Source organism: Methanoculleus thermophilus, assembly GCF_001571405.1.
In the GTDB taxonomy this organism is placed as follows: Archaea; Halobacteriota; Methanomicrobia; order Methanomicrobiales; family Methanoculleaceae; genus Methanoculleus; species Methanoculleus thermophilus.
On sequence record NZ_BCNX01000003.1, the window covers coordinates 168,865 to 358,067 of the forward strand.

190 protein-coding genes and 5 tRNA genes are annotated in these 189,203 nt (G+C 57.5%); 101 read left to right on the top strand and 94 right to left on the bottom strand.

Annotated features, from left to right (window positions below):
- Positions 1-8 precede the first annotated feature (8 nt).
- From MCUTH_RS00915 to MCUTH_RS00935, 5 genes are all read left to right on the top strand, one after another.
- Positions 9-81 (top strand) — tRNA-Thr (locus tag MCUTH_RS00915).
- 300 nt (positions 82-381) lie between these two features.
- Complete coding sequence (locus tag MCUTH_RS00920; RefSeq protein WP_066954146.1) at positions 382-819, top strand: FKBP-type peptidyl-prolyl cis-trans isomerase; 438 nt, start codon at positions 382-384, stop codon at positions 817-819.
- Between the two features lie 157 nt (positions 820-976).
- Entirely contained in the window at positions 977-2,659 is a 1,683-nt protein-coding gene (locus MCUTH_RS00925; protein ID WP_066954149.1) for a bifunctional metallophosphatase/5'-nucleotidase, read from the top strand.
- A 136-nt stretch (positions 2,660-2,795) separates the two neighbouring features.
- Complete coding sequence (locus tag MCUTH_RS00930; RefSeq protein WP_066954152.1) at positions 2,796-3,464, top strand: flavodoxin family protein; 669 nt, start codon at positions 2,796-2,798, stop codon at positions 3,462-3,464.
- Between the two features lie 491 nt (positions 3,465-3,955).
- Positions 3,956-4,270, top strand: a complete 315-nt coding sequence (locus tag MCUTH_RS00935; protein ID WP_066954155.1) for a ferritin family protein — start codon at positions 3,956-3,958, stop codon at positions 4,268-4,270.
- A gap of 54 nt (positions 4,271-4,324) precedes the next feature.
- Here the strand turns inward: MCUTH_RS00935 and MCUTH_RS00940 are convergent, their stop codons facing one another.
- Positions 4,325-5,029, bottom strand: a complete 705-nt coding sequence (locus tag MCUTH_RS00940) for a hypothetical protein (RefSeq protein ID WP_066954158.1) — start codon at positions 5,027-5,029, stop codon at positions 4,325-4,327.
- Positions 5,030-5,044: 15 nt separating this feature from the next.
- Complete coding sequence (locus tag MCUTH_RS00945) at positions 5,045-6,556, bottom strand: DUF1538 domain-containing protein (RefSeq protein ID WP_066954680.1); 1,512 nt, start codon at positions 6,554-6,556, stop codon at positions 5,045-5,047.
- A 451-nt stretch (positions 6,557-7,007) separates the two neighbouring features.
- On the opposite strand from MCUTH_RS00945, the gene MCUTH_RS00950 reads away from it, so the two are divergent.
- Positions 7,008-7,613, top strand: coding sequence for a DUF2179 domain-containing protein (locus tag MCUTH_RS00950; RefSeq protein WP_066954161.1), 606 nt, complete (start codon positions 7,008-7,010; stop codon positions 7,611-7,613).
- Here MCUTH_RS00950 and MCUTH_RS00955 read toward each other — a convergent pair.
- A complete protein-coding gene (locus MCUTH_RS00955) occupies positions 7,594-8,748 on the bottom strand; it encodes a PQQ-dependent sugar dehydrogenase (RefSeq protein WP_066954164.1) in 1,155 nt (384 codons plus the stop codon). The two genes, MCUTH_RS00950 and MCUTH_RS00955, sit on opposite strands and share 20 nt — an antisense overlap.
- A 157-nt stretch (positions 8,749-8,905) precedes the next feature.
- Here MCUTH_RS00955 and hxlB point away from each other — a divergent pair, with 157 nt between their 5' ends.
- The 3 genes from hxlB to MCUTH_RS00970 are packed head-to-tail and all read left to right on the top strand — an operon-like array spanning position 8,906 to position 11,665.
- On the top strand, positions 8,906-9,505 hold the full coding sequence (gene hxlB, locus MCUTH_RS00960) for a 6-phospho-3-hexuloisomerase (protein WP_066954683.1): 600 nt from the start codon (positions 8,906-8,908) through the stop codon (positions 9,503-9,505).
- A gap of 9 nt (positions 9,506-9,514) precedes the next feature.
- Positions 9,515-10,621 (top strand): pyridoxal phosphate-dependent aminotransferase, encoded by a 1,107-nt coding sequence (locus MCUTH_RS00965; protein WP_083524703.1) that lies wholly within the window; start codon positions 9,515-9,517, stop codon positions 10,619-10,621.
- A 6-nt stretch (positions 10,622-10,627) separates the two neighbouring features.
- Positions 10,628-11,665 carry a M42 family metallopeptidase gene (locus tag MCUTH_RS00970; protein ID WP_066954167.1) on the top strand — a complete coding sequence of 346 codons (1,038 nt, stop codon included), beginning with the start codon at positions 10,628-10,630 and terminating at the stop codon, positions 11,663-11,665.
- A 267-nt stretch (positions 11,666-11,932) separates the two neighbouring features.
- On the opposite strand, the gene MCUTH_RS00975 is transcribed toward MCUTH_RS00970, so the two are convergent.
- Positions 11,933-12,160: a ferredoxin gene (locus MCUTH_RS00975; protein ID WP_066954172.1), complete on the bottom strand. Its 228-nt coding sequence runs from the start codon at positions 12,158-12,160 to the stop codon at positions 11,933-11,935.
- A 126-nt stretch (positions 12,161-12,286) separates the two neighbouring features.
- On the opposite strand from MCUTH_RS00975, the gene MCUTH_RS00980 reads away from it, so the two are divergent.
- Positions 12,287-12,616 carry a DMT family transporter gene (locus MCUTH_RS00980; protein ID WP_066954175.1) on the top strand — a complete coding sequence of 110 codons (330 nt, stop codon included), beginning with the start codon at positions 12,287-12,289 and terminating at the stop codon, positions 12,614-12,616.
- Between the two features lie 298 nt (positions 12,617-12,914).
- Here MCUTH_RS00980 and MCUTH_RS00985 read toward each other — a convergent pair.
- Positions 12,915-12,986, bottom strand: a tRNA-Arg gene (locus tag MCUTH_RS00985).
- 156 nt (positions 12,987-13,142) lie between these two features.
- A complete protein-coding gene (locus MCUTH_RS00990) occupies positions 13,143-13,814 on the bottom strand; it encodes a hypothetical protein (RefSeq protein WP_224732754.1) in 672 nt (223 codons plus the stop codon).
- A 231-nt stretch (positions 13,815-14,045) separates the two neighbouring features.
- On the opposite strand from MCUTH_RS00990, the gene MCUTH_RS00995 reads away from it, so the two are divergent.
- Together MCUTH_RS00995 and MCUTH_RS01000 are read left to right on the top strand one after the other, a co-directional pair.
- A complete protein-coding gene (locus MCUTH_RS00995) occupies positions 14,046-15,578 on the top strand; it encodes a glycosyltransferase family 39 protein (RefSeq protein WP_066954178.1) in 1,533 nt (510 codons plus the stop codon).
- 42 nt (positions 15,579-15,620) lie between these two features.
- Positions 15,621-16,709: a glycosyltransferase gene (locus tag MCUTH_RS01000; RefSeq protein ID WP_394328759.1), complete on the top strand. Its 1,089-nt coding sequence runs from the start codon at positions 15,621-15,623 to the stop codon at positions 16,707-16,709.
- An 81-nt stretch (positions 16,710-16,790) separates the two neighbouring features.
- Here the strand turns inward: MCUTH_RS01000 and MCUTH_RS01005 are convergent, their stop codons facing one another.
- The 4 genes from MCUTH_RS01005 to MCUTH_RS01020 form a co-directional block, all read right to left on the bottom strand.
- Positions 16,791-17,960 carry a M20 family metallopeptidase gene (locus MCUTH_RS01005; protein ID WP_066954184.1) on the bottom strand — a complete coding sequence of 390 codons (1,170 nt, stop codon included), beginning with the start codon at positions 17,958-17,960 and terminating at the stop codon, positions 16,791-16,793.
- 12 nt (positions 17,961-17,972) lie between these two features.
- On the bottom strand, positions 17,973-18,482 hold the full coding sequence (locus MCUTH_RS01010; protein ID WP_066954188.1) for a hypothetical protein: 510 nt from the start codon (positions 18,480-18,482) through the stop codon (positions 17,973-17,975).
- Positions 18,483-18,669: 187 nt separating this feature from the next.
- Positions 18,670-19,548: a GTP 3',8-cyclase MoaA gene (moaA, locus tag MCUTH_RS01015; protein WP_066954191.1), complete on the bottom strand. Its 879-nt coding sequence runs from the start codon at positions 19,546-19,548 to the stop codon at positions 18,670-18,672.
- A complete protein-coding gene (locus MCUTH_RS01020; protein WP_066954194.1) occupies positions 19,526-20,137 on the bottom strand; it encodes an RlmE family RNA methyltransferase in 612 nt (203 codons plus the stop codon). The genes moaA and MCUTH_RS01020 overlap by 23 nt, the downstream gene beginning before the upstream one ends.
- Positions 20,138-20,345: 208 nt before the next feature.
- On the opposite strand from MCUTH_RS01020, the gene MCUTH_RS01025 reads away from it, so the two are divergent.
- Both MCUTH_RS01025 and priL read left to right on the top strand, forming a co-directional pair.
- Positions 20,346-21,089 (top strand): DNA polymerase sliding clamp, encoded by a 744-nt coding sequence (locus MCUTH_RS01025; RefSeq protein WP_066954197.1) that lies wholly within the window; start codon positions 20,346-20,348, stop codon positions 21,087-21,089.
- Complete coding sequence (gene priL / locus MCUTH_RS01030) at positions 21,089-22,093, top strand: DNA primase regulatory subunit PriL (protein ID WP_066954200.1); 1,005 nt, start codon at positions 21,089-21,091, stop codon at positions 22,091-22,093. Before MCUTH_RS01025 ends, priL begins: the two co-directional genes overlap by 1 nt.
- Before the next feature lie 18 nt (positions 22,094-22,111).
- Here priL and speB read toward each other — a convergent pair whose 3' ends face one another.
- Entirely contained in the window at positions 22,112-22,963 is an 852-nt protein-coding gene (gene speB / locus MCUTH_RS01035) for an agmatinase (RefSeq protein WP_066954203.1), read from the bottom strand.
- Positions 22,964-22,988: 25 nt separating this feature from the next.
- Positions 22,989-23,366: a translation initiation factor IF-5A gene (locus MCUTH_RS01040; protein WP_066954206.1), complete on the bottom strand. Its 378-nt coding sequence runs from the start codon at positions 23,364-23,366 to the stop codon at positions 22,989-22,991.
- 89 nt (positions 23,367-23,455) lie between these two features.
- Here MCUTH_RS01040 and MCUTH_RS01045 point away from each other — a divergent pair, with 89 nt between their 5' ends.
- The 6 genes from MCUTH_RS01045 (at position 23,456) to MCUTH_RS01070 (ending at position 28,544) form a co-directional block, all read left to right on the top strand.
- Positions 23,456-24,232: a bifunctional fructose-bisphosphatase/inositol-phosphate phosphatase gene (locus tag MCUTH_RS01045; protein ID WP_066954209.1), complete on the top strand. Its 777-nt coding sequence runs from the start codon at positions 23,456-23,458 to the stop codon at positions 24,230-24,232.
- A 7-nt stretch (positions 24,233-24,239) separates the two neighbouring features.
- Complete coding sequence (locus tag MCUTH_RS01050; RefSeq protein WP_066954212.1) at positions 24,240-25,052, top strand: NAD(+)/NADH kinase; 813 nt, start codon at positions 24,240-24,242, stop codon at positions 25,050-25,052.
- Positions 25,053-25,119: 67 nt separating this feature from the next.
- Positions 25,120-25,833, top strand: a complete 714-nt coding sequence (locus MCUTH_RS01055) for a DUF169 domain-containing protein (RefSeq protein ID WP_066954215.1) — start codon at positions 25,120-25,122, stop codon at positions 25,831-25,833.
- Positions 25,834-25,958: 125 nt separating this feature from the next.
- A complete protein-coding gene (locus tag MCUTH_RS01060; RefSeq protein ID WP_066954218.1) occupies positions 25,959-26,447 on the top strand; it encodes an amino acid-binding protein in 489 nt (162 codons plus the stop codon).
- The gene (locus MCUTH_RS01065) at positions 26,447-27,433 is read left to right on the top strand and encodes a homoserine dehydrogenase (RefSeq protein WP_066954692.1); all 987 of its coding nucleotides are present in this window, start codon (positions 26,447-26,449) and stop codon (positions 27,431-27,433) included. Before MCUTH_RS01060 ends, MCUTH_RS01065 begins: the two co-directional genes overlap by 1 nt.
- Positions 27,417-28,544 (top strand): helix-turn-helix domain-containing protein, encoded by a 1,128-nt coding sequence (locus MCUTH_RS01070; RefSeq protein WP_066954221.1) that lies wholly within the window; start codon positions 27,417-27,419, stop codon positions 28,542-28,544. Before MCUTH_RS01065 ends, MCUTH_RS01070 begins: the two co-directional genes overlap by 17 nt.
- 902 nt (positions 28,545-29,446) lie before the next feature.
- Here the strand turns inward: MCUTH_RS01070 and MCUTH_RS01075 are convergent.
- Positions 29,447-30,550, bottom strand: coding sequence for an inositol-3-phosphate synthase (locus MCUTH_RS01075; protein ID WP_066954224.1), 1,104 nt, complete (start codon positions 30,548-30,550; stop codon positions 29,447-29,449).
- Between the two features lie 337 nt (positions 30,551-30,887).
- On the opposite strand from MCUTH_RS01075, the gene fae reads away from it, so the two are divergent.
- Entirely contained in the window at positions 30,888-31,391 is a 504-nt protein-coding gene (gene fae, locus MCUTH_RS01080; protein ID WP_066954227.1) for a formaldehyde-activating enzyme, read from the top strand.
- Positions 31,392-31,690: 299 nt separating this feature from the next.
- Here fae and MCUTH_RS01085 read toward each other — a convergent pair whose 3' ends face one another.
- The 4 genes from MCUTH_RS01085 to MCUTH_RS01100 form a co-directional block, all read right to left on the bottom strand.
- Positions 31,691-33,088, bottom strand: coding sequence for an APC family permease (locus MCUTH_RS01085; protein WP_066954230.1), 1,398 nt, complete (start codon positions 33,086-33,088; stop codon positions 31,691-31,693).
- Between the two features lie 175 nt (positions 33,089-33,263).
- Positions 33,264-33,335 (bottom strand) — tRNA-Gly (locus tag MCUTH_RS01090).
- A 170-nt stretch (positions 33,336-33,505) separates the two neighbouring features.
- Positions 33,506-34,198: a PrsW family intramembrane metalloprotease gene (locus tag MCUTH_RS01095; protein WP_066954696.1), complete on the bottom strand. Its 693-nt coding sequence runs from the start codon at positions 34,196-34,198 to the stop codon at positions 33,506-33,508.
- A 173-nt stretch (positions 34,199-34,371) separates the two neighbouring features.
- Positions 34,372-35,310 (bottom strand): DUF7544 domain-containing protein, encoded by a 939-nt coding sequence (locus MCUTH_RS01100; protein WP_066954699.1) that lies wholly within the window; start codon positions 35,308-35,310, stop codon positions 34,372-34,374.
- Between the two features lie 151 nt (positions 35,311-35,461).
- Here MCUTH_RS01100 and MCUTH_RS01105 point away from each other — a divergent pair, with 151 nt between their 5' ends.
- From MCUTH_RS01105 to MCUTH_RS01140, 8 genes are all read left to right on the top strand, one after another.
- Positions 35,462-36,088 carry a precorrin-2 dehydrogenase/sirohydrochlorin ferrochelatase family protein gene (locus MCUTH_RS01105; RefSeq protein WP_066954233.1) on the top strand — a complete coding sequence of 209 codons (627 nt, stop codon included), beginning with the start codon at positions 35,462-35,464 and terminating at the stop codon, positions 36,086-36,088.
- Positions 36,081-37,352, top strand: a complete 1,272-nt coding sequence (hemA, locus tag MCUTH_RS01110) for a glutamyl-tRNA reductase (protein ID WP_066954236.1) — start codon at positions 36,081-36,083, stop codon at positions 37,350-37,352. The genes MCUTH_RS01105 and hemA overlap by 8 nt, the downstream gene beginning before the upstream one ends.
- A complete protein-coding gene (gene hemB / locus MCUTH_RS01115) occupies positions 37,331-38,314 on the top strand; it encodes a porphobilinogen synthase (protein WP_066954239.1) in 984 nt (327 codons plus the stop codon). Before hemA ends, hemB begins: the two co-directional genes overlap by 22 nt.
- Entirely contained in the window at positions 38,301-39,548 is a 1,248-nt protein-coding gene (gene hemL / locus MCUTH_RS01120) for a glutamate-1-semialdehyde 2,1-aminomutase (protein ID WP_066954242.1), read from the top strand. The genes hemB and hemL overlap by 14 nt, the downstream gene beginning before the upstream one ends.
- Complete coding sequence (gene hemC / locus MCUTH_RS01125; protein ID WP_066954244.1) at positions 39,533-40,417, top strand: hydroxymethylbilane synthase; 885 nt, start codon at positions 39,533-39,535, stop codon at positions 40,415-40,417. Before hemL ends, hemC begins: the two co-directional genes overlap by 16 nt.
- Positions 40,414-41,142: a uroporphyrinogen-III C-methyltransferase gene (gene cobA / locus MCUTH_RS01130; protein ID WP_066954247.1), complete on the top strand. Its 729-nt coding sequence runs from the start codon at positions 40,414-40,416 to the stop codon at positions 41,140-41,142. The genes hemC and cobA overlap by 4 nt, the downstream gene beginning before the upstream one ends.
- 781 nt (positions 41,143-41,923) lie before the next feature.
- Positions 41,924-43,567 carry a dihydroxy-acid dehydratase gene (gene ilvD, locus MCUTH_RS01135; RefSeq protein WP_066954250.1) on the top strand — a complete coding sequence of 548 codons (1,644 nt, stop codon included), beginning with the start codon at positions 41,924-41,926 and terminating at the stop codon, positions 43,565-43,567.
- Positions 43,568-43,920: 353 nt separating this feature from the next.
- Positions 43,921-44,502 carry a carbonic anhydrase gene (locus tag MCUTH_RS01140; protein WP_066954253.1) on the top strand — a complete coding sequence of 194 codons (582 nt, stop codon included), beginning with the start codon at positions 43,921-43,923 and terminating at the stop codon, positions 44,500-44,502.
- Here the strand turns inward: MCUTH_RS01140 and MCUTH_RS01145 are convergent.
- Together MCUTH_RS01145 and MCUTH_RS01150 are read right to left on the bottom strand one after the other, a co-directional pair.
- Entirely contained in the window at positions 44,499-44,843 is a 345-nt protein-coding gene (locus MCUTH_RS01145) for a hypothetical protein (RefSeq protein ID WP_066954256.1), read from the bottom strand. The two genes, MCUTH_RS01140 and MCUTH_RS01145, sit on opposite strands and share 4 nt — an antisense overlap.
- Before the next feature lie 28 nt (positions 44,844-44,871).
- A complete protein-coding gene (locus tag MCUTH_RS01150; protein WP_066954258.1) occupies positions 44,872-45,753 on the bottom strand; it encodes a flavodoxin family protein in 882 nt (293 codons plus the stop codon).
- A gap of 144 nt (positions 45,754-45,897) precedes the next feature.
- On the opposite strand from MCUTH_RS01150, the gene carA reads away from it, so the two are divergent.
- Positions 45,898-46,950 (top strand): glutamine-hydrolyzing carbamoyl-phosphate synthase small subunit, encoded by a 1,053-nt coding sequence (gene carA / locus MCUTH_RS01155; protein ID WP_066954261.1) that lies wholly within the window; start codon positions 45,898-45,900, stop codon positions 46,948-46,950.
- A gap of 1 nt (position 46,951) precedes the next feature.
- Positions 46,952-50,122, top strand: coding sequence for a carbamoyl-phosphate synthase large subunit (gene carB, locus MCUTH_RS01160; protein WP_066954264.1), 3,171 nt, complete (start codon positions 46,952-46,954; stop codon positions 50,120-50,122).
- 101 nt (positions 50,123-50,223) lie between these two features.
- Here carB and MCUTH_RS01165 read toward each other — a convergent pair whose 3' ends face one another.
- The 3 genes from MCUTH_RS01165 to MCUTH_RS01175 form a co-directional block, all read right to left on the bottom strand.
- The gene (locus MCUTH_RS01165; protein WP_066954267.1) at positions 50,224-51,099 is read right to left on the bottom strand and encodes a glycine betaine ABC transporter substrate-binding protein; all 876 of its coding nucleotides are present in this window, start codon (positions 51,097-51,099) and stop codon (positions 50,224-50,226) included.
- A gap of 404 nt (positions 51,100-51,503) precedes the next feature.
- Positions 51,504-52,346 carry an ABC transporter permease gene (locus MCUTH_RS01170; RefSeq protein ID WP_066954269.1) on the bottom strand — a complete coding sequence of 281 codons (843 nt, stop codon included), beginning with the start codon at positions 52,344-52,346 and terminating at the stop codon, positions 51,504-51,506.
- On the bottom strand, positions 52,333-53,418 hold the full coding sequence (locus MCUTH_RS01175; protein WP_273258490.1) for a quaternary amine ABC transporter ATP-binding protein: 1,086 nt from the start codon (positions 53,416-53,418) through the stop codon (positions 52,333-52,335). Before MCUTH_RS01175 ends, MCUTH_RS01170 begins: the two co-directional genes overlap by 14 nt.
- Before the next feature lie 605 nt (positions 53,419-54,023).
- Here MCUTH_RS01175 and MCUTH_RS01185 point away from each other — a divergent pair.
- Positions 54,024-55,211, top strand: a complete 1,188-nt coding sequence (locus tag MCUTH_RS01185) for an argininosuccinate synthase (protein WP_066954278.1) — start codon at positions 54,024-54,026, stop codon at positions 55,209-55,211.
- Positions 55,212-55,220: 9 nt separating this feature from the next.
- On the opposite strand, the gene MCUTH_RS01190 is transcribed toward MCUTH_RS01185, so the two are convergent.
- A complete protein-coding gene (locus MCUTH_RS01190) occupies positions 55,221-55,625 on the bottom strand; it encodes a pyridoxamine 5'-phosphate oxidase family protein (protein WP_066954282.1) in 405 nt (134 codons plus the stop codon).
- Positions 55,626-56,098: 473 nt separating this feature from the next.
- Between MCUTH_RS01190 and MCUTH_RS01195 the strand changes: the two genes are divergently transcribed.
- Both MCUTH_RS01195 and MCUTH_RS01200 read left to right on the top strand, forming a co-directional pair.
- Positions 56,099-57,595 carry a methanogenesis marker 14 protein gene (locus tag MCUTH_RS01195; protein ID WP_066954284.1) on the top strand — a complete coding sequence of 499 codons (1,497 nt, stop codon included), beginning with the start codon at positions 56,099-56,101 and terminating at the stop codon, positions 57,593-57,595.
- A gap of 12 nt (positions 57,596-57,607) precedes the next feature.
- A complete protein-coding gene (locus tag MCUTH_RS01200; protein ID WP_066954287.1) occupies positions 57,608-57,841 on the top strand; it encodes a hypothetical protein in 234 nt (77 codons plus the stop codon).
- Between the two features lie 185 nt (positions 57,842-58,026).
- On the opposite strand, the gene argF is transcribed toward MCUTH_RS01200, so the two are convergent.
- Genes argF through MCUTH_RS01220 form a run of 4 tightly spaced genes read right to left on the bottom strand, consistent with a single transcriptional unit; the run spans position 58,027 to position 61,278 of the window.
- Positions 58,027-58,956 (bottom strand): ornithine carbamoyltransferase, encoded by a 930-nt coding sequence (gene argF, locus MCUTH_RS01205; protein ID WP_066954290.1) that lies wholly within the window; start codon positions 58,954-58,956, stop codon positions 58,027-58,029.
- Positions 58,953-60,245: a phosphoribosylamine--glycine ligase gene (gene purD, locus MCUTH_RS01210; protein WP_066954702.1), complete on the bottom strand. Its 1,293-nt coding sequence runs from the start codon at positions 60,243-60,245 to the stop codon at positions 58,953-58,955. The genes argF and purD overlap by 4 nt, the downstream gene beginning before the upstream one ends.
- A gap of 26 nt (positions 60,246-60,271) precedes the next feature.
- Positions 60,272-60,784, bottom strand: coding sequence for an orotate phosphoribosyltransferase (pyrE, locus tag MCUTH_RS01215; protein WP_066954293.1), 513 nt, complete (start codon positions 60,782-60,784; stop codon positions 60,272-60,274).
- Positions 60,778-61,278 (bottom strand): CDP-2,3-bis-(O-geranylgeranyl)-sn-glycerol synthase, encoded by a 501-nt coding sequence (locus MCUTH_RS01220; RefSeq protein ID WP_066954706.1) that lies wholly within the window; start codon positions 61,276-61,278, stop codon positions 60,778-60,780. The genes pyrE and MCUTH_RS01220 overlap by 7 nt, the downstream gene beginning before the upstream one ends.
- Positions 61,279-61,416: 138 nt before the next feature.
- On the opposite strand from MCUTH_RS01220, the gene tes reads away from it, so the two are divergent.
- Complete coding sequence (gene tes, locus MCUTH_RS01225; RefSeq protein ID WP_066954296.1) at positions 61,417-62,886, top strand: tetraether lipid synthase Tes; 1,470 nt, start codon at positions 61,417-61,419, stop codon at positions 62,884-62,886.
- A gap of 224 nt (positions 62,887-63,110) precedes the next feature.
- On the opposite strand, the gene MCUTH_RS01230 is transcribed toward tes, so the two are convergent.
- From MCUTH_RS01230 to MCUTH_RS01280, 11 genes are all read right to left on the bottom strand, one after another.
- Positions 63,111-64,049: an ornithine cyclodeaminase family protein gene (locus MCUTH_RS01230; protein ID WP_066954299.1), complete on the bottom strand. Its 939-nt coding sequence runs from the start codon at positions 64,047-64,049 to the stop codon at positions 63,111-63,113.
- 169 nt (positions 64,050-64,218) lie between these two features.
- A complete protein-coding gene (locus MCUTH_RS01235) occupies positions 64,219-64,890 on the bottom strand; it encodes a roadblock/LC7 domain-containing protein (protein WP_066954302.1) in 672 nt (223 codons plus the stop codon).
- A gap of 4 nt (positions 64,891-64,894) precedes the next feature.
- Positions 64,895-65,242, bottom strand: a complete 348-nt coding sequence (locus tag MCUTH_RS01240; protein ID WP_066954305.1) for a roadblock/LC7 domain-containing protein — start codon at positions 65,240-65,242, stop codon at positions 64,895-64,897.
- 9 nt (positions 65,243-65,251) lie between these two features.
- Positions 65,252-66,619, bottom strand: coding sequence for a Ni/Fe hydrogenase subunit alpha (locus tag MCUTH_RS01245; RefSeq protein WP_066954307.1), 1,368 nt, complete (start codon positions 66,617-66,619; stop codon positions 65,252-65,254).
- Entirely contained in the window at positions 66,616-67,533 is a 918-nt protein-coding gene (locus tag MCUTH_RS01250; protein ID WP_066954310.1) for an NADH-quinone oxidoreductase subunit B family protein, read from the bottom strand. The genes MCUTH_RS01245 and MCUTH_RS01250 overlap by 4 nt, the downstream gene beginning before the upstream one ends.
- A 9-nt stretch (positions 67,534-67,542) precedes the next feature.
- On the bottom strand, positions 67,543-68,106 hold the full coding sequence (locus MCUTH_RS01255; RefSeq protein WP_066954313.1) for a hydrocarbon binding protein (contains V4R domain): 564 nt from the start codon (positions 68,104-68,106) through the stop codon (positions 67,543-67,545).
- The gene (locus tag MCUTH_RS01260; protein WP_066954316.1) at positions 68,106-68,348 is read right to left on the bottom strand and encodes a 4Fe-4S dicluster domain-containing protein; all 243 of its coding nucleotides are present in this window, start codon (positions 68,346-68,348) and stop codon (positions 68,106-68,108) included. The genes MCUTH_RS01255 and MCUTH_RS01260 overlap by 1 nt, the downstream gene beginning before the upstream one ends.
- 200 nt (positions 68,349-68,548) lie before the next feature.
- On the bottom strand, positions 68,549-69,334 hold the full coding sequence (gene minD, locus MCUTH_RS01265) for a cell division ATPase MinD (RefSeq protein WP_066954319.1): 786 nt from the start codon (positions 69,332-69,334) through the stop codon (positions 68,549-68,551).
- 40 nt (positions 69,335-69,374) lie between these two features.
- Positions 69,375-69,887 carry a hypothetical protein gene (locus tag MCUTH_RS01270; protein WP_066954321.1) on the bottom strand — a complete coding sequence of 171 codons (513 nt, stop codon included), beginning with the start codon at positions 69,885-69,887 and terminating at the stop codon, positions 69,375-69,377.
- 25 nt (positions 69,888-69,912) lie between these two features.
- Positions 69,913-70,473: a hypothetical protein gene (locus tag MCUTH_RS01275; RefSeq protein ID WP_224732752.1), complete on the bottom strand. Its 561-nt coding sequence runs from the start codon at positions 70,471-70,473 to the stop codon at positions 69,913-69,915.
- Positions 70,474-70,642: 169 nt separating this feature from the next.
- Positions 70,643-71,122, bottom strand: coding sequence for a hydrogenase maturation protease (locus MCUTH_RS01280; protein WP_066954327.1), 480 nt, complete (start codon positions 71,120-71,122; stop codon positions 70,643-70,645).
- Between the two features lie 98 nt (positions 71,123-71,220).
- Here MCUTH_RS01280 and MCUTH_RS01285 point away from each other — a divergent pair, with 98 nt between their 5' ends.
- A complete protein-coding gene (locus MCUTH_RS01285) occupies positions 71,221-72,015 on the top strand; it encodes an ATP-grasp domain-containing protein (protein WP_066954330.1) in 795 nt (264 codons plus the stop codon).
- A gap of 67 nt (positions 72,016-72,082) precedes the next feature.
- On the opposite strand, the gene MCUTH_RS01290 is transcribed toward MCUTH_RS01285, so the two are convergent.
- The 10 genes from MCUTH_RS01290 to MCUTH_RS01335 form a co-directional block, all read right to left on the bottom strand.
- On the bottom strand, positions 72,083-72,367 hold the full coding sequence (locus tag MCUTH_RS01290; protein ID WP_066954334.1) for a UPF0058 family protein: 285 nt from the start codon (positions 72,365-72,367) through the stop codon (positions 72,083-72,085).
- 372 nt (positions 72,368-72,739) lie between these two features.
- Entirely contained in the window at positions 72,740-73,948 is a 1,209-nt protein-coding gene (gene dnaG, locus MCUTH_RS01295; protein WP_066954337.1) for a DNA primase DnaG, read from the bottom strand.
- A gap of 246 nt (positions 73,949-74,194) precedes the next feature.
- On the bottom strand, positions 74,195-74,512 hold the full coding sequence (locus MCUTH_RS01300) for a DUF167 domain-containing protein (RefSeq protein WP_066954340.1): 318 nt from the start codon (positions 74,510-74,512) through the stop codon (positions 74,195-74,197).
- 200 nt (positions 74,513-74,712) lie between these two features.
- Positions 74,713-75,975, bottom strand: a complete 1,263-nt coding sequence (gene pyrC, locus MCUTH_RS01305) for a dihydroorotase (RefSeq protein WP_066954344.1) — start codon at positions 75,973-75,975, stop codon at positions 74,713-74,715.
- Positions 75,972-76,886: a DUF2156 domain-containing protein gene (locus MCUTH_RS01310; protein ID WP_066954347.1), complete on the bottom strand. Its 915-nt coding sequence runs from the start codon at positions 76,884-76,886 to the stop codon at positions 75,972-75,974. The genes pyrC and MCUTH_RS01310 overlap by 4 nt, the downstream gene beginning before the upstream one ends.
- A gap of 7 nt (positions 76,887-76,893) precedes the next feature.
- Complete coding sequence (locus MCUTH_RS01315; RefSeq protein WP_066954350.1) at positions 76,894-77,322, bottom strand: GNAT family N-acetyltransferase; 429 nt, start codon at positions 77,320-77,322, stop codon at positions 76,894-76,896.
- An 89-nt stretch (positions 77,323-77,411) separates the two neighbouring features.
- The gene (gene hypE, locus MCUTH_RS01320) at positions 77,412-78,407 is read right to left on the bottom strand and encodes a hydrogenase expression/formation protein HypE (RefSeq protein ID WP_066954353.1); all 996 of its coding nucleotides are present in this window, start codon (positions 78,405-78,407) and stop codon (positions 77,412-77,414) included.
- The gene (locus MCUTH_RS01325; RefSeq protein WP_066954356.1) at positions 78,404-78,745 is read right to left on the bottom strand and encodes a hydrogenase maturation nickel metallochaperone HypA/HybF; all 342 of its coding nucleotides are present in this window, start codon (positions 78,743-78,745) and stop codon (positions 78,404-78,406) included. The genes hypE and MCUTH_RS01325 overlap by 4 nt, the downstream gene beginning before the upstream one ends.
- Positions 78,745-78,969 (bottom strand): HypC/HybG/HupF family hydrogenase formation chaperone, encoded by a 225-nt coding sequence (locus MCUTH_RS01330; protein WP_066954360.1) that lies wholly within the window; start codon positions 78,967-78,969, stop codon positions 78,745-78,747. The genes MCUTH_RS01325 and MCUTH_RS01330 overlap by 1 nt, the downstream gene beginning before the upstream one ends.
- Positions 78,970-79,363: 394 nt before the next feature.
- The gene (locus MCUTH_RS01335) at positions 79,364-79,993 is read right to left on the bottom strand and encodes a class I SAM-dependent methyltransferase (protein ID WP_066954364.1); all 630 of its coding nucleotides are present in this window, start codon (positions 79,991-79,993) and stop codon (positions 79,364-79,366) included.
- A 111-nt stretch (positions 79,994-80,104) separates the two neighbouring features.
- Between MCUTH_RS01335 and MCUTH_RS01340 the strand changes: the two genes are divergently transcribed.
- Together MCUTH_RS01340 and MCUTH_RS01345 are read left to right on the top strand one after the other, a co-directional pair.
- Complete coding sequence (locus tag MCUTH_RS01340) at positions 80,105-81,310, top strand: hypothetical protein (RefSeq protein ID WP_066954367.1); 1,206 nt, start codon at positions 80,105-80,107, stop codon at positions 81,308-81,310.
- A 103-nt stretch (positions 81,311-81,413) separates the two neighbouring features.
- Positions 81,414-82,499, top strand: a complete 1,086-nt coding sequence (locus tag MCUTH_RS01345; protein ID WP_066954371.1) for a hypothetical protein — start codon at positions 81,414-81,416, stop codon at positions 82,497-82,499.
- A 5-nt stretch (positions 82,500-82,504) separates the two neighbouring features.
- Here MCUTH_RS01345 and msrB read toward each other — a convergent pair whose 3' ends face one another.
- A complete protein-coding gene (msrB, locus tag MCUTH_RS01350) occupies positions 82,505-83,005 on the bottom strand; it encodes a peptide-methionine (R)-S-oxide reductase MsrB (RefSeq protein WP_066954373.1) in 501 nt (166 codons plus the stop codon).
- Between the two features lie 165 nt (positions 83,006-83,170).
- Between msrB and MCUTH_RS01355 the strand changes: the two genes are divergently transcribed.
- Together MCUTH_RS01355 and MCUTH_RS01360 are read left to right on the top strand one after the other, a co-directional pair.
- Positions 83,171-83,632, top strand: a complete 462-nt coding sequence (locus MCUTH_RS01355) for an FxLYD domain-containing protein (protein ID WP_066954376.1) — start codon at positions 83,171-83,173, stop codon at positions 83,630-83,632.
- Between the two features lie 56 nt (positions 83,633-83,688).
- Positions 83,689-84,360 (top strand): flavodoxin family protein, encoded by a 672-nt coding sequence (locus MCUTH_RS01360; protein WP_066954378.1) that lies wholly within the window; start codon positions 83,689-83,691, stop codon positions 84,358-84,360.
- Positions 84,361-84,372: 12 nt separating this feature from the next.
- Here MCUTH_RS01360 and MCUTH_RS01365 read toward each other — a convergent pair whose 3' ends face one another.
- On the bottom strand, positions 84,373-87,750 hold the full coding sequence (locus MCUTH_RS01365) for a HEAT repeat domain-containing protein (protein ID WP_066954380.1): 3,378 nt from the start codon (positions 87,748-87,750) through the stop codon (positions 84,373-84,375).
- A gap of 211 nt (positions 87,751-87,961) precedes the next feature.
- On the opposite strand from MCUTH_RS01365, the gene MCUTH_RS01370 reads away from it, so the two are divergent.
- Positions 87,962-89,014 carry a hypothetical protein gene (locus MCUTH_RS01370; protein ID WP_066954383.1) on the top strand — a complete coding sequence of 351 codons (1,053 nt, stop codon included), beginning with the start codon at positions 87,962-87,964 and terminating at the stop codon, positions 89,012-89,014.
- An 8-nt stretch (positions 89,015-89,022) separates the two neighbouring features.
- Here MCUTH_RS01370 and MCUTH_RS01375 read toward each other — a convergent pair whose 3' ends face one another.
- The 4 genes from MCUTH_RS01375 to MCUTH_RS11790 form a co-directional block, all read right to left on the bottom strand.
- A complete protein-coding gene (locus tag MCUTH_RS01375; RefSeq protein WP_066954386.1) occupies positions 89,023-90,177 on the bottom strand; it encodes a glycosyltransferase family 4 protein in 1,155 nt (384 codons plus the stop codon).
- 238 nt (positions 90,178-90,415) lie between these two features.
- Complete coding sequence (locus MCUTH_RS01380) at positions 90,416-90,907, bottom strand: Mut7-C RNAse domain-containing protein (protein ID WP_083524706.1); 492 nt, start codon at positions 90,905-90,907, stop codon at positions 90,416-90,418.
- Positions 90,888-91,901: an AmmeMemoRadiSam system radical SAM enzyme gene (amrS, locus tag MCUTH_RS01385; RefSeq protein WP_066954391.1), complete on the bottom strand. Its 1,014-nt coding sequence runs from the start codon at positions 91,899-91,901 to the stop codon at positions 90,888-90,890. The genes MCUTH_RS01380 and amrS overlap by 20 nt, the downstream gene beginning before the upstream one ends.
- Positions 91,902-91,927: 26 nt before the next feature.
- Complete coding sequence (locus MCUTH_RS11790) at positions 91,928-92,089, bottom strand: hypothetical protein (RefSeq protein WP_169795887.1); 162 nt, start codon at positions 92,087-92,089, stop codon at positions 91,928-91,930.
- A gap of 41 nt (positions 92,090-92,130) precedes the next feature.
- Between MCUTH_RS11790 and pyrH the strand changes: the two genes are divergently transcribed.
- From pyrH to nth, 3 genes are all read left to right on the top strand, one after another.
- Entirely contained in the window at positions 92,131-92,835 is a 705-nt protein-coding gene (gene pyrH / locus MCUTH_RS01390; RefSeq protein WP_066954394.1) for a UMP kinase, read from the top strand.
- Between the two features lie 55 nt (positions 92,836-92,890).
- Positions 92,891-92,965, top strand: a tRNA-Pro gene (locus MCUTH_RS01395).
- Between the two features lie 5 nt (positions 92,966-92,970).
- Positions 92,971-93,648 (top strand): endonuclease III, encoded by a 678-nt coding sequence (nth, locus tag MCUTH_RS01400; RefSeq protein ID WP_066954396.1) that lies wholly within the window; start codon positions 92,971-92,973, stop codon positions 93,646-93,648.
- 175 nt (positions 93,649-93,823) lie between these two features.
- Here the strand turns inward: nth and MCUTH_RS01405 are convergent, their stop codons facing one another.
- The 3 genes from MCUTH_RS01405 to MCUTH_RS01415 all read right to left on the bottom strand — a co-directional run bounded on the left by MCUTH_RS01405 (position 93,824) and on the right by MCUTH_RS01415 (position 96,125).
- Positions 93,824-95,005, bottom strand: a complete 1,182-nt coding sequence (locus tag MCUTH_RS01405) for an inorganic phosphate transporter (protein WP_066954399.1) — start codon at positions 95,003-95,005, stop codon at positions 93,824-93,826.
- A gap of 5 nt (positions 95,006-95,010) precedes the next feature.
- A complete protein-coding gene (locus MCUTH_RS01410) occupies positions 95,011-95,640 on the bottom strand; it encodes a DUF47 domain-containing protein (protein WP_066954402.1) in 630 nt (209 codons plus the stop codon).
- Positions 95,641-95,816: 176 nt separating this feature from the next.
- Positions 95,817-96,125 carry a DUF1894 domain-containing protein gene (locus tag MCUTH_RS01415; protein WP_066954405.1) on the bottom strand — a complete coding sequence of 103 codons (309 nt, stop codon included), beginning with the start codon at positions 96,123-96,125 and terminating at the stop codon, positions 95,817-95,819.
- A gap of 182 nt (positions 96,126-96,307) precedes the next feature.
- Between MCUTH_RS01415 and MCUTH_RS01420 the strand changes: the two genes are divergently transcribed.
- The 10 genes from MCUTH_RS01420 (at position 96,308) to MCUTH_RS01465 (ending at position 107,411) form a co-directional block, all read left to right on the top strand.
- Positions 96,308-96,862 (top strand): hypothetical protein, encoded by a 555-nt coding sequence (locus MCUTH_RS01420; protein ID WP_150468697.1) that lies wholly within the window; start codon positions 96,308-96,310, stop codon positions 96,860-96,862.
- A gap of 84 nt (positions 96,863-96,946) precedes the next feature.
- Positions 96,947-99,586, top strand: a complete 2,640-nt coding sequence (locus MCUTH_RS01425) for an aminotransferase class V-fold PLP-dependent enzyme (RefSeq protein ID WP_083524707.1) — start codon at positions 96,947-96,949, stop codon at positions 99,584-99,586.
- 314 nt (positions 99,587-99,900) lie between these two features.
- Positions 99,901-100,224: a hypothetical protein gene (locus tag MCUTH_RS01430; RefSeq protein ID WP_066954411.1), complete on the top strand. Its 324-nt coding sequence runs from the start codon at positions 99,901-99,903 to the stop codon at positions 100,222-100,224.
- On the top strand, positions 100,224-100,931 hold the full coding sequence (locus tag MCUTH_RS01435) for an endonuclease III domain-containing protein (RefSeq protein WP_066954414.1): 708 nt from the start codon (positions 100,224-100,226) through the stop codon (positions 100,929-100,931). Before MCUTH_RS01430 ends, MCUTH_RS01435 begins: the two co-directional genes overlap by 1 nt.
- A 187-nt stretch (positions 100,932-101,118) precedes the next feature.
- On the top strand, positions 101,119-101,319 hold the full coding sequence (locus MCUTH_RS01440) for a hypothetical protein (RefSeq protein WP_066954416.1): 201 nt from the start codon (positions 101,119-101,121) through the stop codon (positions 101,317-101,319).
- Positions 101,320-101,352: 33 nt separating this feature from the next.
- Entirely contained in the window at positions 101,353-102,435 is a 1,083-nt protein-coding gene (locus MCUTH_RS01445) for an FIST signal transduction protein (protein WP_269085041.1), read from the top strand.
- A 247-nt stretch (positions 102,436-102,682) separates the two neighbouring features.
- A complete protein-coding gene (gene recQ, locus MCUTH_RS01450; protein WP_066954419.1) occupies positions 102,683-104,497 on the top strand; it encodes a DNA helicase RecQ in 1,815 nt (604 codons plus the stop codon).
- A gap of 93 nt (positions 104,498-104,590) precedes the next feature.
- Positions 104,591-105,559: an endonuclease/exonuclease/phosphatase family protein gene (locus MCUTH_RS01455; RefSeq protein ID WP_066954422.1), complete on the top strand. Its 969-nt coding sequence runs from the start codon at positions 104,591-104,593 to the stop codon at positions 105,557-105,559.
- 562 nt (positions 105,560-106,121) lie between these two features.
- Complete coding sequence (locus MCUTH_RS01460; RefSeq protein WP_066954424.1) at positions 106,122-106,526, top strand: pyridoxamine 5'-phosphate oxidase family protein; 405 nt, start codon at positions 106,122-106,124, stop codon at positions 106,524-106,526.
- A 210-nt stretch (positions 106,527-106,736) separates the two neighbouring features.
- Entirely contained in the window at positions 106,737-107,411 is a 675-nt protein-coding gene (locus tag MCUTH_RS01465; protein ID WP_066954427.1) for a flavodoxin family protein, read from the top strand.
- Between the two features lie 121 nt (positions 107,412-107,532).
- Here the strand turns inward: MCUTH_RS01465 and MCUTH_RS01470 are convergent.
- A tRNA-Ser gene (locus MCUTH_RS01470) sits at positions 107,533-107,617 on the bottom strand.
- Between the two features lie 40 nt (positions 107,618-107,657).
- Positions 107,658-108,740, bottom strand: coding sequence for a hypothetical protein (locus tag MCUTH_RS01475; RefSeq protein ID WP_066954430.1), 1,083 nt, complete (start codon positions 108,738-108,740; stop codon positions 107,658-107,660).
- A 28-nt stretch (positions 108,741-108,768) separates the two neighbouring features.
- Here MCUTH_RS01475 and MCUTH_RS01480 point away from each other — a divergent pair, with 28 nt between their 5' ends.
- A complete protein-coding gene (locus tag MCUTH_RS01480; RefSeq protein ID WP_066954433.1) occupies positions 108,769-109,755 on the top strand; it encodes an archaeosine biosynthesis radical SAM protein RaSEA in 987 nt (328 codons plus the stop codon).
- Here MCUTH_RS01480 and MCUTH_RS01485 read toward each other — a convergent pair.
- From MCUTH_RS01485 to MCUTH_RS01495, 3 genes are all read right to left on the bottom strand, one after another.
- The gene (locus MCUTH_RS01485; protein WP_066954436.1) at positions 109,752-110,981 is read right to left on the bottom strand and encodes an ornithine cyclodeaminase; all 1,230 of its coding nucleotides are present in this window, start codon (positions 110,979-110,981) and stop codon (positions 109,752-109,754) included. The two genes, MCUTH_RS01480 and MCUTH_RS01485, sit on opposite strands and share 4 nt — an antisense overlap.
- A 208-nt stretch (positions 110,982-111,189) precedes the next feature.
- A complete protein-coding gene (locus MCUTH_RS01490; RefSeq protein WP_066954438.1) occupies positions 111,190-111,795 on the bottom strand; it encodes an NTP transferase domain-containing protein in 606 nt (201 codons plus the stop codon).
- On the bottom strand, positions 111,783-112,757 hold the full coding sequence (locus MCUTH_RS01495) for a pyridoxal phosphate-dependent aminotransferase (RefSeq protein WP_318010075.1): 975 nt from the start codon (positions 112,755-112,757) through the stop codon (positions 111,783-111,785). Before MCUTH_RS01495 ends, MCUTH_RS01490 begins: the two co-directional genes overlap by 13 nt.
- A 221-nt stretch (positions 112,758-112,978) precedes the next feature.
- On the opposite strand from MCUTH_RS01495, the gene MCUTH_RS01500 reads away from it, so the two are divergent.
- From MCUTH_RS01500 to MCUTH_RS01515, 4 genes are all read left to right on the top strand, one after another.
- A complete protein-coding gene (locus MCUTH_RS01500; RefSeq protein WP_066954444.1) occupies positions 112,979-113,158 on the top strand; it encodes a ribbon-helix-helix domain-containing protein in 180 nt (59 codons plus the stop codon).
- Between the two features lie 10 nt (positions 113,159-113,168).
- Positions 113,169-114,296, top strand: a complete 1,128-nt coding sequence (ftsZ, locus tag MCUTH_RS01505) for a cell division protein FtsZ (RefSeq protein ID WP_066954446.1) — start codon at positions 113,169-113,171, stop codon at positions 114,294-114,296.
- A gap of 353 nt (positions 114,297-114,649) precedes the next feature.
- A complete protein-coding gene (locus MCUTH_RS01510) occupies positions 114,650-115,510 on the top strand; it encodes a coiled-coil protein (RefSeq protein ID WP_066954449.1) in 861 nt (286 codons plus the stop codon).
- A 59-nt stretch (positions 115,511-115,569) separates the two neighbouring features.
- Positions 115,570-116,694, top strand: coding sequence for a DUF373 family protein (locus tag MCUTH_RS01515; RefSeq protein WP_066954452.1), 1,125 nt, complete (start codon positions 115,570-115,572; stop codon positions 116,692-116,694).
- 499 nt (positions 116,695-117,193) lie between these two features.
- On the opposite strand, the gene MCUTH_RS01520 is transcribed toward MCUTH_RS01515, so the two are convergent.
- The 9 genes from MCUTH_RS01520 to MCUTH_RS01560 all read right to left on the bottom strand — a co-directional run bounded on the left by MCUTH_RS01520 (position 117,194) and on the right by MCUTH_RS01560 (position 122,425).
- Complete coding sequence (locus MCUTH_RS01520; protein ID WP_066954455.1) at positions 117,194-117,637, bottom strand: hypothetical protein; 444 nt, start codon at positions 117,635-117,637, stop codon at positions 117,194-117,196.
- Between the two features lie 223 nt (positions 117,638-117,860).
- Positions 117,861-118,136 carry a DNA-binding protein Alba gene (gene albA, locus MCUTH_RS01525; RefSeq protein ID WP_083524708.1) on the bottom strand — a complete coding sequence of 92 codons (276 nt, stop codon included), beginning with the start codon at positions 118,134-118,136 and terminating at the stop codon, positions 117,861-117,863.
- 13 nt (positions 118,137-118,149) lie between these two features.
- On the bottom strand, positions 118,150-119,166 hold the full coding sequence (asd, locus tag MCUTH_RS01530; protein ID WP_066954458.1) for an aspartate-semialdehyde dehydrogenase: 1,017 nt from the start codon (positions 119,164-119,166) through the stop codon (positions 118,150-118,152).
- Between the two features lie 46 nt (positions 119,167-119,212).
- Positions 119,213-119,386 carry a 4Fe-4S binding protein gene (locus MCUTH_RS01535; protein WP_066954461.1) on the bottom strand — a complete coding sequence of 58 codons (174 nt, stop codon included), beginning with the start codon at positions 119,384-119,386 and terminating at the stop codon, positions 119,213-119,215.
- Between the two features lie 61 nt (positions 119,387-119,447).
- Positions 119,448-120,206 carry a 4-hydroxy-tetrahydrodipicolinate reductase gene (dapB, locus tag MCUTH_RS01540; protein WP_066954464.1) on the bottom strand — a complete coding sequence of 253 codons (759 nt, stop codon included), beginning with the start codon at positions 120,204-120,206 and terminating at the stop codon, positions 119,448-119,450.
- Entirely contained in the window at positions 120,199-121,074 is an 876-nt protein-coding gene (gene dapA, locus MCUTH_RS01545; protein WP_066954467.1) for a 4-hydroxy-tetrahydrodipicolinate synthase, read from the bottom strand. The genes dapB and dapA overlap by 8 nt, the downstream gene beginning before the upstream one ends.
- A gap of 9 nt (positions 121,075-121,083) precedes the next feature.
- Entirely contained in the window at positions 121,084-121,272 is a 189-nt protein-coding gene (locus MCUTH_RS01550; RefSeq protein ID WP_066954470.1) for a 30S ribosomal protein S17e, read from the bottom strand.
- A 12-nt stretch (positions 121,273-121,284) separates the two neighbouring features.
- Positions 121,285-121,836 (bottom strand): thiamine-phosphate synthase family protein, encoded by a 552-nt coding sequence (locus tag MCUTH_RS01555; RefSeq protein ID WP_066954473.1) that lies wholly within the window; start codon positions 121,834-121,836, stop codon positions 121,285-121,287.
- 40 nt (positions 121,837-121,876) lie between these two features.
- The gene (locus tag MCUTH_RS01560; RefSeq protein ID WP_066954476.1) at positions 121,877-122,425 is read right to left on the bottom strand and encodes an HD domain-containing protein; all 549 of its coding nucleotides are present in this window, start codon (positions 122,423-122,425) and stop codon (positions 121,877-121,879) included.
- Positions 122,426-122,535: 110 nt separating this feature from the next.
- On the opposite strand from MCUTH_RS01560, the gene MCUTH_RS01565 reads away from it, so the two are divergent.
- Positions 122,536-122,718, top strand: coding sequence for a hypothetical protein (locus tag MCUTH_RS01565; RefSeq protein ID WP_224732801.1), 183 nt, complete (start codon positions 122,536-122,538; stop codon positions 122,716-122,718).
- Between the two features lie 357 nt (positions 122,719-123,075).
- On the opposite strand, the gene MCUTH_RS01570 is transcribed toward MCUTH_RS01565, so the two are convergent.
- A complete protein-coding gene (locus MCUTH_RS01570) occupies positions 123,076-123,759 on the bottom strand; it encodes a hypothetical protein (protein WP_066954479.1) in 684 nt (227 codons plus the stop codon).
- Positions 123,760-124,121: 362 nt separating this feature from the next.
- Here MCUTH_RS01570 and MCUTH_RS01575 point away from each other — a divergent pair, with 362 nt between their 5' ends.
- Both MCUTH_RS01575 and MCUTH_RS01580 read left to right on the top strand, forming a co-directional pair.
- Positions 124,122-124,700 carry an archaellin/type IV pilin N-terminal domain-containing protein gene (locus tag MCUTH_RS01575; RefSeq protein WP_066954482.1) on the top strand — a complete coding sequence of 193 codons (579 nt, stop codon included), beginning with the start codon at positions 124,122-124,124 and terminating at the stop codon, positions 124,698-124,700.
- Between the two features lie 10 nt (positions 124,701-124,710).
- Positions 124,711-125,322: an archaellin/type IV pilin N-terminal domain-containing protein gene (locus tag MCUTH_RS01580; RefSeq protein WP_066954484.1), complete on the top strand. Its 612-nt coding sequence runs from the start codon at positions 124,711-124,713 to the stop codon at positions 125,320-125,322.
- Between the two features lie 680 nt (positions 125,323-126,002).
- Here the strand turns inward: MCUTH_RS01580 and MCUTH_RS01585 are convergent.
- Complete coding sequence (locus MCUTH_RS01585; RefSeq protein ID WP_066954487.1) at positions 126,003-127,808, bottom strand: hypothetical protein; 1,806 nt, start codon at positions 127,806-127,808, stop codon at positions 126,003-126,005.
- A gap of 751 nt (positions 127,809-128,559) precedes the next feature.
- Between MCUTH_RS01585 and MCUTH_RS11915 the strand changes: the two genes are divergently transcribed.
- From MCUTH_RS11915 to MCUTH_RS01655, 15 genes are all read left to right on the top strand, one after another.
- On the top strand, positions 128,560-129,051 hold the full coding sequence (locus MCUTH_RS11915; protein WP_224732799.1) for a hypothetical protein: 492 nt from the start codon (positions 128,560-128,562) through the stop codon (positions 129,049-129,051).
- Positions 129,039-129,344: a hypothetical protein gene (locus tag MCUTH_RS11920; RefSeq protein WP_224732798.1), complete on the top strand. Its 306-nt coding sequence runs from the start codon at positions 129,039-129,041 to the stop codon at positions 129,342-129,344. The genes MCUTH_RS11915 and MCUTH_RS11920 overlap by 13 nt, the downstream gene beginning before the upstream one ends.
- A 3-nt stretch (positions 129,345-129,347) precedes the next feature.
- Positions 129,348-129,842 carry a flagellin gene (locus tag MCUTH_RS01595; protein ID WP_066954489.1) on the top strand — a complete coding sequence of 165 codons (495 nt, stop codon included), beginning with the start codon at positions 129,348-129,350 and terminating at the stop codon, positions 129,840-129,842.
- 2 nt (positions 129,843-129,844) lie between these two features.
- Positions 129,845-130,327, top strand: a complete 483-nt coding sequence (locus MCUTH_RS01600; protein ID WP_066954492.1) for a flagellar protein FlaF — start codon at positions 129,845-129,847, stop codon at positions 130,325-130,327.
- 3 nt (positions 130,328-130,330) lie between these two features.
- Entirely contained in the window at positions 130,331-131,068 is a 738-nt protein-coding gene (locus MCUTH_RS01605; RefSeq protein ID WP_066954495.1) for an ATPase domain-containing protein, read from the top strand.
- A gap of 3 nt (positions 131,069-131,071) precedes the next feature.
- A complete protein-coding gene (locus tag MCUTH_RS01610; RefSeq protein WP_066954498.1) occupies positions 131,072-132,931 on the top strand; it encodes a type II/IV secretion system ATPase subunit in 1,860 nt (619 codons plus the stop codon).
- Between the two features lie 2 nt (positions 132,932-132,933).
- Entirely contained in the window at positions 132,934-134,532 is a 1,599-nt protein-coding gene (flaJ, locus tag MCUTH_RS01615) for an archaellar assembly protein FlaJ (RefSeq protein ID WP_066954501.1), read from the top strand.
- Position 134,533: 1 nt separating this feature from the next.
- Entirely contained in the window at positions 134,534-135,694 is a 1,161-nt protein-coding gene (locus MCUTH_RS01620; protein ID WP_066954504.1) for a hypothetical protein, read from the top strand.
- Between the two features lie 40 nt (positions 135,695-135,734).
- Positions 135,735-136,541 carry a CheF family chemotaxis protein gene (locus MCUTH_RS01625; RefSeq protein WP_066954507.1) on the top strand — a complete coding sequence of 269 codons (807 nt, stop codon included), beginning with the start codon at positions 135,735-135,737 and terminating at the stop codon, positions 136,539-136,541.
- A 69-nt stretch (positions 136,542-136,610) separates the two neighbouring features.
- Complete coding sequence (locus tag MCUTH_RS01630) at positions 136,611-136,973, top strand: response regulator (protein WP_066954717.1); 363 nt, start codon at positions 136,611-136,613, stop codon at positions 136,971-136,973.
- Positions 136,974-136,975: 2 nt separating this feature from the next.
- Positions 136,976-138,010, top strand: a complete 1,035-nt coding sequence (gene cheB / locus MCUTH_RS01635; protein WP_066954720.1) for a chemotaxis-specific protein-glutamate methyltransferase CheB — start codon at positions 136,976-136,978, stop codon at positions 138,008-138,010.
- A complete protein-coding gene (locus MCUTH_RS01640; RefSeq protein ID WP_066954510.1) occupies positions 138,003-140,000 on the top strand; it encodes a chemotaxis protein CheA in 1,998 nt (665 codons plus the stop codon). Before cheB ends, MCUTH_RS01640 begins: the two co-directional genes overlap by 8 nt.
- A gap of 11 nt (positions 140,001-140,011) precedes the next feature.
- On the top strand, positions 140,012-140,626 hold the full coding sequence (locus MCUTH_RS01645; protein WP_066954513.1) for a chemotaxis protein CheC: 615 nt from the start codon (positions 140,012-140,014) through the stop codon (positions 140,624-140,626).
- Between the two features lie 17 nt (positions 140,627-140,643).
- Positions 140,644-141,135 (top strand): chemotaxis protein CheD, encoded by a 492-nt coding sequence (locus MCUTH_RS01650; RefSeq protein WP_066954516.1) that lies wholly within the window; start codon positions 140,644-140,646, stop codon positions 141,133-141,135.
- Complete coding sequence (locus MCUTH_RS01655; protein ID WP_066954519.1) at positions 141,120-142,313, top strand: ligand-binding sensor domain-containing protein; 1,194 nt, start codon at positions 141,120-141,122, stop codon at positions 142,311-142,313. Before MCUTH_RS01650 ends, MCUTH_RS01655 begins: the two co-directional genes overlap by 16 nt.
- A 220-nt stretch (positions 142,314-142,533) precedes the next feature.
- Here MCUTH_RS01655 and MCUTH_RS01660 read toward each other — a convergent pair whose 3' ends face one another.
- The 4 genes from MCUTH_RS01660 to rqcH all read right to left on the bottom strand — a co-directional run bounded on the left by MCUTH_RS01660 (position 142,534) and on the right by rqcH (position 147,901).
- Positions 142,534-144,306, bottom strand: a complete 1,773-nt coding sequence (locus MCUTH_RS01660; protein WP_066954523.1) for a ribosome biogenesis/translation initiation ATPase RLI — start codon at positions 144,304-144,306, stop codon at positions 142,534-142,536.
- 6 nt (positions 144,307-144,312) lie between these two features.
- On the bottom strand, positions 144,313-144,675 hold the full coding sequence (locus MCUTH_RS01665) for an EMC6-like membrane protein (RefSeq protein WP_066954526.1): 363 nt from the start codon (positions 144,673-144,675) through the stop codon (positions 144,313-144,315).
- 305 nt (positions 144,676-144,980) lie between these two features.
- The gene (locus MCUTH_RS01670; RefSeq protein ID WP_066954529.1) at positions 144,981-146,006 is read right to left on the bottom strand and encodes an mRNA surveillance protein pelota; all 1,026 of its coding nucleotides are present in this window, start codon (positions 146,004-146,006) and stop codon (positions 144,981-144,983) included.
- Positions 146,003-147,901, bottom strand: coding sequence for a ribosome rescue protein RqcH (gene rqcH, locus MCUTH_RS01675; protein ID WP_066954532.1), 1,899 nt, complete (start codon positions 147,899-147,901; stop codon positions 146,003-146,005). Before rqcH ends, MCUTH_RS01670 begins: the two co-directional genes overlap by 4 nt.
- A gap of 174 nt (positions 147,902-148,075) precedes the next feature.
- Between rqcH and MCUTH_RS11680 the strand changes: the two genes are divergently transcribed.
- On the top strand, positions 148,076-148,225 hold the full coding sequence (locus MCUTH_RS11680; RefSeq protein WP_161937559.1) for a hypothetical protein: 150 nt from the start codon (positions 148,076-148,078) through the stop codon (positions 148,223-148,225).
- 520 nt (positions 148,226-148,745) lie between these two features.
- On the opposite strand, the gene MCUTH_RS01685 is transcribed toward MCUTH_RS11680, so the two are convergent.
- The gene (locus MCUTH_RS01685; protein ID WP_066954538.1) at positions 148,746-149,477 is read right to left on the bottom strand and encodes a peptidylprolyl isomerase; all 732 of its coding nucleotides are present in this window, start codon (positions 149,475-149,477) and stop codon (positions 148,746-148,748) included.
- Positions 149,478-149,782: 305 nt separating this feature from the next.
- Here MCUTH_RS01685 and MCUTH_RS01690 point away from each other — a divergent pair, with 305 nt between their 5' ends.
- On the top strand, positions 149,783-151,270 hold the full coding sequence (locus MCUTH_RS01690) for an ATP-binding protein (RefSeq protein ID WP_066954541.1): 1,488 nt from the start codon (positions 149,783-149,785) through the stop codon (positions 151,268-151,270).
- Positions 151,271-151,313: 43 nt separating this feature from the next.
- Positions 151,314-151,841, top strand: coding sequence for a class IV adenylate cyclase (cyaB, locus tag MCUTH_RS01695; protein ID WP_066954544.1), 528 nt, complete (start codon positions 151,314-151,316; stop codon positions 151,839-151,841).
- Here the strand turns inward: cyaB and MCUTH_RS01700 are convergent.
- Together MCUTH_RS01700 and MCUTH_RS01705 are read right to left on the bottom strand one after the other, a co-directional pair.
- Entirely contained in the window at positions 151,831-152,472 is a 642-nt protein-coding gene (locus MCUTH_RS01700) for a metallophosphoesterase family protein (RefSeq protein WP_066954546.1), read from the bottom strand. The two genes, cyaB and MCUTH_RS01700, sit on opposite strands and share 11 nt — an antisense overlap.
- A gap of 3 nt (positions 152,473-152,475) precedes the next feature.
- Complete coding sequence (locus tag MCUTH_RS01705) at positions 152,476-153,585, bottom strand: TIGR04013 family B12-binding domain/radical SAM domain-containing protein (RefSeq protein WP_066954549.1); 1,110 nt, start codon at positions 153,583-153,585, stop codon at positions 152,476-152,478.
- A gap of 192 nt (positions 153,586-153,777) precedes the next feature.
- Here MCUTH_RS01705 and MCUTH_RS01710 point away from each other — a divergent pair, with 192 nt between their 5' ends.
- Positions 153,778-154,527: a helix-turn-helix transcriptional regulator gene (locus MCUTH_RS01710; protein WP_066954552.1), complete on the top strand. Its 750-nt coding sequence runs from the start codon at positions 153,778-153,780 to the stop codon at positions 154,525-154,527.
- Here MCUTH_RS01710 and MCUTH_RS01715 read toward each other — a convergent pair.
- Entirely contained in the window at positions 154,497-155,267 is a 771-nt protein-coding gene (locus MCUTH_RS01715) for a UbiA prenyltransferase family protein (protein ID WP_066954554.1), read from the bottom strand. The genes MCUTH_RS01710 and MCUTH_RS01715 overlap by 31 nt on opposite strands.
- A 191-nt stretch (positions 155,268-155,458) precedes the next feature.
- Here MCUTH_RS01715 and MCUTH_RS01720 point away from each other — a divergent pair, with 191 nt between their 5' ends.
- Complete coding sequence (locus MCUTH_RS01720; protein WP_066954557.1) at positions 155,459-156,706, top strand: PAS domain-containing protein; 1,248 nt, start codon at positions 155,459-155,461, stop codon at positions 156,704-156,706.
- A 120-nt stretch (positions 156,707-156,826) separates the two neighbouring features.
- Here the strand turns inward: MCUTH_RS01720 and MCUTH_RS01725 are convergent, their stop codons facing one another.
- Complete coding sequence (locus tag MCUTH_RS01725; protein ID WP_083524709.1) at positions 156,827-157,471, bottom strand: DUF1616 domain-containing protein; 645 nt, start codon at positions 157,469-157,471, stop codon at positions 156,827-156,829.
- 266 nt (positions 157,472-157,737) lie between these two features.
- Here MCUTH_RS01725 and MCUTH_RS01730 point away from each other — a divergent pair, with 266 nt between their 5' ends.
- Both MCUTH_RS01730 and MCUTH_RS01735 read left to right on the top strand, forming a co-directional pair.
- Positions 157,738-158,295: an archaellin/type IV pilin N-terminal domain-containing protein gene (locus MCUTH_RS01730; RefSeq protein ID WP_066954560.1), complete on the top strand. Its 558-nt coding sequence runs from the start codon at positions 157,738-157,740 to the stop codon at positions 158,293-158,295.
- Complete coding sequence (locus MCUTH_RS01735; protein ID WP_224732797.1) at positions 158,279-158,875, top strand: flagellin; 597 nt, start codon at positions 158,279-158,281, stop codon at positions 158,873-158,875. The genes MCUTH_RS01730 and MCUTH_RS01735 overlap by 17 nt, the downstream gene beginning before the upstream one ends.
- Here the strand turns inward: MCUTH_RS01735 and MCUTH_RS01740 are convergent.
- Entirely contained in the window at positions 158,858-159,562 is a 705-nt protein-coding gene (locus MCUTH_RS01740; protein ID WP_066954566.1) for a metal-dependent hydrolase, read from the bottom strand. The two genes, MCUTH_RS01735 and MCUTH_RS01740, sit on opposite strands and share 18 nt — an antisense overlap.
- A gap of 110 nt (positions 159,563-159,672) precedes the next feature.
- Here MCUTH_RS01740 and MCUTH_RS01745 point away from each other — a divergent pair, with 110 nt between their 5' ends.
- Positions 159,673-159,864, top strand: coding sequence for a hypothetical protein (locus MCUTH_RS01745; protein ID WP_066954569.1), 192 nt, complete (start codon positions 159,673-159,675; stop codon positions 159,862-159,864).
- On the opposite strand, the gene MCUTH_RS01750 is transcribed toward MCUTH_RS01745, so the two are convergent.
- Complete coding sequence (locus tag MCUTH_RS01750) at positions 159,824-160,561, bottom strand: DUF5714 domain-containing protein (RefSeq protein WP_066954572.1); 738 nt, start codon at positions 160,559-160,561, stop codon at positions 159,824-159,826. The genes MCUTH_RS01745 and MCUTH_RS01750 overlap by 41 nt on opposite strands.
- Positions 160,562-160,604: 43 nt before the next feature.
- Entirely contained in the window at positions 160,605-162,554 is a 1,950-nt protein-coding gene (locus tag MCUTH_RS01755; protein WP_224732796.1) for an ABC transporter ATP-binding protein, read from the bottom strand.
- A gap of 81 nt (positions 162,555-162,635) precedes the next feature.
- Between MCUTH_RS01755 and MCUTH_RS01760 the strand changes: the two genes are divergently transcribed.
- Entirely contained in the window at positions 162,636-163,418 is a 783-nt protein-coding gene (locus MCUTH_RS01760; protein ID WP_066954575.1) for a DUF5518 domain-containing protein, read from the top strand.
- Positions 163,419-163,832: 414 nt separating this feature from the next.
- Here the strand turns inward: MCUTH_RS01760 and MCUTH_RS01765 are convergent, their stop codons facing one another.
- Together MCUTH_RS01765 and MCUTH_RS01770 are read right to left on the bottom strand one after the other, a co-directional pair.
- The gene (locus MCUTH_RS01765) at positions 163,833-164,867 is read right to left on the bottom strand and encodes a 6-phosphofructokinase (RefSeq protein ID WP_066954578.1); all 1,035 of its coding nucleotides are present in this window, start codon (positions 164,865-164,867) and stop codon (positions 163,833-163,835) included.
- A gap of 1 nt (position 164,868) precedes the next feature.
- Positions 164,869-165,792 (bottom strand): beta/alpha barrel domain-containing protein, encoded by a 924-nt coding sequence (locus MCUTH_RS01770; RefSeq protein WP_066954581.1) that lies wholly within the window; start codon positions 165,790-165,792, stop codon positions 164,869-164,871.
- A 284-nt stretch (positions 165,793-166,076) separates the two neighbouring features.
- On the opposite strand from MCUTH_RS01770, the gene MCUTH_RS01775 reads away from it, so the two are divergent.
- From MCUTH_RS01775 to MCUTH_RS01785, 3 genes are read left to right on the top strand one after another with little or no spacing between them, the layout of a single operon-like run.
- Positions 166,077-166,754, top strand: a complete 678-nt coding sequence (locus MCUTH_RS01775; protein WP_066954584.1) for an amino acid ABC transporter permease — start codon at positions 166,077-166,079, stop codon at positions 166,752-166,754.
- A gap of 2 nt (positions 166,755-166,756) precedes the next feature.
- The gene (locus tag MCUTH_RS01780) at positions 166,757-167,512 is read left to right on the top strand and encodes an amino acid ABC transporter ATP-binding protein (protein ID WP_066954587.1); all 756 of its coding nucleotides are present in this window, start codon (positions 166,757-166,759) and stop codon (positions 167,510-167,512) included.
- An 8-nt stretch (positions 167,513-167,520) separates the two neighbouring features.
- Complete coding sequence (locus MCUTH_RS01785) at positions 167,521-168,210, top strand: amino acid ABC transporter permease (RefSeq protein ID WP_066954590.1); 690 nt, start codon at positions 167,521-167,523, stop codon at positions 168,208-168,210.
- Between the two features lie 24 nt (positions 168,211-168,234).
- On the opposite strand, the gene MCUTH_RS01790 is transcribed toward MCUTH_RS01785, so the two are convergent.
- Positions 168,235-170,592: a PAS domain S-box protein gene (locus tag MCUTH_RS01790; protein ID WP_066954593.1), complete on the bottom strand. Its 2,358-nt coding sequence runs from the start codon at positions 170,590-170,592 to the stop codon at positions 168,235-168,237.
- Between the two features lie 431 nt (positions 170,593-171,023).
- On the opposite strand from MCUTH_RS01790, the gene MCUTH_RS01795 reads away from it, so the two are divergent.
- The 3 genes from MCUTH_RS01795 (at position 171,024) to MCUTH_RS01805 (ending at position 174,453) form a co-directional block, all read left to right on the top strand.
- Positions 171,024-173,057: a copper-translocating P-type ATPase gene (locus MCUTH_RS01795; RefSeq protein ID WP_066954596.1), complete on the top strand. Its 2,034-nt coding sequence runs from the start codon at positions 171,024-171,026 to the stop codon at positions 173,055-173,057.
- Between the two features lie 115 nt (positions 173,058-173,172).
- Positions 173,173-173,997: a PKD domain-containing protein gene (locus MCUTH_RS01800; RefSeq protein WP_150468730.1), complete on the top strand. Its 825-nt coding sequence runs from the start codon at positions 173,173-173,175 to the stop codon at positions 173,995-173,997.
- A gap of 90 nt (positions 173,998-174,087) precedes the next feature.
- Positions 174,088-174,453, top strand: a complete 366-nt coding sequence (locus MCUTH_RS01805) for a type II toxin-antitoxin system PemK/MazF family toxin (RefSeq protein WP_224732795.1) — start codon at positions 174,088-174,090, stop codon at positions 174,451-174,453.
- Between the two features lie 3 nt (positions 174,454-174,456).
- Here MCUTH_RS01805 and MCUTH_RS01810 read toward each other — a convergent pair whose 3' ends face one another.
- The gene (locus MCUTH_RS01810; protein WP_066954607.1) at positions 174,457-176,208 is read right to left on the bottom strand and encodes a PAS domain S-box protein; all 1,752 of its coding nucleotides are present in this window, start codon (positions 176,206-176,208) and stop codon (positions 174,457-174,459) included.
- 210 nt (positions 176,209-176,418) lie between these two features.
- Here MCUTH_RS01810 and MCUTH_RS11265 point away from each other — a divergent pair, with 210 nt between their 5' ends.
- Positions 176,419-176,700 (top strand): acylphosphatase, encoded by a 282-nt coding sequence (locus MCUTH_RS11265; RefSeq protein ID WP_083524710.1) that lies wholly within the window; start codon positions 176,419-176,421, stop codon positions 176,698-176,700.
- 66 nt (positions 176,701-176,766) lie between these two features.
- Positions 176,767-177,354, top strand: a complete 588-nt coding sequence (locus tag MCUTH_RS01815) for a nitroreductase family protein (RefSeq protein ID WP_066954610.1) — start codon at positions 176,767-176,769, stop codon at positions 177,352-177,354.
- A gap of 105 nt (positions 177,355-177,459) precedes the next feature.
- Here the strand turns inward: MCUTH_RS01815 and MCUTH_RS01820 are convergent, their stop codons facing one another.
- Positions 177,460-178,515, bottom strand: coding sequence for a S1C family serine protease (locus MCUTH_RS01820; RefSeq protein ID WP_066954613.1), 1,056 nt, complete (start codon positions 178,513-178,515; stop codon positions 177,460-177,462).
- 179 nt (positions 178,516-178,694) lie between these two features.
- Here MCUTH_RS01820 and MCUTH_RS01825 point away from each other — a divergent pair, with 179 nt between their 5' ends.
- The gene (locus MCUTH_RS01825) at positions 178,695-179,393 is read left to right on the top strand and encodes an alpha/beta hydrolase family protein (RefSeq protein ID WP_066954616.1); all 699 of its coding nucleotides are present in this window, start codon (positions 178,695-178,697) and stop codon (positions 179,391-179,393) included.
- Between the two features lie 8 nt (positions 179,394-179,401).
- On the opposite strand, the gene MCUTH_RS01830 is transcribed toward MCUTH_RS01825, so the two are convergent.
- Positions 179,402-180,106 (bottom strand): glycerophosphodiester phosphodiesterase, encoded by a 705-nt coding sequence (locus MCUTH_RS01830; RefSeq protein ID WP_066954726.1) that lies wholly within the window; start codon positions 180,104-180,106, stop codon positions 179,402-179,404.
- A gap of 162 nt (positions 180,107-180,268) precedes the next feature.
- The gene (locus MCUTH_RS01835; RefSeq protein WP_224732794.1) at positions 180,269-180,514 is read right to left on the bottom strand and encodes a DUF2795 domain-containing protein; all 246 of its coding nucleotides are present in this window, start codon (positions 180,512-180,514) and stop codon (positions 180,269-180,271) included.
- Positions 180,515-180,728: 214 nt separating this feature from the next.
- Here MCUTH_RS01835 and MCUTH_RS01840 point away from each other — a divergent pair, with 214 nt between their 5' ends.
- The 3 genes from MCUTH_RS01840 to MCUTH_RS01850 all read left to right on the top strand — a co-directional run bounded on the left by MCUTH_RS01840 (position 180,729) and on the right by MCUTH_RS01850 (position 183,749).
- The gene (locus MCUTH_RS01840; RefSeq protein WP_066954622.1) at positions 180,729-181,514 is read left to right on the top strand and encodes an ABC transporter substrate-binding protein; all 786 of its coding nucleotides are present in this window, start codon (positions 180,729-180,731) and stop codon (positions 181,512-181,514) included.
- Between the two features lie 102 nt (positions 181,515-181,616).
- Entirely contained in the window at positions 181,617-182,696 is a 1,080-nt protein-coding gene (locus tag MCUTH_RS01845; protein ID WP_066954625.1) for a DMT family transporter, read from the top strand.
- A gap of 123 nt (positions 182,697-182,819) precedes the next feature.
- The gene (locus MCUTH_RS01850; RefSeq protein ID WP_083524713.1) at positions 182,820-183,749 is read left to right on the top strand and encodes a cupin domain-containing protein; all 930 of its coding nucleotides are present in this window, start codon (positions 182,820-182,822) and stop codon (positions 183,747-183,749) included.
- Here MCUTH_RS01850 and MCUTH_RS01855 read toward each other — a convergent pair.
- Entirely contained in the window at positions 183,697-185,637 is a 1,941-nt protein-coding gene (locus tag MCUTH_RS01855; RefSeq protein ID WP_066954627.1) for a heavy metal translocating P-type ATPase, read from the bottom strand. The two genes, MCUTH_RS01850 and MCUTH_RS01855, sit on opposite strands and share 53 nt — an antisense overlap.
- Positions 185,638-185,983: 346 nt before the next feature.
- Between MCUTH_RS01855 and MCUTH_RS01860 the strand changes: the two genes are divergently transcribed.
- From MCUTH_RS01860 to MCUTH_RS01870, 3 genes are read left to right on the top strand one after another with little or no spacing between them, the layout of a single operon-like run.
- Complete coding sequence (locus MCUTH_RS01860; RefSeq protein ID WP_224732793.1) at positions 185,984-186,556, top strand: UDP binding domain-containing protein; 573 nt, start codon at positions 185,984-185,986, stop codon at positions 186,554-186,556.
- Between the two features lie 55 nt (positions 186,557-186,611).
- Complete coding sequence (locus tag MCUTH_RS01865; protein WP_066954630.1) at positions 186,612-187,556, top strand: polysaccharide deacetylase family protein; 945 nt, start codon at positions 186,612-186,614, stop codon at positions 187,554-187,556.
- A gap of 8 nt (positions 187,557-187,564) precedes the next feature.
- Positions 187,565-188,578, top strand: a complete 1,014-nt coding sequence (locus MCUTH_RS01870) for an oligosaccharide flippase family protein (RefSeq protein ID WP_161937560.1) — start codon at positions 187,565-187,567, stop codon at positions 188,576-188,578.
- A gap of 28 nt (positions 188,579-188,606) precedes the next feature.
- Here the strand turns inward: MCUTH_RS01870 and MCUTH_RS01875 are convergent.
- Positions 188,607-189,203, bottom strand: a 597-nt coding sequence (locus tag MCUTH_RS01875) for an IS256 family transposase (RefSeq protein WP_201784927.1), incomplete at its 5' end; no start/stop codon positions are given.

The window sequence follows — 189,203 nt, forward strand, 5'->3', positions numbered from 1 at the left end:
TGCTTCGTGCCTCGGTGGCTCAGTCGGTAGAGCGCGTCCTTGGTAAGGACGAGGTCGCGGGTTCGATTCCCGCCCGAGGCTTGGGAGCCCGAGTTCTTAATCTCTTCTCGAAAATTAATCCGTAGCGTCAGCACTTCAGTGCTGGATGGCGCGATCCCTCCTGAGTTCATCAGAAATGCGGCACGGTGCTGGGTTTGTAACTCCTCAGATGCAGAGTATATAGAGGGGTTCGAAGAGTGCAGGGCGATCTTCTCTTCGATCCCGGCGGGCCGCCATCACGATCGATCTTGACCATGCCGTACCGGACGCTTATGTCGGCCCCCAACTCCTGTGCATATCGCGAGCATTAAGGCACTCTCCCGACAAACCAATCTGGCACTGATGGCACCTGTACAAGACGGCGACACCCTCCTCCTGCACTTCACCAGCACACGTCCCGACGGCGAGATATTCGAGGACTCCCGGTCGGGCGAGCCGATTCGGGTAACCCTTGGAGCAAAGCAGATCAATCCCCTCTTTGAAGAGGCATTGATTGGAAGAGAGCCCGGCGAGACGGTGACGGTGGTGCTGCCCCCGGAGAAGGCATATGGGAAGTTTCATAGAAAACTCGTCGTCACGGTAAAGCGAAAGAAACTGAACCTCGACCACGAGCCGGTCCCCGGCGAATTCCTCAAACTCGAGGTCATGGGCAGACCCTGCCTGGTGACCGTCGTCGACGTGGACGAAAAATCGATCACCGTCGACGCCAACCACCCACTTGCAGGTGAGACGATCACCTACACGATCACGGTCGTGGCGATCCTCCCCCGGGAGGGTTGAGCCCTCGAGAGACCGCAAGCCCCGTCCGGTGAATGCGGGCGATGCCCCGCCGCGCCCGCCGGACGTTACGTCAAAGAGTCGTATAAACACTGTATTTTTGGTTTTCAACCGGGTCTGCTCCAGCGGGTATTTATCCGGTCCATAAAAACCTCTTCTCATGAGAATAGGCTCATCCGGAGACGGGGGATCGCCTTGGGCACAGGCGATCATCGGTTTACTTCTGCTGCTGGTCGTCGTGTCTATCCCCATTGCACTCTCAGGCCCCTTCTCCCCGGGTCCCGAACCGGTGCACGTCAAGTTCCTCGCGGTCAACGACTTCCACGGACAGTTCCCCGACGGGCAGAAACTCGACGGCGAACCTGCCGGGAGCGCGCCGGTGCTTGCGTCATACCTCAAAGGCGCGATGGCGGATGCCGATGATGCGACCACGTTCATCGTGTTCCCCGGAGACGTCGTCGGCGCGTCGCCGCCGGAGTCTGGGCTGCTGCTGGACGAACCCACGCTCCTCTTCTTCAACAGTTTTGCGGACGACTGCTCGAAGATGGTCGCAACCTTTGGGAACCACGAGTTCGACCGGGGCGTCGACGAACTGTTGCGGATTGTCCACGGCGGGAACGGTACGACGACAGTCACCCGCCTTGTGGACCCTTACCCGGGCGCGGTAGCGGAGTATGTCTGCTCGAACGTGGTCTGGAGGGAGAACGGCACCCTCCTTGCGGCACCCTACACGATCCTGGATGCAGGAGGTGCAAAGATCGCGTTCATCGGTGCCACCACAACAAAGACTCCCTCGATCCAGCGCCCGGTCTACGTCGAAGACCTCGTCTTTCAAGACGAGACCGAGTCGATCAACCGCTACGTCCCGGAGATCCAGCAACAGGGGGTGCATGCGGTCGTCGTCCTCCTCCACGAGGGCGGCGAGCAAGACCCCTACGACGGTCCTACCAGGGATGGGGGCAACGTGACGGGCAGGGTTGCCGAGATCGTCGCCGGCCTTGACCCTGACGTGGATCTCGTCCTCTCGGGCCACACCCACAAATTCACCAACGCCTACCTGGAGAATGCCGGCGGAAACCCGGTGCTGGTGACGCAGGCATACAGTTACGGCAGGGCGTTTGCCGACGTCGACCTCGTCATCGATCCCCTCACCGGGGAGGTCTCCCATGCATCGGCAGAGATCGTCCCGGCATACAAAGCCCGTGTCACCCCCGATCCGGAGGCCGTGTCGCTACTCCGGATGAGCGAAGAGGCCGTCGGGCCGCTGACGAACCGGGTCGTCGTGGTTGCTTCGGCGGAGATCACGCGGCTGGAGACCGACGCCGGCGAATCCGCGCTCGGCAACCTCGTCGCCGACAGCCAGCGGGCGGCTATGGGCGCCGATATCGCGTTCATCACCACCGGTTCGCTCCGGGCCGATATAGAAGAGGGCAACGTCACATGGGGAGACCTTTATGCAGTCCAACCCTTCTCTTCGACCGTCCTATCAATGACCCTGACGGGCGAACAGGTCCTCGAGGCGCTGGAACGGCAGTGGGAGACCCCGCTGCCGCCCCACAACCTCGCCGTCTCCGGGCTGTCGTATGCTTTCGATGAAAGCAAGCCCGTCGGCAGCAGGGTCACCGAGGTCCGGGTGGACGGCGTCGTGCTCGACCCGAACGCAGAATACACAGTCGCGATGGTCGATTTCCTCGCGACCGGCGGCGATGGATATACCATCTTTACGGAAGGGAAGAATGTGGTCTATGGCCCGCTCGATCGCGATGCACTGGTCGCCTACATGGAATCTCTCCCGGGGCCGGTGGATGTGAAGGTGGAAGGAAGGATTACAAAGGTCGCGTGAATTTGCGGTCTCTCCGTTTTTTCAGCCGAATGGCTGTATGAGTAACTACCTGGGTCCGGGGCTCGACGCTGCTCTCCCGGCAGCAACCTTCATAATCCAGCACGAGCGATAGGCGCCGCTGTCCGGAGTTGTTGTCATGAAGATACTTGGTATCAATGGGAGTCCCCGGGGCGAAAGGAGCGCCACGTTGCGGCTCATCGCCGCGGTCCTCGAAGGTGCAAAGGAGGAAGGGGCAGAGATCGATCTCGTAAACATCATTGACCTCGATATCAAATTCCGGAACGCCTGCAGCGCCTGTTTCCAGGAGGGCAGGTGCGTCGAGGATGACGATTTTCCGGGGCTGTACGAGAAGATCAAGGGTGCCGATGGGCTTGTGCTCGGGTCTCCTGTGTATATCGACCAGATCACCGGCCAGATGAAGCTGCTCATCGATCGCATGGCCGATGGAATCCAGTGCCAGGTGCTCTCGGGGAAGTACGGATGCTCGGTCTCCACCTCAGGCGACCACGCCGAGCAGGAGGTTGTTAAGTACCTGAACCACTTCCTCCAGATGCTCGGTGCGACGCCGATCGGCGGTTTGGGAGTTGCAACCGGGAAGGATCCGGATGCCCTGATCCGGTCGGAAGAGGATGCGCGCAAACTCGGAAAGACGCTTGCCGAGGCAATACGGACCCGGCGGCAGTACCCGGAGATCGCAGCGTTCCACGAGCGGTTCCAGAAGAAATTCGAAGCGGTCATCACCGGCGAAAAACCCGAGTGGCCGGGTGATTACAAGCACTGGGTCGATCAGGTCTGGGTCTGGTAAAACCCGCACTCACCCAGACTCCCGCGCACCCCGGATCAGCCCGGGGAAATTCGGCCGCCGTCCCCAACTCCGTCGTCCCCAGGGGCACCCCGGCCGCGCCGTTCACCGGAGGAGAGAACGCGACCGTCTGGGTACCACTTCGGCGCCGGGCGTGAAGGCGCTCGTGACGGGAATGAGTGGATGGATCCCCTGGTACAAAGAGCATGAGCGTGCCAAGCGTAAGAGGACTATCGTAACGTGCAGAAAATACCGCCGTTCGGTAAACCGACTGCGTTGGTTCTTAGAATTTATCCACGAACCTGCTCTGCATTTATCCATGCCCTTTGTACCGGTCAATGTTTGTGGGATATATGCATCCGCGGTACATCCCGGCGGGTATTCATTGGAATCGGTTGGAACGAAGCAGACCTAATATATTTATAGAATGATAGCGCACGGCCCGGAGCGGAGGGCCGCCTCTGTAGGCCTTCACCGATACTGGAGATCTGACCATGCCTGATTTTACAAACCCCTTTGCCGGGAACCATATGGAGCGCAAACTGGATCGCGGGGAACTTATCCGGACGATCCGGTTCTCGATTGCCGCGGAGTATGAGGCGATCCAGTTCTATGAGCAGATCGCCGAGTCGACCGACGACCCGCTGGTCCAGAAGGTGATGCGGGATATCGCAGACGAGGAGAGAGAGCACGCCGGGGAGTTCCTCCGCCTCCTTCGGGAGATTGAACCTGCCGAGGAAGAGTTCTACCGGCACGGCTACGAGGAGGTCGAGGAGATGATCGAGGAGTTGAAGAAGGGCGGGGCTTGACCGCCCTTTTGTGCCGTATCAGAGAGTTGGGTTGCGAGCAAGCGATTGCACTCTCTACTCAGGGATCCCGGGGGGCACCCCGGCCACGCCGTTCACCGGGAGGGAGAAGACGATGGCTCCGGCGTCGGTGTGCGGTCCTGCCCGGGTGGCGATCGCCTGCATGATGCCGCATTTAAACTCGCTCTTTGTGAGGATAAGGATCAGGTCTTTCTCGGGCAGGATGGGCACTCCAAAGAACGTCTCCATGCTCTCGAAATTGGTGCCGTATGCCGGGATGACGGTTCCTCCTGTAGCGTTCGCACCCTTTGCCGCCTCCATTACTTCAGTTGAGAAACCCTTGTTTACAACCGCAATGACCAGCTCGTGACGGATTATACCCTGTTCCATACCGGATCGCCTCCCCTCTCCCTGCAGTGAGCCTCGCAGGTACTCCACCGTTCTTGCGCCACAAACGCTCCCTACAGGCACCGTAAACGCGATACCGCGACCGGATTGTTCCGGTGTCAGTTCATCGTGCATCTTCTCAAGCAGACTCTTTGACGACTCGGACGGCACCATGCCGATAAGGATCGTCTTCTCTCTCTCGCCCAACCCAAGATATGCCATAATTTTTGAATCAACGGTGCCTTTCCCCCGTGTCAGGAGAGTGCATCTCGCCCTCCCATCTTTAAGGAGGTTCATTACCCTTTCCTCTCGTCCGCGGTCGAAGATGGCAATCATCACCACCAGCGACCCGCCTGCAGACGTCTCGTCGAGCATTTCGGTCCCCGCATCTCACAAGTCGATGATATCTGTATCCTCTCTATCAAAGGATACTGCCTTCGCCATGGCTCTCACCCTTCGCACCTTCATCTTATAGATCAACCCCATAACCTGCACTGTGATCAGCGGCATCATGGCCACCACGGTAATGATCCCGAAAGCTTCGGTCAGCACGCTGCCCCCCATAACCCTTGAGACCCCTGTTGTGAACGGAAGCAGGAATGCCGCCGCCATGGTGCCTGCGGCAATTCCACCGGAATCAAACGCGATCGCGACAAAGATCTGGGGCGCAACGAATGTCAGTGCCAGGGCAACAGCGTAGCCCGGCAACAGGAATAGCCAGATCTCAATCTCCGTTAGGACACGGACCATGACGAGCGCCAGTGCAACTCCTACGCTTACAGAGAGGCTCAGCAGCATGATCCGGCGTGAGATCGCGCCGCTGGTGATCTCATCGATCTGGTTGACGAGAATCTGCACGGCGGGCTCCGCGGCAACAATGAAAAAACCGATGACGGCACCGAGCGGGACCAGGATCCAGTTGTACGGCAGAGACGTGAGAGCATGGCCCAGGTAGATCCCGGCAGGCACAAAACCTATGTTCACCCCGGTCAGAAAGACCGTAAGTCCAAAGAGGATGTAGACGATTCCCACGCCGATCTGGATCAATTGAGTTCTGGAGAGTCTCAGGTGTACCACCTGGTATACGCTGAAGATCACCACGATGGGTAGTAGAATCAGTGAAACTTCCCTGAGGAACTGAATCAATCCTCCGGCATACAGTCTTGCGAGTTCCGCTGTGCTGCTCACTGTGGTGGTGGGTTCATAGGCATAACCGGTTCCGGCGGGGTCAAAGAACAACCCCAGGATCAGGACCGCGAGGATCGGCCCTATCGAACAGATCGCAGTGAGTCCGAAGCTGTCTTCCGACCTCTTCTCCCCACGGACGGCCGAGATGCCGGCACCCATTGCAAGGATAAAGGGCACGGTGATGGGTCCCGTCGTAACCCCGCTTGAATCGAAGGCTACGGCCAGATAGTCCAGTCCAGTGAACGCCGCCAGGAGAAATACCAGAGAATACAGGAGAACAAACGTATAAGACAGCCGGACCCGGAGGAGGATCCGGAAGACGGCGAGAACCAGGAAAATGCCCACACCAAAGGCAACTGTGGCTACAAAGACAGGATCGGGGATGGCGGGGATCTGACGTGTCAGCACCTGCAAGTCGGGCTCTGCGGCTGTGAGGACTGCGCCCAGCACGAAACTGGTGAGGATGATCAGCCAGACATTGCGAGATTCGGTCAATTTGGAACCTATCAGTTCCCCCATCGGCATCACGGCCATATCAGCCCCTTGTGTGAAGGCGCTCATGCCTACGATGAGCAGGACGGCACCTATTGCAAAGAGTATCATTGTTCCTGTGGGCAGAGGAGTCAGGGTTAGGTGGAGCAGAACGACGATGGCGCAGATCGGCAGGACTGAACGCAGTGACTCTTCAAACCTTTTGAGGAGAACGTATCCCATCTCATACACCCTCTCTTCAGCCATCGTGGGTTAACGCGTCAGACTGACCCAAAGTGCCTCTCCTCTCCAGTAACCCGGCATATATACATTGGGCCGTACAGCCCACCATCGGATACCAGCCCTTTTCGGCCATTCTCCGCCTGGAAACGGCCGGATGGGATCCCGGAGCAATCTCTGGGAGCGTGTGGGGCACGATCAGGAAGGCTATGTGATCAAAAGGGGAAGACCTCGCAGGAATCTTACGCAGGAGAACGATGAACAGGTATGCTCTCATTCATAAGGAGGAGTGAGCCAACATACAGTCTCTTTTTGATGGGGATATGCGCGGTCATCAGGTCAATTTCACGAATATTTTACTATAAAATCTCATATAGTAAATTATCAATCGCTGATTGGTGCCCGACAGGTTTTTTAAAGATATCATTATGATATTCGCCATCAACCATAATTTATGCTCAGCATCGTCCCGGAGATCAGCCCGGATACCTTCTCCCTGATTATTATCCCGGTGTTCATCTTCTTTGCACGGATATGCGACGTCACCATCGGGACGATGCGGATCATCTTCGTCTCCCGTGGGATGAAGATGATCGCTCCGATCTTCGGGTTCTTCGAGGTCTTCATCTGGATCATCGCCATCGGCCAGATCTTTCAGAACCTCACAAACCCGCTCAACTACTTTGCTTATGCGGCCGGGTTTGCCACCGGGAACTTCGTTGGGATGCTCGTCGAGGAACGACTGGCAATGGGGCTTGCGATCATCCGGATCATCACCCAGCGTGACGCGACCAATCTCATCGACTATCTCCGGGGCGCTGGATACGGGGTGACCGTTCTCGACGCTCAGGGAAAACAGGGCCCCGGCAAGGTCATCTTCTCGGTGGTCAAGAGGAAGAACATCCGCGACGTGGAGAAGGCTATTCACGAGTTCAACCCAAAAGCGTTCTACTCAATCGAGGACGTCCGGCGGGCTGCGGAGGGGACGTTCCCGGTCGCCGTGCCCGGCCCAACCCCGTTCCACGCTCATTTGGGCAAGGTCATGCGGAAGGGGAAGTGACCCCCGGATAGGTTATCCGATAGATGGCGTTCGCCCGGTCGTCCGAGACCAGGAGCGATCCGTCTCTCGTCACCTCCACATCCACGGGCCGGCCCCACGCCTCCCGGCCCTGGAGCCAGCCCTCGGCAAAGACCTCGTAGGCAGTGGGTGTGTCGTTCTCAAGGGTAACCATCGTCACCCGGTAGCCGATAGGCTCGAGCCGGTTCCAGGAGCCGTGCTCGGCGATGAATATCCGGCCCTGGTACTCTTCCGGGAACTGATCGCCGGTATAGAACCGCATGCCGAGCGCCGCCACGTGCGGACCGAGTTCCTGCTCCGGCGGCGTGAACTCGCTGCACGACCGCCCCGCCCCGAACTCAGGATCGGGGATCGACCGCCCGTGGCAGTAGGGGAACCCGAAATGCATCCCTATCTGTGGCGCACGGTTCAACTCGTCCGGCGGGGTATCGTCGCCGAGCCAGTCCCGGCCATTGTCGGTGAACCACAACTCATTGGTCAGGGGATGCCAGTCAAACCCTACAGTGTTTCGGATGCCCCGGGCGTAGATCTCGAGATCGGTCCCGTCCGGATTCATCCGGAGGGTGGTCCCGAACCGTTCGTCGCCGGGATCGCAGACGTTGCAGGGAACCCCCACCGGGACATAGAGTTTCCCGTCGGGTCCGAACGCGATGAACTTCCACCCGTGCAGCCGGTCGTCCGGAAAGGCATCGCTCACGACCACGGGATCAGGGGGCTTTGTGAGGTCGGCCTCGATGTTGTCGTAGCGCAGGATGCGTCCGATCTCGGCGACATAGAGGGAGCCGTTCTGGAACGCGACGCCGTTAGGGGAGTCGAGACCACTATCTATAACGATCACCTCATCGCCCCTCCCATCGCCGTCACGATCAGGGATCGCATAGACGTTCCCCGCCTCTCGACTCCCGACAAAGAGCGTCCCATTTGGAGACAGAGTCATCGACCGCGCCCCGGTGACGTTTCCGGCGTAGAGATCGATGGCAAACCCCGGCGGGAGGGTGATCGTCTCGAGCGGCAGGCTGCCGGTAGGGCCGCCCGGGGAGACCTGGAGAACCACGGCGATGCCGAGTAGGGCAAGAACAGCAACGGTGGTGAGGATGAGTGCGGTCCGGCGTGACATAGATCAACTCTAGAACTCCGGATGCCGGGAGCGCATATAGGTGTTACTCAGGGGTCGTCGATCAAGTATCGCTCATTGCCATCGCGAACCGCCTCACGTACCGGGCGTTTGAGATATTCTAATGTATCTTCTCGTGAAATGTAACAGAGGAATTGCGATGACAAATCACCCGGTTAAAAACATGATGCGATTGATGGCGACCAAGATCAGGACCATCGCGGACGTAATGTCCGACGATCAGATCGATGCGTTCCTCGATGAGATCCTGAACGCCAACCGCATCTACACCATAGGCGCCGGCCGCTCAGGACTGGTTGCAAAAGCGTTCGCCATGCGTCTTATGCATCTTGGCTTTACTGCCTTCGTTGTCGGGGAGACTGTGACCCCGGCCATGAAGCCGGGAGACATCATCGTTGTCTTCTCCGGTTCCGGGGCGACCAAGACGGTTGCGGATATCTCAGAGACCGCAAAGGAGATCGGTGGGAGGGTCTGCCTCATCACGTCGAAGAAAGATTCGAGGATCGGCCGCATCGCCGACTGCGTCGTCATCATCGAGAGCCAGCGGGACAAGGTGGCCGATGAGTCGGCGGAGTTCGAGATCCGGCAGATGATGGGTGAGCACAAATCGTTCGCACCGCTCGGCACCATCTTCGAGACGACCGCAATGGTCTTTGCAGACGCGATCATCTCGCGGTTGATGGAGATCACCCAGTGCAAGCCAGAAGATCTCCAGTGCCGGCATGCAAACATTGAGTGAGGAGTAGTCGTGAACGAGCACAGGTACGCCGGCCGGGTGCGCGGGGTGGAGATGTCCGGGATCCGGAAACTCTTCGATGCCGGAGGGCCGGACGCGATCAACCTCGGTATCGGACAACCGGACTTCGATACGCCTGAGCATATCAAGATGGCCGCAATCGCCGCCATCAGGGAGGGAAAGACCGGCTACACTCCAAACGCCGGCATCCCTGAACTTCGGGAAGCGATATCCGAGAAGTTTGCCCGGGAGAACGGTCTGGATTACCTGCCGGAGCAGATCCTGGTCACGGCAGGTGGGAGCGAGGCGCTCCACCTCGCGATGGAAGCCCTTGTGGACCCTGGCGACCGTGTTCTCTTCACAGACCCGGGTTTCGTCTCCTATGCCGCGCTTGCGACGTTCGCCGGGGGGAAGCCGGAAGGCGTCCCGCTCGATGCAACCCTGCACATAGACGTCGAACGGGCGAAGGAGCAGATGGACGGGGCGCGGGTCTTCGTTCTGAACTCGCCTGCAAACCCGACGGGGGCCGTCGAAAGCGAGGAGTCGATCCGTGCCCTCGTGGAGTACGCAAACGACCGAAAGGTCACTGTCATCTCCGACGAGGTCTACGAGCACTTCGTCTACGAGAAAAAGCACGTCAGCGCTGCGCGTTTCGGCGAAGACGTCATCACGATCAATGCCGCGAGCAAGACCTACGCCATGACCGGCTGGCGGGTCGGCTACCTTGCGGCGCCCGAGGATTATATCCCCCAGTTCCTCAAGGTGCACCAGTACGCCCAGGCATGTGCAACGTCGATCTCGCAGTATGCCGCGCTCGCCGCCTACACCGGCGACCAGAGCCCCGTTGAGCGGATGCGGGAGGAGTACCGCGCACGGCGAGACCTCCTGTATGCAGGGCTCACCGAACTTGGGTTCGACTTCCCCCGGCCGGAGGGTGCGTTCTACATGTTTGTCCCGATGGGGCGAACCCTTATCCAGAAGGCCGTTGATGCGGGTGTCATTATCGTGCCGGGCGAGGCTTTCGGCTCACGGGCACCCGAATACGCGCGCTTCAGTTACGCAACCTCCCGGGAAAACCTCTCGCGGGCGATTGCACGGCTCAAAAGACTGATGGAGTGAGTTAGAATGGTGAAAGAGTTACTCAAGAAATTATCGGATGCTCACGGCGTCACGAGCAGGGAAGGAAACATCAGAGATATCGTCCGGGCGGAACTTGCAGGAGTGGTCGACGAGTTCCGCGAGGACAAGATGGGCAATCTGATTGCCATAAAGCGCGGCGACGGCTTCTCCATCATGCTCGCCGCTCACATGGACGAGATCGGCCTGATGGTCCAGTACATCGACGAGAAGGGGTTCATCCGGGTCGTTCCTCTCGGCGGATGGTTCGGACCGGTGCTCTACTGTCAGCGGGTGATCCTCCACGGAACGAAAGGGCCGGTCCCGGGAGTCATCGGCGCGAAGCCTCCCCATGTGATGAAGGAAGAGGAGCGCAGGAAAGAGATCAAGATCGAGGATATGTTCATCGATGTGGGTGCGGCGAGCGCAGAGGAGGTGAAGAACCTCGGGATCGAGATCGGCACCCCGATCACCATCGACCGCGAATATAGAGAACTCGCCGGCACCCGCGTCACCGGCAAAGCGCTCGACAACCGTGTCGGTGTCGCCATGCTCATCCGGGCCCTGCAGCAGGCAGACTCGCCCCACACGCTCTACGCCGTCTTCACCGTCCAGGAGGAACTGGGGCTGAAAGGGGCGAAAGTGAGTGCCTACTCCTTAAACCCGGACTGCGCAATCGCAACCGATGTTACCATTCCCGGTGATCACCCCGGGATCGATAAGAAGGATGCGAGCGTCGAGATGGGCAAGGGCCCGGTCCTCGTCCTCGTCAGCGCAAGCGGGCGCGGGCTCATGGCCGACCCGAGGATGACGGCGTGGCTCCGGGAGACCGCGGAGAAGAACAACATTCCCTACCAGCTCGAGGTCGGGACCGGCGGTAACACCGACGCGACGATCATCCACCTCGAGCGGGGCGGCATCCCGAGCATCCCATTCTCGATTCCGGCCCGTTACATCCACTCCCCGGTCGAAGTGGTCGACACCGCCGATATTGAGGCGGGGGTCCGGCTCCTGGTAGAGGCGCTGAAGAGCAAACCGGCGCTCTAAAATACCTTTTTTGGTTCTGTAGTCACAGTAAAAGGTGCGCCCGGGAAGTGGGCATCATAACCCGGATGCGTATCGGTTCACGGGTGCAGTCTATTATTGGGTTTCACAGGCCTTACCGCCTTGACCTGCGAACTGGCTGCATCCCGGTGATTGCACCCTCGGGTTGATCCCTCTCCCAGGCAGATCACCCCCTGGTTCTGAGAGATTATTAATTTTATTCGCTCATAAGAATAACAATTATCTCGCTGTCGTATCACTCAAAAGGTCTCATTCTTCAACAAATATGACCGTGACGGGACACGAGTCGGCAGCCTCCATGGTGCAGTCGGCAAAGTCTTCGGGCACCTCACCTTCTGCAGGATTGCCGTTAACCCGGTACTGCTCCGCAACCTCGGAGAGACTGTCATCTGGGTTCTGCTCAAAGATATCCGGGCAGAGCGTCCAGCAGTTTTCGCAGCTGATGCATCCCGATCTGTCGATGGTAACCTTTACCACGCGTAATACCTCCACGTTGATATAGCACGGAAGGGCGCTCTTCCATGTTAAACATGACGGATGTGTGACGATCCACGTGTTTAGAGAGAAGGTATAACATCCGACTGCTCAAACATAAGAGGGTTCATGCAAAATACGGCTTGGATTACTCTGTTCTTCGCCGGGCTTCTGGAGGCGGGCTGGGCGCTTGGGCTGAAGTATACCGAGGGCTTCACAAAGATCGTGCCGTCGGTGGCAACCCTCGTTCTGATGGGAGGAAGCTTCTATCTCCTCTCGCGGTCGCTTGCCGACCTCCCGATCGGAACAGCGTATGCTGTCTGGACCGGCATCGGGGCGATCGGAACGGTCATCGCGGGGATCGTCCTCTTCGGCGAATCGCGGAGTGTTGTCCGCCTTCTCTGCATCCTGCTGATCGTGTCGGGAATTGTTGGGCTGAAACTCTGTTCGGATGCCTGAATGGGGCGCGGGATCCCGACCCATTACGTTTTATGGTCCTCGATCTCTACTCTCGTTTGCACTTTGGGTGAGAGTACCTGATCCAGCTGGCGTGCTGTTCTGAATCCAATCTCGCTCTGAACTGGTGTCCAGGAGTTTCCCGGACTTTAACAGTCTTGTGGATTATCAGCACAAACTCCAGCCACGTCGTAAAGCCTGCCCTCCCGGTGAGTCGGGAGCGGTATGACGACATGTGAGTGGAGCGCCGGAGAGCAATTCCCGATTGCGATACAAAAGCAAGGAAAACTAAAATCTAAGACGCCCCGGCCGGGATTTGAACCCGGGTCAAAAGCTCCGCAGGCTTCTAGGATATCCACTACCCTACCGGGACACAAGAAAATGTGCCTTGTCCCTAATAACTACGCTGTTCATGTTAAAAAGGATTGCCCACCGGAGGGTGCAAACCCTCCGGGGGAGCTGAAAATTCCTGGAGTTATCGGGATTCTTGTCTGGTAAAAACTGACCCGAGGATGAGGCCCGCGGGGCCTCATACACCTCCCGCGCGCATCACCGTATGCACCTTCACATCGTTTCCGGAGAACTGGATCAGGTAGTTCCCAAACTGACCCACGAAGATCCGCTTGCGGATATCCGCACTGTAGCGTTTTCCAAACCCGTCCTGGGCCACAATCTTGCCGGACTCACGGTCCCTGACCGTCACTTCAAACCACGAATCTTCGCTTGGATAGGTCTGCTTGAAGACCCCTTCACTCTTCTTCCCGTAATCACTTGTACCGTGCTTCTCCCGCGTGATCATCTTCGGTTCCACCTCAAAGTCGATGATGAGCGGGGGTGCGGTCAGGTCAAAGGAGAAGGCTTCCACCGAATGGCTGAGGTTGAACTGCGTCGTCCTGTTGTAGATCGTGACGTAGGGATCCGGGGTCGGCGTTATCTCCGGCGGCCTGCTGAGTGTTGGACCGGCTACACCGCTTGTTACGGTGGGGTATGGAGTTGCCGGGGTCAGGTACCCCGGATCGAAGTCCTGTTCGTCTTGCGTCTCTTCCGGGGCTGAGCCCGAAAAGATGTTGGACCAGCTGGGTTCGCCGCCCGGCGGCGGTTCCGCGCACCCGGCGGACGCGAGAGCTAGGAGCATCACCACGGTTACAAAGAATGTTCTATACACCCAGTTCACCGTAATGGGATTATTTTTATTGGCCATTTATGCTTTTATTCTTGGATTTTTTGAGAAAAATTTTTCACAATAAATATATATTAAGATAGTATGTTATCGCCATAAACCGTCTTGCTGAAACAATTTTGTTGTCTTGACCTCTTGAGAATTCTCTAAAAACTTGTAGGACATTAAGCGCCAATTATAGTGACTCGTGCGTCCCGGGCACTGCTTCCTGGATATCCAGTAATGTATATCTGCGCCAGACATCAACGTTCTATGATAACGATGGGCAGAAAACAGGGAAAAAGAGCAAAGCACGGGGAACAAACATACAACAATGGGGGAGATCTCGATTCGGACACCCCTATACCGACACGCTCAGATTCGCTTACGCTCGACAGAACCGTAGCGTCCATCAAGTATAACCGCTACGTTCAGATCCTTATCGGGCTGACGCTTGTCGGGGCCCTCCTTCGGTTCTATAACCTCGCCGGAAACTCGCTCTGGCTCGATGAAGCCGCGACACTCTCGTTCGCCCGGCAATCGCTCATCGGCATCTGGGAGAGCATTGCTGGCGGGGAGTTCAACCCGCCGCTCTTCTATTGGCTGGAGCACGCGATGCTCGTCTTCGGGGAGAGTGAGTTCGTGCTTCGGTTCCTTCCTGCGCTCTTTGGCGTTCTGACAATCCCGGTCGTCTATTATATTGGAACAGAGTTCCGGGACAAAAACGTCGGGCTCATAGCCGCCGCACTCCTTACGTTTTCGCCCTTCCACATCTTTTACTCACAGGAAGCCCGGGCATACGCCCCGATGCTCTTCTTCTTCTCTCTCGCGCTGCTCTTTTACGTGCGGGCGAGCAGATCCGATGAGGTCCGATCCTGGGTTCTCTTCGGCGTCTTCTCCGCCGTTGCCTTCTGGATGCACTTTTACGCGTTCGTTCCGGTCGCCGTCCTTATCCTCCATGCCCTCATCACCCGTGCGGGCGATATTCGGCGTGATGTCCGGAGCGCGAGAGCACCGGCCCTCGCGCTTACTGCCTTCATCGTCACGACCCTTCCCTTGCTCTTTGTCACGGCCAACCTCTTCCTGGTGAGGACGTCGTCCGCCCCGACCTTCGGTATGCAAGGGTTCGACGTCGTCTACCAGACCTTCCTCCAGATCTCAGGGTTCAGCGACCTCCTCCTCGTGCTGTTTCTCATCCTCTTCCTGCTCGGCGTTGCCTATACCTGGCGTGATGACCGGGACGGAGCACTCCTCCTTGTCTTCATGATGATCCTCCCGATAGTGGGGAGTCTTATCCTCTCTTCGAGGATGCCGATGATCCCGCGCTACCTCATCTACCTCCTTCCGGTGTACTTTGTCGGGATTGCATCTGCATATCCTGGACTCTACGCTCTTGTCAAGGACAGGAGAGCAGTCTATCTGGCTCTCGCGGCGGCTTTTCTCGTCAGCACGCCATTCCTTGCAGCCTACTATACGACACCCCAGAAGAACGACTGGCGGGGTTTTTCCGCAGAACTTGACGAAATGACCAAAGATGGCGATCTCGTCGTTGTGCTGCCGTCTTACATGACGCTTCCGCTCAATTATTACTACAGCAATGCAACAGACGGGACCATCGAACTTGTGGCGACGACCGAGGGGGATCTTGAATTGATCAGGAATCAGTATCCTGGAAAACAGACGTACTATGTGGTAACCGGGGATATCTTCGCCGCAGACCCCACCGGAGATGCGGTGAACTGGCTCCAAGCGAATACAGAGTTTGCCGGGCAGCGCATGGGGATCTACCTCTTCAAGTCGGTCTAAGGAGGGGGGACAACGACCGACACTTACGATCTCACAGTAATCATCCCGACCTTCAATGAAGAGGAGAATATCGCAGCAATCATTGATGCGGTCAACACTGTTCTCACGAAGAACAGCATCCACGGCGAAATCCTGGTCGTGGACGATGACTCGAAGGACCGTACGATCCCGATCGTTCGGGAGATCACCGGCAAAAATAGCAACGTACGGCTGATTGTCCGGAGAGAAGATCACGGTCTCTCTCAGTCAGTCGTCGAGGGGTTCCGAGCGGCTCGATCCGATATCCTGCAGGTTATCGATGCTGATTTTTCGCACCCACCGGAGCTCATTCCCAAGTTCTATGAGGCGATACGAGAGGGGGCAGACATCGCCATAGGAAGTAGGTACATGAAGGGTGGAGATATCGAACAATGGCCGCTCAAACGAAGGATCATATCCCTCGGCGCCACCGCATTTGGCCGTATTCTCTTCCCGGAGGTCACAGATCCCGTAAGCGGGTTCTTTGCCGTGCGGCGGGAGGTCGTTTCCGGTGCTCCCCTTGCGCCACGGGGCTACAAGATCCTGATGGAGATCCTTGGCAAGGGCCGATGGCGCTCGTTTACCGAGATACCGTTCGTCTTCAAAGATCGTGAGGAGGGAGAAAGCAAACTGCGGCTCGGCACGATGATCGACTACCTCGGACAGTGCGCCAGTATCATCCACTTTGCGATGGCACATAGGACTGGGCCGGTCTGGGCTGAGTGGACGAAGGTCCTTCGGTTCGGATTTGTCGGGCTTTCCGGGATTCTGGTCAATATGGGCCTCCTCTACGCTCTGACTGAGATCGCTGGCCTCTATTATCTGGTCTCCGCAGCAATCGCAATCGAACTCTCAATCGTAAACAATTTCATCTGGAATGATGTCTGGACATTTCGTTCAGCAAAAAACCTGAAGTTCAAGCAGAAAATTTCGCGGTTCGGATCGTTCCAGGCGGTATCAATGGGTGGGCTCGCAATCAACATGGTCATTCTCTATCTTCTTGCGGATATTGTCGGGGTCTACTATCTCATCGCGAACCTTGTGGGGATATTCATCGCGTTTGCCTGGAACTATACGATGAATAGGCACAACACGTGGGCAAGAGCATACTGACGCAGCACCCAATGCAATTCCGCTTGGCCTTCATTTTCGATCGGAAAGTAACTTGCGGTTGATGACGGCCAAGACTCCTGGTTACCCTGAGTACCCCCGAATAACCCCCCGGTACACATCCACCGCCATCTCAAGTTGCCTTACGCTGACCCGCTCGTCTACCGCGTGCAGCGTCGGGACTTCTCCCGGCCCGTATTCAACGACAGCAAATCCCTCATCCCGGAGGTACTTTGCGTCGCTTGCCGCCCACTGGAGGAACGGGACCGCCGGCATCCCGTAGACCCGTTCCACCTCCTGACAGACCGCTCGGACAATCCGGGCGTCCAGAGGCGTCAGGGTCGGTTCGGCCACATCCATCTCACGGATTGTCGCGTCCGGTGCGTGTTCGGCGATACCTCTCCGGAGGTCCTCGAGGGAGCACCCCCACGGCACCCGGATGTCGAGATCCATCCGGCACTGCTCCGCCACAATGTTCGCCTTCTCTCCGCCCTCGATGCGCCCAGGGTTGAACATCAACCTGGTGAGGATCTCTTCTCCCCCCTCGATACCGAAGACGTCGCGGAAGACCCGGGCGGACTGGGTGATAAGAGGCTGCAGGTCTTTTCCTGGCGGGAAGGGATGCGCGTGGAGCTCCCGCAGGTAGCCGATGAGATCGAACGCCGCCATAACAGCACTCTTCCCGACGATAGGATAGAGCGAACTGTGTCCCGGTTGGCCGCGGAACGAGAGGTTGATCCGGTAGAGGCCTTTCTGGCCGATCCCCGGGCTGAGTGCCGGAGTTGGTTCGGCGATCAGGCATTCGCGGGGCTTGAGCAGATCCTGTGCAAGCAGCGACCGGATCCCATATTCCCCGCCGGTCTCCTCGTCGCAGACGAAAGCAAGCTGCACCTTTGGGTCTATTCCCTCCTCGATCAGGTCACGGTACGCGGTAAGGAGAGCGGCACACCCGCCTTTCATATCGGTAGCGCCCCGCCCCCAGACGTAGCCGTCGCCAATCTCCCCGCTGTAGGGGTCGTGTCTCCAGTCATCGGGGATGGCAGGGACTACGTCGACGTGGCCGCAGAGGAGGAGCCGGGGATCGGGTTCGGTCGTGACGAGGTTATCACGCCCGCCAGGGTTTGAGACAATCCGGCTCTTCACTCCAAGCGCATCAAGGAACTCCCCGATGAATGCGACGATATCTGCGGTGTTCCCTGGCGGGTTCTCGCTCCTGATCTGGACGAGCGATGAGGTGAGGCGGGCGACATCCATATGCGGGTCTCCTTACGCAGATCTGCTTGCTACATATTCGTCAAAGAGGCGGGCGAGTTTCGAGGTCTTGTAGAGCTGTTTGATAAACTTCGGGTCGAAGAACTCGTCGATGAACATCGAGAGGTACTCAGCCGGGATAGCCTTTTTCTCGTCGGGGTTGAGCACAATGCGGAAACTCCGATACTGAGCAGGGTCCTCACGGTCGTAGATGCCGGACCAGAGGATCGGGAGTTCCTCGAATACGTCCGGGTGCTTTTCTTTGAGCCAGTTGATGAATTCGGGGAAATGCGCCCGCTCACCGACCTTCTCCTCGTCCAGGCGCCACCGCATGTACTCCATGCTCATGATGTTTCGAGGCGACATGTAGTTGTAGGCGAGAACACTGAGGGTGTAATCAATGTGGGCAAGAGCATCAGTGAAGTAGAAGTACAGGACCGGGTGAAACTCGCTGGGATTTTCTAGAATTAACGATTTGTTGTAGAACATCTGCATGACGCGAGCATACTCGTTCATTTCTAGCATACTTCTTCCTATTGGGAAGAATGGTACAAAAAAGTACCCCTCTCATACAGTGGTGGGACCGGCAATCCCGGACAAGGGGGAGGGGTTATCCATTGCCTGTTGGCAGGTTCTGGCCTTGCCCAGGCAAGGCGCATGACCCTGGTTCCGTCTGTCGCTTCAGTTACGGTTCCGCCTATGATGACGGTATTCACGTGAAGAACGGCTTACGCCTGCTCACGGCTTCCCTGAATGCATCTTCAAGTTCTTTGCCGTGCTTGCCTCTGGTATCCACCAGATTGTCGCTTCGCAGAAGACAGGGCTTGAGTTTGCCATCCGACGTCACGCGCAGGCGGTTGCAGAATGCACAGAATTCCGTGTTGTGGAGAGGCCGGACCACCTCAACCTCAGCACCATCGAGGCAGTACTTTTTGCGGTGATGCATCCTGCGGGTGACGACCCGGGTTGCCTTCTCATTGAGTTCCTGCTCGACGCTGTCCACATCGCCGTGGAACTTGCACTCGTTGAACTCCATCAACTCGATGACCTGCAGGATGAGGTCACGCTTGCCGCGGACAAAGGCCATGAAGTCGTCTACCTCATCCTCGTTGATGCCTTCAAGGAGCACCATATTGATCTTGACCGGAGTGAGGCCGACCTCGATCGCCGCATCTATCCCGGCGAGGACATCAGCGAGGCAGTCCTTCCCCGTAATCTGGCGGTAGCGCTCGGGGCGGAGCGTATCGAGACTGACATTCACTCTGGCAAGACCGGCAGATTTGAGTTCAGCCGCCATTTTTGCAAGCAGCGTCCCGTTCGTCGTAAGGGAGGACTCGACGCCCGGCGGCACCGAACGAATGATATCCACGAGATCGCGGCGGAGCAGGGGCTCCCCGCCGGTAAACTTGACACTCTTGACGCCGAACTGTACGCCCACCCGTATCAGTTCGGCGATATCCTCAGCGCTCATCTGCTCCTCCGGGCTCACCTCGCCCTCAGCATGGCAGTAGATGCACCGCAGGTTGCACCGGGAGGTCAGACTGATCCGGAGATTGGTCACGGTTCGGTTATAGGGGTCCTTCAGCACCATCGCATGTTCCCTTGAAGTTCTTCGCAATTATGTAGGTCTCGGCACTCCCTCGCCGCGTCGCCTTCGTTCGATACCCGCGGACAGAGTGGAAGTGCTTCCTTACTTCGGCAATCAATTCCCCGAAGAGCTCGCCCTGGAACGATTTGATCACCATATTTCCGCCAGGCTTTAAGATCGTGCATGCAAACGCTAGGGCCTCCTCACCGAGCCCAATCGCACGGGCCTGGTCGTAACTCTTCTGGCCGGAGAGTTTCGGCGAGGCATCGGAGACCACAACGTTGACGACGCCGTCAGCCTCCTTTCGGATGCGTTCCTGGACAAGTGGGTCGGTGAAGTCTCCGACAATGGTGGTGACCCCTTCGAGTGGAGCAATTGGGTTGAGATCCACGCCGATGACCTTGCCTTTCGTCAGATCGCGGAGTACCTGCAGCCAGCTTCCCGGTGCCGCCCCAAGGTCGACGATGTTATCGTCGGGCCTGATGATCCCGTTGCGCTGCTGGATCTCCAGCAGTTTGTATGCAGCCCGCGCCCGGTATCCGGCCTTCATCGCCTTTCTATAGACGCTATCTTTTGTCCATTGAGAACCCATCGCAAGATCTCCCCCCATTTGGGCTGGCAGGCGGTTGCCTGTACTATCGAAGTAACCAGAAGATTATGTATAATGTATGATTCAGGTCATCATGAAGGCAATGGTTCCATCTGGTTCGCGGAGCGCATAGCAATTGGCGCATATCGTAAAGCACTATAATGAATAACGCGATTATATACTCTAGACGAGATTTTGATAAGGGGTCAGAATGTTAAAGGCAACGATTGATGCAGAAATATTCCGGGAATCCATCGACGCAATCGCCGCACTGGTGACGGAGTGCCGCCTGCACACGGCAGAAGATCAGATCTGGACGCGGGCCGTCGATACCGCAAACGTGGCCATGGTCTCCCTGAACCTCCGGAGCACGGCGTTCAACTCGTTCTCGGCGACACCCGGGGAGCTGGGTCTCGATATCGCGAAGATGAAGAACATCCTCGGTATGATGGGGAAGGGCGACGCGTTGACGCTCAATCTGCTCGATGACGAGCGGAAGCTGGAGATGAGTTTCGGAGGCTACCGCTACTCGGTCACGCTGCTTGACGTCAACACCATCCGCAAAGATCCAAATCCGCCGGGGATCGAGCTTCCCGGAAAGGCAGTCCTCTCGGGCGACGCGCTGAACAACGCCATCAAAGCGGCTGCCGTCATCTCCGATAAGATCGCGCTCGGGATCGACCCGGATAGCATGACCTTCTATATGGAAGCGGAGGGGGACACCGACCATATCAAACTCGCACTCGGTGAGGACGAACTTGTTGCCTTGAACCCGGTTCGGGCACGTTCCCTCTTCTCAATAGATTATCTGAAGGATATGGGCAAGGTCATGGCACGCGCTGATGAAGTGGAGGTCTATCTCGGCATCGATCACCCCGTACGGTTTGCCTTTGACATTGCGGACGGCAACGGCCGCGTTGAGTATCTCCTTGCTCCTCGGATTGAGGCTGATTAATGGATGTCGTACTGGACCATAAAGAACTCACCAAATACCCATTTTTAAAAGAGTCACAGCAGCTGGCCCGTCGGCACGTCGAGTCGCTCGAGGAATTTCTCGCAAGTGGTTCGGGAGCCATGGCGCTCGAACGGGCAAAAGATCGGATCATCGCCGCTCTGAACTCAAAGAGAAGTTTCCAGGACGAGACCACACAGAACCTCAAACCCGAGCTTGAGATTGCGAGTTACGCCCTTGCCCGGGTGCTGGTCTCCTGCATCGGAGATCGCTCCCTCATCGATCGGCTTGCCCGTTACGAGGCAGAGCGCGCTTCGTTCTTTCTTGAGAACGACGATCCACTGATCCGGCAATTCGTTGCCTGGAGCATCGGGATCAATACCGAGGCAACAACCCTGCCGGTCACCGAATACGTCGAACTGGTCTCCCGCATGCGCGACCGGCGTTGGCGGCTCGTGAACAGGGATGTACGCCAGGGTGCGGTCCGCCTTGAGCCGGGCGATATCGATGAGTTGATCCGGGAGCGGATCCGGTTCATCCTCGTAGATCAGCTGCCGCTTCGGATCCCGCCCGCGATCTGCGAGCGCCTCCGTCCGATTGCAAACGAGATCACTGCGTTGCAGCAACAACAGATTCTGGAACAATTCGGCGATATCGAAGAGGAGGCATTCCCGCCCTGCATAAGTGCGCTCATCCAGGCGATCGGTGCAGGGACAAACCTGACACACATGGGTCGGTTTGCTATCACGTCGTTCCTCCATACGATAGGTATGAACACCACCGGAATCGCGGAGATCTTCTCACGGGCGCCCGACTTCGACCTGGATATGACGATGTACCAGGTGGAGCACATCTCCGGCCGTGGGGGGACAGAGTATACGCCGCCGTCATGCGCCACGATGCGCACCTTCGGGCTCTGCACCAACAAAAACAAAGACTGCGAGCGGATCAGCCATCCCTTGAGTTACTACCGTTTCAGAAAGAATAGCAAAAAGAGACCTAAGTAACTGATCTTTGCTGAGCAGTTACTGATTCGCGATCCAGTGCCGGGCGATGAATTCTCGAACGATCTGCGCGGCCACCGTTGCCGTCTGTCCGGTATCGAACGGAGCGACCTCGACATAATCGAACCCGACAGCATCCGGTGCAAGGGCCCGCACGATCTCGCGGATATCAAGCGGTGTCAGCCCGAACGGTTCAGGCGTGCCGAGGCCGGGCGTGAGGCAGCAGTCGATCGCATCGGCGTCGATCGAAAGATAGGTCCTTCTCCCGCCGATATGCTCCCGGATCTCGCGGAGGATATCGGATATGCCTCGCTCCCGCACCGTATCGGCGGTATAGAGCCGGGTCTCTTCTGTTGCGAACTCAAACTGTTCACGGTCCCCGCTCCGTGCGCCGATGATGACAATATCCTTGACCGTATCGAGGACGCGCCGGGTGACGCAGCCGTGGCTGTAGGGTGTCCCATCGAGTTCGTCCCGGAGATCCAGGTGCGCGTCGCAGACGACGTAGACCTCCGGCCGGACGGCTCTCACCGTGCCGATTGTGGCTGTATGCTCGCCGCCGAGCATCACCGGGATCTTGCCGTCGCCGACGATATCGCCCGCAACGTCAGCCACCTGCCCAACAACCTCCTCCGGCAGCCGGGAGACTTCAAGGTCGCCAAGATCCACGACCGGAACCTCGAAGAGGTCTATCCCGGTCGACGGCTCGTAAGACTCAAAGTTGAACGAGAGTTCTCGAATCGCCCTCGGTCCAAATCGCGTTCCCGGTCTAAACGACGTCGTGCCATCGTAGGGAACGCCGAAGATGGCGTAGCGGGCGTCCTCATAGGACGCATCCGCGTCCGCAAAATGGAGATGAGCAAGCTCATGCATGCCCGTCTTTGATAGCCAGTATTGGTCACTCAAGTTTCTTCTTACCCAGGGATGAGATGTACGCGATCTCCTGACCAGGCTCTAGACCGGCGACCTGTTCCTCACTTACGGTCAGCTCGAACATCTCAAAGTCCTTGACATCCATGAGCTGGAGGGTTGTACCGGCAATCGAGATAACCTGCGCAATCTTTCGCTCTACTACGGGGACGTAGGTCTTTGCCGAGACCGGCTGAACGATCGAACGCTTGACGCCGTCAAAGATGCCGATGCAGTCTATTCTGGATTTTGCTGCCCCATGCTTCCCTGGTTTGGATGTAGCGATGGCGACAATCTTGCACGGCTCATCATCAACGACGACATAGCGTCCCTCTTTCAGCTTTCCAACTTCAGTCTGTTCCTTCATATTGACTCACTCGATAAAACGCGTGATTAATGTATCTGGATTACATTACATAAATACACCGTAGAACGAGGGAAGGTACGAGGGCTTTGATGGAGTTCATCCGGGCATGTGACGACCTGGCCGGGGCCGTCCGGGATGCAGTGGCCGGCATGGTCGGAACGCCGGAAGCAGGGGAGTATGTAAAGATGGGCGCAGACGGAACGCCCACCAAAAAGATCGATCAGGTTGCAGAGGATATCGTTGTCGACTACTTTACGCATCATCCGTTCTGCCGCCGCCTGATCAGCGAGGAACTCGGATGTGCCGAGATGGGCGGCGAGAGCGGCACTATCTTCCTCGATCCGATCGACGGCACCTATAACGCTGTGGTTGGGATCCCCTTCTACGCCATCTCCATAGCGTATGCTGAGGATGGCGTCGTACAGGCGGGATACGTCCAGAATCTCGCCACGGGAGAGACATTCCATGCCGTCCGGGGAGAAGGCGCTTACCTTGACGGGCGTGTCATCCACGTCTCGAAGGTATCGCTCCTCGAGAAGAGCGCCATGAGCGTCTACGGCCGGAAGTTCGACCCGACCCGTGTTCTCGGGATCAACCAGAAGATCCGGCGGTGGCGCCTCCTCGGCGCATCCGCGCTCGAACTCTGCTACGTAGGATGCGGCCGCATCGATGGATTTATCGACGTGCGGGGGACACTCCGCGTCACGGATGCGGCCGCCGGAATGCTGGTCTGCGAGGAGGCGGGTGGGAGGATCTCCGATCTCGATGGAAACACCCTTACCTTCCCTGACGAGGTCTCCGTCGGGAGGAGCCTCGTTGCCACGAACAGCATCGTGCACAACAAAGTCATCGAGTATCTGAGGTAACCTTGGAATGAAGGCTGTACTGGTATCCCGTATCGACGATACGGACGCGCTCCGTTACACTGCTGAACTTGCCCGGGATCTCGAGGCTTTGGGGCACGAGGTTGCTCTCGAGGAGGGAACGGCAAGAGAGATCGGAGAGAAGGGCATCCCCTTTGAGGACTTCTCGGGCGACCTGGTCGTGGTCGTCGGGGGCGACGGATCGGTCCTCCTCACCGTTCATCAGATGAAGACGCAACTCCCGGTCATCGGAGTAAACTGGGGTGAGGTGGGGTTTCTTGCGGACCTCGAGCCCGACGAAGCGCGTGCGTTCTTTGCCGCACATAAAACTGGATTCCAGGTCGAGCGCCGGATGCGGATCAGCCTCTCGGTCGATGGAAGATACTTTGGGGATGCCCTCAACGAGGCGGTCATTGTCACCGATCGGCCGGCAAAGATGCTCAGATTCACCGTCTACGTCGACGGGACGCCTGCAGAACGGGTCAGGGCCGACGGCCTGCTTGTATCAACCCCAACCGGATCGACTGCATATGCTATGAGCGCAGGAGGGCCCATCATCGATCCGCAGATCGAGGGGATCCTCATCATTCCGCTCGCTCCCTACATGCTCTCGTCCCGACCGCACCTCATCAGCACGAGGAGGGATCTTGAGATCAGGCTTGAGACCGAGAAACCGGCTCACCTCGTCATCGACGGGCAGAGCACGTTCGAGCTCGAGCGAAATGCCACCGTAACGGTCAGGAAATCGGACCAACCGGCCCTCTTCGTCCATACTGACAAGCCTTTCTTTGAGAAGGTGAATCACAAACTGCGCAATCTCTGACCCTGTTGATACCCAAACAGAGATTTTATGAATGACCACGGGGACTATCTCCACAGAGGAGTGAGATATGGAAGACCAGATGCGTACGAAGATCCCGTATGCGGAGATCGCAAAGACGCTGCAGGGAATCCTCAACCTGCGAGGCTCTCCAGTTGCGGTCAAGTTTGCAAAGAGCCCTGAAGGTATTCCCGAAGGAGTCAAGCCGATCGAGGAGACGATCCGCCATTGCCAGATGATCAGCAAAGCCCGATTCGACGGTGAGATCTTTTACGCGACCGGCGACAAGCACGTCTGCGCGGGGGGTGGGTGGGCCCTCGGGCTGAAAGAACTCACCAAAAGCCTCCGCAGCGGGGAGTTCTACCACAAACTTGGCAAGTTCGAGAGTTGGGCCGCCTGTATGCGGACCATCCAGCAGGTGCCGCACGTCCCCGAACTTGAGACCTACGCGACGGTCTATGCGCCGCTTGAGAAGACGCCGTTTGACCCACACGTCGTCGTCATCGTCGCCCAGCCCCGGGAAATGCTCAAACTCGCTCAAGCCACGCTTTACCATCTTGGCGGCCGGATCGAGTCCTCGATGTCGGGGATTCAGTCGGTCTGTGCGGACGCGACCGCGCAGCCCTACCTCACGGGCAGAATCAATTACTCCCTCGGCTGCGATGGCTCGCGCCGGTTCTCCGGAATCGAGAATGACGAGCTCGTTATGGGCATTCCCGCCGAGATTCTCCCGGAGTTTACCCGGGCTCTCTCGATCGTCGCCGGTGCTCCGGGATCGGTGTAACGACCAACCCCGATATTTCACTCATTTTTGCAAGCGGGAACCTCAACGGTTGGCCTGCTGAATTGTACAAGGCTTATCTTCCCAGCAGGTCAACTATTCAGCAGGTGGTTTTTTTGCGGGTATCCATGAAGCTCGAGATGAAGGATCAGCCCGGACAGCTGGTCGCGGCCCTCAAACCGATCTCAACTGTCGGAGGAAATATCATTGCAGTTATACATCAAAGGGAGATCTCCACGGCCGCAGAGACTCTGGATGTCCAGATCGTGCTGGAACTCCCTGAAGGGCGGCTGAACACTCTTCTCGAACTCCTCCGGGAGCAGGGTGTCAGCGTCGTGCGCATCGGCGAGGAACGTCTCCTCTACGAATGCACGCTGATCATGATCGGCCACCTGATGCACACGGATCTCTCCGATACTGTCGACCAGATCGACAGGACCGGTTCTGCGGAGGTGACCGAACTCTCCCTTGTCATGCCTGCCATAGACTCCCCCTCCTCGGCCCGTATCACCATTCGTTCGACCACCAGGGCTGAGGCAAAGAAGGCGATCGAGATCCTGCGTGGCGTCGCGAAGCAGAAAAACCTCCTCATCATCGAACCTCTGGAGGAAGCATGATGCGGATCGCCATTCTTGGATTCGGCTCCGTCGGCCAGGGGGTTGCCCGGGCGCTCCTTGCAAAAGACCTCAATATCACCGTCACCGGTCTTGCCGACTCGAAGAGCGGGATCATCGATGCCGAAGGGATCGACCTTGCGGCGGCGCTCGACCGGAAAGGGAACGGCACTCCCTGCGGCAATCCAGGGATCAGCCCCATGGATGTGGTGGCAAAGGCGGACTACGATGTTCTCGTTGAGGTGACCCCGACGAACGTGGAGACTGCCGAGCCGGCACTAAGCCACATCCGGGCTGCCCTTCAACGCCACAAACACGTCGTCACCTCAAACAAAGGCCCTATAGCAATTGCCTACCCGGAACTCCGGGCTCTTGCAGAGAAAAACGGCGTCTTCCTGAAGTATGAGGCGACTGTCTGTGGGGCGATCCCGCTCATCCATGCCCTGCAGGAGGGGCTCGCGGGAAACACCATCTCCCGACTATACGGGGTCTTCAACGGTACCTGCAATTACATCCTTACCCGGATGGCTAAGGACGGCCTCACCTACGAACAGGCTCTTGCCGAGGCCCGGGAACTCGGGTATGCTGAGGCGGATCCGACCTACGATGTCGAAGGCATCGACGCGGCGATCAAACTGGTCATCCTTGCAAACACCATCCTTGATATGCAGACCACGCTTGACGATGTAGAGCGGACGGGGATCACCCTTCTTACACCCGACGCCTTGCGGCTTGCCGAAGATCAGGACTGCACCATCCGGCTCATCGGCGAGATCGTTCCGGAAACCGGGGTGCTCCGTGTCTCACCGAGGCTCATTCCAAAAGATCACCCGCTCGTCGTCGAAGGAACACTCAACGCCGTCACAGTTGAGACCGATCTCGCCGGGGACCTGACGTTCATCGGAAGGGGCGCGGGCTCCACGGAGACTGCGAGTGCTGTGATTGGCGATCTCCTCTATCTCCGGAACAGGCATGTCCAGGGTTCTTGAACGAAGGAAAGAGTACCTGCGGCTGATGCGTCAGATGACGCTGGAGAAGGGCTTCTTTACGGTGGTCGATGTTGCGGAGGCCACCAACACTCCCCGGAGCACGGTCCAGGACTGGGTGAACCGTCTCATCGAGGAGGGGTGCGTCGTCATCACAGAAGAGCAGCGCGGGCGGCATCCGGCCCGATACGCTGCAAGCAGCGTGATGCCGGAGAGCGCCTGCAGACGTGTCTTCACGACCGTCGACGGCAACGAGGTCGAGATCTACCACGAATGCATGAGCGGGGGGTGTGCCGCCTTTTGTGAGTTCCATCACGCCCGCGCCGGCGGTCCCTTGCAGTCAGTCCGCAGGGACGGAACCCTGCTCAGGGAACGGGCGGTCATCGGGCGTCGGGAGGTGGCCGTCGGACTCGATCCCGCCCCGGCGGTCGGGATCATCGGTGTCTACCACGATGGCGACTATATTCGCCAGCAGATCCGGTGCATCGGTGGCCCGGCCTACTCCCTTACGGATATGCTCTCTCTCGCCGAGGGCGTCTGCGAGGTCACTGTCCACCGCCAGGGAGCGGTAGTCGAGGGTGAAGTGGTCACCCGGGCGCTCACCTACGTCGCCATCGGGCTCGACGATACCGACACCGAGACCGAGGGGGCGACGTTTGCCCTTGCTCTTGCCCTCCTCCAGCACCTTGCGGAACTCGATGGCGTCATGCCGATCGGTCATCGGGTTGCGATGCTCAATCCCCGGTTCGAGCCCAGAACCGCGGGAAATTCATGCAGTTATATCGAACTCGCGGTGGAGCCCGACCTTGTGCCGCAGATCGAGGAGGTGGCTGTGCGGTTCGTCGCCGATGAGGCGGTCTCCCTGGAGTGGGGCATCGCCGTCCGGCCGGGGTTCCGGGTGCCCGGTGCGCTCCGGGCCTATGGCAGGAGCGCGAGGGAATCGGTGCTCACCCGCGACGTGGCTAAGGAGACCGCCGAACGATTCGGGGCGCACCTCCACGGGGGTCGGGGCGTCATCGGAGCGCTTGCGGCGGTCGCGCTCATCGGGCTCCCGCACGACGTCCTCCTCGACCCGAAGAGGGACGTCTGCACCGGGTGGGAACCGGCGGGGTGAGGGCGGCGGGCTTCGGTTTTTGGGATGCTCTTTTTAAGTGGTTTGCGCCCTTACGATCTGTCCGGTTTTTGATTTATCGTCGCATATCTGCTGAGTTGGTTTCCCATGGGCTATCGCCACCCACTGCCCCCGCCAGATGGGCGGAACGACTCTCCCAGAGAGGAAGGAGTTGGAACATCGACAGGTGCAAGTTACGACGGCCGGAACGGCAGGAGTTGGAGCACCGGAGGTGCGACTTATGACGCTCGGAAAGAGCGGAGCATGAGCAAGGCCGGGTGGGGTGGTGGATACTTACGTACAACATAGAGACAGGGAGGAGCGAGGATCAAGTTTGAGTAAGACCGGAAGTAAGCGGCAAAACCCAGCACACTGGACCGTGGGGACATCGCATTTCGGGGGGGAGGGGACAGGGGAGGGGGGATGCTCCCCCCTCGCACCTAACGGTGCTCAAGCTCCGCTCTTTCAGAGCGTCGCACTCCTCTGAAACCCCACCCCCTAATGCGATACCCCCATGGAATCCGTATCAGGACTGGGTATCAGCACGTTTCAAACGGCCCTGACTCGAAAAGTTTCAAGGGGAGCATCCCCTCACCCGCCAGACCGCCGTTTCTTCCCACGCTACCTATACACGCCGAACAGCCACCAGCGGCGCCGTCGCTGATGAATGGATGAGATCCAGTCGGTACGGATTGGGCTACGAGAAGCATATCTCCCACCCTGCGCCACGGCCGAGAGATGCATCTCGACCGTCAATGGAGATGCGGGAGCGATTGTCTTTTCATTACACGAAAATGGAGTGGGATCTGCACGTCATCCCATGTAGAAATCTCAAATACAACGGGATTGAGCATCGGCAGATCTCGGGGGATCTCGCCCTCATTGAGAGGATCTGCCGAAGGCTCTCACTCATCTCGAAGACCCCGGATGAACTCTTCCGTCCTGCGATAGGCGTCATCGTCCCTGATCTGGACCGGAGGGTGCTTCATGAAGTAGGCAGACGGGGATATCAGCGCGCCACTGATTCCCCGGTCGAGGGCGAGTTTGCAGCACCGGATGGCATCGATGACGATCCCTGCGGAGTTGGGCGAGTCCTCGACGGAGAGGCGGAGATCAAGATGCATGGGAACGTCCCCGAAAAGTCGCCCTTCCATTCTGAGGAAGCAGACCTTGTTGTCTTTCTGCCAGCAGACATAATCGCTCGGGCCGATGTGGATATTCTCATCTTCGAGCGGCTCTTCGAGGACAGATTGCACCGCTTCGGTCTTGGATGCCCGCTTTGAGGCAAGGCGACTGCGGTTGAGCATGTTTAAGAAATCGGTATTACCGCCGGTGTTGAGCTGGTAGGTCCGATCCAGCCTCACCCCCCGTCGCCGGAAGAGGTCGGCGAGGACCCGGTGGGTGATCGTCGCGCCGATCTGGGCCTTGACGTCGTCGCCGATGATCGGGAGGCCCTTCTCACGAAATCTCTCCGCCCAGGCAGGATCGCTTGCAATGAAGACCGGCATGTTGTTGATGAGGGCGACGCCCGCTTCAAGCGCACACTCGGCGTAGAACCGTGCAGCCTCGTCCGATCCCACCGGCAAGTAATTGAGCAGCATCTCTGCGCCGGATTCCTTGAGCGTCCGGACGACCTCTTCACGGGATGCCTCCTCTTCGCTGGCAAGCACGAACCTGCACTCCTCCGGATACTCTTGCATGTGCTCGGGGAACCCGTCCATCACCCGCCCCATCTGGACGGTCACCCCGGTCCTGGGCATGTTTGGATAAAAGATTGTGGTGCAGTTTGGAGGTGCGAAGATTGCCTCGGCGAGATCTTTCCCGACCTTCCTTGCATCGATATCGAAGGCTGCGACCACCTCGATATCAGACGGCAGGTAGCCGCCAAGGTCCCAATGCATCAGTCCGGTTGCGACATCCTCGCTTTTCCCGCGGTAATATTCGATTCCCTGGAGCAGCGAACTGGCGCAATTCCCGACGCCAACAATTGCAATCCTGATCGAATCCACGAAAGCCCCCCAATTGATTCAATATGCCTGACGCAACCATTATCTTCTGAATGCGTTCAAGCATCCCTATGCGGACACGACTGTGAAGACCGTTGCGTTTTAACCTATAATACGGAGCGAGGGATATAAGGGTATGGTTTTGAGAAGCATCAGAGGTTTACAGACAGCCCTGCCGTTCATGCCTCGGAACGAGGAACGAGACCGATAAGGGGCCGATGCCCTCTCGCCGCTCGAGAGGCACTCGAGTCTCCTCTGCCAAGAAAAGGGATGTATTTCATAACATTTTTCCTTCCAGATACTCCATTACCATCATTCACAATTCTTGGAGTGTGAGACTATGGTCAATATCGAACATGCACTCATCGGAGAAGCACTGGTCGGCGAAGGGCCGGAGGTTGCCCATGTCGACCTTGTCATCGGGAAGAAGGGAAGCAGCGTGGAGCAGGCCTTTGTTTCGGCGCTTGCATCGCCGGCAAAGGGCCACACGCCGCTCCTTGCTGTCCTCACCCCCAACGTTCCTGCAAGGCCTTCGACACTGATGGTCAACAAAGTCACGATCAAACACGCAAACCAGGCTCTCCTGATCTTCGGCCCGGCACAGGCCGCCGTCGCGAAGGCGGTGGTCGACAGCGTCGCGGAAGGCATCATCCCGGAGGAAGAGGCCGATGACCTGCTGATCATTGCGTCGGTCTTCATCGAGTGGGATGCGTCGGACAAGAAGAAGATCTATGACTGGAACTATGAGGCGACAAAGACCGCCATCCGCCGGGCGATGACCGGCGAGCCGAGGATGCGAGAGGTGCTCGCCCAGAAGGACACTGCAAAGCACCCCTTTGCGTGATATGATACGATTTTTTTCCCTCTCTTTTTATTAGCGGGGTGACTTTGGTCCACACGAATGCGCCAGGGAGATGGAGAGCGATCCGGCCCTTTGGGAGTACGACCGACGCTTCTGTAGCATCTGGTTGACCGGTTCGAGCAGGTGATGAGGCAGATGTGGCTATCGATGGCCAGCGAATCCGCGATATGGACCAAAGCATCGCATCTGCCTCTACGGCCGTCATGATGACTGCGACAAAAATCTTGAGGGCGGCGACCGGGTCCATCGGCTGCTTTTCCATGAGCGGGAGGAGACGGGTGTTATCCCCGAGTCCATCTCAGAATCCTGTGGATGAGGTTCAGGAAGTTTGCGAGGTAAGTCTCCTTTGCCTCAAGCCGTCGCAGGAGCACGGCCTCCTCGGAGAGGAAGAGATCTTTGAGGTGGCGCATATCTGCCTTCGGAGAGTAGTAGAGGTAGACCGGGATCCCTGCGAGGACAACCAGGGCCCCCGCGACTTTATCGAAGGTTGTGGTGGAGAAGAGGAGAAAAAGGCAGATTGCGATCCCTGCGAGGGGGAGGATGCGCTGGCCGCGGAGGCTGGTAGCCCGGTCGCTCCGGAGAACGATGAGGGAAAAGCAGGTAAGCAGGAACGAGAACGCGAGGTTGAAGACAGCAAACGATATCATCCCGGGAAGGTTCCCGATGTTCGAGAGGACGAACGCGAGCACCCCCTGGACAATGAGAGCTACGTACGGCGTTCCGTAGTTCGGGTGAACCTTCGCAAACGCACGGGGAAAGAGCCCGTCAATCGCCATCGCATATGCGAGCCGTGCGCTGCCGAGCATTCCCGATTCGTCCGACCCCGCAACCGAGAAGAGAGCGCCGACCGTCATGATGAGCGCTCCTATCGACCCGAAGAGGATGGTGCCGGCTGTGACAAGCGGCACGGGATTCTGTTCTAGTTGGGTCCAGTTGACGAGCCCGAAGAGGACGAAGTTCGTCGAGAGGTAAAAGAGAGCGACGATCAGTATTCCGCTGATGATGGCTCGGGGGATGGCCTTCTGCGGGTCCTGTACTTCGCCGGCTGGAAGTGTCCCCATCTCGAACCCGGCATAAGCCCAGAAGATCAGGACCAGAGCGTGGGAGATATTCTCGAGTCCGAGAGGGAGCAGCGGGGTGTAGTTTCCGATGAGCATCTCCGGCCGGAGGATGAAGATACCGAACCCCGCTATGATCAGGAGGAGCAGGGGAAAGAGTTTGATGAGCGTCAGGACATCGTTCAGTCTCCCTGCTGCCCGGACGCCGACTATGTTGACGAGCGTCAAGGAGACGACGAAGGCTGCTCTCACGGTGACTCCTGCAGCCGGGGTGAGGGGGACGAGAGTCTGGAGATAATTCGTAAACGCGATTGCAAAGACTGGAAGAGCGAGGAGCTCCGCGACCCACATGCTCCAGCCGGCAAGAAAACCGTAAAAGTCATCCAGCGCCTCAGAAACGTAGGCAAACGGCCCACCGACCCTGGGGGTGTAGTAACTGCAGTAGGCAAAGATCATCGCAAGCGTTATGGCAAAGAGGCCGGCCACCACCCAGAGAACGATTGAGAACGGGCCGACCAGGCCGGCCGTGAGTGCTGAGGCTATGTAGATATCGGCACCGACGATCGCCCCGACAATGATGCTCGTCAGGTCAAACTGGGAGATCTCCCGCTGTAGCCCCATCGTAGCAGGGGGAGGAGGCAGTAGATGAGATAAGTATTCCGCGTCGATCTATCGGGGATATCACCGGATGCTCATGAAGGTAGAGCAACGGGAATGCTGGCGCTCTCCCTTGAAATAGCGGATACTTGTGCAAGTGTGCTGAGTGGATAAAAAACTCAAAGAAGAAGTTCCCCAGTGCGCCGACCGGGACTCGAACCCGGGTTTAGGCGTTGGCAACGCCTAGTGATAACCACTACACTATCGGCGCACGCGTGTTCTCGCACCTGTGTGCCTTACAACATGGCACTCACTTGGTAATAAATCTATCGAATGACGCCGGGACTCTGGGGGTGTCGTCCCCGACGGTTTCACACCCTCAGGCTGGGTTCAAGCCCTGTGGGCCGCCCCAAGATGATGATTACACTCCCCACCGCGCATCTATTGCCGCCCATAGCGAAGTGCGGCTGCAATGTTGCGGTTTGCCAGTATCCAGAGCCCGGGGGTCAGAATCAGGATGAAGATGATCATGGTATAAGCGAAGATCTCAGCGGTCATGAGCAGGAAGTTGAAGGCGCCGTGCAGGGCCATGCCGAGAAGAAGCCCTCCGATGATGATCCGGGGGCGCCGTTCGGGCGCCATGAACTTGGCCCGGCCGAGGGCGTAGCCCCAGGCACTGGCAAAAAGCGCATGCCCCGGAACGGAGAAGATTGCACGGACGACGATCGTGCCGAGCGCAAGTGCCGGCGAGGTAAGATAGGCCGTAAAGACATAGAAGACATTTTCAAGCGATGCAAGCCCGAGGGCTGCGGCAGCGGCATAGACAATCCCGTCCATCGGCTCGTCGAACTCCGTGTCCTGGTAGGCAAACTGGCGCACGACGTAGAACTTGCCGTACTCCTCGACGATGGGCGCAACGATGGCACCCATGATCAGCGGAGATGCGATGAAGAGGCCGAAGAATCCCTCAACAAAAGCCACGGGAAACGTGACGAGGGCCCCGAGGAGGAAGATCTTGGCGATCAGGGCCGCCGGTTCGGGTTCATACCTATCCCTGCGGTAGAAATACCATGCCCAGAAGACTCCCGGCCCCAGCGCCAGGGCAAGGATCACCAGCGGCTCAACCTCAACCATGCTGGTGGAGGTGAGGGTGCCATTGTGGAAGAGTCTTTCCATTTATGACGATTGCAAAGCACCCTCTCCGCGATGGAGGGGTGACGCAGAGTACAGGACGGCCCTCATCCTATCATGATGGGAGGGCATGTGTGGTGGTGTATGGCTGGATGTGGACAGCCCGAAAAAAAGAGTTACTCCGGAAGGAGCCGGTACTCCGGGGCGAGACCCTCAAGCACCAGCAGACCATAGTACCGGAAGAACGTGACGAACGGCACCATGATCAGGAGCGTGACCGGGATTGCGATGACGAGATAGGGAATGAGGAGCGCAAGGAGCAGCAGGATGTTTGCCATGGGTGCGGCAAGGAACACGAACCCTATGAGAATGAACGGTATCGCGATGACCATCATTGCCAGGACGATCAGGACTATCTGAACAATTCCGGCGATGAAAGCCAGCACCAACCGGAGAATGATATAGAGGAGAGTCTGCCAGACGTTGGTAGAGATCACCCCGATCAGCCTCCGCCACCCCTCGATGACACCGCAGTCCTCGCGGATCATGATCGGGACGACAAAGTCGGTGGTCAGGAGGAAGATAATCCCGAATATGAGGCTCAAAACCAGGATAGCCGGGATGAAGACGAGGAGGAGAAGCGGCGCACCGGGAACGCGTCCCATTCCGGAAAACACAAAGAGCAGAACGGCGAGCGCCGCGACACCGAGTACCAGGAGGATCGCAAAACCCGCCTCGAAGAGAAAGAGCCGCAGCCCTTTCCCGAGTCGCTCTCCAAAGAAAGGCCGTATGTGGACATCCCCCGTCCTCAGCATATCGACGAAGACAAACTGCATCACCGCGCCGACGATCATCCAGATCAGAACGAGTGCCAGTGCGGCGAGGATGATGACCCCAACGAGCGGCAGGATCCCGGGAAGGGAGCCTTCGATCCCGGGCGGAAGATCGCCCTCCCCGAAGTTATAGTCGGAAGTGCCTGGGAGGCTTACACCACCAATAAAGAGCGCGATCAATGCCAGGCGGAGCCAGACACCCCACCGGAACGGCCAGAGCAGGCTTTTCGTGCGCTTAAAGGCGCCATCCAGCCTGCTGAAAGCATACGTCTCATCAGCCATAGATCTCATGAAGAAGAGGAACTTCCAGCCATTAAATCCTTCTTTAAGCGCATTGGCCCAGCAGCCGGGACCCGGGGTGATATCTGCCCGATCCAGGGATGTGGGGCCTTTCAACATCTTAATCTAGTCCGTTCACCAGACTATAGAACAAATGATCCCTCTCATGCTTGACCTGACGGGCAGGAGGGTGCTCATCTTCGGGGGAGGCGACGTCGGTGCCAGGAAGGCTGCATACTTCGAGCATGAGACGGAGGTAACGGTGATCAGCCGTTCGTTCTCGCCGGATCTTGAAGGTCTTGCAGTCCAGCGGCAGGAGGCCGACCTCTCATCCCTCACGGACGAAGCGCTCCGTGGCATCCTGCAGGGTGCGTTCCTCGCCGTAGCCGCGACACAGGATCCGGTGATTAACAACCGCATCGGGAAATTATGCGCTGAGATGGGAGTTCTCTTCAATAACGCCGCCGGAGAACCGGGTGACGTCATCATCCCTTCGATCGTCCGGGGCAGCAACTACCTGGTCGCGATCAGCACCCGCGGAAAAAGCCCCGCCGTATCCCGCTACCTCCGCGAAAAGCTCGAGGCTGAGTATGCAGATCTCGACCGGATGATCGACCTGCAAGAAGAGGTGCGTTCGATGCTCAAGAAGACTGAACCGGTGCAGGAGGAGCGATCCCGTATCCTCTGGAAGATCCTTTCGGACGACGAGATCTGGGAAGCGCTCGCCTCCGATTATAGCCGGGCACGCGGACTGGCCATCAAGAGGTATCTGCATGCCTGATTCACTCACGATCCCGCTCGCGCTCGCGGGTATCAGTCACCACACTGCAGATATCGCAACGCTCGAAGCGTTCCGGTTCCCCGATGAAGCGGCGTTCCTCCGTGAGGCGCGGGAGCGATTCCAGGGCGCCCTCCTGCTCCAGACCTGCAACCGCGTCGAGGTGCTGGTGCAGGGCGATGCGCAGAGCCTTGAGGGGTTCCTGCAAGAGCATGGCAGGCGTGACTTTGCGGTTATCGAAGGCGAGGCCGTCCCGCGTCACCTCCTCGAGCTCGCTGCCGGCATCGACTCCCTGATCGTCGGGGAGGACCAGATCCTAGGACAGCTCAAACGGGCGCTTGCGGCCGCAGAGGAAGCGGGGACAGCAAGCAGCATGATCAAGCTCTGTATCAACAAAGCGGTCCACGTAGGGGTCAGAGTCCGGCGTCAGACTCGAATCAACCGGGGTTCGGTCTCGGTCGGTTCTGCGGCCGTGACACTTGCAGAGAGGCTTCTTGGGACCCTTCGCGACCGGCACATCCTGGTCGTCGGGAGCGGTGAGATGGGGGTGCTCGTGGCGCAGGCGCTCGCCGCGAAGGGCCTTACGGCCATCTACGTTGCGAACAGGACCTACGATCGCGCGGTGATGCTTGCAGAAAAGATCGGAGGGCGAGCGGTCAACTTCAAGGACCTCTACCGTTACATTGCGCTCTCTGATGTCGTCATCTCCTGCACTGCAGCGCCGCACCCGGTCATCCGAACCGAGGATATCATGGGAGTGATGGAGGAGCGTCTCTGGCCGCTCGATCCGCACCCCCGCCACCTGATCCTGATCGATATCGCCCAGCCCCGCGACATCGAAGATGGGGTTCGATCGATCGATGGCGTACACCTCTTTACAATCGATGACCTTCGGAGCATCAACGACGCCGCCATGGACTCCCGAAGGAGCGAGGCGGATCGGGCACGCGAGATCATCGATGAAGAACTCGACCATTTCATCCGGCTCCTCCGGCGAACAGCGGCAGATGAGACGCTTGCTCTCCTGTATACATGGGCGGAGTCGATCCGGGTGCGTGAACGGGATCGGGCGCTTGCCCGCCTCGGGGAGATGGACGACCGGACGGTGGAGGTCATCGACGACCTCTGTCGTGCGCTCACCAAAAAACTCCTCTCCGACGTGACGATGGCCATCCGAACAAGCGCAGAGCGTGGTGATACTACGACAGCAGAAGCCCTGATGAGGGCAATTACCCAGGGGGAGTTATGTTCCCAGAACGAAGAATGAGGCGGATGCGGCGGCGGATCATTCAGCCGCTCCTCCGCGAGACAGAACTTAGGAAGACCGATCTTATTGCGCCGATCTTTGTCGACGCATCGATAGACGCACCGCTTCCGATCGCCTCTATGCCCGGGCAGTTCCGCTACCCGGTAGACGGTGTCGCCGACTGCTGCGAGCGCCTCTGGAACGCCGGCATCCGGGCTGTGATCCTCTTTGGAATACCGGCCGCCAAGGACAGCGCGGCGACGGAGGCATACGCGGCGGCCGGCGTTGTCCAGCAGGCCGTCCGGAGGATCAAGGAGCGATTGGCGGAGATGGTTGTTGTGACCGATGTCTGTGCCTGCGAGTACACCGACCACGGCCACTGCGGGATCGTCGGGGAGACGGCCGACGGTCCAGACCTCTTAAACGATCCCTCGCTTGACCTGATGGCTAAGATTGCCGTCTCTCACGCGGAGAGCGGCGCTGATATCGTCGCACCGTCGTGTATGCTCGATGGGATGGTGCAGGCGATCCGGCGGGCTCTCGATGAGGCCGGATATCAGGATGTTTTGATCATGTCCTACTCCTCGAAGTTTGCAAGCGCTCTCTATGGGCCGTTCCGCGATGCAGCAGACTCGGGGTTTGCGTTCGGCGACCGGACGACCTACCAGATCAATCCGGGTAACGCGAGGGAGGCAGTGATGGAGTCGGAGCTCGACGCGGCCGAAGGGGCGGATATCCTGATGGTCAAGCCGGCAGGGATCTACCTCGACATCCTCGCGGCCATAAAAGATCTCGGGCTGCCGGTCGCGGCCTACCAGGTCAGCGGGGAGTACGCGATGATCAAGGCGGCCGCAGAACGCGGATGGCTGAATGAGCGTGCCGTCGCCCTCGAGAGCCTCACCGCCATCAAGCGCGCCGGGGCCGACCTGATCATCACCTACTTTGCAGAAGATGCGGCGAGGTGGCTCGATGAAGAGCAGTGACCTCTTTAGTCGCGCTAAGACCCTGATGCCGGGCGGCGTCAGCAGTCCTGTCCGGGCGATCAAGCCCTACCCGTTCTACGTGGAGCGCGCCGCAGGGTCCCGCCTCACGACCGTCGACGGAGTAGACCTCATCGACTGCTGTCTCGGCTACGGGCCCCTCATCCTCGGCCACGCGCACCCGGAGATCCGGGAGGCGATCGAGCGGCAGCTCGCGAAGGGGTGGCTCTACGGCACGCCGACGCCGCTCGAACTCGACCTTGCGGGGATGCTTGTTGACGATCACCCCGCCATCGAGATGGTCCGGTTCGTCTCGTCGGGATCCGAGGCGACGATGGCCGCGATCCGGCTCGCCCGGGGCTATACAGGGAGACAGGACATCGTCAAGGTCGAGGGTGGGTTTCACGGCGCCCACGATGCTGTCCTGGTCAAGGCCGGGTCGGGAGCGACCACGCTCGGGGTGCCTGACTCTGCAGGCGTCCTCCCGGACCTTGTAGCACACACCCGGCAGGTCCCTTACAACGACCCCGAGGCGCTGGAAGACCTTCTTTCCAAAAACGACGATATCGCCGCGTTCATACTCGAGCCGATCATGGGGAACGTCGGCCCGGTCCTCCCCGATGACGGCTACCTCGCCGCCGTCCGGGAGATAACCGCGGCTCACGATGTTCTCCTCATCCTCGACGAGGTGATCACCGGGTACCGGGTCGGAATCGGCGGCGCGGAGGTGCTGTACGGGGTAAAGCCGGACCTTGCAACGTTTGGAAAGATCATCGGCGGCGGTCTCCCCATCGGGGCGTTCGGGGGGCGGCGCGAGATCATGGAACTGGTTGCCCCCGCAGGCCCGGTCTATCAGGCCGGAACCTTCAGCGGCAACCCGGCGAGCCTCGCGGCGGGGTATGCGACCCTCCGCCACCTCCACGAGCACCCGGAGATCTACCGGCGGCTCGACGAGGCCACGCGGGCGATCGGAGAGGTCGCCACAGACGCGCACCGCGGCTCGTTCGTGAGAATTGGCTCGCTCTTCAAGCACTTCTTCCGGGGCGAACCTCCGCGGAACTACCGGGAGGTCAAGGAGTGCGACACGGAAGCGTTCTCGCGGTTCTGGCGGGCGATGCTTGATGCCGGGATCTTCCTCCCGCCCTCGCAGTTCGAGACGAACTTCCTCTCCGCCGCCCACACGAAAGAGGATATCGAACAGATAGCAGACGCATACGGATCATGTCTCTTCGCATAGGCACACGGGGAAGCGCTCTCGCGCTTGCGCAGACAAAGAAGGTGGCCGGCCTCCTCGCCGACCGGGGTATCGAGACGGAGATCATCACGATCACGACCGAGGGCGACACCGCAACCGGCGTCCCGCTCCATGCCATCGGCGGGCAGGGGGTCTTCGTGCGGGCGCTTGATGAGGCGATCATCCGCGGCGAGATCGACGCTGCGGTGCACAGTATGAAGGATATCCCCGCAGCCCGTCCTGCGGGAACCGTCTGCTGTGCGGTGCTTGAACGGGACTCGCCTGCGGATTTTCTTGCGCACGAGGGTCCCCTCGATGCGGTCAGGATCGTCGGGTCCTCGAGCACCCGCCGCCGCGCCCAGCTCCTCCGCGAGGAACCGGCGCTTGAGGTGAAGCAACTGCGGGGGAACGTCGATACCCGGATACGGAAGCTCCGCGAGGGGCAGTACGACGCCATCGTGCTCGCGGAGGCGGGCCTCCAGCGGCTCAACCTCACGCTCCCCGGCGAGCCCCTCCCGACCGACCGGTTCGTCCCGTCCCCAAACCAGGGGACCATTGCGGTTGTCTGCCGGGACGACCCGGCCGTCGCCGAGGTCTTTGCCCCCCTCGACCACGCGCCCACCCGTCTCGATGTGGAGATCGAGCGTGCCGTCATGGAGGAGGTCGGCGGCGGGTGCTTTACCCCGCAGGGGATCTACTGCCGGAACGGGAACCTGACCGCCGAGGTGCTCGCGCTCGACGGCTCCCGTTGGGAGCGGATCGAGCGACACATAACAACAATCGACGAGGCGCGGGAGTGCGGGCGCGAACTGCGCCGACAGGCGGCCGACCTTATCCGGGAGGCATATGCAGCACTGGGGATAAAACCATGACAGGAAAAGCGTATCTTGTGGGGTCTGGCCCGGGCGGGCTCGGCCTCCTGACGATGAGGGCCCGCGAGGTGATCGATGCGGCGGACGTAATCCTCTACGACCAGCTCCCCGGCGAGGAGATCCTCGCATCGCTTCCTAAGAGCGCCGAACTCATCGACTGCGGGAAGTACGGCGGCAACCACACCATGGAGCAGGACGAGATCGAGGCGCTGATGGTCGAGCGTGTCAAGGCAGGGAAGACCGTTGTCCGCTTAAAAGGAGGCGACCCCTTCCTCTTCGGCCGCGGCGGGGAGGAGGTCGAGACCCTCCGGGAGCACGGCATCCCCGTCGAGGTGGTACCCGGAGTGACGAGCGCCATCGCCGTTCCCGAGATGGTCGGTATACCGGTCACTCACCGGCGATACGCGTCGCAGGTGACGTTCATCACCGGCCACGAAGACCCCACGAAACCCGAGTCCGCCCTCGACTGGGAGGTCCTCGCCCGCCTGAAAGGGACCCTCGTCGTTCTGATGGGCGTAAAGAACCTCCCCGCGATCGCGAAAGCCCTCACGGCGAACGGCAAGGACCCCGCGACCCCCGTGGCTATCATCGAGCGGGGGCTCCGGCCGGACCAGCGCGTGACGGTCGGGACCCTTGCCGACATCGCCGAGAAGGCCCGCGCCGCAGGTGTCCGGCCGCCGGCGGTGATCGTGATCGGGTGGGTGGTGGAACTTTACGAGGGTTGAAGGAGATTTGGGGGGCGGATGATCCCCTGCGCTGTTCTAGCATCTTCTTTTTTTGCACTGATTATTCCGGGTTGGTGGTGTTTTAAGAAGTGTTGGCGAGAATTGGGCGGCTCTATAGGGCATGCCCTTCAGGGGGTGACGTGAGGGCCTTTGTGCTTTTAGTCCTCTGTTTCTGCTCGTAGTCATTCACACCCATGCACGGATTTCCGGTGGATATCGCCATTGGGGGAGGGGCCGACGGGGAGTGCGATGGTCCGAAGGACCGGAGCTCGAGCACCGTTAGGTGCGAGGTGCGAGCGAAGCGAGCTTGAGAAACTCGAAGAGTTTCGAGAACGAAGGGCGGAACGCCCTGAGTTCGAGCACCGTTAGGTGCGAAGGGGGCTTGCCCCCCTCCCCTGTCTCCGCACCTAAAATAGATGTTCTGTGTGATTCGTTGACATGACGAAATTATCCCCTCAAGAAGAGATGTAGAATATCTGTGGGGCTTTGAGGGTCCTTGCCTGCGAGATGATGCCGCAAACCCCCACCGCCCGCGCTTCGCGCTCCTCCCGCCCCCTCAAGGGGGCGGGCAGTGCATGGCGATAGCCGCTGGAAATCCATGTTCGGAACGTTCGAACCGTAAAATATGAGTCCTTGAGGAGCGGGCGAGGTAAGGCGTTCTCAAACACGAGTATTCTTACCCTCAACTATGCCGGAAAATTTCTCCATCCTATCCGTGCACCACTCCCTGCAACCGGAATCCTCTTTTCCCCTCGCACGCTTACCTCCTATGAGAATTACCATGCGGAGTGAGACGGTAAAGAAAGGCTACCAGCGTGCTCCGAACCGGGCGCTGCTTCGGTCGCTCGGCGTGACCGACCGGGAGATGGACCAGCCCTTCATCGGGATAGCGAACGCGTACAACACGATCGTCCCCGGGCACATCCACCTCCGGTCGCTCTCGCAGAAGGTGCAGGAGGGTGTCGCGGCCGCGGGCGGCGTGCCGTTCGAGTTCGGGACCATCGGTATCTGCGACGGGATTGCGATGGGCCACGAGGGGATGCGCTATTCCCTCCCCTCGCGTGAGAACATCGCCGACGCCGTCGAGCTGATGGTCGAGGCGCACCGGTTCGACGGCCTCGTCTGCATCGGGACCTGTGATAAGATCGTCCCCGGGATGCTGATGGCGGCGGTTCGGTGCAACATCCCGACGATCGTCGTCACCGGCGGGCCCATGCTCCCCGGCTATTCGGCGGGCCGCGAGCTCTCCCTCATCGACGTCTTTGAGGGTGTGGGCCGCATCGCCGCCGGGACGATGTGCGAGGAGGAACTCGGGGAACTCGAGTGCGCGGCAATGCCCGGGTGCGGGAGTTGCCAGGGGCTTTATACCGCAAATACCATGGCCTGCGTGACCGAGGCCCTCGGCCTCTCCCTCCCGGGGACTGCCGCCATCCCTGCAGTCGACGCGGCAAAACTCCGCATCGCCCGGGAGAGCGGGGAGCGGGTGGTGGATCTGGTCCGGGAGGGCATCCATCCAAGAGACATCGTCACCGAAAGAAGCATCAAAAACGCCATTCGCGTGGACATGGCGCTCGGCGGGTCGTCAAACACTGTGCTCCACCTGATGGCCATCGCCCGGGAGGCGGAGGTCCCCCTCGAACTTGAGACTTTCAATACCATCGCCGAGGAGACCCCGCATATCTGCCACATGCAGCCCGGGGGACCGCACTCGATGCTCGCGCTCCATCGGGCGGGAGGAATCCCCGCGGTCCTTTCGATGCTCGAGCGCTATCTCGACGACGCCCCGACGGTCTCGGGACGCTCGATCCTCGATATCGCGAAAGCCGCGAGAGTCACCAACCCGGAGGTGATCCACACGACCGATGCTCCTGTCAGCCCCTCCGGCGGCCTCAAGATCCTCAGAGGAACGCTTGCCCCCGACGGCGCCGTCATCAAGTGCGCGGCCGTCTCCAAGGAGATGTGGCGTCACCGCGGTCCGGCACGAGTCTTTGACGGGGAAGCGGCCGCGATGAAGGCGATCCTCAACCGTGAGATCGCAGAGGGCGACGTCATCGTTATCCGCTACGAAGGACCTCGGGGAGGGCCGGGGATGCCCGAGATGCTCTCGCCGACCTCGGCGCTGATGGGTCTCGGCTATGCCAGGGTCGCACTGGTGACGGACGGACGTTTCTCGGGCGGCACCCGGGGCCCGTGCATCGGGCACGTCGCTCCCGAGGCCGCGATCGGTGGGCCGATCGCTCTTGTGGAGAACGGCGACAAGATCGTGATCGACCTCTACGAGAAACGCCTCGACCTCATTGTCGATACGGCGACCCTCGAGGAGCGGCGGCGAACCTGGAGACCGCCGGAACGTCGGCTTACCGGGGTGCTCGCCCGGTATGCGCAGACCGTCGAACAGGCTAACCTGGGCGCCGTCCAGAAGTAACCTCTTTTTTGCTAGAACGGGCGGAATGACCTTTATTTTCCCATCCGGGATGAGCGCATGGACTTTTCCCGTGCAACGGCTCCCGGCGGCGATCTATTTTCGTTGATAGAGAGCCCCGATTGGATAAATATACCCTATAATCGCGATGATTTTGTACCCTGCATCCCTAAACCGCACGTTGACGAACAGGAGTGTTCATAAATGCCTGAAGCAAAATCCAGCAGGTTACTGCCTTTATCTTTGGCCATCTCTTTGCAACATCCCGGCGAATATGTTTTTAATCTCAGGACGCAACCTCCACGGTAGGCGCATCCGTCCAGGACGGTCGCCAATATTGACGACGGAGTTTACGGATGATTGAGAAGTTTCTTGAGGGCAACAAGCGCTTCGTAAAGGAAGACTTTGCAAAGGACCCAGAACATTACGGCCCGCTTGCATCGGCCCAGCATCCAGAGGTCCTCTGGATAGGATGCTCCGATTCAAGAGTGAATCCCGAACGCATAACCGGCGCAAAAGCCGGCCAGATCTTCGTGCACCGCAATATCGGGAACATTGTCCCAATCCACGACTGGAACTTCGCGACAGTGCTTGAATACGCGGTCAACCACCTCAAGGTCGGGGATATCGTCATCTGCGGGCACTCGAACTGCGGCGCTATGAAGGCGCTCGGCCATGAGACCGATGACGTATACATCCCGCTCTGGCTGAATAACGCGATGGAGGCGAAACACCGGGTTGATGCCAGGATCCCTGCGCCGAAGACCCCCGAAGAGGAAAAGTACCGGCTGCGCGAGATCGAGATTGAGAACGTTGCCCTGCAGATTGAGCACCTCCGCACCTACCCGACGGTCAAGGCTGCGGAAAAAGAGGGACGAATTGGGGTTCACGGCCTCTACTTCGATCTTGCGACCGGAGAACTGGAGAAGATATTCTAGGATTCCTCCAGGGCATAATCAATCTCTTCTTTTATCAGATCGAGCGAGATCCTCCCGATCGACGTCAGCCTCCCGTTGACGAGGATGATCGGGATGGGGGGGTGACGCTCCTCAATGATCTCCCTCACGTGGTCGGGCATCTCATCGTCGAGCAGCGTCATCTTCACCTCGACCTTATCGCCGTAATCGTAGAGGAGTTCATCACGCAGGGCGCTGACGGCGTCCATCAGGCTATTTGACGGGTAGCAGGTCTCAAGGCCGCAGGATCGCGTCTCATCGCAGGGAAACGGACCGCATTCGGACTCCATAAACCCGACTATCTCAACAGTCACTTCTGCCATGTACCTTCGGTGAGGGATTCGGGCTATATTATCCTTCGTCCCGGGGAGTGAGCAGAGCACGGAACGCCGCCCTGATATCGTCCTCAGCTCCAGCAATCACGCCTACATCACCCGCCCGGTCGAGATCGCCGATCAGCACCGGTGCGGCGGGACGGATCCCCAGGTTCTTCATGAACATGTCGACCACACGCGTCACACAGACGAATGGCTCGGCTCCCCGCCTGCCGGCGACCGTGACGAGAAGCCCACGGGCGTGCACCTCCTTCCCGAGTATCTTCTCCCGGGCATGGAGCCATTGGCAGCGGTCCATCAGCGCTTTGAGGGGAGCCGGGACGGTCCCGGTGTAGACCGGGGTGCAGACGACGAGGACCGATGCGGTCTCAAGCGCCCGGATGATCGCGGGCATATCGTCATCAACCGGACAGTAGCCATGGTTGTAGCAGACGTAACAGCCGATACATGGCCTGATATCCATCTCGTGCAGATAAAAGGCCCGGGAGGTGAGACCCATACGGGTGGCCTCGTCGTAGCACCACGACGCAACTTTCGCGGAGTTCCCGAACCGGCGCGGACTCCCCTGCAGAATGACGACGTCGGCCGCGCCGGTCCCCGGGAGCGGGCGGGTGAAGAGACGTGGCCGCACATAGGCCTCGGGGCGGGAGGCCACGTCGTGAACGAGCCGCGCAAAGACGATCTCCGCCGCCTTCCGGGTATCAAAGAGGGAGATCGGCGGCGCCTCGTAGGAGTTGATTGCGTAGGTGTATACTGTCGTCGTGCCGTGGAGGACCTCGATCGTGTACCGGATCATGCCAGGATAGATGCTCCCAAGGTCATCGAGGGTGAGTTTGACCGTAAACGTCCCCTCAGGCGTCTCGATGATCTCAGTCAACTCTCTCGCGCTCTCACCCACGGCATGCCATCTGGCGCTCGGCCGCCATCAATATTTCGTGTTTATGGGACTCTTTGTTTTAGGTTTCAGACGCGGTGACCGGGGGCGGTGCGCGATCGGTCATTACCGTTAATACGGAATCCGATCCACATGGTATGGTAATTCATGAAGGCGGTTCTGGGTCTTGAAGACGGAACATTTGTTGTAGGGGATGGTTTTGGCGTTGAGGGGACATGTTCCGGGGAACTCGTCTTCACGACGCAGATGACCGGTTACATGGAGGCATTGACTGATCCCAGTTATGCCGGGCAGATTTTGATGTTTACGTATCCTCTCATCGGGAATTATGGTGTAGATTATCAGAATTTTGAGAGCGCACGGGTGCACGCGCGGGGTTGCATCGCGCGCGAGATCGCTCGCGCGCCTGCAATGCGCCCTTCAGTTGCGGAGTTTTTTGAAGAGAACGGTCTGCTCGGGATCTCAGGCGTCGACACCCGCAGCCTGACGATAAAGACCCGGACGGTCGGGACGCTCCGGGCCTCTCTCATTGTCGGAAGCACGGATGGTGAGGAGGCTGTCCGGCGCGCTCGGGCGGTCCCTCCGATCAGCGAGGTGGATCTTATCGGGAGCGTCTCCTGCCCTGAGCCCTACCGGATCAGTGGGTCAGGAAAACGGATTGCGGTCATCGATCTCGGTGTAAAACGGCATATCCTTGAGAGTCTCAGATCTCGCGGCGCCGATATCTACGTCTTCCCGCACAATGCCGTACCCGACGAGGTAATGGCAGTAGAGCCTGATGCGCTCTTCATCAGTAATGGACCGGGCGATCCGAAGAGGGCAACAAGCGCCATCAGGTGCGTCCGCGATCTTGTGGGTGAGGTGCCGATCATCGGCATCTGCATGGGTATCCAGGTAGCAGCGCTCGCCCTCGGTGCCGAGACCTACAAGATGAAGTTTGGTCACCGTGGGACAAACCAGCCGGTTCGCTACCGGGACGGGAGCATCTACATCACGACGCAGAATCACGGGTTTGCGGTGGACGAGGAGACGCTGCCCGAGGGATGCATAGTCTCATACCGGAACGTGAACGACGGAACCGTTGAAGGGTTCGAGGATGACGACCTCAACATCACCTGCGTCCAGTTCCACCCGGAGGCGCACAGCGGCCCCCGGGATACGGAGATGTGCTTCTTTGACCGCATCTATAGGGGGCTCTAACATGCCAAGGAATCCTCGTATTAAAAAAGTCCTCATCATCGGGTCTGGCCCCATCCAGATCGGGCAGGCGGCCGAGTTCGATTTCTCAGGTTCGCAGGCCTGCCGCGCCCTCCGGGAGGAGGGTGTCGAGGTCGTCCTCGTCAACTCGAACCCCGCGACGATACAGACCGACCCGGATACTGCAGACGTTATCTACATCGAGCCGCTGAAGGCCGAACTCATTGCAAAGATTATCAAAAAAGAGAAGCCCGATGGAATCTTGAGCGGGATGGGCGGCCAGACCGCTCTCAACATGACCGCAGAACTCGCGGAGATGGGTGCGCTTGAGGGCGTCGAGATCCTCGGAACACCCCTCGAGGCAATCTACCGCGGCGAAGACCGGGAGCAGTTCCGCGACCTGATGAATGCCATCGGCGAACCCGTCCCCCGGAGCATGATCCTCGAGAGCATGAGCCAGATCGACGAGGCTATTCGCGAAGTTGGTCTTCCGGCGATCATCAGGCCGGCATATACGCTCGGCGGCTCGGGAGGCGGCGTGGCGCACACACCCGAGGAGATGCGGCGGATCTGTGAGTTAGGGCTTGCCCGCTCCCGGATCCACCAGGTCCTCGTGGAAGAGAGCGTCGCCGGGTGGAAGGAGATCGAGTTTGAGGTGATGCGAGACGCGGCCGATACCTGTATCATCGTCTGCGGGATGGAGAATGTCGACCCGATGGGCATCCACACCGGCGAGAGCATCGTCGTTGCACCTATCCTCACCCTGCGCGATGATGAGTTCCAGATGCTTCGAACCGCCGCGATAAAGATTATCCGGGCTCTCGGCGTCCAGGGCGGGTGCAACATCCAGTTCGCCTACCGCGACGGCAATTACCGGGTCATCGAGGTGAACCCCCGGGTCTCGCGATCGTCGGCGCTCGCATCCAAGGCGACCGGCTACCCGATCGCCAGGGTTGCAGCAAAGATCGCGATCGGGCTTCGGCTCGACGAGATCATGAATCCCGTGACCGGTGTCACCCCTGCGTCATTCGAGCCTGCGATCGATTACGTGGTGGTAAAGGTGCCCCGGTGGCCGTTTGACAAGTTCAAGTCGGCGGACCGGACGCTCACCACGGCGATGAAGAGCACCGGCGAAGTGATGGCAATCGGCCGGACGGTCGAGGAGGCGTTCAAGAAGGCGCTCCGGTCGATCGATACCGATATGCAGCGGCATACGAACCCGAGCGAGATCCGGATGATCCTTACATCTCCGACGGACGAGCGGTTCGGCTGTCTATTTGATGCCATCCGGGAGGGGTTCACGGTCGAGGAGATTGCTAACCTCACCTCCATCGCGCCGTTCTTCATTGAGAAGATCAAGAACATCGTGGATCTCGAATGGAAACTCAAGAATGCCTTTGAACCCGGAGATATCCAGGTTGCAAAGCGTTACGGCTTCTCAAACGAAGAACTGCAGGCACTCACGGGGAAGACCGCCGCCGAGATCGAGGCCATCGCTGGAACCCCGACCTACAAGATGGTGGACACCTGCGCCGCAGAGTTCCCGGCCACAACCCCTTACTTCTACTCAACGTGGGAAGATGAGTGCGAACTCACCAGGAGCGACGCGAAGAAGATCCTGATCCTCGGTTCCGGACCGATCCGGATCGGGCAGGGGATCGAGTTTGATTACTGCACCGTCCACGCGGTGATGGCGCTCCGCGAGGAGGAAGGGATCGAGGTCCATATCATCAATAATAACCCAGAAACGGTCTCGACCGATGCTGATACCTCAGATAGGCTCTTCTTTGAGCCGATGCAACTTGAGGATGTCGTAAATGTCCTCAAAAAGGATAACTACTACGGTGTCATGGTCCAGTTCGGGGGCCAGAACTCGGTGAACCTGGCCGTGCCCCTGGAGGCGGAGATCAAACGCCTCGGTCTCTCGACGAAGATCCTGGGGACGTCGCCCGATGCCATGGATGTGGCGGAGGACCGAGACCGATTCAGCCATCTCCTCAACCAGCTCGGTATCCCGAGCCCGGCGAACTCTTCTGCGCATTCGGAGGAAGAAGCGCGGGAGATTGCCCGATCGATCGGCTACCCGGTGCTGGTTCGGCCGTCCTATGTCCTTGGCGGGCGGGCGATGGAACTCGTCCACGACGAGACTGAACTGGAGAGTTACATCAAAGAGGCTGTCCGGGTGAGCAGGAAACACCCGGTGCTGATCGACTCCTTCCTCCAGGGCGCCGTCGAGATCGATGTGGATGCGGTCTGTGACGGGACCGATGTCCTGATCGGCGGTATCATGGAGCATATCGAGTGGGCCGGGGTCCACTCCGGCGACTCGGCCTGCGTCATCCCCCCGCAGTCCCTCTCTCCCTCGGTGATTGCGCGGGTCCGGGAGTACACAAGGAAGATTGCCCTCGGCCTCGGGGTCGTCGGGCTGATCAACATCCAGTATGCCGTCCAGAACGACATCGTCTACGTGCTCGAGGCAAACCCACGGGCAAGCCGGACCGTGCCGTTCGTCTCGAAGGCAACGGGCATCCCCCTCGCGAAGCTTGCGGCGAAGGTGATGGTGGGTCGGAAACTTGCCGATATGAATATTGTCGAGCCCAAGATCGAGCATGTTGCGGTGAAAGAAGTGCTCCTGCCGTTCAACAAACTCCCCGGCGTCGACACCGTCCTTGGGCCGGAGATGAAGAGTACCGGCGAGGTGATGGGGATCGATTACGACTTCGGCCGCGCCTACTACAAGGCAAGCACCGCTGCGGACAACACCCTGCCGACGAGCGGGAATATCTTCATATCAGTGACGGACGATCAGAAGGAGGAACTTCTCCCGATTGCGCGCAAGCTCCGGGAACTCGGCCTCTCGCTCTATGGTACGAGCGGGACGGTCGATTTCCTCACCCAGAACGGCGTTGAGGCGAATCTGGTCCGGAAGGTCCAGGAAGGATCACCGAACGTCATCGACGTCATGCGCTCTGGCGGGATCCGGTTGATCATCAACACCCCGGCAGATAAGGCGTCCCGGCAGGATCACATCCAGATCATGCGGGCGGCCGTCGATTACGGCATTCCTTACATCACCACGCTTCAGGCGGCACGCGCTGCTGCGATGGCGATTGATGCTATCAAGCGCGAGGAGATCACCATCGAGCCGCTTGGGCACTACCACGGGCTGGCGTAACCCGGCCCGGGAGACTTTTTTTCATCGCTCTCATCCACCGTTTCTGGGATCAGCTACCTGGACGAAAAGATCCCGGAAGATTCTGCTCAAAAAAAGGAGGATTATGCGTACCCTAGCCACGCATCAACCTTGTCGCGGTTGGCATCAATCCACTTCTGTGCGGCTTCCTCTTCTGACATGCCGTCAGCGATATCGGTCATGACCGTGGCGATATCCTCGCCGGTCCACTCAAACCGGGTGAGGATCGCATAAGCCTCCGGGTCGTCAGTCGCGAGACCCTGTCTTGCGAGGGTCACGATATCCTCGGCCCCACCGTAGACACCCTTCGGATCATCGAGGAACTTGAGGTCATAGCGGCCGAACTTCCAGTGCGGCGACCACCCGGTCACCACGACCCATTTCTCGCGCTCGATGGAGGAGGAGAGCTCAGCTGCCATACCGGCACTGCTGCTTGCAACCAGTTCATAGTTGAGGCCGTACTCATCGATGGCCTGTTCGGTCCGGGTCATGATCCCCGCACCAGGCTCGATGCCCACGATCCTGCCGCCGAACTGATCGGCCACGCCGTTCATCTCCTCAATCGAGTCGATGGTTACGTAGGTCGGAACAACAAGCCCAATACGTGCCGCTCCGGGGATGTTCTCCTTGACATAATCGATCCGGTCGCCGTACTGCTCCCAGTAGTGCTCATGCGTGTGGGGGAGCCATCCGGTTGTCGTAAAGTCGACGCTCCCACTTGCAAGCGCCTGGAAGAGCGGTCCTGCATCGACGGCAATCAGTTCGACGTCGTATCCTGCTTCCTCAAAGACCAGTTTCATCACGTTGCTGCTCGCGATGGCACAGTCCCAGGTGACATAGCCGATCCTGATCTCTTTCTTGGGCTCAGTTGCCTGTGTGCCGGTGCAACCGGCAGAGAAGAGACAGAGCACCAGAACAATACCTGTCAGTGCGAGCAGGTTTCCTGTTTTTCGATTCATGATTTTACCTCAACATCGGTATCTATTCGCTTTCAGCGAATAGATCGCGTTCAGAATCCGGCTTGTGTGGGGTTCCGGATTCTCACAAACAATCCAGCTTGGCAGCAAGTTACCAGCAGTCTGGACATAAGCAGAGGTGGCGAAGTATGCCACTCCTGGCTTGCTTGCACCCCAGGGCAAAAAGGCCAGATGTTGACCGATTCAACATATAGATGTAACATTATTTAGGTTTTACGAGTTCCGATTGGCGAATGAAGCCTTTTTGAAACGAGATTTGAACGGAGATATGACGACGATCCCCTCTATTATACGCTGATCATCCGCCGTCTCTTCGGTCAATATGACGATGAATGCCGGAAGATGAGCCAGCCTCCCGTTCCCCTCAAAAATAATATTGAGATGGATCACTGGTTCTCGTGCTGGGGTACAAGATTCTGGGTGATCCGGTCAAGGATGATCGCAATGATCACGATAGCGAGCCCCGCCTCAAATCCCATACCAATGTCTACCCGCTGGATGCCCACAAGCACCTGATACCCAAGACCCGCTGCTCCGATCATCGATGCGATGACGGTCATCGAGAGGGCAAGCATGATGCACTGGTTCACCCCGGCCATGATGGTGGGCAGAGCAACCGGAAGTTGCACTTTGAGAAGTTTCTGGCCGGGTGTTGAGCCGAAGGCATCCGCAACCTCGATCAACTCCTTGGGCACCTGTCGGATCCCAAGGTTGGTGAGGCGCAGCGCCGGCGGCATCGCAAAGACGACCGTCGCGATGGTCCCCGGCACGTTCCCGAGGCCGAAGAAGATCACTGCAGGGATCAGGTAGACAAACGAGGGCATCGTCTGCATGAAGTCGAGGATCGGTCTGAGTACAGCATTCAGCGGTTCACTCCTTGCAGCCGCGATCCCGAGCGGGATCGATATCGCGAGCGCAAGACCTGTTGAGACAAGGACGAGCGCCAGGGTGAGCATGGCGAGATTCCAGAGCTGGAGGTTCCAGATCAGCAACAGACCGAGCGCCGTGAGTGCCGCCAGTTTGATATCGCGCCGGGTGACGAACCAGACCAGCACGCTTACAAGGACGATCAGGACCGGCGCCGGTATAGCGAGCAGGAGATCCTGCAGTCCGCTGATGAGGAATCCGAGCGCATCACTGACCCCATCAAGCAACCAGCCGAAGTACTGCTCGATCCAGTCCACGAGCGCTTCAATTGCATCTCCCACAGGGAGTTTAGGCAGTTGCATTGATATCCTCCCCCTTTCGTGCCAGGGCAGCGAGTATGGCACCCCGGAATACTAATCCCCGAAGTCTGTTTTCGTCATCAACCACCGCAACAGGATAAGGACTCCCGGCGATTACTGATATGATGTCGGTAAGTGGGGTGTCAAGCGCCACGGTCGGGATCTCGGTGTTGATGATCTCCTCAAGCCCCTTGCCCGCACGTACTGCTTTGAGAGTATCTTCGAGCGTAACGAGACCTTTGAGGCGGCGATCGCGGTCGACCACAAATACGCTCCCGATATCGTGCTCTTCCATGAGGTGCAGGGCAACCCTCGGTCCCGCGGTGCACCGGGCGACCGGTTCGGGGTGGCGCATCACGTCGCTTGCCGAGAGGACCCTTGTCAGGTCGACGTCGGCGACGAACTTCTCGACGTAAGCGTTCTCGGGATTCGTCAGGATCTCCTCAGGTGTCCCGATCTGCACGATCGCACCATCTTTCATCAAGGCAATACGGTCGCCGAGCTTCAAAGCCTCATCCAGGTCGTGGGTGACGAAGATGATCGTTTTGCTGAGCCGCTGCTGAAGATCGAGCAGTTCATCCTGCATATCCCTGCGGATGAGGGGATCGAGGGCACTGAACGCCTCATCCATCAAGAGGATATCGGGGTCGCTCGTGAGGGCACGGGCAAGCCCAACACGCTGCTTCATGCCACCGGAGAGTTCACTGGGCATGCTTTCCCCATAACCGCCGAGTCCCACTAATTTGAGCGTTTCTTCGGCTTTCTTGCGGCGCTCTTCTACCGGTACACCCTGGATCTCAAGACCAAAAGCGACATTATCAAGGACCGTCCGGTGTGGGAGGAGAGCAAAGTTCTGAAAGACCATACCCAACTTCCGCCGCCGGATCTCCCGGAGTTCCTCGCGGTTCATCTCGACAATATTTTTGCCGTCGATCCATACCTCGCCCTCAGTTGGGTCGATGAGCCGGTTGATACAGCGCAGAAGCGTTGATTTTCCACTCCCGGACAACCCCATCAGGACGAATGTCTCGCCCGGCATAACCTCAAACGAGACATTATTGAGGGCCAGCGTCATACCTGTCTCTTCATAAATCTCCTGTTTTGAGCGTCCGGAACGATGGAGTGCCAGCACTTTTTCAGGATTCTCACCGAATACTTTGGTCAGATCTCTGACGCTGATTATTGGTTGTAATAATTTTGTGTCCCCTACGGGTAACTTTTCAAAAATAACGAAACCCTCCAGTTTTCACAATTACTATTTCATCTATTTTATAATTTTTGTTTATCCAAAAGACTCTATATTCAGAATTATTTTTATTTTTACGCCATTTTTTGGAGTTTTTTGAGATAGAATATAATCATGAGCGCCATTCCGTAATTCACTCACAGTTTGAGAATTATTCCTCATATTATGTCCATTTTCCCAGATTCCGAACTTTCGCTCATCTGCACTGGAAGTCCCAGTCGCGCAATAGGATCCTGATGCCTAGGCAGGCTCATCTATACCCCTCAGGCACATACTCCCAGATATCCCCGAGCCCCAAGAGATACTGAAAAAGGCTCAGATTCCACCCAGTGTGCCCGTCCATACCATTTCTTTTATTGTGTGAAAGGTCATACAATTGTAGATTACTCCAGACAGTCTGACTGACTGAGATCAAGAACGCGGAGATCAGTACCATGGAAAAGGGAAAAGTCGTCCTTGCATTTTCCGGAGGCCTCGATACCTCCGTCTGTATCCCCCTCCTGCGCGAGCACTATGGATTCGATGAGATCATAACCGTCGCAGTCGACGTTGGCCAGCCCGAGGAGGAGATCGTCCGGGCAACAGAGAAAGGCCAGATGCTCGCGGACAAGCACTACACTATCGATGCCAAAGAGAAGTTTATATCCGACTGTATCTTCCCCTCGATAAAAGCGAACGGGTCGTATGAGGGTTACCCGATGGGCACGGCGCTCGCACGCCCGCTGATTGCCGAGGAGATCGTAAAGGTCGCACAGCAGGAAGGCGCCTCGAAGATTGCACACGGCTGTACCGGAAAAGGAAACGACCAGCTCCGTTTTGACTTCATCTTCCGGTCCGCAGGCTACGATATCATCGCACCGATGCGGGAGATGAACCTGACACGCGAGTGGGAGATCTGCTATGCACAGGAGCACAACATTCCGGTTCCCGTAGCAAAGGAGAAGCCCTACAGTGTCGACGAGAACTGCTGGAGCCGGAGCATAGAGGGAGGCAAACTCGAGGATCCGGCCTTCCACCCGCCCGAGGAGATCTACGCCTGGACTGTATCGCCAAAAGACGCCCCGGATACCATGGAAGAGATTCAGATCGAGTTCGAGAAAGGTGTCCCGGTTGCCCTCAACGGCAAGAGGCTCCCCGGCATCGCCCTGATCCGGGAGCTGAACCAGATTGCAGGCAGAAACGGCGTCGGCCGCAACGACATGGTCGAGGACCGGATCCTGGGCTTGAAGGCCCGCGAGATCTACGAACACCCGGCCGCAACCGTTCTCCTTGCCGCGCACCGGGACCTCGAGCACCTCGTCCTGACCCGTTCGGAACTCGCGTTCAAGCATATCGTCGACGACAAGTGGTCCGAACTCGCTTATATGGGGCTTGTGCACGAGCCGCTCTTCCACGCTTTAACCGCATTCATCGATACAACGCAGGAGCGGATGAACGGCACCGTGGACGTCGGTCTCTATAAAGGCAGCGTCAAGGTCCTCGGTCGGAGTTCGGATGCCGCGCTCTACTCAGACGATCTGGTCTCCTTCGACTCGAAGACGATCGATCAGAATTACGCTGTTGGGTTCTCGCATTTCTTTGGACTGCAGGCACGCCTGCTCAAAAACCTCAAGAAGTGCTGAGAGAGGTGCTTACAGCACCTTCTTCCCCGCCTCTTTTCCCGGCGTGCACTCGAAGACGTCGGTGATCTTGATGATGATGAGGGACTTCGCCGGGAACTTATCGTTCTTTGCCTTCATCTGATCGCGGAACTTTTCGTACTCCGGGCCGGAGGTCCGGATCTCGGCTGAGCCTTTTATCTGGAAGCACCGTTTGGAGTCCTGGTCGTAGAAGTAGAGAGCAACAAGAGGATTTTCTTTGAGGTTTTCAAGCGTCTTTACCATGTAATTATCCATAATCCAGATTGTGTCGTCGGCCGCGAGCTGGATCGATGCCATTGGCGCCACGTTCGGGACGCCGCTCTTTGAAGCAGTGGCCATCGGCATGACTTTGGTCTTTGTAAATATCTCCTTAACTTCGCCTGAAAGCGCAACCATGCGATTCACCATCCTGGGGGGCGGATCGGGCACGGCGGGGTGCCTCAACCCGTCCGATAGTCTGGTTATCCGTGCTGTGCGTATATAACACCTCTGCCAATGGCGTCGTCATGTGGAGTATGGTTAACAATCGCGCGAGTTTTGCATTTTCAGAGTACAACAGAATCATTCAATCGTAAATACCACGTCTTTTGCGCCGTTTTGTGAGTCGATAGTGGGCGTAGTGAACGATTCAGGTGCAACGAGGGCGCGAAGGCTGCATAGGGAGGAGTTTAAGCAGACCTGAAGTTATGCTTGACTACACCCGCCTCTGACTGGCGAATCCAGCAAATTCTGCAAACACTCCATAAAATGCCATCGTCCTGTTCCTTGGCCCGGATCAAGAGATCCTTTGAGCGGCTTATCTTTTCTGAGTCCCGATACCGTATGCGGGCATGGAAAGATATAAAGTAAGAGACGGGAAAAAAACTACTATGTGTGCCCGATTTTTGGAGCGCTTTTTCAAACCTACTCCGCATATCGTCGAGAGCCCCCCTCCACCATCTATCTCCCATGGAGCGGGTGCAGGTGTTCCCGAGTACCGGGTGAAGCCCTATTTTATCGTGGCATCCGTCGAGATGGGCAATACGACGACCAAGTGCATCCTGACCGGCACGAACCTCGAGACGGGCAGATCGTATATCATCAACAAGACCGTGACTATGAGCCGCGACGTCCGACCCCCAAAGCCGGGTGAGACGATCTTTGGGGAGACTCTGGACGGCACGAAGTTAACAAGGGAGTCGGTCACGGAACTGGTGCGTGATACTCTGATCCAGTGCCACAACGAGGCACACCTGAGTATCAAGGATGATCTCGACTTCGTCGTCAGGAGCACCGGCGTTGTGGCGGCGATGGACTCCCCGGACCAGGTCGGGGACTTCATCATCGCTCTTGCGAACGGCTGTCTTGCGGCGGGGGTCCCTCCGCGGAAGATGACGCCGCCGATGTCGATCGACAACCTCCCCCCGAAACTCCGACCGTACTCGTTTGCAGATAAACTGGTCTTTGTCGGTGCCGTCGCTGGCGTGGTGCCGCCGGTAGGGTGCACCGGCGTTGAGATGGTTGCAAACGAGATGGAAGGGGAACTCGCGATGGCAGGCATCAAGGAGGGGGCCAAGTGGACGCCGGTCGACTTCCGGAATCCCTGCATATCGATCGACTTCGGGACCACGCTGGATGGCCGGATCACGAGCGATGTCGCCCCGGACGATCCGAACCCGTTCGCCCAGACGATCGGGAACTTCTGCGGGCTTGCCGGCGCCATCCCCGACTCGATCGTCCGTGGAACCGGGCTTGTGAAGGAGCGGACTGGAACAGCCCTCGACCTCTTTGGCGACCACAGCATCAAGGGCGCATTCGGAGGCCGGAAACGCTCCATCGTCGAGGAGTACGTCGATCGGTGCCACGAGCATATCGATATTCGCATCGTTCCACCCGACAGGACGAGGTTTGGGCGGGTCCCGGTCTGTGCCGACGTAGCCGACAAGTCGGGCGTCGCTCTCATCGGGTGTGACTGCGGTGTCAACGGCAGCGATATGCCCGTGCTCGAGGAGATCGGGCATGAGATCTACCAGGAGCACGGCACGGGAATGCTGGCCGAGGTCGTTGACAGGGTCTGTGCGAGGATGGCGCTCCGGCTCATCGATGTTGCCGTCGAGAAGGGAATGGTCCCACCGAACTCATCGATCGGATTCACCGGAAGGGCGGCAATCTCTGGGAGAAAACCCGAGTATATCCTCGAGGGGATCATGGAGCGGAACCTCTATGATAACCCAAACGACCACCTGGTCTTTGTAGACGATGGTCTTGCCCGGGGAGCGGCGCTGATGGGGCGGTGTATGAACTCTCTCGGTAAACCCAAGGCCCCGCTCGGCGGAGTCCGGGGAGGGCCATGTATTATGTCCCGCCGGATCAAAATAGGAAAGTAGGATCTGGTAGCAATGGCTGATGAAGAACTGTTTGATCTGCTTGTCCCCCCGGGCGTGCCGAGGAAGATGATCTACGATGTCGTCGAGAAGTACGACGTTGAAGTGGTCCGGCGGCCGCAGAGACTATCGTTTGCAAATATGGACGGGGATGTGAGGGAGTTACTGGCATTCCGCGGCAAGAGAGAGGTCGTCGAAGAGGTGCAAAAATACCTCTTTGAGCAACTCAAAGAGTTCATCGCGGAATAAATACACTTTTTTTTGAATCGCTGCACCGGGATTACCCGGCTAGGATATAGTCCCGGGTTATTGTGTTCACCTCTCAAAAAAAAGTCTGCGGCCGGGTTCAATCAGGGATCCGCGGCAACAGATCAGGGGTATCCAGGATCGACTCCACCCCGTTGAACTTGCGGGTGGAGCGGTCGCGAGATGGTTTAATCCGTCTTCGGCATTTCGCCGGCAATCAGCCGCACCAGGAGAGCCTTCTGTGCATGGAGCCGATTCTCAGCCTGGTCCCAGACGATGCTCTGCGGCCCTTCCATCACCTCATCGGAGATCTCCTCGCCCCGGTGGGCAGGGAGGCAGTGCATCACGAGAGCATCGGGTGACGCCAGTTCAAGAAGGCGGGAGTCTATTGTATAGTTCTTGAGGGCCCGCAGGCGTTCCGCACGCTCCTGCTCATCGCCCATGGAGACCCAGATATCGGTGTAGAGGATGTCCGCATCCCTAACTGCGTCAGCAGGATCCGTGACGACGCTGACCCGGCTGCCCCGCGCCCGCGCCTGCTCGATGATCGCATCTTTTGGCTGGTAGCCCTTGGGGCTTGCGACCACAATCTCCATCCCGGTCAGGGACGAGGAGAGGATCCATGAGTTGCATACATTGTTGCCATCCCCGATCCAGGCGAGTTTTAAGTCGTGGAGGTCCCGGAACCGCTCGCTCAAGGTCATTATATCAGCCAGAACCTGACAGGGGTGCAGCCGGTCGGAGAGCCCGTTGATGACCGGGACAGTCGAGTAACGGGCGAACTCCTCGATGGTGGCGTGACTGTAGGCACGGATCATCACGGCATCGACATAGCGGGCAAGTACTCGTGCCGTATCCCGGAGTTCCTCACCACGCCCAAGCTGCATATCCTGCGGGTTCAGGAAGAGTGCATGGCCGCCGAGATCGGTCATCCCGACCTCGAACGAGACCCGGGTGCGGGTGGACGCCTTCTCAAAGATCATCGCAAGGCTTTTTCCTTTGAGATATTCGTGCGCGGTCCCTGAGCGCTTCAACCGCTTCAGGTGCTTTGCGTCGGCGATGATACTCTCCAGTTCGTCTTTGTCGATATCGATGATCGAAAGGAAGTCCCTTTTCATGCAATCTCCCTCATATGCTGGCACCGCTTCTCGAGGATCTCACGGGTGCCGATATCCCTGCGGTGGAAGACACGACCAACGACGGAGGATGCCGCCTTCTCGGCTATCGCCTCAGCCTCCTCAAGTGTATCGCCCCTCCCGACGAACGCGAGCGTCCGTGACGTCAGGGTGTAGAGCGTCCCGTCCCGCTCCTCAACATTTGCATAGTATAGGAGAGCGTCGCCGTAATCCCCGAGGGTGAGAGGCGCGCCTGTTACCGGGGCCGCCGGATAACCCTCGGGGACGAGGTATTTGCAGACCGTCGCTTTACGAGCAAACCGGACATCCGACGGCGAGAGGTTTCCCTCAGTAACATGATAGACGATCTCGGTGAAATCGGACTCAAGGAGGGAGAGAACGTTCATTGCCTCAGGATCTCCGAAACGGGCGTTGAACTCGATGACCTTAGGACCGTCGCGGGTGTTCATGAACTGGCCATAGAGGATCCCCTTGTACGGAGTCCCTTCGGCGCGCATGGCAGCGACTGTATCCTTCATAATCTGGAGTGCTTTCTCATAGTCGGACTGGGAGACGAAGGGGAGCATGTGGTCTGGCAGGGAGTATGATCCCATCCCGCCGGTATTTGGTCCCACATCCCCCTCGTATGCACGCTTGTGATCCTGCACGAGCGGCATGGGCACCAGGTGTTCGCCATCGACAAACGCCTGAAGGGTGAATTCCTCCCCGATGAGCCGCTCCTCAAGCACGACGTTTCCGCCGATCTCCCGGACGTACTCAATAGCACCCGCTGCATCGACGTGCTCGCCCATGATCCACACACCCTTCCCCCCGGTCAGGCCGATCGGCTTAATGGCGAGATCGCCGTTGTAGGTCTCGATGAACTGCCCAGCCTCCTCGGGGTCGTGGAAGACCTGGTATTCAGGACATCCCTCGATCCCGTGCCGCTCCATCAGCCGGCGACAGAACGCTTTATCGGTTTCAATCCGGGCCGCGGCACGCGTCGGTCCGAGAGACGGTATCCCTGCCGCCGCAAGACCATCGACGATACCTGCTTCAAGGGGCGCCTCTGGCCCGATGACCGCAACGTCAACCGCGTTCTCGGTGGCAAACCGTATTATCTCTTGAATATTGGTCTCTTTTTCAAGGAGCGTTCGCTCTGCAATCCGGAATATTCCCGGATTCTTGCGTGCCATAACAGAAAATATTCTCACGTCCCTGTTGCAGGAAAGCGCCCTGGTGATCGCATGCTCTCTGCCACCACCACCTACAACGAGTACTTTCATATCCATCATATTCGCCTGCTCGAAAAAAATGTTTATCCGTTCAGTAGCTCACTGACCCGCACAAGCGCCATAAGCGATACGCCAATTTCAGCAAGCGCCCTATCAGCGCCCGCTTCCCGGTCAACAACGGTCACCACCCGGTCGACATGGGCGCCTGCGGCACGCAGCGCTTCAATCCCATAGAGGGCGCTTCCTCCGGATGTGGTCACATCCTCAACGAGCAGTACGTTTTTGCCGCTCACGTCGCCGATGATCGTCCCGGCCTTGCCGTGATCCTTTTCCGTTTTCCTGATGATTGCGTAGGGTCGCCCGCTTGCAAGCGAGACGGCGACAGCAATCGGGACAGCACCGACGGCCACTCCAGCCACCGTATCAAACTCCTGATCTTTGGCAATGGCTTCTCCGATTGCTGCAAGAACCGTAGGATTTGTTGTTGCAGCTTTGATGTCGATGTAATAAGAACTTCTGGCTCCGGACGCGAGGACAAAGTCCCCGAACTCGATAGCCCTGCTCTCAATCAACAGTTTCGCGATTGGGTTTACCATGGTACGTCTTTAACTCCGATGTAGTAGCCGATAATGTTCACTATTCGGTGAAGCAGAGGTGTCATGATGATGATCCAGACTGCAATGGGTAAGGTAATATTCTCGAACAACCACTGGGGGTAAATCAGGAGGATGAGCAGAAAGGAACCGATAACTAAGTCATACTGATCGGCCAGGAACCAGGACTCGCCCCGCTCCTTGCCCAGCCTCCGCTTCAGGAAGCTCTTGGCAAGATCGCCAAGGAGCGCGCCTGACGAAAGCAGCGTAACGGAGAGGATGGTCTGGTGGGGAAGAGCTGTCAGGTCAAATGCTCTCCACGCCCAGATCTGTATGAGACCGACCAGCACCCCACAGAGTACACCGCCGAAGAATCCTCGGTAGGTCTTACCGTCGCCGAAGATTCGCCTGCCATCACCGCATGTCTTACCAAAGTCGATTGGGGTCCCGCCGCCGAAGACTGCAGCCGCTGAATTCGGCACATATGCCGGAAGCATAGCCCATAACGCCGCAAATAGCGCTATGACCCAGTATCCCATGTCCGTATTAACAATCGTCAATGTTCAGTATAATCAGTAAATATAAAGATTAAAGTGTCGAAGTATGAGATACGGAAAGATGGGCACGGTGAGAGAATGCTAATAAAAAAGACAAAGAGCCTCTGCCCAACATGTGGTCGCGTGCTCGACGCCGAGATTGTTGAGGAGGAGGGAAAGGTTTGGCTGGTCCGTACCTGCTCTGAGCACGGCATGTACCGGGCCCTCTACTGGTCGGACGCGGAGATGTACAAGCGATTCGACGCCTATGAGCGTATCGGGAAAGGACTTTTAAACCCGCAGACGACCACGTCCCCCGCAGGATGCCCTCACGACTGCGGTGTCTGTCAGAATCATCGGTCAACGACGTTGCTTGCAAACATTGACCTGACAAACCGGTGCAACCTCAATTGCGACTTTTGCTTTGCAAATGCCCGAGCATGTGGTTTCGTCTACGAGCCAACCTATGATCAGGTTGTCGGAATGCTCCGCATGCTGCGCGAGGAGAAACCCGTCCCCACACCAGCCGTCCAGTTCTCAGGCGGTGAACCGACGCTGCGTGAGGATCTCCCCGACCTCATCAGAAAGGCGAAAGAGATTGGGCTGTATCAGGTTCAGATCGCGACAAACGGTATTCGGCTTGCGCAAGAGCCTGATTACGCCAGAGTGTTGAAAGAGGCGGGACTCTCCACAGTCTACCTGCACTTTGACGGCATAACCAAAGAGACCAATACAAAGATCGCAAGCGACAAGCGTGCCATAGAAAATTGCGAAAAGATCGGTCTGGGAGTGGTGCTGGTGCCCACGGTCATCAAGGGCAGAAATGACCATGAGGTGGGCGACATCATCAGATATGCAGCAGAGCATATCAAGACCATCCGGGGTGTCAACTTCCAGCCGGTGGCGTTCACCGGGGCGGCGAGTGAGGATGACGTCAGGAAAGAGCGGATAACCATCCCGGAACTTACAGAGCGGATCGAGGAGCAGACAGGCGGCGTTATCAAGAAAGATTACTTCTATCCTGTGCCCTGTGTCGTCCCGATCTCCGAACTCGTTGAGGCATATACCGGCAAACCCCAGGTCACGTTCACCACGCACCAGCACTGCGGAGCAGCGACGTACGTCTTCGTCACTGATGAGGGAATGGTTCCGATTAACAAGATGGTGGATGTCGATGCCTTCTTTGAGTCGGTCGAGAAGATGAAGACGAAACTCTCGAAAGGCGGGTCGCTGAATAAGTATATGACCCTCGTCGAGGGCGTCAAGGATCTCTACAATTCAACGAGGAAGGCGGAACAGAAGAATACCGGGGAGTTCCTGAAACTGATCGGAAAGACGCTCGTGATGCAGAACTTCGAGGCCCTGCGAGAGTTCCACTGGAATGCCCTCTTCATCGGCACGATGCACTTCATGGACAACTACAACTACGACCTCTCCCGGGTGGAGCGCTGCTGTATCCACTACGCGACTCCAGACGGCCGTCTGATCCCGTTCTGCACATACAACAGTGGTCCCATCTACCGAGAAAAGGTCTGGAAAGCCTTCGCACAACCCCAGAAAGACGAGTAACACTCAAATAAACGCTGGGATGGGCTCGATGATCCTTCCCAGGACCGCTTTTTTTAGATTACAGGAGGCCGCTTCGTCGGCTGTTCCGGGCGTGGCGTGCTCAATCATAGGTGCCTTCAGGAAAAAGTTGCGAGTTTTGGTACCGGCTAGAGCAGCGCGCATATCACAAGACACAGATCGCCGATGACCACCCGGGGCCGGTGAGCGGACTTAACTGGCGCCAGTCAGGGGAACGGCAGTTCGTATCCGTCCTCCTCCCGCACGACGAGAGCAGCGATGGCGAGGTCCTGTATGGCAAGCCCTGTGGAATCGAATATCGTGATCGCTTCAGGAGACGACCGCCCAATCTTTCCGATAACCACCTCGCCGAGGGTTCCCGCAATCTGCGCCGCATTGTAGATCCCGGTGCTGATCGGGACGTTCACTTCTCCAGAGTGAACCGCCTGACCGAGATCGTCAACGAAAACCTCAGATTTTAGCAGGAGCGCAGGATCCAGCTCCTGTTTGCCGGGAGCATCCGCGCCGATGGCATTGATATGCGTCCCCTCGCGGATCCAGTCGGCTTTCACGATCGGTTTGGTCGACGGTGTCGTCGTAAATAGCACGTCGCAGTCACAGGCGCGCTCAATCGAGACGGCACGAGCATTGTATTCGGAATATTTGGTAGCAAACGCTTCTGCACTCTTCTCCGTCTGACTCCAGACCAGGATCTCCTCGATCTTGAGCGCTGCAGCCGTCGCATCGACAAGCGCCTCCGCCTGCCGTCCGGCTCCGATGACGCCCAGGCTGACGGAATCCCAGGGTGAGAGGTGCTTTGCCGCGACAGCTCCCGCCGCCCCGGTACGCATTGCCGTAAGTTCGGTGGCGTTGACAAGCGCCTTCGGCATACCGGTCTCCACGTCGATGAGCACCGTGAGCGCCATCACGGTAGGAAGTCCTCGCGCCCGGTTGTGCGGGTGAACGTTGACGATCTTGACTCCGGCAATTCCGAGCGCAGGAAGGTAGGCCGGCATCGTCCTAAAGTCCCCCCTCTCAACAAACGTCACGTAGACCTTAGGCGGCATCTGAACGTTACCTCTCCCGTGCTCAGCAAAAACCGCTTCAATTGCCAGATTTACTGCGGGGTACGGCGGATATCCAGACTGAACCGGGTAGTACTTCATTTCGCGATCACCTCGCGGCAAGGTGGCCAAATCCTCCATCCGGGATGGGTTGCCGCAGGTAGAGATTGCGGTGCGGTAGAGAGATGCATAGAGATCCTCTCCATACTCCGGGATGATTAACCTGGATGCAAAAAAGTCTAATGTGGGGGAGGAACCCCAAACACAATCGTCAGATTCGCCCGCCCTGCACGCCCCGTATCGAGAGCCGGATCAAGCCCAGGTTGGCGTCAGGCTCTGCGAGTATGCAGAGGGCAAGATCCCCGTAGGGTGCGATGATAAGTTTCCCTGCTGGGGTCTCAAGGATCATCTGCGATAGGTGCCCCATCTCCATATCGCCGGTTATCCGGGTGCCGGCCCGAAGCAAGTCCTCGGCGATCGCAGCCACCTGCTCAAAGTCGGCAGAGCCGAGCGACTGAAGGGGAAATCCCTCGTGAAAGACCGAGACGGCAACGACACCCGGCTGACGTGCGATCTGCTCAAGACCGTCCCTGCTCATCGGCCCGGAACCGGGAAGGGGCATGAGATCATTCCTGTTGACCATATACCCCATCTCTCGCGAGGTGGCCCGGGCAACCTCGATCTCTCTTGCGGTATACGCGATGAGTTCGTAATCAAGGGACGTCTGGCTGATCAGGTGCCTGTAGGCATCGTCTCCACCGAGCGACAGATCGCCGTCGGCGCTCTCAAATGCCGCCGCATACGGGTTTCCATCCTCTGTCAGGATAAAGCCGGTCCCGGAGGGGCCATCAATTCGCACCGCTCCCGTGAAGTGAGGATTGATGGAGGCAAGGGCCGAAAGAGGCCCTTGTATCCGCCCGAGTGAGACGCCATCGGGTAGCATCGTCTCACAGTGCAGCGATGATACGATCCTTATTCTTCTTCAGCTCGTATCGGATCCGCCCGACATTGACGTTCGCATTCGCCACGATGGCGATCAATTCGTCCTCAGTGAGCGGAGCGAGGAGGATGGGTCCGTTCTCCAGTTCGATGAGCATCTGGTGCATCTCCCCTTTGCCGAGTTCGTTGCTCATCGCTTCGGAAGTACCCATGCCGGTCGAGGCCATGGCGCCCAGGGCCTCGACATCCACGTCCCCGGCAACGACACTCTCGATCACAAAACCGTCCCGCCCAGCTACGACTGCGGCGGTAACGCCATCAAGTCTTAAGAATTCACTCAGGATCTGTTTTAACATTCTTTCACCTCACGTTCGTCTGACGCATTCGATCCGGAGAGGCATACGCCCGATCGCATGGGTTGCGCATGAGATACAGGGGTCATACGCCCTGATGATCATCTCGATGCGGTTTGCGGCTCCTTCGGTCAGTGCTCCGTTCTCCACCACCCGGCGTGCCATATCCTCCACACCGCGGTCGATCGCGTAGTTGTTCTGGCAGGTCGCTACAATGAGATTGCACCGCTCTATGATGCCGGCCTCGTTGACGGTATAGTCGTGGATCAGGGTCCCCCGTGGAGCCTCGATGATCCCGACGCCCCGCCTGTTCACGACCCCTCCTACCGGAGTCCGGGTATCCGATGCAGTGATACCGGGGTCCGAGAGCAGTTCCACCGCCCGCTCGCACGAAGCAACGAACTCAATGTAGCGAGCCAGATGATAGGCGAGCGCAGCCTGGGTGACGGCGCCAAACCGCTCACGATATTCTTTGAGGGCGGCATCAGCGTGCTCTGTGCCCATCCTCTCGACGATGTTGAGCCGGGCGAGCGGCCCGACCCGGTAGTAGTCACCGCCCTTGAACCGGGCGAACTTCAGGTACGACCAGTCCTCCGAATACTCCTCGATGAAGTTCGGATACTCCTCGCCGAAGAACGAACCGATCCTCCCCCCATCGGGCCCGAGCATCGCGACGGGCCCTTCGTAGGTTGAGTGAAGGCCGTGTTTGCTCATACCCATAAACCCGGTCCTGACAGCACCGATCTCCGTATCGACGCCGTCAAGGAGGGTGCGGGCGATATCCCAGCCTTCAAGGGCGATTTCGAGCGCCTCTTTAGCCATGCCAGCCAGTTCCGCCCTCTTGCCCTCGGTGAGCGGTGCCGACATCCCTCCTGGAATAGCATTTGCCGGGTGGATGGGCTTGCCGCCGACGCCCTCCGTCAGGCGCTGGCCGAACTTCCGGACCGCGATTGCCTTCTTCGCAAGTTCCGGCGACTGACGGGCCAGCCCGATGACGTTCCTGCTCTCCACCGGGGCGTCGTAGCCCAGGATGAAGTCCGGGGCGGCGAGCATGAAGAAGTGAAGCGCATGAGAGTGGACGAACTGGCCGATGTTGAGGAGCTCGCGGAGCTTCTTCCCGGTCGCGGGCGGCTCCACGCCGAAGATCTGATCGGTCGCTTTCGCCGCCGCCAGGTGATGCGCCGACGGGCATATGCCGCAGATGCGGGGGGTGATCCGGGGGGCCTCCTCGATTGCAGCGCCGATGAGGAACTTCTCAAACCCTCTGAGCTCGACGACCTGGAAGTGAGCCGAATCAACCTCTCCCTGGTCGTTGAGGAAGATCTTCACACCGGCGTGCCCCTCGATCCGGGTCACCGGGCTGATCGTGATCTCTTTCATACGCTCCTCTCCTTAACGAGGTCCCGTATCTTTGAGTTCTCTTTGTCCTCCATGATCAGGCTCCCGATGGTGAAGGCATACATCGTATGGGCAACATCGTAGAGTTCCTTCTCCACCTCTTTTGCAGGCTTATCGGTGAGATCCGATATCCTGCGCACCATCATGCTGTAGATATCCCGGCAGGGTTCGCGGAGAATATCGAGCGACGGTCCGTTGCACCCATGGCATGGGACGTTGTTCTTCGGGCACGCCGCGGAACACCTCCCGAAGGTGACGCTCCCTAGGCACAAGTAGCCCTGTCCGAGGAGACAGTGCTCGCGGTCGGGAATACCCTCGTGTCGCCGCGAAAGCTTCCAGCCCTCGACCGGCCCCATGATCCGGTCACACTCGGAGCAGACGGACTTGCGCGAGAGTTCAAGGGTGTCCCCCTTGATCATCGCCGGGATGATCTGCTTTAAGAAGGCCTCTTTTGGCGGGCAGCCCGTGATATAGTAGTCAACCTTCACGAGGTCGCCCACCGCAAACGCCCGGTAAAGGAACGGCGGCACATCCGTAGGGATAGCGCCGTTAGGTTTCACCGTATCCACACCCTGGTAGACGCAGGAGAAGAGGTCCTCGTTTGAGTTCAGCATTGAGAGACCCGATATGCCGCCATAGCAGGCGCAGGTCCCAAACGCCACCAGCGTCTTTGCCCGCCTCCGGATCCTCTCGAGGTGTTCCTGGTTCTCCGCGTTTCGGACAGCGCCGGTCACGAATGCTATGTCAATACCCTCAGGTGGCTCTTTTACATCCATGATCACCGGAGAGTAGACGATGTCAGCGTCCTTGACGATGTCAAGGAGCATCTCGTGGAGATCGAGCACTGCAATCGTGCATCCCGAGCAGCCTGCCAGCTCCTCAATAGCAATTTTCATCCTTCCACCTCATTTTAAAATCAGTTTCTTTAAGCAGGCATTCGGACCGGTATGAACGATCTCTAACTTGGCTCTCCTGCCGGTGATCTCCTCGATTGCGCCGACGACGTAGCCAAAGAGCGTCTGGCAGAGCGGACCGCCCTGATCGAGGCCGTTGCGCCGGAGAGTCTGGCGGACGATGCAGTCGTGGAAGACGAGATAGATGAACGTCTCTCCGTTCTCTTCGATGATGAACGTCTCCTTATCTTCGGGCTTCCAGATCTCAAAGGAGTACTGGCCCCGCAGCAGGTCGGAGAGTTCATGGAGCGCTCCCTCCACGTCATCGCGTTTCTGGAAGTACTTGGCCACCTCATGGCCGAACTTCTTCCCGGCACGATAGGTGACTGCGTTCGCTCCTCGCCCTGCGATCTCTTCCAGCGACCGGATCACAAGACCGTTGAGTTTCATCACGCCGTGAAGCGTCTGTTCCAGGTCCTTCGGCCGCGGCGAGCACTCAAGCGGGATCTCCTCGGCACGATAGACGAGATCGGAGTGAAAAGCCTCGTGCAGCTCATCGACGTAGCCTGCACTCATCAGATCACCTTCCGAAGCATCTCGCAGACTTTGATGTCGATATAGTGCCTTCGAGCCGGGTAGATGCCCCGATGCTCGAGTGCCTGGGCAGGGCAGATCTCGTGGCAGGACAGGCACCCCATACAGTTATTCGGCCTGACCGGAACACTCACATTGTTCAGGAGTTCGTACACATGCATCGGGCAATCTTTGACGCAAAGACCGCACCCGACGCATGCGTCCTTATCCACACGTATATCCATTTGTGCGCCTCTGAAAGTGTGGTTATCGCTTCCGATATTAAAACATGGTTATATATGATTTATTCCATTTAGTAAACAAATTTTCCATGCAGAATATGTAATTTCATCAATTTTTATCGATTTTTTCTGATATTCAGTTCTGATAAAAATTTATTTCAAAATGATTGAACCGCTTCCCTGATACAGATGGAAGCGACTCGTTACTTCGCCCTAAAGAGAGCCCGGGCGAGCCGATCAACAAACCCCTCACGTGGCGCTGGCACCTCCTCTTCGACGTACTCAATGCCGGCGATATCGGCGGCGATCCGCTTGAAAGCCCGTGACGCATCAGAATTTGGATATTTCACCACGATCGGCGACCTGCCGGCCGAGGCACGTCGAACGTTTCCGTCTTCCGGTATGATCCCGATCACCCGTACACCGAGGAGTTTCTCCATCTGTGCACGATTGAATTCGTCCCCGCCCCCGGCGACCCGGTTGACGATCACTCCCTGGACGTGCCCACCGACAGTCTCGGTTAGGATCTTCGTCTTTAACGAGTCGACAATTGAGGAGATCTCGGGGTTTATAACGAGGATCACCCCGTCGGCGATCGTCAGCGGGATGACGCCGTCTCTGCTGATCCCCGCAGGAGCATCCAGGATGAGAACATCGAACTCACTCACGAGGTCGGTCATGACATCTTTTAGCCGGTCTGGATTTGATTGCTGAAAGCCCTGCAGAGAGAGGCCGCATGGGACCACCTTCACACCAAACGGCCCGTCGTAGATGGCATCTCTGATGCGTGCTTTTCCAGCCAGCACCTCGTGCAGAGTCACCGGCAGGTGCTCAAGTCCTAGAATGAGGCCGAGATTTGCCATCCCTACATCAGCATCCAGGATACATGTCCTCTTCCCATATTGGGCAAGCATCGGTCCCAGATTGGCTGTGACCGTCGTTTTGCCGGTCCCACCTTTACCGGACGCAATTGTATATACTTTTACCATAGAATCACTCGTTGGCTTTGAGTTCTCCAATTCTGATGACCTACACCCAGCGCTGTAAGGCGTCGCGGGCGTCTTGTTTGAGTGCGCTCATCAAATCGGCAGGGAGGCGCTCCGAAGGACGAGCGATCCCGATCACCTTCTCTCCCCGGTGTGGGATGTCAAAAAGTTCCGCTCCGGTCTCATCGCGAAGCGTTCCCTGCGTGTAAAGATAACTATACTGTGCGGCCTCGTCCTGTGCTCCAGACCTCGTTGAACCGATGAGGAGGCCGTCTGAGGTTGCCAGCGTTAAGGAGGCAAGGCGATACTTTTCACCGATCGCCCTCAGGTGTTCCTCCAGGCTTCCAATCGCCTTGGGATCGAACTCTTTTTGGGTCCGGGCGGGCGCTTGCGCCGGTTGCGCAAACGTCGCTTTACCACTTGCGGCGATTCTTTGTTGTTCGCCGGCGAGCGCCCGATCAATTCTTTGAAGGAAGTAAAGAATGCCGGCGAATCCAACTATCATCACTGCTGTAATGATCGTGAGGATTACCTGGATGATGCCTATCGGATCCATTCAGTCTTCATCTCCTGCCAAATCTTCATGTGTCTTTGTCCTGGATGAGGTGATCGAGGTGAATTTTCCGGAGAATATCCTTGCAGTTCACCCTGAAATCGCTGACGAGCTGGTCAATGTCTAGGCTCTCCATGTCCTGCATGAGCATGCTGATCTCATCGCTCTCAGGTTGAGGGTCCTTCGCCTCTTTTACGGGTTTTAATCCCGGCGTGGGGATACCGCGTCTCTCAACGAGCGGCTCCGGGCGACGTTTTGGCATGGAAGGCATATCAACTCTCCCTGGCCCCATCTGAGACTTCATCCTCACGGACCTGCCTTTAGACGGCGGGGTTTCCAGATCTTTACCGCTATCAGCGACTGCAAACGGTTTGTTGAACTCCAGAGCAAGTTGAATCTGCTCGGGTGTCAGGGTGTTCAATTCAGCCGCTGCTTCGCTATCTCCGTCCTCTAACGCCATATCAAGTGCATGCTGCCCTTTCAGGCCCCCGTATTCGGCAAGCACCACTTGACCTTCATTCAGCACCAGGATGAGACTCTTACTGCCAAGGACGATTGTGCAGATCCCGGTGAACCGTTCTGAGCCCATCTCTTCTATCAGGGCACGGGATTTCGTGGACTTGAGAAGACGATGGAACCGACCTCGTGGCAGTTGCATAAAGACTTCTTCAGCTCAGTGCTATTAACATATATCATATTATTTATAGATTTCTATATTGTTATGATGTGTATATCGCTTATAGTTACATTTAAACGTATTAAGAAACGTTGTCTACCGGATCAGCCCAATCCCGCAGGATCATTTCTATCTCTTGCCTGGCAACCTCGATCGCTGCTTTGACTGCCTGGTCCATCTCCTGACTGAATGCGCGGATCTCGCCCACCTCAATCCCAACCACCACAATCTCTGCGACATACCCGAGTTCACGGGCTATTGCTACCACCTCTCCAATCCCGATATCATGGAGCGCGCATATCGGAAGATCCCAGGACGGCGGCACCTTGAGGACACGGACATCGCCAATATGGTCGCCGATACCCTGCATTGCATCGACAATCACGACCTTCTCGTATCCTTCCATCAGAGGGATCAAGCCCATTCCCCCGGATCCACCATCGATGGCGTCGATACCGGCAGCATCTCTCCCTTCAAAGTATTGCATCACCAGAATTCCTGCTCCGTCATCTCCCATGAAGGGGTTTCCACATCCTATGATGGCAATCCGGTTCTTTTTCATAATCTTCGCCCCTATCGATTATATCCAGTAAGGTTCAAAATGATACTGAAGAGACCTTTGACTGTGAGCTGTGGTCCCGGGAGCAGGATGTGAAGCGTATGATCCACATCGTACCAAAACCGACCGATACGCCGGAAGATAACTCGACCGGTGCTGTTATGCGGGAACTGGAGAAAGCCGGTGCGCGATACCGTGTCCTCAATCTCGACGCAATCGATCCCCTTGATACGGGGATTCAGGACGAACTTATATGGGTCTGCGGAATCCGCCAGGATGGTCACCAATTCGAGACGCTAAACGTGCTCTCGCTCGATAATCGCGTGGTCAACACGCCCGAGAGTATTGTTACCTGCGCATCGAAGGTGATGACGTCTGCCCTTCTTCTGCGCCATGGGATAAGAACGCCGGAGACCGCATACATACGCTCGGAGGAACAGGCGCAAAAATTCCTTCTGCGGCATGGAAAAGTGGTGTATAAGCCGGTTTATGGGTATGACGGGAATGGGATCCGGCTCGTGACGACGCCGGACGATCTCGGGCCGGGGCCCTGGTATTTACAGGAGTACATTCCCAATGACCGGGACTTCCGCGTTTTTGTCCTCGGGGGAGAGGCCGTTGGCGCAATAACCAGGGTATCCGATAGCCTGACGCACAATATTCACCAGGGCGGGATCGGCACACCTGTTCCGATCGATGAGGAGATGCGCACCGTTGCTGAGGCTTCGGCATCGGCAATCGGGATTGACTACTGTGGTGTTGATCTGCTGCGGGACAGGGAGGGCTATACGGTTCTTGAAGTGAACGGGACGCCGAACTGGCACTGCATGGCCGCACCCATCCCGAGCCTGCTCGCCGCGTACCTCATCCAATGTGAGCGCACGATGCGGGCCTGAGGAGAGCAGGGAAGGGGAAGACCCCTACCCAAACTTCGCAGCGGCACCACGTGGGTACCGGAAACTCTTACTGGAGATACTCGATCTCTTTGAGAGTCTTCTCTGCAAGTTCCTTCATCCGGGCAGAGATCCTCCCGGATGACGAGAACTCCACATCCTTCATGGCGTTCGCAAGTTCCGTTCTGAGCACGAATATTGCATATTTATGTTCCATTTTGCTTTTATGCACCTGAGACGGCTCAATCTTCAGCGCATAATACTGCGAGAATTTTAACTCTGGATTCGTCATCTCAAAAAAATCCTTAATCTCTGTAAGAATCCCATGTAAGGCTATTAACTCATCCTTGTGCATATTCTCTCCCGGAAATAAAAATAGTGAATATAAACATATATAAATTTGCACCCCAGATAATCCCAGTCTGATATATAGATCTATCTATTCGCTTCCTCCACGAGGATCTTCAAGGTAAACAGAGACACTCGGGGGTATGCTCTCGATGGACAGGGGAGGCATCGGTCTTGCCCCCAACAGATACGTTCCATCAACTGGGCAGCATCGCGCAATCGGCTGCAACCTGCCGCGTGAACATTTCAAAAAATATGTGGCCGGTATCCGGCGCGTCAGCAGTCATCTTGGGCACGGCACAATAAGATGAGGGGCTTGTTATGAACTTTGGAATGCCGTGCCGTCACCGGGTCCGGATCCCGGTTTTGGCGAAGTCCTTCACCCGATCTTTATAAGCCTGATGGAGAGTGGGCGTTTTATAATCCCTTTAAAGTCCCGGGCCGCCACAAACTCAAGGTTTTTCCCTCCGATCTGATCCAGAAGTTTCTGATCGACAATACGATCGACGATCAGCCCCTCAACATCGCCATTTATGGTCTGAAGTGCGCCTTCAAGGTCGGCTGCCTTTGATTCTTGAAGGATGGTATAATCTGGTGAGAGGAAACGCGCGATCTTTTTGTCCCGCACATCGACCATATGTTCACCGAGTGTCGAGGGCGGTTTACGGCCCCCTTCACCCGTATCTTTCTGCTGCTCTGCGGAGATCTCGTCCTCCATCAACTCAGAGACTGGGGCGGGCAACCGCTCTGCCGCCCCCTCGCTGAGGGTATGCTCGGCGATGACCTCCACGGGCACCTTGTTCCTGAGCGCCTTGACAATCTCCTTGCGGCTCATCTCCTCGACGCTCTTCCCCCGTGGGCAGTATGCTACAAAATCGATCTCAGCGACCTGAAGAAGCTCGCGCAGGATCAATTCGCCGCCTCGATCGCCATCAAGCAGGGCCGTCGCAGTCTTCTGTGAGCAAAGATCGATGATGATGCGCGGGATGTTGGTGCCCTCGACCGCAACTGCATTCTTGATACCGTAGCGGAGCAGGTTGATGACATCGGCCCGCCCCTCAACAAGGATGATGGCATCGGATTCCATGACGTTTGGGCCAGCATGCACCCGTTCCTCACCGAGGTACTCGAGTTTCTCTATTCTGATGACCTCCCTGACCTCATCCAGCAGGTCATCACTGTTGATGGTGCCCTCATCAAAGTCCTCAAGGAGGAGTTCTTTCGCACGTTCAACGATCTTGCGCCGTTTAGTCACACGGATATCCTCGATCCGGTCGACTTTGACGTGTGCAGTACATGGCCCGACCCGGTCAATCATCTCAAGTGAAGCGGCAAGGAGAGCTGTCTCGGCTCGGTCGAGCGATGATGAGATGAGTATCTCACCTTTTGTCTCACCTCTTCTTGTAGTGATCTGGACGTCGATCCTGCCGACACGTCCGGTTCTTTGTAAATCACGCAGATCGAGGTCTTCGCCGAGCAAACCCTCAGTCTGGCCGAAGATGGCGCCCACTACGTCAGGTTTGTCGACCACCCCCTCAATCTGCAGAGTAAGATGAATAAGATACTTCGTGGTTTCGGATGAATACATGGGAATGTTGCCCCTTTCGTGTAAGTCTGATCGCCATACGCCGTGCAGATATACTATGCGCGGGCATAGGGGGTCAATTATATATCTAGGGTTCAATTACTTAAACCAGATGGCATCACAAGCATAAGATATTTCCAAGGCAAAAGCCAATGTGAGTGCCTATATGTCCGATTTTCGAAAATCTTTCCCATTATAAATTCTTAAAGAGTGCCTACCCCAATATAGGTCGGATTTTTGCCTGTAGGGTCAGGGATTGGAAGCGGAAAGGATTTTGAGGATACGAGATCGCGGTATGCCAGCAATGGCCACAGTCTTTGATGAGGATGTATGCCCCGCAATTATGCTCACATCAGTGCGAGGGACGCCGAATGTCTCTGCTACGAGGTCGATGATAGCACGGTTCGCCTTCCCGCCGACGGCAGGGGCTGTCACCTGGCAGCGGATGCTCTTCCTCCATTCATTATAACCTGCTGGAAAAGACTGTTTTTTTGCGCCAGCCGTAACATCGAGAGCTATAGTCACGCCATGCGCGGTTTCCGTAACGGCGTCGGCATAGGGATCCATAAGAAAAGACCTCCTGAAATCAGGAATGTCGCCTGACACTAACGATCCCGGATCACAGGCGGCGTTATGCCGATCCTCACCCAATCGTACCCATATGCCAGGCGTGCCTGTCGCGCACCTGGGTTGTCCCATGGATCATATCTGGCATCTCGCCAAGCAGTCACCCGGGGACCTATAAGGTGCGCATTATCGGCTTTATATTATTTATTATTCAGAGATGAAAATCCTTTCCCGGGATACCAGATCGGGCACGCCTCGCCGTATTCTCCGTGGGCATAGGCCTGCGTGCCCCGAATGATCACCACCTCCGGAAAGATCGCACCAAACCCCTCAAACGGCGACCAGCCGCACTTTGAGTGCAGAGCTGAAGGATCAATACGTACGACTTCGTCCGGGTAGAGGGCAAAGTCCGCCCGGTCGCCCGGCTCAAACCCTGCGCGCGGTATGCCGAGGATCTCGGCAGGCCGCCACGATGTCTTCTCGATCACGGAGGAGAGAGTGATCTCTCCCCGGTGCACCGCCGCCATCAAGAGTGGCACCATCGTCTCGACCCCGGGGATGCCGGAAGGCGCGGTATCGAACGGCAACGCCTTCTCCTGGAGCGTGTGTGGGGCATGATCCGAAGCGACGACGTCGATCATATCCCAGCAAGACCAGAGGTCGCGCCTGGTCCTCTCGTCACGGAGGGGCGGATTCACCCGGGCATGGGTCTCGTCCTCATCAAACATCTCGTGCGAGAGGAAGAGATGGTGGGGTGTCGCCTCGACTGTCCCGCGTGCGGCCCTGACTGAAGCGGCGGTGCTTAAGTGGCAGAAGTGGAGCCGCATTCCAGCAGGAGCGAGAGCCTGGACGGCCTGGACGGCGCGTGCTTCCCCGGCTCCGGAACGGGCACTGTCGTGATCGGCGAGCGTTCTTGGGGCCGTGCCGGAGACCTCCTCGGCATGAACCGTGGCAAGCCCCCCGAGAGCCTGAATGCGGCAGAACAACTCCCGGAGGGTCTCCGGGTCGAGTCCCTCGCCGTAACTTGACGGAGCAGCAAAAGTCTCCCCAAACGCCATCGCACCGGCGCTCCACATCCCGGCAAGGTCGGCGCCAGCGACGACGCCTGCATTCACCGCAAACCCACAGAGAGCTTCGCTCTCCGCCTCACGGATACGGGCCGCAAGAATCTCGGGCGTGGTGATGGGCGGGACGGTGTTTGGCTGGTCGACGACGACCGTCACCCCCCCGGCGACCGCACTCGCCGTGCCGGTCCGCCAGCCCTCCTTCCCGGCCTGGACCCCGCCCCGCATGTGGACGTGCATATCGACCGCTCCGGGAAGGCAGGTATACCCGCTGCAGTCGATCGTCTCGTCGGCATGCACCGGTGCGCCGACGTGCCGGACAACCCCGTCTGAAATGGCAATATCAGCCTCGCGGCCCGATGGGAGCCGCACGTTCCGGAGAACTATATCTGCGTTCACCTGCAGTACGCCTCCAGGTCTTTGCGGGTCACGTAGTGCACTTCTACCATGTAGGCCGGGTGGTAGCGCGTCTTTGATTCTCGAAGTCCGGGCACGCCCATATCGCACTCCCGGTTGACATAGCGATAGCGGTCCCGGAGCCCTGCTGCCGTCTCGGTCATGATGATCTTGTAGATGTCGCGGTAGGTCTCGGGAAGCGCCTTTTCGAAGTGAACGACCGCCATGGACTCGTTGACCGGGCCGACTATCGATATCGCCCCGATGGTACCTCCAATCCTTATGATCCATCCCTCAAGTCCTATGGCAAAGAAGTTGTTGACCGCAAAAAGGATGGCATCCTTCTCGTAAGCGAGGATGGGTTCGGAGTCGCAGTCCCGCCACTCGCACCAGACGACCAGGAACTCCCAGACCTCGTTGATGTTCTCTTCGGTGATCTTTTCTACCGTGTATTCATACTCCCGCTCGAACCGATGAACCTGGCGTCGGATGGTGGCGTAGGGTTTCCCTGCAAGTTCCGCGAGGTCTTCGGTTCGGTAGATATAATCAAAGTAGTCCCGGCTCTCGTGCAGGGGGAGATCCGGATAGAGTTCCCTAAGCCACTCCTCGTTTGCCGGATCGAGGATGAACAGCGGTATCTCACCGCCCTCCCTGAGCGCGAGGTCTATGACGTCCTCGAGCAGTTCCGGATCCCGCGGCCCGATCGGCATCCGAAACCTCGTAACGTTCTCGATGGTGCTGGAGAGGACGATGGCGCCCCCGGTTTCTATGTATCGGTAGTCCGCATAGTGGTTCCAGCAGACCATATTTGCAAACGTGTTGTCGCTGTGCACCTGGGGGAACCGCCGGTAGTGCTCATCGAAGAAGTCGCGATCATCCAGGCTCACGGGTTTGAAGTCGGCAAATCTCAGCATATCTCACCTATTCTTGAGGATACCATCTCATGGGTACGTGATCCTCCATTCTCCGGAACCCGAGCTCGGTATAGAATGCCTCGGTCCCTGGTTCGGCGATAAGGCCGACCCAGGTGACACCTGCAGACTTACAGTAATTGAGCAACGTTGATAAGATCATCGTCCCGATGCCCCGGCCCCGGTAGCCAGGGAGGACGACGAGATCTTGAACGTAGCCGTCCGAGACCCCATCGGAGATCACCCTGCCCATGCCGACCGCCCTCCCTGCGGCAGAATCGATTGCGACGGCAAATGCGAAACTCCCGGCGATGAGATCCCGAAGTCCTGCAGGGTCCCACGCTTCGTTCCACCAGCCGCCTGCACGATAGAGATCGGCGATCGTCTCCACGTCCCAGACATCCACGAGGCGCACCTCGATGTCTGTTTCCTCCATCATTACACATGCCTCTCCATAGGACTGTGCTTATAGCACCGATTGTATATGACTGCAAGGGGTTTTGGGAATTTAAAAAAAGTATGGCACTACTAGCAGACACGTGGGACCGGGTCGCCGATCGGCGGTTCGATAAACCGTTCCCCGCCGATCTCGGTTCGCATGATAACATGGGAGCCTTCGACGACCTCACCGATGATTGCCGCGTCCCGTCCGTAGGGGTGCTTCCGGATAGCCGCAAGGACCGCTTCGGCATCGTCGGGTGCGACCCCCATGACGACCTTGCCTTCGTTTGCCACCTCAAGGGGGTCGATCCCGAGCATCCCGGCGGCACTTCGGACACTCGCCCGGAGGGGGAGGGCTTCCTGCTCGATGATGACCCCCACTCCGCTCTTTCTCGCCATCTCGTTGATGGCGTTCGCAAATCCGCCTCTCGTCGGATCTTTCATGGCATGAATATCGCCGGCGGCGAGCGCCTGCTCGACAAGCGGCCAGAGTGGGGCGACGTCGGAGCGGATCTGATCGCCGAAGTCGAACCCTTCACGGTGTGCCATGATGGCGATTCCGTGGTCGCCGATGGTGCCGCTGACCAGGATCTTGTCGCCGACCCTAAGGCCGTTATCCCGCACCACCCGCTCGGCAACGCCTATGCCGGCGGTGTTGATGACGATGGTATCAAGCGCACTCCGCTCGAGCACCTTGGTATCCCCCGTGACGAGGTTTGCCCCGCACTCTTCAAGAGTGGCGTCCATCGATGCGACGATGCGTTCGAGGTCGGCGACATCGAAGCCTTCGGGGATGACCATGCCGCATGAGAGGGCGATCGGTCGTCCACCCATCATCGCGAGGTCGTTGATGGTTCCACAGACGGCGATACGTCCGATATCCCCTCCAGGGAAAAAGATTGGAGAGACCACATGATTATCGGTCGTAAAGACGATATTTTGACCGTTGAGCGGGATGACCGCACCGTCGTCAAGCGATTCAAGACCTATTCCGCCAGCGTTGTTGTGCTTAAGGTTGGTGATGACGCGCAAAAGCTCGCCCATCACCTCACCTCCCGCACCATGCATGAGGTTGACTTTCATTCTTCGTCCACTTCTATCTCGATATTGGTGACTACAATCTCCATTCCTGCAACGATTTCCGGGAGTTTACCGCACTGAGGGCAGACAAACCGCTCATCTCCTTCATAGCCGCAGGAGCAGCGTGTGCGCGCTTCAACCTCTCGGCACGAGAGTCGTGCGTTCGCAAAGAGCGGGTCGTCCTCGATGATGACGTTAAAGAGGAACTCAACCTGTTCGGGGTTTACCATCGCCATCTTGCCGACATCCACCGAGACGCACTTCACCTCTTTTGCCTTATTCTCGATCGCAGCCCGGCGGGCCGTCGCGTAGATGTCGTAGGCGATGCTGTACTCGTGCATCACTCCTCCATCGCAGCATAAACCTGCTTGAAGAGCTCACGGGTCTCAAGCCCTTCCTCTCTGCTGAGCCGCTGGATGGCAAATCCGACGTGGACGAGCACGAACTCCCCCACCTTTACATCAACGAGGTCGAGCCGGACCTCCTGCTGCAGGTCGCCGAAGTCGACGACGCCGATGTTCCCCTCCTTTATCTCCAGGACCTCAGCGGGCATTGCAATACACATGACCTTTCTCCCTCATCTGATCTTTCGCCTGAACATCAAAAAAGGTTGACCATACTGCAGGGAGGAATCCGGGAGCAGCTGCATCGACCGGCGCGGCTCGCCATTCCTCCGTATTCAGTATGTATAGGTCGATTTAGGCGGGTGAAATAGATGTCTGCCTCAGATTTCAGGGTTTGTGGGGTTTGAGGCAGGGCCGACCTTGTTTTGCTCCTTCTAATGTTTCTATCCGGTGTATCTATGTCGGATGTGGTTGCCAGGTTGATCTTCCCGGGCAAAACGCGCTGAATAGATTGGGGTGCGGTCTGTGGTTGGTGGAGTTGAAATCCTCATCAGAGTACTACAAGGCTGCGCGGTCCGGGTTTCACGCGTCACTGATCTTTTGTAAACGAAAAATTCAGATTACCTCTCCCTTCCGGAACACCGCCTCGATCTCCGCCCGGGGGAGATCCCTGCCTCTGATCCGCATCGTCCAGCGGTGCGTCCGGACCGAGACCGGGGTGAGCGATGCGAAGAGTTCCGCCGCCTCGGTCTCGGTGAAGTAATGGGTGATGATGCCGTCACCCCGCTGGAAAGTCTGCGGCTCTACCTCCACACCCTTCCCGGCGCGCATGTCCTCAACGGAGAACTCCCGAAAGAACGCCGTGCCACCGGGCCTGAGCACCCGGCAGACCTCGGATGCAATGGCTCTCCGACCCGATTCGGTCAGGTGGCCGACGATATGAACCAGGAAGACCGCATCAAATGACTCCCGGGAGAACGGCAGACACTCTGCGTCTGCAAGCACGAAATTGACTCCCGCGGTGCCGGGATGCCGTTTGGCTAGATTGATGGCATGGGGGGAGATGTCGACCGCAGTCACGTTCGGGGAGCGCCGGGTAAGGGCTGCAAGGGTCTTGCCGTTCCCGCATCCAAGTTCCAGGACGGCAGTATCGGCAGGGATGTCCGGGAGCGGCCCCGGTGCACCGCCCCAGAGAGCCCGGCGCTTTCGGTAGTCCTCGTCCCAAGCCGATGAATGAGTAGACACCTCTCAGAGATCGGCGCTGCTCCGGGATAATGGTTGGTACGGGCGTGATAAGGTCTTTGGAACGCCCAAAATCCGGGGCGTTGGATTTCGAAGAAGTTTTCTCCCTGGAAAGTGAAGATCCAAGTTACTGTGGACTTCCCGGACGCCGTTTCGATGATACTGGCCCTCCTGTTCTTCACCGCCTTCCTGCTCATTCCCTCCCCGGTGGTATCAGATGCCACCGGTTTGGGTACATCCGATCCCGGGCAAACGCAGCAGGCACCCTCCCGGGACCTCTCCTCCATCTTCACCGGAGTTGAGGAGCGGTTCCGGGACGGCCACTTCCTGAACCCCACACCCGTTTCAGTGCCGGGGGCAGCCGGATCGACCGTCACCCCGGACGGGAATGAGACCGCTCTGCGGACCGAGAAGATCACGCCGCCCGTCCCGAAATACGATGACGATGAGCTTATGCAGCTGGTCGAAGAGAGCAGCGCATCACTGCTGCTCTCCCTGCAGAACTCCTACGCCCTCTACGTCTGGGATGAGAGTCTGGTAAAAGAGAGCGCTGCAGAACTCCGGACATTCGCAACGAGCCTTCTTGAAGAGGTGGAGGCATTAGATGTCTCTGGCAAATGCGATGTTCTGAAAACTTCATTCATCCGTGCTCTCGAGTCATATCGAACGGCAGGCACGGTACTCCGGGGAAACACTCCCCTCAACAGCACAATGGTGGATATTGCCCTCGACGCGAACAGAATGGGATCACATCACCTTCGTGAGGCTTTTGAATACCTGCAATGCCCTGTGCAAAGGGTCCCGGAAGAGATCGTGGCTATCGATCTCTCTTCGTCCCTGCTGTATGCCAAACCCGGAATCAGGGATGAACTGGAGCTCATGCAACGGTACGTCTATATGGATCGTAGCCGCGCAAACGAGATCTCCCTGATGCTGGAGTCTGTAAAGAGAATCGACACCATTTATTACCTCGATGGGAGTGGCAATAAGATTGAGGCAGAACCCGGAAGAATGTTCCTGCTCGTTAAGGTGAGGGTCACAAACCTGGGTCATATAGGGGAGGGTAGAATGTACAGGATACAAACCCCGGATCTTCGCGATTTTGCTCTCCAGTATCGCGGGACAACGTACTCTCCGATGAAACTACCAACGAGGACGTCGCTTGGCGAGTCATATGCAACGGTGACGCTGGACCGGTATAAGGTTAAAACTGGATACATTGTTTTCGATGTTCCAGAGGCGCTCACGCTTGATGAATGCTCAATCCAGGTGAAACTCCCCGACGCATCACCTGTCTGGGCACTCGGGAAGACCCCATAACCTTTTCCTACGTCGATTCCTTCCGCCGGCTAGGGAATGGCGCCTCCGGCGTTTAGGATTTTCATCGCAACAAATAACCATTTAACAGGAGATATTTTAGCCAATGACGATGAGAGGCTCTCAAAGACCGTTACTGCCTGTAGCCAGTCTTGCCGGGGTGATCCTCTTCATCGTTCTCATCTTTCCCGGAGCATACACGTTCTCCTTCCTCGATCTGTCGGTGGAGGGAGGTAACGATCCCGGGAACACGTTGGTTGTCAGGTCAGGGCCGGACAGCAATACGACCTGTCCCTCCGAACTCACGGATGACGAGAAGCTGGAGTCGTTGATCGCCAGAGCCAGTATACCCCTCCTGGAGGTCTCTGTAGAGTCAATCTATTCTATGTATAGATCTGACGACATGGCAGTCAGGAATCTGGCAACCGAAATATCTTCGCTTGTGGACAGTTATCGTGCCGAGGCTGCGACCCTCGATGCTTCCCCCGCTATGGCTCCCTCATACGAGCATTTTACCGCTGCACTCGACGAGTTTTCTAGAGCCGGCATCCTGCTTAATGGGAATAGACCCCTGAGCCAGAGCATGGCGGACGATGCACTGCGTCACCTTGGCCTCGGGATCGAACGCCTGTCACAAGCCATGCAGGACTGCAATCGCTCTCATATCGAACATTCAAAGGCCCCTGTCGATATGATGAGTCTCGCCGCAGAGCCTGCTTCTTTGTTCTCCGACGCTCTTTCGATCGGTGAACGGTACCGTTACGACGATCAGCGAGGTGAAAACGCCATCTCGCTGATCGTCGGTCCGATAACGTGGTCGAAGGCTTTTCAGACCACCGGCACCAAACCGGTCCAGTATGTTGCTGGGAGCGGGAAAGCATACCTCCTGGTCGCTGTTGAGGTGACGCACCTTGGCCATAAGGGGAACGGTGCGAACACACGTATTCAGACGCCAGGGGAGAGTGCATTCGTCCTCCACTATGCCGGTGAGACATATCACCCATTGAAAGCGCCCGGATCGACCACCCGAGGAGGGTCATACTCCAGAGTCATGCTCGATAGGCACGAGTCTGTGGGAGGATACCTCTTCTTCGAGGTGCCGGATGGCCTTGACCCGGCCCGCGCGTATCTCCAGGTCAATATTGGCGGAGAGAGCGTCGTCTGGAATCTGGGCAGGGTATCATTACCTTGATTCCATCATGGCAGGCCCGTTCCTTTTCCCCCTTGCAGGTCCTTCTGCGGTATGAACCTGAGTGCCGCTGAATTCATGCAGTAGCGCTGGTACGTCGGCGGTGGCCCGTCGTCAAAGACATGGCCCAGGTGGGCGTCGCACCGTCTGCAGAGCACCTCGGTTCTGCTCATGAAGAACCGGGTATCAAGGTCCGTCTTGATATTCAGGTCCGAGACAGGCTTCCAGAAGCTTGGCCAGCCGGTCCCCGATTCAAACTTCGTCTCCGAGGAGAAGAGGTGATTGCCGCAACAGACGCAGACGTACAGACCCTTCTCCTTGCAGTCCCAGTACCTCCCGGTGAAGGCGGTCTCTGTTCCTCCTTTCCGCGCAACAGAGAACTCTTCCGGCGTCAACTGGCGTCGCCACTCCTCGTCGGACTTGACGACCCTCTCGACCTCCTCCACCTCTTTCGTTATAGCGTTGCAGACCTTCACGGTCCCGACGGTTTCTGCAACATCTCCGTTCATCACGAACTCCTCCGTTCCCGGCCACCTTATCCGGAGAGCATGTATATCTATCCCTCGGTCCGCCCGGGAGGGGGGCAGGTACTACTCAACCGCATGTCCGGATCCCGTTTCCTGACCCAAATACGCTTCCGAATTTGTTATATAGGCTCCGGTCGATGAACCATCATGCAGGATGCGTCTTTCACGAGAAAGATCTGCAAGAGTCTCCTGCTTCTTGCCTGCCTCATAGGCGCTGTTGCCGTATCAGGCTGCACAGAGACGCCTGGAGAACTGGTGACGCCGACATTGGAATCTACGCCGGCTTCCCATGCCACCTACTCGCCCTCCGGACCGCAACCGTCATTCACAGCCTCCGTCACGGCACCCGAGAGGCATTACCGCACCGACACGTCCTGCTACTGGGTCGCGACGGGGACGGTGACCAACACCGGTGATGCGGCCGCAAGAAACGTCGTCATCCGGTTCATGCTCATCGACGACGAGAACGAGATGATCCGGTCGACCGAGACCATCTTCGTCCCCCGGTTCCAGGCGGGCGAAACGAAGATATTCACAACCAATCCACTCTCCGGCGACTGTGATCGGCAGTATCGCGCCGAGATCGTGGTCACACACGACATCCCCTAGGCTACGGGCAACGGGGATTAATATCGGCAGTAGAACATTATGACCGAGGAAGAGACATGAAGATTCTAGCCATTAATGGAAGTCCGCGAGGTCCGCGGAGTCAGACGCTCCGGCTTGTCCGTGCAGTCCTCGACGGGGCGGAGAGTGCCGGGGCCGATGTTGAACTCGTGGATGTCTGCAAACTCCAGATCGAGTACTGCAATGGGTGCCTGGTCTGTTGCGAGAGGGGAGAGTGCGTCAAGGAAGACGATTTCATCGAGTTGTACCAGAAGATGCTTGAGAGCGATGGGATTGTGCTCGGGTCGCCCAACTACATCGACTCCGTCACGGCTCAGATAAAGACGCTGCTCGATCGGATGGCAGACGCCATTCACTGCCAGATGTTCATCGGTAAGTACGGGTGTGCCGTCGCCACGGCGGGCGGATCGAAAGCGGATGAGATTGTGACCTACCTCAACGGGGTCCTCCAGACGCTGGGTGCTAATACCGTCGGCGGCGTTGCGGTGGTCCTCGGGGGAGACCCGGAGGCGGCCATGGCGCCAGCGGAGGAGGAAGCCCGCAAACTTGGCGCGAAACTCGTACATGCCATCGCGAATAAGGAGACCTATCCAGAGCAGGAGAGACTCCACGCCGAGATGATCGAACGGATGCGGGCTCTTATTATGGCAAACAAGGACCGCTGGCATCACGAGTACAACTACTGGAAGGCAGCAGGGCGGATACCCTAGGGTATCCGCCGTTCACCGACGAATCTTTTCTAGGATCCGTTGCAGTCCCTCGCGCACCTCGGGGCGCGCCTCTTCGATCGCACGGGTAATCGCCGGGATCGCCGTATCGCCCATCTCGACCAGCCCCCGCTCGGCCCGCATCCTAACCACGAGGGCGTCATCTGCAAGTGCCTGGATGAGGGGAGAGACCGCTCCCTCTCCCCCAATCCGGGATATGGTCTTGACGACGTTCATCCGTATCTCGATAGATGGGTTGGAGAGGGCTTCAACCAGTATCGGGAGCGCATCAGGGCCGATCTGCCCCACCTCTGCCCACCGATCCCGGGCCATAAGGAAGAGTGTCTTTTCTACGTTGGTCTTCGGTTCCCAGCCCACCGATTCCAGTGCTTCCGCAACCCCTGCCCGAAGCACCTCGTCCGTTGAGCGGAGCGCCCCCACCAGGTGATCCCGCACAGTTCCATCGGGGTCGTTCAGGGCCTCGAGCGCAGCGTACCGGACCCGGTCGTCCACATCACACAACGCCAGGATTAACGGTTCAATGGCCCGCTTGTCCCCGATATAGCCAAGCGACCTGGCGGCGGCAATCTGTACCACCTCGTCGCTATCCCGCAACGCCCGGGCCAGCGGTTCTATCGCCTCCTCGCTCCCTATATAGCCCAGCGCCTCCGCCACAGCTGCCCGGACCATGCTGTCCGGTTCTCGCTGCAGTGATCTGCTCAGAACTCCAATAGCCCGTTTATCCCCGATATTACCCAGGTTACGGGCAGCAACGATCCGGATGAACCGGTCCGGATCATTCATGGCGGCCATGAGCGGTTCGACCGCGGCCTCCCGCATCTCGCCGAGCACCCCGGCGGCAGCAGCCTGGATCTCAGGGTCGCCATCTTTGAGGGCCATAATCAGCCCTTCAACCGCCGGACGCCCCATCTCGATGAGCCGGGTGGCGGCAGAAACCTGCACCTCCACTGAACCATCTTTGAGTGCAACGATGAGTGTATGGACGTCCTGCCGGACCTCATTATCGGGGGTTTTACGCCATACGTCCGTCCCCCGTCGCCTCGTGAGCGCGGCAGCCGCTTTATCAGCGACGTCTCGATCTCTGTCGCGCAGGGCATACTCCAGTGCCTCGTCAGCCTCGGCGGTGCCGATCAGCGCGAGCGCATCAATCGCTGCAAGGCGCCCTTCTTTCTCACCCGTCCTCAGAATTGCGGAGAGCGGTTCAACTGCAGGTTGCCCAAATCCTGCCAGGGTCCGGGCGGCAATCACACCAACCTCGTGGGCAGGATCCTCCAGATGTCTGACGAGGAGGGGTATCGATCTTGGATCCCCAACAATCCCGAGGGCTTTTACCGCCGTCACCCGGACTTTTGGTGCGGGATTCTCCAGTGCCGCATCCAGTGGGCCAAGCGCAGCATGACCGAACGCCGCAACTGCTGCGGCTGCAGCAGACCGAACTTCAGGATACCCATCGTGGAAGAGGCCTATCAGTGGAAGAATTGTACGTGCGTCCCCGGCCTGCCCGAGCGCGCCGGCGGCGGCGATGCGAACGTCCCGATCGGCGTCGTTTAAGATCAACAGCAGGGCATCGACGCTGCTATCGCCACCGATCTCACCGAGGCCCTCAGCTGCGGCGATCCGCACTCCGGGGTGCGGATCGGAGAGAGCCTGGATGAGGAACCCGACCGCCGGCTCCCCGATGCTCCGTAGCGCCGCAATCGCTGCAGCCCGGATCTCTTCATTGTCGCTTTGCAAGGCGCGGAGATACCGTTCAAGCGATGCCTCCTCCACGACCGGTGCCCGGGGTTCCGGCGATTCTGCACAAGGAGTGAGGTCCGGCGGAATTTCATCTTTCGGTTTTTCTGGAGCGGGGGTCTCCTTTTCCGTATACTCTTTCTCATTGCCCGCCTGTTTGTCGTTGCCGGCCGGGATAATCTGGTCCAGTGGAGCCGGCTTTCGCCGGTCAAGCTGTCTCTTCACACTGGTCCATGCCTCATCACCCTTCTGGCTCTCTTTCAGGAGGCTCTCGATATCCTCACCATCGGGGGGTTGCTGGGGGACAGGTTTCGGCACGGTCCCTCCCTTGTTGAGGATGGGCTGCATCGGTTCGTTCTGTTCCGGTGATGGGGATTTTCGGCGGAGAGGCCGGGTGGGGGCCTGAACTGCCTTTCCGAAGTGGTCCTCAATCCGCTTCCGGGCGGCAAGCCCTTCTTTGAGTTCCCGGTCGTAATCGGAAGACTTCTCCTGTGCCGGTCTCGCCCGTGCATTCTCTTCCCGACGCGACTGAATATACTCCAGTGCAATCTCTGCCTGTTCCCGGACCCTGGGATTTCCTGAACGCACTGCCGCGTTCAGGGCATCGAGTGCAGGCTGACCCAGTTGCCGCAGCGCCTCGCTAGCACCGGTGCGGACGCCGGAATACTCGACCTGCAGAGCACTAATGAGCGGCGCAATTGCCGGTCTCCCCATCCGGACAAGTTCGTTCCACTGCTCTCTGGCAATCAGATAATTAGCTCTCTCCAGATCGTTCTGCGGAATCCAGTCCAACCGCTCAAGTCCCCATGCAGCTTCCATCCGCACCGGGTGACTGGGGTCGCTGAGGGCCTCAACCAGGTGTGGTTTCGCCCGGTCATCACCAATCTCACCGAGCGCCTCTATGACCCGTGTACGGACATCCGCCTCCGGATCGTCTGCCGCCCTGACAAGTGCCGGAATAGCCCGGGGGTCACGAATCTTTCCCAGCGTCCGCGCCGACTCGCTCCGTATCCGGGGATCCTTACTGTTGAGGCCCTTAATGAGAACCGGAACCGCTGCCCCCTGGAGTTTTGCGAGTTCCGTCCAGTCTTCCAGGAGGTAGTAATACTGCACCTTCTCCTGGGGGTCATTAGGCACCCAACCGAGTGCGGCGAGCGAACTTGCGGCCTCTTTCCGGACGGAATGGTTACGATCCTGAAGCCTCCGGACAAGGTGCGGAATGGCCTTTTTGCCTGTCCCCCGGAGGGCAATCACGGCAGCAGTCCGGGTTGTCGATTCTTCGCTATGCAGTGATGAGAGCAGAGCGCTAAAGTACTCGCCGTCCGTCGCTGCGATTGCGCGGACAAAGGATGCCTGTAAGGCAGGACTTGCCCGGACAATCAGTGCGAGGATCAGTGGAATTGAGGATGTGCCGATCGAGACAAGAGCCTCTGCCATCCGAACCCGTGATACGGGGGCGGCATTCTCCAGTGCTCCAAGCAGATTGGGGATAATTGAGGGGCCGAGTGCAGAGAGGGTTCTCGCCGCATCGGCGCGGCTACCAGGATCGTCATCATCCAGGGCCAGAATTAGCCCAGAATAATCCTTCTCCTGCCGAATCTTCTTGATGCCTACTCGGAACCTGTCAAAAAATGCCATGTCTCTCTCGTATCCGCAAATGGTGTTTAGAGTATTCAGTTTGTATGGATCTCTTTGAATTCAAATTATATCTACCATCCAACCCCAATAAAATTTCCATTTCATGTCTATCGACGCATTGTTGCGGCGAACGATTTTGCTCCCCTGACTGAGACTCATCCATGGCCTGATCCGAATCTTTATCCCGATGAGACTGGTATACGGGGCCTCTATGGTTAGGCTGGATATCACGAGACTGCCGGGAATTGTGCAGGAACTTGCGCCAGAGATGGAAGAACTGGTTTTGCGAATCTACTCCTGGTACGTCGAACCCGGGTACCTCGTTCTCCCTGACGCGATGCAGGATTGGGTGCGCGAGAAGTATGGCGATATTGAGATGCAACAGATTGTTCGGGTGACCAACAACCAGACAGATGAGAGCACGCTGTTTAATTCTATTCGAGCGCGTCGTCCTGTACTGACTCCAAAGACCGAGGAGACGCGCGATCTGCAGGATCTTGCAGATGGAGGGCCGTTTTCAAACCCGCTTGAGGGGACGCCGGCCGATACGTTCGGCCGAATCGAAGGCGATCACTGGATTACGGCAAGCAACATCGCAAAGTACGACTATCTTCACGCTATCATCATCGCGAAGGAAAGCGACCTCTACATCACCACAGAGGCGCAGGTAACTGACATGATCAATGTGGCCATCCGGTGGTGCCAGGAGGCGCACCGCACAAATCCTAAAGCTATCCATCCCTTTCTCATCTGGAACTTCCTCTGGCGTGCGGGGGCAAGTATCGTACATAACCATGCCCAGATCCTGCTCACTCACCGCCCGTATACCACTCCGGCGCGGATCGAGAAGACCCGGGAGCAGTACCGGTGCCGCTACGGGAGCGAGTATTACGACGACCTCTTTGCGGCACATACAGCGATCGGGCTCGGGCTTGTCTACAAAAACGCCCGGGTTATGGCACACCTCACCCCGAGGAAGGAGCATGAGGTCATGATCATCGCCAAGTTGCCGCACGACCTTGCCCCCGCGCTCGCAAAGGTGCTTGAGAGTTACCGAAACATGGGGGTGCAGAGTTACAACGCGGCGGTGTATATGCCCCCGCTTGAAGAGCAGGGGTATCACGTTGCTTGGGTGGTCGATAGGGGCGATCTCCAATCCCGGACATCGGATATTGGTGGTATGGAACTCTATGCAGGAACTCCCGTCGTCGCGTCGGATCCATTCCGGTTGATGGAGCACCTTGCAGCCGTCATGCAACCGTGAGCGGACGGTCAGCAGAGGAGAGTCTCGTGGTCTGCGAGCTTGCGATACGCGCCCTCCATCTGCGCTGCAACGCGGCTCCACCTGAAATCTTTCTTAACCCTGTTGAGCCCTTCGCGGCCCAGGGAGAGCAACTTCGTGGGGGAACCCACCACCTGAGCGAGGCCATTTGCGATTGAGTCGGGGCTCGGCCGCACCTTGACGCCATCAGTTCCATGATTGATGTTCTCGGAGAGCCCGCCGACGTCGGAAGCGACCACGCATCGGCCGGCACTCCACGCTTCGAGAAGCACAAGTCCAAACGGCTCGTTCCTGCTCGGGATAGCAACGATATCGCTGGCGTTGAGGAGCGGTACGTAGTCCGCATCATCGAGCCGGCCCAGGAATCGGATGGGAAGCTCCCGGGCCTGCGCCTCGAGACCCGGACGCATCTGCCCCTCTCCGACAAAGGCAAACTGGCCATCGGGATGCTCCCGGAGGAGATCGGGAACTGCGTCCACCAGCATATCTGGCCCTTTTTGCCACGCAAGCCGTCCGACAAAGAGTATGAGCGGAGCGTCCGGGTCAAACCCGTGGCGCTGCTTCACTGCCCTGGGATCGACGTCCGCCTGGTATCGACCGGGCACGATGCCGTTTGGGACGACGTCGATCTTCCAGTCGGGAATCTGATAGAGGCTCATAGCCTCCCGGCGGAGAGTAGAAGATACTGCCGTTATGCGTTTGGCAAACGATGCCCCACAATGTTCAATCCTCGTTATCTCTACAAAGGGCCAGCTGTTACTGAAACGGTTCCCATTTCTGCCAAACTCTGTTGAGTGATAGGTGAAGATGGTCTCCCGCTCCCGGAGCCGGCGGAGCACGTCGACCACGTGCCAGTCATGGAAATGCAGGACGTCAAATGAAGGCGTATCAAATTCTCTAAACCGGTCGAACATCCCTCTGCTCATATCGGAGCAGTACTGGATGATATTCTCTCCTTCTGGCCGGCAGTAGTGGTACTGGACTCCGTTAATCTCATCGTCTCTTTTCCAGCCCCGGGTAAAAAAATGCACCTCATGGTGTTGTGCCAGCGTCTCGGCAAGGTTTGTTGCCGCATTTGCCAGCCCGCCGACTCGCTCTGCATACAGTGACTCCCAGCAGAAAAATGCAATCTTAAGGTGTTCCATACCATTCCTCTCTATTAATTGCCCAAACCCCGCCGGTTCATGCACGAGGTCCAGGGTTCGGCACCGGGACCGCCGAAACCGCCTGTTCTCCTGCACTGGAACGCCTGGTTCCGGTTGATGGTTGGTCAGACCTGCTGACCTTAACTATCGTGCCTCATACCCGCTCAAAGTTGATATATTTTTCCTGGATCTCCAAAAGTAGTTGAAATGTCCCGTATTGGGATTTGGTAACTTACGGTCAGGAGGAGCGCATCTCTTCGAGGCGCTTTTTGAGGCGGTGGCTGTGTGAACCCATCCAGTAGAGTTTTCGGCAGGTGGGACACCACGAGAACTCCTTTCCCGCATGAGACTGTGGTGCGTAGCGTGCCTCCCGGATCTCCCGGACAGTAGCCGGTCGGAGGCGGGTATTGCAGAGGGAACACCGGATCATCCGGATCTCGGGTTCGATGAGGCCGAGATCGGCGACCTGGCGGATCTGATCCATGATGGCCTCGGATGCGATGTAGACCGCCTGCTCACCACCCCGCCGTGCAAGTTCCCGGTCTCGTGTCAGGAGGATTCGCCCCTCCCGAGCGGCGATCTCAAGCAAGAGGGTATCCTCCCGTGTGCTCCCGGGGGTGAGGCTGTTTGCGCTCATGGTATCGTAACCCATGAACCGGAGGTAGCGGGTGAGCGTTCCAAGCATCCTGTCGGTGAGGAATCTAGGGCATTCAGTCGATCTTCGAGACATACTCGATATGTCCGCCGCACTCAGTGCAGGTGTGATCCTCGAGCCCCACTATTCGGGTCGAATATCCCGATCGCTCGATGACGAGGCCGCCGCAGGCCGGGCAGTAGGTATTCTCGTAGGGGTGACCCCCGACGTTGCCGAGATACGGATAGTGAAGCCCCAGTTCCTTTGCACGCTCGTAGATCTTCTCAAGGGTCCTGATCTCGGTTGGCCGCACATCAAGCATCTTATAGTCTGGATGGAACCGGGTGAAGTGCATCGGGGTATCGGGCCCGAGGTTCTCGAGCACCCACCGAATGAGCGCCTCCATCTCCTCCATCGAGTCGTTCTGACCGGGGATGACCAGCGTTACGGTCTCGACGTGCATGCCAAGTTCCTTTGCAAGCGCTGTTGCATCGAGGATCGGCTGCAGCCGCCCCCCGCAGACCTTCCGGTAGAAGGTATCGGAGAATGACTTGAGATCGACACGGAAGGCGTTGAGTACCGAAGAGATCTCCCGGAGCCCTTCTTCGGTGATATAGCCGTTCGTGACGTAGACTGTTCCGAGTCCCTTTTTGCGTGCCAGGGCCCCCATCGCAAGCGGGTACTCGTGCCAGATCGTGGGCTCGTTGTACGTCCAGGCTATGCTTGCAGAGCCGCTGGCACGCGCCCGTTCCACGCCCTCCTCGGGGGCGAGGTCCCGGAGCGCCTCCATCTCCAGTGTCTGCTGTGAGATGTGCCAGTTCTGACAGTGTTCGCAGTGAAAGTTGCACCCTATGGTCCCAAGCGAGTAGGAGAGGGTTCCTGGCAGGAAGTGGTAGAGCGGTTTCTTCTCAATGGGGTCGACCGCTTCAGCGATGACCTTGCCGAAGGTGGCGGCATAGAGGGTGCCGCCGCGGTTGATACGTACACCGCAGACGCCCTGCTTACCCTCCCGTATGGTGCACCGGTGGGCGCAGAGAGAACACCGGACGGTATCGTCCTCCAGTTTCTGGTAGAGTCGCGCCTCGTGCATACGATCATCACGTGAGGGGAGCCATCTTATTTATCCTTGCGGACCGCCTGCTCGTCCTGCTCCTCGTACTCGATAACCAGCGCCCCATGATACCCACAACGCTTGCAGCGGTAGACGCAGCCGGTATAGCCGCCGGTAACTACCCAGACGTCTGTAGAACTGCATATAGGGCAGTGCAGCCTCTTCACAACAGGTATATGAGTGATATTGGGGATAATAATAGGGTGGCATGAAGAAGATAGTAATCTCGCTGGGTGGCTCGGTTCTGGTCCCCACACTTGAGTCGAATAATATCAGCAAATATGTCTCTGTTCTTCGGAAGATCATCGGAAAATGTCAGATTTTTATCGTTGTCGGCGGCGGTGGAGAGGCGCGCCGATATATTCGTGTTGCCCGCGACCTCGGCCTCAGCGAGGCGGCAGCAGACGAACTCGGCATCCAGGTGACCAGGATGAATGCACGCCTCCTGGTGGCCGGACTTGGGGATGCGGCCTACCCGCGCGTTGCAGAGGACTATACGGAGGCGCAGGAGTTCGCACAGACGGGTAAGATCATCGTTATGGGCGGTATCACCCCGGCGCAGACGACGGATGCGGTATCCGCGGTCCTCGCCGAGAGTGTCGGTGCCGATCTCCTCATCAACGCCACGTCGATCGACGGGATCTACAGCGCTGATCCAAAGAAGGATGCACGCGCGGTGAGATACGAGCACCTCACACCGCAGGACCTCCTCGATATCATCACCGGGTGCAGGATGGATGCAGGTGCAAACACGGTGCTCGATATCGTAGCCGGGAAGGTCATCGAGCGGTCGGGGATCCCGCTCCTGGTGCTTGATGGCCGTGACCCGGAGAACCTCTACCGCGCGATCGTAGAGGGGATCTACACAGGCACCATCGTGAGCAAAGAGAATACAATCCCTCTGCCGGCCTGAGGGTTCCTCCCATCGGTAACTATTTTTGTCTCCATCTCCAACATATAATGGCACAGGGGCAGTAGGGTAGCCTGGTCCATCCTAGAGCGTTTGGGACGCTTTGACGGCAGTTCAAATCTGCCCTGCCCCATCAGTATGAACCGTAAGACCGCCTGTGAAGTTTACCACCGACTTCTTGTCCAGTATCCCATCATCAATGACAGGCGCCACTTTCTCGACTTTCATAACCCTTATGAGACGCTGATCCTCACGATCCTCTCCGCGCAGACAACCGACCGAGCCGTCAACGCCGTCCGCGATGCCCTCTTTTCCCGTTACCCGACACCGGAAGCGCTCGCCCGCGCGAAGCCAGAGGAAGTAGAGCCGATCATCAGGACCATCGGGTTCCACCGCACAAAAGCCCGCCACATTGTCGAGACGGCAAGGAAGCTCGTCTCCGACTTCGGAGGCGAGGTCCCGAGAACGATGGAGGAGTTGCGGACGCTGCCCGGTGTCGGACGAAAGACCGCAAACATCGTCCTTTCTCACGCATTTGGGATCAACGTCGGCATCGCTGTCGATACCCATGTCCGCCGGCTCTCAAAGAGGATCGGGTTTACCGAGAGTACAAATCCCGATATCATCGAGCGCGATCTCATGGCTCTCTTCCCGCAGGAGGTCTGGCGGGACATCAACTATCTTCTGATCCGCCACGGCCGCGCTGTCTGCACCGCACAGAACCCGAAACACGATGAGTGTGTCGTGGCGGACCTCTGCCGGTATTACCAGGAACTCCTGGCCGGGGAGCAGGTTTCCTGCCCTGAGGATAGGTAAGACTGAGCGCCTCCGGTGCACAGACGACTGCTTTTCGGTCAGGCGTTCCCTCTTTTGTAGTAATAGCAGTGAAAATCTGGAAAGCGCGTTACGTGATCGCCCGAAAGTGATAATTGTTCTATCGCTGGGGTAATTTTTGTTGGCGGGGTTGAGAAAGGCTCCCAATGTAGCCCTCTCAAAACACCCCGCCAATCAGGGCATACCCGACGATGTAACAGAGCCCGGCCACGACCGCTGATGCCGGAATAGTCAGAACCCACGCGATAAGGATCTCGCGGACCACACCCCACTTGACCGCCGAGTAGCCGCGCGTCGCACCGACGCCCATGATCGCCCCGGTTGTTGCGTGGGTCGTCGAGACCGGGACACCAAAGACATTCATCAGCGATAGAACGCCCCCGGCGGAGGTCGATGCGGCAAACCCCTGGTAGGGCCGGATCCGGGTGATACGGTTGGCCATCTTATCGATGACCCGCCACCCACCTAGGAGGGTGCCGAGGGAGATTGCAAGCGAAGAGGCGAGGATCACCCAGAGCGGGACGGCGAACTCGGAGATCAGCCCCCCGGCAAGGAGCATGGCGGTGATGATCCCCATCGCATTCTGTGCGTCGTTGCCCCCGTGGCCGATCGCCTGAAGCGATCCCGAGAATATCTGGAGGTTCTTAAAGAGACCTGTCACGCGCCACGGAGCATAGTTGCGAAAGATACAGGTAACGACGATGCCGAAGACAAATGCGACGATGAATCCGAGCATCGGGGAGATGACGATGAAAAGGATGACCGCGAGGATGCCGCTGACATGCAAAAGCCCTGCCGCAATGGCGAGCGGTATGGCCACCGTCACCCCGATGATTCCGCCGAGGAGGAGGTGCCAGGGCTTGAACTCGCCCCTCCAATGCGTAAATGCTCCCACGGCAACCGCACCGAGGATGATACCAATAATCCCATAGAAGGCGGTCTGCTCAATCATCGTGAGCGACGGCCAGATGACCGCTCCCACTCCGGCACCTGCAATGCCGGCACCAAGAAGCCCCCCGATCAAGGCATGGCTGCTCGATACCGGAATCCCGAGAAGAGATGTCGCAAGAACCCAGAGCACCGCACCGACAAGGGCCGTGAGGATCAGTGTTGGGGTGAGAAACGAGGAATCAACGATACCCCTTCCGATGGTCGCCGCAATCGCTGTCGTGAAGAGGAGGGGGCCAAGGAGGTTGAAGACCCCGGCAAGGAGGACCGCCTGCAGAGGGGTTAAGGCCTTGGTCGCGACGATTGTTGCGATCGAGTTTGCGGCATCGTTCAAGCCGTTTGCAAAATTAAAAAGGAGGGCAAGAGCAATGCCGATGATGATTATGTCCATAGCGATCAGGAGTGTCTGATGGCTATGTCGCTCAGGACGTTTGCGACATCTTCACATTTATCAGTCGCTATTTCCAGATTCTCGTAGATATCCTTGAGCTTGATGATGGCGATCGCATCCTCTGTCTTGAAGAGATCCATGATGGCATGACCGAGGACACTGTCCGCGACATTCTCTAGGCGATTCACCTCAATGCACCGCTCCTCGATCAGGTTCGGATTCTTGATGGTTCGAATGCCGTTGACGGCCTTCTCAATCTCGACAACACTGAGTTGTATCAGTTTTGCAAGCTGAACCATCGAGTCGTCAGTGGCAGTAATACCATAACTGTACATCTGCTGTGCGGTACCGTCGATGTAGTCGATGATGTCATCCAGCGCTGAGGCAAGGCGGGATATCTCTTCCGGTTCGAGTGGTGTGATGAAAGTTCGATTCAACTGCTCATAGATCTCGTGTGATATCTCATCTCCCTGATGTTCGATCTCTTTCATTCGTTGGCACTGCTCTTTCACATTCTCGAAGTTTTCAACGAGTTCAACGAGCAGATTGGCGGCAGAGACGACTGTCGCGGCCATTCTGTCGAAGAGATCAAAAAAAACCTTATCCTGAGGGACTACCCACTCTTTGATGCCCACAATGATCGCTATAGATTTTTCCGTCAGGGCCTATATAGCGTTCGGTTGTGGCACCTGCACGGTATGACAGGAGAGAATGAAATGGATTGATTGGGCCAGTACGCCGAAGGCGGGGCATCGTGACCTGGCCTCATAACGACTTGAATGCTCCAGGACCACCTGTATAATCGCAACGGTTATTCCTGGACTCTCACAAGATTATTACGGATGAAGTCAAGATCATCGTCCTTTGCTGCGATCTCGAAGAGCATAGTCCCGGGGTTGGCGCAGCGCTTCGTAAATGGCAGCAGGATCTTCTTCTTCTTGTTCTGAATGCCAACGAGCATCGGGGATGCTAGGAGCATCCGGATACCTTTGAAGACAAAGCCCGGGGGCATCTCATAATATTCCTTGCAGTGCTTTCGCACGTAGTCGTTTACCTCCTTGGGGGTTACGCCCATGAGGAGCACCTTTCCGCCAAGGTTATTCACGCAACACGATGGCATCACTATTTTGTTCGCTTGTATACGAATAAACTTTTGCTTATCCAGGTCTCCAGGCCCGGGCGGTATCTCCGAAAGAACCTACCGCTCTCGACCGCAGTGATGGAATGGACGAGTGAGTGTTCTCTTGGCGTATCCCCATCGTTGAGGAAAAGATTATCGTATGCCGAACGAACAAGCCTCTCATGAAGCCGCATGGGATGTCCGGCCGCCCACCCGGTGCACAATTCTACCTCCTGCTGGCTTTATCCGCTCTCCTCCTCATCCCCTGCTTTGCTTCGGCCGCAACACCCCCGCCGCTCCCGGATCATGTCATCTCGGTATCGGACGACACCCTCTCCCGGAGTGAAGACCTCGAGATCTCCGCCGTATGGGATCGGGATGTGAGTCTCTACCGTCCTCCGGAGAGCCTCTATCTACAGATCTACAGCGCCTCCTCCGGCTCGCTCATCGCAGGGTATACAATCCCGGAGGACAAACATGCAGCATCTGAAGAGAACATACGGTACTTCCGCGGGCTTATCCCCTCCTCGGAGCTGCCTGCGGACAGGCTCACGCTCGTCGTGACTGACCCGGTCTCCGGCGCTGATGCTCGTATGCTGGTCAACGTCACCGAGACAGGGCCGGATTTCCCGGATGTCCATATGCAGAGGTCTGCTGATACTCTCTTCGCCCTGGTTGCTGTGTTCCTCCTGATTCTCCTCAGTACCGTTCTGGGCCTCCTGATCAGGCGGTCGTGAGGAAAGACCGCTCAAGGGACCGCGATTCTATCGGATCTTCACCATCGGTTTACTTAATGTCTGCGGCAACCAACTAGTATTAAAGTGATACGCGAACCGTCAGTCAAAAAAGTCCTCTACTGGTGCGATCAGTGCAACGTCCCTCTCATTGGACGCACCTGTGCCTGCAAGACGCGCACAAGAGAGGTTCCGCTCCTGCAGCCGTACGATGTCCGCCCCGCCCTTGCGGCGGATATGGCTCTCATCCGGCGGCTTCTTGCGGAGCGGTTCGGTGATGTCCCCCTGCCCCACGTCGTGCTCTTAAACAAGACCGGGGGCACCGACCGGGCCGACCTCGTGATCGTGCACGGCGAGCGGTTCGGCTGGCTCACGTTCGATCCGGTCTCCCGAAAATTCAGCCTTGATATCGCTCCCGAAGCCCTCTCGTACATCCTGCCGCATGCAACCCGGGGGATCATCGACCTTGAGGCCGAACCCGCAGTGATTGCCCATCGGGGGCGTATCGGTGGAAAACGATTCCCCTTAAAAGACCCTGTTCCCGACGGGACGGTCATCGTCGCCTACAAGAACCGGTTCGGCACCGGTGTCGTCAGGGACGGCCAGGTCCGGGTGAAGGACCTCGCCCCCATCACACCCCGGACCCGGTCCAATCCGGACTGGGAAGTGGTGATCGAGAAGAACCGCTACCACTTAAAGAACCTTGAGAGGAATGCAATCCGGACCATCAAGAAGCACATGAACGACCGGCCGTGCGTCAACGTCTCGTTCTCCGGCGGCAAGGACAGCACCGCCGTCCTCCATCTCGCCCGAAAGGCCGGGGTGGAGAAGGCGTTCTTCATCGATACCGGGATCGAACTCCCCGAGACGGTGGAGTTCGTGGCCTCTCAGGGAGTCGAGATCATCCAAAAAGGCGGCGACTTCTTCCAGGCGGTCGAGAAGGCCGGGCCGCCTGGGAAGGACCACCGCTGGTGCTGCAAACTCTTAAAACTTCACCCCTTAAAGATCTACCTCGCCGGCACCGGCCCCTGCGTCACGATCCAGGGGAACCGGTGGTATGAGTCCTGGAACCGGGCTGAGCTCGACGAGACAAGTCAGAATCCGGCAAATCCGCTGCAGTTGAATATCTCACCGATCCGGAGCTGGCGGGCGCTCGAGGTCTTCCTTTACCTCTGGTGGCAGAAGGTCCCAATAAACCCGCTTTACGATATGGGCCTTGAGCGGATAGGCTGTTACCTCTGCCCGGCGGCACTCGAGAGCGAGTACGAGGGTCTCCGCGTGATGCACCCTGAACTGACAGACCGCTGGGACGAATTCCTTATCAGGTGGGCGGAGAAGAATGGGCTGCCGGAGGCCTATCACCGCTGGGGACTCTGGCGGTGGCGGGCACTGCCCCCGAAGATGCGCGAACTCTGCAGGGAGTGGGGTATCGGCGTGAATGACGACTTCACTCTGAAGGAGGACCCGGCAAGAAAGAGGGCGGAGGTGGCAACGACGAAGACGATGGAGACCCATAAGCCGGCACCGCCGGCCGAGACTGAGTTTACTCCCGATCAGATCCGGAAGGACTTCCCGATCCTCGGCGACATCATATACCTCGACAATGCAGCGACGAGTTTCTCACCGGAACCGGTGGTGAATGCATTCGTCGAGTTCGAGCACAATTACCGGGCGAACGTCGGGCGGGGTGTCCACCGCCTGACCCGGATCGCGACGCAACGCTACTGGCACGCCCACGAGAAGGTGGCCCGGTTCATCGGCGGGGAGGCGGGGTTGACGGTCTTTACGAAGAACGCCACCGAGGCAATAAACATGGTCGCGCAGGGGCTCTCTTGGAAGCCGGGTGACCGTGTGGTGACCACAATCCTGGAGCACCACTCAAACCTCCTCCCCTGGCGGATGCTGGCAAAGCAGGGGGTCGCGCTCGACGTGATCGGGATCGACGCCGATTATGAGCTCGATCTTGCGGCGCTTGAGAAGATCCTCTCCGGGGGCAGCGTCCGGCTCGTCGCCGTCACTCACGCCTCAAACGTCCTCGGCGTGGTAACGCCGATCCAGAAGATCGCAAACCTCTGCCGGGAGCACGGCGCCCTCTTCCTGGTGGACGGAGCGCAGTCCCTGCCGCACATGCCGGTCAACGTGCGAGACCTCGGCTGCGACTTCCTCTGCTTTGCAGGGCACAAGATGTTCGGGCCGACCGGGACCGGGGTCCTCTGGATGCGGGATCTCCTCCTCGAGCCCCCGACCCTCGGCGGCGGCATGGTCACGAGCGTGACCGTGGAAGGTTACGATCCGGCGGAGGGCTACCAGCGCTATGAGGCCGGGACGCCGAACGTCGGGGGCGGGATCGCGCTCGGCGTCGCCGTGGATTATCTTGCGGCGATCGGCATGGAGAAGATCCACCGGCACGAGGAGCGCCTGACCGCCCGGCTGATCGAGGGGCTCTCCGCGATAGACGGGGTCACGGTCTACGCCGGGAAAGACCCGCATACCCGGATCGGGGTTGTCTCGTTCACCATCGACGGCATCCACCCGCAGGAGGTCGCGCAGATGCTCGACGAGGAGGCGGATATCATGGTGCGGTCGGGGCACCACTGCTGCCAGCCGCTGATGGAGCACCTCGGCCTCCCGGAGGGGACGGTCCGGGCGAGCATGGCGGCCTACACGACCGAGCAGGAGATCGACCTCCTGATCGCGGCCGTCGACGAGATCAGCCGGGGACGGTAGGGCTGGCCCTCTCAATTTCTTGAACCCACAATTTTTCAGTAATTGCAACTAGCCGTGTTCTAATTGGAACGGTGGCTGTATAATCCACAAGTCGAGGTAAATACTCCTGAACACTGCCGATTTTAGGCATACGCAGTGACCGAAGCGAGAGAAGATTTATCGCCAATTAAGGGTGGGCGATGGGCGGAACGCGCGGAGTTCAAGCACCATTGGGTGAGAGAAGCGGCACCGTCCATTACAGAATGAAGTTTCTACCAGTCGAATGATCGGTAAAACCCCGGTGCACTGGACCGTGGGGATATCGCAATAGGGGGTTGAACCGAAAGCATCCCGTCATCCCCGAACGGGTGCTCGAGAAGCCCCCCTCCGCGGAGCTCAGGCCCGGCCAGACCGATCTTGAGACCCTCCCTCCATATGACCTCCTCGACGCCATCCTCTACCGCTACGTTGACTGCTCTGAGTCGCCGGAGGAGATCATCGCTGCCGGCTACCCGGCGGAAAACGTCTATCGGGTCATCCAGATGGTTCATTCGGCGGAGTTCAAGCGTCGGCAGGCCGCACCAGGGCTCAAAGTGAGTGGGAGATCCTTTGGTGTCGATTGGCATATGCCGATCGCCGCTAAACCCTGGTGGCGCTGATGATGGCACACCTTGCCGACGACCTGCTTGCGATCTATGGCGCCCTCCGTGGAGCATTCGGCCACCAGCACTGGTGGCCGGCAGAGACGGCGTTTGAAGCGATGATCGGTGCAATCCTTGCCCAGAATGTCTCCTGGAAGAACGCGGCAAAGGCCGTCCGCAACCTGGAGGATGCCGGGATGCTCGATCCGGAACTGCTTGCCGCCGCCGATACGGCAGAGATTGCCCGGCTGATCGTCCCGTCCCGGTTCTACAACCAGAAGGCCGAGCGGGTCCGCGAGTTTGCCCGGGTCTATGTTGCTGAGTTTGGGGCTGATCCAGTAGCAATGGCGGCCGCAGAGACCGGAGCCCTGCGCAGGCGCCTGCTCTCGATAAAGGGGCTTGGAAAGGAGACGGTGGACTCGATCCTCTTGTATGCCTGCAGTAAGCCTATCTTCGTTGTCGATGCCTACACCCGCCGGATCTTCTCGCGCTACGGTCTTTTGCCGGCGGGAGCGTCGTACGATCTGATGCAGCGCTTCTTTATGGAGAATCTCGCTCCGGATGTGGAACTCTTCAACGATTACCACGCCCAGATCGTTTTCCTGGGAAACAACATCTGCAAAAAGTCGCCGCTCTGCGCTCGCTGCCCCATCCAGGAGGTCCACGAATCCCTTTGGTGTGCTGAAGGGATGGGAGCGAAAGATTGGAATTCTGGGGGAGATTGACTGGACACCCTATCTTCGATCCCCCAGGAGTTCTTCTGAACCTAATTCAAAGGGTGGATCCAGGTGACGATTCTCGATTCCGGTCTGTGGGTGCTGTGCTCCTGCTGATGCGGGACAGATTACCCTGGATCACCCTGAGAAACAAAGCAATCATTAAATAATTGTCTCACAATCCTTTAATTCTGGTATGACAGACGAGATTAAGCGCATGATCGATTTAATCATCGAAAAGCGGTCGAATGGAAACGAAGTGTTAAAGAATACGACCCGGACAAAGTTGATCATCAAGGGATTCAATCCGGATCGCTGGACGTCGCAGTCCGAGGACGACCCGGCAAAGATTGCAGAACTCAAGCAGATCGCCCGTGATATGGGTATCGAACTCTAGGTGGTTTTCATGAGCGTTAGTACCGCTACTACAATGGCATCATCAGTTGAACAGGCTGTCGACGATATTAAGGGACAGTTTGGTGAAATTTCCCCTAATCTGGTACTTTTCTTTGCATCATCCCGATACGATCCGGCGTTGATCAGCCGGGGGATGCACGATGCGTTCCCTGGCGCGCAGGTCATCGGCTGCTCGACCGCCGGGGAGATCGCCAGCGGTCGAGTCCTGAAGGATGCGATTGTGGCGATGGCGTTTGACGAGCGGACCGTCAGCGGCGTTGCATGCAGTGTCGTTACCGACGTCACCTCCCCTGACTCACTTATGGGTGCAGTCCGGGAGATTGAAGAGAAGATCGGTGCGCCGCTCCGCGACCTCGATTTCAGGAAGTACGTGGGACTGATCTTGATCGACGGTTTGAGCGGCGCAGAAGAGCATGTGATGGACCGGCTTGGCGACCTCACCAATGTGGTCTTCATCGGCGGCTCTGCAGGCGACGATCTCAAGTTCCAATCGACCTATGTCTACCTGAATGGGGAGGCATACACCAACGCGGCTGTTCTTGCACTCCTCAAGCCCGTCGGTGAGTTCGGGATCATCAAGACCCAGAGTTTCCGGCCGCTCGGGATCACCCTTGTGCCGACGAAGGTGAACGAAGAGCGTCGGGAGGTCATCGAGTTCAACAACATGCCTGCGGCGGTCGCATATGCCCGGGCTCTCGGTGTGTCCGTAGAGGAGGCGCCGAAGAGATTCATGCACAACCCCGTTGGGCTTGTGACCGGCGACGACTTCTTCGTCCGGAGCCCCCGGAAGATCGAGGGCGAGAGCATTCTCTTCTACTGTATGGTCAAGGAAGGGATGGATCTTGCGCTGCTGGAGTCGACGGATATCGTCGCGGACACCCGGAAGGCCGTCGAGGAGAAGGTTCGGCAGCTGGGAGGGGCCTCTGCTCTTATCAACTTCCACTGCATTCTTCGGGCGCTGGAACTCGAGGAGATCGGACATAACGAGGCGTATGGCTCAATATTTGCTGACATTCCGACGATCGGGTTCTCCACCTACGGTGAAGAGTACATCGGGCACATCAACCAGACCTCGACGATGTTGCTCTTCAAATAACGTCTCCTTAAAACTTTGCTGCTATCCCGTCTGTTCACTCAGGATGGCCCAACCCGGAAAGGACCGGATCCGGGCCATCCCGGCACCCGATAGGCCAATCCCAAAGGTAAAAAAGGTCTGGTAACAATTTGCTGGAGATGGCGAAGACGAGACCAAAGTAGAGTCTTCAGCAACGTCTCCTGCCCATATGATGGCAAACGCTATCTTACTCTCCGGTCAACAATACTATATTGGGTTTTGTGGCGCAATGGATTCAAAATACGCCGTTCTTGAGAAATACTTCGGTTATACCTCGTTTCTCCCCGGCCAGGAAGAGATCATCGACGCCGTCCTCGCCGGGCGCGACGTCCTCGCCGTCATGGCAACGGGGGGCGGCAAATCGCTCTGCTATCAACTTCCCGCCCTTGTCTTTGGGGGGCTTACGGTCGTCGTCTCTCCGCTCATTGCGTTGATGAAAGATCAGGTCGACAGCCTCCGGGCAAACGGGATCCCGGCGGCGACGATTAACAGTTCGCTCGGTTATGGAGAGCAGAGGATCATCGAGCGGGTGATCCTCGAAGGCCGCATCCGGATCCTCTATGTCTCACCGGAACGGGCCGTGCAGCCGTTCTTCCTCTCTCTCCTTGCAAAAGCAGATCTCCGGCTGGTTGCGATCGACGAGGCGCACTGCATCTCCATGTGGGGGCACAACTTCCGGCCGGAATACCGTCGGCTCCGGGTGCTCAAGGAACGGTTCCCTGCCGTCCCCATCATCGCCCTGACCGCGACCGCCATCCCCGCCGTCCAGAACGACATCGTGGTCCAGCTTGCCCTGAAGAATCCGGCCCGGTTCATCGGAAGTTTCAACCGGAAGAACCTCATGTATCGGGTGGTACCGAAGGCCCGATACTTCCCGAGGCTTGTTGCGTACTTGCATGAGCACCAAAACGACGCCGGTATCATCTACTGCTTCTCCCAGAAGGCGACGGAAGAACTCGCGGAAAAACTTCAGAAGGAAGGGTTCTCCGCGCTCCCCTACCATGCCGGCCTCCCCGATGATGTTCGTGCGGAGCACCAGGAGGCCTTCATCCGTGGCGATGTCATGATCATCTGCGCCACCGTCGCTTTTGGCATGGGAATCAACAAACCGGACGTCCGGTTTGTCATTCATACCGACCTCCCCAGAGATCTCGAGTCCTACTACCAGGAGACCGGCAGGGCCGGAAGAGACGGGGAGGCGGCCGACTGCATCCTCTTCTACAGCCGGGGCGATTACGGCACGATCCGGTACCTCATCGAGAAGGAATACAACGATCCGGCGCAGAAAGACATCGCCTATCGGAAAGCAGGGATGATGCTCGACTACTGCGAGACGACCGGGTGCCGGAGAAAGTTCCTGCTCACCTACTTTGGTGAGGCGTATCCGGAGGAGCGGTGCGGTGGGTGCGACCGGTGCGAGACCCCCGTGAAGGTCTTTGACGGGACGGAGGTTGCAACGACCATCATCACCTGTATTCGCGGAATCGGGGAGCGGTTTGGGGCATCCTACGTCGTCGATGTGCTGACCGGGTCGAAGAGTGCACGAATTCGCGAAAACGGACACGATACCCTGCCGGTCTACAACTCCGGCAGGGGATACACTCGTGACCAGTGGCTGCGGTTTGTCCAGGAGATGGTCCAAAAAGGGTTCATCACATCGACCGGCGGGCGGTATCCGGTTCTGGTGTTAAACGACCGGAGCCGTGCGGTGCTCAAGGGCGAACTTCCCGTGCCGCTCACCGAGCCGGGTCCGGAGGGTGTTATCGCATTGAGAGCCGAGGCCGACTACGATGAAGCCCTCTTTCTCCGGCTCCGCCGGCTCCGAAAGATCCTTGCCGACCTCGATCATCTCCCGCCGTTTGCCGTCTTCCACGACCGGAGCCTCAAAGAGATGGCGAAGTACTATCCCCGCACCGGCGTCGATCTCCTCCGAATCTACGGCGTCAGTGAGGCGAAGCTCCAGCGCTACGGCAGAAAGTTCCTCGATGCAATCGATAAACACTGTATCGAGCACGGGATCGGGCTGGATCGCCGTCGCGGATGATTCCGGGTTTGAATCCCGGCAACGCGCCTTCCAATCATTCTCAACTCGATGCGTTAATGAGTGTAGAGCACCAACGCGGAATGCAACGGCATTATGCGGCTCATATCATGGAACGTGGATCTCTTCCGCTCGGGTTTAAAGAGCGTGGAGAAGAAGGTTGAAGCAGTCTGTCAGCATTCGCCGGATATCGTCGCCTTTCAGGAGGTAACGGATCGGGATCTGCCGCTCTTCCGGGAAGAACTGGCGGCCTACGGATTGATTTACTCCGTCGACAGCCTTGCCCTCGTGGAGATTGCACGGGTGGCCTATATGGCTGAACGATTGAACGAACTTCGTGCGCGAAACGCAACTGATCCTTTCCAGTTCGCGTACGGGATCTCCCGGCTCTCGGAGCAGTGCTCACCAAGTAATGAGTCAAAAGACTGCGGATGCCTGATTGCGAGCAGGTACCCCCTGACACCACTCAACCCGTTCGACTTTGACATACCGTGGAAGCAGCGGGTGGTCTCTGCCGTCATCAGTGCGCCCACCGGCGAGTTCGAGCTCCACAACGCGCACGTCCCCACGGCGATAGGCGGCCGGAGAAATGAGATCGTCAAGGCGGAGACACTGGTCGGGATCTATCGGCGCCTTGCCACGAGTTCGGCTCGGCCGCGGATCCTCTGTGGCGACCTTCACATCCCCGAGGCAGAGCGGTCCGACGGTACGATCGTCCCGTTCTATAAAGATATTATACCAAACGAGAACTACAACACCGGGATCTCCGAGACCGATGAATATCTCGGGCGGCCGAGGAAGTGGTGGTATAACGCCGAGATGAACATCCTCGCCGGCCTTGCAGAGTACGACCTTCCCGATGTCTTCCGAAGACTGCATGGCTACCGGGCACGGGAGTACAGCTGGTGTCCCGACCGCGGACCGGAAGATGTTCCAAAGTGCAAGCGCTACGATCACATCTTTGCATCAGTGCGCCTGAACCCCACAGCGTGCTGGTACCTGCATGACCTGCGTGGACAGGGGTTGAGCGATCATTCCGCCGTTGTGGCCGACTTTGCGCCGTGAGTTCACCTCATCTCTCCGCGCGGCGCCCTCTCCCTCCCTTGACCGGGGTTCTCTTCCCCGGTGCTGGAGGACTGGCTGCCAGGGTTTTCTCCAATGGGGGAGGTTGCCCCGCACTCGTGTCGGTGATCGTAGCGGGGTTTGGGGCCGTCTCCACCTCCGGGCACAGCACATAGAGGGATCGTACTTGGTATAGACGCCCACAGAGGCTTGCAGAGGTTGTTTGCAGCCCTGTCTTTCTTCTGCAAGGGCCAGCCGAAGTCTTGCGGCCATCGACTCGCTTGCATTCTCGATCTACTCTCGGATGGCGGTTTCTGCGCATTGCCTACGTAACCTGGGGTCGAGCTGGTCAATCTCCCGGTTCGGTCGAACGCTGAATCTATTGTCTGAAAGCGGTAAATCCCGATAGTTCGACCCCAATTTCCATGATACGATATCCTCATCTCTTCAAAAGACGGTTACAGCGATATCAGGTCACGGATCTGTAGTACCGCTGCTGTAACTACAGTTTTATGACAGAATTCTATATAAATATGTAGTTCAGAGAATATCTTGGTGAAGACCGATGGTTTCACTTACTGAAGAGATGAAAGCAGCGCTTCGGACGATGAAGGCTTTCCCGGTCGCCACGGCCTCCAAGGACGGGTGGCCGAACGTGGTCCCGATCGGGTTTGTTGAACTCGTCGACGACGAGACGATCTGGATTGCGGACAACTTCATGAAGAAGACGCTGGCGAACATCCAGGAGAATCCGAAGGTTGCCATCTACGTCTGGGGGCCCGAGACGAAGGGCTGCTTCCAGATCAAGGGCGAAGTCGAGATCAGGACCAGCGGGCCGGAGTTTGAGAAGATGCAGTTCACCGTCCGCTCAAAGATGGCGAAGGCTCCGGCAAAGACGCTCCTCATCATGAAGATCCGCGAGGTCTATGAGTGCTCTCCCGGTGCGAAGGCGGGGGAGAAGATTCTTTAATCTTTTTCACGGGGGCCCTGCGGGGGCCTCTCGTGGGCGATTTCGACGACCGATGTGCGGAAACAATCGACAGAGTTGCCCAACTCGTCCCGGTGGACCGTGAGGGCGGCGCACCTTCCCGAGACCTCAAGATCCGGGCGTGCCGCCGGTGGGTTCTAAACCATTTTCCCGCACCGCCGCCAACGCTTTCCTTCAGGACGTGATGAAAGAGTGAAGATAATCGCAGTTGTGGGAAGTCCGCGTGGGATGAGAAGCAGGACAAGAAGGCTTGCAGGCTTCGTGCTTGCCGGGGCGAAAGATGCCGGGGCCGAGGTTGAGATCATTGAACTTGCCGATATGCAGATCACTCCCTGCACCGCCTGCGAGAGTTGCAGCCTGGACGGGAGATGCGTCTTTGCCGACGATTTCCCCGCTGCTTACGACCGGATGCAGGATGCCGACGGGCTGGTGTTCGCCTCACCGGTCTACGTCGACAATGTCAGCGGACAGATGAAAGTCTTCATCGACCGGCTGGCGGACGCGATGCACTACCAGAACTTCTCCGGGAGATACGGCTGCAGCATCGCGACCACCGAGATCTCGGGAGGCGATGCGGTTGTCGGTTATCTGAACCTTGCGCTCAATTACCTCGGGGTGACGACGGTTGGGGGGATGAGCGTCGCGCTCGGAGACGATCCGGAGGCGATCGATAGGGCAGAATCGGCGGCACGCGATCTCGGGAGGCGGCTGGTCCTGGCAATCAAAAGTCGCCCGCGTTACCCTGATCAGGAGGCAAGGATGGCGGAAAACCGGAGGTGCTTTGGCAGGGTGGTGCGGGCAAACCGCGACTGGCGGCCGGACGAGTACGAGCGGTGGGTGCGGGAGGGCTGGATCAGAGAGGAGTGAAAACAGGCAACTTGATCTCAACGACTGCCGGTTCCAGACCTAACGGGGGTACCGGCATCCCATACATCTTATCATACGGGGTGAATCTCTATTTAACAGCGATGTGAACGTAAACAGAATACGCCGGGAGGGAGATTTGAACTCCCGAGGTGCCAAGCACCAGTGGCTTTCAAGGCCACCGCCTTCCCGGACTAGACTATCCCGGCTCGCCTTAACCTATTGGTCGTGGGATAAAAAAAAGGTTGTTCATCCCCGGCGGGCGAGGATGACTGCTACGAGTGCAATGAGTGCCAGGGCCGCCGGGAGCGGTGCAGCCTGGGCGGGGGTGGGGGTCGCGTCTCCAAAGAGTGCAGGCGCGGCCTTGCTCACCCTGACTGATTTGGCATTCGTAGCCGAGATCTGCACCGTTCCGCTGTCGTTGTAACTCATGGGGTAGACCTTGACGTAGACCACACCCCCACGCGCGGCGAACTCTGCGGTCTCGGGTTCGAGGAGGCCCTTATTATTCACCTTGTGGTGTCTTTCATCCTCATCGATATACTCGACCACCCAGTCGATCCCGGCTGAGGTTGCGATCGCCACAGTGCCGCTCCGGGTATCGATCTCGAAGTACGCCGGCGCGGACCGCGAGGCGGGAGCACTGGCGGATATCCCCGGGATCGACGTGGGAGTCGGTGCACCGCTTACCACAAAGTCCTGGCTATCGATGTAGCCGTCGATGTCAGCGAAGGTGACCTTGTACGAACCTCCGCTGGAGATGGGCACCGCCGTATCGAACCTGCCGTCTGCATCAGTGCTGATGAACTCCGGCCCGTAAACGATGAAACCATCATGTTCTACCTGGATCTGTATGCCCGAGCTGCCGATGCCGCTTACTGCACCCTGGAGATCGAGGTACCCATCGAAGTCCTGGTTGAGCGGGGAGGTCACCGTGAGGCTTCCAGACCTGTCGACCAGGGTGACGAGCTGCCGGATCTTCGAACTGCTCCCAAAGGTGGTCCGTGTAGGATCGACGAGCTCGATCGAGTACAGCCCTACAGCAAGCCCCTCGGTCTCGAACGTCGTCGAGAACGAACCATCCTGCTGCACGACGATCGTCTTGCGGTCAACCTCGCGCTTCGTGTGCTGGGCATAGTACAGGACGATCTCCGTGCTGAACCCGGGGTTGAGTGAGGGTCGCGTGAGCCCTTGCGCGATCGTAGTCCCTGTGACCTCGAGCGGTTCGCCGACGTTTACCGTCTGTGGAGCACTGATTGCGACATACGCAGCTGATGCTGTACTAACAAGCAGCATCGCGGCGATGACCGTCAGCCATGCGATCCTTTTCATATCAGTACATCAACGAATATGAGGTATAATGCTATCCAAATCAATCGAGAAGCCATTGGCGTCCTGGCGGGGGAAAGACCGCTATAACGGTCAGATCCTCGATACGCTGACGGTAATCTTTCGGAGCGGCGGTTGTTCCTGGAACCGATGCCGTATGTGCGGCTACCGGCACGAACGCTACCAGGACCTCCCTCTGGATGAACTTACCGACCGGCTGATCCGCCAGGTCCGCTGGGTGAAAGAGAACTTCTCCGACGATGATTACCAGATGCTCAAGATCTTCACGTCTGGAAGTTTCTTCGATCCCGATGAGGTCCCCCCCGCCGCCCGGCGCGCAGTTGCGGAGGCATTCCGGGGCAAACTCGTGATCGCCGAGACACGGCCTGAGTACGTCGACGCGGAAGCGCTCCGGGAGTTTTTGGAGGGTATTGATACCGGGGCCTGGGATCGACCGCTCTCCATTGCTGTGGGTCTGGAGACCACAAACGACGCCATCAGGGAGAAGAGCATCGATAAGGGGTTCACATACGCCGACTTTCTCCGTGCAGCAGAGGTTGCGCATGCCGTCGGAGCGGATGTGAAGGCCTACCTGCTGATGAAACCGCCGTTCCTGACCGAGCGTGAGGCGCGTGACGACATGGTGCGCTCCATTAAGGACGTCGCTTCCGTCGCAGACAGCATCTCGATGAACCTCTGCACCGTCCAGAGCGGAACCGAGGTCGAGCGCCTCTGGAACCAGAACGCGTACCGCCCGCCATACCTCTGGAGTGTTCTTGACGTATTGATTGGAGCACCGGTGCATGTCCTCTGCGACCCTGTTGGCGGCGGACAGGTCCGGGGACCACACAACTGCGGCGCCTGCGACGCCCCGATCGTGAAAGGAATTGGCGAATATTCGCTATCCGGGGATGTAGAACTTCTGCGTGCTCTTGCGGAGACGGAGTGCGAGTGCAAAGGAGAGTGGGAGTTCGTGCTGGAGCAGGAAGAGCCGTTCTGTATGCCGCTTACCCGCTAGCACTTCTCCAATTTTTCCAGGTGCTCGCAGAGAAGCGGGAGGAACGTTCCGGCGTCGCTCACGACGCCGATCGCCTGCGTCGTACCCCGGTCCATCAGTTTCGTCACCGATGCGGGATTGATATCGACGCAGACGGTCTTGACGTACGAGGGAAGGCAGTTCCCGACGGCGATCGAGTGAAGGAGTGTTCCTACCATCACCACCATGCTGAGGTCGTGGATGTAGCGGCGCATGGTGTCCTGTGCTACGACGACATCCGTTATCGTATCGGGGAGCGGTCCATCGTCCCGGATGGAACCGGCGAGCACGAACGGGATTCCCTTCTTCACGCACTCATACATGATCCCCCCGGTGACGATCCCCTGCTCGACCGCGTTCTTGATGGAGCCCGCTCGCATGATCTCACTGATTGCGCGGATGTGGTGCTTGTGCCCGCCGGTGATAAGCTTACCCGTCTTGATATCCATTCCAAGCGATGTCCCAAAGAGGTTGGACTCGATATCGTGGGTGGCGAGAGCGTTCCCCGCAAAGAGCACATCGATGTAGCCTGCGCGTATCATCCTCGCGAGAGCGGCGGCAGCTCCCGTATGGACGATGGCCGGACCGCCGACGAGCCCGATCTTCTCTCCTCTCTTCTTCAGTTCCAGGATCTCGCGGGCAATCTTTCCAATGATCGCCTCGCTCGGCCGCTCCGATGAGACGGTCCCATGCATGAACTCGAATGTGCTGACTTTGCGCGGCCGCTCAGGGTAGACCACCCGGACTCCCGTCTCGCTGACGACGACGAGATCCCCGGCCTTGATCTTTGAGATCGGAGTGCAGATGGCGCGCTTCTCTCTCTCATCGATGACGATATGACAGTCCATCTCGATATGCTCGACGGGCAGCCACTCACCCTGGTACTTTACGAAGGTCGGATGATTGGTGGTCGAGTAGAACCCCTTTGGGAGGATCCGGTCACCCTCTGCCGGTACAAGGATGACGTCCTCGATCTCGGGGGTGCGTGCGCCAAGCCGGTGCAGCTCTGATAGGATGGCATCAAGTTGCTGGTCGGTAGGTGCCGTCACGCGCAGCCGTGCGTAACTTGTGTCTGTCTTCTGCTTCCCAACATTGAAGGTGAGGATCTCGAACTCTCCCCCCATATCCATAATCTTGTCAAACACCAGGGTCATTACACCTGAATCGATGATATGGCCCTCTAGTTCGATTTCCCGGCAGGATTCCATGTATATGGGTAGGTGATAGTCCGATAATACAGTTTTCCCTGCGTGCCTGCCCCGGTGAGAATGCCCCAAAGTTGCCTTCCCCCGGGGAGTGCCCCCGGGGCGATGGTTGACGGGTTGGGCGAGCGACACTCCCACTATGCACGGCTCTCCATGAGGTCTTGCCGAGCCCTGCCTGGGGGTTTCGCGCCATCGACATTCGAAAACGGCGTTACGGTCCGCGTTTTCGGCAGAGATACCTCTGCACCAGCGCCAGTTCCTCCCGTGTGTTGATGTTGAAGACGAGCCTCCGATCATGCAGGAGGAGTCGCAACTCATCCTGTGGGACGTCGAGATCCCCAGCCGTCAGGATGTTGATCCCCACCGGGCAGGCGGGTACGCCGTCGATCGATTCTATGTACTGTGTACGGCAGCCGTGCTCTCTAACAAGGTCGCGGGGAACCCACGTGGAGCATGCCGGAACGCCCGCCTGGCGCCAGGCGCCCTCGATGCTGGCGATGATCTCGGGCGCCAGGCAGGGGAGGTCGGATACGCAGGTGAAGAAGGGCGTTCCCTCCTCCTCGAGGTCTGCTGCCGCCGCATGGATATCCTCAACGTAGCCGAGCCCTTCTGCCTCATACAGGGTGATCCCCTGGGCCCGGCACCAGTTCTTGGTGAACGGTGTCTTGTGCGAGGCAACCACGACCACGTCGTGCCCTGCCGACGAGAAAGCATCGATGACGTAGGAGAGCATAGGCTTGCCGCAGATGGTGACAAGCGGTTTTTCGCCCATCCGGAGCCTCGTCCCCTCCCCTCCGGCCATGATCAGGACAAGCATGCTTCAAGTGCCTCGATGAGTTGTCTATTCTCTTCCCGGGTCCGGACAGCCACGCGGATGTGGCGGGGAAGTCCGAACGACCGGCAGTCACGGACCAGAATACCGCGTTCAAGGAGCCGCCTGACTAGAACCTCCGCATCCGTCGGGACTTCCAGCAGGATGTAGTTTGCAGATGGGGGTTCATAGGAAAGCCCAAGGTCTCTCAACCGGCCGGAGAGCCAGTCGCGCTCGCGGGCTATCCGCTCCCGCGATTCTTCAAGCCTCTCGTAGTGTCGGAAGGCCTCGATGGCAAAAGCCTCGGCGAACGCGTTGACCGTCCAGGGAAGACGGACCGTCTCTATCTTCTCGATCAGTTCTGGGGTACCGAAGGCGTAGCCGAACCGAATGCCTGGCACGGCAAAGCTCTTTGTCAGGGAACGCAGGACAAAGAGGTTCTCATGCGAGATCTCGGCGAGACTCTGGCGCGGGTCAGCGAGCTCGATGAACGCTTCGTCGAGGAAGAGGTATGATCCCTGTTTGGCATTCTCTTCAAGCACCTGGAGTACTTCCGGACGGGTGTACAGTCTTCCCGTGGGGTTGTTCGGGTTGCAGAGAAACCGAACTGCAACTCCGCGCTCCTCGGTGGTGCACCGAGCACCGGCGAGTCGGACTGCCATCTCATATTCGGCAAACGTTGGGGGTTTGATGCAGGCGGCGTCATCGGCTCCGAGCACGGCAGAACAGAACGCGCGAATCAATTCGACGGATCCGTTGCCGACGGCGATCTCCGCCGCATCCCGTCTGAACCTCCTGCCGATCACCTCTTTGAGGGTCTCATATTGGTCATCCGGATAATCCTTCAGGGTCGCCGGGTCCGGAGTCCAGGGTATTTCCGGGGGATAAGGGTTAATGTTAGCACTAAAATCAAGCAATTTTCCTCTCACCCGGGTATTGTGCCAGCGCACCCGACCGCCGTGTTCCATCCTTTCTGGGAGGTTGTCTCTCATATCAGTGGCAACTCTTTGAGGATACGTTGTCGACAACTATCAATAAAACCGTTGTGTCGGGCAGGAATTCATTTCATAAGTTTTTTATACCATACGGGTATTATTATGGCTTATCTGATGAAGTCAGACAAAAAGATTGCGATTGTCTGACAAATGGCAGACTCGCGGCTGTCATGTGTCAGATATGAGTGATTAAAATGATGGATCGGATAACTATCAGATTGCCCCGGCAGCAGGTTGAGATGCTCGAGAGGTTGGTGGAGGCTGGCGAGTTCCCCACAGTATCGGAGGCTGTGCGCTACTCGGTCAGGGCACTTCTTGAAAGGCATGGCAACCGTGTTCTCCGTGAGGCCGACCAGATTTCATTCCAGGTTTAGGAGGTATCCAATGCAGACAATCATCAATGAGGCATTGAAACATGCAGAACGCGAAAAGTATCTGAAAGCAGACCCGGCCGATGGGGAAGACGACATCCTCGGCCAACCCCGGATTGTCATCGTAGGGTGTGGCGGTGCAGGCAATAACACGATCAACCGCCTGTACCACATGCAGGTGAGCGGCGCAGAGACGATCGCGATCAATACGGATAAGCAGCATCTGGACATGATCCAGGCCGACAAAAGGGTGCTTGTTGGCAAATCGCTCACGAAAGGCCTTGGGGCCGGTGGATTCCCGGACGTCGGCAGGCGTGCGGCTGAGATGGCCCGGCCGACTCTTGAGAGTCTCCTCTGTGACGCCGACCTGGTCTTCATCACTGCTGGTATGGGTGGGGGTACCGGCACGGGAACCGCACCGGTCGTCGCGCAGATCGCAAAGGAACAGGGAGCGATCGTCGTCGGCATGGTCAGTTACCCCTTCCAGGTCGAGAAGGCCCGGCTTCTCCGTGCGGAAGAGGGGCTTGAACAGCTCTCGGCGGCTGCCGACTCGGTGATTGTGCTCGACAACAACCGTCTCATCAAGTATGTGCCGAACCTCCCGCTCGGGCAGGCGTTCTCGGTTATGGATCAACTCATCGCAGAGACGGTCAAGGGCATCAGCGAGACGATCACGGAGCCTTCGCTCATCAATATCGATTACGCGGATGTGCGTGCTATCATGAGCAAAGGGGGAGTCGCCGTGATGCTCGTCGGAGAGAGCAAACAGCAGAACAAGGCTGAGAGCGTCGTTCACGAGTGCCTCAACCACCCCCTGCTCGATATCGACTACCGTGGGGCAACAGGAAGCCTCATCCACATCACGGGCGGGAACGACCTGACCCTCCAGGACGCCGAGGAGATCGCCAGTTCCCTGACCTACGAACTCGATCCGCACGCGGATGTCATCTGGGGAGCCCGGGTGAATAGTGAATTTGAGGGGAGAGTACGTGTCATGGCGGTCATGACCGGCGTTAAAAGTGCACAGATCCTCGGAACCCATCGTGCCTATGAACCGGTGACGCAACGGTCCAGCGCATCCGTCGGCAGGCGCATGGCAAGGGATGATGATCCGAGCGGGCATCTTATTGACTTCCTCTAATCTATCATATCCTCCTCTACCTTTTTGCGTCAAATTGCTCTCCGACAGTCTCCCTCCGGCCCACTACGAAATACTTAATAGTACAGATGACGTTTGAAATATAGACGTTCTTGTATAATCCCTCCAGCACGGGGTGTATTGTGCAGGGCGCAGAACCTGTGGGTCTGCGATTGCCAGGTACCGGGGTTGAACACATGAGCAGACAGATGAATGACGGACCCGATAACGAGTCCGGGAAGCGTCTTTTCTTGTGGTATAGCCGCTACGTAAGCCTCCGGCATCCTTGCAGCGCATGGAGCGGTCCTGCTGGTGGGGATATGAGACAGGTACTGAATACCGAGGATTGGTAGAGAATGCTGAACGATCTGATTGAGAAGCGAAAGAAAGTCCTTGCGGAGTCTGAACAACACAAAGACCGGCGCAATGAATTGAATGCTCTTGCCAGCAAAAATGCCCGGGAACGTAACACCCTCAACGCACAGACCCGCGAGTTCGTCGAGGAGGCGCAGCAGCATAAGGAGCAACGGGATAAACTCAACGAGGAAGTCCAGGCGCTGAAAGACCTGAGAAACGAGTACAACGACAAGGCCAACGCACTCTTTGATGAGATAGAGGCCTTCAAGAAGGAGCACGGCAACCTTCGCAACCGGGGCATCAAAGAACTGCAGAAACAGATTGAACACCTTGAGTTCAAGCAGCAGACTGAGGTCTACAGCACCGATAAAGAGCGGGAACTGATCGAGAAGATCAAGCAGCTGAAGGCGGCGGCAAAGGACCAGGAGGCCGAACTCGAGCAGAACAAAGAGATGCGGGCGAAACTCGCTGAAGCCCGTGAGTTCCGCAGGAAGGCTTCCGAGATCCACAAGGAGGTCACCGAGAAAGCCGAGGCTGCCCAGCGGCACCACGACCTGATGGTGGAGGCGTACCGGAAGGCCGACAAGTCACGCGAGGAGGCCGACCTGGCTCACCAGCGGTTCGTTGAAGCCCAGGAGGCTGCAGACGAGGAGCACAAGCAGTTCATCGCCTGCCAGAAGGAACTTCGGGATTATGATAAGGTGATCTCGGGCCTCCGGAAGAAGACCAAGAAGACCAAAGTCACCAAAGAACAGAAGGCCGTAAGGAAAGAGGCTGAACGCGTCTTCCAGCAGTTCCGTGATGGCGAGAAGATCACGACTGATGATCTGCTCCTGCTTCAGCGTGCAAAACTCATTTAATACTTTTTTCCCACCTCTGCTGCAAATGGTTTAATACATCTGAGGCAATGTTTTATTGAATGGCAAAAGAGCGGACGCTCGTCCTCTGTATCGATCGCGATGATGATCTTGGGTTTAAAGCCCGGGTTGAAGGCCCTGTTGTTGGGAGAGAGGCATGCCTCCATGCGGCAACCTCCCTTGGTCTGGTCGATTCAGAAGATTCTGACATCAATGCCATCTTTGAGACGATTAAGATCTACGATGAACTCGTCGAGAGGGGGGAGGAGGTTGCTGTCGCCGTCATCTGCGGCAACCACATGAACCTGCTCGACGGGGACCGACGGATAGCTTCCAGCCTCGATGAGATTCTCACAGCCACAAATGCCACCTCCTGCATTCTGGTAACGGACGGTGCTGAGGACGAGTATGTCCTTCCGATCATCCAATCAAGGGTGCCGGTCAGCAGCGTGCGCAGGGTCGTGGTCAACCAGATGCCGAATCTCGAGGGGACGTATTATATCCTCAAACGGCTGCTCGACGACCCTAAGGTCTCGAAGCTCGTGCTCGTGCCGCTTGGTCTTGCCATGCTCCTGTACGCGGTGGGATACCTGCTTGGATACCCTGAGGGAGCAACCATCGTGGTCGTTGGCGTCGTCGGTACGTACCTGCTCTTCAAAGGTATGGGGATCGACGAGGTGTTTGGGTATCTCATCAATTCGCTACGCGCGTCGCTGCATGGCGGCAGGTTCACATTCGTCTCGTATATCGCCGCGATACTGCTAAGTATAGTTGGGGTAATCCTCGGGTTGACAAGTCTTCTTGAGTATTACACCTCGTTAGGGGTCTTCTTCCAGATTCTGGCGTTCATATACGGGGCTATCGTCTGGCTCACCGTGGCTGGCCTCGTCGCCTCGGTGGGAAAGATCATCGATGTCTTCCTCAATGAGCGGGAGGCCATCCGCCGGGTAGTCGCCCTGCCGTTCTTTGTCCTCGCTATAGGTGCCATCGCCTACGGTGCAAGCACTTACATCCTCTCGATCAGTGAGATCACCGGTTTCCCGATCACAGGCGATCTCGGTGTGCGCTATATCATCTTTGCCACGCTCGGTGGGCTCTTCTGCGCCTTCTTTGGCGTTTATCTCCAGTCGCTTTTAAGCAGGTTGAGAGATGAGCGCGAGCCGGTTCTGCTGAAGAGAGGCGCGTGAGTTGCGCTCTCGCTTATCGACGAAGTGGTGAATGAAGAGCAGACTGGTTCTGGTGGCGTTTTGTGCGCCGGCATTTATCTAATTGGGCAAAGCGACCCTGGCATTCAGGTCGGGGAGTTGCCCTGTCATTTCCACAACGGCGACGGCCCAACTCTTCCTGGCTGATATACCAAAGGGCCACTCCTTGGGCTGAAGAGATACTGATGTTGTCATCGGGTCGTGCGGTGATGGCGACAACTATCTCTGATTGACGTCTGAATCTCTTGGTCTCCCTGTTTGAGTGGTATGGATATCGACACCGGGGCCAGCCTAGACCGCCTCTGCCGTGAGATTGCAGCATCTCCGAAAAATGATGGCCGCGCCCTAGTGGGAGATTGGGCTCATGGCTGCAGGATGGACGAGCGGCGAGCGGCGGTCGCACCGGTGCCGATAATCGATCGTACACACTACCTGCAGCACCCCCGTGCCCTAACCAGCAGTTGACCCTACCTTCGGGTTGTTAAGCGAAGTATCCAAACCCTTCGGGGAAGGTACTGATATTCTCGTAGCGCTTGGTATCCTGCGGAGTGATAACGGTGAGCGAGGGAATGGTCACGCCGAACCGGTGTGCGGGGAACCAGTATGATCCCTGTCCGTAGTCCTCCGAGACGTTATCCACATACACCTCGATGCGGTTGAGGTCAAGGTGGTCAACTCTGGCATCGTCGAAGTTCAGTATGGTGAGTGCCTTCTGCCTCAAATCCGATTTCCCAAGGAGGAGAACAAGGAAACTGATGCCTCCATCGATCGTATAATTCATGGTTATGGAGGCATCTGCTCTCTCCAGCTGGATGGTGACATCTTTGACTGCAATGTAACTGTACCGCTCTTCCCCCTCTGCCGCTGCGGGTGCGAAGAGAGCAAAGACCAGCATCAGCACCATGCTGATTGTCACCCATTTCATACTACAAAGGTTATAGAGGGGTTCATAAAACCTTTATGGTTACTCCTGCATGGGAAAGGCAATATGCGGGATATTTGTCGGATCGCCCTCGAAAGATTGGGCTTTAACCACCGGCAACTTGCAGCGAGGAGAAGGCGCGCCGAAACGAGCTGGCGCGATCCGGATCAGTCAAGGAGCATAGTATACACTCTTTGACGGCAGATCAAAAAGATGATTTGAGACCCTACTTCGTCTGAGCCAGGATGATCTCGATACTTGAGACGTTTGTCTTACCGGTATCGGTGTCGATCATCTCGGTCGATGTGAAGATCTCTTTCTTGTTCACGTTCTCCAGGAACCGGTTGAGGGCGATCTCCGCTGTGTCGACTGCCCGTGAGATAGCCTTCCCCCGAGCTTTAATAGCGACCTCCTCCGCTCCGTTGTTGAACTGGGTGACCACCGCGAGCACGTAGTTCATGACTGGTTTGTTTCCAACGAATACTGTGTTATCCTTTATCATTAGCCCACCTCGTCTAAAGATACTTCCTCGAGTATATCAGTTCTGCGTTGAGGACGGATGCGCCTGCAGCCCCACGAATGGTGTTGTGGCCAAGTGCAACAAACCGTAATCCTTCGCGGATTCTCCCGACGGACACCGTCATGCCCCGCCCCCGGTTACGGTCGAGCCGTGGCTGCGGGCGGTCAGGCTGGTCGAGGAGCTCAACTGCCTTTGCTGGCTGTAAGGGTAGATTGCTTAAGGGAGACTTAAAGGTTGCGTAAGCTTTTTTCACTTCATCGACCGACGCCTTTACGTCGACCCAGACCGCAATAGTGTGCCCGTCGATTACCGGGACCCGGTGGCAGCTTGCACTCACCCGGAACGGGGCGGGGATCACTTCGGAACCGTTGAAGGTACCCATGATCTTGAGCGTCTCAGTCTCCATCTTCTCCTCTTCGGAGCCGATGTAAGGAATGATGTTGTCATAGATCTCCATGGCTGAGACGCCGTTAAATCCGCCTCCCGAGATTGCCTGCATGGTTGCTGCACGCACATCATGGAACTCAAATTCTCTGAGGGGTGCAAGGGCCAGTGAAAGGACGATCGTGGAGCAGTTTGGGTTGGTCACGATGAATCCATCACGTCCCCGGTCCCGCTGGACATCGATCAGGCCCAGGTGATCCGGGTTGACTTCCGGGATCACCAGCGGAACGTCCGCGTCCATGCGGTGCGACCGCGCATTGCTGCAGACGCCGATGCCTGCATCAGCGATCTCCGTCTCAAGGGAGGTTGCTACATCGGCAGGCAGTGCCGAGAAGACAAGGTCGCAGTCTTTGACGCTCTCGACGGTTGTGGGAGTGACAATGATATCACTGACGCTCTCCGGGTATGGCGCATCAAGGCGCCAGTTGACCACCTTGCCGTAGGGCTTTCCTGCACTCCGTTCCGATGCGGTGAGTGTCTTGAGATTAAACCAGGGATGATCCGCCAAAAGCTGAACGAAGCGTTGTCCAACCGCTCCTGTGGCACCAAGCACTCCTACATTAATCATAGATAAAGTATCTGTAGTGTAGGAGGTATTAAAAGAGTATGTTTTTTTATTCCATCGATATGGCCTCAGATGGGCACTCATCGACGCAGGTCTCGCAGTCGACACAGAGATCGACATCGACCTTTGCTTTGCCGTCTTCCATGGTTATGGCGGCAGCCGGACAGACGTCCACACAGGTCTCGCAGGCGGTACACTTCTCAATATCAACAATTGCTGGCACTTCTGTTCCTCCGAATGTACATAGGTTATAAGTGTATTAAAAAATAGATTTCGCCTCTCCACTATATTCCGAGAACATCCTGCATGGAGTAGATGCGCGGCTCTCTGCCGACGACCCATCGTGCGGCCCGGACCGCACCCTGTGCGAATATCGCCCGGTCGTAGGCACGGTGAGAGATCTCGATGCACTCAAAGTTTCCTGCGAAGAGGACCGCATGATCGCCGACGATATCGCCGCCGCGGATGACGTGCACCCCGATCTCGCCCTTCCGCTCGGTCTCGCCGACGCGGCCGTAGACCTTCTCGCGGTTCCCGAGTTCCTGGTCGAGGATCTCAAGGATTGTCTTTGCGGTACCGCTCGGGGCGTCCTTTTTGTGACGGTGGTGGGCTTCCGTGACCTCGATATCGTAGTCACCGAGCTCGCGGGCTGCCTCCCGGACGAGTTTCCAGAAGATATTGACGCCGACGGAGAAGTTGCTCGAGATCACCGCGGGGACATTCCCCTCAATGGCGGTCCTGATTGTCTCCCGCTGCTCCGGGGAGAACCCTGTCGTCCCGACGATGAGTGCCACGTTGTTTTGAGCGGCTATCTTGATGTTCTCGACTGCAGCGGCTGCAATGGTGAAATCAATCAGGACGTCGGGCTTCTTCTCTTTGAGGAGTTCATCGAGCTTCTCAGCGGGGACTACTTGCGTCCCGTACAATGTTCCTTCTCGTATATCGATACCGCCGACGAGCTCCATGTCGGGAGATTCGTCGACGATCCGGCCGATTGTGGTGCCCATCCTTCCCAGGGCGCCGGATATGACTACCTTAATCATGGTTCATCAGCACTCTTCTCAGTTGTTCGGTCTTTGCCTCGTCGAGTTCGTCAAGCGGCAACCGGACCGGTCCGGAGGCCATTCCGCAGAGTTCCACTGCTTTCTTCACGGGGATGGGGTTTGTGTCGACGAACATCGCCCGCATAAGCGGGGCGAGTTTGTAGTGCAGATCCTGCGCACGGGCGAGATCTCCCGCCCGGAATGCCTCATACATCTCCACCATCCGGCCGGGGTCGATGTTTGCGGCAACCGAGATCACGCCCGCCCCACCTATGGCAAGGACGGGAAGCGTCATTGCATCGTCCCCCGACAGCACGATGAAGTCCTCGTCCTGGGTCTCCTCGATGATCCGGGAGATCTGGGTGATGTCGCCGCTGGCCTCTTTGATCCCGACGATGTTTGGGTGTTTTGCCAGTTCAGCCACCAGGTCGGGCTGAAGGTTCTGCCCCGTCCGGCCCGGGACATTATAAAGGACGATCGGGAGATCGAGGTCGGCGAGTTTCGTAAAATGCTTGATGAGCCCGGAGCGGTTCGGCTTGTTATAGTATGGGCTGATGACGAGAGCCCCGTCCGCGCCTGCATCTTTTGCCGACCGGGTCAGGCGGATTGCCTCTGCGGTGTTGTTTGACCCAGTCCCTGCGAGTACCGGTACCCGCCCGTCGACGACCTCGACGGTCTTGCAGATCACCTGTTCGTGCTCCTCGAACGTGAGCGTAGCAGACTCGCCGGTCGACCCGCAGGGAACGATGCCGTGGACCCCCTGTTTGAGCAATGACTCGATGTTGGACTGCAGTCCTTCAAGATCAAGACTCAGCTTGGAGTCCCGGTGAAAAGGAGTAATAATTGCCGGAAGGATTCCCTCAAACATATAGGAGGTTTATCGCTTCTTGGTATTTATCTTTCTTGAGATGTATCCGGCGACCCTGTTCCGGACGTACTTGCTCTCAATTACGGCAACTTCAGCGACGGCGTGCTTATTCTCTTCAAAGTCTCCGCTGAACTTCTCACGGTGCTTGACGAGGAGTTCTTCACCGAGGTTCTTGATATACGATGGTTTTATTCCCATGTGGACCTTCCTCTACAATTGTGCATACGTAATGCGATTTGACAGTTTAAGAATATTTTGTGCGACCATGACCGGATCCTCACCAAAGAACCTGATCATCGGCTCTTTTCCCACGGCTCCACGGTCGTAGATGACATCGGGTACGCCTTCCTTGCAGCAGGAGGCAACGCCCCAGTCCATCGTCTGCACACCCGGCGGTTCTTTTTCCCGGTCAAAAGAACAGACCTCAAAGAGGAGGTTGTCGAGTTCCGGGAGGATTGCCTCAGAGAAGCGGATGTTCGCCGCGCTCCGGACCCGCCGGTCGAAGCGCATGGCCGTGAGGACGGTCCGGGCTACGTGATCGCTTGCGCCGAACGCGACCTCTCCGACGGGGTGGACCCAGTCTTTGAGCCTCACGATCCGGCCGAGGACTGCGGCTACGTCGTCCTTGCTCCGCGCGTCGGGCAGGGCGTAGGCAATGTTCATCCCTACCTCCGGGATGAGCCGGACGTCCATTCGTTCGGCAAGAAGCCTTACTGCCTCGTTTAAGCGGTTAATCACTCTCTCGCGCTCTTCGTCCGTCATGGTCGTACCACTCACTCTTTTCGTGATATATGGATTGCGGCTAGATGAGACCGAGATCGCTACGGACCTCTGCGAGCCCGGCTATCGCGAGGCGGTAGAACGTCTCCAGGTCCATGAGCGACTCGATCATCCGGATTCGTTCTCGCTCGCATCCGGCGGCAAACGACTTCTCCTTGAACTTCTTCTTCACCGTCCGTGGGGTGACCTCATCGATGGCGCCGCCCTTCACCAGGGCGCAGGCGATGATCAGGCCTGAAGCGCTGTCGGCCGCCTGAAGCGCGAGCTCGACCTGGCTCTCGTAGTCAGAGGTGAGCATATGGTTGTGGCGCCGGACGATCTCGGCGATACTCTCCGGGACGCCGTTCTCGATGAGGATCCGGGCGCCCTCGATACCATGCCGGTCCATATCGCCGCCGACGAGGTCGTAGTCGATGTCGTGCAGAAGACCGACGATCTCCCACGTCGCGGCATCCTCGCCGAGGTGCTCTGCGACCTTTCGCATGATCGCCGCCGTGGCATGGCTGTGTACGATATGCGACGGCGACGTTACGTAACGCTCGAGCAGGGCCTGTGCCTCGTCTCTCTTCATGCGGGAAGGGTTGTCAATCGCAGGGTATAAGGTTGTGGCCTTCTGCACTGGCCCGGGCACGAGATGGGGGATAGATAGAGATATACCTCCCGATATCCCATCTTCAGTACATGAATCTACGGGTCCTTGAGGTGCTTGCCGCGTTCGGGTGTCTTGCACTCTTTATCCTGCTGCTGGTAGTGCTGCCCGGGCTGATGGTGGGGATGGAGGGGTTGTCGTATATCATCGCGCTGATCGTCTTCATCGCCGTCCTTAGCACTGCAGGCTATATGATCGATAAGGTGGCCGCCTGAGCGGCTCCACACAATTTTATCCGTGCTTTCTTTCCGCATCGGAGTGCCTTTTGGGGCGTAAAGATCGTCGTGGTGGCGATACGGTTTTTTTATGCTGAATCGAGAAGGCTGTCATGACCCGTCTGCCGTTCGTCGCACCGACCTGCACTCTTAGAGTCTTCGAACTCCTTCCCCGAGGATAAGCCGCACCTTGGGGTTTTACGATCTATGGGTGATGGATGGAAGATCTGCCGCTCTTTTCGTGCGGCAACAACTATCCGAACGGCTACCCTGGTTGTTCAGCGGGTAAAAGGGAGGAGCGGTGCAGGTTTCGCTCCACCGGGCTACAGGATCATCATCGATGGTGGGGCGCCGGGGTCATTCCAGCGGCGCGCCCACGTAGGTCTCCGGCACCTGGATCTTTATGCTGTAAGAGTCGATGCACCGGGTATTGATGACGAAGTAGTAGTCGCGGTTCCCCTCGTAGAATGTGTTCACCCACTGTTTTTCCCGAAGATCCGGCTCGCCCTTCGTCCCGAGGAAGTCGGCGAAGTTGAGCGTGACGATCCTGACGAATCGGTTCGGGTCCTGTGCGTCCATGACCTGGCAGTTGAAGAAGGGGATCTCGTCGTTTGAGGTCGTGATATCGGAGTAGTCGAGCCGCCACATCGGGGACGGGATGCGGACAACCCCGGTCGTCCCCGATCCCTTGCCGTCGATCGTCGCGTAGGTCACCCACCGGGTGATGCCGGGCGCGGCCCCGGGCGGCGGGGTGGTCAGATTCTGATGGATCGTCTTCCCAGTCGGGATCTGATAGGTCGCGGGGTCGACAAACCCGATATTCTGCGGCTTCCCGTCCCAGGTTGGGACCGGGGTTGGGGTCGGCACCGTGGTCGCGGGGGGCACCGTGGGCGTCCACACCGGAGTGATGGTCGGTTCAGGATCTCTGGCGCCCCATGGTCCCGGGCCCTCACCGTTCATCGCTGGTTTGATCACCAGGGCTATCACGAGAACCACTGCGATAGCCAGAACAACATACATAAAATCTTTTTTTTCTGTCATACTCTGCTCCTGCTTTGTTATTGGTTTAACTCCATTTTTTCGGCCCCGCCCGGCCATCCGCCAGCACATATCGATATGTGCGAGGCAAAATTCCGCGCGGAAATAATATTTCCACAAATGCGCTGATTTGTGAACCTATTTTTCTTATCCATTAGTTTTGCACTTCCGGCTAAAAATACTTGCCTCTTGGCTCTTGGAGCCAGCAAACCCTTGGTTACATCTATCTATTAATTGAATAACTCCGTATAAAACCCCTAGCAAATTGAATAAATTTTTATAGGGGTTTATGCATATACTCCAAAGAACCGTATCGGTTCGGGTGAGTCACTCCCCCGGACCTCGGTAAATGGAGGAAACGCTTTATGATTAAAATGGTGAGAAACGAAGACGCATTCACCGGTCTCGAGGCCGCGATCGTCCTGATCGCGTTCATCGTCGTGGCTGCAGTCTTCTCGTACGTAATGCTCGGTGCTGGGTTCTTCGCGACCGGCGAGGCGCAGAGGAGCGTCCAGACGGGTGTAGCACAGGCGAGCTCGAACCTCGAGCTGTCCGGACCGGTCATCGTGGCGGCATCAAACACGGATGACGAAGTGGCAGAGATCAGCTTCTTCCTGCGGCTTGCTGCCGGTGGAGCATCGGTGGACATGAAGAAGGTCACCTTCACCGTCTCGACGAAAGACGAGATGAAGACCTACGGCTACACGGATGTTACGCCTACGTGGTACGCAAACGGAGCGGAGCAAAGTACAACTGATCAGAACAACATGCTTGAGAAATTCGAGCTTGTGAAGATCACGATCCCGGTCGATGATTTGACCAACGCAATCGGACGGAACGAGCGGTTCACCGTTGAGGTCAAGCCCGATATCGGTGCGGCACTTCCGATCAACCGGGTAGCGCCGCCGGACCTGGTAAAGGGCAATAACTACGAGGTTTACTGAGGTGAGTGATATGATGAAACTGTTCAAGAATGAGGATGCATTCACCGGCCTTGAGGCAGCGATCGTCCTGATCGCGTTCGTCGTCGTGGCCGCGGTCTTCTCGTACGTGATGCTCGGCGCCGGGTTCTACGCGACCCAGGAGGCGCAGCGGACCGTTCACACCGGGTCGCAGCAGGCCAGTTCCAGCATGGAGATCATCGGCAACGTCTATGGTCATGCTCAGGGTACAGGCACAGCAGCTTACCTTGACTACATCGAGTTCACGGTCGGAAACACTGCAGGCGGTTCGCCGATTGATATCACCCAGACGCTGGTGACCTATGTCTGCGGCGAGAAGTCGGACGTTATACCGTATGACACTACCGGATCCATTGTGGAGGACACTGGAACTGGAGTGATCGATAGCGGTAAATGGGGCGTCAACAAGACATACAACGATGTCGGCGGCACTAGAAACAAACTCCTCGAACCCGGTGAGCAGTTTGTCCTGAGGGTTTACTTCCCGGACCAGCAGTTGAGGGCTGACACCCGGTTCTCCGTGAACCTGCAGCCGGCTATCGGAGCGGCCTACCCGATCAAGAAGACCGTTCCGGCAACCCTTTACCCGATGAACGTCCTCTAAATGTGAGGACCAACACTCACTTTTTTTATAGGAGTCCGTCCCGGCGATTCCAGCGTATTGATGATTCTGTTCGGTTGGTTATATGCCGTTCAGATAATGTCTCCCTGCATTCATGCGTTCTTAAGGGTTGTCAGCATTCACAAATCGCCCATCTGCTCTCACCAGGTATTCCATCCCCTTGGAATCGACCGATGATGTCGCGGGCATCATCGCTTTATGCGAGAGCGCGTTGCGTCTGCATCCTCAAGAGAGGTAGTATTGCGACTCTGTTAATATCTGCCCGGTTCGTGCGTGTATCACCATGAACGGTAGCCCTCTCACATTCAGCAAGGCAGAGTCCATACGCCCTTGCTTGTAGTCCCCACCTGGGAACCTTCGGCCACTCCAAACTTCGTTTTAGACGGCTCTTCGCGTCTCCATGCAGATGAGGGATATGGGTATCCATTATGGGAGAGTTGAAGGATGTCTCCCTCTGTTTGGCCCCACCCGAACCGACGATACCCGGCTGATGGCCGTGGGTAGGCTATGACTGATCAGAGGGCTGGAGCACCTGACGTGGAGGTTTGACACATCCTGGCTAATGGGGGGCACGCAAGAGTTGAACGCTGCCCGATATTTATCTTAAAATAGCAGGGGGTTTGGAAAAACCCGATGTCATGGGGAGATCCTCTCGCCGCCCCTCAGGGAGGAGTAATCCCGTTTACCCCGATACAGTGTTCATACAGCGTCTCAACGACCGGGATCCAGAGCGGGTAGCCGTTGAACTTCGCCACCGAGTACAGGAAGACCATCATCATCTGCCACCCGAACGGGACGGCGACGAGGAGGAGCAGGGCCGCCGTGACCCATCTTTGCGATATGCCAAACCGCTCCCTTGCCGCGATGAGGATGAGGGTGGCTGCGAGCAGCACGGACGTGATCTGGGTGAAGAACTGCGTGTAGCCGGCGTACCTGCCTCCGTAGGGCTGGATGAGCATCATGGCGAGAAGGAGCGCCGGGGCGGAGATTGCAATAACGGCCGTTAGCGATAGCATCAGCCGTTTCGAGTTGATGGCGCCGTTCAGGCGCCGTATGCCATACACCCCGAGCAGCCCCGCCGGGAGGTAGAGGGGGGAGAGGTATCGGATGTCCGGAACGATACCGTGGCTGGTGCTCAACATCGGGAGGCTCCGGGCATACGCGACCCAGATTGCACAGGCCGCAACAAAGAGAAAGATCATGACCGGGAGGTTAGGGGACCGCTCACCCTTCCGGTAATCCAGATAGAGCACCGGGATAAGTATAACCGCGAGGACGATCAGCGGCGAGACCGCGACGAGGCTCATGTTCCCGGATTCGGGGGCAAAGAGTATGCCGAAGATGTCGCCGGGCAGGGTCGACCACGACGACGTGAACTGGGTTGTGACCATCGAGAGGAAACTTGAGACACCGTCTGACGGCGCCGGAACCGCCTGGACGACATCCCCGATCGTATCAGTGGAACCGATGAATGCACCGCCGGACTCAGCACCCCAGGCCCCGCTCTGGTAGACGTAGAACGAGGGCACGAGGGGATTTCCTGTCACGCAGATGTTATTGATGAAGAGCGGTATGGCCCCTGCAAGTGTGGCAAGGGGCATGCAGAGCACCTTCACCGTCTCCTTTACCGGCCGGCGCAGGAGGCCGCGGGAGATCTGGAGTCCGACGAAGTAGAGCACGGCGAAGATAAAGACTGCAAGTCCGACCTCCGGCCGCGCCCAGGCGAGCAATCCGATGAAGGCAAACCCGAGAGCAGCATCCCGGAGGGCCCCGTGCCGGATGTAGCGCACCAGGAAGAGGATGACCGCTGCCGTCATTGCCGCCACGAGCATGTGGTCCTTCGCGTTCGAGGCCCAGAAGATGTATGATGAGCATGAAACGCAGGCAATCGTCCCGAAGAGCGAGAACCAGGTATCCTCAAAGATGATCCGGCAGGTGAGGTAGGCCATCACCGCGAGTGCAGCAAAGAGGAGATGGTTCGTGAAGACCACCGCTGCAGCCTCAACGGGTGCGTCCGGTGCAGTGAACGGCCAGGGATAGTAAAAGACCAGGTTTGCAAGGAATCCGGCGAATGCGGCGCCGACGACGAGCCAGGTCCACCGGACCCCGCGCCATCGGGCATACTGCGGTCGGTATACGTCGACCAGCACCGCCATTGCGATGGGAAGAAGCGACCAGAGGAATATGACGGCCAGCCTGAACTGGTCGCCGAAGAGCCCGAAGAACCAGAGCGCGGGAAGCGAGAGGACGGGGAGCATCATTGTGTAGCCGAGGAGGTTATGGTGGGACTGCATGTAAGGTCCCGGCGTCCCGTTCAGGAATGTGCCGTACTTTCCCTCGTTCACGATGATCTGGTGCCCCTCACCGAGCTGATGGAGCTGGTTGACTGTGATCCACTCGTCATTCAGGAAGAGCGCCGGGTTTGAGAACGTCATGGCAAAGAAGAGCGCAAAGAGGAAGATGAGCACCGATATAAGATTCCTATTCAGGAAACAGGATATCGGACCCTGCTCTGGAGGACTTTGATTGTTACTCTCCTGACCCTGCTGAATCTCTTTTATTGACTTCTGTCGTTTTGGACTCATTGTAACCGCCCGGATAATGCATACGAGGAGTTAATCTATTGTTTAGTACCTTAGAGTCCGTTAATTTTAATATCTTCGTAAGTATTCTCTGTTCCAAATTCGAAATGTATATTATCTCAAGGTGTAACATGCTGGATTCAGCCTCTCCCAAAACTCTGGCACCGCTGGAGTCCACCCCGGTCGTCGAGCGACCCGGGGTGAGGGAGACTCCTGTTCTTGATGCCCGGCCATATCCTTTCGCCATGCTGGCATCAAAATTACCATGCCCGATTGAGCGAACATTTTTCATCGATTGGATGCCATATGCACTGCATCTTCAAACGGTGTGATTTCTGCCGGCCCCGGGGAGGCAAGAAGCGAACCATTGCGCGTCGTCAACTGCTCCTGGTTGCGGATGGGCGCCAGACCCGGGAGGCCGGCTTCAGGTTCAACAAGAACCAAAAAAGATTCGTATCCATTCATCTCGTGGAGATCCTTGAGAGACTGTGGCCAGACCTCCCTTTGTATTGCCATTTTCGTGACGCTTTAACAGCAACAGGCTCTACAGAACAAACGGAAGATGCAAAAGAGCCAGGAAATCGTCTCTCGATATAAGAAAATCTTATATAGTATAACATAGATATAATCTGATACTATGGTGGGGGTAGATCAGGCTCAGATTGATAAGATACTCTCCGGCGCCTCCTCGGAGGATCCGGAAGCCCGCCTTGACAACGTCGAGAGGGAACTGGATTTCGTCAAGACCTCGATCAAACGGCTGCTCATCGACCTGAGGGAGCGGATGAACGATCTGGACAACCCGTTCACGAGTGCTGCCGCATCATACTCCATGAACCGGTTTGGACTATCGGATGCCTCCAGTGATGCCGAGGATGAGGATTCATTACAGGACGATACAACCGAGGATATGGCCGGTAAGGAGGTTGACTCTGGAGAGCAAACTCCTGGTCTGGATGATGACCTCTTCCCGGCGGATCTTGTGACAACATCTCTCCCCGGAGGCAGCACTGCCCTTTCTTTGCAGCAGAAGCCTGCAGGAAAACTCAAACTCCAGAAGGTCCACCGGCTCTTTGCCTGGGTGCGCCAGGGCTGCAGCAAATACGGCATGAACACATGTCGATCATGATCGACGCCTATCGGTCGATGGGCTACATTAACGAGGACATCTCCGATCAGATCAGGGAGATCATGCGGATGGTGCCCGAGACCCGGAGAGACGTGCAGGAGATCGGACCGAATGAGTTCGTCTCGGAACTCTACGTCTTGAACCGGATCCTGGATCCCGAGGATGCGACGCTGGATCGGGACATGATCGAAGTGATGCTCTCTCACCGCCGCCAGGAGGAGTCTGGTTCTGGAACGTCCTCTCGCGAGCGGGATGTCGGCGATACCTGGATAGATCTGCTAGATAGGATATGATGGATGTCGAGTGAAACCTTCACCACAGCGATGTTCCTCATCGCTGCCATCATCTCGGCCGGGGTTCTTATCAACGCAATCTTCCCCGTGATATATACCCTCTCAGGCACGATCACGTCGTCGTCCCATAATGTGGACGAGCGGTTGAGTACGGACGTGAGGATCGTCACGACGTATGCCAGTGGCGGGAATGATACCGCCAGGGTCTGGATAAAGAACGTCGGCACGGCCCGGATCTCTGAGGGCAACATCCAGCTGGCTGATGTCTTCATAGGCACCCCGGGGAACTTTATCCTGCTTGGCCTGGCCCCGTCGGGAACGCATACTTGGACGTACACGATTCACGAGGTGACCACGAACAACTGCTGGGATCCCGGGGAAACGCTCTGTATCGACATAACCAGCGACAAGATCCCTAGTAAAGGAGAGGCTGTTTACTTCCAGTTTGTCCTTCCATCAGGGCTCTCCCGGTCGATCACGTTTACCGCGGGTGATTAACCATGAGTGCAGGCCCCCTCGTTGCATCCGCAACGGGTATCGCCCTCCTGATCGTCACAGCCTACGTCCTGATCGGCGGCACCCTCTCCACCACAGAGGTGATGGCCGAGGCGCAGAGCAACCTTGTCGCTTACCAGGAGGCCCGTATGCGGACGGCAATCGAGATCCAGGAGACGGTGATCGACAACCAGACCCTATACGTCAAGGTGAAGAACACCGGAAGCGAGTCTATCGTGGACTTTCCCTCCATCGACGTCTACCTCCAGGTTGAGGGCGAACCGGTCTACGTCCCCTACGGCACCGATCTCAACCACTGGAGCAAGGTAAGCATCGAACCCGACGGTGTCCACCCGGGCCAGATCGATCCCGGCGAGACCCTGACCATCTCTATCACATATGCGGTAGGTGTTACTCCTCCTACATGGGTCCAGGTCGTCACTCCGAATGGCGTCACCGGTTCGGCATACATAAACTCAGGTGAATAACAGATGAACACGAGCGTAGACGCAAACAGCAATACCCTCGAGAAGCCCGACATCCTCTCGACCGGGAACACCGAGCTCGACAAGAAGATCGCCGATGGCCTCCCGCTCTCGTCGCTCACCCTCGTCGAGGGTGAGAACGACACGGGAAAGAGCGTGCTTACCCAGCAGATCATCTGGGGTGCCTTAAAGCAGGGGTTCAACGTCGATCTATTCTCGACCGAGAACACGAGCAAGAGTTTCCTCTCCCAGATGGAGTCGATGAGTCTCGATATCTCCGACTACTTTGCCTGGGGCTACCTTCGGGTCTTTCCCATGCACGTTGTGGGTTTCGAGTGGACAAAGGAGAAGATGCAGGGAACGCTCGAGCGGATGATCGCCTACATGGAGCAGAGCAGAGCAGAGGTGATCGTCATCGACTCGCTCACCCTCTTCACCGAGTACGCGACGCAGGACACGGTCCTCACGTTCTTTACCAACTGCAAGAACCTCGTGGACCACGGGAAGACCATCTTGATCACCCTGCATACCTACGCCTTCGTTGAAGACTCTCTTGTCCGGATCCGATCGATCTGCGATGCGCACCTCTTCATGAAGAAGGCACTCGTCGGAGGCAAGTATGTTATGATGCTTGAGGTCGTCAAGGTCCGCGGTGCACGAAAGACTACAGGAAACATCATCAGTTTCGAAGTTCATCCCGGGTACGGCATGAAGATCATCCCGGTCTCGGTCGCGAAGGTGTGAAGCATGGGATCGGCGTTGGAAGCAACGGTAACCCTCCCCTTCGAGCCTGAGTTCATCGATGAGGGGAATGATTGCTACAACAACGTGGAGTCCTGCGCGCTTTACCGAATGCTCCCGGCAAACGCCCGGGATTACGTTAAGGAGAGTCCCCATCTTCTTGAGTATCTCCACATCCTGCCGGTCAACACCGTCGGGATCCCTCTCTTCCTCTCGGAACTGAAAAAAGACTTGCGTTCGATTGAGAACCCGAACATCATTTACCCGGTGAATGAGACGACGTTCATCCACATCTTCCCGGACCCGGATGACGTCCGAAACTGGTATATCCCGATCGAGCCGTCGTTTCTCCATTCCGTCAAGGCAATCCTCCCGGTGATCGAGGAGAAACTAATCGATATGATCGATGCTCTTGACGAAGAGCCGGTGACCGAGAAAGCGCGTATTGAGGTGCTCAAGAACTTCATCCGGCAACTTGTGTACATCCAGCAGCCAGGCGAGGTGATCGACCCATCCCTGCTCGCTGGCGCCGAACCAAAAGACTTTAAGGCCCGGATCAAGAACTTCCTCACCAGCGATATCGGTGCGTCGCCAAAGCCGCCGCGGGTCTCCTCCGACCGTCTCGAGCTTGCCGACGGAAGGCTGGTCCTCTCGCCGCAGGAGTATAAGGCGCTCGAATACCTGATCATCCGCGACAAGATCGAGATGGGAACACTCAAACCGTTCCTCTCCGACTCCTACATCGAAGATATCACCTGCGACGGCGTCGGCCCGATCTTTATCGAGCACAAGATCTTCAAGGGCTTGAAGTCTGTCGTCGGGTTCCGGGACTCAGCGGAGCTCGATGCTTTTGTCATCAAACTCGCCGAGCGGATCAAGCGGCCGCTGACGTACAGAAACCCCATCGTGGATGCGACCCTCCCTGACGGCTCACGTATCAACATCGTTTACGGGACCGAGATCAGCAAGCACGGGAGCAACTTCACCATTCGTAAAGTGAACGAGGTTCCCCTGAGTATCCTGCAGGTCATCGAGAGCGGGGCATGCAACTACATGATGGCTGCCTACCTCTGGATCTGCCTTGAGTTCGGAATGTCGCTGTTTGTCTCCGGAGAGACGGCGAGCGGCAAGACAACGACCTTAAACGCGCTTACGACCTTCCTCCCGCCAGAGAGTAAGATCGTTTCCATTGAGGATACCCCGGAACTGACGGTCCCTCACCGTAACTGGACCCGCGAGGTCGCGAAGGCCAAGGGGAAGGGTGAAGGTGAAGGCGCGGATGTCACAATGTTCGACCTCCTGAAATCCGCCCTCCGTCAGCGTCCGAACCGGATCCTGGTCGGTGAGATTCGTGGTGTGGAAGGCTCCGTCGCTTTCTCTGCGATGCAGACCGGTCACCCTGTGATGAGCACCTTCCACGCCGCATCGGTTGAGAAACTGATCCAGCGTCTCTGTGGTGATCCGATCAATATTCCGAAGACTTATGTCGACAACTTAAATCTGGTCATCATCCAGAGCGCTGTAAAACGCCCCGATGGCGAAACCGTCCGAAGGATGCTCAGCATCAACGAGCTCGTCGGTTATGACCCTGAAACCCAGGGGTTCTCCTTCATGGCGACGTTCATCTGGGACCCTGCAACCGATACCTTTACCTTCACCGGGAAAGGGAGCAGTTACCTCCTCGAGAATAAGATCGCAACGATGCTTGGTATCCCCGAGAATCGGCGGGCCGATATCTATGATGAAGTCGATAAACGTGCGAGAATTCTTGAGCGGCTTCACAAAGCAGGGTACACCCAGTTCTGGGACCTCTTCCACATGACCACGAAGATCAGGAAGCAAGGACTGCTTAACATAGAGGTGTAGTATTGTTTGAGGATATGGCCGAGCGGTTGCGAACCGCAAACCAGGGAAAGATGCCGTTTGAGGAGCAGGTTGAAGCCCTCTACAATATCCGGGACTATATCCTCGAGAAGAAGAAGATGGAGCAGGACCTGCTCCTCATGTACACCTACATGGCTGCGATCACCACGGCTTCCGTAACCCGGCCTGAAATCTTCCAGTACACCTCCGAGCGGTTTGAATACATTCCCTCGCGCTACATCGCAAAAGTACAGCGTCTGGTTGCTGGATGGGGGCACAGTTATGCCAGCGGGCTTCGGGCGATCGCTGATAGGTGCCGGAACGAAACCCTCCAGAGCATGCTCCATCGGTACGCCAACGCTATTGACTCCGGCGTTCCGGATGATGATTTCATCGGCACGGAATTATCAAGCATCCGGAGCATCTACCGCAACACGTTTGAGCAGGGGATTGAACTCCTGAAGAAATGGGGTGACGCCTACATCGCGATGCTCCTCTCCGCCGCCCTTGTTGCCATCATCCTCATGATATCGGTGGCTATTTACGCTCCCGAAGGAATAGACGCGACCCTGAACACATCCTACTTTATTATTCTCGTGATATCGGTCTTCGGCCTTACAATCATGTATCGGGCTGTCCCCGATGATCCCCGCACGCACGGGCTTGCCGAGATCTGCTCAAAGGAGCAGGAGATCATCAGGAGACTGGAGCGGTTGGTCGTCCCGATTACCGCAGCAATCGCACTTGTGCTCATTCTTCTCGGCGTCAACGCGGGTATCATCTTCCTGCTTGTCGGCCTGCTCCTGATGCCTCTCGGGATTATCGGCTATATCGACGATGTGAACGTCATCAATCGGGACAACGATTTTGCCACGTTCATCCGGAGTCTCGGCTCGGTGATGGGAGGTAAGGGGATCACCACCGCTGACGCGCTCCAGGAAGTGGACCGAAAATCGCTTCCCTACCTTGAACCGTTCATCGACTCGGTTGCGTCGAAGTTAAACCTCGGACTCGATGAAGCCGGAAGCTGGAGGAAGTTCATCGGCGAGACCGGCAGTTACCTGATCTACAAGTACATGAACATCTTCCGCGATGCCGTCACCCTCGGCGGATCCCCGGACCAGATCGGGAAGATTGTCGGCTCCTCGATGCTCGAGCAGGTGCTGCTCCGGAGGAAGCGCGACATGATGGTGAAAGGATTTGTCGTCCTGCTCGTCCCGATGCACGCGGCGATGATCGGGATCTTCGTCTTCCTCTTTGAGATCCTTCTAACCATGTCCCATGCTGTGGCAGAAGTAATGAATCACTTTGATGAGGCCTCAGCAGCGCTCACGGGTGGGTCATCCACGCTCGGTGGATCCGCGATCGGTTCCTTAAGTATCTTCGTAAATTTCCCGGAAGACACGATGCGAGCCTATGTCGTGACAATCCTCCTGATGCTGACTGTTGCAAATATGCTTGCAGGAAAGATTGTCATGGGTGGTGACCGCTACCTGTACTACTTCTTTGCAAGTCTGCTCTGTGTGGCCACCGGCATCGTCTACATCGTGGCTCCGATCGTTGTGAGTACATTCTTTACCATTCCGACATTCGTGGGGATTTAGTATGAGAGAAAGTTTACGTCGTCCACTCCTGTTCCTGATCACAGTTGGTACAGGCTCCCTGATCATCATCGCCGATGCCTCCATCGAGGTCATCGTCGCTGGCACCGTACTTGCAGGATTTCTCGCGCTCGTCGCCACCGGGGCGCTCGACCTTGCGGAACTGAGACCGTCGAGGCTGCGCACGGCGCTCCGGGAGCGTAAGGATGACAGCAAACATAGCGAAGCATCTGAGCTTAAGGCAGCCGGTGAAACGGTGGAAAAACCGTCTCTCATTCAGAGGCTCGCGGCCACCGAGATCAATCTGCCCGGCATGCTCGGGACCTTCGTTGCATCGATTCAGGATGCGATCAGACACGCCCGCGCCCCCGAAAGCGAGAAGAAAAGGAAGATTGCGAAGGTCGATGCCATGCTCGATCAGGCTGTCGGCGGGGCAGCCGGGAGCCAACTCGTAGGATCGACCTCAGCGAAAGGCAGCGAGGCAGCGGTCGATCCCCTGGCTTCGCTTGCAGATCTCGATCTCGCTTCCCTGGATGATCTCGATCTCGACGGCGAGACATCCGGCTCCGGAACAGCATTTGAGTCGGAAGGAATCTCTCTCCTCTCTGAAGAAGAGGCAGATGCCGTAGCGGATATCCTCAAGGAAAACCTGAGCGATCTTAGCGACCTCGATCTCACACCCGGCAGCGATCCCTCTGATGGCGCAGGCGGTCTCTCAACCCCCGGCGAGCCTGCCATGGCGCTTCCGCCGGTGGCTGCTGGGGAGGCCCGCGGATTCCCTGCGGGTGATGTACAGGAAATGAACGCGTTGCTCGGCGATGACCTCTCTGAACTTGAGGACGTGAATCTTGATGAGATCGAGGTCGAAGGGGAAGAGCATGAAGAAGTAGTTGAGACACAGGTGCAAAAGGCGCAAGAACCTGTTTCAAACGAAAAAGCGCTCCTTGAGGAACTGCAAGAAGAGTCGGAAGAAGACTTTGATATGGTCTCCTTTGCGTCCGGCGGCGTCGTTGAGGATGATCTGATCACCGAGCTCAAATCTGAGGTGAAGAAGAAAAAGTTCGTGGAGGACCTCAGTCTGGTTCGCGAACTGAAAGGGGAAAAGTTCAACGCGAAAGACCTTGCTGCAGAACTTGAGGATATTCTCGCGGCGATGAAATCATAAACAGTGAAGTCTGCCGCAGACTAATGCTAGAAGGGTGAAAATGAAGTCTGTTCCAATAAAAATCGAGTATGGGGGCAAATGGGTTGCGACAACCATGGGTATCGGAGAGGATCGGATCCGCATCGATGCCCCTCTCAATCGTGAGGTGCCCTACAAGTCCATGGTTGATCTCAGAGAGAAGAAGAACCAGGTGGTGATCACTGCTGGTGCAAATGGGGAAGATGTTTATCAAATTGCATCCGTCGAGAAGGTCCTCACAGTCTTGAAAAAGTTTATCATCATGCAATGCAGCGCCTACCGGTTAAACGCCTTCTTCATGTCCCCCGCAATCCGCGGTGGAGTCCTTGTCCAGGATGCCCGGTGGAATAAGGGAGCGATTGCCGTCATGAAGACCGGCATCTGGTTTGTCAGCCAGGACACTCAGGTCTGCATTCCACTAGATGAGGTGGCCGACATCGAACTCACATCCCGCGAGATCCAGGAGAAGAATCTCGATGTCGTAAAGATCGATCACCTCATTGAGAATGAGGTCGTGACAAGTTTTGTCCTCTGTCCACTGACGACACTTCAGGTTCTCTACAACTTCCTTAAAGAGGCGACGCGTGACTTCGAGGTAAATGAGGAGATCGACCCCCTGATCGGGCAGGTGGCCATGCTGGTCTACAGCGGGATGGATTCGAGTGCTATTGAGAATATGCTCAAACTCTCCCACAAGGACATTGACGCCATCTATGAACAACTCATCAACAAGGGACTCGCCGAAGTACTCTATGTAAGAAAGGAGGTTCAGTTGACGGCGAAAGGGGTAAGATACATCTCTAACGCAATGAAATCACCAACAGGTTAATGAGATTATTTCTTTAAAACGCGAAAGTCTATATACCATTTTTTCCAAATGATCAATAAGTGGTGCTTGATGGGGAGAATCCTGATCGTCGATGATACAATGTTTATGCGAACGCTGTTAAAGAACATCCTCTTCTCCGGCGGGCACGATATTGTCGGTGAAGCCGCGGACGGAGCTGAGGCACTTGCTAAGTACCAGGAATTAAAACCCGATCTCGTCACGATGGATATTGTTATGCCGAAAATGAATGGGATCGAGGCGCTCAAGGCCATAAAAGCTGCTGACCCGTCTGCAAAGGTTATTATGTGCACAGCAGTCGGCCAAGAGCAGATGGTCAAACTCGCTGTCAAAAGCGGGGCGAAAGGTTACATCATCAAGCCGTTCCAGGCTCCGAAAGTTCTTGAAGAAGTAAAGAACGTTCTCAGTGCGTGATCATGATTCGGGTTTTGATCGTCGACGACTCACTCTTTATCCGGACGATACTCCGGGATATGCTCAAAGGCAGTCCGGATATAGAGGTCATCGGGACGGCGGTCAATGGTATTGATGCCCTCAAGAAGATATCGGAGCTCGAACCTGACGCCATCACCCTTGATATCGAGATGCCCAGAATGGGTGGTCTTGAGGTGCTCGAAGCACTCCAGGGGATGAGTCCTAGGCCGAAGGTGCTCGTCTTGAGTACGCTGACATCCCGGCAGGCCGAGATGACTCACCGGGCGCTTCGCCTTGGGGCGGACGATTTCATGCTCAAACCGAGAGATATCCAGAACGTCAAAGGGATAGAGAAGGAACTCATCCAGAAGATCCGAAACCTTGTCGTTCTTCCTACGGCCGTAAAGCCTATTGCAACCCGGAGGAATGCCGCCGATACAGTGGTGCTGATAGGTTCTTCGGCCGGGGGACCGCCGATGCTTGACACACTCCTCTCCGCACTCCCGGCTGAGTTGCCTGCGGCAGTCATCGTCACCCAGCATATGCCCGAGGGATTCACTGCATCGCTTGCCGAGCGCCTGAATCGCGTATCGCACCTGCCGGTAAAGGAGACTGAAAACGGGGACACTCTGGAGGCCGGAGTGATCCTGGTCTCGAAGGCGGGCTACCACACTGTGATCTCAGGGGAGTATGCCGGTGCCGGCAGAAAGTACGGACGGGTCGTCCACTCGACCGCTCCTCCCCTCCATGCGGTCCGGCCCGCCGTGGACAAGACTTTCTCCTCAGCGGCGCGCGTTTTTGGTCCACGCACCGTCTCGGTTATCCTCTCGGGGATGGGATGCGACGGCGGCGAAGGGACTCTTGCTGTGAAGACCGCGGGCGGGACCACGATGGTCTGCGCTGAAGAGGACTGTCTCGTATATGGGATGGCACGTTCTGCCCTTGCAAGAAACTGCGTCGACAAGGTGGTTCCACTCAAGAATCTGGCGCATGAGATCGCGAGAACTGTTGTTCGGTTCGGGGTCAACCATGTCTGATGAAGAGGTATACCGGAAGTTATTCGTAGAGGAGTCGCGGGAGAATCATGAGAATATTGTGAGCAACCTCCTTGCTCTTGAGAGCGGAGAAGATCATCAGGCCGCCATCGACGAGATCTTCCGTTCTGCACATACCCTCAAAGGGATGTCCGCGTCGATGGGATTTGATGCGATGGAGCACCTCTGCCACTCGATGGAAGATGTCTTCTCACTCATCCGCAACGGCCAGCAGGAAGTTACCGCAGCTCTCATCGACCTTCTGCTCAACTGCACCGATGTAATCGAGGATATGCTGGACGCTATCGAAGCGGGAGAGCCTCTCTCGGACGAACAGTCTGCGCAACTGGTGCAGGAACTCAGGGCCTTTGCCGAAGATAAGTCCACGGCAGGGCAAGAAGTGTCCAATGAAGCGCCTCCCGTGGAGCAGGCCGGAGGGGCAGATGAGTGTCCAATCTACACTCTCTCGATTGCCGTTGACCCGGCCAGCACCATGAAAGACGTCAGGGCTATGCTGGTTCTGCAGAACCTCGAGGAGATAGGGACAATCGTATCAACTACCCCCTCGCGGGAGCTCATTGAAGATGGGAAGTTCGGTGACTCATTCGAGGTTCAGGTTGCCTGTGAGGCAGGGGAGGATGCGCTCAGAACAGTCGCTTCCGGCACTGAGATCTCACTCCTTTCCCTCACTCAGTCGCCGGCAGGGGGGGTGGTGAAGGAGTCTTCACCCAGCCCTGCGCCCGGTCCTGCACCCAGTCCGGTCCCGGCCCCTCAGGTTAAACCACAAGCAGAGCCTAACGTCAAACCGCAAACAGAATCAGCGCCGCCGCAACATAGGTCTGCAAAGAGCGAGAAAAGCCGCGAGATCAAGAATATTCGTGTCGATATTCAGCGGCTTGACCGCATGATGAACCTCGTTGAGGATCTGGTTATCAACCGCGGACGTCTTGAGCAGATCGCAAGAAAATACAATATCAAAGAGTTTGACGAGGCTCTGAATATGATCGGCCGTTCGGTCTCCGATCTCCAGAACCTCATGATGGGGATCCGCATGATGCCGCTCGAGCGTATTTTCAACCGTTTCCCGAGGGTCGTGCGGGATGTAGCGAATCACGACAAGAAGGAGGTTGAATTCATCATTGAGGGCGGTGAAACCGAACTTGATCGGAGCATTATGGACGGTCTCGCTGATCCGCTCCTGCATCTCATCCGAAACGCGGTAAACCATGGCATTGAAACCCCTGAGATCCGTGAGGCTAATGGAAAATCAAGAACTGGATTGGTCCGGCTGACGGCATACAGGGATAAAGACAACGTCGTCATCGAGGTTGAGGATGACGGAGCCGGTATTGACCCTGAGAAACTCCGAAGGAAGGCTGTGGAAAAAGGACTCATGACATCCGAAGCCGCTTCCGCCGCAACGAGAGATGACCTGATTAATCTGCTCTTTGAGCCCGGTTTCAGTACGGCTGAGACGATCACCGACATCAGCGGCAGGGGTGTTGGGCTTGATGTAGTCAAAAAGACGATCGAATCGCTCAAAGGAACGATCAAAATTGAGTCTGAGTTGGGCAAGGGAACGAAATTCGAGTTGGTGTTGCCCCCGACGATGGCAATCATCGATGTGATGATGGTCCGCATTAACGGGATGCGCTGTGCTATTCCTATCAGCAATGTCGTTGAGGTTGCGCAGATACGGATGGAGGCGATCCACCAGATCGGCAACAGCGAGGCGATCTTGCTCCGTGACCAGATTCTTCCCATGTACCGCCTGGAGGATATGTTCGGTCGAGCACCCAAGAGCGATACGCTTGTTGTGTTGCAGAATAACGGTAAGAAATGCTGCATAGTTGTTGATACCGTTGATGGGAAGCAGGAGGTAGTGGTAAAACCGCTCTCCGCGCTTGCGGGCAACTGCCGCGGGATCAGCGGGATCACCATCCCCGGAGATGGCGATGTCGTCCCGGTACTCGATGTAAATACAATGATTTAAGTGAGGCTTTTATGAAACTCGATACAATTCAAAAAGATGCGCTAGCAGAGTTTGGAAACATTGGTGCTGCCCACGCAGCAACAACCCTCTCCCAGATGTTGATGTGCCCTATTGAGATGACGGTGCCGGACGTGCAGGTCGTCGATATCGCCGAGATACACAAGTACGTCAGCAATGAGATATCGGCCATGATCGTCTTCCAGATTCAGGGCGAGGTTGCGGATGGAGGTTATGTCATCGTCAGCATGCCCAAACAGACCATCATCCAGCTGACGAACTTGATGCTCGGCACGGGCGATCCGGATCGTGATATCAACGAGATGGATCGGAGCGCCGCAATCGAGATCGGGAACATCATGATATCGGCATTTCTTGATGCAACCGCAGAACTGCTGGGCATCGTCATGCTGCCATCCCCGCCGGCGCTGGCCATCGATATGGCGCATGCAGCCTTTGAGTCCGTCGTCGCACAGATGGCTGGTGAGGTGAATGATGTCATCATCTTCAACACCATGTTGACGAGCGAGGCACCGCCTGTTTACGGTGGTATCTTCATGCTTCCGAACGTGGATCTCATGCACCAGCTGTCCCTCATGCTTGAGCGCTTGATGGAACCACTCTCATAGCCCATCCTTGGAATAGCATGGATAACAACTTCTTCGCAGAGGGAGAGGGCGTGATCCTCGGCCTTGGTGAATACATGGTAGGAAAATGTCCAATGGGGACGATCGGGCTTGGATCCTGCATCGCACTCATCCTGCATGACCAGCGCAGATCCCTTGCGGGACTCGCCCATGTTATGCTCCCCGAGAGCCGCGGAAACACCGACCGTCCCGGTAAGTTTGCAGATACAGCCGCAATCGCCCTCTTTGAAGAGATGGAGGAGTTCGGAAGCACAAAATTCTCGGTCACTGCGAGTATTGTCGGTGGTGCGAGCATGTTTGAGTACTCGGCAAACTTCCTCAACATCGGTGAGCGCAACATTGCTGCAGTGAAAGATAAGCTCCGCGAATTGGGCATTCAGATTGAGCACGAAGAGACCGGTGGAAAGGTCGGGCGATCCGTGTATTACTGGCCGGAAGGGAAGGGTCGCCTCATCATCAAGAGGGCGGATGGCACATGCACCGAGTTCTAATTCTCTCCCTCATTGTTCTATCCCTTCTCGTCCCCGCCTCGTCGGCCCTGTACATCAAAGAGCCTGATTTTTATACCGGTATTGCATCAGCCGGAGTGAAGGACGTAACGAACGGTTTGTATGGCGATGTCATCTTTGCAACCGATTACGGTATCTCTGTATATACGGAAGATGGCACCTGGTACTCTCTCAACCCCAGGCACCCGGGAGAGACGGCGTATGGCTGGCTCACTCCTCTTGACGCTATGGTATCCGCGATCGCCCTGGATGCAGAGGGATGTCTCTGGATCGGGTATCCGAAAGGGTTGCAGTTCGGAGATGAGGCGGGATATCAGGTCATTGATGATCCGGTGCTCCTTAAGAACCGCAACATCAATAGCATAACGCGGTGGGGAGATGAGATGTGGGTCGCCACCGGACGGGCAGGCCTCCTCCGCTACCACGATGGTAACTGGACGTGGTATAAACCGTTCGGGCCCGAAGGCCTCGAGTGCTACACCGTCTTGAGCATGGCGGTCGATGCCGCAAGCGATGCTCTCGTCATCGGGTCCGAGAAGGATGGTATCCAGGTTCTCAAGAACAATTCTGGAGTGATCTCTTTTGAGAGTGTTACCTACCGCGGCGAACCGCTTCGAGGAATATCTGAAGTGCGGGTCAACCCGTTTGGAGGCGTCTATCTCTTCAACCGCACGACGGTCCTTCAGCGCACCCCTGATGGGGAAGTCGTGCCGGTCCTTGACAGCGGGAGCCTGAGCGCGTTCCCCGTCTATATAAACGATATTGCGGCAACGCCGGATGGGATGCTTCTTGTCGCATCCACAAACGGGATCTATGGGTGGGACGGGATGAATGTGACCCTGCATATCACGTCAGGGGACGGGATTCGTTCGAATGCTGTCAAGAAACTCTTCATCGATGCCGCCGAAAGATGCTGGTTTGTTGTCCCCGGAAACGTGGGTTACATTCCGCTGCCAGCAGGTTTGGCTTCCCTTGACCTCTCTGCCGTTTCGACGCAGACGACGCCTGAAGTACCGGTGACCACCGCCCTTCCCGAAACTCCGCAGGAGACCCTGGCTCCGGAAGTGACGCCCGGAGTGACTCCCGGAGAGTCTCAAGGCGCACTTGAGAGGGTGTGGGCGTCTCTTGGGGGACGGTTGGGGTCAGTGATCGGCCGGTGAGCGAACTGCGAGATCCAGCGGGAAAGATATTTCAATTCTCCTAATGCGGATCTCATGGGCCCCCTCCGGGCCCTGCCGCCAAAACCCCTCAGCCTTCCTGTGCTCGATTCCTTGGGGTACGTGCGACCGGCGTCCTGGCAGCCGGATTCAATGAGGATTGGACCTGTATATCTCTCTGAAAATGAGAAGGGAGTGGAGAAGGAAGCCTTGAAACCCAACCTCAAGACTTCGAGACTTCTGCATAATAGTATTCTCCGGCAGCGACTTGCTCCCGGTCCAGGAACGACCCTGGCTTATTGATCCGCGGTCTCCCGCTCTTGTCACGCCGGAATGTGATCCCGAGCGCCTTGAGGAACCGGTTCATGCCCGGCGCCATATCGAACGGACCGGCAGCCGTGCCGTGGACGCCCGGTTCGCCCTCAAAGACCAGTATCCGGTCGCTGATCATATCGATGACGTAGATGTCGTGGTCGATCACGAGCGTGCTTGCGTCCCGCCCTTCGGCGTGCTTCCTGATCATGCGCGAGATCTTCACGCGCTGCTCCACATCGAGGTGAGCGCTCGGCTCGTCCAAGATGTAGAGGTCGGCATCGCGGGAGAGGCAGATTGCGATCGCGACCCGCTGGAGTTCCCCGCCGGAGAGTGTGTTCACCGGCGCCTGGAGGAGCTGTGAGAGGGAGAGTGGCTCCAGGATCTCGTGCTGATAGTATGATGTGTCAAACTTTGCCGTCGTCCGGCGGAGGACCTCCTCGACGGTTGCATCGGTGTCACCCTTGATATACTGCGGCTTATACGAGATCCGCACCCGGGTATCCATTGCCCCGGTATCGGGCTCGATCACTCCGGCGAGGAGCTGGGCAAACGTGCTCTTCCCGATACCGTTCGCCCCGAGCACTCCGAGAACCTCACCGTTCCGAATCTCTCCGCCGTCGACGGTGAGCGAGAATTGATCAAAGCGCTTTGTCATCGCCGGGAACGCAAACAGCGTCTCCCGGTCCGTGTCGGCTGCGTGGGCCCGGGCTTCAAACGTCACCGCATACTCTCTGAACCTGACGTTCTCCTCGGGAAGGAACCCCTCCAGGTACTGGTTGATACCCACCCGGACGCCTTTGGGATGCGTGATGACACCAAAGACCGCCGGTTCACCATAGGCGATATGCACAGTATCGGCAAGCATATCGAGGATGGCGAGGTCGTGCTCGACGATCACGACCGGCCGCTCCGCGGCGAGTTCCCGGATCAGGTTCGCCGCGGCCATCCGCTGATAGACGTCAAGGTACGGCGTGATCTCATCAAGGAAGTAGAAGTCGGCATCGCGGGCAAGACTGGCGGTGAGCGCGACCCGCTGGAGTTCCCCGCCGGAGAGCGTCTTGATTGACCGGTCGAGAATTGGCCCTAGCGAGAGCCGATCAATGTAATAATCAAGTTTCCCGCGCTCATCGGTGGTTGCGAGGAGGTCACGCACCGACCCGGAGAAGACCTTCGGGATCTGGTCGATATACTGGGGCTTGACCGCGACCTTCACGCTCTTCTGCGAGAGCATCTGGAGGTAGTCGAAGAGTTCGGTCCCCTGGTAGAGGTCGAGGACGTCCTTCCAGGAGGCCTCGGCATCGGTCTTTCCCAGGTTCGGGACGAGCGTTCCTGAGAGGATCTTCACCGATGTGCTCTTGCCGATACCATTGGGCCCGAGGATGCCAGTAACCTTCCCCTCGATGGGGATCGGGAGCCCGTAGAGGACGAAACCGTTTCTGCCATAGCGGTGCGTCGGTTGGTCAAGTTGCTCGGGGAGGTTGACGATATCGAGCGCCTCAAACGGGCATTTCTTCACGCAGATACCGCACCCGACACAGAGTTCTTCCGATATGGCGGCCTTCTGGTCTTCACCGATGATGACTGTCTCATCGCCGGTTCGGACACGCGGGCAGTAAAGGATGCACTCGGTGCCACACTTGATGGGGTGACACCGATCACGGTGTACAACAGCAATACGCATGGGTGATCACAGAACGGTGGTGGTCAAAAGGATCGTCCAGGTTATGAACCAGAGCGCGAACGTCATGAAGCTCTGGTAGAACCAGTCTTTTCCGGTCAGAGCCATGTAGTCGATCCGGATAAGCATGAAGATGTGCTTCTGAAAGACAACCCCCGCCGCGAGGAGAAGGATACCGATGATGGCGTTTGGCTGGAGTCCGTTCACCGGATCGGGGGTGCCGGAGAGGTAGAACGAGAGCGCTCCGGTAAGTATGCCCATAAAACAGGCTACAAGCGTCCGCTTAATCCGATTTCTGTGCTCGATCTGCTTCTCGGCACGAGTCCGCGGCCGTGTATTCTCGACCTCTGCTGCTACCACATTCTCGCTCATCGTGACACCAGTCTTACGCCATTCCTGAAAGGGATGTCTCACCTCGGGACGGCGGTCCGGGCAGCACATAGCGGGCTTCCGGCCCCTTCCTGGATTGACGGAATCACTACAATATAGGGTGTTCTCCGGTTATAAAGGTAGGTACCCCTGGCTCTGGGGAAACTGAGGTTCGGCAGATCGAAGGTGTTTGCGGCGGCTTTCCCTATGATAGGATAGATTAGAGGTAGTGATGTACAAGATGGCGCGTTCTGGCTGCCAGGGCTCCCATGCTTGGTCGCACAGGAAAGCCTTAGGTGGCCCGAATTTCACTCGATCTTATACCGCAGGATTGCCGCAATACCCCCGAGGGCTTCAAGGCGCTCTCCGGGTTCAAACTCGGTGCTCATCACGACGATCGACGCGCTCATATACTCGGCATCCTTGATGATACGCGTTGCCTCTTCGTCACGGAGCCGGGTGTCGGAGACCAGGATCGTTTCTACCGCACCGTAAGCGACCGCTTTGCCGACTTCGTCAATGCCATAGGCGACAGCACCGTTGGTCGCGATCCGGCGCAGGACCTCATCCATCAGCCTGACTTCGCGTGCAAGGTGAAGGTCGCCGAGGAGCCGCTCGAGAACCCCCTGCCCGATCACCTCCTGGACAGCGCCCCGTCCGACACGCCGTGTCTCGACGGTGGTCATCCGCTCTGCAAGGTCCGGAGCCTGGACTTTTGCATAGTTCACGAATTCGTCTTTCACGAACCCCGGGCCTGCGACGATCAGGGGGCCTGTGACCGCGGCGATAGCCTCAAGCGTCTTCTCAAAGAGCGCCGACCGGGTTCCGGTGTCCGCACCCTTGCTGCTCCCGGCCGTGACGGTCGTTACCCATTCCGGGCCGAACTGCCGCAGACGGTAAACCTGCGCTTCACCCTCCTCGACGCTCACGACATGGACCACACCATATGCAGAGGCGTCGACGGCCCGGCGTATCCGCTCGCAGTCGACGGAACGCCACTGTTTGATGACCGAGATCTCGAAGCCCGCTTCTACGTTTAAGGTGTGGTGTGCGGAGACATCCACCCCGCTCTCGATGACCCCGCTGATGCGGAGACGGTTCGTGTGCTGATGGAACTCCACTTTCTCGACCCGGATTCCCAGTCGCACCGGCCGCTTCTCTATCTTCTCGGGCCGAATTTTATCGCTTGCTCCCTCGACACTCCGGAAGGTCGTCGCAAAGACGAGGTCGCCGGGTCCGACCAGGTGGGAGAGGTGCCAGAGATCGTCAAGCGTCTCTGGAAAGAGACGTATCTCGCCGTACTGCTTTTTTAACTCGCAAACTTCAGCCTTCATGGTTCTACGATATCAGAGCCGCCGGGAGGAATGAATGCGGCGACCGTCTCGGTGTTTAAGGCGGACTTGAGCCCTTTCCACTCTTCCTCCGGGAGTTTCTCTCTGAGTGCCCGGACAACCTTCTTTGCGATATCGTTCGGCTCAAACTGCCCGGGACGAAGTTCTACCCATACTTTCGCGCGTTCTCTGATGGCCGCTGCTGGGCCGCCGATGACGGCGACCTCCGGCGTCATCGCTAGACCGATCGCCACCCCGAGCGGGACGTTCCTGAAGTACTGCCGCTCGCCACGGATGATGAACGCTCCGCGGGCGACGTATTCGCCGGACTCGGCTGTCTTGCTCACCTGGTCGGGGCGGGCGGCATAGACGTCCGCAGTGAAGTGCCCGGCCTTCCAGGCATTGGAGTAGGATGCGGCAAACTGCACGGCCTCGTCCAGGTGTTCGGTCGTGCCTTTCACGATGACGACGCTTCCGCCGTGGACGTCGGCGTGGATGAAGAGATCCCCGCCTTCCATATATTTCTTGACGAGTTCTTCGTTCTGGGAAGCGTCACGGCCACCTATGACAAGGACTCCGTCGCTCGTGGTGAACCAGCGGAACCGGTGGTACCACCGCTTCTTCTGGAGGGCAAGGCTCTGCTTTCGCCGGGGCTTCTCGGGCACCGTACGCTCCATCGCCGCGAGTGCGCCGGCCTTCTTCTTCTTGAACTTCTTTATCTGGTCGTAATAGCGGCCGATGTTCTGCTCGATCGTCTCGTGGACGTAGACCATCACCCGCTCGCCCGATAGTTCGAGGTCCACCGCCGCCTCCGCAGGGTGGACCGCACGGACCATCTTTGCTGTCGGGTTGTTGCCGTTGGATTTGAGGATTCGCTCGATCTCCTGCCAGGATCGGGTCTTGCTCGCTTCATCAAGCGTCGTTATGATCTCGGCAACAGTCGTGTAGTTCTCGTAGAACACCTCCACGATCCGCTCGTAACGTTCGATCTTCTTCTCAAAGCCTTTGATCGCCTCCTCCTGACGGCGGCGGATCACCTCCGCCTGGGAGAGGCGCGGTTTCTCTGTCGCGACCTCCCCCTTCTCGCCTGCAATCTTCGGGTAGAAGGCATCGAGCGCCTCGCTGAAGGTTGTAAACCGCTCGCGAACCTCTTCATTGCCGAGCAGAACCGGCCAGCACCCGGAGGGTGTTATCACCGGCTCCCGGGACTTCTCGACGCTCGTGATCAACCGCTCGAGGGCCTTGCGGACCGTCTCCGCATCCACCTCTTTCGCCGCGGCGTTCTTATCGACGCCCGCGAGTCTGCAGACCTCCTCGGCATACGCGCCGCCGAGCATGCACCCGACGGCAAGAGTCCGGACGATGTCCCGGTCGGACCCGGCGAGCATACTCTCAAACTCAGCAGGGGAGAGTGCCGAGCAGTCCGATCCCTCGAAGGCGTAGACCGCACCCGGGATCACCTCCCGGTTCTTGAACCGGTGGTGCCAGAGGGGTTTGATTATTGTATATCCTTCGTCGCAGAGAACCGTGTTTCCCTCGTCGAAGAGTTCGAATATGAGATGATAGGTCGTGTCGTGTTTCCCGACATCGATACATATCGTGCGCTCGAGTCCGAGCTGGCGGATACCGAGCACTTTCCCGCCATCAAGGTGCTTTCGAAGCAGCATCGCAAAACTCGGCGGGTTCTTTGGCGGGTTGGGGAACTCTGCGGTGAAGTGGGCACGCCGCCCCATCTCGACGAGCAGTTGGTATTTCGCCCGGTCTTCACCGTTCAGCCTGATTCCAAGGGTCATTGCGTCGAACTGGTAGATCTTGCCGACCCAGAGCGGGAGGCGATCGGCAGCCTCCGCTACCAGTGCCCGAAGATCGACCCCGCTCATTCCCTGTAATGTTGCCATTGACTCCAGAATACATTCGGTCCGGTACCTAAAGAAGGGTACGGGCGGGTGATGCAGGTTCTTGGTCCGGCAGGAGACGAACAGGAGGGGCGTGCCAGTAAAATAGTGGGGATAAAGCCCCGTACACTGGACCGTGGGGGTATCACTCTAAGGGGTGGGAACCGGGGGAGTGCGATGGTTCGTAGAGAACCTGAGTTCAAGCAACCGAAGGGTGCGGAGGGGTTTGCTCCCTTCTCGCACCTTGCGGTGCTCACGCTCACTCTCGTTTGCGCCTCGAAACTCTTCGAGTATTTCAAGTTCGCTTCGCTCGCACTTCATACCTGACGGTGCTCGAGTTCCTGTCCCGAAAATGCTTTGCGTTTTCTCAAACCCCGTCCCTTCAGGACAGCTCGAAATGTGTTGATACCCTTATGGCTCCACCTGAAACGGATTCCCACTGGACATCGCATTACAGGGGGGAGGGGATAGGGGAGGGGGGATGCTCCCCCCTCCCCACCTGGCGGTGGTCGAGCTCCGCTCCTTTGGAACATCGTACTCCCCTGAAACCCACCCCTGCAATGCGATGCCCCCACAGTCCAGTATCCCGGATTTTCCCTCGATCATTCCACTGGCAGAAACCTTGTAATGGATGGTGCCGATCTTCGCACCTGGCGGTGCTCAAGCTCCGGTTCTACGAACCGTCGCTCTCCCCTGCGTGGTGATATCCGCAGGGAAACCAGATCCGCAATGCGTGATGGGCAGCCTGACATCTCAGGCAAGGCCATCCCACGCTCACAGGATCTCAAAGATGTAGGTTAACGCAGAAATGTCTTCCAAAAAAGCGAAACTCAAGAGCTGAGGAGAATTACTCCTCAGTCTCTTCCGTCTTCGGGGTCTCTTCGGTCTCGGGGACCTCAAAAGCGGCCTTTGTCTCCTCAGGGCGCGGGAATGTCTCTTTCATGACGACGTTCTTGATGTCGGGATAGTATTCGAATATCTCGCGGACAAGGGTGCCCCGCCAGATCATCCAGCGCCGGTCATATACGATCGCGGGAGGAAGCGCCAGTTCTGCCACGCCATCGGTGATGCTGATCCCGATGTCGGTCCGGCCCGAGTAGAGCTTGATGAGGCCTTTGATCTGCTCAATGGGGTCCTCGACCTTCTCGACGATCGTGTAGGAGTAGGTCAGGGTCTTTCCGGCAAGCGGGTGGTTGAAGTCGACGACCGCACGCCTCCCGATAACATCGACGACGACGCCTTCGCGCCCCTCTACCTCAATCCGCATCCCGCGCTTCGGCTTCTCGCGGAACTGCGAGACCGGGACAGACCGGACATTTGCGTCATCGTGGGACCCGAATCCCTTCTCGGGCGGGACGTCAACCTCTCCCTCGGCGCCGACCTCTTTGCCGATCAGTTCATCCTCAAGGCCGATGATGATGTGGTGGCTCCCCAGACGGACGGTGACCGGACCGTACTCTGCCCGCGGGTTGTAGATCCCCTCTTCCTTTGCCTTCTCTTCATCCGTTGTATCGAAGATAGTCTCATCGAAGCGGCCGGTATACCTGAGCCTGATAAAGTCTCCTTCCTGAAGTGCCATTCCATTCACCTTGGATAGCAGATCGCATTGCGGTCCCCGGCACGTCTCTGCACCGGCCCGCTGCAAGCCTGCGTCTAGTTGTTCTAATTTATTTGGAAGGAGGTGTATTTATACTGTTTACCGCCCCGCTTCCGGGAGCGCATGACTGGCCCCATACAGGGCTGCTTCTTGTCTCTGCCGCCTCCCGGGCACGGTTGGACAGTATCATAGGCCTGGACTGGTATCACGGGATGCCCGGCAGGTGCTGGAGGCTCCGGTCCAAATATTGAAGTATGCCCGTGATAGAGGGGGATGGAGGATCATGGATGAGGTGCAGCGACGGGTGGGGGGGCGTCTCGTATGCCCCCTGCCCCCCTGAAGAGTTCTGCGGCAGAAGGGAGGAGCGTGAGCATCTTGGGGCTCTCCTCTCCCGTGCAGGAGGACAGGCTGTGATGATCTCCGGTCCGCCGGGGATCGGGAAGAGTTCGCTCTTGAACTGGCTTGCATACGAGGTGCAGGAGCGTCCCGGCGGCCTCCAGTCCCCAGTCCTTCGGGGAGAGGTCTTCGACCTTCCAGGAATGATCTTTTCTGTCTTTCGGGACCTCCTGAAAGACCTGCGGAGGCACGCTGCGACCGCAAGGTTTGGGGGGGATCTTGGTCTAGAGAGCATGAGGGAGGCGATCCGGTATGCCGGCGATGTACTTGAGAAGTACGTCGCCCCGGTGGAGCCGGTCGGCCTCCTTGCGAAGACCGGGGAAGAGATCATCGGCGTCTTCGCCGAGTCGCCCGAGGTCGGGTACGACCGGGTGCGCGAGGCTTTCCTCGAACTCCTCCAGGAGCTCGGAAGGGTGATGAGCGTGACCGGCCGTGTGGCTGCAGTCCTGCTCGATGATGTCCATCTTGCTTCAAGCCTTGATCGGCGCCTCCTTCTGGACATCATGCACGATCTCCCGCCGGGAATCTTTCTTGCCTTCACCTGCCGGGCAGAGGATGGGACGTGCCCCGGATACCCGACCATGCAGGAGGAGATCCGGAACCTCGGCTTTTCTACGATACGCCTCTCCGAAATGCGGGTTAGTGAGATCCAGGAGTTGGCACAGAGGAGGTTTAATCTCACCATTAACGAGGCCGCCGCCGGTCTCCTCGAGGAATCCGCCGGCAACCCGTTTGGCCTTATGGCCTGCTTTAACACACTGAATTACCGGGGGCTTGACCCAACCCTGGAAAAGATCGCAGATCTCCTCACCGGTAGTAGAGATCCGGCTGATCTTGCCTATAGCGGGCTCCCTGAGTCCTGGAAGGATTGGGCCAGGGAACTTTCTGTTTTAAACCCCCCGTTCCCGGTACCGGTTGTGGCCTGCATGCTCGGTCTTGAAGGTTCGAGCCTTGCCGACCGGCTGCGGGAGATCGGCATATTCCGGAGGCTTCCGGGTGGGGAGTACGCCTTCGCCCACCCACTCTTACAGGAGCACTGCAGGCGCGAGCTCCCAGACGATGCAAAGTCCGCGCTCAATGCCCGTGCAGCAGACTGCTTTGAGCGGTCCATGCACCGTCTTTCCGGCAGGCTGCACGCTCTTCTCTCGCTTGCCTGCCACTTCTTCCACGCGCAGGAGTACGAAAAAGCTGCAGACTTAAACCTCGAACTCGGGCTTCGGTTCTACCATCGTGAGGACTACGATACCGCTCTCGTGCTCACGGAACGGGCTATCACCGCTGCGGGATATCTTGGGGACGACGCCCTCCTCGCTGCTGCAGAGCAGCAGAGAGATCTGATTCGACAAAAGATCGCTAGCCCGGTCCGGGCCGTTCCATGAGGTTTTATCGCGGTTCCCGAGAGAGTGATCTAGCGCGACGAGTATGCTTGAAGTAGAAGCAAAATTTGCTGTTCCCGATCTCGAAAGCGTCAGGAACCGGCTTGTCCGGTTGGAAGCGCGGATGATTACCAGACAGAAGGAGCGTGACGTCTACTATAACGCTCCACACCGGGATTTTGGAGAGACCGACGAGGCGTTAAGGGTCAGGTATGATGATGCCGGATCTACCGTGACCTACAAGGGACCGAAAGTCCGGGTCGGGAGCGCGAAGGCCCGCGAGGAGTTCAACCTTGCGGTGGAGTCGGGGGAGACCCTTGAGGCGATCCTCTCCCGTCTCGGTTTCCGTCGGGCTGCTACGGTCTCAAAGGTGCGGGAGATCTATGAGATGGGCGATCTGACGGTGACGCTTGATGATGTCGACGATCTGGGGACATTCATCGAGATCGAGATCCTGACGGAAAGCGACAGAGATGATGCTGCCGCACGAATTGGGGCGACTGCAAAAGAATTGGGTGTAGACGGTCCACCAATCTACACCTCGTATCTGGAGATGCTGTTGTCTAAACAGTGATAAGATCGATATGAATATCTTTCGGCTCCGTCCCGAAGTGGATGAGAGCTCCATTACCTTCTGAAGCGGGCCCGGGGTTGACGATAGTGACGCCATCGACCTCGGTTATGCCCCGTGCCTCATGGATATGGCCGCAACAGATCAGGTCGAATTGGGGCATGTGCTTGCGTATGCTCTGGCTCCCGACGTGATTATCACCGACCAAGTCCAGCGCTTCATATGGTGGGGCGTGACAGATCAGGACGTTGTAAACGTTCTTATCCATATGGTTGACTATCCGGGTGAGTTTATCATCGATCTCTTCTTCCGTCAATTCAAACGGTGTGTCAAACGGGGTCTTGTTCGAACCTCCAAGACCCGCAAGCGTGATCTTGCCGAGAGCGATCCACGAGTCATGTAGACATACCGCATCCGAGCGCTCGAGCACATCGATGATCTCGCGGGGATCGCAGTTTCCGGGGATTGCAAAACACGGTACTTCGAAGTTGGAGAGCACCGAATCTACAGGCTCAAGTGGACCGAAATTGGTGATATCGCCTGCAATGATGACTGCATCGTAGTCGTAGCTGAGAAAAGCGTCAAGCTTTCCGTAGTTACCGTGCAGATCTGCTAAGAGTAGCACATCCGTCATGCACTATAGGTGAGAAGTGCGCCTAAAAAACCTTATCTCATGATCCATCCAGGAACCGGTTATTTTACCACCGAGCGCCAGTTTGCCGAGAACCTTCTCCGTCTCAGGGAGAAGGGGGCGAGGCTGTTCATTTGAGAGTGGGGTCCCGGGTAGCGGCATAAAATAGTGAATATGCGCTTTTCCTGCCCGGGTGACAAACCTTACGAGGTCGAGCGTAGCGCGCTGGTCATCGTCGCTCTCAAACGGCAGGCCAACGATGAAATCGACGATCGGGACGAGCCCATTCTCCCGGCAGAGTTCGACGGCACAAATAACGTCTTCGACGGTATGCCCCCGGTGCAGGCGACGGAGCACCGCATTGCTCCCCGATTGGGCTCCAAAGTGCAGGCGGGTGTTGGCGCAGTAGTCAAGGATGAGATCGATGGACTGCTGCGAGACAGACTCCGGGCGCACCTCACCGGGGAAGGTTCCAAAGTAGATCCGCCCATCGAGGCTCCGGAGGAGCCGCTCCACTCGATCAAGTCGGAGATGGACTCCATCAGAGCCGTAGGCAAAGGCGTTCGGGGTGACGAACCTTATGTCACGGTAACGTGAGGCATATCGGGCAATCTCGTCGATGGAGCGGTGGCGCATGCACCGTCCGAAGAGACGGGGTGTCTGGCAGTACCCGCAGGAGAACGGGCATCCCCGGGTGATCTCGATGAAGCCCTTGATCTGCGAGAAGGGCGGGTGAGCGTCGAGGAGGACGGTGTGGCGGGCCGGCGTATAGCCGGCGGCGGTGGCGACACCCGGGGGTGGATCCCTCCCCTCCTCGATTGCGGCAAGGAGAGCGGGAAGCGTGTACTCCCCCTCTCCGACGACGACGTAATCGGCATATTCTGCCACCTCCCGGTAGCATGCTGAAGGGTGGGGCCCCCCTGCGATGGTTATGCAGTCCGCCCCCGCGATCTCGTCACGGTAGAGGCGCTCGTTGATGGAGTTCAGGCTGTAGATGGTGACATCGTCGAGCGGTTCGTCGGTGATCTGGAGGTGGTAGCCGTCACTCTCGCATGCCGCGGAGAGGGCAGCGAGGGAGTTGTTTGCCTGGGGTATGGCTCGCCAGTTAACGATCATGGGTGTGCGAAAGGTTATCGTCTGCGGTCTTGTCCGGGGTTTGGGGCCGGCAGAAGCAGTCTTGATGCCGACTCACCCTCAAAGCCGGGAAACGTTCGGCTCTGGAGGGGCGTTCATGGAGAGGCGTTCAATGTATCATCTCTGTAAAGAACAAGATTAATCTGACGATGTCGACGAAGTATTAAGATATACATGAAGATCACCGATTTCATGCGGATCTTTTCGAGTGAACGCCGGATTGAGGTTCTTGATGCACTCATGCGGCAGGAAACCAAGGATGAGATTAAAAAGCATATACCCTCCTCAACCTACGCTTTCACGGTCAATTACCTCAAGAAAGTGGGGTTTGTCAGAGAAGCTGACGGTGAGGTTTCGCTGACTGATAGGGGATATGCCAACCTCGTCGTATTTGAGAGGTTCAAAGAGAGTATCAATACCCTCAGGTTACTCTATGAAGCCTTTCCGGACCATACCATCGCTTTCCCGGACGAGTTCGCTCTTCGCCTCAGTGAGATCCGGGATGCCGAGATTATCGTCTCTGAACCATCCGATATCTTAAAGCCTCACAGAGTTTTCATCAACAACCTGAGGAAAACCCGGGAGATCTACGGAGACTCACCGATTCTCTTCCCCGATTACCCTGAGTTCTTCAAGGGCCTGGCGGAGAGTCTCGAGACGATCTCTCTTGTGGTCACACAGGAAGTCCTTGATATTATCTCTACCTATCCGCTGGAAGATTACAGCAATCTTGAGGTGTATCTCATCCCAGAAACTCCCGGGATCGCTGCGACAGTCACAGATACATTCCTCTCGATCGGGTTCTTCTATAAGTCGGGAAGTTACGACTTCACGAGGGACCTCATTGCGACGTCCCCGGAAGCAATAAAGTTTGGAAGGGATCTCATCCAGCATTATAGGATGCAATCCCGCAGGATTATATAGCCTGCATAGAGGATCCATTCCCCATCGACGAGCGCGTTCCGAAACATCTCGAACCCATTACAGTAAGCAATGATGTAGATGGTGCTGTGGATCGAGCTGATGAGCAGAACGTCGATACCGGCGATGAAACCTGAGAAGTATGCACCGATGACTGTCATGTGAGTGATCAGGCTGAGTCCGAGCAGCAGGGCGGTGACCTGCGTCCGGGAGAGGACTGTCGGGATGGTCAGGATCCCCGCCATCTTATCTTTATCGATGTCGCGGACATCGTAGATGACGGTGTTGACAAAACTTTTGCAGAAGAAGAAGAGGCAAACCAACATGACCGGCAGGCTGATGGTACCGAGGAAGATCAGGATGCCGAGTGACCAGGTAAGAGCGACGATACAGTTTTTCACGCCTTTACCGCCTTTCAGCCGATATCCTCCGATGCCCTTTGTATAGAGGTATGCAACGAGGAACGGCACGACCAGGGCGGGGTTTGGGTAAAGGGCGAATGCTCCGATCGTCGCGAAGACTGCTGTTAGCAGGAGTGCTTTTTTGAACAGAGTTCCTCGTTTCTCATCCTCTTTATTCTCCACACCACGATCAAACGCATAGGCTGCGTAGGCAATGAACGCTGCGGCGACAAATTCAGTGAGCGGGACGTGGCTACCGAGGAATCCATATGCAAACTGTAGTTTCAGGGCTCCTGAAAGCGTAACCACAAGTATCGAGATGATTAGACTGTATGCTTGCATATTGTATACGATCGGAAAGAGGAAAATATTCCATTCTGATGGAGATTGTACAGTACTGTTGTATCAACTCAGCAACATTGTTATTTCTCAAAAATCGTGTAATACGTCAGTGAAATAACAAGAAAGCCATTTATATGGGTTATTTTCAAAGTATATCCTGGAAAGACTGATTATTATTCTTGGGCGGGAGTATGGAGCACAGGAGAACCGATGGGCAGAGACCGGAACAGGGGCCGGTAGTTGATGCTCATTTTTACCATGGCGGTTGTTGCCCTCATGCCGGCTCTCATTTTGCGACGTCCACCGGGGACCTCCTGACGCTGTTGGTTGGCTACCAGAAGGATGGAATTGTACTGATTGCCCCTGATCAGACAGTGATCTGGATGAATAGGGCTATCGAGGATCTCTTCGGGGTGAACAGATACGATACCGTCGGAATGAACGCCATTGAGTTTGTCTCCCGCTGTATCTCTCCAAATTTCCCTAACGGTGAGGATTTTAAGGCAGAATTTATCAGTGCCTGTTTCTTTTACGAAAAGATCCCGGAAAGACGATACTGCATATCCCGTAAATCGACCGATAATATCTGGGTGGAGTATTCAAGCATCGTGATCCCTGTAGGGCGGAACCGAGGTGCGCGCCTGGATATCTATCACATCACCAGCGGCTCCGATCGGTTGGAGGCGCGCCTTCAGGAGGCTCGCGATCTGTTTGAAACTCTGGTAGCTCTCTCGTCGGATCTGGTCATCTCTCTCAATTCAAGCCTCATCATAACATCAGTAAGCCCGTCGGTTGAGCGCTTTCTCGGGTACCGCCCCGAAGATCTCGCAGGAAAACACCTCTCTTTTTTGATGACCAGAGATTCTATTGCTGAATTCCAGAAGGTCTGCTTTCTGGAACGTGTCTCCCGAAACTCGGCAGGACGCTCCGATCCGATCGAAAAACCACGCACAATGGAGGCGCTCTTTATGAGCGTACAGGGGCTTCCTATTGCCATGAGTCTTGGTTTCTCGCCGATCAGCGACAGTATGGGCAACCTCGCCGGGATCATCGCGGTCGTACAGCAGAAGACCGATGACAGTCGGTGGCGGGAGATCTCTGCGCAACTCGATCAGAACATCGAGCACTTGGCTTGCCTTGGCGATCGTATCAGAAACCCGCTTGCCGTCATCGTCGGCCTTGCAGATCTGCAGGGCGGTGAGATCGCTGAAAAGATCGTTAAGCAGGCAGAGATCATTGATGGGGTTCTTAGGGAGTTGGACAGTGGATACGCCGCGTCGCTCAGCGCCAGGGAATTCCTGCGGAAACACCATCTGCGAGACGATCTCGATCTGGATGCCCCGCCTCGGACTGAGATCACGCGTCCCGTATCTGGTTTGGCCAAACAGGTGTCGCATCAATCCGGCTTATTCATGGATACGCATGCTCCCCTCGACTGACGTCCAAAGCATATGATTGAAGGGAGTAACCATAGCCCTTTGTCTATTGCATCTCTTCCCAGAAGAATGGGAGGACGCTCCATGTGGATGCCCTCTTGATCCCGATTTGCGCACGACCACTCAATGCACCCGCAGCCAGAGGTGGAGGTTGCGGTAACCGGCACCGATGAGACTGTTCTTTGGGATCTCTTCAGGGGGCGTCTCCTTGAAGAGAAGGAGTTCCAGCCTGTTTACATCCGGGTCCATGATCCGGAAGGAGTAGGGCTGCTCCACCGTCTGATTGTGCGGCACTGTGACGGAGAATCGGTCCAGAAGCGTTGCCGAGACGACTGTTGACCGGTTTGTCGCATTATTAAGCCTGCTCTCTATGGCATATGTCTCCACCGTGTAGGTGATGTCCTGGTACTCGTGGTTTCCAATACCGATGATGACCGTCTGGGGTGTCCCGGCCATGAATTCGGTTGGATAATCGGCAGCTCTCCCTTTTGGGCCAAGGATATAGAACTCGGTGTACTTCTCGCCTTCTTTTGGATTCACGACGATGAATACAGTCATCACAATGGCCGCAAGGAGAACCAACGTGAGGATGACAATCAGGGCCTGATTGAGCCGGGATATGGATCTGCTGGAGGACTTCTCCTCTATCGCCGCGGTATGTATTGAAGCGAAGAGCGATATGGCGGCTATGATGAGTGCGGCTACGGGTTGGATGGTGTATAAGGCAGGGAAACCTATGAGAAGGTCTATCGCGGCTTCCAGAGGCATTCAGTTAAACCATGATGAGCCATGCTATAAAAATCGTTCCCTGAGACGGGCCTTTGTCATATCTTTGCTACGACAGAAGGCGATCTATTCTAAAACTGGTTCAATCGTAATCAGCGTCTGCTGTTTCATATAATCTCATATCAAGCAATAGGTCTCCAGCTTATACCAGAAATAATCTTTATTTCACCCTAAGTTTTTTTGAGTTTGTTCAGATATGATCGATGTCTATAAATACAACATAACGAAAGTACGGTTGAGTGCCAGATATGCTCCGGGAAGGCTGGAACAGAGAAGCTTCTAGCGGGCTCGAGGCGGCCATCGTCTTCATCGCAATCATTGTGATTGCGTCGATCTTTGCATACGTCGTACTCGGAGCAGGGATATTTGCATCGCAAAAGAGCCAGGAAGTCATGCATGCCGGCCTTATGGATGCAGGTTCCGCTCTCCGTCTGGGGGATGTGGTCATCGTCAAGATGGACAGCAGTCGGGATCTCGTTGAGCGCATTGTTTTCGATCTTGAGACCATGACCGATCTCGCTGCATTTGATATGGGGAGCATGACCTACACCATCGCCACAAAAGAGAAGATTGTCACGCTTCCTCCCGGCGATGTAACCCTAACGTGGCGGTATCCGAAAGATGGCGGACCTGTTCTGGAGGCAGGAGAGGTCGTTATGGTGGAACTGAGGAAGTTGGAGAGTGTGGGCATCGGACCGGGGGATACGTTCACCCTTGGTATAACTGCCGCGGAAGGGGCGACTGCCTCATTGACCAGAACAGTTCCCTCCGGGATTGGAAAGAATGCATATGTCGAGCTCTTCTGATGCGGTCGGCCCGCCGGATGCCGGGTTCACAGGGCTCGAGGCGGCGATCGTCCTGATCGCCTTTGTCGTGGTCGCTGCCGTCTTTGGCTACGTTGTTCTTACGATGGGTCTTCTCTTCTCAGGTGAGAGTCAGTCTACCATCCACCAGGGAATCCGACAGGCCGGTTCGGCCTGCATGGTCTCGGGAACCGTCTACGGTGTCAGCTCACCTCCCTATGACTACCTCAACTCCATCATCATCCCGATCAAACTCACCAGCGGCAGCGAACCGATCGATATGACCACGGTCTCTCTCCGATTGACCGGTCCTCATCACGTGGATCCAATCAGACAAAATATTCCTCTTCTTACCGATAGTCCCGAAGCGGGCTATTGGAGTATCCAGGATCGGTTCAATGATGACTCCGATCTTCTTCTTGAAGCTGGAGAGGAGTATGTGCTGCACATAAGGCTAAACAACAGACAAGACTGCGCTCCATATGGGACGTTCGCCATCGAGATCAAACCCGCGGGTCGGACGGCGCTCCGGGTTGAGAGGACTGTCCCGGGCAGTATCAGCGCCTTAACCAAACTGCCCTGAGGGGTTGATGCCCAGGAAATTCTGATGCCCGGTCACTCCGGCGATCCCGATGGCCCCCACGACTGCAAGCAGCAGGTAATCCCCCGGCCCCGCTCCGGCCATCAGGATGCTCCCTGCAATACCGGTCGCCCAGGCATAGAGGGAGGCTATGGTAAGGACCCCTAGGAGCGGGATGGAAGCACGGACGAGCATGCGGGCGATCCTGGAGAGGTCGGGTCGGAGGTTCCGGCAGGCGGCAAGGGCGATGCCTGCCGACGCGACGAGGAATATCCACTCCGAGAGGGAAGAGACCTCCGCGAGAATAGCGTTGCCGAAGTAGTCTGTGAACTCGTAGGGCTGATACGGGCCAAGGAGCGGGAAATACCAGGTTATGGCGTCTGTCCACATTGTATCGAGGATCTGGTGGATGAGTACGCCTGCCGCAACAGCGAGGACTGCAGGCGATCCTCGCTCTCTCTTGAAAATAATGCCTGCGATGAAGAGGAGTGCGAGGAAGAGGAGGCCATGCCCGAATATTCGCCCGTAGTTGAGCGAGTCCGCAAGAAGGATATGTCCCACCGGTTTGTCGATCAGGTCGGGGAGAAGGGCCCCAAGAGCAGCAAAACCGATGAGCCGCCGATCATTGAGGCGTATGGAGAGTGCGAGGCCCAGGATGAGACCCGCAAAGAGGTGGCAGGCGATGAACATTCTTCATGAGTTCGATGCTGGCTGATTAATAACTCTGCGGTTTTGGATGCCCGCAACCGATATGAGCGGCAAGAGCACACACTTTTTGATATACTCTGCAGGAAAACGCTATGATCATGCTCGTTCGGCATGAACTCATCATCATATTCGCCTCTTTCTTAATCGGGAGTGCGGCGGGCTGGTGGATCCGGATGCAGTGGGGAGATGGCTTCATTGCCGTCGCAGCGACGCTTCTTGGGACCGTCATCGGCTATGGCATCATTATAACTCTTCTTCGGATGGTGGGCCATCCGGTCGAGTAGTCCGGTTAAAGGGGCACGCCTCTCTCAGACATTCGCGGTTGATATCACCAAACTCACACCGCACCTTCCCCTCCGACGGGAGGGCTACGCCGAACCGCTCGGAAAGGTTGGTGACCGCCGTCCGGATCGCAAGCCATGAGTCGCGTTTGCAGCACCGGGGACCGCCGTGCCGGGCGATCATCATCAGGCTGCGTGCGGTCATCTGGTTTGCGAGCGACCACTCCTGTTTCTTTAGGGGTGTTGACCCGGTGATCAGGCTTGCGAAGATACCGGTCCCGATCGCCGCGCCGCAGGCACCGTGAGTGCCGCAGAATCCTCCCTGGACCGTCCCGGCCCTCGCACGCGCCTGCCGGAGCAGTGCCCCCTTTCTCCCCGGCTCCCCCAGGTGGTTGCAGTATGCGGCGATGAGGCTTGCTGGCACGAGGAAGTGGTGCTCTGGCCCGTGCATCCTGATTGCCGGATGACGCATCAGGGTGCAGGCAATGGCAAGCGGGTCCTCGAGTGTTGTCGTGATGCAGAACTCCTCGATGAGATCGAGAGCCTCCAGGCTGTGACATCGATCGCAGACAAAGTGTCCCGCTTCGCAGGTCGCCGTGGTGCTCCAGGTCTTGCCGCAGACAGCACACGTCACATCCCGGGCTTCCTTGCTATACACGAGATCTCTTCCGCAGATCAGGCATCCGACCTTACGATCCATACCATAGGATGGGTCGCAGCATCCAATAAGCATAAAGCCGTGATCAGGGGACGGTGGATCGGCCCAGGGATCCGGAAGGGCGGTCGGAGCGAGTCCATGTGGTGCTTTCGGTCTCCCGGTACTCACGCACCTCTCCGTCCTCGATCGTGAGGACCCGGTCGGCGAGGGTCAGGAGTGAGGGGCGGTGGGAGATGAGGATCGTCGTCCGATCTCTGACCAGGATCTCGAGCGTCTGCCGGATCTGATCCTCGGTCTGCATATCGAGCGCCGATGTGGGTTCGTCGAGGATGAGGATGGGCGCGTCTTTTAAGAACGCCCGGGCAATGGCGACCCGTTGCCTCTGACCGACGGAGAGCTGTGTCCCGCGTTCTCCGACGATCGTCTGGTAACCTTTCGGAAACTGCATAATGTCATCGTGAATCTGCGCTTTCCGGGCGGCTTCAACAACCTCATCATGGGTGGCGTCGGGCCTGCTGTAGCGGATGTTCTCCTCGATGGTGGTGTGGAAGAGGAAGAGGTCCTGTGAGACGAGCGAGACCTGCCGCCGCAGCCATCGGGGATCCAGGGTTGAGAGGTCGCGCCCGTCGAGTGTGACTGTTCCTTTCTGTGGTAAAAACGCCCGGAGAATCAGGTTGATGAGCGTCGTCTTCCCTGCACCGGTCCGCCCGATGATGGCGACCACCTCGCCGGGCCGGACGACGAAGTTCACGTCCCGAAGAATTGGTTCCGACTCCGCATAGCCGAACCAGACACCGGAGAACTCGATCCTGCCCTGCACCACGGTGGGTGCGATCCCGCCGGCACCTGAAGTTCTCCCTGACTCGCCGTGCATCGCAAAGAGGTCGCGCAGTCGTGCGGCGGATGTCGCCGCGGGCTGCATGACGACGGGGAAGGCGAAGAAGGTGTTGACCGTGGGGGCGAACGTCACGATGTAGACCGCGAACGCGACGAAGTCTCCCACGGTCATAGCACCGGCGAGCACCTCGTTCCCACCGAACCAGAAGACGGCGATCAGCATGAGCGACATCGTGCCAATCCTGAAGTACTCCGAGAATGCCGAGAGCATTGTGTTCCGGATCCGGGCATCGACCATATTCCGAAGTGTCCCGGAGACCCTGCGCACCTCACGGTCCTCTGCGGCGTGCGACTTGACGGTGTCGATCCCGGAGATCACCTCCTGGAGATCCCGCGAGACGTGGGCCTGTCGTTCGCGCTCCCGGTGGGTGGCGGCGCGGATCCGCCGGATAAAGACGGCGTTGACCAGCAGGTAGAGGGGAATAAAGGCGACGACGACGAGGGTCAACTTGAGGTTTAAGATGCAGAGGATGGCGAAGGTGAAGGCGACGTAGAGAGCGTTTGCGATGCTCTGGGGTAGGTACTGGGAGATAGTATACTGCAGGATCTGGACGTCGTCGGAGAGGCGCGACATGATGTAGCCGGTCTGCTGCGACTTGAAGTACGAGAGCGGGAAACTTAAGACGTGCTCGACAAGAGCGGTCTGGAGATTGAAGGCATACCCTTCCCGAAACCGGGCGGTCCAGTAGTTCCGCAAGAGATCCATGCCTCCGGTGAAGAGCCCGAGCAGCAGAAGGGCGATGATGAGTGCATTGAGCGAGGAGAGGGTCCCTGCGGCGCCTGCAAGGAGGGAGTCGGTGGCCGGTCTCTCTCCGAGCAGGATGTTGTCGATGAAGAACTTGATGCTGAGTGGGAGGATGGTCTTTGCGGCCGAGACGAGAGCGGTCGCTACGAGGGCCAGCACGCCCACGCTCCAGATGGGCCGGGCGAACCGGAGGAAGAAGCCAAGGTCGGAGAACTGGAGGTCTCTCCTTGTCTTCACCGGCTGGCGCATGATATCCCGGGTGAAGGCGACGGTACGTCGACAGTAATCAGTGATGCTCATGGTATACCGGTCCGGTTCCGGAGCAGCGAGTCTGAGGCCGGATTCCGGAGGGCTGCCACCCGGTCTCCCGCCGCGTCTCCGTTCCAGTTCCATACCCTCCTCGCGTATAATACCTCTGCTCCGGGGGCCGGGGTAAACCGAAACGGATAACAGCCGGCGAAATGAGATCGACGCATGGTATCGCGTGCCGTAGCCAGACGCTTCTACGGGGCGGTTGTGGGAGCGGCGGTGATCGGTGCAGCCTCACTCCTTGGTCTCCTGAAGGTCCTCCCCGGGTCGTTTGAAATAGTGGCGTTCCTCTTTTGCGGAGGGCTCATTGCCGGGCTTCTCACCCCGGGCTCGGTGAAGGACGGAGCCATCACCGGCGCCGTCTGCGGGGTGCTCGTGGCCCTGCTTGCAGCCTCTACGATAACCCTCATGAGCCTGGTGGAGAACAACCCGCAGTATCCCCCGTTCTGGATGACTTTCCTCTTCTACGCCCTCATCCTCACGGCGCTCCTCCTCCCCTACAGCGCCGTCGGCGGAGCGGGCGGGACGGCGGTGCGAAACGGCATCGGGAGAGGTGGCACTGCCGACGGCCACGGACGGGGCCGGTGGCTCGGGATCGGCATCGGGACGGCCGTCATCGCCGGTTCGGCTCTCGTGCTCGTCTTTATCGCCCCGTTCGTCGTGATCGTTCCGCTCGCCGGCGGATTCATCGCAGGATATTCCGCCGGGACCCGGCCGGAAGACGGCCTCGAGGCCGGGCTTGTCGCGGCGCTCTTCGGGACCGGTCTTTTCTTGCTCCCGATGCTCTGGACGGCGTCCCATGGAACGGGGTTCGCCGCCGGGCTTGCCGGGATGGTCGCCATCGCGCTGGGACTGCTCTTTCCGCTCCTCGGGACCGCCGGGGGGGTTGCCGGCGCGGTTGCGCGGGGGAGTTTTGGTGAAGGTACGGGTGATGGTGGGGCGGGTTGAAGAGATCGGTTCCGATAGCCTCAGGCTAATTCGCACGTGGGGGACAGATGTAATCTTCCGGGCAAGGTCTCTCTTGGGGGAGGGGGAGACCCCCTTCCCACCTGACGGTGGTCAAGCTCCGGGCGTTCCGCCCATCGCACTCCCCGTCAGCCCCACCCCCCGTGGCGATATCCACCACGGTCCACCACACAGGGTCAGCCGCGGACAAAACAGGTTTGGGTTACCCCGAAGTCCCACCAACGTATCTAACAACCAATCCCTCTAGTGGACCACTACATCTAAATTTTCACATGACGTCGCCGGGCGTATCGCCACACACTGCCCCCGCTTCTTAGGGGCGGGGGACGAAGTTCCGAAGGAGAGCAGTTTGAGCACCGCAGGTGCGGAAGCGGGGGGCCTAATGAAAGGCTCCTTTCACCCCCCGTAAAATATGCTCGCGATCTTGTAGAGGTCCATATCCACCGTCTTGAGGTTCGCCACCGCCTCCTCGATCGGGACCGCGACGATATCGTCCCCCCGGAGCGCGACCATCTTCCCGAAGTCTTTCTCCTTGATGAGGTTCGCGGCTGCCACCCCGAACCGGGTCGCGAGCACCCGGTCGTGCGCCGTCGGCGATCCCCCGCGCTGGACGTGCCCGAGCACCGTCACCCGCACCTCCATGTCGAGCCTTTTTTCGAGTTCGTCGCGCAGGTAGTTCCCGACGCCGCCGAGCGTCACGTGGCCGAACTCGTCCGTCCTGCCCGACCGGGTGATTGCGCCCTCCATCTCCTTCGGCTGGGCGCCCTCCGCGACCACGACGATGCTGAACTTCTTCCCCCGCTCGTAGCGCGCCCGGAGGTGGTGGGTGACCTCGTCGAGGTCGAACGGGATCTCCGGTATGAGGATCTCGTCGGCCCCGCCCGCGATCCCGGCCATGGTCGCGATCCATCCCGCATGGCGGCCCATCACCTCCACAACCATGATCCGGTGATGCGACTCTGCTGTCGTATGGAGCCGGTCGATCGCCTCCGTGACGGTGGCGACGGCGGTATCGAACCCGAATGTGTAATCTGTCCCGCCGACGTCGTTGTCGATGGTCTTTGGTACCCCTACGACCGGAATGCCCATCTGCGAGAGTTTGTTTGCGACACCGAGGGTATCCTCGCCGCCGATCGCAACGATCGCATCGATCCCGAACTTCCTGATGTTGTCGCGCAGCCGCTGGACGTCCGCCTCACTCTTGAAGGGGTTCGTCCGCGACGTCCCGAGGATCGTCCCGCCCTTTGGAAGGATCCCTGTAACCGAGTAGTCGGTGAGCGGTTCGACATCCCCGACGATCAGCCCGAGCCATCCATCCCGGATCCCGAGCGTGTCAAATCCATATTTTGCCCCCGTCCGCACGACCGCCCGGATCACCGCGTTCAGACCCGGGCAGTCCCCTCCTCCCGTGAGGACGCCGACCGTCGTCATCCTAACACCTCCCTCCCATGCAGATCCTGTTTGCCTCCGCTACACTCGCATCGTCGAGAGTGATCGCCGAAATCGCGTTGCAGAACCGGACCGCCTCCTCGAGCGGCCGCTGGTGGATGTTCCTGCCGGTCGCGTTCCCGACCGTACCGCCGATGTGGATCTGATCGTGGAGCTGTTGCAGGAACTCCTGCATATCGGCATGCGACCCTCCCGCACAGACAACACCGGTCCTGCCTGCGGCCGCCACTGCCTCCCGGAGCAGCGTGGCATCGGTCGACCCGCCTACCTTCGGCGGATTTATCTTCACAAAGTCGCTCCCGAGGGCCGCTGCAACACCTGCTGCGCCCGCGATCAGGTGCGGGTCGCGCTCGTCCTTGACCGCCTTTCCGCGGGGATACATCCAGAGCACAGTAACAAGGCCGTTCCGGTGCGCGTTGTTGACGATCTGGGCTGCCTGAAAGAGCATCATCGGCTCGTATTCACTCCCCAGGTAGACCGTATACCCGACGCCGAGGATCGGAAGTCCGGATCGGTCCCGGAGGTCGACGACCTGCCGGACGAGGTGGAGTTCCGAACTGAGCGGGTCGCGCTGGGAGGTCTTGACCAGGTTGGTCTTTGAGTTGAGTTTGACCAGGTACGGCACGTCCCGATAATCCATGCCGTACCGCGCAATCAGCCCGAGTTGCGTTGCAAAGACCCCGATCCTCGCCCGGCTTGCAATCCGGAAGAGATGCTCGGGATCAGCATCATCGGGGTGGATGCCCTCGCCAAAGAAGTCGTCATTGAGATGCTCGATCTTCTGATCCCCGGCAAAGAGCATCAGCCTCCCGGTGTCGTGCGTGATCTTTTGGTAGTTCTCTCGGTACCTCTCTTCCTCCTCAGCAGGTACATCAAGAGGGATCTTGATATCGGGTGTAGGTGGCATACCCCCTCCTCCCAATTCCCACATACATAAGTGTTGCTGGAGTCCGGGAGAAACGGATAGAGTATGCGATGTAAGGCGGTTTTGCTTCTGTAGCGAGGATGCGGCCGCACTCATTTTATGATACGCTATCCTGTTATGCCAAGCAGGATATCGGCAGAATCCGTACTCGATCTCAAAGTATGTTCCAGAACGTTTATTTTGCTCTCCGTCAGAAACATTTCTAGTACCTGGCACTGTTCTCTTGGCAGATGCATAGTGCCGCATGAAGGTTTAGGGATAGCCAAATGGATGTTCTGCTCATACTTATCGACTGGTTTCCATACCTTCTCTCAGGCATTGCCACCACTCTCGGTCTTGTCCTGAGTGGTCTGGCACTCGGACTCCTTCTTGGGCTTCCCATGGCAGTCGGGCAGGTGTATGGCTCTCGCCCGCTGCGCTGGCTCATTGGAATATATGTCTGGTTCTTCAGGGGTCTTCCCATCCTCGTACTCCTCTTCCTCTTCTGGTTTGGCATATTCCCATTACTGGGGCTCGGTGATCTCTCCGCATTCGTCGTCGGCGGTGTTGTATTAGGACTCCGGGGAGCAGCGTATCAGTCCCAGATCTTCCGGGGCGCCATCCAGTCCATCGGGGAAGGGCAGATGATCGCAGCGCGATCGCTCGGGATGAGCAAATTTACCGCCATCAGTTCGGTTATTCTCCCGCAGGCGTTCCGCATCGCTCTCCCGGGATGGTCGAACGAATATCCAAACATCCTGACCGACTCGGCGGTCTGCTACGCCATAGGGGTCGCCGAGTTGCTTACCATTTCAGCGAGGATGGTTACGCTGACCGGCGTTACGATGCCGATCTACCTCGCAACAGCGGGGATCTTCATTATTCTGAACTATGGAGGCCTTAAACTCCTGCACAGGCTGGAGAAGAGGATAGCAATTCCGGGATTCGGGTCCGGAGCGATGTAAGGATGAATAAAAACGATATTGTGCTGAAGGTCGAGGACATTCACAAGTCCTATGGAGATAAAGAAGTGTTGCGTGGGGTCTCGTTCGATGTTCGGAGAGGCGAGACAAAGGTCTTTATCGGCCCCTCCGGGACCGGAAAGAGCACGCTTCTACGGTGCATCAACCAGCTGACGATACCCGACCGGGGACGGGTCTGGCTCGACGGGGAAGAGGTCACGAACTCGGGAGCCCGGATCAACTACTTCCGACAGAAGATCGGGATGGTTTTTCAGAACTTCTTCCTCTTTGACCACCTTACTGCGGTAAAAAACGTTGAACTTGCCCTGATCAAGGTCAAGGGCATGGGAAAGGCGGAGGCCCGCGAGAAAGCGCTCGCTGAGCTTCGGCAGGTGGGAATGGAAGACTGGGCCGACCACTACCCGGCTGAGCTCTCCGGCGGCCAGGCCCAGCGGGTCTCCATCGCCAGAGCGCTTGCCATGGACCCGGACGTCATCCTCTTTGATGAGCCGACGTCTGCCCTGGATCCCGAACTGACCCGTGAGGTGCTGGAGGTCATGAAGCGCTTGGCCCAGCAGGGGATGACGATGCTTGTCGTCACCCACGAGATGGGCTTTGCCTGCTCGGTTGCAAACGAGATCCTCTTCATGGAGAACGGTTTGATTACCGAACGGGGGACACCGGATCAACTCCTGCACGACCCACAGTACACACGGATGAAAGACTTCATTGGTCGGATTGATTCCCGTCTGGGAGACTGAGAAGCGATATGGATCTGGCAGTCTTTACATTCGACATTCTCCTTCCGGCGCTGATGCAGGGGCTGATCGTAACCCTGCAGTTGATCGCGTGCTCCGCTCCGCTTGGCCTCGCACTCGGGATTGGGGTTGCGGTGGGGAGGCAGTATGGCCACCCCATTATATCCTGGCTCTGCAAGACGTACGTCTTTATCATCAAGGGCACGCCGCTTCTCCTCCTCCTCTTCATCCTCTACTTCGGCCTCCCGACAATCGGTATGACGCTTACTGCGTTCACTGCGTCAGTGCTCGGCTTTATCCTCTGCAACGGAGCGTACAATGCCGAGTACGTCCGGGGGGCGTTGATATCGATCAAGGACGGTCAGATGATCGCCGCGCAGGCGCTCGGGATGACCCGGTGGCAGGCAATCCGCTCCGTCATCCTGCCGCAGGCGCTCCGCCGGGCGATACCAGGGCTTTCGAATGAGTTCATCTACCTGATCAAGTACTCATCGCTTGCCTACATGATCACGGTAGTTGAACTTGCCGGGGCGGGGAAACAGGTGGCGACAAAGTACTTCACCTACACAGAGTCGTTTGCGGCCGTCGGCATCGTCTACCTCGTGCTGGTGACGATCACGACTGTGGCGGTAAGTATATTGGAGAAACGTGTGGCCGTTCCCGGAACGGCCCGGGTCACCACCGCTGCCCAGTTGTTGTGAGTATGGGATTTTGGATGTTTGGGTCTAGTTATTGCGCCTGGCCTTTCTGAGCGTGAACCGGAACGCCGCCCCCTCTTTTGGCTGCCCTGGGACGCGGTCCTCGACCCAGATCCTGCCGCCGTAACGGGCCGTGAGCATTCGGCATATTGAGAGACCAAGGCCCTGGCTTCCCCGCCTGCCGCCCTCCCGCTCAAACCGGTGGAAGATGGTCTCTTTCGCGTCGTCCGGAACACCGGGTCCGGTGTCGGCGACGGTGACAAGGACTGTCTCCTCATCCTGGTCCTCGACCGTTATCATGACTTCGACACCCGGCCCGCCGTGTTTCGCGGCGTTCCCGATGAGGTTTGTGAAGACCTCACAGAGGAGGTCGTCGGCAAGAACCTCAACAGGCATCCCGCGGTAATGGGTATGGAGGTCGGGGTAGTGGGTAATCTCTTCGCGGATCAGGGTCTCAAGGTTGAGTGGGAATAGCCCAACCTGACTCTCGCGAATCTTTCGAATAGTCGCGACGTTTGCCGTGATCTCGATGCCCTTTTTGATCCCGTCTTTCAGTTTGCGGGCGTGCTGAGCTGGTTCTCCGTCGAGTTCGTCGATGAGGAGATCCACGTAGATGTTTGAGACGTTGTCGGCATTCCGGATGTCGTGAGTGAGGATATCGAGGTAGAGGTTCGCCTCCCTGTTCGCCGCTTCAAGTCTCTGGTAGAGCATCCCGCGCAGGATGCCAGCCCCGATCTCCCGGCCGATCGCTTCGAGGAGCGCGCGCTCTTCGGGGGGGAAGGACCTCCGGTTCTTGCTTCCGATGAGGAGCGCACCGACAATGCCGGGCTCCACAATGAGCGGGATACTGGCAAGTGCGGTAAATCCAAGGTCACGGAGGAGGCGTGATTGGAGAGGATCTGGATTGCGGTCCAGTTCAAGGTAATGGGGGAGACCTGTGGTATGGGTCTTGATGAGCGGGGAGGCAGGAGTACTCTCCATCAGTTCCAGGCATTCCTTGGGCATATCTCGTAGATACTGGAGAGTAGCTTCGCCTGGACCGGCCCCGGGGAGAAAGACCGCACCGCCCTCGTAGCCGAGGAGATCAAGCGTCTGGCCGAGCGCCGTCTCAAGGAGCTCAGCGGGTGTCCGGGCTGATGCGGATGTGCCGATGATCCTGTTCAAGAGCAGGAGATGCCGGTTGCTGGCCTGCAGCCGCTCCTCTGCCTGCCTGCGGTGGGTGATGTCCCGCATAACAACCTGAACTGCGGGCATGCCTTCAAAGAGCGTCCGCGTACCTCTTCCCTCGACGGGGACTGTCATCCCGTCAAGCCTGACGACCTGCAGTTCGATAAGCGGTGTCTCTTCTCCATTCAGATCTCGTGCAGAAAATGATCTGACGGTATTTCGGTCTTCGGGGTGGACGATATCGAGGGCGTCCCTCCCGAGAACCTCTTTTGGGCTGGAAGCACCGAGCAGCCTCATCCCGGCAGGGTTGATGAAAATTATCTTTCCGTCGCGGTGAATAAGGGTCGCTTCCGCTGATAGTTCAACGAGCGAACGATACTTCTCCTCGCTCTCCCGAAGTTGCATCTCCATCTGCTTTAAGGGGGTGATGTCCTGGACTCCGACGAGGAACCCCCGGCCGATGCCGTCGGGATTGAGGATCGGGGTGGTTGCCATCAGCGTATGGATGCGGTTGCCGTCTTTACGGATGAGATCGATCTCAAAGACCTCATGCGGCGCACTGTCCAGGTTCTGCAGGTACTCTCCCAGGCATCGAGCGCCTTCTTCATCAACGACTGCAGAGACGGGCATCCCTCTCATCTCGGAGACCGAGTAGCCGAGGATATCGGCCATGCGCTGGTTGGCAAAGACCGTGACGCCCTCCTGATTTATAAGCCCTATTCCCTCGTTGAGGTTCTCTATGAAGAGTCGATACCAATCCTCGTTCTGTCGCAGAACCTCATCAATCCATATCTGTCCAGAGGTATCTGATACAAAATTCTCCCGTATTCCAGGTGGTTCGTCTGATAGGCGGATGACCCGCATACTCCCGATTGGCCCTTCATCAACGATCCTGCACGAACAGCGGACTCTTCTTGCCCCTCCGGGCGACTGGAGTGTACATAGAATACCTGAAATAGGGGAGTTGTTGAGGAGATTTTGCAGGATCTCTCTCCTACATGACTCCTCAGCGATACGGGGAGCCAGGATTTGGCGGATGAACCTTCCTGCTTCGACCCCGATGAAATTTTCTCGATGGATACCGAGGATGTCCTGGAGATGTCTGTTGATGCAGACTACACGCTGTTTGGAGTTGACGACGAGCAGTCCCTCGTCGAGTGTATCCAGAATGCCGTTGAGAGCGAGAATCTCGTCATATATTGGGGTGCATTCATGCATCGACCGATACCACCTATATCCCATCCTCAGACCATTTTTATAATTTAAGTGTAATAAAATATCCCCCTGCACCTCAAATAATTATATGCCATATTTTTGTTGATTTAGTGATTTATCCCTCACTATTGGCGATTACCATGCAGCACGGGCAGTATATCTCTATCTGACGATATAAATCTGTTCATCTTCTCTGGCACGATATCTGTCACCCATCCATCGTCCGATATTACGTTAGATCTCCATATGTGGATGATGATTACTCTTCCTGTAGACTGCCGGTAAATTTACATTCTGAAAAACAGCACCACCGGCCATGACCGGTACCGGCACCGGCATGAGAGGAGGGCATCATCGAAGGCCTTGTGCCTGCTCAAGGAGTGTTGCGCGCTCGGCAGGACCGATGAGATCCCGGGAGTTGAGGTGGGCCAGGTATGGACCATGAACACGGAGCGACTGGCCGGCAACACGAGACGCAACTTGCAGAGGCGCGCCGGCAGAAACCACCGGAGACCCACCGGCCGGGTACAGGACACCATCACGCCCTTCAGGATTTCCGGCGCCGATTCATCATCTCGACAATCCTCACCATCCCGATCCTCATCCTCTCCCCACCAATCCAGGCGTTCCTCGGGATCTTCGTCTGGTTCCCGGGATCGGACTATCTCCTCCTCGCGCTCGCGACCGCCGTCTACCTCTATGGAGGCTGGCCGTTCCTTTCCGGGATCATAAATGAACTCCGGGCAAGGATGCCCGGGATGATGACGCTCATCGCCGTCGCGATCACCGTCGCTTACGTCTATAGTTCAGCGGTCGTCCTCGGCATCGTCGGCGGGGAGGGATTCTTCTGGGAACTTGCCACCTTGATCGACGTCATGCTCCTCGGTCACTGGGTGGAGATGCGCTCGGTTCTCGGGGCGTCAAGAGCGCTTGAGGAACTGGCGAGAGTCATGCCGTCTGAGGCGCACCGGGTTAGGGGCAAGAGGACCGAAGATGTGCCTGTAGACCGGCTTATGGTGGGCGACCGGGTCCTTGTCCGGCCCGGGGAGAAGGTCCCGGTCGACGGCGTGGTAATTGAGGGCAAATCGAACGTCAATGAGGCACTGCTTACCGGTGAGTCGAACCCGTTGGAGAAACACCCCGGTAGCGAGGTCATCGGCGGTGCAATCAACGGCGAAGGCTCGATCGTCGTCGAGGTCAAAAAGACTGGTGCGGAGACCTACCTCGCCCAGGTGATCGACCTCGTCCGGAAGGCACAGGAGAGCCGGTCAAGGACGCAGGACCTCGCCGATCGGGCTGCGTTTATCCTGGTCGCGATCGCCCTCTCGGTCGGCGCGGTGACCTTTGCGGTATGGTTTGCCCTTGGAGAAGGGGCCGGGTTTGCGGTGGAGCGGGCCGCGACGGTGATGGTCATCGCCTGTCCCCATGCGCTCGGCCTTGCCGTCCCGCTCGTGATTGCGGTCTCGACGGCCATCGCTGCCCGTTCGGGCTTCCTGATCCGGGACCGGAGTGCATTTGAGCGGGCAAAGGATCTTCAAGCGGTTATCTTTGATAAGACCGGCACACTGACGGAAGGGAGGTTTGGGGTCACCGATATCCTCGCCCTCGACGGCGCGGGAGAGATCGACGTGCTTGGTGCGGCAGCCTCGGTTGAGGCTTACTCCGAGCATCCCATCGCCCGGGGTGTGATCCGGAGCGCCGAGGAGCGGGGGATTCCAGTACACCCGGCAGGGAACTTCCGGGCGATCCCGGGAGTCGGCGTCGAGGGAGAGATAGCCGGCCGGATCATCAGGGTTGTAGGTCCGGGATACCTTGCGGAACGCGGTATCTCGTCCGGCGATGAGCGGGCAGAGACGCTTCAGCGGCAGGGCAAGACCGTTGTCTTCCTGCTCGAGGACGACCGGCTCACCGGGGCGATTGCGCTCGCCGACATCATTCGTCCGGAGTCGGGGGAGGCGATCCGACGGCTCAAGGCGATGGGGATGCGGTGCATGATGCTGACCGGGGACAACCGTGAGGTCGCCGCGTGGGTGGCCGGGGAACTGGGTCTCGATGAGTTCTTTGCCGGAGTCCTGCCGCATGAGAAGGCCGAGAAAGTTCGCCAGATCCAGGAGCGCTACCGGGTCGCGATGGTGGGCGATGGGATCAACGATGCTCCTGCTCTCGTCGAGGCCGATCTTGGGATTGCTATCGGAGCGGGGACCGATGTGGCCATCGAGAGTGCTGATATCGTACTCGTGAGAAGCAACCCTATGGATGTAGCGGCAATAGTCGAACTCTCGAAGAAGACTTATCGGAAGATGCTTGAGAACCTTCTCTGGGCAACGGGCTACAACGCCGTCGCCATCCCCCTTGCCGCCGGCGTGCTCTTCGGCGTCGGCGTCGTCCTCACCCCGGCCGTAGGGGCGGTCTTGATGAGCGCAAGCACCGTGATCGTCGCGATCAATGCCCGGCTCCTCCGGTTATAGCGGCTGCCTCCTGCACCAGCCACCCGGATGGTTGGTTGAACCGTAGGGTTCAATGCGGTCAAATAGGGGAGGTTGGCCAGTACCTACCGGAGTTGAGTAACTCATGAGGTGCAACATGACAATCCGGATCTTTTCTCTGCTGATCGCCCTCGCCGTGGTGGTTCCTGGTGTTCAGGCCGCCCTCACGCTCGATGTGGGAAGCGACCGCACTGTCTCTGTTGGGGAGCCGGTCACCATCACGGCTCTCTTCAACGAGACGGAGTCCCTCGATACAACAAACCTCTCGGCCTCTGTCAACTGGGGGATAGAATCGATGGAGGTAGAGATTGTACCGGATAACGACCACAACGGCACCATACAGGCCACCTACAACTATCATGCAGCCGGAACCTACGTCGTCACGGTGACGATCGTAAATAATGCCACAGGCGCTGTCGCCCGCGACACCCTGACCGTGACCGTAAGCCCCGTGTCCGCGGAGATGAAGGTCGTCCCAAGGACCGTAAACGAGAAGAGCAACGGTGTTATGACAGTCTTTATCAGCCTTGCGGAGTGGCTCAGGTTCGGCCCGGTTGACCGCGCGAATGCAACCGCATTTGACCCCTCGGAGTTCAAGATCGGGAATGCAACACCAGAGAGGGTCAACTTCTGCGCAAAAGACGGCGGGACGCTCATCCTGAAGTACCGACAGACGGACCTCAATCTCGCCGCCGATGACGGCAACCGGACCGTGATCGGCAACATCACGATGAAGAACGATACGGTTCCGGTGACCGGCAACGGTGCCGTATCCGTGATCAATCCTGGAAATGGTCAGAGAGGAGAGTCCGGAAACCATAATGGACATGCCTGGGGTTCAAAAGAGATGATGAAGAACCAGAAGGAGTCCCACAAAGAGCACCCGAAGCCCGACCGGAACGTAAACGGACCGGCGCTGTAACAGCGAGGGTTTCTGGATGCCCCAGAATCTCTTTCTTACATCTATACGCAATCAATTCCCTTATCGGCTCTGCTGCCTACCATTATGTACATGGGACGATACGTCAGCGGAGACGTTGTTTTAGCCCCCGTGCGTATTGGGGGTCTGGGCGATTGGAAGGTGCGTCCGGTGGTGGTTGTTTCTGAAAAAGATAAGGGCAACCTGCTCATCTGTCCGGTATCGAGCAGCCCGTCAACCGATACACCCTCGATCCCGCTCTCGCTCGACGACTTCGCCAGGGGTGGGCTCGACCTCTTTACCGAGAGTTACGCTCTTGTCGCCCACGCCGCAATCATCCGGACCGCTGACGTCATCGGGAAGAAAGGCACCCTGCTCCCGGAGACACTCTCCATCATCCAGGAGGCTGTATCCATGATGCGCCCTCCTCAGGAGAAGCGATCCCGGCGACCACGGTGAGCCTCAAAGCTCATATCGTTTCAGAAATTCCCGGATCTTCCGCGATTCCATCCATTCGCGGTCGAGCTCGCCGATCTGTTCGTTGATCCTGCGGACCTGTTCACGGAGTTTTTCTGCAGTTTTTTCGTCATCGAGCAGGTCCGCAATCCCCATGATTACCTGGAGCGGGTGACGGACGTGATCGGCAAGAACGGCAAACTGTGCGATGTTGCGCTCCGTCATATCGAAGGCTCGCTCTCTGATCTGCTCATACAGAATCCGTTCGGATATATCTCTCCCGATAGCCTGGAACCCCACTACCGTCCCCTCTTCAAAGATGGGTGAGATGTTCAGTTCCAGTATCGCGGTCTCTCCGTCCTTTCGCCTGCTACTTATCTTGAGTCTTTCGACCTGCTCGCCCTGAAGCACTCTCTGCCGTCCTTTCTCCCATTCTGGAAGGCTTGAAGGGAGGACGTAATCCTCCCATTCGGTTCCCGTCATCTCTTCAGGAGAGTATCCGAGTATTCTCCCGGTCGCCGGAGAGATGTAGTTTAACCCGCCCTGCAGGTATGACGTGACGATAAGGTCAAAGCTTCGCTGGGCGATCCCCCGGAACTTCTCCTCACTCTCCTGAAGTGCCGCCTCAGCCTGCAGCCGTTCGATGATCCGGCCGAGCCGCTCTGCAATAGCATCGAGCAACATCTGCTCTTCTGGCAGGAACGGGCTCCCGTCCACCTCCGGTATCTCGCCAAGGTACCTGACCTCAACCTCACCAAGCCGTTCGCCACGGACGATGATTGGGCTCACCTGCTTCCACCGGGTATTCCTGGAATCACCCCGCCAGTACTCACGGTCGTCGACCCGGATCCGGACCGCGGTCTCATTCGGGTATTGCCAGCCCGAGGGGAGCGTATCGGCAACAGCCTGCAGGAGTCCATCAAGCGTCATTCCCGGAACCTCTACGAGGTGGGCGATGGTGTACAGACACTGAAGTTCGTCCATTCTCTTCTTCAGTTCAAGCGTCTTCTCCCGGAGTGCCTCCTCCATCCGGTTTCTCTCGGTCACATCGGAGGCTATTCCGGTAACACCGATGATCCTGCCATTTTCATCCCAAAGCGGCTTTAACGTCAGATCCCGGACTCGTGCGTCATCCCCGAAAGTGAACGTCACCGTCGCCCGCACCGGCTTTCCCGATTCAAGAACCTGGCGTTTCAGCATTGTTAGATGTGCTGCGTTCTCTGGAAAGACCTCATCGTCCTTTTTGCCGATGATGGACGTATCGGTTTGCCCCAACTGCTGGTTATATGACCAGATGTAGCGAAGGTCCTCATCCTGCGCAAAGGTAACCACCGGCGATTGACTGATTGCCAATTTGAAGTGGTGGGCATCCCGGTCTCCGGTGAGATCCCGGACCCTGATGAGCCTATCCCCGGTAGAGGAGGGGATAGGAATGCTTGCTATCGAGAGCCAGCGCCTTGCGCCGTTGGGCGCCCGGACGCGGCAGAGGAAGGCAGGCAGTTCCCCGCCGTTATTGAGAGTTTGATTGAGCTGATCTGTAGAGGTGCAGTCATCGAGCGTTGGTAGGAGGTATCTGTCAAAGAGGGAGCATACATCTACCCCGTTGATCTCTTCCTGCTGATGAATGGCCAGGATCCGTATGAGAGCCTGATTATACCAGAATATCTTATGTTCGCTGTTTGTTGCAAGAAGACCGTCTTCGAGAGTATTGAGTATCGCACGATCGCAGAGCACCCGGTCCAGATCTGAGTCTACCATTTCTTCCCTGTGCTGGAGTGTGTTATGTAATTTTAGTGGTTTTGGGCTTTGGGGATAAAAAGAGTTTCATCCGATTTCTGTGGTATGTGGCCTGATCTGCGTGTTCATCATATGTGTTGGGCGCCATTCCCAGGCATCAAGGGGTCTTGACCTGCGCTTATGTTAGGGGAATTTGGGTACGGATAAGTTCTTCCACGCAGACCTTCTGATATGGCAACAAGAGTCCGAGTGCGCGTACTGGTCAGCGGTCGGGTACAGGGTGTCGGGTTTCGATGGGCAGTAGAGGATGAAGCCCGGACCCATGGTGTCACCGGCTGGGTCAGGAACCTTGCTGACGGGCGTGTAGAAGCGGTCTTTGAGGGATACCAGGAGCAAGTGCAGCAAATGATTGATTTCTGCCGTCGTGGTCCTGAAACGGCTCGGGTTGATGATGTGCGCGTCATTCCTGAGGCATACTCGGGGGATCTTACCGGGTTCTCCATACTTCGGTGAAGAAGATGCCATGCAAGTCTCGCTCTTGGCAGGATATTAATAACGTCAGTGGACTATAGGAGGTTCATGCTGAGAGATGTAGAGCCGGTTGAGTTCCTCTCTGTGATCCGGGAACGCCGGAGTGTCAGGAACTACACCGACCAGGAAGTCCCCGATGAGGTGATCCGGACGATCATCGCTGCGGGCATCCAGGCGCCGAATGCTCTTGGACTTCAGCCCTGGCAGTTCGTGGTTGTGAAGGATAAGGGCCTGATGCGGCAGATCTCCGACTTCTGTAAGCCGATCCTAGCGGAGAAGATCGAAGGAGAGAGACATGCGGGAACAGAAGAGTTTCTAGCGGCGCTCAAAGATCCCGAATACAGCATCTTCTATAACGCTCCGGTGCTTGTCCTGGTCCTCGGTGCACGGGAGGTCGTATCGAGTGTTCTGGACTGCACCCTCTGCGCGGAGAATATGATGCTTGCTGCCTGGGCGCTCGGGATTGGGAGTTGCTGGATCGGTTCTGCAACCCTCGTCGAGCAGAACCCGGAACTCCTCGCGAAACTGATGGTTCCGGACGATTACCAGATCGTGGCGCCGCTGATCTTCGGCTACCCCGGTCCACTGCTCCCGAAAGCAGAGCGTCGGGAGCCCCGGATAACGTGGATCCCTTAACATCTCTATGGGCATATGAGGGAGGGGGTCATGGGTCACCGACCGGGATCCCGGTGTGGGCCCTGAGCAATTTAGTCTTTGCCGGCGAGCCGCTCGGCCCGCCGCTTACCCGGTTACAGGGCACGCGATTGCTTCCACGGGGATGATCGAGAGCGTGATCTGTTGCCCTCCTCTGATGACCGTCAGGGTTGCCGGTTTTTCGATGGGCCACGTGGCGAGGAAACGATGCAGTTCGTCCACGCATCCCACACTGGTCCCATTTATCGCCACGATCAGGTCGCCTGGCCGAAGTCCTGCCCGATCGGCGGGACCTGCCCTGTTCACCGAGACAACCTCGACCGCCTGGTTTTTAGTGAGCCCGAGCGCCGTGATGAGCGGTCGCGGGAGCGGCCGCGACTGGCCGGCGATGCCGAGATACCCACGCCGCACCCTGCCGTCGGCGACCAGCTGGGGGAGGACCCAGGTGGCGGTGTTGGATGGGATCGCAAAGCAGATGCTCTGGGCCATGGGGATGATGGCCGTGTTGATACCGATGACCCGGCCACGGGAGTCCACCAGCGGTCCGCCGGAGTTGCCGGGATTTAAGGGGGCCGTGTGCTGGATGATATTCTCGATCAGGCGGCCGTCTCTGCTCCGGAACGACCGCCCGAGAGCGCTCAGAACTCCCGTTGAGACGGTCGAATCAAAGCCGAGCGGGTTGCCGATGGCTATTGCGAGTTGACCGACGGAGAGTGATCCGGAGTCTCCGAACGATGCATATGCAAGCCCCGTAGCATCGGCACGGAGCACAGCGAGATCGGTCACGGGATCGGCCCCAACCAGGCGTGCGGGAAGTGTGGCCCCATCCGACGTACGGACCTCGATCCTCCCTGCCCCCTGAACCACATGGTTATTGGTCATGATGTAGCCTTCCGGTGCCACGACCACACCGGAGCCTGCTCCAATCCGCTCACCCCGCCGACCCTGAAGGCTCTTCCCCACGACCACACTCACAACCGCTGGCCCCACGGAATGAACGACCTGGATGACAGCCCGGGAGTAGGCATCAAGGAGGTCGGCGTCCGACTCTCCGGTATCGAGGGTTGCAGAGGACTGATGTGCCCTGGATACCGGTTGAGAATCTCCAACCTGCTGGAAGAGTTTGCAGTTTATTTTATCCATTGTATTATATAATTTAAATCTAATAGTAATGTACTTTCTGCACCGGTTGGCGAGATAACGCCGCGTATGATATGCAAAGCTCGCCCTCTCTTTTGAGTCACGCAGAAGCCCACCGGTCCGATCGTCTTCCTGGCCCTCCCCCGCAAAGGAGATATAGAGGACTGAGTCTACTGCCCACCATGCTTGGGACGGCGGCAATTGAAGTGGATGCAACAAGCATTGAGGTACACCCCACGGACATAAGGAGGGTGCCACAGGCCGACAAGGCTTATGATCTCGTTGAGATCGAGACCGACCGCGGGACGACCATCTGCCGTTACTGTGAAGCGGAGCAGGCCAGAAACGGCGTTGTCATGGTGGGTGGGGTCGGCGGCGGTTTTGACTCCCCTGCCCGGGGACTTTACCCGCGGCTGGCAAAGGACTTCCTGAACCACCGGATCAGCACACTTGGTGTGCGTTACCGGCATCCAACCGATCTCGTGGAGTCGACTATCGATACGGTTCTTGGTATACGCTACCTCGAGAGCCAGGGTCTTTCGGCAATCGGGCTGATTGGGCACTCTTTTGGAGGAGCCGTGGCGATCCAGGCAGCGGCGAACAACCCGGCTGTCAGGGTTGTCGTCGCTATATCAACCCAGGCCGCCGGAACCGAACCGGTCGCGGACCTCGCCGGTCGTGCGGCGGTCCTCCTCCTTCACGGGAATGCCGATCCGGTTCTCCCTCCCCGTTATTCGGAGGATGTTTACCGGCGTGCACACGAGCCGAGACGATTGATTGTCTACGATGGAGCAGGGCATACGCTCGATGAGGTGGCCGAGAGCCTCTATGTCGAGGTGAAGGCGTGGATCCTCAAGCACCTGCCGGGAACACTTGTCTGACCGGTCCTTCACCCTGATGGGACGTGGAGTTCTACACCCCTCCCCTGCAGGTATCGCCGTACAGCACAAGGATCGTCGCTTGCAAAGCCATCGACGCCGAGCTGGAGCGCCTTGCCGATGGTCTCTTCATCGTTCAGTATCCAGGGGACGACGAGCAGCCCGGCACTGTGCGCCTGATCTACCACCTCTCGTGAAACCCGATCCCATCGCGGGAGGATAAGGTCTGCCTGCACCGAACGGGCAAGCCCGACAGGATCATCGATATTCTGTGAGTAGATCAGGCCCGCCTGCACTCCGGGAAAGAGCCTCTTTGCCATCGCGACGCTTTCAGGGTGGAACGAGACCAGGATGAGCCGCTCCGGCATCTGATCCATGAGCACTGAGGCAATGATGGCCTCTGTCCCGGGCTCCTTGATCTCCACGACAAGCCCTGTCTTTCCCCGAACGAGGCCGAGAACCTCTTGGAGTGTCGGGATCGTCTCACCCCGGCCTGCATCCAGCTTTTTTATCTCCTCGATGGTGTAACCTTTGATCGGTCCGGTCCCGTCGGTTGTCCGGTCGACCGTTGCGTCATGGATAACGATCGGGATACCGTCTTTTGTGAGGCGAACGTCGACCTCGACGAGATCGGCGCATTCCATACCCCTCCGCAGGGCCCGCAAGGTATTCTCTGGCTCGACGCCCTTCGCGCCGCGGTGTCCGACGATGAGCATGCAGCGCCATGAATCCCGGAACCAGATATAGATGGCGGATCCCGGGAGCATCCATGTGGGTGGCATCGATACTGACTGCTATGGTTCATGCAGGATAGGATCGGACACTCAGTCTTTGGCGCGGTAGTTCGGATGGGCAATTCGCCCTCAAGTCAAAAAAGGTTATTTCCCCTGAATCCTCTGAATCTCGGACTTGATGTCATCCGAGCTGTTGTACTGCTTGTCCTCGAACTGGTTCAACATATCAATGACGCCCTGGGATGCCCCGCTCTCCTTTGCCTGGGAGATAAGACTCTCCTTCGACGCAGGGAACTTGATCCTGGAAGAGAGCTGCTCGATGAGCCGTGGGTCAAGTCCCTGCAGAGCCCCGGCGGCCTTTGACATCCCGCCCATGGCAGATTCTTTCATACCTCTCATACGTTCTCACCACCAAATCCGCGCCCCCATTCAGGAGCGACTTATGAAGGAGGAGATGTGATAAATAGATATCGTCTATAAGCAGCAGGGCTGCCTGGAGGGCGATGAGAGGGGGCGCCACTTCACAACGGCTCTTTGTGTGACCAGGCCGTTATCGAGGGCCAAATCAAAAGGTTAATTTTACTTACCTATCTAACCCCTTTCCATGAGATCGCATGGCATTCTGACGCTGCTCGTCTGTATCGTTGCAGTGCTGGCAGTAGCCGGTGCAGGGTGTACCGGCACGACTCAGGCCGGTGGAGATGAACTGAAGGATTCCTATATCGTCGGTATCGACGGTTCATACGCACCGTTCAGTTATGTTGACAAAGACGGCAACGCCCAGGGATTCGATGTCGATTCCATGAGATGGATCGCCGAGAAGAAGGGCATCAACGTGACGTTTAAGGCCATTGACTGGGACGCCATCATCCCGAGTCTCCAGGCAGGGAAGATCGATATGGTCTACGCGGGAATGACGATCACCCCCGAGAGGCTGGAGGCCGTCAACTTCAGCAACCCCTACTGGACGGTCAACCAGGATGTCGCAGTCCGTGAGGACTCGAACGTAACACTTGATGATGTCCTTGCAGGCAAGGCGGTCCTCGGAGCGCAGCGGGGATGCACCGCTGCAACCTGGATCGAAAAGAACCTGATCGAGACAGGAAAGATGCCCGCAGCTAACCTGAAGCTCTACGTCGACACACCAGCTGCCGTCAGCGACCTTGAGATCGGTAGAATCGACGCAGTCATGTACGACGACCTCTCCCTGGGATCCTATATTGAGGGCAAGCCGCTCAAGATCATCGGATCTGTCGAGACTAAGGAGCAGTTCGGTGTCGCTATCCGCAAGGAGGATACCGCTCTTCTTGAGTTCATGAACGAGGCACTTGCAGAACTGCAGGCCGATCCCTACTGGGAAGAACTCAAAGAGAAGTATAACCTGAACTGATCGGGGACTACTTCTCTCCCTTTTTCACAACCTTCAACCTATCTGGAGGCCTTTCCTCTGTATCCACACAAACCTACCGAGATAGACCATAGTGCGTCTACCCTGGCGCACTACCAGGTACCCGTCCTCTGTGCGCTCATAACGGCGGTCCTCATCGGCGGGAGCGCCCCGTTCACCAAACTCCTCCTCGGCGAGGCCGGGCCGCTCGCGCTCGCGGCGCTGGTCTCGCTCGGGAGCGGTTCGGGTGCCCTGCTCTTCTCCATCATCGGGGCAGCGGTGGGTACCCGGAGAAGTTACGTTGAGGCGCCGCCTGGAAAGGGCGATCTCCCCTGGCTTATCGGGGTAATGGTCCTTGGTGGATTCCTCGCTCCGGTAACCCTGATATTCAGCCTCCCGGGAACGCCGGCGGCGACGGCTGCGCTCCTCCTGAACTTCGAGGCCGTAGCAACGACGCTGATTGCCGCGACGATCTTTCGTGAGTGGGTGAGTCGCCGTGTCTGGATTGCGCTCGGGTTTATTACCACTGCATGCATCCTCCTGACCTGGGAGCCGACAGGCAGTCTCGGGCTATCCCTTTCGGCGCTTGGCATCCTGCTCACATGCGTCTTCTGGGCAATCGACAACAACTTAGGGCAGCGACTCTCGGCAAAAGACCCTCTTCTCGTCATCTCCATAAAGGGAATCGGCGCCGGCGTCATCACACTCATCCTCGTACTTGTCACCGGGGAGCAGTTCCCGGATCCATCTACAATCGCTGCAGCCATGATCGTTGGGTTTCTCTGTTACGGCGGTTTAACGAGTATTCTCTTCCTCCTTGCTCTTCGCGGTATCGGCGCGGCACGGGCGGGGTCACTCCTTGCGATCTCCCCGTTCTTCGGCGTCATCTTCTCGCTCCTTCTCTTCGCGGAACTCCCCGCGGGGGCCTTCTATATCGCGTTGCCCATCATGGCGCTTGGTGCCTGGTTGCTGGTCTCTGAGAAGCATTCCCATCCCCACCGGCACCCGGCGATCGTTCACGAGCACCGCCACCGCCATGACGACCTTCACCACGACCACGCTCACACGGCTGACGACCCTCCGCTCACGTCGACCGGCGAGCACTCGCATATGCATGCCCATGATGAGATCGTCCACGAGCATCCGCACCAGCCCGATATCCACCATCGCCACTCCCATCGGTAGGCCGGTGGTGGACGACTTTTACCTTTGTTCTTTTCATGTTACAGAGCTTGGACCTGGATAGACCTCTGTAACCTCTTGGTAGATATGATCGGGTTTATCATCTCAATGATGGAGTGATTTTTCATGCAGAAAATCATCCTTCTTCTCTTCGCTGGCGTGCTCCTCTCCGCCGGATGCCTCACCGCGAGTGAGCCCCCGAGAGAGGCAGGTATTGCGCTGATCACGCCGGCAGACCCGGCCCCCATCTTCGGCGGCCAGGCAACCATCAGCGAGATCGTCGGCCGGGAGATACCCGGAGTCCAGACCAACTACAGCCTGGGATACGTTGTCATCCCACCGGGTAACGCAACGCCCCCACACCGGTTGCTCGGAAGCACCGAGGTAGTCCACGTGATCGGCGGGGTGGCAGAGATCTCCTGTAATAACGAGACGGTGATCATTCGCGAGGGAGAGACCGTACTCCTGCCGGAAGGGGCCCTGCAGTCGATAACCTCCATCGGGGAGACCGATCTTTCCTATCTCAGTGCAGTTCAGCCGCCCTTTACGGAGGAAATCGAGGTTCTGGTAGACGGACCTGACCCGTCAAACAAGATGACGGATGGTGCGCCGCTTGTCATCGCCGATCCCCGGGGAGGGATCGAGTGGGACCTTGAGTCGCAGGCGGCAGCTTACACCCTCTTAAACCCGGTGCTGATGAACGAGACAGTGATCCCGATCGCTTACAGCATTGCCTACGTGGAACTCCTGCCGGGCGGATATCTGGGCTTTGATGGAATCCGTGATTCATCCGATCTCCTCTACGTGATTGAGGGTGAGATTGAGGTCGCCACGCCCGATGGGGGGACGATCCGTATTCCAGCAGGGAGCGCTGCCTACATCCCCCCCAACGTGGTGAAGGAGACCCGGAACACCGTAAACAAAACGACAGTGATCCTCTCGTTCATCGATCCGACGTGGACACCGGAAAAGACCGGCCTCTGGGGTTGGAAACCCTCCTTTTTTACGGCTGATTCCCGTCGTTCGGCCGGCCTATCCGCAGAGCATTGGCAATGACCGCAAGCGAGAGCCCCATATCCCCGATTGCCACCGCCATCCAGAGGGTGGCCAGACCCGGGACGGCGAGTGCGGCGATGCCGAGTTTGACGACGAGTGCTGCTGTGACATTCTGCCGGATGACCGAGACGGTCTTCTTGGAGAGAGTTACGAGGTAGGCAATCCGGGATATGTCGTCCTCCATCACGACGATATCGGCTGCCTCGATCGCGACATCCGACCCTATGGCCCCCATCGCGACCCCGACATTCGCCCGGGCAAGCGCCGGCGCGTCGTTCACGCCATCACCGACCATCACCACGAGCCCGTAGCGTTCCATCAGCCGCTCGACCATTGTCACCTTCTCCTCGGGGAGGAGTCCGGCATGGCACTCGTCGATCCCGATGCGGCGGGCCACTGCACTCCCTACGCGCTCGTTGTCCCCGGTGAGCATCACCGTCCGGATATTGCGCGACTTAAGTTCGGCCACCGTCTCTTGCGCATTCTCGCGGATCACGTCGGAGAGCGCGATGAGTCCGATGACCTGTGAGTCAGTGCCGGCGAGAACGACGGTCTTTCCTTCGTTCTCCAGCCGCTCGTAGGCAGTCCGCCAGAGCCCGCTCTCAAGCCCGGCAAAGAGCGCCTCGTTTCCGAGGAGGTAGTTCTCGCTGCCGATCCTGCCCTGAACTCCTCTGCCGGTGATCGAGGCGAACTCCTCCACATCCCGGAGCGCGATGCCCTCCTCCACCGCCCGCCGCCGAACCGCTTCTGCGATCGGGTGACCGGAACGGGACTCAAGCGACGCAGCGATCCTGAGTACCTCCCCCGCCGGCATCGCAAGACCGATCACATCGACCACCTCAAGCCTTCCGGTCGTGAGCGTCCCGGTTTTGTCGAAAACGACCACCTTTGCGTGTCCCACGGCCTCGAGGGAGTCCCTGCCCTTGATGAGCACCCCGTTACGCGCTGCAGTCGTGATCCCCGAGACCATCGAGACCGGGGTGGATATGGCAAGTGCGCAGGGACAGGCTATGACGAGGAGGATCAGCGCCCGGTAAAACGCCTCGATGAATGGGACACCGAAGGCGAGCGGGGGGATCACGACGAGGAGGGCGGCGAGGAGGATGATCGCCGGGGTGTAGTATCGTGAGAACCGCTCGATGAAGGCCTCGGTGGGGGAGGTGTGGGCCTGGGCTTCCGCGACCAGGGCCACGACCCGGGCAATCGTGCTCTCCTCTTCGGGCTTTGTCACCCGAACCTCGAGGTAGCCTTCCACGTTCTGGGTCCCGGCGTAGACATCGTCCCCGACACCTTTTGCCACCGGGACGCTCTCTCCCGTGATCGCGGCCTGGTTGACCGAGGATACGCCGGCAATGACAACGCCGTCGAGCGGGACGGTGTCGCCAGGTCTGACGATCGCGATCTCCCCGACTCCGACCTCGCCGACGGGGACGATCACCTCACCATCGCCCCGCCGGACCCGAGCGGTCTGCGGAGCGATCTCAAGGAGCGAGGCTATCGAGCGCTCCGCCCTCCCGGCAGCATACTCTTCCAGGAACTCGGCGATGGCGTAGAGATAGAGAACTGTCGCACCCTCGGCAGGATTGCCCGTCAGGAACGCACCTGCTGCTGCGATGGATATCAACACGGAGATGCTGAACTGGAGCCGGATCAGGGCAAGGAACCCGGACCTCAGGACCTCGTAACCGGAGATGATCGCGGCGGCGAGCAGCAGGATCGTGCCGATGAACGGGTACGGTGTGAAGTACTCAATAAATATGCCGAGAAGCAGAAGGGCGCCCGAGACCGCGAAGATCGTGATCTGGCGGCGGGTGATGGCCGGTCTGTGGATCTCGCAGACCCCGGCCCGGCAGCGTGGGCAGGATGGACACGCGTCATCCCCTGCCATGGTCTACCCCCGAATGCTCTTCGATCTTTTGGACGCGGGACTCCAGCATACTGCAGAGGTGTTGGGCAGCTCTGCATAAATATAGTGAGGACCTCATGTCCAGGCAATGCCTGGGTAAGTTTCACAGTAATTGACGTGAGAAATTCTCCTGCGGCACTGGCGAGACTGCCCTAATTTGCATAATTGGATCCGATCGATCCCGGAATTAATGGTAATACCGCGATGAGGCCACTAGGTCCTGACATCGCTCCACTCTAATCAGAACTGCATGGATTTCAAGAACATTTAAATAGTAAAGTTCCTGGAATACCCTGCATCAGGGTATGGCTCTAGAGGAGACCGCCTTATGATTCAGGGATCGATAGCGAGTTTATCTGTTTGCGTCGTCGGCCTTGGATACGTTGGCTACCCTCGCACTGTCGCGTTCTCGCAACATCTTCGAACAATTGGTGACCTCGATGTGAACATCCTGGCCGGCCGGGCGATCAACGACGCCATGCCCAAACACATCGCCGAGATCGCGATCAAGGAGCTGAACCGGGTCGGCAAGGTGATCCGGGATTCAATAGTCCTCATCATGGGCCTGACCTACAAAGAGAACGTCCCCGATACAAGGGAGAGCCCGGCCGAGGAGGTGATCCACGAGCTCAAGGAGTTCGATATCGATGTGTCCGGGTATGACCCCCTTCTCTCCCCGGCCGAGATCGAACAGTTCGGGGCAAAGCCAGTTGCGTCGCTCAAGGGGCTCGAGGATCCGGTGGACTGCATCATTATCAATTCGCCGCACAGTGTCTTTGCGGGGCTGACGCTGGATGCGGTGCTCTCCATCTGTGATGGGAAGCCGATCATCGTGGACGTGACCGGGATGCTCCGGAATAATGGTGGGGTGCGGGAGGAGTGTATGTATTGTACGTTGTGAGATCCCCGGTTATGACGAAAAGGAGCGGAAACATAACCTTTCGAGGGATAAATGCATGGACGTAATCATCGTCGTTCACACCGAGTTTGGATTTGTACATGCCAGAGAGGTTATCCCTGACAAGAATGCCACGGAGGGCGTCAGCAAGGGTGTCCCGAACCTGATCAAGGTTGCGGATAGACACGGAGCCAAGGTAACATTTGCCGTAATGCCTGAGGTGGTTGGCGCTTTCCCAAGGGACATCAACCACGAAGTCGGGCTGCATATCCACCCGGGATGGGAAGAATTCTGGCAGAGCGGCTTCACCTTTCATGTCGGTGACAAGTACCTGCGGGAGCATTGTCATCAATCATCCACCTCCACGGTGCTGAGAGGCTACCCATACAAAGAACAGCTCGATATGATCCAGACTGGTTCGGACTGCATCACCGAATCGTTGGGGGTCAGACCGACCACGTTTGTGGCTGGTAAGTGGTCTATCGATAACAATACGGTCAGAGCACTGATATCCGCAGGAGTGGAACGGGACTGCTCAGCCCCCGCCCATTCAAGGCCCTGCCATTATGACTGGTCAAAACTGCCTCGTATCTGTATGCCGTACCGTCCCAGCGAGCATGACTATCAGGAGAAGGGCGATCTTCCTCTCCTGATTGTGCCCATATCTCAGATGTTCCATGCCGGAAATGTAAACCCCGAAGTTGTTCCCCAAGTTGGCCTATCCTGGCTGAAGGCGTGTTTCACCGAGTACTACAGTCAGAGGATGCCCCTCTTCCACATCTGCCTCCACTCGCCCTGCATGACAGATCCTTACTTCCTCTCGGTGATGGATGAGTTTCTGGGGTTCATAGCCCAGCACCGGAATATCAACTTCAGATTTGCATCTGAGGTTCATGAGTATGCCCCGGTCAATCCCTCCACTCGAGTTGTCCCGTATTTGTTAGGTCTAAATAGGAATATTCTCGGATTGGGCTGGAAAGCGGCATTTAAAAAGATATTTTGATGAAATCTATGACTAATTCATATAGCATACTATTCGCTCTCACCAATACCATCTACAGAGCGATCTTCCATGAAGAGATCAGTACTGAGGTTGAAAAGTTTATCAAAAACCTCTCCTACGTGGGCATCGGGACGATTGTCGCATCAGTCTTCTCGTTTTCGTTTAATATACTTGCAGGTCGCTGGCTAGGGCCATTGGAGTATGGAACATTCACGCTGATCCAATCGGTGGCCATGTTCCTCTATATCCCTATGCTGCTTGGGTTTCACACGGCAATGATCAAGTACAATGCCGAGAAAATTGATTTTGCAAGGCAGAGATGCATCATCTCGACGACTTACATCTTAGTATTCTTGTTCACAGTTGTATCTCTCCTAGTTTATTTCATTTTTTCAAACGAGCTCACGGCCATATTCTCAATATCTCATGAAGTATTCCTTTTTGCAGTACTCTTCGCCGTCCTGTTTGTGTTTTATACGCTTACAACCGAGACTCTCAAAAGCCTCCACATGATGCGAGCATATTCACGACTGATGCCAGTGCATGCTGTGATCCTACTCTGTGCGTTTTTTATTTCAGTCTTCTTTTTCAAGGAACTCTCGTTCAAATCCTCATTATTCTCGATGTTGATTGCTTATGGCATGATAGGAGGAATTATCCTGGTAATCCTCAGGGAATACCTGCGGCCCAAGTTTAACAGAGCATGGGCACGTAAATTACACAAATATAGTGTCTATTCGTTGATGGGAGGAATTTCATTTATCCTCTATAGCAATATTGATAAAATATTTATTAACAAATACGCTACGGTTTCAGATGTAGGACTCTATTGGGCGTATAATTACTCTTTCACAACTGTAATACTCCTTTGTGTCAACATCTTTGTGACCGTGTTTTTTCCTGTTGCATCTATGTGCCCCAATAAAGTAATGCTTTTTGAGCGTATTAAAAAGATTACAATCCTGTTAATAATATTTGGGTGGCCGATTGCAGCAATTGGTAACGTCTCAGATCTTCTGTAATTTGCCTGAGCCCCGTCTCCTTGCCTGATCATTCCTTCTCCATGGTCAAATACCTTCTGCCGGTGACCCACTCCTCGTTGATGTCCATCAGGATAGATCCGACCAGCCGGAGAAGGGATTCCTCGTTCGGGAACGCTCCTACGACCTTGGTCCTTCGTTTTAGCTCCTTATTGACCCGTTCCATCAGGTTTGTGGTTCGGATCCGTTTCCCGTGCTGTTTTGGGAATGCCGTGTAACTCATCAACCCCGGGAGGAACCGTTCGATGGTATTGGCTGCTTTCCGGTACCCCCTGGCATTCAGGTCATCGGCGAGATCTTGAAGCCTTTGTTCACTTCCATAGGCCTCCTTCAGGCCTTCTACAACCTCTTTCTGGTGTTTCCGAGGAATATTCCTCAAGACGGCTCGGGTACAATGAACCTGACACATCTGCCAGGATGCACCGAGGAAGGCGGCTTCAGCCGCCTTCTGGATGCCGGTATGCCCATCAGAGATGACCAGTTGAACCCCGGCAAGTCCTCGTTCTTTGAGGTCCTCGAAGAGTCCCGACCAGAATTCCTCATTCTCACAATCTGTGATTCTTGCGCCGAGGATCTCCCGGTAACCATCCTCGCGCACTCCGGCGAC

Bases quoted from the DNA above. Each gene is read 5' to 3' on its own strand.
- MCUTH_RS00920 (WP_066954146.1), top strand. From the start codon at position 382: ATGGCACCTGTACAAGACGGCGACACCCTCCTCCTGCACTTCACCAGC.
- MCUTH_RS00925 (WP_066954149.1), top strand. From the start codon at position 977: ATGAGAATAGGCTCATCCGGAGACGGGGGATCGCCTTGGGCACAGGCG.
- MCUTH_RS00930 (WP_066954152.1), top strand. From the start codon at position 2,796: ATGAAGATACTTGGTATCAATGGGAGTCCCCGGGGCGAAAGGAGCGCC.
- MCUTH_RS00935 (WP_066954155.1), top strand. From the start codon at position 3,956: ATGCCTGATTTTACAAACCCCTTTGCCGGGAACCATATGGAGCGCAAA.
- MCUTH_RS00940 (WP_066954158.1), bottom strand. From the start codon at position 5,029: ATGCTCGACGAGACGTCTGCAGGCGGGTCGCTGGTGGTGATGATTGCC.
- MCUTH_RS00945 (WP_066954680.1), bottom strand. From the start codon at position 6,556: ATGGGATACGTTCTCCTCAAAAGGTTTGAAGAGTCACTGCGTTCAGTC.
- MCUTH_RS00950 (WP_066954161.1), top strand. From the start codon at position 7,008: ATGCTCAGCATCGTCCCGGAGATCAGCCCGGATACCTTCTCCCTGATT.
- MCUTH_RS00955 (WP_066954164.1), bottom strand. From the start codon at position 8,748: ATGTCACGCCGGACCGCACTCATCCTCACCACCGTTGCTGTTCTTGCC.
- hxlB (WP_066954683.1), top strand. From the start codon at position 8,906: ATGACAAATCACCCGGTTAAAAACATGATGCGATTGATGGCGACCAAG.
- MCUTH_RS00970 (WP_066954167.1), top strand. From the start codon at position 10,628: ATGGTGAAAGAGTTACTCAAGAAATTATCGGATGCTCACGGCGTCACG.
- MCUTH_RS00980 (WP_066954175.1), top strand. From the start codon at position 12,287: ATGCAAAATACGGCTTGGATTACTCTGTTCTTCGCCGGGCTTCTGGAG.
- MCUTH_RS00990 (WP_224732754.1), bottom strand. From the start codon at position 13,814: ATGGCCAATAAAAATAATCCCATTACGGTGAACTGGGTGTATAGAACA.
- MCUTH_RS00995 (WP_066954178.1), top strand. From the start codon at position 14,046: ATGATAACGATGGGCAGAAAACAGGGAAAAAGAGCAAAGCACGGGGAA.
- MCUTH_RS01005 (WP_066954184.1), bottom strand. From the start codon at position 17,960: ATGGATGTCGCCCGCCTCACCTCATCGCTCGTCCAGATCAGGAGCGAG.
- MCUTH_RS01010 (WP_066954188.1), bottom strand. From the start codon at position 18,482: ATGCTAGAAATGAACGAGTATGCTCGCGTCATGCAGATGTTCTACAAC.
- moaA (WP_066954191.1), bottom strand. From the start codon at position 19,548: ATGGTGCTGAAGGACCCCTATAACCGAACCGTGACCAATCTCCGGATC.
- MCUTH_RS01020 (WP_066954194.1), bottom strand. From the start codon at position 20,137: ATGGGTTCTCAATGGACAAAAGATAGCGTCTATAGAAAGGCGATGAAG.
- MCUTH_RS01025 (WP_066954197.1), top strand. From the start codon at position 20,346: ATGTTAAAGGCAACGATTGATGCAGAAATATTCCGGGAATCCATCGAC.
- priL (WP_066954200.1), top strand. From the start codon at position 21,089: ATGGATGTCGTACTGGACCATAAAGAACTCACCAAATACCCATTTTTA.
- speB (WP_066954203.1), bottom strand. From the start codon at position 22,963: ATGCATGAGCTTGCTCATCTCCATTTTGCGGACGCGGATGCGTCCTAT.
- MCUTH_RS01040 (WP_066954206.1), bottom strand. From the start codon at position 23,366: ATGAAGGAACAGACTGAAGTTGGAAAGCTGAAAGAGGGACGCTATGTC.
- MCUTH_RS01045 (WP_066954209.1), top strand. From the start codon at position 23,456: ATGGAGTTCATCCGGGCATGTGACGACCTGGCCGGGGCCGTCCGGGAT.
- MCUTH_RS01050 (WP_066954212.1), top strand. From the start codon at position 24,240: ATGAAGGCTGTACTGGTATCCCGTATCGACGATACGGACGCGCTCCGT.
- MCUTH_RS01055 (WP_066954215.1), top strand. From the start codon at position 25,120: ATGGAAGACCAGATGCGTACGAAGATCCCGTATGCGGAGATCGCAAAG.
- MCUTH_RS01060 (WP_066954218.1), top strand. From the start codon at position 25,959: ATGAAGCTCGAGATGAAGGATCAGCCCGGACAGCTGGTCGCGGCCCTC.
- MCUTH_RS01065 (WP_066954692.1), top strand. From the start codon at position 26,447: ATGCGGATCGCCATTCTTGGATTCGGCTCCGTCGGCCAGGGGGTTGCC.
- MCUTH_RS01070 (WP_066954221.1), top strand. From the start codon at position 27,417: ATGTCCAGGGTTCTTGAACGAAGGAAAGAGTACCTGCGGCTGATGCGT.
- fae (WP_066954227.1), top strand. From the start codon at position 30,888: ATGGTCAATATCGAACATGCACTCATCGGAGAAGCACTGGTCGGCGAA.
- MCUTH_RS01085 (WP_066954230.1), bottom strand. From the start codon at position 33,088: ATGGGGCTACAGCGGGAGATCTCCCAGTTTGACCTGACGAGCATCATT.
- MCUTH_RS01095 (WP_066954696.1), bottom strand. From the start codon at position 34,198: ATGGTTGAGGTTGAGCCGCTGGTGATCCTTGCCCTGGCGCTGGGGCCG.
- MCUTH_RS01100 (WP_066954699.1), bottom strand. From the start codon at position 35,310: ATGGCTGATGAGACGTATGCTTTCAGCAGGCTGGATGGCGCCTTTAAG.
- MCUTH_RS01105 (WP_066954233.1), top strand. From the start codon at position 35,462: ATGATCCCTCTCATGCTTGACCTGACGGGCAGGAGGGTGCTCATCTTC.
- hemA (WP_066954236.1), top strand. From the start codon at position 36,081: ATGCCTGATTCACTCACGATCCCGCTCGCGCTCGCGGGTATCAGTCAC.
- hemB (WP_066954239.1), top strand. From the start codon at position 37,331: ATGTTCCCAGAACGAAGAATGAGGCGGATGCGGCGGCGGATCATTCAG.
- hemL (WP_066954242.1), top strand. From the start codon at position 38,301: ATGAAGAGCAGTGACCTCTTTAGTCGCGCTAAGACCCTGATGCCGGGC.
- hemC (WP_066954244.1), top strand. From the start codon at position 39,533: ATGTCTCTTCGCATAGGCACACGGGGAAGCGCTCTCGCGCTTGCGCAG.
- cobA (WP_066954247.1), top strand. From the start codon at position 40,414: ATGACAGGAAAAGCGTATCTTGTGGGGTCTGGCCCGGGCGGGCTCGGC.
- ilvD (WP_066954250.1), top strand. From the start codon at position 41,924: ATGCGGAGTGAGACGGTAAAGAAAGGCTACCAGCGTGCTCCGAACCGG.
- MCUTH_RS01140 (WP_066954253.1), top strand. From the start codon at position 43,921: ATGATTGAGAAGTTTCTTGAGGGCAACAAGCGCTTCGTAAAGGAAGAC.
- MCUTH_RS01145 (WP_066954256.1), bottom strand. From the start codon at position 44,843: ATGGCAGAAGTGACTGTTGAGATAGTCGGGTTTATGGAGTCCGAATGC.
- carA (WP_066954261.1), top strand. From the start codon at position 45,898: ATGAAGGCGGTTCTGGGTCTTGAAGACGGAACATTTGTTGTAGGGGAT.
- carB (WP_066954264.1), top strand. From the start codon at position 46,952: ATGCCAAGGAATCCTCGTATTAAAAAAGTCCTCATCATCGGGTCTGGC.
- MCUTH_RS01165 (WP_066954267.1), bottom strand. From the start codon at position 51,099: ATGAATCGAAAAACAGGAAACCTGCTCGCACTGACAGGTATTGTTCTG.
- MCUTH_RS01170 (WP_066954269.1), bottom strand. From the start codon at position 52,346: ATGCAACTGCCTAAACTCCCTGTGGGAGATGCAATTGAAGCGCTCGTG.
- MCUTH_RS01175 (WP_273258490.1), bottom strand. From the start codon at position 53,418: ATGACGCTGGCCCTCAATAATGTCTCGTTTGAGGTTATGCCGGGCGAG.
- MCUTH_RS01185 (WP_066954278.1), top strand. From the start codon at position 54,024: ATGGAAAAGGGAAAAGTCGTCCTTGCATTTTCCGGAGGCCTCGATACC.
- MCUTH_RS01190 (WP_066954282.1), bottom strand. From the start codon at position 55,625: ATGGTTGCGCTTTCAGGCGAAGTTAAGGAGATATTTACAAAGACCAAA.
- MCUTH_RS01195 (WP_066954284.1), top strand. From the start codon at position 56,099: ATGTGTGCCCGATTTTTGGAGCGCTTTTTCAAACCTACTCCGCATATC.
- MCUTH_RS01200 (WP_066954287.1), top strand. From the start codon at position 57,608: ATGGCTGATGAAGAACTGTTTGATCTGCTTGTCCCCCCGGGCGTGCCG.
- argF (WP_066954290.1), bottom strand. From the start codon at position 58,956: ATGAAAAGGGACTTCCTTTCGATCATCGATATCGACAAAGACGAACTG.
- purD (WP_066954702.1), bottom strand. From the start codon at position 60,245: ATGGATATGAAAGTACTCGTTGTAGGTGGTGGTGGCAGAGAGCATGCG.
- pyrE (WP_066954293.1), bottom strand. From the start codon at position 60,784: ATGGTAAACCCAATCGCGAAACTGTTGATTGAGAGCAGGGCTATCGAG.
- MCUTH_RS01220 (WP_066954706.1), bottom strand. From the start codon at position 61,278: ATGCTTCCGGCATATGTGCCGAATTCAGCGGCTGCAGTCTTCGGCGGC.
- tes (WP_066954296.1), top strand. From the start codon at position 61,417: ATGCTAATAAAAAAGACAAAGAGCCTCTGCCCAACATGTGGTCGCGTG.
- MCUTH_RS01230 (WP_066954299.1), bottom strand. From the start codon at position 64,049: ATGAAGTACTACCCGGTTCAGTCTGGATATCCGCCGTACCCCGCAGTA.
- MCUTH_RS01235 (WP_066954302.1), bottom strand. From the start codon at position 64,890: ATGCTACCCGATGGCGTCTCACTCGGGCGGATACAAGGGCCTCTTTCG.
- MCUTH_RS01240 (WP_066954305.1), bottom strand. From the start codon at position 65,242: ATGTTAAAACAGATCCTGAGTGAATTCTTAAGACTTGATGGCGTTACC.
- MCUTH_RS01245 (WP_066954307.1), bottom strand. From the start codon at position 66,619: ATGAAAGAGATCACGATCAGCCCGGTGACCCGGATCGAGGGGCACGCC.
- MCUTH_RS01250 (WP_066954310.1), bottom strand. From the start codon at position 67,533: ATGAAAATTGCTATTGAGGAGCTGGCAGGCTGCTCGGGATGCACGATT.
- MCUTH_RS01255 (WP_066954313.1), bottom strand. From the start codon at position 68,106: ATGAGTGCAGGCTACGTCGATGAGCTGCACGAGGCTTTTCACTCCGAT.
- MCUTH_RS01260 (WP_066954316.1), bottom strand. From the start codon at position 68,348: ATGGATATACGTGTGGATAAGGACGCATGCGTCGGGTGCGGTCTTTGC.
- minD (WP_066954319.1), bottom strand. From the start codon at position 69,334: ATGGTAAAAGTATATACAATTGCGTCCGGTAAAGGTGGGACCGGCAAA.
- MCUTH_RS01270 (WP_066954321.1), bottom strand. From the start codon at position 69,887: ATGGATCCGATAGGCATCATCCAGGTAATCCTCACGATCATTACAGCA.
- MCUTH_RS01275 (WP_224732752.1), bottom strand. From the start codon at position 70,473: ATGGGCTCAGAACGGTTCACCGGGATCTGCACAATCGTCCTTGGCAGT.
- MCUTH_RS01280 (WP_066954327.1), bottom strand. From the start codon at position 71,122: ATGAAAAAGAACCGGATTGCCATCATAGGATGTGGAAACCCCTTCATG.
- MCUTH_RS01285 (WP_066954330.1), top strand. From the start codon at position 71,221: ATGATCCACATCGTACCAAAACCGACCGATACGCCGGAAGATAACTCG.
- MCUTH_RS01290 (WP_066954334.1), bottom strand. From the start codon at position 72,367: ATGCACAAGGATGAGTTAATAGCCTTACATGGGATTCTTACAGAGATT.
- dnaG (WP_066954337.1), bottom strand. From the start codon at position 73,948: ATGTATTCATCCGAAACCACGAAGTATCTTATTCATCTTACTCTGCAG.
- MCUTH_RS01300 (WP_066954340.1), bottom strand. From the start codon at position 74,512: ATGGATCCCTATGCCGACGCCGTTACGGAAACCGCGCATGGCGTGACT.
- MCUTH_RS01310 (WP_066954347.1), bottom strand. From the start codon at position 76,886: ATGCTGAGATTTGCCGACTTCAAACCCGTGAGCCTGGATGATCGCGAC.
- MCUTH_RS01315 (WP_066954350.1), bottom strand. From the start codon at position 77,322: ATGATGGAGGAAACAGACATCGAGGTGCGCCTCGTGGATGTCTGGGAC.
- hypE (WP_066954353.1), bottom strand. From the start codon at position 78,407: ATGAAAGTCAACCTCATGCATGGTGCGGGAGGTGAGGTGATGGGCGAG.
- MCUTH_RS01325 (WP_066954356.1), bottom strand. From the start codon at position 78,745: ATGCACGAGTACAGCATCGCCTACGACATCTACGCGACGGCCCGCCGG.
- MCUTH_RS01330 (WP_066954360.1), bottom strand. From the start codon at position 78,969: ATGTGTATTGCAATGCCCGCTGAGGTCCTGGAGATAAAGGAGGGGAAC.
- MCUTH_RS01345 (WP_066954371.1), top strand. From the start codon at position 81,414: ATGACGATGAGAGGCTCTCAAAGACCGTTACTGCCTGTAGCCAGTCTT.
- msrB (WP_066954373.1), bottom strand. From the start codon at position 83,005: ATGAACGGAGATGTTGCAGAAACCGTCGGGACCGTGAAGGTCTGCAAC.
- MCUTH_RS01355 (WP_066954376.1), top strand. From the start codon at position 83,171: ATGCAGGATGCGTCTTTCACGAGAAAGATCTGCAAGAGTCTCCTGCTT.
- MCUTH_RS01360 (WP_066954378.1), top strand. From the start codon at position 83,689: ATGAAGATTCTAGCCATTAATGGAAGTCCGCGAGGTCCGCGGAGTCAG.
- MCUTH_RS01365 (WP_066954380.1), bottom strand. From the start codon at position 87,750: ATGGCATTTTTTGACAGGTTCCGAGTAGGCATCAAGAAGATTCGGCAG.
- MCUTH_RS01370 (WP_066954383.1), top strand. From the start codon at position 87,962: ATGGTTAGGCTGGATATCACGAGACTGCCGGGAATTGTGCAGGAACTT.
- MCUTH_RS01375 (WP_066954386.1), bottom strand. From the start codon at position 90,177: ATGGAACACCTTAAGATTGCATTTTTCTGCTGGGAGTCACTGTATGCA.
- MCUTH_RS01380 (WP_083524706.1), bottom strand. From the start codon at position 90,907: ATGTCTCGAAGATCGACTGAATGCCCTAGATTCCTCACCGACAGGATG.
- amrS (WP_066954391.1), bottom strand. From the start codon at position 91,901: ATGCACGAGGCGCGACTCTACCAGAAACTGGAGGACGATACCGTCCGG.
- pyrH (WP_066954394.1), top strand. From the start codon at position 92,131: ATGAAGAAGATAGTAATCTCGCTGGGTGGCTCGGTTCTGGTCCCCACA.
- nth (WP_066954396.1), top strand. From the start codon at position 92,971: ATGAACCGTAAGACCGCCTGTGAAGTTTACCACCGACTTCTTGTCCAG.
- MCUTH_RS01405 (WP_066954399.1), bottom strand. From the start codon at position 95,005: ATGGACATAATCATCATCGGCATTGCTCTTGCCCTCCTTTTTAATTTT.
- MCUTH_RS01415 (WP_066954405.1), bottom strand. From the start codon at position 96,125: ATGCCATCGTGTTGCGTGAATAACCTTGGCGGAAAGGTGCTCCTCATG.
- MCUTH_RS01420 (WP_150468697.1), top strand. From the start codon at position 96,308: ATGAAGCCGCATGGGATGTCCGGCCGCCCACCCGGTGCACAATTCTAC.
- MCUTH_RS01435 (WP_066954414.1), top strand. From the start codon at position 100,224: ATGATGGCACACCTTGCCGACGACCTGCTTGCGATCTATGGCGCCCTC.
- MCUTH_RS01440 (WP_066954416.1), top strand. From the start codon at position 101,119: ATGACAGACGAGATTAAGCGCATGATCGATTTAATCATCGAAAAGCGG.
- MCUTH_RS01445 (WP_269085041.1), top strand. From the start codon at position 101,353: ATGGCATCATCAGTTGAACAGGCTGTCGACGATATTAAGGGACAGTTT.
- recQ (WP_066954419.1), top strand. From the start codon at position 102,683: ATGGATTCAAAATACGCCGTTCTTGAGAAATACTTCGGTTATACCTCG.
- MCUTH_RS01455 (WP_066954422.1), top strand. From the start codon at position 104,591: ATGCGGCTCATATCATGGAACGTGGATCTCTTCCGCTCGGGTTTAAAG.
- MCUTH_RS01460 (WP_066954424.1), top strand. From the start codon at position 106,122: ATGGTTTCACTTACTGAAGAGATGAAAGCAGCGCTTCGGACGATGAAG.
- MCUTH_RS01475 (WP_066954430.1), bottom strand. From the start codon at position 108,740: ATGAAAAGGATCGCATGGCTGACGGTCATCGCCGCGATGCTGCTTGTT.
- MCUTH_RS01480 (WP_066954433.1), top strand. From the start codon at position 108,769: ATGCTATCCAAATCAATCGAGAAGCCATTGGCGTCCTGGCGGGGGAAA.
- MCUTH_RS01485 (WP_066954436.1), bottom strand. From the start codon at position 110,981: ATGGAATCCTGCCGGGAAATCGAACTAGAGGGCCATATCATCGATTCA.
- MCUTH_RS01490 (WP_066954438.1), bottom strand. From the start codon at position 111,795: ATGCTTGTCCTGATCATGGCCGGAGGGGAGGGGACGAGGCTCCGGATG.
- MCUTH_RS01495 (WP_318010075.1), bottom strand. From the start codon at position 112,757: ATGGAACACGGCGGTCGGGTGCGCTGGCACAATACCCGGGTGAGAGGA.
- MCUTH_RS01500 (WP_066954444.1), top strand. From the start codon at position 112,979: ATGATGGATCGGATAACTATCAGATTGCCCCGGCAGCAGGTTGAGATG.
- ftsZ (WP_066954446.1), top strand. From the start codon at position 113,169: ATGCAGACAATCATCAATGAGGCATTGAAACATGCAGAACGCGAAAAG.
- MCUTH_RS01510 (WP_066954449.1), top strand. From the start codon at position 114,650: ATGCTGAACGATCTGATTGAGAAGCGAAAGAAAGTCCTTGCGGAGTCT.
- MCUTH_RS01515 (WP_066954452.1), top strand. From the start codon at position 115,570: ATGGCAAAAGAGCGGACGCTCGTCCTCTGTATCGATCGCGATGATGAT.
- MCUTH_RS01520 (WP_066954455.1), bottom strand. From the start codon at position 117,637: ATGAAATGGGTGACAATCAGCATGGTGCTGATGCTGGTCTTTGCTCTC.
- albA (WP_083524708.1), bottom strand. From the start codon at position 118,136: ATGATAAAGGATAACACAGTATTCGTTGGAAACAAACCAGTCATGAAC.
- asd (WP_066954458.1), bottom strand. From the start codon at position 119,166: ATGATTAATGTAGGAGTGCTTGGTGCCACAGGAGCGGTTGGACAACGC.
- dapB (WP_066954464.1), bottom strand. From the start codon at position 120,206: ATGATTAAGGTAGTCATATCCGGCGCCCTGGGAAGGATGGGCACCACA.
- dapA (WP_066954467.1), bottom strand. From the start codon at position 121,074: ATGTTTGAGGGAATCCTTCCGGCAATTATTACTCCTTTTCACCGGGAC.
- MCUTH_RS01550 (WP_066954470.1), bottom strand. From the start codon at position 121,272: ATGGGAATAAAACCATCGTATATCAAGAACCTCGGTGAAGAACTCCTC.
- MCUTH_RS01555 (WP_066954473.1), bottom strand. From the start codon at position 121,836: ATGACGGACGAAGAGCGCGAGAGAGTGATTAACCGCTTAAACGAGGCA.
- MCUTH_RS01560 (WP_066954476.1), bottom strand. From the start codon at position 122,425: ATGAAGAGAGACGAGGCACAGGCCCTGCTCGAGCGTTACGTAACGTCG.
- MCUTH_RS01565 (WP_224732801.1), top strand. From the start codon at position 122,536: ATGAATCTACGGGTCCTTGAGGTGCTTGCCGCGTTCGGGTGTCTTGCA.
- MCUTH_RS01570 (WP_066954479.1), bottom strand. From the start codon at position 123,759: ATGACAGAAAAAAAAGATTTTATGTATGTTGTTCTGGCTATCGCAGTG.
- MCUTH_RS01575 (WP_066954482.1), top strand. From the start codon at position 124,122: ATGATTAAAATGGTGAGAAACGAAGACGCATTCACCGGTCTCGAGGCC.
- MCUTH_RS01580 (WP_066954484.1), top strand. From the start codon at position 124,711: ATGATGAAACTGTTCAAGAATGAGGATGCATTCACCGGCCTTGAGGCA.
- MCUTH_RS11915 (WP_224732799.1), top strand. From the start codon at position 128,560: ATGGTGGGGGTAGATCAGGCTCAGATTGATAAGATACTCTCCGGCGCC.
- MCUTH_RS11920 (WP_224732798.1), top strand. From the start codon at position 129,039: ATGTCGATCATGATCGACGCCTATCGGTCGATGGGCTACATTAACGAG.
- MCUTH_RS01595 (WP_066954489.1), top strand. From the start codon at position 129,348: ATGTCGAGTGAAACCTTCACCACAGCGATGTTCCTCATCGCTGCCATC.
- MCUTH_RS01600 (WP_066954492.1), top strand. From the start codon at position 129,845: ATGAGTGCAGGCCCCCTCGTTGCATCCGCAACGGGTATCGCCCTCCTG.
- MCUTH_RS01605 (WP_066954495.1), top strand. From the start codon at position 130,331: ATGAACACGAGCGTAGACGCAAACAGCAATACCCTCGAGAAGCCCGAC.
- MCUTH_RS01610 (WP_066954498.1), top strand. From the start codon at position 131,072: ATGGGATCGGCGTTGGAAGCAACGGTAACCCTCCCCTTCGAGCCTGAG.
- MCUTH_RS01620 (WP_066954504.1), top strand. From the start codon at position 134,534: ATGAGAGAAAGTTTACGTCGTCCACTCCTGTTCCTGATCACAGTTGGT.
- MCUTH_RS01625 (WP_066954507.1), top strand. From the start codon at position 135,735: ATGAAGTCTGTTCCAATAAAAATCGAGTATGGGGGCAAATGGGTTGCG.
- MCUTH_RS01630 (WP_066954717.1), top strand. From the start codon at position 136,611: ATGGGGAGAATCCTGATCGTCGATGATACAATGTTTATGCGAACGCTG.
- cheB (WP_066954720.1), top strand. From the start codon at position 136,976: ATGATTCGGGTTTTGATCGTCGACGACTCACTCTTTATCCGGACGATA.
- MCUTH_RS01640 (WP_066954510.1), top strand. From the start codon at position 138,003: ATGTCTGATGAAGAGGTATACCGGAAGTTATTCGTAGAGGAGTCGCGG.
- MCUTH_RS01645 (WP_066954513.1), top strand. From the start codon at position 140,012: ATGAAACTCGATACAATTCAAAAAGATGCGCTAGCAGAGTTTGGAAAC.
- MCUTH_RS01650 (WP_066954516.1), top strand. From the start codon at position 140,644: ATGGATAACAACTTCTTCGCAGAGGGAGAGGGCGTGATCCTCGGCCTT.
- MCUTH_RS01655 (WP_066954519.1), top strand. From the start codon at position 141,120: ATGCACCGAGTTCTAATTCTCTCCCTCATTGTTCTATCCCTTCTCGTC.
- MCUTH_RS01660 (WP_066954523.1), bottom strand. From the start codon at position 144,306: ATGCGTATTGCTGTTGTACACCGTGATCGGTGTCACCCCATCAAGTGT.
- MCUTH_RS01665 (WP_066954526.1), bottom strand. From the start codon at position 144,675: ATGAGCGAGAATGTGGTAGCAGCAGAGGTCGAGAATACACGGCCGCGG.
- MCUTH_RS01670 (WP_066954529.1), bottom strand. From the start codon at position 146,006: ATGAAGGCTGAAGTTTGCGAGTTAAAAAAGCAGTACGGCGAGATACGT.
- rqcH (WP_066954532.1), bottom strand. From the start codon at position 147,901: ATGGCAACATTACAGGGAATGAGCGGGGTCGATCTTCGGGCACTGGTA.
- MCUTH_RS11680 (WP_161937559.1), top strand. From the start codon at position 148,076: ATGGTTCGTAGAGAACCTGAGTTCAAGCAACCGAAGGGTGCGGAGGGG.
- MCUTH_RS01685 (WP_066954538.1), bottom strand. From the start codon at position 149,477: ATGGCACTTCAGGAAGGAGACTTTATCAGGCTCAGGTATACCGGCCGC.
- MCUTH_RS01690 (WP_066954541.1), top strand. From the start codon at position 149,783: ATGAGGTGCAGCGACGGGTGGGGGGGCGTCTCGTATGCCCCCTGCCCC.
- cyaB (WP_066954544.1), top strand. From the start codon at position 151,314: ATGCTTGAAGTAGAAGCAAAATTTGCTGTTCCCGATCTCGAAAGCGTC.
- MCUTH_RS01700 (WP_066954546.1), bottom strand. From the start codon at position 152,472: ATGACGGATGTGCTACTCTTAGCAGATCTGCACGGTAACTACGGAAAG.
- MCUTH_RS01705 (WP_066954549.1), bottom strand. From the start codon at position 153,585: ATGATCGTTAACTGGCGAGCCATACCCCAGGCAAACAACTCCCTCGCT.
- MCUTH_RS01710 (WP_066954552.1), top strand. From the start codon at position 153,778: ATGAAGATCACCGATTTCATGCGGATCTTTTCGAGTGAACGCCGGATT.
- MCUTH_RS01715 (WP_066954554.1), bottom strand. From the start codon at position 155,267: ATGCAAGCATACAGTCTAATCATCTCGATACTTGTGGTTACGCTTTCA.
- MCUTH_RS01720 (WP_066954557.1), top strand. From the start codon at position 155,459: ATGGAGCACAGGAGAACCGATGGGCAGAGACCGGAACAGGGGCCGGTA.
- MCUTH_RS01725 (WP_083524709.1), bottom strand. From the start codon at position 157,471: ATGCCTCTGGAAGCCGCGATAGACCTTCTCATAGGTTTCCCTGCCTTA.
- MCUTH_RS01730 (WP_066954560.1), top strand. From the start codon at position 157,738: ATGCTCCGGGAAGGCTGGAACAGAGAAGCTTCTAGCGGGCTCGAGGCG.
- MCUTH_RS01735 (WP_224732797.1), top strand. From the start codon at position 158,279: ATGTCGAGCTCTTCTGATGCGGTCGGCCCGCCGGATGCCGGGTTCACA.
- MCUTH_RS01740 (WP_066954566.1), bottom strand. From the start codon at position 159,562: ATGTTCATCGCCTGCCACCTCTTTGCGGGTCTCATCCTGGGCCTCGCA.
- MCUTH_RS01745 (WP_066954569.1), top strand. From the start codon at position 159,673: ATGATCATGCTCGTTCGGCATGAACTCATCATCATATTCGCCTCTTTC.
- MCUTH_RS01750 (WP_066954572.1), bottom strand. From the start codon at position 160,561: ATGGATCGTAAGGTCGGATGCCTGATCTGCGGAAGAGATCTCGTGTAT.
- MCUTH_RS01755 (WP_224732796.1), bottom strand. From the start codon at position 162,554: ATGGAACTGGAACGGAGACGCGGCGGGAGACCGGGTGGCAGCCCTCCG.
- MCUTH_RS01760 (WP_066954575.1), top strand. From the start codon at position 162,636: ATGGTATCGCGTGCCGTAGCCAGACGCTTCTACGGGGCGGTTGTGGGA.
- MCUTH_RS01765 (WP_066954578.1), bottom strand. From the start codon at position 164,867: ATGACGACGGTCGGCGTCCTCACGGGAGGAGGGGACTGCCCGGGTCTG.
- MCUTH_RS01770 (WP_066954581.1), bottom strand. From the start codon at position 165,792: ATGCCACCTACACCCGATATCAAGATCCCTCTTGATGTACCTGCTGAG.
- MCUTH_RS01775 (WP_066954584.1), top strand. From the start codon at position 166,077: ATGGATGTTCTGCTCATACTTATCGACTGGTTTCCATACCTTCTCTCA.
- MCUTH_RS01780 (WP_066954587.1), top strand. From the start codon at position 166,757: ATGAATAAAAACGATATTGTGCTGAAGGTCGAGGACATTCACAAGTCC.
- MCUTH_RS01785 (WP_066954590.1), top strand. From the start codon at position 167,521: ATGGATCTGGCAGTCTTTACATTCGACATTCTCCTTCCGGCGCTGATG.
- MCUTH_RS01790 (WP_066954593.1), bottom strand. From the start codon at position 170,592: ATGCATGAATGCACCCCAATATATGACGAGATTCTCGCTCTCAACGGC.
- MCUTH_RS01795 (WP_066954596.1), top strand. From the start codon at position 171,024: ATGGACCATGAACACGGAGCGACTGGCCGGCAACACGAGACGCAACTT.
- MCUTH_RS01800 (WP_150468730.1), top strand. From the start codon at position 173,173: ATGACAATCCGGATCTTTTCTCTGCTGATCGCCCTCGCCGTGGTGGTT.
- MCUTH_RS01805 (WP_224732795.1), top strand. From the start codon at position 174,088: ATGGGACGATACGTCAGCGGAGACGTTGTTTTAGCCCCCGTGCGTATT.
- MCUTH_RS01810 (WP_066954607.1), bottom strand. From the start codon at position 176,208: ATGGTAGACTCAGATCTGGACCGGGTGCTCTGCGATCGTGCGATACTC.
- MCUTH_RS11265 (WP_083524710.1), top strand. From the start codon at position 176,419: ATGGCAACAAGAGTCCGAGTGCGCGTACTGGTCAGCGGTCGGGTACAG.
- MCUTH_RS01815 (WP_066954610.1), top strand. From the start codon at position 176,767: ATGCTGAGAGATGTAGAGCCGGTTGAGTTCCTCTCTGTGATCCGGGAA.
- MCUTH_RS01820 (WP_066954613.1), bottom strand. From the start codon at position 178,515: ATGGATAAAATAAACTGCAAACTCTTCCAGCAGGTTGGAGATTCTCAA.
- MCUTH_RS01825 (WP_066954616.1), top strand. From the start codon at position 178,695: ATGCTTGGGACGGCGGCAATTGAAGTGGATGCAACAAGCATTGAGGTA.
- MCUTH_RS01830 (WP_066954726.1), bottom strand. From the start codon at position 180,106: ATGCTCATCGTCGGACACCGCGGCGCGAAGGGCGTCGAGCCAGAGAAT.
- MCUTH_RS01835 (WP_224732794.1), bottom strand. From the start codon at position 180,514: ATGAAAGAATCTGCCATGGGCGGGATGTCAAAGGCCGCCGGGGCTCTG.
- MCUTH_RS01840 (WP_066954622.1), top strand. From the start codon at position 180,729: ATGAGATCGCATGGCATTCTGACGCTGCTCGTCTGTATCGTTGCAGTG.
- MCUTH_RS01850 (WP_083524713.1), top strand. From the start codon at position 182,820: ATGCAGAAAATCATCCTTCTTCTCTTCGCTGGCGTGCTCCTCTCCGCC.
- MCUTH_RS01855 (WP_066954627.1), bottom strand. From the start codon at position 185,637: ATGGCAGGGGATGACGCGTGTCCATCCTGCCCACGCTGCCGGGCCGGG.
- MCUTH_RS01860 (WP_224732793.1), top strand. From the start codon at position 185,984: ATGATTCAGGGATCGATAGCGAGTTTATCTGTTTGCGTCGTCGGCCTT.
- MCUTH_RS01865 (WP_066954630.1), top strand. From the start codon at position 186,612: ATGGACGTAATCATCGTCGTTCACACCGAGTTTGGATTTGTACATGCC.
- MCUTH_RS01870 (WP_161937560.1), top strand. From the start codon at position 187,565: ATGACTAATTCATATAGCATACTATTCGCTCTCACCAATACCATCTAC.